Source organism: Cupriavidus sp. DB3, assembly GCF_020418465.1.
In the GTDB taxonomy this organism is placed as follows: domain Bacteria; phylum Pseudomonadota; class Gammaproteobacteria; order Burkholderiales; family Burkholderiaceae; genus Cupriavidus; species Cupriavidus cauae.
This window is the reverse complement of the sequence record NZ_JAIZPL010000005.1, coordinates 1-229,513: the sequence shown is the minus strand read 5'-3', so window position 1 is coordinate 229,513 and position 229,513 is coordinate 1. Positions and strand designations below refer to the sequence as shown.

Here is a 229,513-nt window from a genome sequence, read left to right as displayed (position 1 = left end):
CCGGACGATACATAGTTGGCCTTGTCCGGCCGCTGGCGCAGCAGCGCCGCCAGTTCCTGCGCCGTCTTCGCGGGCGAATCCGCCGGCACCGCCAGCACCACGTCGCCGCCATCGCCGACGATCGCCACCGGCATCAGGTCGCGCGACGCATCGTAGGGCGTGTCCGGCATCAGCGCCGGAATGGTGGTCAGCGGCCCGTCGACCGAGAACAGCACCGTATGGCCATCGGCCTTGCTGCGCACCACCGAGTTGACCCCGATGGTGCCGTTGGCGCCGCCGCGGTTCTCGGTGACGACGCTGTGGCCGAGCGTGGTCTTCAGTTTCTCGGCCAGCGTGCGCGCCAGCGCGTCGCTCGGTCCGCCGGGCGCGGCCGGCACCACCAGCGTGACGGTGCGCGTTGGAAACTCCTCGGCCAGCGCCGAGCCGCCGCAGGCCAGCATCATGGACAGGAGCGTGACGATGGCTTTCATGCTGGGCCTCCTTTGGCTCGGGCTGGCAAATCGCGGTCGCGGTCGTCGGTCACGGTCTTGGTGCCGCAGCCGGAGCCGGTACCGGTGCTGCTGGTGCCGGTGCTGGTGTCGGTGCCGGAGCCGGTGCCGGTGCTGCTGGTGCCGGTGCTGGTGTCGGTGTCGGTGTCGGTGTCGGTGTCGGTCCGAGCGGCAAGGCGGCGCAGTTGGCCCTTGGCGACCTTGTTGATGCCGACCAGCGGCAGGCTGGCCAGAAACCGGATCTCGCGCGGCACCTTGAAGCCGGCGAGCTGCGCGCGGCAGGCCGCGTCGATCTCGCGGGACAACGCTTCGGCGGCAGCGTTCGGATCGGCCGGCACCACGAAGGCCACCGCGACCTCGCCCATCGCGCCATCCGCGCGGCCCACGACCGAGACGTCGGCCACGCCCGGCACCGCGCGGACCACGCGTTCGAGTTCCGCCGCCGACACGCCTTCGCCGCCGCACTTGATCACATCGCGCGCCCGCTCCAGAAACTGGATCGAGCCGTCGGCGTGAACCTTCATGCGATCGCCGGTGCGGAACCAGCCGTCCGCGGTGAAGGCGGCGGCGTTGGCATCCTCGTCGTTGAAGTAGCCGGCAAACAATGTCCGCCCGCGCTCGCCGAGGATCTCGAGCTCGCCGACCTCGCCCGGCGCCAGCGACATGCTGTGGCTGTCTGCCATCCGGGCCGCATAGCCCGGTGCGACCAGGCCAATGGCGCCCGGGGCGACCGGCCGGTTCGCGCGTCCCAGGATGCCGGGCGCGACCAGTTCGGTCATGCCCCACCAGCCGAGGATCGGCACGCGGAAATGCCGCTCGTGGTCCGGCAGCCAGACCGAGTTGCACCACAGCCGGAAATGGTGGGCCGGCGGGACCGGCTGGCGGAACAGCGCCGCACTGGTGAACTGGACGTGCGGGGCAAAGGTGCAGCGCCGCGCCAGCGCCACCGGCCAGAAGCGGCTCGCCGAGAAGCGCGGCTGCAGCACGATGGCCGCGCCTGCCTGCAGGGCCGGCAGCACGCTCCAGGCCAGGCCCACGACGTGATAGAGCGGCAGCGGGATCAGGACGATATCGGAGGACAGCAGGCCGATGCCGGCGGCACACAATTGCGCCGCCCATAGCGCGTTCGCGCGCGACCAGACCACGGCCTTCGGGCGCGACGAGGTGCCGGAGGTGAACATCATGCTGCCGGGCGCAAGCGAGTCCAATCGCGCGTGTTCGATCGGGGCATCGTGCAACGACTCGAAGCCGATTGCATGGGCCGCATCGTCGGCATGGTCGGCATCGTCCGCATCGATGACGATCTGCCAGCGCAGGTGGTGAGCGCCGGAATGGAGGGAAGGAGGCGTACCGGGCAAGCCGCGCTGCGTCACGATGCCGACCGCGCCGGTGTGGTCGGCGAAGAAGGCCAGCTCGTCGCTTGCCGACTTGGGATTGAGCACCACGCACACCGCGCCCCGCCAGGCGCAGGCGAACCAGGTCAGCAGGAATTCGGGCCAGTTGTTGGCATGCAGCAGCACGCGATCGCCGGGCCGCACGCCGCGCCGGGCCAGTCCGCCGGCGACGCGGCGGACGTCATCGAGGAATGCGCCGCGCGTCCATTCGCGCGCGGGGCCTTCGAATGGCTCCCAGGCCAGCAGCAGCCGATCCGGTTGTTCGCGCGCCCGGGTCTCGAGCAGGTCGACGATATCGTTCATGGGCCTCCCGCCGCGTGCCGCTCGAACGGTGGAGCGCACGGGCAAGGCCCAGTGTAAGGAGCGCCACTCCCCATGTCGTATGCCGTTTTATCGCACCGGCTTAACACGGGGTTATGGGGCAGGTGTGGTCTTGCGCCCCTCGCTCGCGCGGTCCCGCGCCCCCGAGACGCGCGCCGCCACGCCGCCGAGAACGCGCAACCCCGAGACCCCGAGACCCGGAGACCCCGAGACCCCGAGACCCCGAGACCCCGAGACCCCGAGACCCCGAGACCCCGAGACCCCGAGACCCCGAGACCCCGAGACCCGAGACCCCGGGGCTTCGAGGCTTCGAGGCCCCACGGCCCCACGGCCCCCAAGCCCCACGGCCCTCAGTACAGCGTCTGGCGGATCCGCTGCGGCAGTTCGGCGTCGTACGCGCGGCCGTCGATCGCATCGCGGCTCAGTGTCGCCAGGATGGTGCCGGTGCTCGGCAGCGCGCTGCGCGGAATCTGCGCCTCCGGCGACCACAGGCGCGAACGCACCAGCGCGCGGGCGCACTGGAAGAACACCGAGCGGATCGCGATCAGCAGCACGGTGGAGGGCGCCTTGCCGTCGACCGTGCATTGGGCGATCAGCTCGGGATCGGTCGAAATCGTCGCCGTGCCCGCCACGCGCAGCGTCTCGTCGACGCCCGGCACGAGGAACAGCAGGCCGACACGCGGGTCGGCCAGGATGTTGCGCAGGCTGTCGATGCGGTTATTGCCGCGGCGGTCCGGCAGCAGCAGCGTGCGGTCGTCCAGCACCTTGACGAAGCCCGGCGCGTCGCCGCGCGGCGAGCATTCGGCCATGCCGTCGGCCACCGTCGACAGCAGGCAGAACGGCGAGGCCTCGACGAAGGCGCGGTAGTGCGGGTGCAGGTAATCGACTTCCTTGGCCAGCGAGGCCGGCGCGGGTTTGCCGTAGTGCGTTTCCAGGTCTGCCAGCGTGGTGATGGTGTGGTCGGTCATGGCGGATTGGCGGTCGGAGCGAGGTGGAAGAGCAGGGCGGAACGGGGTGGACCGTGCGCGTTGGGCGCAGTGCGGCGGAACGGGTGGATCGTGCGCGTTGGACGCCGTGCGCGGCAACGGAAAGTCTACAGCGTGACGGTGCCGCGGCCGATCTCGATCACGCGGCCGCCGACGCGGATTGCGCCCTCGCCATCGTCGGCATCGACCTCCAGCCGCAGCCGGCAGGGCCGCTCGACCAGGTCGCCCTGCGCGATCTCGTAGCGGGCCGGCAAGGCATGGCCGGTGGCCAGCAGCCAGCCGCCCAGGTTGGCGCAGGCCGAGCCGGTGCCCGGGTCCTCGGCCACGCCGCCGCCCTGTTTGGTGAAGAAGTAGCGCGCGACCACGCGCCCCGGCTGCTGCGGGTCGAAGGCGAACAGATAGGCGGTCTTGCGGCCGAGGCTGCTGGCTGGCCAGGCGTCCAGGCGGCTGCCGTCGGGCGCCGCGCGGCGCACGGCGTCCGGGCTGTTCAGCGGCACCAGCAGCTGGTCGGCGCCGGTATCGACCCAGATCGGCGAGCCGGCCAGATCATCGGCTCGCAGCCCGAGCAGCGCGGCCACTTCCGCATCCGGCAGTTGCGCCGGCGCGGTCCTTGGCTGGCCGCGATGCGGCGCCGTGAAGGTCCAGACATCGCCGTGCGCGCGCACCGGTACCAGGCCGGCCTTGAACTCCAGCGTCAGCGCATCGCCGGTGCCGCGCAGCGCCCGTACCGCATGCGCGGTGCCCAGCGTCGGATGGCCGGCGAAGCGCATCTCGTAGCCGGGCGTGAAAATCCGCACCATCGCGTCGGCCCGCTCCGAGGGCAGGATGAAGGTCGTCTCGGACAGATTGAACTGCAGCGCCAGCGCCTGCATGGTCGCGTCGTCCAGCCCGCGCCCGTCCTCGAACACGCACAGGGGATTGCCGCCGAAGGTCGATTCGGCAAAGACATTGAGCAGGCGGAAGGCGTAGCTGGACATGGCGGTGGCATCGGGTAGGGACAGGGTGCCAGTGTAGGACGATGGCGCGCCCGAGCCATATACAGTTCGCTAGCCCGGCATCAGGCCAGTTCCCATCCCCGCATCAGCCGCACAGACAGACGATCTGATTCAATTGCTCGCACGCCGCCGCGAAGGCATCCGGCGGTGCCTGCTTCCAGGGATGGGGCTTGGCGTGCCGGCCGCGCCAGTCGAAGGATTTTGGCTGATGCGCGAGGATGTAGGCCGACAGCTTGCCGACACCTTCGAGCTTGATGGCAAACGGGTTGGTCTCGTTGTAGGCGGCCGTCGTCATCGGCAAGCCGATGACCAGGCCGGTTTTTTCATTGAACGCTCGTGGCGACAAGACGAGCAACGGGTGTCGGTCTTTCATTTCCCGCCCGATCTGCGGGCTGCATTCGATCCACACAATATCGCGGCGATCGGGTACCCACGCGCTCTTCGGCATCGCTACATCGCCTCCGCACCGACCGGTGGCGCCACCATGACTTCTCCGCCGTGGACGGCCGGGTCAAACAAGGCCAGCTTCTCGTCAAGCGTCATGGCCCGCTTTCCCACAGGCTTGACGGTCACTCCCACCTCTTCCACCTGCACCTCGACCTCCTGTCCTTCTACAAAGCGCGCCGACCTCGCTACCGCGGAGGGGATCCTGACGGCAAGGCTATTTCCCCATTTCTGGATGGTCAGTCTGGCTGCTTTGGCCATTTGAGCCTCCTGTGGCGCAAGTATCGGGTCGTGGTGGGAATGTTTCAACATCGTTTATACATGGAGAGATTTGAATACACAAGGCATTGTCGGGAAGCAAAAAAAACGCCGGCATGGAGCCGGCGCAATGAGTGTCCAGGGGACAGCGAGAGCGGGGGACCGTCAGAAGCCCACCGCCTGCCCGTCCCGGCGGCTGTCGCTGGCGGCGACATAGCCGTGCTCGGGGTCTTCCGACAGGCGCCAGATGAACTGGCCCGAGCCGAAGTCCATGTACGGGTCGGCCACCGACTTGAGCTGGTGGCCGCGGTCCTTCAAGCCGGCGACGGTGGCGGCGTTCATGGTGGCCTCGACGTCCAGCGTGAAGTCGCGGTTGACCTTCCAGCGCGGCGCGCAGCAGGCCGCCTGCGGCTGCTGCTTGTAGTCGAGCATGCGCACCACCGTCTGCAGATGGCCCTGCGGCTGCATGTCGCCACCCATCACGCCGAAGCTCATCACCGGCTGGCCGTTGCGCGTCATGAAGGCCGGGATGATGGTGTGGAACGGGCGCTTGCCGCCGGCCACCACATTGGGCGACTTCGGATCCATCGAGAAGCCGACGCCGCGGTTCTGCAGGCTGATGCCGGTGCCGGGCACGACCACGCCGGAGCCGAAGCCCATGTAGTTCGACTGGATGAACGAGATCATCATGCCGTTCTCGTCGGCCGCGGTCAGGTAGATGGTGCCCCCGACCTTGGGCATGCCGAAGTCGAAATGCGTGGCGCGCTTCATGTCGATCAGCCTGGCGCGCGACTTCAGGTAGGCGTCGTCGAGCATCTGCTCCGGCGTGACTTCCATGCTGCGCGGGTCGGACACGTAGCGGTACAGGTCGGCGAACGCCAGTTTCATCGCCTCGATCTGCAGATGCTGCGAGTCGATCGAATCGACTGGCAGGTTGCCGACGTCGAAGTTGTCCAGGATGCCGAGCGCCATCAGCGCGGCGATGCCCTGGCCGTTGGGCGGAATCTCGTGGATCTCGTAGCCGCGATAGGACTTGCGGATCGGCTCGACCCAGTCCGGACGGTAGTCGCGCAGGTCGGCCAGCGTCATCGCGCCGCCGCACTCCTTGCTGAAGGCGGCGATGCGCTCGGCGATCCGGCCTTCGTAGTAGTCCCGGCCGCCGCTGGCGCCGATGCGGCGCAGCGTTTCGGCGGCGGCCTTCATCACGAACTTCTCGCCGGTATGCGGCGCGCGGCCGTTCGGCATGAAGGTGTCGGCGTAGCCCGGCTGGTCCTTCAGGTCCGGCACCGCGGCGGCCCACTTGTGCGCGACGATCGGCGGCACGGCATAGCCGCGCTCGGCGATCTCGATGGCCGGCTCCATCAGGTCGGCGAACGGCAGCTTGCCGAAGCGCTCGTGCAGCGCGGCCCAGCCGGCCACCACGCCCGGCACGGTGACGCTGTCCCAGCCGCGGATCGGCCGCTTGGCGATGCCATTGCCTTCCTCGCCGTACTTGTTGCGGAAGTACTCGGGATTCCATGCGGCCGGCGCCACCCCCGACGAGTTCAGGCCGTGCAGCTGCTTGCCGTCCCACAGGATCGCGAAGGCATCGCTGCCCAGGCCGCAGGAGACGGGCTCGACGATGGTGATCGCGGCGGCGGCGGCGATCGCCGCGTCGATCGCATTGCCGCCCTTGAGCAGCATGCGCAGGCCGGCCTGCGCGGCCAGCGGGTGCGAGGTCGATACCACGTTGCGCGCGAACAGCGGAATGCGCACGGAGGGGTAGGGATTGGTCCAGTCGAAGGTCTGCATGGCGTGTCTCTTGTCTCTTGGCGTTATTCGGTCTTGGCGTTATTCCGCGGTGATGTTGCGGTCCTTGATCAGTTTGCCCCAGCGGGCGCTTTCCTTGCTGACGACCGACGCGAACTGCGCGGGCGTGCCGCCGACCGGCTCGGCGCCGAGCTTGGCCAGCCGTTCCTTGACCTCCGGCGCCTGGATCGCCTTGTTGAACTCCGCGTTCAGGCGGGTAACGAGGTCGGCCGGCAGGTTCTTCGGGCCATAGATGCCGAACCAGGTTTCGCTGACGAAGCCGGGCAGGCCCGATTCGCCGACAGTCGGCACGTCGGGCACCAGCGACGAGCGCTTCGGGCTGGTCACCGCCAGCGCCTTGAGCTTGCCGTCGCGCACGTGCGGCAGGCCGGTGACGATGCTGTCGAACAGGATATGCACCTTGCCCGAGATCAGGTCGGCGATCGACAGCGCGGTGCCCTTGTACGGAATGTGCGTCAGCTGGACACCAGCCTGCGCGCTGAAGGCTTCGGCCATCAGGTGAACCACGGTGCCGTTGCCGCTGGACGCGTAGTTCAGTTCGCCGGGATGCGCCTTCGCATAGGCGATCAGTTCCTTGACGCTGTTCACCGGCAGATGGTTCGACACCACCAGCAGATTGGTGGCGCTGGCGACCTGGCCGATCGGCGTGAAATCGGTCTGCACGTTGTACGGCAGGCGCGGATGGATATGCGGTCCGATCGAATGCGTGCTGCTGGTGGCCATCAGCAGCGTGTAGCCGTCCGCCGGGGCCTTGGCGGCCATGTCGGAGCCGATCGCGCCGCCGGCGCCAGGCCGGTTGTCGACCACCACCTGCTGGCCGAGGTTGGCGCCGACCTTCTGCGCAATGGCGCGCGCCAGCAGGTCGGTCGCGCCGCTGGCGGGGAAGGGCACGATCAGGCGGATCGGCTTGGCGGGATAGCTCTCGGCCAGGGCGGGCGCGGCGGCAAAGGCCAGCGTCGCCGCCAGGCTGGTGCCCAGCAGGCGCAGCCAGGATGTCATCTTCAATCTCCGTGAACGTTGTCGGTTCGATGCCGGCGGGCCGGCCGATGGCGCATTATTCCGTGCAGCTTTACATAATGAAAGCTAATATTTCTTGCTTGCTTCTCAAGTTTTGCTTAAGGCGCGCTGCTTCAGGCCCGGTCTGCCGCCTCCGCGCTGACGGCTTCCCTCTTACTTTATGAGCACCATCCGGTTCCTTCGTACTTTCGTCGCCGTCGCCGAGCACGGCTCCTTCGCCGCCGCCGCCGGCCATGTGGCGCTGACCCAGGCGGCGGTCAGCCTGCAGATGCGCGCGCTGGAGGGCGAACTGCGGCGCGACCTGTTCGACCGGACCGGCCGCGTGGTGGTGCTCAACGCGGGCGGGCGGGAACTGCTGCCGCGCGCACGACAGCTGCTGGCACTGTACGACGAGATGCGCGCCGCGCCGGAGACGCCCGAGGCGATGGCCGGCGCGGTCGCCGTCGGCGCCGTGGTGTCGGTGATGGGCGGCCTGTCGCATGTGGTGGCCAGCATGAAGACCGAGCATCCGGCGCTGGACGTGCGGCTGGTCGGCGCCAAGTCGATCGAGCTGGCCACGCTGGTCGAGGCAGGCGAGCTCGATGCGGCGATCGTGGTGGAGGGGCCGGGCCGGCTGGCGGGGGCGCTGCGCTGGACGCCGCTGTATCGCGAGCCGCTGGTGGCGATCGCCGCCGCCGGCAGCGCCGCCACGGACGCGCGCCAGGCGCTGGCTGGCCAGGCCTTCCTGCGCTTCGACCGGACCCAGCTGACCGGCATGCTGGTCGAGCGGGCCCTGCGGCGCGCGCACCTGCGTGTCAATGAATTCCTCGAACTCAATTCGATCGAGGCGCTGGTCGAACTGGTGCGGCAGCAGGTCGGCGTGACGGTCGTGCCGCTGCTGCAGCGGGCGCGCTGGCGCGACGACGAGGCGCTGCGGGTGCTGCCACTGGAGGCGGGCGGCGAGCCGGTATGGCGCACCATCGGCATGCTGGAGCGGCGCGATCATTCGCGCCGGCACATCACCGAGGCGATCCGGGCCGCCTGCGCGGCGCTGTTCTGCGAGCCGCGCTAGGGGGCGTTCGACCCGACCCCCCCAAAAAAAAACGGGGTGCCGGCTGGCACCCCGTTTCACGTGTTGCGTGTTGCTTCTTACTCTTCCTGGAACGCTTCCTCGCGCTTGGCCTTGATCGACGGCAGGGCCACGATCAGCACCAGGATCGCGGCGGCGATCAGCAGGCTCAGCGACAGCGGACGGGTGAAGAATACCGTGAACTCGCCACGCGAGAGCAGCAGCGTGCGGCGGAAGTTCTCTTCCATCATCGGTCCGAGCACGAAGCCGAGCAGCAGCGGCGCCGGTTCGCACTTGAGCTTCAGGAACAGATAGCCCACCACGCCGAAGGCCGCGGTCTGGAACACGTCGAAGGTGGTGTTCTGGACCGAGTAGACGCCGATACAGCAGAACGTCAGGATGGCCGGGTACAGGAAGCGGTAGGGCACCTTCAGCAGCTTGACCCAGATGCCGATCAGCGGCAGGTTCAGGATGATCAGCATCAGGTTGCCGATCCACATCGAGGCGATCAGGCCCCAGAACAGCTGCGGGTTGCTGGTCATCACCTGCGGACCCGGCTGGATGTTGTGGATCGTCATCGCACCGACCATCAGCGCCATCACCGCGTTGGGCGGAATGCCCAGCGTCAGCAGCGGGATGAAGGAGGTCTGCGAAGCGGCGTTGTTGGCCGACTCGGGACCCGCCACGCCTTCGATCGCACCCTTGCCGAACTCGTGCGGATACTTCGACGACTTCTTCTCCAGCGTGTAGGCCGCGAACGAAGCCAGCGAGGCGCCGCCGCCCGGCAGGATGCCCAGCGCGGAACCGAGCACGGTGCCGCGCAGCACCGCCGGGATCATGCGCCTGAAGTCTTCCTTGGTCGGGAACAGGTTGGTGATGCTGTCGGTGAAGGTCTCGCGCTTTTCGCGTTGCTCCAGGTTCGCGATGATTTCCGCGAAGCCGAAGATACCCATCGCCACGGCCACGAAGTTCAGGCCGTCGGTCAGTTCCGGCACGTCGAACGAGAAGCGCGCCGCGCCCGAGTTCACGTCGGTACCGACCAGGCCCAGCAGCAGGCCCAGCACGATCATCGCGATCGCCTTGACCAGCGAGCCCGAGGCCAGCACCACCGCGCCGATCAGGCCCAGCACCATCAGCGAGAAGTACTCGGCGGGGCCGAACTTGAAGGCCAGTTCCGACAGCGGCGCGGCAAAGCCGGCCAGGATCAGCGTGGCCACGCAGCCGGCGAAGAACGAGCCCATGCCCGCGGTCGCCAGCGCCACCCCGGCGCGGCCACGCCGCGCCATCTGATAGCCATCGATGGTTGTCACCACCGAGGACGATTCGCCGGGCAGATTGACCAGGATCGCGGTGGTCGAGCCGCCGTACTGGGCGCCGTAGTAGATGCCCGCCAGCATGATCAGCGCGGCCACCGGCGGCAGCGTGTAGGTGATCGGCAGCAGCATCGCGATGGTCGCGAGCGGTCCCAGGCCGGGCAGCACGCCGATCAGCGTGCCGAGCAGGCAGCCGAGGAAGGCGTAGGCCAGGTTCTGGAAGGTCAGGGCGGTCGAGAAGCCGATGCCCAGGTTGGTTAGCAGTTCCATCTGGCGCTCCTTAGCCGGTAATGAAGGCCGGCCACACCGGCATCTGCAGATTGATGCCGTAGACGAAGGCGCCCATGCTGATCAGCACCAGCACGATGGTGTTCAGGATCGCGCCGCGCCAGGTGAACTCGTGGCTGGCCATCGAAGACACCAGCACCAGCACGATCACCGACAGGACCATGCCCAGCGGCTTGAGCAGCAGGCCGAACAGCACTACCGAACCGAGGATCCACAGCAACAGCTTGATATCCCAGCGGGCCAGTTCATCGCCCTCGCCCTTGCTGGACATCGATCCGATCAGCACCAGCACGCCCAGCAGGGCAAGCACGACGCCGAGCCAGAACGGGAAATACCCCGGACCCATCTTCGCGGCGGTTCCCATCGAATAGCCGCGAGCGACCCAGGAAAAGCCGAATCCGACCAGGATGAACATCAGGCCGGAGGCAAAGTCCTTTTGGCTACGTATGCGCAAAATGATTCTCCTCGATTTGACAAAACTGGCGCTTGCGGTGCTGTGAGCCGCGCGTCGATGCGCTGGTCTCATGGCGTCGCGACGGGCCGTTGCAGCGTTTGTGCGGTGCAACGAAACCACGCGCGGCACCCTCCCCGTCCGCAGGCAGGGGGAAGGTAAGGCGGCGACCTTTCAGCGACCTTTCAGATGTCTGCAAACTTGGTCAATGTGAGGGTATCTCCCTAGGTCCGCGCAGAGGCGGTCCCGCGCATCGCGCGGGACGGGGATGCGCCGGGCCAAGGGGGGCCGACATGGCCGTCGGCTATCATCGGCGGCGCGGCGGCCGTCATGCTGCGCTGTCACGCCTGTGCGCCTGTGCGCCTCTGCGCCCGCAGCGCCGCTGCACCAGTGCCCAGTGCGTCAGTGCGTCGTGCGTCAGTGCGTCAGTGCGCCAGTGCGCCAGTGCGCCAGTGCGTCGTGCGTCAGTGCGCCGGTGCGTCGCCGCGTGGTTGTCTCCGCCTCCTCCACCGTAATCGTTGCAAGGGCCAGTTTGGAAAGCATTGAACACGTGATCCTGATCGGCGCCGTGGTGATGTCCCTCGGCATCGTCGTCGGCGCCTTCTCTTCGCGCATCGGCGTGCCGTTTCTGCTGGTATTCCTGCTGGTCGGCATGCTGGCCGGTGTCGACGGCCCGGGCGGCATCCGCTTCTCCAATACCTGGCTCAGCTTTCTGGTCGGCAATCTGGCGCTGGCCGTGATCCTGCTCGACGGCGGGCTGCGCACGGAGTACGCGACCTTTCGGGTCGCGTTGCGGCCGTCGCTGGCGCTCGCCACGGTCGGCGTGTTGCTGACCACCGGGCTGGTCGGCCTGTTCGCGGCCTGGGTGCTCGAGATCGACTGGAAGCTCGGCCTGCTGCTGGGCGCCATCGTCGGCTCGACCGACGCGGCCGCGGTCTTCTCGCTGCTCAACAGCAGCGGGGTCCGGCTCAAGGAGCGGGTCGCCAGCGTGCTCGAGATCGAATCGGGCATCAACGATCCGATGGCGATCTTCCTGACGCTGACGCTGATCGAGTGGATCCATGCGCCGGAAGGGCTGAGCGGTGGCGCGCTGCTGTGGCGGCTGCTGGTGCAGTTCGGCGTCGGCGGCGCGATGGGGCTGGCGCTGGGCTATTGCCTGGCCAATGTGCTGGAGCGCATTCGGGTGGCCGAGGGCCTGCAGGCGATCCTGCTGTGTTCGGGCGGCGCCATGGTGTTTGCGATCGTGCAGACCGCAGGCGGCAGCGGATTTCTGGCCGTGTATCTGACCGGCATGCTGATCGGCAACCGCGACCGCGCCGTGAGCCCGGACGCGATGCGGGCGATGGATGGCATGGCGTGGCTGGCCCAGTCGGCGATGTTCCTGCTGCTGGGCCTGCTGGTGACGCCGCACCGGATCTGGGACGTGGCGGTGCCAGCGATGGCCGTGGCGCTGTTCCTGATGCTGGTGGCCCGCCCGCTCGCGGTCTGGATCTCGCTGCTGCCGTTCCGCTTCAACGCGCGCGAGAAGGGCTTCATTGCCTGGATGGGACTGCGCGGCGCGGTGCCGATCGTGCTGGCGCTGTTTCCGCTGCTGCAGGGCATGCCCGATGCCGGCCTGTTGTTCCGCATCGCCTTTGCCGTGGTGCTGGCCAGCCTGCTGCTGCAGGGAACCACGGTGCCGCTGGCCGCGCGGCTCGGCCGGGTGCTGCGGCCCGCGTATCCCGAGCCGCTGGCGCGCGAACGCCTGCACGGCACGCGCGCACCGGCGATGGACCTGATGCAGTTCGAGGTCGAGCCCGAGTCCGCGGTAACCGGCGTGCGCGCGGACCGCGTCGAATTGCCGCCGCGTTGTCGACTGATGACGGTGGCCCGCGGCGAGGCGCTGGTGCCGCTCGAGCAGGCCGTTCTGCAGGCCGGCGATACGGTCTCGGTGCTGGCGCCGGCGAGCAGCGTGCCGACGCTGGCCCGGCTGTTCCGCACGCCGGAGCGCGCACCGGCATGGCAGCAGGTGCCGCATGACTTCGTGCTGTCGGGCGACGCGCTGCTGCGCGATGTGGCCGGGTTGTATGGCACGCGGGATCTGACGCCGGGCGAGTATCCGTCGACGCTGGAGGCCGCGATGCTGAACGCCTTCGCCACGCCGCCGGTGGAGGGCGACACGGTGGAGATTGCGGGCCTGACCTTGACCGCGGTGCGCATGGAGGATGGCCGGATCGTGCAGGTGGGGTTGAGGTTGCCGCGGCAGGCCAGCGCAGTGCAATAGCCAGTGGGTCAGCGCAGGGCCCCTATGTTGACCAACTGCTGCACCGTCCAGCCGAGCACGGGGGGCAACTTGCCGCGATAGAGGTTGAGCACGATCTTGCTGACGGGGAGCTTGCTGCCTTGCAGTTGGAGCCTGGAGGGGTCCACCTTGCCGGCATCGCGGGCTTCGCGTGCCTCGCGATGCGGGGCCGGCGCCTCCATGCCGGCGATGCGTATCGCCGAGACCACCCATTGCAGCGAATGGGCGAGGGCATCGAGGGACCGGTGCACCGCCTGGATGTCCTCCCGGTATGGCGCGGCAACGGCGTCCGGCAGATCGCCGGTATCGACGAGCGGCTCGACATATTCGCGCCGTATCCTGTCAATCAGCGGTACAGCGCGCGCCGCCGCCTCGCGCAACGCCAGCGCTTTGCGGCGCGTGGCGTTGTTCGCCTCGATCTCGCCGTGGGGGTTCATCGCTGCCAGCCAGCGCGGCAACAGCGTGCCGGCGCGCTCGAGCACATCGCAGACCGTTTCCAGCATGCCGGCCCTGGACCTGCTGCCCTCGAGCGCGTCGCGCAGCGCCCGCTCGATATCCCGCTTGGCATCCACCATCTTCGCCACCGATCGCTGGCGCAGCTGCGCGATGTTGGCGTCCAGGCGGTTTTCCAGCGCATTGGCGGTTTCGCCGAATGTCCTCGAGGCATGCCGGTCGGCCTGGTCCCATTGCTGCAGGAAGCCGTGTTCGAGCGCCTCGGAAGGGGGCGCTACCTGGCTGTCCGCTTCGGGGTCGTCCATGCCGTGATCGGCCATCCGGGCGCGATACACGTCGCGCAGGCTGGACCATTCCTGCAGAGAGGCGTTCAGCCTGCGGGCTATCTCGACCGCGAGCCGCTCCTCTTGCTGTCCGGTGTCTTGCTGACGCCTGGCCTCCAGGCGCCGGTTGTGCGCGTTCATCAGCCGGCCGGTAACCTGGATGCTGGCCAGGTCGAGCAGCGTCGCGGCCACCGCACCGGCCGGCACGCTGGCGGTCCAGTCCGCCAGCGCGGGATACAGGCCGCGCAACTCCTCCAGCCTGGCTTCGGCCAGCAGGATTTCGCGGCGCACATGGTCCATCACCCTGTGCCGTTCGCGCAGGAACGGCTTGATCGCGGGAAAGATGGCCCCGATCACATCGGGCGGCCCGAGCTCGCCGCTGCGGATGCAGTCGCGCAGCGCATGCACGCCGGCCTGCCAGCGTGTCTCCAGGGGGATCGCTGGATGGCTGGCGCTCTGGCGCAGCGCGTGCATGTGGTCTTCCGCAAAGTCGTCCAGCAGGGCCGCGACGCTGTTGCAGATGTCCGCGATCGGCCAGCGCTGGTAGAAAAAGCGTGCGAACAGCTTGCGGGCGCCGGTCAGCATGGGCCGGTAGTCAAGCGGCACGGCATTGGTTTCGCCTGCATCGAGCGCGGCGGACAGCCATTGGAAGTCGCTGCTGTCGAGTTCGCCCCGTGTGGCCTCGTCAAAGGGGTGCCGATCGCTGGCGCGCACCAGCACGGCGATGGCTGCGGCACGATCATGGCCGTGGCCGAGGTCATGCAGATATTGCAGGTTGCGGGCCACGAGAAATTGCCGCAAATAGGCCGGCGCCGACAATTTCGCATCGACGATGCGCAACAGTCCCGACTCGTCCATGCGCTCGCCGCGCGCGGTGTGGCGATCGACTTCCTGGCGTACGGCCTGGCACAGGCCCTTGACGAGATCGGCCCGGATCAGGTCGCGCTGCTTCAGCACCGCGAGGTCGCCGTCCAGCTGCGCGCGCGCCTGGGCACGGCGCTGCATCAGCGCGCGCATGTGCGGCATGTCCTGGCTGAGCGGGTTCCATGCCAGCTCGCCATCGCAGCGGCGCAGCACGTCGTACAGCTCGCGCTCCTTCAGTTCGGCGAGCAGCCTGGTGCGCGCGGCCAGCAGCCCTGACAGCGTGTCGTCGCCAGCGTCGACGGTGTTGCACGCATCCGGCGCCGCGGTGCCGTGCCGGACTGCTTCCCCCTCGGCGTTGCCGACAGCGCTCGCCAGCCGCGACCGCTCCTGGGCGAGGCGGGCTTCGTTCTGCTTCAGGTCGCGCATCAGTTCCCCGTACCGCAGCTCGGCCAGCAGTCCCGCTACCGCGGCTTCCCGGTCGCAGGTCCTGCGTTCGCCGGAATTCATCGCCGCATGCTGGATCGGTCCGGAGCGCAGGCGGCGATCGTATTCGCGCAACCATCGGTCGCGGCCAGCGACGTTGTTCGGGCCCGCCAGTTCAGGGGCGCAGCTGGCCAGCGCGGACTTGAGCAAGGCCGGATCGCGGCGGCGCGCCCGCGCGGTTTGCGCCTGCAGCCCCAGCTTCAGCTGTTCGGCGACGTAGGCGCGCGTCGCCGGAAACGGACAAGGCGCACCGGCGCCGGCGGTCTCGCTCAACCCCAGGCTGATGCCATCGAGCATCGCGTACAGCGGTGTCGCCGACGACGAGGTGGCGGCCGGTGTCATCAGCTCGGCATAGAGCCGTTGATTGGCCCGGTCCACGGACACGGCGCGCCGAAACAGCACGAACACCTGCTGCAGCGCCGCGTGCGACAGATAGGTGCCGCGCTCGATCCGGTCGGCGATCGTCAGCCCGGGCACGCGGTCGCCAGGCAGTGCCAGGCTGGCGCGGCACAGGCGTTCGCGCACCGCGGCGCCGCCGCGCCGTTCGATGGCCGCGATCAGCGCGCGCCATGACGCCTGGTTGCGTGCCGCGTCGGCACTGGTCTTGCCGATACGGAACAGGCGGTGGAACCCGGCGCGCAGCGCCATCCCGAAGCTGCTGCCGAGCTCCAGCGTCCCATCGGCGCCGCACCGCACCTGATAGGTACAGTGCCAGGCGGCAGGCGGCAGCGGCATGTCGAAGTCGATGTGGCCGGCGTTCACGATGTCTCCCTGGTGGTTGTCTCGATGCAGGCGCGCGTCCGCGGTGGCGTGGCATCAAGGTATGGGAGAGACCGCGTCGCAGCTTGCGCAAACATTGTTAAATCGGTCCGCGCGGAAGCCCACCTGTCAAAAAAGGAAACGGCCCGCTGCCCATGACAGGCAGCGGGCCGCGATTGCGCCAGCCGGGTGAATCGACGCGGACGCGTCAGTCCAGGTCAGCCCACGTCAGTCCACCTTCGCGCCCGACGCCTTGACGATCTGCGCGTACTTCTTCAGCTCGCGCTGCACCAGCGCGCCGAACTGCTCGGGCGTGGTCGGCGCGGGCTGGGCGCCGATGCGGGCCATGCGCGCCTTCATCTCGTCGGTCTTCAGGATCGCGACGATCTCGCGATTGAGGCGGTCCACGATGTCGCGCGGCAAGTTGGCCGGCGCGAACACGCCGAACCAGGTCGAGATGTCGAAGCTCTCCAGGCCCAGGCCCTTGCCCGCTTCGGCGATGGTCGGCAGCTCCGGCACGGCGCTGGCGCGCGCCGGCGTGGTCACGGCGAAGGCCTTGAGCTTGCCCGCCTTGATATTGGCGCTGGCCGAGGCCAGGTTGTCGAAGATCAGGTCGGTCTGTCCCGACAGCACCGACAACTGGGCCGGCGCGGCGCCGTTGTAGGGGATATGGACCATGCTGACTTTGGCCAGGCTCTTGAACAGCTCGCCCGACAGATGGCCGGCGCTGCCGTTGCCGCCGGACGCGTAGTCGAGCTTGCCGGGGTTCTTGCGCGCATATTCGACCAGGTCGCGCACCGATTCGATATGCAGCTCGGCCGCCTTGCCCGGATGCATCACCAGCACGTTGGGCACGTCCGCGACCAGCGTGATCGGCGTGAAGTCCTTGATCGGGTCGTACGGCATCTTCGCGAACAGGGTCGGGTTGATCGCGTGCGTTGCCACCGCGCCCATCACGATGGTGTAGCCGTCGGCCGGTTGGCGCGCCACGTAGTCGGCGCCGAGGTTGCCGCCGGCGCCGGGCCGGTTCTCGATGACGACGGGCTGCCCGAGCGAGTCCTTGAGCTTGTCGCCGATCGCGCGCGCGACGGTGTCGAGCGGGCCGCCGGCCGGATAGGGCACGACGAAGCGGATCGGCTTGCTCGGCCAGGCGGCGGCAGGCGGTTGCGCGGCCGCCGGGGCGGCAAACAGGGCGGCGCCGACGGACGCCACAAGGGCGGCCGCGCTCAGCGCGTTGGCGGCGAAGGTCTTGAACATGGTAGCCAGTCAGCAGGTTGGGAATCGGTGGGCGCGGCGGGTCCGCCGGCGCCTCGTATGGTCTTGGTGGTGTTGATGGTCTTGGTGACCCTGGTTGTCTTCGTGGTCCCGTGCTCGGCAGGGCGAGCGCCGGAACTCAGCCGCGGATACCCAGCCCGCGCGCCATCATCACGGCGCACAGGGGCAGCAGGATCAGCAGATGCGCTTCGACCATGACCCAGCGGCGCGCCGCCTTCAGTTCGGCGTCGGACGGCACGAAGCCGGCCTGGCCGGCGGCCTGCGCGCGCCAGCGGCGGAAGCGGAAGGTCGGCGGCAGCGAGCACAGCGCGATCAGCACGAACACCGTCATCTTGGCGTGGAACCACGGGTTGGGCAGATAGAACTCGACGCCTTTGGCGCCATAGAACAGCCGCAGCAGGCCGGTGGCCAGCGCCGCCATCGCGGAGCCGAAGTACAGCAGATCGTAGATGCCGACCCGGCGCACCGCCGCCGGCGTGATGCCGGGCCGCAGCACCACGGCCTCGGCGACCAGGAAGGTGATCAGCGCGAAGATGGACAGGAAGTGGAGAAAAGCGAGCAAGGCATCGATCTGCATGGGTACTCCGGCTCGGTTCAGGGTGGGGAAGGGGTTGGGGAATCGGTGCGGGCGACGGCCGGCCCCTTGGCCGCCGCCTCGTCATTCATCGCAATACGTCGATCGACTTGTCGATCAACTTGTCGATCAACTCGCCGATCGATCCGTCGTTCTACTCGTCATTCCAAGCGTCATTCCAAGCGTCATTCCAGGCGGCATTCCAGGCGACATCGGCCCGTCACAGCACGCCCTTGGCCCGCAGCTCGGCGATGCGCTCCGGCGTATAGCCGAGCATCTCGCCCAGCACCGCATCGGTGTGCTCGCCCAGCAGCGGCGGGTGGCGGACCGCCTGCGGCGGCGTGGCGCTCATCTTGATCGGGCTGCCGACCAGCTTGACCTCGCCCGCGCTCGGGTGCGGCAGGTCCACGCGCAGGCCGCGCGCCTTGACTTGGGCGTCCTCGAACACATCGTCCAGCGTATTGATCGGGCCGCACGGCACGCCGGCCGCCTCCAGATCGGCGATCCACTGCGCGCGCGTGCGCGGCTTGACCATCTCGGCGAGGATCGGCACCAGCGTGTCGCGGTTGGCCACGCGCTGCGGATTGGTGGCGAAGCGCGGATCGGCCGACAGTTCGGGCCGGCCGCCGGCCTCGACGAACTTGCGGAACTGCCCGTCGTTGCCGACCGCGACGATGATCCAGCCGTCGGCCGCCTGGAAGGTCTGGTACGGCACGATGTTCGGGTGCGCGTTGCCCCAGCGCTTCGGCGCGACGCCGCTGGCCAGGTAATTGGTGTTCATGTTGGCCAGCATGGCGACCTGCACGTCGAGCAGCGCCATGTCGATGTACTGGCCCTCTCCGGTGCGGTCGCGGTGCGCCAGCGCGGCCAGCACCGCGATGGTCGCGTACTGGCCGGTCATCAGGTCGGAGATCGCCACGCCGGCCTTCTGGGGGCCGCCGCCGGGCAGGTCGTCGCGCTCGCCGGTCAGGCTCATGAAGCCGCCCATGCCTTGGATGATGAAGTCGTAGCCGGGGCGGGCGGCGTAGGGGCCGGTCTGGCCGAAGCCGGTGACCGAGCAGTAGATCAGGTCAGGCTTGACCGCCTTCAGCGATTCATAGTCGAGCCCGTACTTCTTCAGCTGGCCGACCTTGTAGTTCTCCAGCACCACGTCGCTCTGCGCGGCCAGTTCGCGGACCAGCTGCTGGCCCTCGGGCGTGCTGATGTCGCAGGTCACCGAGCGCTTGTTGCGGTTGGCGGCGAGGTAGTAGGCCGCCTCGGCGGTGTCGCGGCCGGACTCGTCCTGCAGCCACGGCGGGCCCCAGGTGCGGGTGTCGTCGCCGGCGCCTGGCCGTTCGATCTTGATCACGTCGGCGCCGAAGTCGGCAAGGTTCTGGGCGCACCAGGGCCCGGCGAGCACGCGGGTCAGGTCGAGAACGCGGAGGTGGCTTAAAGCTCCCATGGGAATATCAGGCGGTATCGGTGAGGCGGCTGGACGGCGAATCGGGCAGGGCGGCGACATTGGCCGGCGGAACGGTCCCGCCGGACGGGCCCGCGGAACCGGGCCGGCAGCACGGGCCCTTGAAGCGGGCCGGTGAAGCGAGCCGGCGAGACGGGTCCGGCAAAACCAGAGGTCACCGGCGCGCAGGCGGGCGGGCCGCCGCCGGCCCGGACAGCCAGCACTGTACCACCGGCGGGTCGCCGGAGGCACATCCAGGGACCGCGGCAGCGGTGTCGCTTGCATGCCGCGCAGGCCGCCGGGGCGCGGCCGCAACCGCCGGTCCAGCCTGCCGTTGCGGCCGCGTTCCCCGTATAATCAACGGTTTGCAAATCCAATCCGACTGCGCCCTGCGATGTCCATGCGGGGACGCCTTGCCCCCAAACATGAAAGTCTCCGACATCCGCAGCAAGTTCCTGCAGTTCTTCGAATCGAAGGGCCATACCGTGGTCCGCTCGTCGAGCCTCGTGCCGGCCAACGATCCGACGCTGTTGTTCACCAACTCCGGCATGGTGCAGTTCAAGGACGTCTTCCTCGGCACCGACAAGCGGCCCTACTCGCGCGCGACCTCGTCGCAGCGTTCGGTGCGCGCCGGCGGCAAGCACAACGACCTGGAAAACGTCGGCTATACCGCGCGCCACCATACCTTCTTCGAGATGCTGGGCAACTTCTCGTTCGGCGACTACTTCAAGCGCGAGGCGATCCAGTACGCATGGGAGCTGCTGACCAAGGTCTACAACCTGCCGGCCGAGAAGCTGTGGGTCACGGTCTATGCCGAGGACGACGAGGCCTATGACATCTGGGCCAGGGAAGTCGGCGTGCCGGTCGAGCGCATCGTGCGGATCGGCGACAACAAGGGCGCGCGCTATGCGTCCGACAACTTCTGGCAGATGGCCGACACCGGCCCCTGCGGCCCGTGCTCGGAAATCTTCTACGACCACGGTCCGGACGTGTGGGGCGGCCCGCCGGGATCGGCCGAAGAGGACGGCGACCGCTACATCGAGATCTGGAACCTGGTGTTCATGCAGTTCAACCGGGACGAGCAGGGCAACATGACGCCGCTGCCCAAGCCCTGCGTCGACACCGGCATGGGCCTGGAGCGCATCGCCGCGGTGCTGCAGCACGTGCACAGCAACTACGAGATCGACCTGTTCCAGGCACTGATCCGCGCCGCCGCGCGCGAGACCGGCACCGACGATCTGGCCAACAACTCGCTGAAGGTCATCGCCGACCATATCCGTGCCTGCTCCTTCCTGATCGTCGACGGCGTGATTCCGGGCAACGAGGGTCGCGGCTACGTGCTGCGCCGGATCGTGCGCCGGGCGATCCGCCACGGCTACAAGCTGGGTCGCAAGACGCCGTTCTTCCACAAGATGGTGGCCGACCTGGTCGCGCAGATGGGCGAGGCCTATCCGGAGCTGGCCGAGGCCGAGCCGCGCGTGGTCGAGGTGCTCAAGGCCGAGGAAGAGCGCTTCTTCGAAACCATCGAGAACGGCATGAGCATTCTCGATGCGGCGCTGGCCGACCTGAAGGCCAAGGGCGGCAACATGCTGGACGGCGAGCTCGCGTTCAAGCTGCACGACACCTACGGCTTCCCGCTGGACCTGACGCAGGACGTCTGCCGCGAGCAGCAGGTCTCGGTCGACGAGGCCGCCTTCGACGCCGCGATGACGCGCCAGCGCGAGCAGGCCCGCGCCGCCGGCAAGTTCAAGATGGCCGCCGGCCTCGAATACACCGGCGCCAAGACGACCTTCCACGGCTACGAGAAGCTGGTGCTCAACGATGCCAAGGTGGTCGCGCTGTATGTCGACGGCGCCTCGGTCGATGTCATGCAACCGGGCCAGACCGGCGTGGTGGTGCTCGACCACACGCCGTTCTACGCCGAGTCGGGTGGCCAGGCGGGCGACCAGGGCGAACTGAAGGCCGGCGCCGCGGTGTTCGCGGTGGCCGATACGACCAAGGTCCAGGCCGATGTGTTCGGCCATCAGGGCACGCTCGGCGGCGCCGCGCTGAAGGTCGGCGACACCGTGACGGCCGAGGTGGACGCCCTGCGCCGCGCGCGCACGATGCGCAACCACTCGGCCACCCACCTGATGCACAAGGCGCTGCGCGAAGTGCTGGGCAGCCACGTGCAGCAGAAGGGCTCGCTGGTCGACGCCGACAAGACCCGCTTCGACTTCTCGCACAACGCACCGCTGACCGCGGCGCAGATCCGCGAGGTCGAGGAGATCGTCAACGCGGAGATCCTGCGCAACGAGGCCACCGGCGCCGAGCTGATGCCGTTCGACGATGCCGTCAAGAGCGGCGCGATGGCGCTGTTCGGCGAGAAGTACGCCGACGAGGTGCGCGTGCTGTCGATCGGCAGCTCGAAGGAACTGTGCGGCGGCACCCACGTGGCCCGCACCGGCGATATCGGCCTGTTCAAGATCGTGGTCGAAGGCGGCGTCGCGGCCGGCATCCGCCGGGTCGAGGCGATCACCGGCGACAACGCGCTGCACTATCTGCAGTCGCTCGATTCGCGCCTGAACGAGGCCGCGGCCGCGCTGAAGGCGCAGCCGAGCGAGCTGGTGCCGCGCATCGGCCAGATGCAGGACCAGGTGCGCGCGCTGGAGAAGGAGCTGGAGCGCCTGAAGAGCAAGCTGGCCGCGTCGCAGGGCGACGAGCTGGCCAGCCAGGCGATCGAGATCAAGGGCCTGAAGGTGCTGGCCGCCCAGCTCGAAGGCGCCGACGTCAAGACGCTGCGCGAGACGATGGACAAGCTCAAGGACAAGCTCAAGAGCGCGGCGATCGTGCTCGGCGCGGTGCAGGACGGCAAGGTCAGCCTGATCGCCGGCGTCACCGCCGACGCGACCGGCAAGGTCAAGGCCGGCGAGCTGGTCAACTTCGTCGCCCAGCAGGTCGGCGGCAAGGGCGGCGGCCGTCCGGACATGGCCCAGGCCGGCGGCACCGAACCGGCGAAGCTGCCGGCGGCGCTGGCGGGCGTGGGCGAGTGGGTGGCGGCGAAGGTTTGAGGGTTCGCTTGCCGCGCCAGCACGCACACCGCGATGGCTGGCTCCCCTCTCCCACCTGAGGGAGAGGGGCTGGGGGAGAGGGTATAGGTATAGGGCGTCGGCAAGCGCTGACGGCGTTGGGCAGAACAGCTTGCCTTTCCCTCTCCCCCGATCCTGTCCCGCACACGGGAGAAGGGGAACACCTGGCTAGCCAGCCCCGCCACCTTCCGCCGTCTTTGCATACGGCGTCCTGTCGTTCAATTCATCCAGATACGCATCGATGCCCGCGCGCTCGCGTGCGAGAAAGCGTTCGACCGCATCGGCGAAGGCCGGGTGCGCGAGCCAGTGGGCCGAGCGCGTGGCGACCGGCAGGAAGCCGCGCGCCATCTTGTGTTCGCCCTGCGCGCCGCCCTCGAAGGTGCGGATCCCGTGTTCGATGCAGAAGGCCAGCGGCTGGTAGTACGCGGTCTCGAAATGCAGGCAGGGATGGTGTTCGAGCGCGCCCCAATAGCGGCCGTACAGCGTGCTGACCGCGGGATCGTCGTCATAGACGAGCAGCGAGGCGGCGATGTCGCGCCCGTCGCGCCGCGCGATCACCAGCAGCAGATGCTCGGGCATCGCCGCGCCGATGCGCTCGAAGAAATCCAGGTTCAGATACGGCGTCGATCGATGCTCGCGATAGGTCTGCCGATAGCAGCGATGGAACAGCCGCCAGTCGTCGGGGCCGATCTCCGTGCCGCGCAGATGGCGGAACGCGATGCCGGCCTCGGCGACGCGGCGCCGTTCGGCGCGGATGTTCTTGCGCTTCTTCTGCGACAGCGTGGCGAGAAACGCGTCGAAGTCCGGATAGCCGGGATTGGTCCAGTGGAACTGCACGCCGTGGCGCATCATCATGCCGGCTTGCTGCATCAGCGCGGCCTCGGCCCCGTCGGGGAACAGCACATGCAATGAGGACAGCTGGCTCTGCTCGGCCAGCGTCAGCGCGACCTGCAGCAACAGCTCGCGCGACACCGCGTTCTCGGCCAGCAGACGCGTGCCCTGCACCGGCGTGAAGGGAATCGCCGACAGCCACTTGGGGTAGTACTCCAGGCCGTTCTGCGCATAGGCATCGGCCCAGGCCCAGTCGAACACATACTCGCCGTACGAGTGCGCCTTGGCGTAGAGCGGCATCGCGGCGGCCAGGCGCTCGCCATGGGCGACGTCCCCGCCGTCCTTCCACAAGGTCAGATAGCGCGGGCTCCAGCCGGTGTCGTCGCTGGCGCTGCCGCTCGCATGCAGCGCATGCAGGAAGGCATGGCGCAGGAAAGGCGTGCGGCCGGGCTGCCGCGCCAGCAGGCCGTCCCATTCGGCCGGCGCGATGTCGGCCAGGTTCTCGACGATACGCGTGCGATAATTCTCGGGTCGCTCCGCCTGCATGGCGGCGCTGCCTGCGTGGGATGGCATGGACTTGCTTGCTTTCACGGTGTGCCTTGCCGAGGTCCGCGGGACCGGCGGCTGGAAAGTAGATGCGGGTGGATGCGGGGCGGATGCCGACGTCGCATTATCGCCCGTGGCCGCGAATTGCATCTGTCCGGCCTGTCCGGCCTGTCCGGCGCCATGCCGGCCCTGCGCACAACAAGGGTGTTCGAGATGAGCCGATTCTTCAATCTGTATTCCCATGGCTTCGTGCGCGTGGCGGTCGGCGTGCCGCGCTGCAAGGTCGCCGATCCCGACTTCAACGCACAGCAGACGATCGCGCTGGCCCGCGAGGCGGCCGACGCCGGGGCCGCGCTGGTGGCCTTCCCGGAGCTGGGTTTGTCGGCCTACAGTTGCGACGACCTGTTCCACCAGAAGACCCTGCTCGACGCCTGCGAGCGCGCCCTCGGCGAGATCGTCGAGGCCTCGCGCACGCTGCCGTGCGCGCTGGTGGTCGGCATGCCGCTGCGCGTCCAGCATCTGCTGTTCAACTGCGCGGTCGTGGTCGCCGGCGGCCAGCTGCGCGGCGTGGTGCCCAAGAGCTTTCTGCCGAACTACTGGGAGTTCTACGAGGCGCGCCAGTTCAGCGCGGCCGACTGCGCCACGGTCGAGCAGATCGACCTGCTCGGGCAGAGCGTGCCGTTCGGCGCCGGGCTGCTGTTCGAGATCGAGAACATCCCGCTGTTTCGTTTCCATGTCGAGATCTGCGAGGACGTCTGGGTACCGATCCCCCCGTCGTCGTTCGCCTCGCTGGCCGGCGCCACGGTGCTGGTCAATCTGTCGGCATCGAATATCGTGATCGGCAAGTCCGGCTACCGCCATCAGTTGGTGTCGCAGCAATCGGCCCGTTGCCTGGCGGCCTATCTGTACAGCTCGGCCGGCAAGGGCGAATCGACCACCGACCTGGCCTGGGACGGCCAGGCGCTGGTCTACGAGAACGGCGAACTGCTGGCCGAATCGGAGCGCTTCGCCGACGACTCGCACATGATCTTCGCCGACGTCGATCTGGAGCGGCTCTCGCGCGAGCGCATGCACATGACCACGTTCGGCGACTCGGTGCGCCGCCATGCCGGCGAGGTGGCGAAGTTCCGCACGGTCGGCTTCGTTCTCGGCGTCGACGAGGACCGCAATCTGCCGCTGCAACGCCGCGTCGAGCGCTTCCCCTATGTGCCGGCCGACCGCAGGCGGCGCGACGAACGCTGCAACGAGGTCTACCAGATCCAGGTGCAGGCGCTGGTGCAGCGGCTGTCGGCCACCGGCATCTCCAAGGTGGTGATCGGCGTGTCCGGCGGTCTCGATTCGACGCATGCGCTGCTGGTCTGCGCCAAGGCGATGGACCGGCTGGGCCTGCCGCGCGCCAATATCCTCGGCTTCACGATGCCTGGCTTTGCCACCAGCGACCGCACGCTGCAGCAGGCCAGGCGGCTGATGGAAGTGGTCGGCTGCACCGCGCGCGAGATCGACATCCGGCCGAGCTGCCTGGCGATGCTCAAGGACCTCGGCCACCCGTTCGCCGACGGCAAGCCGGTCTACGACGTGACCTTCGAGAACGTGCAGGCCGGCGAGCGCACCAACCACCTGTTCCGGCTGGCCAATCACCACAACGGCATCGTGATCGGCACCGGCGACCTCAGCGAGCTGGCGCTGGGCTGGTGCACCTATGGCGTCGGCGACCACATGTCGCATTACAACGTCAATGCCAGCGTGCCGAAGACGCTGATCTCGCATCTGGTGCGCTGGGTCGCCGAAACGGGCCAGATCGGTGCGGGCGGCACCGAGGTGCTGCTCGACGTGCTGGGCACCGATATCAGCCCCGAACTGGTGCCGGGCGATTCGAACGACAAGCCGGGCCAGAAGACCGAGAGCGTGATCGGGCCCTACGAGCTGCAGGATTTCAACCTGTACTACACGCTGCGCTTCGGCTTCACGCCGTCGAAGGTGGCCTACCTGGCGCTGCACGCCTGGGGCGACCGCGAGGCAGGGCAGTGGCCCGAGGAGGCCCATGTCGCGCGCAACCAGTACGAACTGGCCGACATCAAGCGCAACCTGCGCATCTTCCTGGATCGCTTCTTCCGCACCAGCCAGTTCAAGCGCTCGTGCGTTCCGAACGCGCCGAAGGTGGGCTCGGGCGGTTCGCTGTCGCCGCGCGGCGACTGGCGCGCGCCCAGCGACAGCGAGTCGACCGCGTGGCTGGCCGAACTGGACCGCATTCCGGACACCGCGCCTGCGCGCAACGGCGTCGGCAACAGCAGCAGCAACGGCAGCAACGGCAACCGCAACGGCAAGGCGGCCGCGAAGGCCGGCAATCGACACGACAAGGGGTGATCCCCAGCCCGCTTTGGCGCGCCATCGCGCCGCGCGGGCTAGAATCTTGCATCAATCAATCACGACAGAAAGGGGGCCGACATGAAGCAAATTACCGCCATCATCAAACCGTTCAAGCTGGACGAAGTGCGTGAGGCGCTGGCCGACGTGGGCGTGACCGGCCTGACGGTCACCGAAGTCAAGGGTTTCGGCCGGCAGAAGGGCCACACCGAGCTGTATCGCGGCGCCGAGTATGTGGTCGACTTCCTGCCGAAGATCAAGATCGAGGTGGTCGTGGCCGAGAGCCAGCTCGATACCGTGCTGGACGCGATCGTCAAGGCGGCCCACACCGGCAAGATCGGCGACGGCAAGATCTTCGTCACCGAGATCGAACGCGTGATCCGGATCCGGACCGGCGAGCAGGACGAAGCGGCGGTGTAAGGCGGGAAGACTCGCTGCCTCGATGGGCTTCTCCCTCTCCCGCTGGCGGGAGGCGCGGGAAGAGGGCCGGAAGAGAGACCCGGCAGAGGGGTCCGGAAGAGAGGTCCGGGACAGGGCAGCGAGGTCAGCGTTCGATCAGGCGCGCCAGTCGGCCATCACGCATACGGCTGGCGCAGCAGCACCATCAAGGCCCCCGAGCCGCCCTCGGCGCCACGCGCCTCCACGAAGGCCAGCACTTCCTCCTTCTGCACCAGCCAGCTGCGCACCTTTCCCTTGAGCACCGGTTGCTTGTCGGGCGAGCCGTTGCCCTTGCCGTGGATCACGCGCACGCAACGCACGCCGCGCCGCACGCACCGCCGCAGGAATTCGGCCAGCGCCTCGCGCGCCTCGTCGCGGCGCAGTCCGTGCAGATCGATCCGGTCCTGCGGCACCCATTCGCCGCGCCGCAGCTTGCGAATCACGTCGTTGCCGATGCCGGGACGGCGGAACGACAGCGTGTCGTCGGTCTCCAGCAGGTTTTCCACATCGAACTGATCCGACAGCGAGGCCGCCAGCACCGCCTGGTCGTCGAGCTGGCTTTGCACCGGTACCGGCTCGGGCCGCCTGGCCGGCGGCGTCACGCGGTTGCGATCGCGCAATGTCTGGACATTGCCGATGCTGTTGCGGAACACATTGGCTTCGGCGGCCGCCTGGCGCGCGGCTTCCTCGGCGGCGAGGCGCTCGGCCTCGCGGCGCTCGGCATCGGCCTTCATCTGGTCGCGCAGGCGTGCCAGATCGTCGAGGCCAAGGCGGGTACGGGCGGGAATGGGGGAAGAACCGGCAGGGCGGCCGGATTTGCTGGCACCGTGCTTCATGATGGCAAAAGCGGCACCGCCGCGGGGCGGCGGGCAGGACCGTGAAACCGGCAAGGTAACACGATCCGGCGCCGCCGGTGGCTCGCCTGGCGGCGAGCCGGAACGACCTTACTTCAGCGCTTCGACGTAGCGCTGCGCGTCGAGCGCGGCCATGCAGCCGGTGCCGGCGCTGGTGATGGCCTGGCGATAGACGTGGTCCTGCACGTCGCCGGCGGCGAACACGCCCGGGATGTTGGTGGCCGTGGCGTCGCCCGACAGGCCGCTCTTGGTCACGATATAGCCGTTGTTCATCTCGAGCTGGCCGACGAACAGGTCGGTGTTCGGCTTGTGGCCGATCGCGACGAACACGCCCGCGAGCTTGCGGTCCTCGGTGGCGCCGCTCTGCACATTGCGGATGCGCACGCCGGTCACGCCCGATTCGTCGCCCAGCACCTCGTCCAGCACGGTGTTCCACACGATCTCGACGCGGCCTTCCTTCTCGCGCGCCAGCAGGCGGTCGACCAGGATCGGCTCGGCGCGGAACTTGTCGCGGCGATGGATCACGGTGACCTTGCTGGCGATATGCGACAGGTACAGGGCCTCTTCGACCGCGGTATTGCCGCCGCCGATCACCGCCACTTCCTGGTTCTTGTAGAAGAAGCCGTCGCAGGTCGCGCAGGCCGACACGCCGCGGCCCATGAAATTCTCTTCGGACGGCAGGCCCAGATACTGCGCCGAGGCGCCGGTGGCGATGATCAGCGCGTCGCAGGTGTACTCGCCGGCGTCGCCGATCAGGCGGATCGGACGCTCGGTCAGCTTGGCCGTATGGATGTGGTCGAACACGATTTCCGTGTTGAAGCGCTCGGCATGCTCCAGAAAGCGCTGCATCAGCTCGGGGCCCTGCACGCCGTTCGGATCGGCGGGCCAGTTCTCCACGTCGGTGGTCGTCATCAGCTGGCCGCCCTGGGCCAGGCCGGTGATCAGCACCGGCTCCAGGTTGGCGCGCGCCGCGTAGACGGCGGCGGTGTAGCCGGCGGGACCGGAACCGAGAATCAGCACTTTCGCGTGTTTGGCCATGATGCGTTCCTGTGGCCGGCGTGCGCGGCGCGCCGGCATGGGTAATCGAAAACCCGCATTATAAGTGGACCGGCGTGGGCGCATTGTTGCAAATTCCAATGGCGGCGATAGCCTGCGGGGGAGGTAAAATGCCGCCACCGCAATTCCGTACGGCGCCGTGCCGCGCCGCGATCCGTACCCACGCATGGCCAGAACCACCACGACCACCCGCACCGATCCCTCCGTCCTGCCTTCCCGCATCGGCAAGCTGTTGGGAGAAGTGCGCTGGTTCCTGCTGCTGGCCGCGACGCTGGCCTTCCTGTGCATCCTGGCCAGCTACAGCAAGGCCGATCCGGGCTGGTCGCACGCCAATCAGGTGGCGCAGATCCATAACCTGGGCGGCCGCGTCGGCGCCTGGATGGCCGACGTGCTGTTCTTCATCTTCGGCTTCTCGGCCTACTGGCTCGGCGTGCTGCTGGTGCGCCGCTGCTGGCGCGGCTGGCGCGTGCTGACCGCCGAGTTCCCCGACCAGGTCGGCGAGGCACGCCAGGGCGTGGTGGTCAGCTGGATCGGCTTCGGCCTGACGCTGGCCGCCAGCATGGGTCTGGAGGCGGTGCGCATGTATCCGCTGCGCGAGGCCCTGCCCCGCGCCCCCGGCGGCGTGCTGGGCGATCTGCTGGGCGGCTGGCTGCAGACCGCGCTGGGCTTTACCGGCGCCACGCTGCTGTTGCTGTTGATGCTCGCGATCGGCCTGTCGCTGTTCTTCCATTTCTCGTGGCTGTCGGTGTGCGAGAAGGTCGGCGGCTTCGTCGAGACCGCCTTCCTCGGCTTCAAGGCGCGCCGCGAAAGCAAGCAGGACCGCATCATCGGCGAGGCCGCCAAGGTCGAGCGCACCGAGACCGTCGAGGTCCAGCGCGTGCGCATCGAGGAGGCGGCGCCGGTGCAGATCGTGCGCCCGCAGGCGGTGCCCAAGCACGAGCGCGTCGAGCGCGAGAAGCAGCAGCCGCTGTTCGCCGACCTGCAGGATGCCGACCTGCCGCCGCTGTCGCTGCTGGACCCGGTGCCGGTGTCGCAGGAGACCGTCAGCGCCGAGACGCTGGAATTCACCTCGCGCCTGATCGAGAAGAAGCTCAAGGACTTCGGCGTCGAGGTCAAGGTCGTGGCCGCCTATCCGGGCCCGGTGATCACCCGCTACGAGATCGAGCCGGCCACCGGCGTCAAGGGCAGCCAGATCGTCAACCTCGCCAAGGACCTGGCGCGCTCGCTGTCGCTGGTGTCGATCCGCGTGGTCGAGACCATCCCGGGCAAGAACTACATGGGCCTGGAACTGCCGAATCCGAAGCGCCAGGCGGTGCGCCTGGGCGAGATCCTGGGCTCGCAGGTCTACAACGAGAGCGCCTCGCAGCTGACGCTGGCGCTCGGCAAGGACATCGCCGGCAAGCCGGTGGTCGCCGACCTGGCCCGCATGCCGCACTGCCTGGTCGCCGGTACCACGGGCTCGGGCAAGTCGGTCGGCATCAACGCGATGATCTTGTCGCTGCTGTACAAGGCCAAGGCCGACAGCGTGCGGCTGATCCTGATCGACCCCAAGATGCTGGAAATGAGCATCTACGAGGGCATCCCCCATCTGCTGTGTCCGGTGGTCACCGACATGCGCCAGGCCGGCAATGCGCTGAACTGGGCGGTCGGCGAAATGGAGCGCCGCTACAAGCTGATGAGCAAGATGGGCGTGCGCAATCTGGCCGGCTACAACAAGAAGATCGACGAGGCCGCGGCGCGCGAGGAAAAGATCCCGAACCCGTTCAGCCTGACGCCGGATGCGCCGGAACCGCTGGACAAGCTGCCGATGATCGTGATCGTGATCGACGAGCTGGCCGACCTGATGATGGTGGTCGGCAAGAAGGTCGAGGAGCTGATCGCGCGGATCGCGCAGAAGGCGCGCGCGGCCGGCATCCATCTGGTGCTGGCGACGCAGCGTCCCTCGGTCGACGTGATCACCGGCCTGATCAAGGCCAACGTGCCGACCCGGATCTCGTTCCAGGTCAGCAGCAAGATCGACTCGCGCACGATCCTGGACCAGCAGGGCGCCGAGGCGCTGCTCGGCATGGGAGACATGCTGTACCTCGCGCCGGGCACCGGCCTGCCGGTGCGCGTGCACGGCGCCTTCGTCTCGGACGACGAGGTGCACCGGGTGGTCGACAAGCTGAAGGAAGCCGGCGAGCCGAACTATATCGAGGGCATTCTCGAGGGCGGCCTGGTCGACGGCGAGATTGGTGTCGACGGGCTGGGCGGCGGTGCCGGCATCGGCGGTGGCGGCGAGGCCGACCCGCTGTACGACCAGGCGGTCGAGGTCGTGCTGAAGAATCGCCGCGCGTCGATTTCGCTGGTGCAGCGCCATCTGCGCATCGGCTACAACCGGGCCGCGCGCCTGCTCGAGGACATGGAGAAGGCCGGCCTGGTGTCGGCGATGTCCGGCAACGGCAACCGCGACATCCTGGCACCCGGCGGCGCCGCCGCGCGCGAGGAGTAGCGCGCCGGCCGGCGGGTAATATGCCGTTACGCCTGTCACGCTTGCTGACGGCCGCGGACGGAATCCACCGCCGGTCCCTCGCTCTAACCGACACATCATGCGGACAGGCCACGGCGCACGCGACGCTTCCGCGCCCGTGAACCGTAGGTCGGAAGTCGCAAGTCGTCCCGCATCAACGCGAATCAAAGCGAATCGTCGCGATTCACCAACACAAGGATCGATTGCATGCCTAATCGCGTACTGGCGTCCGCCCTTGCCACCATCGGCACCGCCGCCACCCTGGCATGGGCCGCGCTGGCCCCGGCCACCGCGCAAGCCGCCGCCACCGATCAGTTGAAGACCTTCGTCACCACCGTCAAGAGCGCCCGCGGCGAATTCACGCAGCGCCAGGTCAAGGGCACCGGCGAGGCGATGCGCGTCACCGGCACCTCGAGCGGCACCTTCGTCTTCTCCCGCCCCGGCAAGTTCGCCTGGCGCTATACCAAGCCCTACGAGCAACTGCTGCAGGCCGACGGCCAGACGCTCTACATCTACGACAAGGACCTGAACCAGGTCACCGAGCGCAAGCTCGACGCCGCGCTGGGCTCGAGCCCGGCGGCGATCCTGTTCGGCAGCAACGACCTGGAGAAGAGCTTCGTCGTCAAGGACGGCCCCACCCGCGACGGCATCGAATGGCTGGAGCTGACGCCCAAGGCCAAGGACACGCAGTTCGAGCGGATCGGCATCGGCTTCAAGGCCGGCAATCTCGAAGCGATGGAATTGCGCGACGCCTTCGGCAACACCACGCTGCTGACCTTCTCGGCGATGCAGAAGAACCCGTCGCTGCCGGCCGACACCTTCCGCTTCAGCGTCCCCAAGGGCGCCGACGTGATCCGCCAATGAGGCCCGCCACCTTGCGTCGCGCGGCCCTGGTGCCGGCGCTGGTCGCGCTGCTGACGCTGGGCGCCTGCGCCGGCGGCAAGACCGCGGCCGCCAGCCGGCAGTTCGATATCGACGCCTTTCTGCGCGCCCCCGACACCACGCTGGCCGAGGTGCTGACCAACCCGGATTTCCTCGCCGCCACGGCCGCCTCCGCGCGCGACTGCGCGACCATGCTGCAGTCCGAGCGCAGCGGCGTGCTGGAGGAGTTGCCGGGCGCGGCGCGCGGCGACGCCTGGCTGCTGCGGCCGACCGGCCAGCCGGGCCGGGTCTGGCTGGTGACCCAGCGGCGCGGCGGGGAACGTGGCTGCCACGGTCCGCTGCCGGCCGATGCGGTCGGCGCGTTGGTATCTCGCGCCAGCGGCTGAGCCGTGACCATGCCGGGGCGGACCATTCCCGCCTGGTGATATTCCCGCCCGTGAACGCCCCTGTCGCGGCCGTTCCACGCGGGGAAACCGACATTGACGCCGAAAACGGGAATCATTATTGTTTGCGCTCGCCCGCCGGCATTCGGCCAGCGGCGCAACCGCAAAGCCCGGAGGAGTCCATGTACGTGTTTCGTCGTCTGCTGCCCGCGGCGGCAGCTCTCACCATGGCGGCCAGCGCCGCGTCGATTCCCCTGGCCGCGATGGCCCAGGGCTCCCAGGAAAAGGTGCTGAACCTCTATACGGCCCGGCACTACCAGACCGACGAGGCGCTGTACAGCAACTTCACCAAACAGACCGGCATCAAGATCAATCGCATCGAGGGGCAGGAAGACCCGCTGCTCGAGCGGATCAAGAGCGAGGGCGCCAACAGCCCCGCCGACGTCTTCATCACCGTCGATATCGGCCGCCTGTGGCGTGCCCAGCAGGCCGGCGTGTTCGCGCCGGTCAAGTCGAAGGTGCTCGAGTCGCGCATCCCCGCCAACTTCCGCGATCCCAACGGCGAATGGTTCGGCTTCTCGGCGCGCGCCCGCGTGATCGCCTACAACAAGGACACCGTCAAGCCGGGCGACATCAAGACCTACGAGGACCTGGCCGACCCGAAGTGGAAGGGCAAGCTGTGCACGCGCTCCAGCGGCCACGTCTACAACCTGTCGCTGATCTCCAGCCTGATCGCGCATGACGGCGAAGCGAAGACCGAGCGCTGGGCGCAGGGCGTGGTGGCCAATCTGGCGCGCACGCCCAAGGGCGGCGACACCGACCAGCTCAAGGCCGTGGCCGCCGGCGAATGCGATCTGGCGATCTCGAACACCTACTACATCGCGCGCCTGCTGAAGTCGACCAAGCCCGAGGACAAGGCGGTCGCGGACAAGCTCGGCGTGGTCTGGCCGAACCAGGACAGCCAGGGCGTGCACATGAACATCTCGGGCGGCGGCATGCTCAAGCACGCGCCGAACAAGGAGTCGGCGGTCAAGTTCCTGGAGTACCTGGCCAGCGACGAGGCTCAGGCCTACTTCGCCAACGGCAACAACGAATGGCCGGTGGTGCCGAGCGTCAAGGTCGCCAACCCGGCGCTGGAAGCACTGGGCAGCTTCAAGGCGGACCGCATCAACGTGGCCGAGCTCGGCAAGTATCAGCCGGTTGCGCAGAAGCTGGCGGACAAGGCCGGCTTCAAGTAAGCGCCGACGCAAGGGCGCGGCCGGTGCCGGTCCTCACGACGGATCGCCGCCGGCCGCGTCGTCGTTCGCGCCGCCGCCTTTAACGGAGCCGGCGGTGCTGGCGCTCTCCGCGAAGCCCGTCTTGCCGTCCGGCCCCTCGACGCGGCGGAACGTCAGCCGCGTGCTGCTCGACAGCGCCCGCCTGGCCATGCGGCGCTGCAGTTCCCGCCGCGCCAGGTTCATCTGGCCCACCGTGCCGCTGCCATACGGCTCCTGATTCAGCGCGGCGAACGTCGCCAGCGTGGCCCGCAACGCCGCCAGCGCGGCCTGCGCATCCTTCTTCAGCAAGGCATCGAGCGCCTGCCGGGCGCGCACCTGGGCCTGCAACAGCGCATCCCCGGGGTTCGACTTGGCACGCACCGCGTCCTGCGGCAATTGCACGGTGCCGGCCAACCGGCGCAGCCCTGCGCGCACCAGGCCGCCATCCATCGCTGCTTCCTGCATGACCCAGACCGCATCGTGGCGCAGCCACGGCTCGGCATCGGACAACCTGCGCAGCAGCGCCGACTGCAATCCCGGCACGTCGAAGCGGCCGGTGCGGCGGATCGCATTGATGGCGATGCGGCGCAGTTGCGGATGTTCATCGTCGAACAGTTCCTGCACCACGCGCTCGGCGATGCCTTCCTTGACCACCAGTTCGGCGAGCTCGGTGGCGAAGCCGATCTCCTGCACTGCGGTCAGCTTGTTCTGGCTGGCCAGGCGCGACATCTTGAAGACCAGCATCCGGTAACGAATTTGCATACGACTCCCGCCCTTCGTGTTCGAGGAAAGCGGGCCGCCTGCGCGGCCCAGCTTGGCATTCACGGGATATCGGCGGAAATGGCGGCGGTCTTTAATTCGGCATCGAGAGGAGGTCAGCCCACCTGCACCGATGCAGGTACGCTACCGACGGACTGCGCCCAACGGACTGCGCGCGGTTGCTCAGTCCTGCGCGCTGCGGCGGATCTGGCGCGACAGCACGATCACCGGGATCAGCCCGACCAGCACGATCACCAGCGAGGCCGTCGCGGCCTCGGCCAGCCGCTCGTCGGCGGCGAGGTTGTAGGCCTGCACGGCCAGCGTGTCGAAATTGAAGGGGCGCATCACGAACGTCGCCGGCAATTCCTTCATCACGTCGACGAAGACGATCAGCGCCGCCGTCAGCAGGCTGCCGCGCAGCATCGGCAGATGCACGCGGCGCAGCGTCGCGGCCGGCCCGTGGCCGAGGCTGCGGGCCGCGGTGTCCATGCTGGGCGTGATCTTGGCCAGCCCGGCATTGACGGTCTGCAGCGCGACGCCGAGAAAGCGCACCAGATAGGCGTAGACCAGCGCGGCGATGCCCCCGGTCAGCAGCAGTCCCGGCGACACGCCGGTCAACTGCTCGACCCAGCCGGCGATCGCATTGTCGAGCCGCGCCACCGGCACCAGCACGCCCACCGCGATCACCGAGCCCGGCAGCGCATAGCCCATGCCGCAGAGCCGCAGCAGTGCCCGCATCGGCCAGCCGCGGCCGAGCCGGCCGGCATAGCCGATCGCCAGCGCGATCAGCACCGCGGCCAGCGCGGTGACGCTGGCCAGCACGAAGCTGTTGCGCACCAGCCCGACAAAGCGCGGGCCGAACTGCGCGTCGCCGTCGGTGAACGCCATCTCGAACAGCATCAGCGCCGGCACCAGGAAGCCCAGCAGCACCGGCAGCGCGCACGCGCCGAGCGCGGCCACGCCGCGCCAGCGGGTCAGCCGATACGCCGGCAGGCGGCGCTGGCCGCCATGTACGCGGGCCCGCCCGCGCGAGATGCGCTCGGCCACCAGGATGGCGATCACGAAGGCCAGCATGCACGCCGACAGCTGCGCGGCGGCGCTCTTGTCGCCGAGCGAGAACCACGCGCGGTAGATCCCGGTCGAGAAGGTCGGAATCGCGAAATAGGCGACGGTGCCGAAGTCCGCCAGCGTCTCCATCAGCGCCAGCGCGGTGCCGGCCGCGATGCCCGGGCGCGCCAGCGGCAGCATCACGCGCAGCATGCTGCGCCAGGGCCCATGGCCGAGCAGGCGGGCCGCTTCCAGCGTATTCAGCGTCTGCTGCAGGAAGGCGGCGCGCGCGGTCAGGTAGACGTAGGGATAGAGCACCAGCGAGAACAGCACGATGGCGCCGCCCAGGGTCCGCACGTCCGGAAACCAGTAGTCGCGCGCGCCCCAGCCGGTCAGCGCGCGCAGCCAGGTCTGCACCGGCCCGGCGAACTGCAGCGCGTCGGTATAGGCGTAGGCGATCACGTAGGCCGGCATCGCCAGCGGCAGCACCAGCGCCCATTCCATCAGGCCGCGGCCGGGAAAGCGGTACGTGCAGACGAGCCACGCGGTCGGCACGCCCAGCAGCAGCACGCCGACGGTGACGCCGGCCAGCAGCCACAGCGTGTTGGCGATGTATTCGCCCAGCACCGTGTCGGCCAGGTGATGCCAGGTCTCGGTGCTGGGCATCAGCAGGCTGGCCGCCACCACGAGGATCGGCACCGCGATCAGCAGGGCCACCAGACCGGCCGCGAAGGACAGCGGATGGATCGCGCTCAGACGCCGTCCGCGCCGTGCCGCAACGGCATGGTCGCTATCGGGCAATCGGGCGGGATGGAGCAGGGACATGCGGGCGATCGGCTGGGGAGGGGTGCCGCAGGCGGCACGGCTGGGGCATTCTATCAACCGCCGGTCCGGCGTTGCTGATACTTATAATGATTCGCATGTCCGCCTTCGATCTCGATACCGACGCCGCCGCGGTCACGCCCGCAGCGACTCCCCCGGTCAGTCCAGCGTCCGCTACCTCGCCGGGGGCCGATGCCCCGCCTGCCGCGACCGCCACGCCTGCCGAGCCCGCCGCTGCCAGCCAGCCGGCCGATCTCGTACTGGAGGTCGAGCACATCCGCCACGGCTTCGACAGCCAGATCGTCATCGACGACCTGTCGTTCTCGCTGGCGCGCGGCAGCATCGGCTGCCTGCTCGGCCCCAGCGGCTGCGGCAAGACCACCGTGCTGCGTGCCATCGCCGGCTTCGAGCCGCTTCGTGCCGGACGGATCGTGCTGGACGGACTGCTGGTCTCGGCGCCGGGCGTGGCGGTGCCGCCCGAACGGCGGCGCGTCGGCATGGTGTTCCAGGACTACGCGCTGTTTCCGCATCTGAGCGTCGCCGACAACATCGCCTTTGGATTGCATCGGGAGAGCCGGCAGGCCAGGAAAGAGCGCGTCGCCGAAGTGCTGGAGCTGGTCGGCCTGGCCGGCGCCGGCGCGCGCTTTCCGCACGAGCTGTCCGGCGGCCAGCAGCAGCGCGTGGCGCTGGCCCGCGCGCTGGCACCGCGCCCGGAGCTGCTGCTGCTCGACGAGCCGTTCTCCAATCTGGACGTGGACCTGCGCGAGCGCCTGAGCCTGGAGGTGCGCGCGATCCTGAAGGCCCAGGGCGCGACGGCGATCCTGGTCACGCACGACCAGCTCGAAGCGTTCGCGATGGCCGACGAGATCGGCGTGATGCATGCCGGCGCGATCGAGCAGTGGGGCACGGCGCACCAGCTCTATCACAAGCCCGCCACGCGCTTCGTCGGCGATTTCATCGGGCAGGGCGTGCTGATGCCCGCCCGCGTGACCGCGCCGGGGCAGCTCGATTGCGAACTCGGGACCCTGCATAGCCGCGACGGCCTCGCCGTGGCGCCTGGCGTGGCCGAGGTCGATGTGCTGATCCGCCCCGACGACATCCTGCACGACGATGCCAGCGCGCTGCGCGCGCAGATCCTGCACAAGGCCTTCCGCGGCGCCGAGATCCTCTACACGCTGCGGCTGGCCAGCGGCGGCAGGGTGCTTTCGCTGGCGCCGTCGCACCACGACCACGGCGTCGGCGACTGGATCGGCATCCGGGTCGAGGTCGACGACGTGGTGGCATTTCCGCGCTAGCGGCGCCGGCCTCGGCGCTGCCGGGCGGCGTCGCGTACGGATGCACTACACTGGCGCTTTGGCTGGCCGCGCGGCCCGCACAGAGCCGTGCCCGGAGACGTGCCTGGTGACGTGCCTTGGTGACGAGCACCGACACCTGCACCGACACCTGCACCGACCTGCACGGACATCTGTACCGCAACCCGCGCGCCGCCCGCACTGAAACCCAAGCCCTGACCACCGTGCCGGACTCGCTGTTTTCCGAACCCTCCGACGCTTCCCGACAACCGCTGGCCGAACGGCTGCGCCCGCGCAATATCGACGAGGTCATTGGCCAGCAGCACCTGCTCGGCCCGGGCAAGCCGCTGCGCGTGGCGTTCGAATCGGGCGAGCCGCATTCGATGATCCTGTGGGGGCCGCCCGGGGTCGGCAAGACCACGCTGGCCCGCCTGATGGCCGATGCCTTCGACGCCGAGTTCATCGCGCTGTCGGCGGTGCTGTCGGGCGTCAAGGACATCCGCGAGGCGGTCGAGCGCGCCGAGCAATACCGCGCGCACGGGCGCCGCACGCTGGTGTTCGTCGACGAGGTCCACCGCTTCAACAAGAGCCAGCAGGATGCCTTCCTGCCGCATGTGGAAAGCGGGCTGTTCACCTTCATCGGCGCGACCACCGAGAACCCGTCGTTCGAGGTCAATGGCGCGTTGCTGTCGCGGGCCGCGGTCTATGTGCTCAAGAGCCTGGACGACGCGGAGCTGCGCCAGCTGGCACTGCGCGCCAGCGAGGCGCTGGGCGGCGTGGCCTGGGACGACGAGGCGCTGCAGCTGATCGTGTCGTCCGCCGACGGCGATGGCCGCAAGCTGCTGAACAATATCGAGATCGTCGCGCGGGCCGCGCGTACCGCCGGCGCGCAGACGATCGACAAGGCGCTGCTCGGCAGCGCGCTGTCGGAGAACCTGCGCCGCTTCGACAAGGGCGGCGATGCGTTCTACGACCAGATCAGCGCGCTGCACAAGTCGGTGCGCGGCTCCGATCCCGACGCGGCGCTGTACTGGTTCTGCCGCATGCTCGATGGCGGCGCCGATCCGCGCTACCTGGCCCGCCGCATCGTGCGGATGGCGTGGGAGGACATCGGCCTGGCCGATCCGCGCGCGGCACGCATGACGCTGGACGCGGCCGAGACCTACGAGCGCCTGGGCTCGCCCGAGGGTGAGCTGGCGCTGGCGCAGGCGCTGATCTATCTGGCGGTCGCGCCCAAGTCGAACGCCGGCTACAACGCCTACAACGCCGCGCGCGCCTTCGTCGCCAAGGACAAGTCGCGCGCGGTGCCGGTCCATCTGCGCAATGCGCCGACCAAGCTGATGAAGGAGCTGGGCTACGGGCATGCCTACCGCTACGCGCACGACGAGCCCGAGGCCTATGCCGCCGGCGAGCACTATTTCCCCGACGACCTGAAGGCGCAGGGCTGGTACCAGCCCACGCCGCGCGGCCTGGAGGGCAAGATCTCGGACAAGCTGCGCCATCTGCGCGAGCTCGACGACGCCTGGCACCGGCGCCAGAAGAGCCAGGCGGCGGGCAAGGGCGGCGGCAAGGCGGACGACGGCGACGGCTAGCGCGGTCATGGCCCGCGGGCCCCGGGCCCCGGGCCCCGGGCCGCAGGCCGGTACTGCGGCCGGCTCCTGTCGCGGTGCAGTAAAATGTGCGGTTCGGCGGCATGCCTGCCGCATCCCGATCGCTCCGATCGCTCCGACCGCACGCTTTTCCCGCAAACATGCTCGACATCCAGCTGCTCCGCAAAGACCTCGACGCCGTGGCGCAACGCCTCGCCACGCGCGGATTCCAACTCGACCTGGGCGCCTTCCAGGCGCTCGAAAGCGAGCGCAAGCAACTGCAGACCCGCACCGAGGAACTGCAGGCCCGCCGCAACACGCTGTCCAAGCAGATCGGCATGGCCAAGGGCAAGGGCGAGGACGCATCGGCGCTGATGGCCGAGGTCGGCGGTATCGGCGACACGCTGAAGGAATCGGCGGCGCGCCTGGACGACATCCAGGCCCAGCTGCAGCAGCTGATGCTGTCGCTGCCGAATCTGCCGCACGACAGCGTGCCGGTCGGCAAGGACGAAAACGACAACGTCGAAGTGCGCCGCGTCGGCACGCCGCGCAGCTTCGACTTCGCGGTGCGCGACCACGTCGACGTGGGCGAGCGGCTCGGCCTCGATTTCGAGAGCGCGGCCAAGATCACCGGCTCGCGCTTCGCGGTACTGCGCGGCGGCATCGCGCGCATGCATCGCGCGCTGGTCCAGCTGATGATCGACACCCATACGCTCGAGCACGGCTACACCGAGATGTACGTGCCGTATATCGTCAATGCGGCGTCGATGCGCGGCACCGGCCAGCTGCCCAAGTTCGAGGACGACCTGTTCAAGGTGCCGCGCCAGGTGGGCGGCGAGGGCGCGGACGGCGGCGAGCGGATCGAGAACTACTACCTGATTCCGACCGCCGAGGTGCCGCTGACCAATCTGATGCGCGACGCCATCGCGTCGGCCGACGAGCTGCCGCTGCGCTTCGTCGCCCATACGCCGTGCTTCCGCTCGGAGGCGGGCTCCTACGGTAAGGACACGCGCGGCATGATCCGCCAGCACCAGTTCGACAAGGTCGAGCTGGTCCATATCGTGCGCCCCGAGGAATCGTTCGACGCGCTGGAGCAACTGACCGGCCATGCCGAGGCGATCCTGAAGAAGCTGGACCTGCCGTTCCGCACCATCGTGCTGTGCACCGGCGACATGGGCTTCGGCAGCACCAAGACCTACGACCTGGAAGTGTGGATCCCCGCGCAGAACACCTATCGCGAGATCAGCTCCTGCTCGAACATGGGCGACTTCCAGGCGCGCCGCATGCAGGCACGCTACCGCGCCGGCCAGGGCAAGCCCGAGCTCGTGCACACGCTGAACGGCTCGGGCCTGGCCGTCGGCCGCACGCTGGTGGCAATTCTGGAGAACTACCAGAACGCGGACGGTTCGGTCACGGTGCCGACCGCGCTGCAGCCGTATCTGGGCGGCCTGACGCGGCTGGAACCGGAGGCCTGAAGCCGGCGAAGCCGCGAGCAGGAAGTCGTGCGCAAAAAGGCGCCGACCCTCTTGCAGTCTGTTTTTGACTTCTCTATAATCTCGGTTTCGCCGCAACGCGACCAGTTCAGGAGAGGTGGCAGAGTGGTCGAATGTACCTGACTCGAAATCAGGCGTACCGGCAACGGTACCGTGGGTTCGAATCCCACCCTCTCCGCCAGTAGTGCAAAACCCCCCGAAGGCCTGCCTTCGGGGGTTTTTGTTTTTGGGCGATGCGATTTGCTTTGCCCGAGCGCTCAGCCCGAGCCCACGCCGCCTGACGAGGCATCTCACTCGTCAGACGTCTCTCGATTCTCCGTTCGGATCCTCAAAGACGTCATCGAGGCACTGCGCGGCGCCGAGACGGTCGACCCATGCTTCCAGTTGCACCGGGCTGGCGACGGCGATTCGGGACGCAATATCCGGCGGGAGCGGCCCGAAGCGCTGGACCAGGACTTTCCGCAGCACGTGCGCTTCACCTTCCTGCTTGCCCTCCAGCTTGCCCTCCAGCTTGCCTTCGAGCACGCCGGCTTGCCGGTAGGTATGCAACGATAGCACCAGGCTCATATTGACCTCCATCAGGTTGACCAATTCGGGCAGCAACAAGACACCTTCGCTCCAGCGTGTCGTAGTCAAGGCTGTGCAGCCGGTCGACCGGAATGAATCCCGTAATCAGTTCGCGCACCAATTGAGGGGCGGAAAACAGCAGCTTGTAGCAAGAGTCGTAAGTCGGAACCATGATCGGCAATGCTGGGGTTGAGACCTGCGTAGCTTGCCGATCGCGCCACATCGAAGCTTCTGAAAAATGCACGCACTTTACGTTTCGGATGGAGGCGTGCCCACAATGAGAAAAGTCCGCATCGACAGTGCGCGCCGATGCGGACTTCTTTCAGCCAGGGACCGAGACGCTTATTGGAACGCCTTGTCGTTCGGGTTCGCGAACAGGTCCTTCATCTCGGCCGACAGCGGGTAGTTCATGTTGATGCCGCGCGGCGGGATCGGCGACTGGAACCACTTCTTGTACAGCTGCTCGGCCTTGCCCGACTTCATCAGGTCGGCGATCACGCCGTCGGCGAGCGCCTTGAACTGCGGGTCGTCCTTGCGCAGCATGCAGGCGTAGTTTTCCGTCTGCAGCGGCGTGCCGGCGACGGTCCATTCGCCCGGATTCTTGGCCTTGGTCAGTTCGCCGTACAGCAGCGGCTCGTCCATCACGAACGCGACCGCGCGGCCGGACTCGAGCATCAGGAAGGCCTGGCCGTGGTCCTTGGCGCCGGTCAGGTTCATGTTCATCGCCTTCTCGCCGTTCATCTTGACCAGCAGGCGTTCACCGGTGGTGCCGGCGGTGGTCACCACGTTGCGGCCCTTCAGGTCGTCGAAGTCCTTCACGCCGGCGTCCTTGCGCACCAGCATGCGGATGCCGTAGACGAACAGGCTGTTGGTGAAGCCCACCTGCTTCTGGCGCTCGAGGTTGTTGGTGGTCGAGCCGCATTCGAGATCGATGGTGCCGTTCTGCATCAGCGAGATGCGGTTCTGCGAGGTGATCGGGATCATCCGCACCTGCAGGTTCGGCATGTTCAGCTGCGTCTTCACCTTGTCGACGATCGCCATCATGATCTCGTGCGAATACCCCATGACCTCGCGGCCATTGGTATAGGAGAACGGGATGGACGACTCGCGATGGCCCAGGGTGATCACGCCGTTCTGCTTGATCTTGGCCAGTGTGTCGTTCTGCTGGGCATGGGCGGCGCCGATGGTGCCGAACGCACCGCAAGCGAGCGCGGCGGTCAGCAGCGCGGCCAGCGCGGGTCGCAGCGAACGGCGCGCCGGTCGTGGCGCGATGCGGGTGGCGGTAGGCAGTTTCATGGTCAGGCTCTCCTTGGTTGTGGAACGGCTCTTGTTGAAACGCGACATCGGTTGTGCTGCTAGCAAGGGCCGTGCAAGCGGCGGCTCCTCGTTCCGCTCTTCTGTTCGTACGCGCCGCAGCCGGGCGCTACGCCAGCGTTGCGCTGTAGTCCGCGGGATCGACCTTGGGCGGCCGCCCCGCCATCGTATCCGCCAGCAGGCCCGCGCTGCCCATCGCCAGCGTAAACCCCAATCCGCCGTGGCCGATATTGAGCCACAGGTTGCGCAGCCGCGACTGTCCGATCAGCGGCAGGCCGCTCGGCGTGGCAGGGCGCAGCCCGGCCCACGGCTGCAGGTCGGACAGGGACCGGTCGCCGGCGATGCCGCCGAACACCGAGCGGGTCTCGTCCAGCAGCGTCGCGGCGCGGCGTTCGTCGATCCGTGTATCGGGCCGCGTCAGGTCGGCCATGCCGGCCACGCGCAGCGTATTGCCGATGCGGGCATAGACGATCTTGCGCGCGAAGTCGGTGACGCTGATATGCGGCGCCTGCGCGCCGGTGCCGACGGGGACCGTGATGCTGTACCCCTTCAGCGGCCACAGCGGCGCGCGCAGTCCGAGCGGGCGCAGCAGCGTCGCGCTGCCGATGCCGCCGGCCAGCACCACCGCGTCGGCGGCCTCGAAGCCGCTGTCGGTATGCACGCCGCGGGCCGCGTCGTCCTGGCGTTCGATCGCGCGCACCGCGGTGCCGAATCGCAGCGACACATTGGGATGCTGGCGCAGCAGGTGGGCCAGCCCGACGCAGAAGCGGTGGCAGTCGGCCACCTCCTCGCTGGGCGTATGGATGGCGCCGGCGATCTGGTCGCGGATGCCGGCCAGCGCCGGCTCCAGCGCGACGCAGGCGTCGCGGTCCAGCGCATGCTGCTCGCTGCCGAGCCCGGCCTGGAAGTCCAGCAGCCGGCGCGCGGCATCGAAGCTGGCGGCGTCGCGATGGACGATCAGCTTGCCGCGCCGCGCAAAATCGAAGTCGATCTGGTGCTCGTCCAGCAAGGCCCGCATGCGGTCGCGCGAATGGAAGGCCAGCCGCAGCAGCTTGCGCGTGGTGGCGTCGCTGCGCGAGGCATTGCAGGCGCCGACGAAGGCGGCCAGCCAGCGCCATTGGGCCGGGTCCAGCCGCGGCCGCCACTGCAGCGGTGCGTCGCGTCGCAGCAGCCAGCCCGGCACCTTGGACAGCACGCCGGGACCGGCCAGCGGTGCGACATAGCTGTAGCTGAGCTGGCCGCCGTTGGCGAAGCTGGTCTCCAGCCCCGGGCCGTCGCGCCGCTCCAGCACCGTGACCTCATGGCCGTCGTTGGCCAGTTGCCAGGCGGTGGCCATGCCGACCACGCCGGCGCCGGTGATCACCACCTTCATTGCCGTATCCGTCCCTACCGGTTTGCGATCCCGCAAGGGTAGAGCAGGGCGGCCCGGCTGCCCAATGCGAAGACGTGCCAGAATATGTCTTTCGGCTATACCCTGCCCGGCCCCCCGGAATTCCCATGCGCCTGCGACAGATCGAGATCTTCCGCGCCGTGATGCTGACCGGCACCGTCAGCGAGGCGGCGCGGCTGCTGCATGTCTCGCAGCCGGTGGTCACGCGCGTGCTGCAGCATGCGGAGGCCTCGCTCGGCTTCCGCCTGTTCGACCGCGCCAAGGGCCGGCTGCGGCCGACGCCCGAGGCCACCGCGCTGTACGGCGATGTCGAGCGGCTATATGGCGAGATCGACCGCGTGCGGCGGGTCTCCGAGAGCCTGCGCCACAAGGGCGCCGGCCGGCTGCGCGTGGCGGCGACGCCCAGCCTGGCCGATCCGCTGCTGGTGCCGGCGCTGCAGCGCTTCTGCGCCCGTCATCCCGACACCCAGGTGCAGGTGCTGACCCACCATACCGACGAGATCGTGCAGGGCCTGCTGCGCAACCAGATCGATATCGGCTTCGCCTTCGCGCCGCCGCCGCACGAGGCGATCGCCGCGCAGACCGTCGCGGAAGGCCGCATGCTGCTGGCAGTGCCGCGCGGCCAGCCGCTGTCCGGGGCGACGCGGCGCACGCCGTTGCCGATGGCCAGGCTGATGGACCGCGCCTTCATCGGCTACGACGATCACAGCTCGCTTGGCCTGATGGTGCGCCAGCTGCTGGCGCGCAATGCGCTGGAGCCGCGCTCGACGCTGGAAGTCCAGACCTATTCGCTGGCGCGCAAGCTGGTCGAGAGCGGGCTGGGCGTGGCGCTGCTGGACCAGTACACCGCCCTCGGCAGCGATCCGCAGGCGGTCTCGCTGCACGAGATCCAGCCGGCGATGGCCTTCGAGATCCAGATGCTGCGCGCCAGCCATCGCGGCATTCCCAGCTTGGCCGAGCAGCTGCGCGAGCGTTTTGCCGAGGCCGCGCAGGAACTGGCGGGGCAACTGGACCGGCGCCTGTCCGCGCCGGCGGTCGCCTTCGAGCACGCTCTCAAATAGCCGCCGGATCGCGCACCGACATGGCCGCGCCGATGCTGCCGCTCAGCGCAGCGTCAGGCTGGCGTAGGCGCCTTCGACGAAGCGCACCCGCAGCCGCGGACCGTGCTTGCGCAGCGCGGCGTCGGCCCAACGCTGGACCCGCTCCATGTGGGCGATATGGCTTTGCTGGGTCTGCGCGGCGGCGGTGGTATTGAACCAGAACGTGAAGGGCCGCGATTCGGCCTCCGGCGCGCGTGCCCGCTGCTCGGCGGAGCCGACGCGCGCGGCCAGCAGGGCGTCGAGCACGGTCAGCTCCGGGTTGGTATGCGCGCCGTTGCTGCAGAACAGGTAATGGTCGGCCGACACCGTGCGGCAGAACGCCGGCGACATATTGTGCTCGGAGCCGTGATGCTGGACCTTCAGCACGTCGACGTGCAGCGCGCCATCGCGCAGCAGTTCGGCCTGCTTCAGCCCGGCCAGGATCATGTCGGGATGCGCGTCGCCGGTCAGCAGCACGCGACGGTCTTCCTCTTCGACCAGCAGGATCAGCGACGCGATATTCGGCGTGGTGACGCCCTGGTATGACGGCGTGCCCTCCCACTCGCGCAGGTCGAACGGATCGTCGGCCCGGCCGCCGGCCATCGCCAGCAAGCCGCTGGCGTAGCGGTCGCGGATGGCCTGGGCACGCAGCCGATTGGCGGGATCGCGCAGCCAGTGGTTCCAGCCTTCGCGCAGCCGCTTCAGTTCCGCGGCGGTGGGGCCGAGCACGCGGATGCGCAGCGAACCGAGCGACTGCGCGGCGGCATCCGGCCGCGCGATGATCAGCTTGCCGGCCGACGCCGACGCCGACGCCGACGCCGACGCCGACGCTGACGCCGACGCCGGCGTTACCACCTCGCCCAATGGCGGATTCAACGGAATATCGAGCAGATCCGCCTTGACCAGCCGGGAGACCCGCAGCGCCTGCGGCACCGAGTTGGCAATGCGGGCGTAGTCGCGCCCGAGCACCTCGAGCGGCTCGACGTGGCTGGCCCGCAACGCCCGCGCGCTGGCCGCGAGCAGCGAGTGGATCGCTCCCGCGTTGGCGCCGATCTGGTCGTGGAAGGCGTTGTGCCACAGCGCGCCGATGCGCGGCACGCGGCGCGACGCCGGCTTGGCCGGCGGATCGCCGCGCTCGGCGTGGTAGTCGTAGACCTTCCATTCGAGCGCGGCCTCGAGCATCGCGAGAATGCCGCCCAGGTGGTCGTCGTCGATATGGGAGACGTAGACCAGATCGAGCATGGCGTCGTCGCGCGCGAGCCGCTCCAGCGACGGCGCGACGAAATCGCGCATCGCCGCGCCGGTGCCGCCATCGCACAGCATCCGATGGCCCGACGCCGCCTCGATGAGCAGGCAGTCGCCCTGATAGGACTGGAACAGGCGGATCTTCATGCGCGCCTCCGCGCTGGTGGGTCACGCCGCTCGCGGCGCTCGTCGAAGGCGCGCGCCTCCTCGATCGCGGCGACCGGGTCGATCAGGCCGTAGCCCGCGTCGTTGCGCCAGGCGTAGTCGTGCGAGGGCAACGGCCGCGCGGTGCGCCGCAGAATCCCCTGGCACTGCGCCGCCGTCAGCGTCGGCTTGGCGGCCAGCATCAGCCCGATGACGCCGCACACATAGGGACTGGCCATGCTGGTGCCGGTCATCGCGACCCAGCCGCCGCCCTCGACGAAGCCGTTGGCGGCAACGATGCCGGTGCCCGGCGCGCAGACATCGGGCTTGTTGCGCCCGTCGCGCGTCGGCCCCTGGCTGCTGGAGATATGGACCCGTGCCTGCTCCGCGTCGGCGTTCGCCACGCCGATCACCCAATGCGCGCAGGCGAGCGAATTGATCGAATGCGAATCGACGTTGGTCGCCTCGGCGAAGAACGACGGAAAGCGGTAGGCCGCCAGCTCGCGCCGGCGCTGCAGCTCCATCGGATCGTCGCGTTCGATCCATGCGTGAAAGCTGCCGTCGCGGATCTCGTCGCCGTGCAGCCGCACCTTCCACACGCCGGCCGTGATCGGCGTATAGGCGCGCGCATCGAGGAAGGGCGACAGATAGACGCCGATGTAGTTGTCGCCGTTGGACGGATGGTAGAGCTCGTTGTAGACGGACAGCACGGTGCCATCGGGCAGCCTGCGATTCTCGATGTACTGCCGCGGCGCGACCTCGTACCACTCGGTGGAGCCCGGGGGCTGCACCGAGACCGTGAAGCGGTCCTGCGCGCCGTACCAGATCTCCAGCTCGTTCTCGGACAGGTCCGCGATGCCGTCGCCGACCACGATCCATTCGAGTTCGACCGTCAGGCCCTTGGCCGCGATCTTGCCGCTGGTATGGATGCGGCCCATGATCCAGCCGAAGCGGTCCTCGTCGGTGGGACGCTCCTGTCCCGCATTGCCGGCCGCGATCGAGATCGCGCGGCCCGGCGTGGCGAGGAACGCGTCGAGCCAGCGGCAGGTGCCATTGGCGCCGTCGTGCGAGCCGCCGTTGGTCCCCAGGCTGATATTGATCGACAGCGGCAGGCCCTCGCGCTCCGCAACGGCCAGCAGATATTCGACCGCATGGACGATGCGCGAGGCATCGCTGAAGGTCCAGCGCCGCGCGGCATAGTCGTCGCCGGGCGGCTCGACGCTGATCAGCACGCCGGCGATCAGCGCACCGGGACACAGGCCCTGGTTGCCCGCCGCGATGCTGGCCACATGGGTCGCATGCGAGCCGGGCTCCTGCTGCGACTGGCGCTCCAGCTCGGTGGCGGGCGGTCCGCCCTTGCGCGCCGCCTGCAGCGCCGCGTTCAGGCGCTCGCGCGTCAGCTCGGCGCCATAGCCGAAGGCCTGCGGCGGCGGGCGGAAATCGCCGCCCTGATCCCAGATAGACAGGAAGCGCGTATTGCCGTCGGCATCGAGAAAATCCGGATGCGAGAAATCGAAGCCGCCCACATCGATGATGCCGATCAGCACGCCGGCGCCGCTCTGCGCCTGGCCATCGACCGCGACGCGCCGCGGCGTCGGTGCGATCGCCGCCGCTGCGGCCGGGCCGCGATCAGGGCGCGGCAGCCGCAGCGACAGCGTTTCGCTGCGGTGCACGTAGCGCACGCCCTCGAGCGCGGCCAGACCGCGCAACGTGGAGATCGGCACGGTGGCCGCGATGAAATTGCGCCGATGCAGCAGCGGCGTGGCGGGCTGCTGCCCGGGCCGGCGACGATGGCCGGCCTCCGCCAGCATGCGGTCGATCGCGCGCAGCACGTGCTCGGTATCGTCGGGCGCGCCGGGCTCGCGCGGCTCGGTCTCGACGATCACGTTGATGAAGACGTCGTCGGCCACCGGCATGGCCTGCTGCTTGGGACGCGTCACGCGGCCGCGATGCACGGTCAGGCAACTGTAGTCGCTGAGGCCGGCGGCAAAGCGGTCGCGTTCCTGCTGCTCGATCGCCAGCCGTCGCTCGGCCGGTTCGGGCAGCGCGGACTTGCGGGTCACCACGCATTGCGAATATTGCGCGCGCAGCTGGTTGACCGGCTCGCTGCCGTTGCTGACCTGGCGCAGCTTGGGATGCAGATGCTGCAGGGGTGGGGTATCGTCGCGGGGCATCGGGGTTGTCTCCTCGTCGCGCTCGCTGCATAGCCTAACGGCTTCGTGCCGGCGCGGCCACTGCAAATTTTTCAAGCGTGAGTTCAGTGCGATCGCTGCCTGATTGCGGCGCGGGCGCGAGCGACCCGGCGGCGTGGGCGCGACCCGGCGGCGCGGGCGCGATCCGCACGGCGCGCGTTCTATCATGCGGATTGACGCGGTGTTGTGCCCGGCCCGGATGACACGGTCATTGCCGCGAGAATTACGAAAACACGGAACCTGCCCATGCCACCAATGGCGACGAAACGGATGACGAGATTGAGCACCAGATCGAGCACGAGATCGAGCACGAGCCAGAGGCCACGATGGACGAGCTGATCGCGGCCTGGCCTGCCTGGCTGCGCTTCGAGCAGCCCACGCCCGGCCTGCTGATCGGCGGCCTGCTGCTGTTCGTCGTGCTGGCCGTGCTGGGGCTCTGCCTGGTCCGCATCGCGCTGGTGCTGATCCATCCGGTGGTACGGCTGCTCGATTCGCTGCGGCACGTCGCGCGCGATGCGCTGCACGCGCGGGCTGGCGAGCGCTGGCCGCGGGTGCTGAAGCTGCTGGAGCGCCAGGTCGCCGAGATCCTGCTGGTCGTGCTCGCGGCCGCGGTGCTGCTTGGCAGCGGCGGCCTGCTGATCTGGCTTGCGGTGGCGGTGGCCGCGGAAACGCCGCTGGTGCGGGTCGACCAGGCGGTGTTCGCGTGGCTGCAGCAGGGGCGGCAGGACTGGCTCGATGTGGCAATGACCGCCATCACGGAATTCGGGGGCGCGCGCATCGCGGTGGCGATCGGCATCGCGGTGTTCGGCTGGCTGGCGTGGCGCCGCGCGTGGGCCGCCGCGATCTATTGGACGATCGCGTTGATCGGCGCGCGTGCCTGCGTGCTGGTGCTCAAGTACGGCCTGGCGCGCGGCCGCCCGGCCAGCATCTACGGCGGCGTCGAGTCGTTTTCATTTCCGAGCGGCCACGCGACCAGCAGCATGGTCACCTACGGCTTCCTGGCCTTCCTGCTCTGCGTGCGGCAGCCCTGGCGCGTGCGCATTCCGGTGCTGGCGGTGACGGCGACCGTGGTGGTCGCCATCGGCCTGTCGCGGCTCTATCTGGGCATGCATTGGCTGTCGGACGTGGTGGCCGGTTACGCGCTCGGCATGGCGTGGATCGTGATGCTGGCCACCGCCTATCTGACGCTGCATGTGCCGGCCAGGCTGTCGCCGGCGCCGCTGGCCGGCGTCGCCGCGGCGGCCGCGCTGGCAGCGGGCGCCTGGGTCGCGGTCTATCATCTGCCCCACAACGTGGAGCGCTATCGAGACGCCGCTAAGGCCGTGCCCGTTGTGCCGGCGCCGGGGCCGAGGCCGGAGATGGAGCGGAGTCCGGCGCGGCTGGATCGGCCGCCGGACCGGCCGGCGGCGCGACCGCCGGCGCCACGGGCTGCGGCGATGCCTGCGCCGGCTTAGGACCAGCGGCGCTGCTGGTGCTGGTGCCAGTACCAGTGCCAGTACCAGTGCCAGTGCCGGTGCCAGTGCCAGTGCCAGTGCCGGTGCCAGTGCCAGTGCCAGTGCCAGTGCCACCGCCGCGCCCCGCCGGCAGCCGCGACACCAGCAGCTGGTCGATCTTGTGGTGGTCGATGTCGAGCACCTCGAAGCGGTAGTCCGCGGTCTCGATGAACTCCGACTTCTTCGGGATGCGCTTCAGCGTGTAGATCACCAGTCCGGCCGCGGTGTCGACATAGTCCTCTGCCGGCAGCGTGTCGAGATCGAGCGCCTTCTTCAGGTCGACCAGCGGCGTCACGCCATCGACGAGCCACGAGTCCTCGTCGCGCCGCACGATCTGCTCGTCCTCCGACGAATAGAGGATGTCGCCCATCAGCGCGCCGACGATATCGTCGAGCGTGACGATGCCGACCACCAGCCCGTATTCGTTCATCACCACCGCGAAGCTCTGGTGCATCTCGCGAAAGCGCGTCATCGCCTCGGACAGCGTCAGCGTGTCGGGAATCACCAGCACGTTCTTGTCGTAGTGCCGCGCCAGGTTGGCGATCGCGGAATCCGCCTCGTCGGCCAGCATCGAGCGCAGGATGTCCTGCGATTCGACGAAGCCCTGCACGTCGTCCAGGTCGTGGTCGCAGACCGGATATTGCGCGTGCGGATACTTGACCAGCTTGCGCCGCAGGCTGTCGGGGCTTTCGTCCAGCGCGAGGTACACCACCTCGTCCCGCGGCGTCATGATCGCCGTCACGCTCTTGGAGTCGAGCTCGAACACGTTCTCGATCAGATGGATCTCGTGCTTGAGCAGCACGCCGGCCTCGGCGCCGGCATCGACCATCGCCGCGATGTCTTCGGACGTGATCTGCTCCACGGCCTTGGTCGGCAGGCCGAGCAGCTTCAGCGCGGCGTCGGCGGCGGCGTTGAACAGCCAGACCAGCGGCTTGAGCACCTTCAGCAGCCACAGCATCGGCCCGATCACCGCCAGCGCGCACGTTTCGGGGAAGCTCATCGCGATCCGCTTCGGAATCAGGTCGGCGAACTGGATGAACAGCAGCGTGACCAGCAGGAAGGAGCCGATATTGGCCATGCGCTGCGCGACCGTGTCGGTGAAATAGGGCGACAGCAGCGCGAAGGCGAAGTCCGACAGATGCTTCTCGCCCAGTACGCCGGCCAGGATGGCGACGGTATTGACGCCGATCTGCACGATGGTGAAGAAGTTGCCCGGCTCCTCCTTGAGCAGCATCACCTTGGTCGCGCGCCGGTCGCCACGCTCGGACAGCGTCTGCAGCTTGGTGCGGCGCGCGGCGGTCAGGGCGATCTCGGAGATCGAGAAGAAGGCGCTGATCAGGATCAGCAGCAGCAGGATCAGGACGAACATGGCGATGGCGGCGGGGGCCGGTGGCTTGAGGCCGGAGGGGCGCTTCGATGATGGTGCAGGCCGATGCGGGCTGTCAATGAGAACGGAACGCCGCCTGGATCGGTCGTTATATAGCCATAATAAATTGTTATTTTTGATTCGATAGCGGTTGACTTACTCTGTGCCGGTACGCATGGCGTGCCGAAGCGCTACCGAAACGCTGCCGAAGCGCCGCCAGGCGCATGCACTATCATGCCGTCCATCAACTTCGTTTGGAGAACTCGATGACCTGGTTTCCCGCTGGCTGGATTCGCCCCCTGATCGCGGCGCCGCTGCTCGCCATGGCGATGGCCGGCGCCCATGCCGCCGATCTGCTCGACAACGTCAAGCAGGCCGGCGTCCTGAAGATCGGCCTGGAGGGCACCTATCCGCCGTTCGGCTATCGCGGCGCCAACAACCAGCTCGAGGGCTTCGACGTCGACGTCGCGCGCGCGGTGGCCGGCAAGCTGGGCGTCAAGCCGGAGTTCGTCACCACCGAATGGAGCGGCATCATCGCCGGCCTGCAGGCGGGCAAGTTCGACGTGATCGTCAATCAGGTCAACGTGACGCCGCAGCGCAAGCAGGTGCTGGATTTCTCCAAGCCCTACGTCTACTCGGCCGCGCAGCTGATCCAGCGCAAGGACGACAAGCGCGAATTCAAGTCGCTGGAGGATCTGAAGGGCAAGCGGCTGGGCGTCAGCCTCGGCAGCAACTACAACGAGCTGGCCAAGTCGGTGGCGGGCATCGACGTCAAGACGTATCCCGGCGCGCCCGAATATCTGCGCGACCTGGCCGCGCAGCGTGTCGATGCCGCGCTGAACGACCGGCTGATGGTCAACTACCTGATCAAGACGTCGAATCTGCCGCTGCGCGCCGGCGCGGTGGTGCAGGGCGGCGATACCGAGGTCGCGATCCCGTACCGCAAGGACAACCCCAAGTTCGCGCAGGCCATCGACCGCGCGCTCGACGATCTGCGCAAGGACGGCACGCTGACCAGGCTGTCGGTCAAGTGGTTCGGCGCGGACGTGACCAAGCCGGCCAAGTAAGCCGACGGATCGCCAAATGGCAGACGGCAGTGCAATCGCACTGCCGTTTTGTTTTTTGGGGCACCACTTTATGATTCCGACTTTGCGCGCTCTCTTGCGCGGCCACTTGCGCCCCTGATCCCGCCTGCCATGCCATCCCTCCAACTGGTAATCGATTCGCTGCCCGTGCTGCTGCAAGGCATGGTGCTGACCATCAAGTTCGCGCTGTCGTCGATGGCCTTCGGGCTGGTGATCGGGCTGGTGGTCGCGCTGATGGGGATCGGCCACAACCGCGTGCTGCGGGCGATCGCGCGCGTCTATGTCAGCGTGATGCGTGGCACGCCGCTGCTGGTGCAGATCTTCGTGGTGTATTACGGCCTGCCGGGCATCGGCATCGCGCTCGAACCGACCCCGGCGGGGGTGCTGACGCTGAGCCTGAACGTCGGCGCCTATCTGTCCGAGAGCATGCGCGGCGCGATCCTGGGCATCTCGCGCGGGCAATGGCTGGCGGCCTATAGTCTCGGGCTGACGCCGGCGCAGACGCTGCGCTACGTGGTCGGTCCGCAGGCGCTGCGCATCGCGGTGCCGAGCCTGTCGAACAGCCTGATCAGCCTGATCAAGGACACCTCGCTGGTGTCGGTCATCACGGTCACCGAACTGCTGCGCACCACGCAGGAATTGATTGCCGCGACCTACCAGCCGCTGCCGCTCTACTTGGCCGCGGCGGCGATCTACTGGGTCTTGAGCACGCTGCTGTCGTTCGTGCAGCGGCTGCTGGAGCGCAGGTTGTCGTTGCCGGGGCGGCATTGAGGCGGGGTAGGGGAGACGGGGCGCAATTGCCCTCTCCCCAGCCCTCTCCCGCTCGGGGGAGAGCGCCAACCCCTCAAGCGGCTTCCGCGATCCGCTTCGCGATGTGGTCCAGCGCTTCCTCGACCTGATCGACCAGGATCAGGCACAGGTCGCCCGGCTGCAGGCGGCCCAGCGCGGTGTCGATGGCGAGGAATTCGCCGCGGATCTCTTCGACCGCGCTGGCGCGCGTGGCGCCTTCCAGCCCCTCGCGCAGCAGCGCCAGCACCTCGCCGTCGGCGCGTCCGCGCTGGCACTGGTCCTGGTACAGCACCACGTCGTCGAATACGCCGCCGAGGATCTGCGTCTGGCGGCGGATGTCCTCGTCGCGGCGGTCGCCGGCGCCGCTGATCACCACCATGCGGCGGCGCGCCGGCATCGTCTCGATCGCGTTGCACAGCGCCTGGATCGCGTCCGGGTTGTGGCCGTAGTCGGCGATCAGCGTGGCGCCGCGGTAGTCGAACAGATTGAAGCGGCCCGGCGCGCTGGCGGCGTCGCTGACGAAGGTCGCCAGGCCGCGGCGGATCACCGACCAGTCGATGCCCAGCGCCCACGCGGCCGCGGTCGCCGACATCGCGTTCTCGACCTGGAAGCCGATGCTGCCGCCGCGCGTCAGCGGGATGTCCTTCAGCGCGATGCGTACCTGCGTGTCGCCCTCGGCCGCGACCAGATCGCCGCCGTCGGTGAACACCACGCGCTTGCCCTGCGCGCGATGCGTGGCCAGCACCGGGTGCTCGGCATCGCGGGCGAAGAAGGTCACCGCGCCGGGGCAGGCGTCGGCCATGCGCGCGACCATCGGATCGGCGGCGTTGAGCACGGCCATGCCCTGCGGCGAGACGTTCTGCACGATCACGCTCTTGAGCACTGCCAGGTCTTCGACCGTGCTGATATAGGACAGCCCGAGGTGGTCGCCTTCGCCGACATTGGTCACCACCGCGACATCGCAGCGGTCGAACGCCAGCCCCTCGCGCAGCAGGCCGCCGCGCGCGGTCTCGAACACGGCCGCGTCGACGTCGGGGTGCATCAGCACGTTGCGCGCGCTGCGCGGGCCGCTGCAGTCGCCGGTGTCGATGCGCTGGCCGTTGATGTAGACGCCGTCGGTGCCGGTCATGCCCATGCGCAGGCCGCTGCCGGCCAGCAGATGGGTGATCAGCCGGACCGTGGTGGTCTTGCCGTTGGTGCCCGACACCGCGACCACCGGAATGCGGCCGTCGTCGCCGTCGGCGAACATCGTCGAGATGATCGCCTCGCCGACCGCGCGGCCCTTGCCGTAGGACGGCTGCAGATGCATGCGCAGGCCCGGCGCGGCATTGACCTCGACGATGCCGCCGGCCTGTTCCTCGAAGGGCTTGAGCACGGTCTCGCAGACCGCATCGACGCCGCAGATGTCGAGGCCGACCATCTGCGCCGCGGCCACCGCGCGCGCCGCCATCTCGGGATGCACGTCGTCGGTGACATCGGTGGCGGTGCCGCCGGTCGACAGGTTGGCGTTGTTGCGCAGGATCACGCGCGTGCCCTTGGGCGGCACCGATTCCGCGGTGAGGCCCTGCTTGGCGAGCGTGGCCAGCGCGATATCGTCGAAGCGGATCTTGGTCAGCGAGGTCGCGTGGCCCTCGCCGCGGCGCGGATCGCGATTGACCTCGTCGACCAGCTGGCGCACGGTATGCACGCCATCGCCGATGACCTGGGGCGGATCGCGCCGGGCCGCGGCGACCAGCTGATTGCCGACCACCAGCAGACGGAAATCGTGCCCCGGGATATAGCGTTCGACGATCACGTCGCTGCTGATCTCGGCCGCGACCTCATAGGCCGCCATCACTTCCTCGCGCGTGCGGATGCGCACGGCCACGCCCTTGCCCTGGTTGCCGTCGCGCGGCTTGACCACCACTGGCGCGTCGATCTCCTGCGCGACTTGCCAGGCTTCCTCGGCGCTGCACACCGAGCGGCCCTGCGGCACCGGCACGCCGGCCGCATGCAGCAGGCTCTTGGTCAGCTCCTTGTCCTGCGCGATCGATTCCGCGACCGCGCTGGTCATGTCGGTTTCCGCGGCCTGGATGCGCCGCTGGCGGCTCCCCCAGCCGAACTGCACCATGCTGCCCTGCGTGAGGCGGCGATAGGGGATGCCGCGCGCGATCGCGGCATGGACGATGGAGCCGGTGCTCGGTCCGAGGCGCACGTCCTCGTCGAGCTCGCGCAGGCGGGCCAGCGCGCCGTCCAGATCGAACGGCGTGTCGTCGCGCGCGGCGCGGCACAGCTGCTGGGCGAGATCGAGCGCGAGGCGTCCGACCTCTTCCTCGCTGTACTGCACCACCACCTGATAGGTGCCGGGCTCGACGGTGGGCGAGGTACGGCTGAAGGTCACCGGGCAACCGGCGGCGGCCTGCAGCCGCAGCGTCGCGCATTCGAGCGCATGGGCCAGCGAGGCATCGCCGTGCGCATCGTCGGGGCGCAGCGGGCCGATGTCGGGGAAGCGCGCGCGCAGGCGCTCCTCGAAACCCGGCAGGTCCTCGATCGTGCCGGCTTCGTCGGGGCACGCGACGATCGCTTCGATCGCGGTGTGGCGGCACCACAGGTTCGGACCGCGCAGCGCGCGGATGCGTGAGACTTCCATCAATCAGTTTCCTATCGGTCGGCCGCCGGCCGGGCGGGGCGCGACCCCGCGGCAGGCGACCGTTCTATCCTTCAGCGCTTCAGAGTGTCGGAGCCTCGGCGCCTTGCCTCTGACCATCGATGCCGGCCGGTCAACCGCGCCGGGCCGGCTGGCCCAGCCAATGGTGGACCTGGTCCAGCGTGGTGCCGATGTCGGCCTCGTCGGCCTGCAGCACCAGCAGATCGCCCGCCACCAGCTGCGACAGCGCGGCCTCGACGGCCTCGCGCCGGCTGCCCTGGTCGATGATCTTGTTGACGCGGCGGCCTTCGTACAGTCCCTTCTTCAGCAACGCGCGCGCCTCGCTGTCGGGCAGCTTGCGCGTGACGCTGCGGTCTTCGCACAGGAACACGCGATCGAAGGCGGCGCCGAGCGCCTTGCCCTGCTCGATCAAGTCGGCGTCGCGGCGGTCGACGCCGGCGCCGAACACGGCCAGCCGGCGTTCGGATGGGAAGCGGTCCAGCGCCTTGGCCAGTGCCTCGAGCGCCGGCGCGTTGTGCGCGTCGTCGACGATCACCGTGGCGCCGTTGCGCTCGAACAGCGTGAAGCGGCCCGGCACGTCGAGCTGGCCCACGTCGAAGGTCATCACGCCGGCGCGGATCAGCTCGTGCGAGATGCCCAGCGCCCACGCCGCGGCAACCGCCGCCAGCACGTTCTCGATCTGGAAGCCGACGCGGCCCGCATAGGTCAGCGGAATCGCCGCGACGTCGGCCAGCGGCAGCTCGCTGTTGCCGGTGGCCAGCACGATGCGGCCGTCGCGCACGTACACCGCGCGCTTGCCGGCGGCGCGGTGCTGGGCGATCGCGGGCAGCTCGGCGCTGGCGCCGAAGAAGATCACGTCGCCGTCGCACAGCTCGGCCATCTCGACCACCAGCGGATCGCGCGCGTTGAGCACCGCGGCGCCGTGCTTGAGCACGACGTCGACCTGCGTGCGCAACACGCTGTACATCTTCTCGGCGTCTTCGATGTAGTAGTGCCCGAGGTGGTCGGGGGTATCGATATTGGTGACCACGCCCACCAGGCAGCGATCGTAGGCCAGGCCCTCGGACAGCATCGTGCCGCTGTCGTTCTCGAACACGGCCGCCTCGACGGCGCGGTTCTTCAGCACGCGGGTGGCGGCCTCCCAGTTGGCGCGATCGCCGCCTTCGACCAGTCGTCGATCCAGATACAGGCCGTCGCTGCAGGCCAGGCCCGTATGGCGGCCGGACAGCTGCAGCAGGCGCGCGACCAGCTTGGCGACCACGGTCTTGCCGTTGGTGCCGGTGATGCCGACCACGGGAATGCGGCCGTCGTCGGCCGGGGCGTCGCCGTCGGCCGCGGGCGGGAACAGATGATCGACGATGGCGCGGCCCACAGGACGCGGCGTGCCGGCGGCGGGCTTCAGATGCATCAGCAGGCCGGGGCCGGCATTGACCTCGACGATCGCGCCGCCTTGTTCGGCGAGCGGGCGGGAGATGTCCTCGGCCACCAGGTCGATGCCGGCGATATCCAGGCCCACCACGCGCGCCGCCAGCGCGGCATGCGCGGCGACGCTCGGGTGGACGCGGTCGGTGACGTCGAACGCCACGTTGCCGTTGCGCTGGATCAGCACATGGCGGCCCTCGGGCGGCACCGACTCCGCGGTGAAGCCCTGGCGCTTCAGTTCGAGACGGGCGGCCGAATCGAGCCGCACGCGGTTCAGCGGATGATCCTCGGTGTTGCCCCGGCGCGGGTCGCAGTTGATCTGCAGTTCGATCAGCTCGTCGATGGTCGACTTGCCGTCGCCCACCACGCTCGCCGATTCGCCCATCGCCGCCGCCACCAGCCGGCCGCCGACCACCAGCAGGCGGTGTTCGTTGCCGGGGACGAAGCGCTCGACGATGACGCCGCTGCCTTCCTCGATGGCCACCGCATAGGCGGTCTGCACTTCCTCGCGGCTGATCAGGTTGGTGAACACGCCGCGGCCGTGGTTGCCGTCGTAGGGCTTGACCACCACCGGCACGCCGATCTCCTCGGCGGCCTCCCAGGCGTCGTCGGCGCTCTGCACCAGCCGGCCCTCGGGCACCGGCACGCCGCACGATTCCAGCAGCGACTTGGTCAGGTCCTTGTCGCGCGAAATGCTTTCGGCGATGGCGCTGGTGCGATCGGTCTCGGCGGTCCAGATGCGGCGCTGGCGTGCGCCATGGCCCAGCTGGACCAGATTGCTGTCGGACAGGCGCAGCGCGGGGATACGGCGGTCGTCGGCGGCGTAGACGATGCAGGCCGTGCTCGGGCCCAGCCAGTGGCGATCGATCAGGCTGCGCAGTTCGTCCACCGCCGCGTCGACGTCGAAGGCGCGGTCCTCGATCGCGGCCATCACCAGGTCGCGCGCGAGGAACAGCGCGGCGCGCGCCACGCGTTCGTCCCAGGCCGTCACGATGACCTTGTAGACGCCCACCAGCGGGGTCTCGCGCGCCTTGCCGAAGCCGCCGGGCATGCCGGCCAGGCTCAGCAGCTCCAGCGTCACGTGTTCCATGATGTGGGCGGGCCAGGTGCCTTCCTTCAGCCGCTGCAGGAAGCCGCCCCGTTCGCCGATGCTGCACCGGTGCTCGATCAGCGAAGGCAGCCAGGCCGAGAGGCGCTCGTAGAAACCAGGGATCTTGTTGGAGGGGTATTCCTCCAGTTCTCCGATATCGACCCACGCCTCCAGCACCGGCCCATATGTCCACATATTGGGGCCGCGCAGCGACATGACATCGAATATCTCAATGTCCTTTTTCTTCATTGAATTAGCTTGAGGCATGGGCGATGCGCCCGTGGGGCGGAAGTCTAACCTTTCAATAACGTTACAGCGTAGACCTGGTTGACTTCCCGACGAAAAAGCGTTTGTGCGCCGCGACAGACGCCGCCGCGAGGATGTGGCTTATGTATACTTGCGCCGCGCTTGCACCGCACTTGCGCCGAATTGTCTGCGACATATCGGCATTCCGGCAGCGCCCGCCATTTTTATTTGTATCAAGACATGTCGTTTCGACCGTCGGCCGACCGCTTGCGCCATGCTCGCGCAGCCCGACGAAACGACGCCCGCTGTGCCGACCATGACCCTTGCTGCCACCTCCGTATCATCGACCCCCACGCTGCCTGACCCCTGGCGCGTCTCGCTGGAGGCCGAACTCGCCTCCCGCCCAGGCATGCCCGCTGAAACGGTGCTGGCCTGGCTGGAGGTCGATCTCGACCGGCGGCTGCATTTTACAGAAGGCGTGGTGGTTGTCACCGATCGCCGCGTGCTGGCCAGGGACAACGCGCAGGACGCGGGGAACGGGCAGGGCGGCTGGCGGCAATGGCCCATCGGCGCCGAACTGACGCTGCACCATGGCGACCACGCCGGCGTCGGCACGCTGGAGCTGCAGGATCGCAGCGGCCGGCTGGCCGCCTGGCACTACACGCTGGGCAACAATCCGGCCGCGCTGCGCCTGCTCGACACGTTCAATGCCCAGCGCGATCGTCTGGCCGCCGGCGCGGCCGCGCGCGAGGCCATCGAGGTCGAGGGCGTCTGCCCGACCTGCCGCGCGCCGCTGCCGCCGGGCGAGGACGAATGCCCGCAATGCAGCCGCGAACTGGAGACGCCGCCGTCGACCTGGGCGCTGCTGCGGCTGTGGCGCTTCGCGCGACCCTACCGCATGCAGTTGTTCGCCGGCTTCGTGCTGACGCTGCTGTCGACCGGCGCCACGCTGGTGCCGCCGTACCTGACCATGCCGCTGATGGACAAGGTGCTGATCCCCTACCAGAACGGCGTGCCGATCGACTACGGCCTGGTGCGGCTCTATCTGGGCGGCCTGCTGGGCGCGGCGCTGATCGCCTGGAGCCTGGGCTGGGCGCGCACCTATCTGCTGGCGCGGGTGTCCGAGCGGATCGGCGCGGACCTGCGCACCACCACCTACGAACACCTGCTGAAGCTGTCGCTCGAGTATTTCGGCGGCAAGCGCACCGGCGACCTGATGGCGCGCATCGGCAACGAGAGCGACCGCATCTGCGTCTTCCTGTCGCTGCATCTGCTCGACTTCTTCACCGACGTGCTGATGATCGTGATGACGGCGGTCATCCTGATCTCGATCAACCCCTGGCTCGCGCTGGTCACGCTGGTGCCGCTGCCGTTCATCGCATGGATGATCCACCAGGTCCGCGACCGGCTGCGCCATGGCTTCGAGAAGATCGACCGCAACTGGTCCGAGATCACCAACGTGCTGGCCGACACCATCCCGGGCATCCGCGTGGTCAAGGCCTTCGCGCAGGAGCGCCGCGAGGTCGAGCGCTTCCGCGAGGCGAACCGGCACAACCTGGCGATCAACGACCGCGTCAATGCGGTGTGGTCGCTGTTTACGCCCACCGTGACGCTGCTGACCGAGGTGGGCCTGCTGGTGGTCTGGATCTTCGGCATCTGGCAGGTCTCGCGCGATGCCATCACGGTCGGCGTGCTGGTCGCCTTCCTGACCTATATCAGCCGCTTCTACACGCGGCTGGACTCGATGAGCCGGATCGTGTCGGTCACGCAGAAGGCCGCGGCCGGCGCCAAGCGGATCTTCGACATCCTCGACCACGTATCGAGCGTGCCCGAGCCGGTGCGGCCCACGCAGCTGCCGCAGGTCCGCGGCGCCATCGAGCTGCGCGATATCGGCTTCCGCTACGGCAGCCGCGCGGTGATCCGCGGGCTCGACCTGCAGATCCGTCCGGGCGAGATGATCGGCCTGGTCGGCCACAGCGGCTCGGGCAAGAGCACGCTGGTCAATCTGATCTGCCGCTTCTACGACGTGTCGGAGGGCGCGATCCGCGTCGACGGCGTCGATATCCGTTCGCTCGCGGTGGCCGACTATCGCCGCCATATCGGCCTGGTGCTGCAGGAGCCGTTCCTGTTCTTCGGCACCATCGCCGAGAACATCGCCTACGGGCGGCCCAATGCGACGCGCGCCGAGATCATCGCCGCCGCGCGCGCCGCCCATGCGCACGAGTTCATCCTGCGGCTGCCGCACGGCTACGACTCGCTGGTCGGCGAGCGCGGGCAGGCGCTGTCGGGCGGCGAGCGCCAGCGCATCTCGATCGCGCGCGCGCTGCTGATCGATCCGCGCATCCTGATCCTCGACGAAGCGACCTCGTCGGTCGATACGGCGACCGAGAAGGAAATCCAGAAGGCGCTGGACAACCTGGTGCAGGGCCGCACCACGATCGCCATCGCGCACCGCCTGTCGACGCTGCGCAAGGCCGACCGGCTGGTGGTGATGGACCGCGGCCGCATCGTCGAGGTCGGCCCGCACGACGAGCTGATGGCGCGCGAGGGCGCCTACTACAAGCTGTACCAGGCGCAGGCGCGCAACGTCGATACCGACCCGGACGATCCGGTCGAGGTCAATACCGTCGCGCCCCATGTCACGGCCGGCGCCGTCGTCGTGCAATAAGGAAGTCCGATCATGCAAGCAAGCGAATCGACGACTGCGGTCGCATTCCCGTTCGAACTGTCGCGCAATCCCTTCGGCCGTCTCGTGATGAGGACCGCGGACGGCGGCGTGCATGAAGGCGTGGTGGCCGTGCGCGCGTTCCCGATCACCGCGCCGGACGACGGCATCGCGCTGGTCAGCACCGATGGCCACGAACTGGCCTGGATCGAGCGGCTCGAAGACCTGCCGGCGCCCGCGCGTGCGATCGTCGAGGAGGAGCTGGCCGGACGCGAGTTCATGCCCGAGATCCGCCGCATCGTCAGCGTGTCGACCTTCGCCACGCCGAGCACTTGGCAGGTCGAGACCGATCGGGGCCCGACGCGGCTGGTGCTGCGCGGCGAGGAGGACATCCGCCGGCTGGCGGGCACCACGCTGCTGATCTCGGACAGCCACGGCATCCACTATCTGATCCGCAGCCTGGATTCGCTGGACAAGGCCAGCCGCAAGCTGCTGGACCGCTTCCTGTAGCGGCTGCGGATACGGCCGACGCGGGCTTGTTGCCGCGCGTCTCTTAGGCCGCACAAGCGAAATATCCAGATACAAAGCTGCGTTGCCGCCTCGCGCCCCCGGGTGTAACTTGCCATCGCTGTCCCAACCAACAAGGAGATCTCGATGAAGAGGAACCACATGTTGATGGGTTTGCTGGTGGCCGCGGGCGTGCTCGGTTCATCGGTTGGCCTGGCGCAGTCCAGCTCCGGTGGCGGCTCGGCCGGTGCCGGCGGATACGGCACAGGCGCGGCGGACCAACCCGGGTCCCAGCGGGGTGGCTCGCAGATGGGCGGGCCGCAGTCGGGCGGCTCGGAGACGGGCTCGCAGATGGGCGGTTCGCAACGGGGTAGCTCCCAGATGGGCGGTCCGTCGGGACCAGCCGCTCAACCCGGCGAGCGCGGCGGTCCGTCGGCGCGCGACGCGCGCGGCATGCCTCCCGGCATGGCGCCCGGCGGGCCGGGACCTTCGGCTTCGCCGTATGCCTATGCGCCGGGCCAATGGAAGAAGGGCGATCGCCTGCCGACCGCCTATCGCGACCGTCAGTACGTGATCGACGACTGGAAGTCGTTTCAGCTGGAGCGCCCACCGAAGGGGCACCAGTGGGTTGGCATCGGCAACGAGTTCCTGCTGGTCTCGACCCGCAACGGCACCATCGCCCGCGTCGTTACCGGACAATAGCGAACCGATAGCGAACCGATAGCGAACCGATAGCGAATCAATAGCGGCCAACAGGCGGGCGACACATCGGCCCGCCGCAACACGACCCGCGCAGCGTGAGGACGCCGGCGCGGGTTTTTGTTTGGCGCTTCCGCAAAGAAAAAAGGACGTCCGAAGACGTCCTTTTCTTTCGGCTCGGGGCCGAGCCCCGATCCGGCTTAACGCGAGAAGCGCGAACGGCCCTGGCCTTGGCCCTGACGCTGGCCGCCGTAGCCGCCGCCGTTCCCGCCATGGCGATTGCCGTAGCTGCTGCGGTTGCCATCGCCGAAGCTGCGGGCACCGTCGCGATTGCCGCCACGATTGCCGTCGCGATCGCCGAAGCTGCGCTCGGCCGGCTTGCGGTCGCCAAACGGACGGTCGCCATATTGACGGTCGCCGAAGCTGCGCTCGCCGAACGGGCGATTGCCGTTGCCAGCGGCGCCGGCAGTGTTGCCGCCGTAGCCACGCGATTCGCCGCCGCCGAAGCTGCGGGGCGCCTGCTCGCGGTCGCCGCGATAGCCGCCCCCGTTGCCGTAACCGCGCGACTCGCCGCCGCCGAACTTGCGCTCGCCGCCGCGATAGCCGCCGCCACCGTTACCCGGACGGGCACCGCCCGGCTTGCCGCCGAAGCCGGCGCGCGGCTTGGGCGTACGGCGCGGTTCCAGGCCCTCGATCACCGAAGCGGTGATGCGGTTGTTGGTGAAGCGCTCGATCCGCTTCCACTGGAAGGCATCGTTGTGGTTGACCAGGTTGATTGCCACGCCCGAGCGGCCCGCGCGGCCGGTACGGCCGATACGGTGCACATAGTCCTCGGCCTGCTTGGGCAGATCGAAGTTCACCACATGGGTGATGTCGGGCACGTCGATACCACGCGCGGCCACGTCGGTGGCCACCAGCACGCGCAGATTGCCGCGGCGCAGCGCCGTCAGCGTGCGATTGCGCGCGCCCTGGGTCATGTCGCCGTGCAGTGCGCCGGCGGCAAAGCCGGTGTCCGACAGGCGCTCGGCCAGCGAATCGGCGTCGCGCTTGGTGGCGGTGAACACGATCGCCTGCTTCAGCGACGCGTCGCGCAGCAGATGGTCGAGCAGACGCTCCTTGTGCGACATGTCGTCGGTGAAGTGCAGGCGCTGTTCGATGTTGCTCTGGTCGGCACGCGCCGCCGCGATCTCGATGCGCTGCGGGTCACGCAGCTGGCGCGCGGCCAGTTGCGCGATGCGGCCGTCGACCGTCGCCGAGAACATCAGCGTCTGGCGCGTGGCCGGCGTCGCCGCGACGATCGCGTCGATGTCGTCGGAGAAGCCCATGTCCAGCATGCGATCGGCCTCGTCGAACACCAGCATGTCGAGCTGCGACAGGTCGATGCGGCCGGCGTCGATGTGGTCGAGCAGACGGCCCGGCGTTGCCACCAGGATGTCCGGCATCTTAGACAGCATCGCCAGCTGCTTCGGATAGGGCATGCCGCCCAGGATGCTCGCGCAGATGATGCGGCGCAGATGGCGGCCGTACTTGGCGGCGGCTTCGGTGACCTGCAGCGCCAGTTCGCGAGTCGGCGTCAGCACCAGCAGCGACGGCTGGGCCGGGGCCGGGCGGGGACGCTTGCCCTTCATGCGCTTGATGGGCTCGTCGGCGCGCGGGCGGTTCGGTGCCGGACGCTCCGAAATGCGCTGGATCGCCGGCAGCATGAAGGCGGCGGTCTTGCCCGAACCGGTCTGGCTCGACACCAGCAGGTCGCGGCCGGCCAGGAAGGCCGGGATGGCCTGGGCCTGCACCGGGGTCGGCACGGTGTAGTTCAGTTCGGTCAGGGCGCGCAGGATCGCGGCATCGAGGCCGAGCGCGGCGAAACCGTCGGCCGCCGAGGCGGCGGCTTCGGGTGCGTCCTGCGGCTCGAGGATCGCTTGCAGGCGGTCCAGCGGGCTCGGCGCGGTCGTATTGGAAATATCGTTGGCGGAGGCAATAGGCTGCTCCGCACGGAATTCGTGCTGGGTCATGTCGTAAGGGTCTTGATGCATGGCACCCCTGCCATCGGCAAGAGGGTGGGCGCAGTGCAAAGTCTTAAAAAGGCTTCGGCGCCAATCGGAAGGCCGTGACGACAGACTCAGCTGGCAGTACGGCGGCAGGCAGGGGGCGACCGGTGCAAGACCGGAAGCCGGGTCCCTGGCAGGCAAACAGCGACGAGGCTGTTCAACAGGATCGGAGACGAGGCGGCGTCAAGTGAGATGGCGTTCTGGCAAGCGGCGGGTGTGGTCGAAGACTTGAAACAAACGACCGGAGAACCGAGCGACAGAGCTTGAGAGCGGAAGCGGCATCGCCTCTGGCCTTGGGGGCTGGTCGGCGGGTGCACGGCTCGCATTGCGAACTCACGGGGCGCATTCTAGCAGAAGTCGAAAAATATTGCTGCGCTGCGAAAATATTGTCTGCAAGCGCCTTCCGGCGGACATCGGCACGGACGCCGGCAGGTCGCGAGTCACCTCACGAGTCCACGTCTCTTGCATCCCCGAACCCCCGCCCTATACTCGCAGTGTCGACACCAAGTGCCGGCACGGATGCGGACAACCCTCCCACCCGATGGCCGTCTTCAGCGAGTGCCTCGCTGTTCGCCATCGGCATCTCCGCAATGCACGCCAGCGCCTTCTTTCTCCGACTGTCCGGGTGGTCCGGATGGGCGGCCGCGACATCGGCGGAACCATGAGGAAGAGGACCTGCACCGTGGCTTGTGGCGATGCCGCCAGCGTCGACCTAGACTGCCCGGCCCGTCCGCAGCCAGCCCGCCAGGACATTGGCGGGCTTTTCATTTCTGCGAGGGTCGGTTCGACGACGCGGCTCCGCCGCGCGACATCGCCCCCGCGACGCGGCTCCGCGCGTGAAATCGCACCTCCGACGCGGCTCCGGGCGCGAAATCGCACATTTCCGGGTGCCGGCGAGACGCCCCCCGCCAAGTGACTTTGCTATACTCCGCCCCTGCCTCGGCCAATGGCCGCGCGCGCGGTTGCACCGGTTCAGCGGTGGCCGCATCCCAGGGCGTCGCAGCGATGCCCGGCTATCCGCTCGCCGTAGTTCAATGGATAGAACGAGCGCCTCCTAAGCGCTAGATACAGGTTCGATTCCTGTCGGCGGGGCCACTCTCCCCATTCGATTTCGCATCAGCCGCGCTTCGCGATTTCCGCGCTTGGCGGTCCCCACGCGTTGCATCTCCGCGCTTGGCGGCCCCCCTACACGTCGCGTCTTCGCGCTTGGCGCTTCGCGCCTGCGCCCGCGACGCCAGAAGCCGGACGCCGCTCGTGCTCCGATGGCCGAGCGGCGGCGTCCGGCACGACTGGAATGGCCTGCGACGATCAGGCGCCGTCGAGGAAGAGACTGCGCTGGCCCAGGCGCGTGCCGAGCGCATCGGGCGGCAGGCTCATGCTGGCCGGATCGATGGCAGGGTCGGTGCTGCGCACCAGGTTGGGATCGGCGGGCGCCATGGCCGGCTGAGCAGCGGGGGCGGCAGCTTGCGCGTACGGGTCGCCGGCAACCGGTGCGGGGGCTTGAGCCGGCGACGTTGCCGCGGGCATCGCCTGCATCGGCTGAGCCGACGGCATCGCCTGCGCGGCGGGCGCGGACTGGATCGATTGGGTGGGTTGCGCGGATGGCGCGGATGGCGCGTATGGCGAGGATTGGGTGGACTGCATCGGCTGCATCGTCTGCGCGGCCGGCATCGGCTGAGTCGACTGCATCGGCTGGGACTGCTGCGCCAGCAGCGGGTACGACGCGATCATCGCGCCAGCCATCAACAGGGATTTCGCCAGATGTTGCTTCATTCGTGTACCTCCATAAAACGCCTACAGGCAAGGGAAGGGTCACTGTAGCGGCGAGGCGTCTGACATTCTGTTCGATTTTGCAACGGTGATTAACGAGCCTTGTCATCCGCGCCAATGCGGCTTACAACCACGCGCGCAACGGTGGCAACGGTGGCAACGGTGGCAACGGTGGCAACGGTGGCAACGGTGGCAACGGTGGCAACGGTGGCAACGGTAAAAAGGTCGCAATGGTGAGCGAGGTGCTTGCTTGCATGGCGGGGCAGCATGACCATGGAGGTTCGATGCGAAAGGGCCTGTAGAATCGGCGGCGCTCTTGCCGTAGCGCGGAAACAGGCCCTGGCGCCGTGGTGAAGTGCCCTCACGGAGTCGACAATATGGACGGACAACAACAAGCGATGTCCTGCATGCACGAGACCCGCACCGTCGATTCGCCAATGGCCGACCAATGAAATCCATCGCGCATCCGCCACGCGTCGTCGCGCTGGCCTTCCTGCTGGCGATCGCGGCCGGCACGCTGCTGCTGGTGCTGCCGATTTCCCAGGCGGACGGGCGGCCCGTGCCGTGGCTGACGGCCGTGTTCACCGCGGTCTCTGCCGTCTGTGTGACGGGCCTCGTGGTCGTCGACACCGGTACCTACTGGTCCGGCTTCGGCCAGGCCGTGATTCTGGTGCTGTTCCAGATCGGCGGCTTCGGCATGATGACTGCAGCCACCCTGCTGGGGCTGATGGTCAACCGCTCGCTGCGGCTGCGCACCAGGCTGATCACGCAGGTCGAGACGCGCTCGCTGGGCATGGGGGACGTGACCAGCGTGGCGCGGCTGGTGCTGGCGGTGACGCTGGCGTCCGAGGCCATCGTCGCGACGCTGCTGACGCTGCGGCTTCGCCATGCGCATGACCTGCCATGGGGCGATGCCGTGTGGAGCGGACTGTTCCATGCGGTGTCCGCCTTCAACAATGCCGGCATTTCGATCCATGCGGACAGCCTGACGCGCTATGCCGCCGATGCGCTGATCCTGATTCCGGTGATGCTGGCGACCGTGGTCGGCGGCATCGGTTTCCCGGTGCTGCACGATGTCCGGCGCAAGGCGCGCAGCCCGCATCATTGGTCCCTGCATACCAAGCTGACCCTTGCCGGCACGGCGGTACTGCTGGCGATGGGCTTCGTCGGGGTGCTGCTGTTCGAATGGACCAATCCGAATACGCTGGGCCCGATGTCCGCCGCCGACAAGCTGCTGTCCGCGGCCTTCGCCTCGGTCGCGGCACGGACAGCGGGCTTCAATACCCTGGACATCAGCCTGCTGACGCCCGAAACGTGGGCGCTGCACTACTTCCTGATGTTCGTCGGCGGCGGCAGCGCGAGCACCGCCGGCGGTGTCAAGGTGGGCACGATCGCCATCCTGGTCCTGCTGGTGATCGCAGAGATTCGCGGGCAAAGCGACTGCGAGGCATACGGCCGCAGACTCGGCGCCTCGGCCCAGCGCCAGGCCATCACGGTGCTGGTGCTCGGCAGCGCGCTGGTCACCCTCGGTACACTGGTGTTGCTGCGCACGACCGACGTGCCGACAGATCAGATCATCTTCGAGGTCATCGCCGCCTTCGGAACAACCGGCCTGTCCACGGGGATCACCGGCGATCTGCCGGTGCCGGCCCAACTGACGCTGATCCTGCTGATGTATGCCGGCCGGGTGGGCACCATCACGCTGGCGGCATCGCTGGTATTGGGCGAGCGCCGCATGCCGTTCCGCTATCCAGAGGAGCACCCAATTGTTGGCTAGATTGTTTACCGAGCAGTTCTCCTTCTCGAAGGGCGACAGCGTGGTCGTGATCGGCCTGGGCCGCTTCGGCAGCTCGGTCGCGCAGTCGCTGATGCGTCTGGGCCACGACGTGATGGGCCTCGACAAGGATGCGGAGCCCGTGCAGCTCTGGGGCAACTACCTGACGCATGCGGTGCAGGCCGATTCGACCAACGTCAACGTGATGCGCCAGCTCGGCGTGGCCGACTTCGCCCATGCCATCGTCGGCATCGGCTCGGACCTTGCGGCCAGCCTGATGACGATCATGGCGCTCACCGAACTGGACATCAAGGACATCTGGGTCAAGGCGATGTCGGCCGAGCACGGGCAGATCGCGCAGCGCATCGGCGCGCATCACGTCGTCTATCCGGAAGCCGATATGGGCGAGCGCGTCGCGCACTTGATCACCGGGCGCATGATGGATTTCATCGAGTTCGACGACGGCTTCGCCATCGCCAAGGTCCATGCGCCGGCGTCGACCCACAACCAGACGCTGGCGGAATCCGGCGTGCGCGAGAAGTCGGGCGTCACCGTGGTGGGCGTCAAGCGCGCCAACGAGGACTTCCAGCACGCCACGCCGGGCACGCGCGTGTTGCCCGGCGATCTGCTGATCGTGTCGGGCCCGACTCGGAAGATCCAGTCGTTCGCGGGCGACGTGACGAAGCGCTAGTTCGCGGCCCCAAGCACCGCCCGATTCAGCGCCTGGATCTGATCTTCGCAGGCTTCTGGATATTCCAGGCCCGCGCGCTCCGCCACTTCTCGTCCCAGGCGCCCGTACAGCCGGACCGTCGCTTCAAAGGCGCGTCGTGCGTCCGCGGCGTCGAAACGTCCGAATATCTGCTGCATGGCATGCCACGTATCGCGATGGGCCCACTGGTCCATGCGCAGGCCGTTGTGCCAGACATCGACCTGGCCCGGATGCAGCGCCTGCGCGTGCCATTGCGCCATGCGCAGCAGCAGCGTCTTCATCGTCCAGTCGCGCTGCTTGACCAGCCATGGTTCTCCACGCGCCAGATAGCGCGGGACATGAAATGCCTCGAACCAGAACTCTTCGACACTCGCCTGGAATTCCCGCTGTGAAGGCAGAGGTTCAACAGGGAAGCGGTATGGCGGAGGCGGCAGCGATGCGGCCACCCCCGCCTTGTCGAGGAGGACGTGATAGCCGCGCGCATAGAGGTCGTCCAGACCGTCTGGAGCGGTCATTCGACGCAGGCGTTCGATGCCGGCGACGGTGAAGTCGATCTTGACGCCGCCCTGGTATATCGCCAGCCGCGTCGGCCACGGTTGATCGCTGCCGGCTTCGAGACGCAACACCGTGATCAGCGGACCAATCCGGTGTAGCCAATCGTCGTCCTTGGCCAAGGTATCCGAGTCAGACGAAATGATCTCGATATCGAGGTCCGAATACTCGTCCGCGGAATCATCCTGGCGTGCCAGCGAACCGGTCTGGATCAACGCCAGCACCGCGTCCGTGGCACCTGCCCAAGCCAGGACCGATTGCAGATATTGGTCTCGTAATGTCATGCGGGGATCAGCATCCTCGCGGCAGCATTCGATGAGACTTGGCATAGGCGCGCAGCGCATCGTTGATACGGGTTTGCCAGCCTTCGCCGGTGGCCTTGAACGCCTGCAGAACGTCGGGGTCGAGCCGCAGTGTTTGACTGACCTTGCGTTCGGCAGCCGGCAGCGCAGGGCGTCCGCGCCGCTTGGTCAGTGACTCGGCCTTTTCTTCGCCAAGCACTTCGGCCAACACTTCACGAGCGGGCCGCATGCGTTTGATTCGCTCGGTAGGCAGTTCGACCGCATCTGGGTCGCCCGCGATGCCACGCGCGATCGCCGCGTCCTCGTCGGCGCTCGGCAGGGTCAGCTTAGATTTCCTGTTCATAGTCTCGCACCTCTCGGAAATTGGCCTTGCGTAGACTGATGGCCCGCAGCGTGTCGCCTCGTATGGTGAAGACCAGGCAGTGCAGGCGGGACCCGATGGGGCCGTAGGCGATGTAGCGCGTTTCGCCGCATTGCCTCCGGTCGTCTATTGCAATCAACGCCTTGTCGAAATCCATCAGCCCCGCGTTGGCCAACGATATGCCGTGCTGGCACACGTTCCTGCTGTCCTTCGCGCAGTCGAACTCGATTTCCATGGGTTATTGTAGTAGCAAAAAATACGTTGAACAAGATTTTTGCTACTACGCTAAATCGCCAAGGGATCGTGCGCTTGTGCTGAGTCGACGAAAGCTATCAAGAAGAGGGCGTGGTGGGATCGGATGCGCCGTTGTCTTACGCGTCCGGCCAGCCGTGACGTGCCACGATGGGCTTGACGTTCAACGGCCTTGCCGCGGCCGCAGCACCCACAGCGCCACGATCCCGCCCACCACGCCCCAGAACGCCGAGCCGATGCCAGCCAGCGTCATGCCCGACGCCGTGATCATGAACGTCAGCAGCGCGGCCTCGCGCTCGCCGGGGTTCTGCATCGCCGTGGTCAGGCCGCTGGCGATCGAGCCGAGCAGCGCGAACGCGGCGACGGCGATCACCAGCGCCTGCGGGAAGGCGGCGAACAGCGCCGCGATGCTGGCGGCCAGCGTGCCGGCGACCAGGTAGCCGATGCCGCAGACCACCGCCGCGGTGTAGCGCCGCGCAGGGTCCGGATGCGCCTCGCTGCCGGTGCAGATCGCCGCAGTGATCGCGGCGAGGTTGATGCCGTGGGAGCCGAACGGTGCCAGCACCGCGGAGGCCAGGCCCGTCACGGTGATCAGCGGCGACGCCTTGACGTGATAGCCGTCGGCTCGCAGCACGGCAAGGCCGGGAATGTTCTGCGATGCCAGCGCGACGATGAACAGCGGAATCGCGATGCTGACGAAGGCCTGCAGCGAAAACGCCGGGGTGGTCCACACCGGCGCAGCCACCGCGAAGTGGAACTGCTCGAAATGCAGTTGGCCCAGCACGCCGGCCAGCGCCACGCCGATCACCAGCACACCGGGCACCGCATAGCGGGGCCACCAGCGCTTGCCCAGCAGATAGGCCGCGAACATCGGCAACAGCAGCAGCGTCTGGTGCTGCGCCTGCACGAAGACGTCGATGCTGATGCGGAACAGGATGCCGGCGAGCAGCGCCGCCGCGATGCTGGCCGGCAGCGCGCGCATCAGCCGGTCGAACCAGCCGGTCAGGCCGGCGGCCGTCATCAGCAGCGCGGCCAGCAGGAAGGCGCCGATCGCCTCGGCGTACGGCACGCCCGGCAGGCTGGCGATCAGCAGCGCCGCGCCCGGCGTGGACCATGCGATCACGATCGGCACGCGCGTGAGCAGCGACAGCCCGATGGTGGTCACGCCCATGCCGATCGACAGCGCCCAGATCCACGAGGCAATTTGCGCGTCGCTCAGATGCGCGGCCTGTCCGGCCTGGATCATCAGCACCAGCGAGCTGGTGTAACCGGTCAGCATGGCGACCAGTCCGGCGACGAAAGCCGAAACGGAAAGATCGGTGAGTTTCAGCGTGGCGGAGGGCATGGCGATTCGGTTCGGTCGGTGCGGCCGGTCGCATATCGGGGTGGACAACCGGCGTCGCGGAGATCGGCAACCAGCGGCGTTGGTCACGGCAACCGGAATGCAAGGATGCGCTGGCGACCGGGCCTGCAGTGCGTTGAGGGCGACATCTTCGCACGAGCGCGGGGCATCGTCGACGCGGCGCTGCGGGCCGCCGTCGACGTGGGAAGGGGACCGCCGCCGGCCTACAGGCGTTTTCCCTTACGGATTTGTCCGACTGGAGCGAGCGCCGCCGTCCCGATACAGTGAGGCCGTGCCTTGGGAGCAGGGCACCGAGGAGAGACTCTTCAGCCCGCCTATGTCGCGGGCTGTTCTTTTTTATGGGCCGGCGATCGGCACCGGCGGAACGTCGGTAGCTTCCCGCCACACATAAACCCCACGCCGCCTTCACATTCGCCCGCGACACTGCGCTGCCTGTCACCGACGCAACAGGAGCCCGGCATGATGCCATCCCGTCCCGCAGTGTCCGTCCCGAATTCCGCTTCCGACCCCGCTGTTGGTTCCGACCCTGCTTCCGCTCGCGGCCCGGCTTCCGCCTCCGCTTCGGACTCCGCACGCACCGTCTTCCCGCTCGCATCGAGCATGACAGACTACGACGTGATCGTCGTCGGCGCCAGCTTTGCCGGCGCCGCCTGCGCGCTGGCGGCCGCGCGCGCCGGCCTGCGCGTGGCGGTGCTCGAGCGCAAGCGCGATCCGGGCGCGAAGCTCCATACCACCGGCATCGTCGTCAAGGAGGCGGCCGAGCGCACCTGGCTGGGCCGCGCGCCGGCGCACTGCTTCCGCCGCGTCGAGCAGGTCCGGCTCTATTCGCCGGCGCTGCGCAGCCTGCGGCTGGACGCGCCCGGCTACTACTTCCTGACCACCGATACCCCGGCACTGATGCGCTGGCTGGTCGACGAACTGGTGCGGCATGGCGTGACGGTGCACCTCGGCACGCCCTTCGTGCAGGCGATGCGCGACGGCGATCGCTGGCGCATTCCTGGCATCGGCCGCACCCGCTATCTGGTCGGCGCCGACGGCGCGAAGTCGCGCGTGGCGGCCTGGCTTGGCCTGCCGGGCCCGCGCGACTTCCTGTACGGCATCGAGTACGAATTCGACGGCCTGACCCTGCCCGAGCCGGGGGCCTTGCACTGCTTCGTCGGCAAGCGCTTTGCGCCCGGCTATCTCGGCTGGGCTGCGCAGACGCCCACCGGCGTGCAGATGGGCCTGGCGCTGCGGCGCCGTCGACGCGGTCCGCGTACGCCCGATATCGAAGGCTTTCTCGCCCGCGTGCGGCATCTGCTCGACGTGCCCGACGACGCGGTGCCGGCCTCGACGCGCGCCGGCCTGATTCCCTGCGGCGGACCGGTGCTGCCGCTGGGCCGCGACGGCGTGCTGCTGGCCGGCGATGCGGCCGGTGTGGTGTCGCCGGTCACCGCGGGTGGCATCCATTCGGCGTGGGAGCACGGCGAGACGATCGGCACGGCCATCGCCGCGCATCTGCGCGAGGGCGGGCCGGCGCCCGAGCGGTCCGTGCCGCGCGCAACCCCGCGCTTTCGCGCCAAGCGCGCGCTGCGCTGGCTGTTCGACCGCTGCCAGTCCGACCGCCTGTTCGAGTGGATGCTGTATTCCCGGCCGCTGCGCTGGGCCGCGCAGCGCCTCTACTTCCACCGCCGGCGCCAGCGGCAGGGCGCGGCCGCCCTCGGCGCGCTCGACTAGAATGACGGACCCGCTTTCCGTCCCCCATTCCGCCGCAGCCGCCTGCAAGCCCGCCATGCAAGCCAACGCCACGCCCGTTCCGTCGATTCTCGTGGTCGACGACGAGTCCGCCATTGCCGATACGATCCTCTATGCGTTGCGCACCGAGGGCATGCAGGTCGAGCATTGCGCCCTGGGCAGCGAGGCGATCGCCCGCCTGCGCGCGCAGCCGGTCGACCTGGTGATCCTTGACGTGGGCCTGCCGGACCTGAACGGCTTCGAGGTCTGCCGCACGTTGCGCACCTTTTCCGATGTGCCGGTGATTTTCCTGACCGCGCGCCACGGGGAGATCGATCGCGTGGTCGGGCTGGAGATCGGCGCGGACGACTATGTGGTCAAGCCGTTCTCGCCGCGCGAACTGGCGGCGCGCGTCCGCGTGATCCTGCGTCGCATGCGCGGACGGAGCGAGGGCGCGGCGCCAGTCCCCGCGCAGAAGGCCGCGCAGGACACCGCGCCGCCGTTCGTGCACGATCGCGACGGCGCCCGGCTGGCCTACCGCGGCCAGTGGCTCGACCTGACCCGCTACGAATACCGGCTGCTCGCGCTGCTGGCCGACCATCCGGGCCGCATCTACTCGCGCGCGCAGCTGATGGACCTGGTCTGGGACGATGCGCTCGACACCAGCGACCGCACCGTGGACACCCACATCAAGACGCTGCGCGCCAAGCTGCGCGCGGCCGGCGACGACGACCCGATCCGCACCCATCGCGGCATGGGTTATTCGCTGGCGATCTGAGCGGGACCGGCACGCGTGCGGATTGGCCTGCGCATCTTCCTGGGTTTCTTCCTGATCGTCGGACTGGCGGCCTGGCTGACGCTGCGCGTGTTCGTGCAGGAGGTCAAGCCGGGCGTGCGCCAGGCGATGGAGGACACGCTGATCGATACCGCGCACGCGCTTGCCGCGCTGGCGGTCGACGACATGCGCGAGGGCCGCATCGCCGACGGCGCGTTTGCGCGCCAGCTGACCGGCCTGCGCGACGCGCCGCTGGATGCCGAACTGTGGGGCCTGCGCAAGCGCGAAATCGGCTATCGCGTCTATGTCACCGACACCGACGGCATCGTGCGCTTCGATTCGGCCGGCACCGCGGTCGGCCAGGACTATTCGCGCTGGAACGACGTCTACCTGACGCTGCGCGGCAAGTACGGCGCGCGCAGCACGCGCAGCGATCCCGACGACGACGGCAGCACGGTGATGTACGTCGCGGCGCCGATCCGCGATGGCGAGCGCCTGCTGGGCGTGCTGACGGTGGCCAAGCCCAACGCGGTGATGGCGCCGGTCATCGCGCGCAGCCAGCACCGGATCCTGCTGCACGGGCTGCTGCTGATGGGCGTGGCGGCGGCGATCGGCCTGGCCTGCACGCTGTGGCTGGCGAACGGCCTGCGCCGGCTGCGGCGCTATGCGCGCGCGGTGGCGGCCGGCGAGCGCGCCGCGATGCCGCTGTCCGGGGCCGGCGAGCTGGCCGAGCTGGGCCGGGCGATGGAAACCATGCGGCTGCGGCTCGAGGACAAGCAGTACGTCGAGCACTACATCCACACGCTGACGCACGAAATGAAGAGCCCGCTGGCGGCGATCCGCGGCGCGGCGGAACTGCTGCGCGAGGACATGCCGGCTGCCGACCGTGCCCGCTTTGTCGGCAATATCGACAGCCAGGCGCGGCGCCTGGCCGAGATGGTCGCCAAGCTGCTGGCGCTGGCCGAGGTCGAGCAGCGCCAGCAGCTGGAGGCGCCGCGGCCGGTCGCGCTGGCGCCGCTGGTGGCGGAACTGGCGGCCGAGCTGGAGCCGCGCGCGCGGCAGCGCGGCGTCGTGCTGTCGCCGCATGTGGAGGCCGATGCCGGGTCCGCCGAAGTCCTCGGCGATCCGTTCCTGCTGCGGCAGGCGCTCGCCAATCTGGTCGAGAACGCGGTCGACTTCGCGCCGGCAGGCAGTACCGTCGCGCTGGGTTTGCGCCGCGAGCGCGGCGGCCACGGCGACCATGGCGGCCACGGCCAACACGGCGACGTGCTCGCCGTGACGGTCGCCGACAGCGGTCCCGGCATCCCGGACTACGCGCTGCCGCGGGTGTTCGAGCGCTTCTACTCGCTGCCGCGGCCCGGCGGCCGCGACAAGGGCACCGGGCTGGGCCTGTGCTTCGCCCGCGAGGTGGCGCTGCTCCACCGTGGCGAGCTGACGCTGGGCAACCGGCCGGAGGGCGGCGCCCAGGCCCGCTTGCGGCTGCCGGCGATGCCGCGCTAGCCGTCCGCGCTGGCCGTCCGCGTTGGACGTCCGCGTTGGACGTCCGCACTGGTCGTCCGTCGGCGAGGGACCGCGCCGTCGCGGCGCCATGCTCTACAATGCCGGCTCGCCGCCGATCCGGCCGTATGCGCGCCGTGCCACGCTGACGCCGCGTCTTCGTGCCCGCCTCGGCGCTCGCGACCCTTCATCCCGCGCCTCTTCCTTCGCTCTTCCTTCGCAGTCATGGCCCTGTTCTCCATTTCCGATGCCCAGCTTGCCTTTGGCCACGTGGCGCTGCTCGACCACGCCGACTTTTCGCTGGAGGCCGGCGAACGTGTCGGCCTGATCGGCCGCAACGGCTCGGGCAAGTCCTCGCTGCTGAAGATCGTGGCCGGCCTGGCCGCGCCCGACGACGGGCTGATCGCGCGCCAGCAGGGCATCACCACCGCCTATGTGCCGCAGGAACCGGAGTTCGCGGCGGACATCACGGTGTTCGATGCGGTCGCGCAGGGCATGGGCGCCGCGCACGATCTGCTGGTCGCCTACGAACATGCCGCCAACCGGCTGGCCGAACATCACGACGAGGCCACGCTGGCCGAACTGCATCGGCTGCAGTCGGAGCTCGACGCGGCCGATGCCTGGCAACTGCGCACGCGCGTCGAGACGACGCTCGCGCGTCTCGGGCTCGATCCGGTGGCGCGCGTCGACGCGCTGTCCGGCGGCACGCGCAAGCGCGTGGCGCTGGCGCAGGCGCTGGTGGCCGAGCCCGACATCCTGCTGCTCGATGAGCCGACCAACCACCTGGACGTTGAAGCGATCCGCTGGCTCGAGGATCTGCTTCTGGGCTTTCGCGGCAGCGTGCTGCTGATCACCCACGATCGTGCCTTCCTCGATCGCGTCGCCACGCGCATCGTCGAGCTCGATCGCGGCAAGCTGGTGTCCTTTCCTGGCAATTTCGCCGCCTACCAGACGCGCAAGGCCGAGATGCTGGCCGCCGAGCAGGTCGAGCAGGCCAAGTTCGACAAGCTGCTGGCGCAGGAAGAGGTCTGGATCCGCAAGGGCGTCGAGGCGCGCCGCACGCGCAGCGTTGCGCGCATCCAGCGGCTGGTGACGATGCGCGCGGAACGCGCTGCGCGGCGCGAGGTGCAGGGCAATGTGAAGCTCGAGGTCTCGCAGGCGGAGCGCTCGGGCAAGATCGTCGCCGAACTGATCGACGTGACCAAGTCCTTCGGCGACCGCACCGTGGTGCGCGACTTCACCGGCACCATCATGCGCGGCGACAAGGTCGGCCTGATCGGCCCCAACGGTGCGGGCAAGACCACGCTGCTGCGGCTGATCCTGGGCGAACTGGCGCCCGACGCCGGCGTGGTCAGGAACGGCAGCAACCTGCAGGTCGCCTACTTCGACCAGATGCGCACGCAGCTGGATCTGGAGACGTCGCTGGCCGACACCATCAGCCCCGGCAGCGACTGGGTCGAGGTCAACGGCCAGCGCAAGCACGTGATGAGCTATCTGGGCGATTTCCTGTTCGCGCCGGAGCGTGCTCGTTCGCCGGTCAAGTCGCTGTCCGGCGGCGAGCGCAACCGCCTGCTGCTGGCACGGCTGTTCGCGCGGCCGGCCAATGTGCTGGTGCTCGACGAGCCGACCAACGACCTCGATATCGAGACGCTTGAGCTGCTGGAGGAACTGCTGCAGGACTACGGCGGCACCGTGTTCCTGGTGTCGCACGACCGCGCCCTCCTCGACAACGTGGTGACGTCGACGATCGCCTGGGAGGGCGAGGGCCGCTGGCGCGAATATGTCGGCGGCTATTCGGACTGGGTCCGGCAGTCCGAGCGCAGCGCGGGCGCGCAGGCGCCTGCACCGACCCAAAAGGGCGCCGAACGCAAGGGCGCTGACACCGGCAAGGCCGCCGGCGGCGACGAAGCCGTCAAGACCGCGGGCCGCGACGCGCGCGGCGCCAATCGGACCGTCAAGCTGTCGTACAAGGAGCAGCGCGAACTGGACGCGCTGCCGGAGCGCATCGCCGCGCTGGAGGCCGAGCAGAAGACCATCGGCGGACAGCTCGAGGACGGCTCGCTGTACGCCAGCGATCCGCCGCGCGCCACGCAACTGGCGGCGCGCTTCGACGAGATCGAGATGGAGCTGCTGGAAGCGCTGGAACGCTGGGAAGTGCTGGAGGCGAAGAGCCGCGGAGAAGGCTAGGGCAGGACCCAAGGGAACGCCGTCTCCGCTGATCTCTCACGCTTGCGGAAGAGTGGCGAGACGGTAATCGGCGCCTCGATTGCCTACCCGCACCACGCCAGCACCATATTGGTCAGGTCGACCATGAACCCCGGCTGCAGATAGCCGACAAAGCCGAGCACCAGCGCCGCCGCCAGCGTGGCGGCGCCCATGATCCGCAGCGCGCGGGTCGTCATGATCAGGCGGCCGCCGCCCGCGGGCGCACCAGCGCCTGCTCGCGGATCGGCAGATTGACCAGGGCCGCCACCACGCCGAGCGCAATCGCGATGCCCCAGACGATGTCGTAGGCGCCGGTGCGGTCGTACAGATAGCCGCCCAGCCACGCCCCCAGGAAGCTGCCGATCTGGTGCGAGAAGAACACCACGCCCGACAGCATCGACAGATACTGCACGCCGAACACCTGCGCGATGATGCCGTTGGTCAGCGGCACGGTCGACAGCCACAGCGCGCCCATGATCGCGGCGAATACCCAGGTGCTGAACGCCGACAGCGGCAGCAGCAGATAGGCGGCGATCACGATCGAGCGGCTCAGATAAATGAACGACAGCAGATAGCGCTTGGGCATGCGCTGGCCCAGCGCGCCGGCGGTATAGGTGCCGAACACATTGAACAGGCCGATCAGTGCCAGCGCCACCGTGGCGACCTTGGGATCGGTGAAGCCGCGGTCCTTCAGGTACGGCGCCAGGTGCACGCCGATGAAGACCACCTGGAAGCCGCAGACGAAGTAGCCCAGCGTCAGCAGCTGGAAATTGCGGTTGCCGAACGCTTCCTTCACCGCCTGGCCGATGGTCTGCTGGAAGCCCGAGGTGCCGCCACCCTGCTGCGGTTCGCGCAGCGCGACGACCAGCGGCAGCATCATGCAGGCCATCACCGCCAGCACGAACAGCGCGTTCTGCCAGCCGATGGCCGAGATCAGACCCTGCTCGACGGGGATCATCAGGAACTGGCCGAACGAGCCGGCCGCGGCGGCGATGCCCATCGCCCAGACCCGCTTCTCGGGGCTGGCGACGCGACCGATCACGCCGTAGACCACGCTGTAGGTGGTGCCCGCCTGCGCGATGCCGATCATGATGCCGGCGCCCGAGGCGAAGGCCGTGCCGCTCGAGGCGAGCGCCATCACCACCAGCCCGGCGACATAGAGCGCCACGCCGACCAGCATCACCCTGACCGAGCCGAACTTGTCGGCCAGCGCGCCGGCGAAGGGCTGCGCCACGCCCCACATCAGGTTCTGCAGCGCCAGCGCGAAGGCGAAGGTTTCGCGGCTCCAGCCGTGCGCCTGCGTGATCGGCAGATTGAACAGGCCGAAGCCGTGGCGGATGCCCATCGACAGCGTGACGAGCAGGCCGCCGCAGATCAGCACGGTGGTCAGGGAGAGTTCTTTTCTTGGCATTGTCGGGCTCGGTTCGGAGGGTATTGCTGTTGTCGTTGTTGTGCTGGTTGTCTTGGTCGTCGCCGTCGACTTGCCCTGCCGGGCAATCGTGCTGGCGAGTGTACTCCGCATCGAAAACGCGCGTCGGCCGTCGCGAAATTCACCCGGCCGGCCAGGGTTTTATGCCGGCGGGGTGACGCGGCGGACGCGCGGGCGAGGGTCCGCCGCGGCCGCAAGCAGGCACGCCGGCCGCGCTGGAACGGGCAGGATTCCCCGCTTGATACGGGATTGGCGGCGCCGGCGTTCCATTACAATGCAGGCTGCCCGGCCTGGCCGGCCCTCCCGATGCGGATGTCCGACGGCCGCGATTCCCACTTTCGTAACGACTCCATGGCGAGCAAACCCAGTCAGTACAGCGAATCTTCCATCCGCGTCCTGAAAGGACTGGAGCCGGTCAAGCAACGACCCGGCATGTACACCCGCACCGATAACCCGCTGCACATCGTGCAGGAGGTCATCGACAACGCCTCCGACGAGGCGCTGGGCGGCTTCGGCAGCGAGATCGTCGTCACCCTGCATCGCGACGGCAGCGTCAGCGTCGAGGACGACGGCCGCGGCATTCCGGTCGGCATCCACCCCGAGGAAAAGGTGCCGGTCGTCGAGATCGTCTTCACGCGGCTGCACGCGGGCGGCAAGTTCGACAAGGGCAAGGGCGGCGCCTACGCGTTCTCGGGCGGCCTGCACGGCGTCGGCGTGTCGGTGACCAATGCGCTGTCGACGCGGCTGGACGTGTCGGTCTGGCGCGACGGCAATTTCTCCACGCTGACCTTCTCCGGCGGCGACGTGACCACGCCGCTGACCACGCGCAAGATCGAGCGCGGCGAGAAGAAGAACGGCACGCGCGTGCAGGTCTGGCCCGACGCCAAGTACTTCGACTCGGCGACGATTCCGCTGGCCGAGCTGCAGCGGCTGCTGCGCAGCAAGGCGGTGCTGCTGCCCGGGGTCAAGGTCACGCTGGTCATCGAGAAGAGCGGCGGCCAGGAGCCGACCGTGCAGACCTGGCAGTACGACCAGGGCCTGAAGGGCTATCTGATCGAGGCGCTGGCGCAAGGCAGCGGCGCCGAGCTGGTGATCCCGATGTTCGAGGGCGAGCATTTCGCCGATCCCGACGCCAATGCCGGCGAGGAAGGCTTCGCCGAGGGCGAGGGCGCCTCGTGGGTGGTGGCCTGGACCGAGGAAGGCGCGCCGGTGCGCGAATCCTATGTGAACCTGATTCCCACGCCGGCCGGCGGTACGCACGAGTCCGGCCTGCGCGAGGGCCTGTTCCAGGCCGTCAAGAGCTTTATCGAGATGCACGCGCTGCTGCCCAAGGGCGTCAAGCTGATGTCCGAGGACGTGTTCGCGCGCGCCTCGTTCGTGCTGTCGGCCAAGGTGCTGGACCCGCAGTTCCAGGGGCAGATCAAGGAACGGCTGAACAGCCGCGACGCGGTGCGGCTGGTCTCGACCTTCAGCCGCCCGGCGCTGGAGCTGTGGCTGAACCACCATGTCGACTACGGCAAGAAGCTGGCCGAGCTGGTGATTCGCCAGGCCCAGGCGCGTACGCGCGCCGCGCAGAAGGTCGAGAAGAAGAAGGGCTCCGGCGTGGCCGTGCTGCCCGGCAAGCTGACCGACTGCGAATCGACCGACGTGTCGCGCAACGAGCTGTTCCTGGTCGAGGGCGACTCCGCCGGCGGCTCGGCCAAGATGGGCCGCGACAAGGAATTCCAGGCGATCCTGCCGCTGCGCGGCAAGGTGCTGAACACCTGGGAGACCGAGCGCGACCGCCTGTTCGCCAACAACGAGGTGCACGACATCGCGGTGGCGATCGGCGTGGACCCGCACGGCCCCGACGACGAGCCCGACCTGTCGAACCTGCGCTACGGCAAGATCTGCATCCTGTCCGATGCCGACGTCGACGGCGCGCATATCCAGGTGCTGCTGCTGACGCTGTTCTTCCGCCATTTCCCCAAGCTGATCGAGCAGGGCAACGTCTATGTCGCGCGCCCGCCGCTGTATCGCGTCGACGCGCCGGCGCGCGGCAAGAAGCCCGCGCAGAAGCTGTACGCGCTCGACGACGGCGAGCTCGAGGCGATCCAGGACAAGCTGATCAAGGACGGCGTCAAGGAAGGCGCGTGGCAGATCTCGCGCTTCAAGGGCCTGGGCGAGATGAGCGCCGAGCAGCTGTGGGAGACCACGATGAACCCCGACACGCGCCGGCTGCTGCCGGTGGCGCTGGGCGAATACGACCTGCCGAAGACGGTCGGCGTGATGAACATGCTGATGGGCAAGGGCGAGGCCGCGCAGCGGCGCAACTGGCTCGAGGAACGCGGCAACGAAGTCGTGGCCGACATCTGACGGCCGCCGACGGCAGGTATTGAGCATCCATGGAACAACAAGACATTACGTTTCAACCCGACGAGCCGGCCGATTCGCTGACGCTCGCCCATTACGCCGAACGGGCCTATCTCGACTACGCGATCAGCGTGGTCAAGGGCCGCGCGCTGCCTGAAGTGGCCGACGGCCAGAAGCCGGTACAGCGCCGCATCCTGTTCGCGATGCACGAGATGGGGCTGCGCGCCGACGCCAAGCCGGTCAAGTCGGCGCGCGTAGTCGGCGACGTGCTCGGCAAATTCCACCCGCACGGCGACCAGTCGGCCTACGACGCGCTGGTGCGGCTGGCGCAGGACTTCTCTCTGCGCTATCCGCTGATCGACGGCCAGGGCAACTTCGGCTCGCGCGACGGCGACGGCGCGGCGGCGATGCGCTACACCGAGGCGCGGCTGACGCCGATCGCGCGGCTGCTGCTCGACGAGATCGACCAGGGCACCGTCGACTTCGCGCCGAACTACGACGGCTCGATGGAAGAGCCCAAGCTGCTGCCCGCGCGGCTGCCGTTCGTGCTGCTCAACGGCGCGTCCGGCATCGCGGTCGGCATGGCCACGGAAATCCCGCCGCACAACCTGCGCGAGGTCGCGGCGGCCACGGTGGCGATGATCCGCAATCCGAACATCACGCTGGCCGAGCTGCTGGCGCTGATGCCGGGCCCCGACTATCCCGGCGGCGGCCAGATCATCTCTTCGCCGGCCGATATCGCGCAGATCTACGAGAGCGGCCGCGGCAGCCTGAAGGTGCGCGCGCGCTGGATCATCGAGGACATGGCGCGCGGCCAGTGGCAGCTGGTGGTCAACGAGCTGCCGCCCGGCACCTCGGCGCAGAAGGTGCTCGAGGAAATCGAGGAGCTGACCAATCCGAAGGTGCGCGCCGGCAAGAAGTCGCTGACGCCGGAGCAGCTGCAGCTCAAGCAGACCATGCTGGGCGTGCTCGACGCGGTGCGCGACGAGTCCGGCAAGGATGCACCGGTGCGGCTGGTGTTCGAGCCCAAGAGCAAGAACATCGACCAGCAGGAATTCGCGCAGACGCTGCTCGCGCATACCAGCCTGGAGTCGGGCGCGCCGATCAACCTGGTGATGATCGGCACCGACGGGCGTCCGCGGCAGAAGGGCCTGATCGAGATCCTGCGCGAATGGATCGCCTTCCGCTTCGAGACGGTGACCCGCCGCAGCCGGCATCGGCTCGCCAAGGTCGAGGACCGCATCCATATCCTCGAAGGCCGGATGCTGGTGCTGCTCAATATCGACGAGGTGATCCGCATCATCCGCGAGGGCGACGAGCCCAAGCCGGCGCTGATGCAGGCGTTCGGCCTGTCCGAGCGCCAGGCCGAGGACATCCTCGAAATCCGGCTGCGCCAGTTGGCGCGGCTCGAATCGATCCGCATCGAGCAGGAGCTGAAGGACCTGCGCGAAGAGCAGGCCGACCTGGACGTGCTGCTGAAGTCCGAGACGATGATGCGCCGTCGCATCATCAAGGAGATCGAGGCCGACGCCAGGCAATACAGCCCGGCCGACAAGGACCCGCGCCGCACGCTGATCCAGGAGGAGCGCCGCGCCGCCGCCGAGGTGCGCGTGATCGACGAACCGGTCACCGTGGTGGTCTCGCAGAAGGGCTGGGTGCGCACGCGCCAGGGCCATGGCCACGATCCGCAGCAGTTCGCCTTCAAGGCGGGCGACGCGCTGTACGGCACCTTCGAATGCCGCACCATCGACGTGCTGCTGGCGTTCGGTACCAATGGCCGCGTCTACTCGGTGCCGGTCGCGGGCCTGCCCGGCGGCCGCGGCGACGGCGTGCCGCTGACCACGCTGGTCGAGCTGCAGGCGGGCACGCAGATCGCGCATACCTTCGCCGGCACGGCCGAGCAGCGCATGCTGATCGCCACGCGCGGCGGCAACGGCTTCCAGAGCAAGATCGGCGACATGATCAGCCGGCAGAAGGGCGGCAAGTCCTTCCTGACGCTCGACGATGGCGACGCGCCGCTGGCGCCCGCGCCGATCGGCGACGAGGCGACGCACGTGGCCTGCCTGTCCGGCAACGGCCGCCTGCTGCTGATCGCGCTCGACGAGATCAAGGTGCTGTCCGGCGGCGGACGCGGCGTGATCCTGATGGAGCTGGAGCCCAAGGAAACGCTGCAGCAGGTGGCGGCAGTTGGCGCGCCCGGACTGCTGGTGTCCGGGCAGGGTCGCGGCGGCAAGGCGTCGTCGCAGAAGCTGGCCGGCGCGAACCTGCTGCCGTACGTCGGCAAGCGCGCGCGCAAGGGCAAGGCGGTCGAGCTCAAGCTCAAGGAGATGTCGATCGAGCCGGTCAAGGCCGATTGATGGCCGCTTGACGGGCGGGTTGATGGCCGGTTAATCGCCGGTTGATGGCCGGTTGATTTGCCGGTGGTTGATTGACCGGCCGCCCGCCCGCTCGCCGCCAGCGTTGCAACGCGGGCGGCCGCTACGACCCAGCGGCGGCCCATGCCGCCGGCAGGCGCGACGCCGGCCCTGGCGTGCGCAGCGTGACATCGATGCCGGCGACCCGCGCCGCGCGCTGGAAGTCGGTCAGCGTTTCCTCGATATCGTGGTCGATGCGCTCGCAACGGGTCGCATCGATGATCAGTTTCCCGCCGGCTTCCACCTTCGCCAGATGGCGCCGCAGCTGCGCCTTGTGGAAGAACGACACGTCCTTGTGCAGGCGAAGCAGATAGCAGTCCTCGTAGCGCGTCAGCGAGATCGCGCTCCGCGCGTGATGGCGCAGCGTGAAGGCGATCCCCACCGCCATGCCGATGGCGATGCCGAACAGCAGGTCGGTGGCCAGGATGGCCGCGATCGTGACGACGAATGGCAGCGCCTGTGCCGGGCCCTTGCGCCAGGCCTCGACGAACAGCGCGGGCTTGGCCAGCTTGTAGCCCACGTGCAGCAGGATGGCCGACAGGGCCGCCAGCGGAATCCAGCGCAGCAGGTCGGACAGGAACAGCACGCTGGCCAGCAGCAGCACCCCATGCACGACCGCCGACACCTTGGTGCGGCCGCCCGCGCTGATATTGGCCGAGCTGCGCACGATCACCGCCGTCAGCGGCAACGCGCCGAGCAGGCCGGCGACCATATTGCCGACGCCCTGCGCGTACAGCTCCCGGTTGGGCGGCGCCACGCGGCGCATCGGGTCGAGCTTGTCGACGGCCTCCAGGCTCAACAGCGTCTCCAGGCTTGCGACGATCGCCAGCGTCAGCGCGACCACATACAGATCGGGATTGGCCAGCGCCGAGAAGTCGGGGCGCGCCAGTTCGGCCAGCAGAGACGCCGGACCATCGATGGCCGGCAGCTGCACCAGATGGTCGGGAGCCAGCGCGGCATCGGGGCTCGCATGCAGGGCGAAGCGCTGGTACAGCACACCCCACAGCACCGCCAGCAGCGGTGCCGGCAAAGCCCGCAGCGCGCGACGCTGCCGGATGAAATCGGTATCCCACAGCACCAGGATCGCCAGCGCCACTGCCGCCACCGTCAGGTTGCTGCCCGACACCATGCCGAGCGCCTGCTGAGCGGCCTCCGCCAGGCCCGCCTCGTCGACCAGCCGGCTGTCCAGCGGCGCCGACGAGGGCAGGCCGAGCGCGACCGGCAGTTGCTTGATGATCAGCAGCAGGCCGATCGCGGCCAGCATGCCCTTGATCACGGCCGACGGCACCAGTGCCGCGATATCGCCGGCGCGCAGCCACGCGAAGACGATCTGCAGCGCGCCGGCCAGCATCACCGCGACCAGGAAGGCGGAGAAGCCGCCGAGCGTCGAGATTGCGCCGACGACGATCACGACGAGGCCGGCCGCGGGGCCGCTGACGCTCAACTGCGAGCCGCTCAGCATGGCGACCACCACGCCCCCGATCACGCCGGCCAGCAGGCCGGACAACAACGGAGCGCCGGAGGCCAGCGCGATGCCCAGGCACAGCGGCAGGGCAACGAGAAACACCACCACGCCGGCGGGAATGTCGCGGCCGAGGTGGCGCAGATAGGCGTCGCGCATGGACGGGATGGAGACGGTCGGGGTAGGGGTAGGGGGCGCCGTGTTCATAGGGGTCGATGCGATGGAGGGTTGGACGAAAGGGTGGCTCATCGCCGCCGCGAACGCGGGGCCGAGCGGCTCGATGTCAGCCGCCGGGTCCGGCGTTCGCGACGACGACGGTGGGACGACGATGCCGCCGCGGCAACAGCGAGTTGCTGCAGCGTTTCGTAGACCCTGTGTGCTCTGTATTTGGGGGCGGCGTCAGCGCGCCAATGTGTCAGGCCGCCAGCGGTTCCGGCGACGCGTCGGCGTCGGTGCCATCGAGGCACAGCCGCTCTTCCAGCAGGCCCGTTTCCAGCGAGTAGATCCACGCATGCAGGCGCAGCGCGCGGCCGCTGTCCCACACCTTGCGCACCAGCGGCATCCCGGCCAGCTTGCGCACCTGCGCGATCGCATTGAGTTCGACCAGCCGCGCGGTGCGCGCGTCGTCGTTGTCGAGGCGATCGAGTTCGCCGCAATGCGCGCGATAGACCTGCCGGATCTTGTCCAGCCGCGCATCGACGTGGGGCAACTCCGGCACGCGCGCCAGCGACGCACGCACGCCGCCGCAGCCCTGATGCCCGCAGACGATGACGTTGCCCACGCGCAGGACCTCGAGCGCGTACTGCAGCACGCTCATCAGATTGGGGTCGTCCTCGCACACCAGGTTGGCGATGTTCCGGTGCACGAACAGATCCCCGGGCTCGGCATTGGTGATCAGCTCCGCGGGCACGCGGCTGTCCGAGCAGCCGATCCACAGCACGTCCGGCGCCTGGCGCACCGCCAGACGCTTGAAGCGGTCGGGATCGCGTGACAACACTTCGGTGGCCCAGGCGCGGTTCTCGAGCATCAGGCGTTTGGCGACTTCCATGGTGGCTCCCTACGGGCGGACGGTTGGCATGGTGACGGCCGCCGGGGACCTCGTGCACTGCGCCAGCGTGAACTGCGGGCGGGTCGATGTCGTAGTGCACTGCATCAGTGCACCACGGTCGCGGTGCCGTACGGCGGAACAACTCTTCGTCCAGCCGCGGCGAAAGTCAGTTCCGTGTTACATCGCACAAATTTGTGCAACGCAGAATTCGGCCGCATTGAAAGCGGGGAAGCGCCTTTGCCGGTCTTGTGGTCGCCCTCGCTAGCCCAGCACCAGCGTCAACGCCAGGCCCATCATCACCGCCGCGATGGCGCCGTCGAGGCAGCGCCATGCCATCGGCCGGCGGAACAGCGGCGCCAGCAGTCCGGCGCCGTAGGCCAGCGCGAGGAACCACGACAGGCTCGCCAGCGCCGCGCCGAGGCCGAAGATCCAGCGGCCGTCGCTGCCATGCTGGCTCGCCAGCGCGCCGAGCAGCACCACGGTATCGAGATAGACGTGCGGATTCAGGAAGGTGAAGGCAAGACAGGTGGCCAGCGCGGTCGCCAGCGGCAATGGGGCCGCGGCCTGCAGCTCGACCTTGCCGGCATCCAAGGCGCGGCGTGCCGCCATCAGGCCGTAGACCGCGAGGAAGGCCGCGCCGCCATAGCGCGTCAGCGTCAGCCAGCCGGGATGCGCGTGCAGCAGCGCGCCGAGGCCGGCGATGCCGACGCCGATCAGCAGCGCATCGGAGGTGGCGCACAGCAGGGCCACCGGCAGGCGATGCTGGCGCCGGATGCCGAGCCGCAGCACGAAGGCGTTCTGCGCGCCGATCGGGATGATCAGCGCCAGGCTGGAGAGGAAGCCGGCCATCAGGGGCATGTCGATCTTCATCGGGAGGGGACCGGGAAGTTGGAAGGCCCTCACCTTAGCTTTGCCGTGGTCAAAAGAAAAACTAAACTTCCTTGTCCTGGATTAGAAACACTAATGATGAAAATCGACAACGGCCAGCTGGCCGCCTTCGCCGCCGTGCTGCAGGAAGGGAGTTTCGAGGCCGCGGCCCGGCGCCTGCATGTCACGCCCTCGGCCATCAGCCAGCGCATGCGCCAGCTCGAGGAGCGGCTCGGCCAGGTGCTGCTGCAACGAGGCAGCCCCTGCCAGCCGACCGAGGCCGGCCGCACGCTGGCGCGCTACACCGAGCAACTGGCGCTGCTCGAAGCGGAGACGCTGGCCGAACTGGGCGACGCCGATGGCAATGGCTTGCGGGGCAGGGGCGGGATGCCGCTGCGCGTGCCGCTGGCCGTCAATGCCGATTCGCTCGACAGCTGGTTTCCCGCCAGCTTCGACGCCTTGCCGGCCGAGCCCGCGATGGTGTTCGATCTACGCGTCGAAGATCAGGACCATTCGGCAACGCTGCTGCGCGAGGGCGTGGTGATGGCGGCGGTCAGCGCCAGCGCCGAGCCGGTGCAGGGCTGCACGGTCGAACCGCTCGGCATCATGCGTTATCTCGCCGTGGCTTCGCCGCTGTTGATCGCGCAGGCATTTGCCAAGGGCGTCAACGCCGCCAGCCTGTCGCGCACGCCGATGCTCGCCTTCAATCGCAAGGATGCGCTGCAGGCGCGCTTCATCGCGCTGCTGATCGGGCCCGATGCCGAGCAGCCGATGCCGCCGATTCACTACGTGCCCTCGACCGCCGGCTTCGTCGCGTTTGCCCAGCGTGGGCTCGGCTGGGGCATGATGCCCGAGCCCTTCGTGCGCGAGCCGCTGGCGCACGGGACGCTCGCCGAATTTGCGCCGCGCCGGCATCTGGACGTGCCCTTGTACTGGCACCGATGGCGGCTGCGCTCGCCCGCGCTCGACGCCGTCACGCGCGCGGTGCGGCAGGCGGCGGCGTCGTCGTTGCGGCCGCTGGGAGCGCACCCGCCACGGGGGCCGTTGCGGGCGGGGAAGAAGCGCTGAACGATCCCGCTCGCGTTCGGTTCAGGAGTTGGGTCAGGCGATCGGCTTGACGACGATCGTGATCGAGCTGGCGTTCGGCGCAGGGTTTGGGTCTGGCGATCGGCTTGGCGGCGATCACGACCGAGCTTGGGTTCGGCTCAGGGGTCTGGGTCAGCCGATGGGATTGGCGACGATCGTCGAGGACGAGCGTACAAAGTTGCCGCCGCCGAGATGATGGATCGTGTGCAGGGCCTCGTTGCCCGCATCGAACTTCCAGCGGCCATTGGCGAACACGCGCGGATCCGCGGCCGCTGCCACGACCTCGCCGAAGCAGGTGTCGTAGGCATCCTCGGTATGCGCTTCGGGAATCAGCCGGCACTCCATCCACGCGCTGCAGCCCGCCTCGATCAGCGGCAGTCCGAGCTCCGGACCGGTGATGGCGGCGATGCCGAACTGCGCGAACTTGTCGCCGTCGCGGCCCGTGGCGCTGCCCACCGCGTAGGTCATATCGATCGCGGCCGCGCCGGGGATGCAGATGCCAAAGCTGCCGCTGGCCGCGACCAGCTCGCGCGTGAAGGTTCGCTTGTCGATCACGATCGCAATGCGCGGCGGTGTGAATTCGACCGGCATCGACCAGGCGGCGGCCATCACGTTGCGGCGGCTGCCGTCGCTGCTGGTGACCAGCACGGTCGGGCCATGGTTGATCAGGCGGCTGGCGTATTGGAGGGGGACGGGTTGGAAGGCGGTCATCGCGGTCATCGGTTTCGCTCTGCTTCGATGAAATGTGAAGAATGATTGCCGCGATAATTCCATCGCTCCGCCGATCGGGGTGGTTGGGGTCCGCAAAGCCGAAAAACAAAAACCCGCGAAGCTTGCGCTGTCGCGGGTTTCAGGACATCGATTTGCGGATGTCGTCGGACGGAATACTGGTGGAGCCGGCGGGAATCGAACCCGCGTCCGCAGATCCTCCCCAGAGAGTTCTACATACTTAGTTCTGTCATTTGATTTAACCGCCGCATCGCGGACGAACACGCTCTACGACGGCGAGTCACTTGGTTTTCGTCCCTGAGGTCGTGACACCCGCAGGGCTTATCTGACGTAAATGACCTCGCGTGGTCTTGCGACCCTAGCCCGTCAGCGAGCCAGTGCGAGGACGGCGGCCCTTAGGCTGCCAGTGCGTAACGTTCGTCGTTAGCAGTTATTGCGTTCCCATTGATTTACGAGGTGACGGGTCCTCGGTATGCCCTCTACTGCTTTGCAACCCACGTCGAAACCAGGTCGGCCCCAGTAAGGAAAACGGATTGTACCCGCTTTCGACGCCGGGCGTGCGCGTCGGTTCCCTAGGCGGCGGGAACGGCCGCGGTGAGCAGCGGAATCAACTCGCTGGGATGGCGCACCAGGTGATCGCCGCCCCAGCGCTCCGGTGGCTCGCCCTCGCCGCAGTAGCCATAGGCCGCCGTGATGGTGGCCATGCCGGCCGCCTTGCCGGCCTGGATGTCGCGCAGGTCGTCGCCGACATAGGCGCATCGGCTCGGATCGACGCCGCTGACCTGCGCGGCGTGCAGCAGCGGGGCGGGGTGGGGCTTCGGATAGGGCGTGGTGTCGCCGCTGACCACGGCGGCGGCGCGCGGCGCCAGGCCAATCGCATTGACCAGCGGGGTGGTGAAGCGGGCGATCTTGTTGGTCACGATGCCCCAGCGGATGCCGGCGGCTTCGAGTGCGGCCAGAACCTCTTCCATGCCGTCGAACAGCCGGGTCTGCACCGCGATATCGGCCTCGTAGTAGTTCAGGAAGGCATCGCGCAGTGCCGGGAAATCGGGGTCTTCGGGCGTCTTGCCGAAGGCGGCGCCGATCAGGCCGCGCGCCCCATGGGACGCGACCGGGCGCAGCAGCGCATAGTCCACCGGCGGGCGGCCATGCTCGACCACCAGCCGGTTGGCGGCGGCGGCCAGGTCGGGGGCGGTGTCGGCCAGCGTGCCGTCCAGGTCGAAGAAAACAGCGTCGAAGGTCGGCATGCTCAGGCGGTGCGGCGCAGGGCCATCAGGTAATTGACGTCGGTATCGCGGCTCAGCTCGTAAACCTGGGATAGCGGCCGGTAGACCATGCCGCGCAGCTCGATCAGGTCAAGGCCCGCCTGCCGGGCGAAGCGCGCAAGTTCGGCGGGTTTGATGAACTTGTCGTAGTCGTGCGTGCCGCGCGGCAGCATATTGAGCACGTATTCGGCGCCGAGCACGGCCAGCAGGTACGCCTTCAGGTTGCGGTTGATGGTCGAGAAGAACACGTGGCCGCCGGGGCGGACCAGCGTGGCGCAGGCGCGGACGATCGAGGCCGGGTCCGGCACGTGTTCGAGCATTTCCATGCAGGTGACCACGTCGAAGCTGGCCGGCATCCGCGCGGCGAGCGCTTCGGCCGCGATCTCCTCGTAGGTCACGGCCACGCCCGATTCCAGGCTGTGCAGGTCGGCGACCTTCAGCGCCTTGGTCGACAGGTCGATGCCACGCACGGTGGCGCCGGCGCGGGCCATGCTCTCGGACAGGATGCCCCCGCCGCAACCGATATCCACCACCTGCTTGCCGCGCAGGTCGGCGATGCTGTCGATCCAGCCCAGCCGCAGCGGGTTGATCTCGTGCAGCGGCTTGAATTCGCTGTTCGGATCCCACCAGCGGTGGGCCATTTCGCTGAACTTGTCGATCTCCTTCAGGTCGGCATTGCGCGCAATCTGGTGGGTTTCGACGGTGGGGTGAATCACGGGGGAAGTCGGCGTCATGAATCTGGCGCGCGCCTGGCGGCGCGGGACATTAGGAATTGGGGCAACTCTAACAAAATGCGTCCCCTGAGGCGAGCCGGGAGGAAATTGCTGACCCAGTGAACGAGTGAGGCGAGGCAGGGTGCCAAGCCAGGAGGGCAGGCAGGACGGCGGGACCGCAGGAACGGGACGGAGGCCGAACGAAAACGCAGGACGAAAAAAAGCCCAGCTTGCGCTGGGCTTTTTCGCCGTGGAGCGGGACCGATCAGCGAGCGCTGCGGGTACCGACCACTTCGACTTCCACGCGGCGGTTCGGCTGCTGGCAGGCGATCTGAGCGGTGCGGTTGCCCTTGCACGACTTCGGATCGACCTTCAGCTGGCGCTCGCCCTTGCCTTCGGTGTAGACGCGGTTGGCTTCCACGCCCTTGCTCACCAGATAGGCCTTGACGGCTTCGGCGCGGCGGATCGACAGGCGATCGTTGTAGCGATCGGTACCGAACGAGTCGGTGTGGCCGACGGCGATGATCACTTCCAGAGTGATGCCCGACAGCTTCGACACCAGGTCGTCCAGCTTGGCGCGGCCTTCCGGCTTCAGGACAGCCTTGTCGAAGTCGAACAGCGTGTCAGCGGCGAAGGTGACCTTCTCGCTCGAGACAACCGGGGGAGCGACCGGAGCCGGAGCCGGAGCCGGGGCAGCAGCCGGAGCCAGCGCGCCATCGCACTGAGCATTGGCCGTGGCCGGGGTCCAGGAGCTATCGCGCCAGCAGAGCTCGTTCGTGCCATTCTTCCACACGTACTCGCTCGTACCGTTACCCCAGTTGTCGTTGACGGCCTTCTTTTCGTAGGGGACCGACGCGGTCTGGGCTTGAGCGGATGCGGCCATTACTGCGGTAGCTGCAACGAGCGCGAGCTTGGCAAATTTTTTCATATTTCTCCTCTCAGGATGAGATCACCGCAGGGTTACTGCGAGCAAATGGACGAAAACAAGTCATACATTCTTCGGAGTATAACCTTCTCGCTCGAGGTGACGAATGCTCCACTTCGAACAATGTCTGGCTCTTCGCTGGGGAATTGTGCCACAAGGCTCGTTTCCTAAGAAGTAAATATATGCGATTCAATCCATGGCTTCGGGGCCTGTGGTGTTTGTGCAACATGGCCCTTGCGATGCCCGCAAACCCTTGTGCGGCTTGGGTTCCGAGGCATCGCTGCGGATCGGCGGGGACAGCGCGAAGGGTGGTTGGAGGGGCACGGGGAGGCGGTGCGGCGCATGTTAGAATGCCATGTTACCCGCCGCGCCGGCAGCACCGGATCATCCGGTGCCGCCCTCCGCTTGCGGGCGTTTCAACCGCATAAGCCACGCCGCAATGGATCAATTCGCCAAAGAAACCCTTCCGGTCTCCCTCGAAGAGGAAATGCGTCGCTCGTACCTGGATTACGCGATGAGCGTGATCGTCGGGCGCGCGCTTCCCGATGTACGGGACGGCCTGAAGCCCGTCCATCGGCGAGTGCTGTTTGCGATGCACGAGCTGAACAACGACTGGAACCGCCCCTATAAGAAGTCGGCGCGTATCGTCGGCGATGTGATTGGTAAATATCACCCGCACGGCGATACCGCGGTCTACGACACCATCGTCCGCATGGCGCAGGATTTTTCGCTGCGTTATATGCTGGTTGACGGCCAGGGCAATTTCGGTTCGGTCGACGGCGACAATGCCGCGGCCATGCGTTATACGGAAATCCGGTTGTCCAAGATAGCGCATGAAATGCTGCTGGACATCGACAAGGAAACCGTCGATTTCGTCCCGAACTACGACGGCTCCGAAAACGAGCCGCAAATCCTGCCGGCCCGTATCCCGAATCTGCTGATCAACGGTTCGTCGGGTATTGCGGTCGGCATGGCCACCAATATCCCGCCGCACAATCTGAACGAAGTGGTCGACGGCTGCCTGCACCTGCTGCGCAACCCGCAGGCGACGGTCGACGAGCTGATCGAACTGATTCCGGCGCCCGATTTCCCGACCGCGGGCATCATCTACGGCATCCAGGGCGTGCGCGAAGGCTACCGCACCGGCCGCGGCCGTGTGGTGATGCGAGCACGTACCCACTTCGAGGATATCGACCGCGGCCAGCGCCAGGCGATCATCATCGACGAGCTGCCCTACCAGGTGAACAAGCGCACGCTGCTGGAGCGCATCGCCGAGCTCGTCACCGAGAAGAAGATCGAGGGCATCTCCGATATCCGCGACGAATCGGACAAGTCCGGCATGCGCGTGGTGATCGAGCTCAAGCGCAACGAGGTGCCCGAGGTCGTTCTGAACAACCTATATAAGAACACCCAGCTGCAGGACACCTTCGGCATGAACATGGTGGCGCTGGTGGACGGCCAGCCGCGCCTGCTGAACCTGCGCCAGATGCTGGAGTGCTTCCTGTCGCACCGGCGCGAGGTGGTGACCCGCCGCACCGTGTTCGAACTGCGCAAGGCCCGCGAGCGCGGCCATGTGCTGGAGGGCCTGGCGGTGGCGCTGGCCAACATCGACGAGTTCATCGCGATCATCAAGGCCGCGCCGACCCCGCCGATCGCCAAGCAGGAACTGATGGCCAAATCCTGGGATTCGCAGCTGGTGCGCGAGATGCTGGCGCGCGCCGAGACCGACACCCCGGGCGGCCGCGCGGCCTACCGTCCGGACGGCCTGCCGCCGGTGTTCGGCATGCAGGACGACGGCCTGTACCGCCTGTCCGACTCCCAGGCCCAGGAAATCCTGCAGATGCGCCTGCAGCGCCTGACCGGCCTGGAGCAGGACAAGATCGTGCAGGAGTACCGCGACGTGATGGACGCCATCACCGACCTGCTCGACATCCTGGCCCGTCCGGAGCGCATTACCACCATCATCACCGACGAACTGACCGCGATCCGCGCCGAATTCGGCGACGACCGCCGTTCGCAGATCGAGCTGAACGCGACCGAGCTCGATACCGAGGACCTGATCACCCCGCAGGACATGGTGGTCACGCTGTCGCACAGCGGCTATATGAAGAGCCAGCCGATCTCGGAATACCGCGCGCAGAAGCGTGGCGGCCGGGGCAAGCAGGCGATGGCGACCAAGGACGACGACTGGATCGATACGCTGTTCGTCGCCAACACGCACGACTACATCCTGTGCTTCTCGAACCGCGGCCGGCTCTACTGGCTGAAGGTCTATGAGGTCCCGCAGGGCTCGCGCACCTCGCGCGGCCGGCCGATCGTCAACATGTTCCCGCTGCAGGAAGGCGAGAAGATCACGGTGATCCTGCCGGTGCGCCAGTTCGACGCCGAGCACTTCATCTTCATGGCGACCGCCCGCGGCACCGTCAAGAAGACCGCGCTGACCGAATTCTCGAATCCGCGCAAGGCCGGCATCATCGCGGTCGACCTCGACGAGGGCGACTACCTGATCGGCGCGGCGATCACCGACGGCCAGCACGACGTGATGTTGTTCTCGGACGCCGGCAAGGCGGTGCGCTTCGACGAGAACGACGTGCGTCCGATGGGCCGGCAGGCCCGCGGCGTGCGCGGCATGAACCTGGACGACGGTCAGACCGTGATCGCGATGCTGGTCGCGCCGGCCGAGAATGCCGAGGATGCCGGCTCGGTCGGCAGCGTGCTGACCGCGACGGAGAACGGCTACGGCAAGCGCACGCCGATCACGGAATACACTCGGCATGGCCGCGGCACCAAGGGCATGATCGCGATCCAGACCAGCGAGCGTAATGGCCGCGTGGTCGCCGCCGCGCTGGTCGCGCCGGAGCACGAGATCATGCTGATCACCACCGGCGGCGTGCTGATCCGCACCCGGGTGGCCGAAATCCGCGAGATGGGCCGCGCCACCCAGGGCGTCACGCTGATCAACGTCGACGAGGGCACCAAGCTCTCGGGCCTGCAGCGCATCGTCGAAAGCGATGCCGATAATGGCGACAACGGCGACGGCGGCGACAACGGCGAGATCGACGCGGAAGGCGAGGGCGCCGGTGCCGAAAACAATGCCGAAAACAATGCCGAAACCAATGCCGGCACCAACGGCGACGACAATGGTGCCGGCAACGGCGCCGATGATGTCGCAAATGGTGACAATGGCGCTCAATCGTAATCAGATGCAACAATGGCGCGGCCGCTGGAACTAGGCCAGTCGCTACCGGACTAAACCGGACGAATTCATCAGGGAGTCATAATGCTCAACACCACTCGACGTATTGCTGTGCTGGCTGCTTTTGTTCCGGCCTTGATGGTCGCGCAGCATGCGCGCGCGCAGGACGCGGACAAGACCGCGGCGATCAAGGAACTGCTGTCCGTGATGCAGGCCGACCAGGCCGTCAAGGGCCAGGCCGAGAACTGGCAGGCCGGCGCCAAGCAGGAAGCGCCGCTGGTGCTCGAACAGGTGCTGGTCGAGAACAAGACGCTGAGCGACGCGCAGAAGCAGGCCGCGGTCGAGAAGCTGAAGAAGAACGGCGCGGTGCAGCGCATGGTCGACGGCGCCGGCAAGCAGTTCGGCACCGACGCGTTCAAGAACGACGCGATCAAGGCGCACTATGACGCCTTCGGCAAGTACTACACCGCCCAGGAAATCCGCGACCTGACCACCTTCCTGAAGTCGCCGACCGGCCAGAAGTTCATGGCGAACCAGGGCAAGGCGACCCAGGAAATCTGGGGCTCGATGATGCAGAAGTACGGCCCGCAGGTCGGCAAGTCTATGCGCGACGCCGCCGAGAAGGAAGTCACCGCGGCATCGAAGTAAGCCGGGCGCCGGCGTCCGGTGCGCCATCTCGGCGACGCCGGGGCGCCAACGAAATGCGTCTTTAGGTAATAATGGCTGCTTGGGCTATCCCAAGCAGCCATTTTTCTTTCCGTTCATGAACGATCCCCAGAATCCCGCCCTTGCCGCCATGATGCAGCGCGCCATGGCCGAACGTGTCTACAACTTCTCCCCGGGCCCCGCGACGCTGCCGGCCGAGGTGCTCCAGCAGGCAGCCGAAGAAATGCTCTCCTGGCACGGCACCGGCATCTCGGTGATGGAGATGAGCCACCGCAGCAAGGAGTTCGAGGGGATCCACAACGAGGCGCTGGCCGATCTGCGCGAGCTGCTGCGCGTCCCCAAGGAATTCCGCATCCTGTTCCTGCAGGGCGGGGCCATCGGCGAGAACGCCATCGTCCCGCTGAACCTGATCGGACGCCTGAACCCCGAGCGGCCCAAGGCCGATTTCATCGTGACGGGCACCTGGTCGGTCAAGACCGAGCAGGAAACCCGCCGCTACGGCGCCAGCCATATCGCCGCCAGCAGCGTGGACCAGCGCTTCGCGCGCATCCCCGATCCGGCGAGCTGGCAGCTGTCCGACGATGCCGCCTACGTGCACCTGTGCACCAACGAGACCGTCGTCGGCGTCGAATTCCAGGAAGTGCCCGATATCGGCCAGAACCACGGCCGCGTGGTGGTCGCCGACGCGTCGAGCCATATCCTGTCGCGGCCGATCGACTGGTCGCGCGTGCAGGTGGTCTATGGCGGCGCGCAGAAGAATATCGGCCCCGCCGGCGTCACCATCGTGATCGTGCGCGAGGACCTGCTCGGCCACGCGCATCCGCTGTGCCCGTCGGCGTTCAACTGGCGCATCGTCAACGACAACAATTCGATGTACAACACGCCGCCGACCTACGCGATCTATATCGCCGGGCTGGTGTTCAAATGGCTGAAGCGGCAGGGCGGCGTGGACGGCATCGAGCAGCGCAATATCGCCAAGGCGCGCGCGCTCTACGACTTCCTCGACCAGAGCGCCTTCTATCGCAACGAGATCGATCCGAGCTGCCGTTCGCGCATGAATGTGCCGTTCTTCCTGGCCGACGAGTCCCGCAACGAGGCCTTCCTGGCCGGCGCGCGCGCCAACGGGCTGGTCCAGCTCAAGGGCCACAAGTCGGTGGGCGGCATGCGCGCCAGCCTGTATAACGCGATGCCGCTGGAGGGTGTCACCGCGCTGATCGACTATATGCGCGAGTTCGAGCGCAGCGCCGCCTGAGCGGCGGCCATTGCGCCATCGGCGGCGAGACGGTCCTGCGTGGGCGTGGCCTGCCGATCGATGGCGAATCGGGATTTCCATCATGACGAACCAAGATAAAAACGCTGCGGCCGCTGCCCAGGGCCAGCAGCCTGCCATGCCGACCGAGGAGCAGGAGCGCGCGCTGTCCGTGGAACTGGCGCCGCTGCGCGAGCAGATCGACGCCGTCGATCGCGAGCTGCTGGCGATGCTGAACCGCCGCGCGCAGCTGGCGCTGGACGTCGGCGAAGTGAAGAAGAAGTTCGGCGCGCCGGTGTTCCGGCCGGAGCGCGAGCTGCAGGTCATTCGCAAGGTCCAGGGCAACAACCCCGGGCCGCTGCGCGGCGACAGCGTCGCGGCGATCTGGCGCGAGGTGATGTCCGCCTGCCGCGGCCTGGAGAAGCCGCTGGAAGTCGCCTTCCTCGGCCCGGCCGGCACCTTCTCCGAGCAGGCGCTGTACGCCCACTTCGGCCACGAGGTCGCCGGCGTGCCGTGCCCGAGCATCGACGAGGTATTCCGGGCGGTCGAGGCCGGCACCGTCGAGTACGGCGTGGTGCCGGTCGAGAATTCGACCGAGGGCGCGGTGTCGCGCACGCTCGATCTGTTCCTGCAGACCTCGCTGAAGATCAGCGGCGAGATCGCGCTCAAGGTCCATCACAACCTGATGGCGTCGTCGCCCGACATGAAAGGCGTGACCGTGGTGCGCGCCCATCCGCAGGCGCTGGCGCAGTGCCAGCACTGGCTGACGGCCAACTATCCGCATCTGGAGCGGCAGGCGGTGTCGAGCAACGGCGAGGCGGCCCGCATGGCCAGCGAGGACCCGACGGTGGCGGCGATCGCAGCCGAGACCGCGGCCAATCGCTATCACCTGCACATCATCCGCTCGCATATCCAGGACGATCCGCACAATCGCACGCGCTTCGCGGTGATCGGCCGCTACGAGACCGAGCCGTCGGGCAGCGACCAGACCTCGCTGATCCTGTCGGTGCCGAACAAGGCCGGCGCGGTCTACCAGCTGCTGGCGCCGCTGGCCGACAACGGCGTGTCGATGTGCCGCTTCGAATCGCGGCCGGCGCGCAGCGGGGCCTGGGAGTACTACTTCTACGTCGATATCGAGGGCCACCAGCGCGATGCCGCGGTCGAGCGCGCGCTGCAGCAGCTGCGCGCCAACGCGGCGTACTTCAAGGTGCTGGGCTCGTATCCGTCCAGCAAGTAGCACGCACGCAGGCAGGCAGCGCACTGCGGACAGAACAACCCAAGGTGGAACACCGGGCCCGCGGCGGGCCGAGGCAAGGCAATCAGGAGTCGATATGGCAGAGCAGGGCAGGCAGTTCGGTCCGGAATATGTGCGGGCGATTTCCCCTTACGTCGCGGGCCGGCCGATCGCCGAGGTCGCGCGCGAATTCGGCCTCGACGAGGCAACCATCGTCAAGCTGGCCTCCAACGAGAACCCGCTCGGCATGCCGGAGTCGGCCAAGGCCGCGATGGCGGCCGCGGTGGCCGAGCTGGGCCGCTATCCCGATTCCAACGGCTTCGAGCTGAAGGCCGCGCTGTCGGCCCGCTACGACGTGCCGGCCGACTGGCTGACCCTGGGCAACGGCAGCAACGACATCCTCGAGCTGGCCGCGCATGCGCTGGTCAAGCCGGGCGAATCGATCGTCTACGCGCAGTACTCGTTCGCGGTCTACGCGCTGGCGACGCAGGAAATCGGCGCCCGTGCGATCGAGGTGCCGGCGCGCGACTATGGCCACGATCTCGGCGCGATGGCGGCGGCGATCGCGCCCGATACCCGCCTGGTCTTCATCGCCAACCCGAACAATCCGACCGGAACCTTCCTGCCGGCCCCGCAGATCGAAGCCTTCCTGGCGAAGGTGCCGGCCGACGTGGTGGTGGTGCTCGACGAGGCCTACAACGAGTACCTGGACCCCGAGGACCAGTACGAGTCGGTGCAGTGGGTGCGCAGGTATCCGAACCTGATGGTCTCGCGCACGTTCTCGAAGGCCTATGGCCTGGCCGGGCTGCGGGTCGGCTATGCGGTCGCGCAGCCTGCGCTGACCGATCTGCTGAACCGCATCCGCCAGCCGTTCAACGTCAACAGCCTGGCGCAGGCGGCCGCGGTGGCCGCGCTCGGCGACGAGGCCTTCCTGCGCAAGAGTGCGACGCTCAATCGCGAGGGCAAGGCGCAGCTGGTGGCGGCATTCGATCGGCTCGGCCTCGAATATGTGCCTTCGTACGGCAACTTCGTGCTGGTCCGTGTCGGCGACGACAATGAGGCGGGCGCGCGTGTCAATCTGGCGCTGCTCAAGCAGGGCGTGATCGTGCGGCCGGTCGGCAGCTATGGGCTGCCGCAGTGGTTGCGCGTGACGATCGGGCTGCCGCAGGAGAACGCGGCCTTTATCGCAGCGCTGGAACGCGCGCTGCAGTAGGGGCGCCGCGGTCCAACTCCCGACAGGGCGCCGCTGGCGCCCTGTCTGCCATATCGGCACCACCGGCGCCCGCCTGCGCGCAGCGACCGGCTACAATGCCGGTTTTCCTCCTTTCCGCCGCCGATCTCGGCGTACTGTCGTGAGTGCCCTGCATTTTTCCCGTGTCGTGATCGTCGGCGTCGGCCTGATCGGCGGTTCCCTGGCCCGAGCCCTGAAACGTGCCGGTGTCGTCGGCGAAGTGGTCGGCGTCGGCCGTTCTCCCGCCTCGCTGGAACGCGCGCTGGCGCTTGGCGTGATCGACCGCGCCGCCTCGCTCGAAGATGCCGCGCAGGGCGCCAGCATGATCGTGCTGTGCGCGCCGGTGGCGCAGACCTTCGCGCTGCTGCATGCGCTCGAGCCCCATCTGCAGCCCGGCACCATCGTCACCGACGCGGGCAGCACCAAGTCCGACGTGATCATGGCGGCCAAGACCGCGCTCGGCGACAAGGTCGCGCAGTTCGTGCCGGCCCATCCGATCGCGGGACGCGAGCTCAACGGCGTCGAGGCCGCCCTCGACGATCTCTACGACGGCAAGAAGGTCGTGCTGTGCCCGCTGCAGGAGAACAGCCGGGCCGATGTCGCGGCGGTGCGCGCGATGTGGGAGACCGCCGGCGGTGTCTGCGAGATCATGTCCGCCGTGCAGCACGACGCGGTGTTCGCGGCGGTCAGCCACCTGCCGCATCTGCTGTCCTATGCGCTGGTCGCGCAGGTCGCCAATGCCGAGGACGCGGCGCTCAAGCTTGCCTGTGCTGGCGGCGGCTTTCGCGACTTCACGCGGATCGCCGCGTCGTCGCCCGAGATGTGGCGCGACATCTGCCTGGCCAATCGCGAGGCGCTGCTGCGCGAACTCAATACCTATCAGTCGGTGCTGGCCCATCTGAAGGCGCAGATCGAGGCCGGCAATGGCGACGCGCTCGAACGCGTGTTCGCCCGCGCCAGCCAGGCCCGGCTGCAGTGGGGCGCCGAGCGCGCCGCCGCGGCGGACGTCGAGCCGTGATGTCGGCCGATCCTGCCGCCAACCCGCGCTGCCTTGTTGCCCTTCGTATGCCGTCCCGACCGTAGCCCGACCATGGAACATCTGACGCTTGGCCCCTTCACCCGTGCCGCCGGCACGGTTCGCCTTCCCGGCTCGAAGAGCATCTCCAACCGCGTGCTGCTGCTGGCCGCGCTCAGCGAGGGCGAGACCCGGGTGCGCGACCTGCTCGATTCCGACGACACGCGCGTGATGCTTGGCGCGTTGAAGACGCTGGGCGTGGCATGGCGCAAGGACGGCGACGATCATCTGGTCACCGGCGTCGGCGGCAAGTTTCCGGTCAAGGCGGCCGAGCTGTTCATGGGCAATGCCGGCACCGCGATCCGCCCGCTGACCGCGGCGCTGGCGCTGCAGGGCGGCGACTATCGGTTGTCGGGCGTGCCGCGCATGCACGAGCGGCCGATCGGCGATCTGGTCGACGGCCTGCGCCAGGTTGGCGCGCGCATCGACTACCTCGGCAACGAGGGCTATCCGCCGTTGCACCTGCAGCCGTCCCAGATCCGTATCGACGGGCCGATCCGCGTGCGCGGCGATGTGTCCAGCCAGTTCCTGACCGCGCTGCTGATGGCGTTGCCGCTGGCCGACGCGCCGGGCGGCCGCATCGAAATCGAGGTGGTGGGCGAGCTGATCTCGAAGCCCTATATCGAGATCACGCTGAATCTGCTGGCGCGCTTCGGCATCGAGGTCAAGCGCGACGGCTGGTCGCGCTTCGTGCTGCCGGCGCGGGCGCGTTACCGCTCCCCCGGTGAAATCTTCGTCGAGGGCGACGCGTCGTCGGCCTCGTACTTCCTGGCCGCCGGCGCCATCGGCGGCGGTCCGGTGCGGGTCGAAGGGGTGGGGCTGGCAAGCATCCAGGGCGACGTGCAGTTCGCCGATGCGCTGAACCGGATGGGCGCCAACGTGATGGCCGGCGCCAACTGGATCGAGGTGCGCGGCGTGGACCGCGACGACGGCCGGCTGACGGGCATCGCGCTGGACTGCAACCATATTCCCGATGCGGCGATGACGCTGGCGGTGGCGGCGCTGTTCGCCGACGGTCCCACCACGCTGACCAATATCGGCAGCTGGCGCGTCAAGGAGACCGATCGCATCGACGCGATGGCGGCCGAGCTGCGCAAGCTCGGCGCCGACATCGAGGCCGGCCAGGACTATCTGCGCATCGCGCCGCCGGCGCAGTGGCGCACGCCCGCCGACGGCATCGACACCTATGACGACCACCGGATGGCGATGTGCTTCTCGCTGGCGACCTTCGGGCCCTTGCCGATCCGCATCAACGATCCGCGCTGCGTGGCGAAGACGTTTCCCGATTATTTCGACGTGTTTGGCCAGGTGGTCCGCTGAATCCTGGTCAGGGCGGTCGGGTCGCCGGGCCGGCTGGCGCGGCCCAGGCGGGCCTATTGCGCCGGCGCCATCGCCATCCCGCTGTCACGCCCGGCATCGGCCGGCGCGTCCGCCTGTGCTGCCTTGCGCCGTTCGCGCTGCTCCCAGTAACGGTCGAAGAAGTAGTGGGCCACCGTGTTGACGGCCGGTTCGATGAAGGTGACGGCGCCGCTGATGGCAATGCTGCCCGTCAGCGCATAGGTCACGCTGAACGCGATGCCGAGGTGCATGATGCCGAACGACAGGGTTTTTGCCATGGTAGATTGCCTCGTTGGTTTGCGGGAGCCGCGGATCGACGCTCCCTACCGATGGAAGAATGATAATGGTTCTCAATTAGATCGAGAAATTGATCGTTGCTTTTGTCTTGATAAGAAATGACTATCGCTGAAGTCGTCACCATCGACGGGCCAACGGCCTCCGGCAAGGGAACCGTGGCGCACAAGGTCGCCGACGCGCTGGGCTTCCATCTGCTCGACAGCGGGGCGCTGTACCGTCTGGTGGCGCTGGCCAGCGAACGCGCCGGCATCGACGCGTCCGACGTGCCGGCCCTTGCAAACCTGGCGGGTCGCCTCGATGTCAAGTTCGGTCCGGATCGGGTCTGGCTGTCGGGCGAAGAGGTGAGCCTGGCCATCCGCGCCGAGGCGATCGGCAACCGGGCTTCGGCGCTGGCGGTCCATCAGCCGGTCCGCGATGCGTTGACGGCACTGCAGCGGGGCTTCCGCAAGCTGCCCGGCCTGGTGGCCGACGGGCGCGACATGGGCACCGTGATCTTCCCGGACGCGCGCCTGAAGGTGTTCCTGACCGCAAGCGTCGAGGCACGCGCCCGCAGGCGCTATAAACAATTGATTGATAAGGGAATTTCTGCTAGTATCGAAAACCTTTTGCGTGATTTGGAAGCACGCGACGCGCGGGACCGTTCCCGTGCCGCCGCACCGCTTCGTCCCGCGGAAGATGCGCGACTGCTCGATACCTCCGACATGACGGTGGATCAGGCGGTGGCGCAGGTGCTGGCGTGGCACGCCGAACTGGGTCCGCTGACCCAGGGGTGACCGCGCCGCGCCCTCGGGCGCCGGCAGCCGGCCGCAGCGAACGCGACAACGAACGCGTCCGCAGGCGGAACGGGCCGCCGGCATGGTTCAACCTGACCCCGCTGCCCTGGCAGACTGAGCGTGATCGTCGCGCCGGCCACGGTATTGCGGATTGCTAACTTACGTTTATGTCCGACCTGCAAAACAACGAATCCTTTGCCGCACTGTTCGAGGAATCCGTCGCCCGCTCCAATATGAAGGCTGGCGAGGTGATTTCGGCCGAAGTCGTGCGCATCGACCACAATTTCGTGGTCGTCAACGCCGGCCTGAAGTCTGAAGCCTTCGTCCCGGTGGAGGAGTTCCTGAACGACCAGGGCGAACTCGAAGTGCAGGCCGGCGACTACGTTTCCGTGGCCATCGACGCGCTCGAGAACGGCTATGGCGACACCATCCTGTCCCGCGACAAGGCCAAGCGCCTGGCATCGTGGCTGAACCTCGAGAAGGCGCTGGAAGACGGCGAAATCATCTCGGGTACCGTGACCGGCAAGGTCAAGGGCGGCCTGACCGTGATGGTCAACGGCATCCGCGCGTTCCTGCCGGGTTCGCTGGTCGATGTCCGTCCGATCAAGGACACCACTCCGTACGAAGGCAAGACCCTGGAATTCAAGGTCATCAAGCTGGATCGCAAGCGCAACAACGTGGTGCTGTCGCGCCGCGCCGTGGTGGAAGCGACCCTGGGCGAAGAGCGCCAGAAGCTGATGGAAACCCTGAAGGAAGGCGCCATCGTCAACGGCATCGTCAAGAACATCACCGACTACGGTGCGTTCGTCGACCTGGGCGGCATCGACGGTCTGCTGCACATCACCGACCTGGCATGGCGCCGCGTTCGCCATCCGAGCGAAGTGCTGTCGGTCGGCCAGGAAATCACCGCCAAGATCCTCAAGTTCGACCAGGAGAAGAACCGCGTCTCGCTGGGCGTCAAGCAGCTGGGCGAAGATCCGTGGGTCGGCATCTCGCGCCGCTACCCGCAAGGCACCCGCCTGTTCGGCAAGGTCACCAACCTGACCGACTACGGCGCGTTCGTCGAGATCGAAGCCGGCATCGAAGGCCTGGTGCACGTGTCGGAAATGGACTGGACCAACAAGAACGTGGCCCCGTCCAAGGTTGTCCAGCTGGGCGACGAAGTCGAAGTCATGGTGCTGGATATCGACGAAGACAAGCGTCGTATCAGCCTGGGCATGAAGCAGTGCAAGGCCAATCCGTGGGACGACTTCAGCCGCAACCACAAGAAGGGCGACAAGCTGACCGGCCAGATCAAGTCGATCACCGACTTCGGCGTGTTCATCGGTCTGCCGGGCGGCATCGACGGCCTGGTGCACCTGTCGGACCTGTCCTGGCAAGAGTCGGGCGAAGAGGCCGTGCGCAAGTACAAGAAGGGCGACGAAGTCGAGGCCGTGGTGCTGGGCATCGATGTCGACAAGGAACGCATCTCGCTGGGCATCAAGCAGCTGTCGGGCGATCCGTTCAACAACTTCATCTCGGCCAATGACAAGGGCTCGATCGTCACCGCGACGATCAAGACCGTCGACCCGAAGGGTGCCGTGGTCCAGCTGGCCGACGACGTCGAAGGCTATCTGCGCGCCTCGGAAATCTCGGCCGACCGTGTCGAGGATGCCCGCAACGTGCTGAAGGAAGGCGAGCAGGTGACGGCGGTGATCGTCAACATCGATCGCAAGTCGCGCAACATCAACGTGTCGATCAAGGCCAAGGACTCGGCGGAGCAGCAGGAAGCCCTGCAGAAGTTCCAGGCCGACACCGGCACGGCTGGCACGACCAACCTGGGCGCGCTGCTGAAGGCCAAGCTGGGCCAGGACAACCAGTAATCGCGTCCATCGCGACCGTCCAACTCACGCGCGGATGCCATGACCAAGTCCGAGCTCGTCGAAAAGCTGGCTGCCCGCTTTCCGCAGTTGCTGCTGCGGGACGCGGACATCTCGGTGAAAACGATCCTCGACGCGATGTCCGATGCGCTGGCCGATGGCCATCGCATCGAGATCCGCGGGTTCGGCAGCTTCGGCCTGAATCGCCGGCCGCCGCGCGTGGGGCGCAATCCCAAGTCCGGCGAGCGGGTGCTGGTGCCCGAGAAACGGGTACCGCACTTCAAGGCGGGCAAGGAGTTGCGCGAGCGGGTCGATCGCAATCCGGCGGCCGGCAACGGCAGCGGTAACGGCGATCACGGTGTCAACGGCAACGGCGGCAACGGTGCCAATGGCAACGGTGTCGACGGCACCGCGCTGGGGCTGAACGGCAATGGCGGCGGCGCCGCCAATGGGCATGCCCCGCTGGGCGGCGAACGCGGTTCGTTGTCCGGTTCGTTGACCGGTTCGTTGACGCAAGGCACCGCGATGACCGGCGTCCAGCAGGAAGGCTCCGGCCTGAATCTGGCGCAGTCCTGAATTCCAGCGGCTTCGGCAACGAAGCGGCGAGGAAATCGAAAAGCGCTCCGCAAGGAGCGCTTTTTTTATGCCCGTCGCATGGCGAGGCACGGAACCGCGGCACTGGCGGGCTGGTCTGAGTGACCTTTCCGTATCGCGACGAGACGCCGAAAATTGCCCCGCATCGCCAGGCCTGATCGCGCCGTGTGCGCCAATCGATTCCGCTACAATGCCGGGGAACCGCCGCCCGCGGCCGGCTGGCCATTCGGATATCGACAGCCGGCGCGCGCACGGACGCTTCTTCGCCTTCTTCGCCATTTCGCCGCCACGCCGCCGCAGACACCTCGTCAATCGCATGAAACTTGTCGCCTGGATTATCCGTATCGTCCTGTTCGCGCTGCTGTTCGTGCTCGCCCTGCGCAATACCGCCGATGTGTCGCTGCAGCTGTTCTTCGATGCGGTCTGGCGCGCGCCCCTGATTCTGATCCTGCTCGCCGCCTTCGTGCTCGGCGCGCTGGCCGCACTGATCTCGGTGGCGCCCAGCCTGATGCGCCAGCGGCTGGAGATCGCCCGGCTGCGCCGTGCGGTCGGCAATGCACGCACGCCGGTCGACGATGGCGCCGGCGCGTCGACTTCCAAGGCCGTGGCGCCTTACAACGTAATCGGCCCGAAAGTCTAAGCAATGAATTTTGAAACCTGGTGGCTGCTCGCCCTTCCGCTCGTATTCGGGCTCGGCTGGATGGCGGCCCGCCTCGACCTGCGGCAGGCGATCAGCGAGCAGGGCGCCTTGCCGCGCTCATATTTCAAGGGCCTGAACTTCCTGCTCAACGAGCAGCCGGACAAGGCCATCGATGCCTTCATCGAGGTCGCGCGGCTCGATCCCGAAACCACCGAACTGCATTTCGCGCTGGGCGCGCTGTTCCGCCGCCGCGGCGAGACCGAGCGCGCGATCCGCGTGCACCAGAACCTGGCCACGCGTCCCGATCTGCCCGACACCGAGCGCGAGCATGCGCTGTACGAACTGGGCCAGGACTATCTGCGCGCCGGCCTGCTGGACCGCGCCGAGGACGCGCTGCGCGCGCTGATGTCGGGTCCCTATGCCGCATCGGCCAAGCGCGTGCTGCTGGAGCTGTACGAGGTCGAGAAGGAATGGCGCAAGGCGATCGACGCCGCGCGCGAGCTGCAGAGTGCGACCCAGCAGGACTACAGCGTGCAGATCGCGCAGTTCTGCTGCGAGCTGGCGCAGGACGCGCTGCAGCGCAAGCAAGCCGACGAGGCGATCGGCTGGCTCGAGCAGGCGCTGCGCGAGAATCCGAAGAATGTGCGCGCACCGATCCTGCTGGGCGACGTCGCCATGGCGTCGGGCGATCTTGGCGCGGCGCTGGGCCACTGGCTCGGCATCGAGCGCCAGGACGCCAGCTACCTGCCGCTGGTGGCCGATCGCGTGGTCAAGGCGTATCGCGACCTGGGCGAACAGGGCAAGGCACTCGAATGGCTGCGCGGGCTGCTGAAGACGGGTCTTGCCCCCGAACTGCTCGATACCGCCTATCGCACCGAACTGGAACTGGCCGGCCCGGCGGCCGCCGCCGCGCTGATGCGCGAGCAGCTGCGCCGCCAGCCGTCGCTGCAGGCGCTGACCCGCTATTTCGACGCGCGCGCCGCGCTGGCCGCGCCGGCGCCCGCGACAGCGGACGTCGCCGAAGGCAATGGCGCGCCCGCCGCGGACGCGGCCAACGCCAACGCCGATGCGACCACCGCCGATGCCACCACGCAGGAAGACGCCGCGATCCGCGACCTGCTGCAGCTGCGCACCCGCAACCTGGCGCGCTACACCTGCCGCGAGTGCGGCTTCCGCGCCCGCCTGTTCTACTGGCAGTGCCCCGGCTGCAACCGCTGGGAATCCTACGCGCCGCGGCGCACCGAAGCGCTCGGCTGAGTCCGCGTCCAGCCTGATCCGCCCCGTCTCACGGAGTCGTCCTCATGAAAGTCACCATCATCGGCAGCGGTTATGTCGGCCTGGTCACCGGCGCCTGTCTCGCCGAGCTGGGTAACGATGTGTTCTGCCTCGACGTCGATGAAGAGAAGATCGCGCTGCTCAACGATGGCGGCGTGCCGATCTACGAGCCCGGCCTGAAGGACCTGATCCAGCGCAACCGCGAAGCCGGACGGCTGGTGTTCTCCACCGACGTCGCCGCCGCGGTCGACCATGCCGACGTGCAGTTCATCGCGGTCGGCACGCCGCCCGACGAGGACGGCTCGGCCGACCTGCAATACGTGCTGGCGGCCGCGCGCAATATCGGCCGGCACATGACGGGCTTCAAGATCGTGGTCGACAAGTCGACCGTGCCGGTCGGCACCGGCGACCGCGTGGCGGCGGCGATCCGCGAGGAACTGGCCAAGCGCGGGCTCGAGGACCTGCAGTTCTCGGTGGTCTCCAATCCCGAATTCCTGAAGGAGGGCGCCGCGGTCGAGGACTTCATGCGCCCCGATCGCATCGTGCTCGGCTGCAACAACGACGCCGCCGGCCGCCATGCCAAGGCGATTATGCGGGCGCTGTACGCGCCGTTCAACCGCAATCACGAGCGCACCTTCTACATGGACGTGCGCTCGGCCGAGTTCACCAAGTACGCGGCCAACTCGATGCTGGCGACGCGGATCTCGTTCATGAACGAGTTGGCCAACCTGGCCGACGAGGTCGGCGCCGATATCGAGCTGGTGCGCCTGGGAATCGGCTCCGATCCGCGGATCGGCTACAGTTTCCTCTATGCCGGTGCCGGCTACGGCGGTTCGTGCTTTCCGAAGGACGTGCAGGCGCTGATGCGCACGGCGGCAGCGAGCGGCAAGCCGATGCGCGTGCTGGAGGCGGTCGAGGCGGTCAACGACGCGCAGAAGCGCGTGCTCGGCGACAAGGTCGTGCGGCGCTTCGGCGAGGACCTGAGCGGGCGCACCTTCGCGATCTGGGGCCTGGCGTTCAAGCCGAATACCGACGACATGCGCGAGGCGCCGTCGCGGGTGCTGGCGCGCGATCTGGTCTCGCGCGGCGCGTCGCTGCGGGTGCACGATCCGGTCGCGATGCAGGAGGCGCGGCGCGCGCTGGCGCAGGACCTGGCCGGGATCGAGGGCGGCTTCGACCGCGTGACCTTCTGCGACGCGCAGATGGAGACGCTGGACGGCGCCGACGCGCTGGCGATCGTCACCGAATGGAAGGTGTTCCGCAGCCCGGACTTCGCGCAGATCCGGCGGCGGCTGAAGACGCCGGTCGTGTTCGACGGGCGCAATCTGTATGAACCGGCCGCGATGCAGGAGGCCGGTATCGAATATCACGCGATCGGCCGGCCCGCGGCGGCGGCCTGACGCAACATGCCGGTGCGGCCGCCGAGCGGCGCGCCGGCCAAAAGGAAGCTCATGAACAGGAACCCGATCTCTCGCGAACAGATCCAGCAATCGCGCATCCTGGTGGTGGGCGACATGATGCTGGACCGCTACTGGTTCGGCGATGTCGAACGGATTTCGCCCGAGGCCCCGGTCCCGGTGGTGCAGGTCAAGCGCAGCGAGGAACGCCTGGGCGGCGCCGCCAACGTGGCGCGCAACGCCGCCGCGCTGGGCGCGTCGGTCGGCATGCTCGGCGTGGTCGGCGACGACGAACCCGGCAGCATGCTGGAGAACCTGCTGACCGCGGAACACGTCCAGCCGTTTCTCTACCGCGACCGCAGCGTCAATACCACCATCAAGCTGCGCGTGGTCGCGCACCAGCAGCAGCTGCTGCGCGTGGACTTCGAGAATCCTCCGGCGCACGAGGTGCTGCTGTCGGTGCAGGACCGTTTCCAGGCACTGATCGGCGACTACCAGGTGCTGGTGCTGTCCGACTACGGCAAGGGCGGCCTGACCCATGTGTCGCGCATGGTCGAAGGCGGCCGCGCCGCCGGCAAGATGGTGCTGGTCGACCCCAAGGGCGACGACTACTCGCGCTATCGCGGCGCCACGCTGATCACGCCGAACCGCGCGGAGATGCGCCATGTGGTCGGCGCCTGGAAGACCGAGGCCGACCTGACCATCCGCGCGCAGAACCTGCGCCGCGCGCTGCAGCTGGAAGCGCTGCTGCTGACGCGTTCCGAGGAAGGCATGACGCTGTACACCGAGGCCGAAGTGCTGCACGTCTCCGCGCAGGCGCGCGAGGTCTACGACGTGTCGGGCGCCGGCGATACCGTGATCGCGACGCTGGCCACCATGCTGGGCGCCGGCATTCCGCTGAAGGAAGCGGTGCAGCATGCCAATCGCGCCGGCGGCATCGTGGTCGGCAAGCTGGGCACGGCCGTGGTCAGCTATCCCGAATTGTTCGGCGCGGCGCAAGGCTGACGCGCCTCCTATCACTGCTGGATTCACCATGACCATCATCGTCACCGGCGCCGCCGGTTTCGTCGGCAGCAACCTCGTCAAGGGGCTGAACGAGCGCGGCGAGAACAACGTCATCGCGGTCGACAACCTGACCCGCGCCGACAAGTTCCATAACCTGGTCGATTGCGAGATCGCCGACTACCTGGACAAGACCGACTTCCTGGACCGCTTCGCGCGCGGCGAATTCGGCAAGGTCCGCGCGATCTTCCATGAGGGCGCCTGTTCGGACACGATGGAGACCGACGGCCGCTACATGATGGAGAACAACTACCGCTACTCCAAGGCGCTGATGGAAGCGTGCCTGGAGCAGGGCGTGCAGTTTCTCTATGCCTCGTCGGCGGCCACCTACGGCGCCTCGCAAGCCTTCAAGGAAGACCGCGAATACGAGAAGCCGCTGAACGTCTACGGCTACTCGAAGTTCCTGTTCGACCAGCTGGTGCGGCGCACGCTGCCGAATGCGCACTCGCAGATCGTGGGCTTTCGCTACTTCAACGTCTACGGTCCGCGCGAGGGCCACAAGGGCCGCATGGCGTCGGTGGCCTTCCACAACTTCAACCAGTTCCGCGCGGACGGCACCGTCAAGCTGTTCGGCGAATACGGCGGCTATGGCCCCGGCGGGCACAGCCGCGACTTCGTCTCGGTCGAGGACGTGGTCAAGGTCAACCTGTTCTTCCTGGACCATCCCGAGAAGTCCGGCATCTTCAATCTCGGCACCGGGCGCGCGCAGCCGTTCAACGACATCGCGACCACCGTGGTCAACACGCTGCGCGGCGCCGAAGGCAAGCCGCCGCTGACGCTGGACGAGATGGAGCAGGAAGGGCTGATCGAATACATCAAGTTCCCCGACGCGCTGCGCGGCAAGTATCAGTGCTTCACGCAGTCGGATGTGTCGCGCCTGCGCGGCGCCGGCTATACCGCGCCGTTCTATACGGTCGAGGAAGGCGTGGCGCGTTATTGCCGCTGGCTGCTCGAGCGCGGCGGCTGAAGTTGGGCAAGTGAAGCCCGCACGCTGAAGCCCGCGCGGCCGCCGATCTCCCCGCGGCCGCTTCCTCCCTGTCGTATCGCCGCAAACCGGCGCCGCGCTTTCCGGCCAAATCGCGTCAACATTTGTTGCGCGGCGCGCCGACTGTTCCCCTCGCTCTTATTCTCGGCCTACCCCGTCGCGACGGCGGGGCGGCATGCCCGTCCGGGCATCGCCAACGAAGCCGAACTCCGGTCACCGGAGAAGGAGCCTGTTCATGATCAAGCAAACCTTGCTGGCGCTGGCGTGCTGTCTTGGCATGTCGATGGCGCTGGCCGGCAGCGCGCTGGCCGCTGTCGACGTCAACAGTGCCGACGAGGCGGCGCTGACCTCGGTCAAGGGAATCGGACCGGCGATGGCGCGCCGGATCGTCGAGGAGCGCGGCAAGCAGGGCGCATTCAAGGACGCCAACGATCTGGCCGAGCGGGTCAAGGGCCTGGGGCCGAAGTCGGTGGTGCGTCTGCAGAACGAGGGGCTGAACATCGGCCGGGGCGGGGCGCTGCCCGCGGCGAAGGGAGGCAAGCAGACCGCCGCCGCGCCGACGGCGGCGGCAGTCTCGCCCGCCGGCAAGGGTTCCGGCAAGACGAACAAGGCCGCGCACTGAGCGGCCTGGCGGCGCCCTCAGTCCATGCTGCCGGCCCGTGCTGGTATGGCTCGTGCTAGCGCATCAGCGGCGTGGCGATGTCGCGACGCGGCCGGTCAGCGCCACCGATCGGACGCCGTGGCGCTTCGCAGGCCCTGGGCCAGGGAGTATGATGCGGGCGCTGCGGCAGGGCGCCTCGTTCGTCTCTCCATGGGGAGGGAAGGGGCTGGCGGCGCGCGATGCGCGGTCCGGGAGCCACCGGGGGCGCACGCCGCGGCGTGCGGCAAGCCCTGCCGGCCACAACACATCACCAACACATCACCAAGAACGGCCGGGCGCGGCGCGCCAGCGGCCACCTCAGAACGGGAGCTGAACGATGGCGAATGGCGACGAGGCGGGATTCCTGCCGCGCTGGACACTGAAGACCGAGGGCGTGATTGCGCCGGATGAGCGGCTGCCCACCGGGCAGACCGTGCTGGCCGGCATCCAGCACGTGGTGGCGATGTTCGGCTCGACCGCGATCGCGCCGATCCTGATGGGCTTCAATCCCAACATCGCCATCCTGTTCTCGGGCATCGGCACGCTGATCTTCTTCCTGTGCGTGCGCGGCCGCGTGCCCAGCTATCTCGGTTCCAGCTTCGCCTTCATCGCCGTCGTGATCGCGGCCACCGGCTATGCCGGCAGCGGCCCGAATCCGAATATTCCGCTGGCGCTCGGCGGCATCATCGCCGCCGGCCTGCTCTACACCGTGATCGGCCTGGTGGTGCAGGCCGCCGGCTATGGCTGGGTCGAACGGCTGATGCCGCCGGTGGTGACCGGTGCCATCGTCGCCGCGATCGGGCTGAATCTCGCGCCGGTCGCGGTCAAGGCGGTCAGCGCCGCCGCGCTCGATACCTGGATCGGCCTGCTGACCGTGGTCGCCGTCGGGCTGGTGGCGGTGCGCGCGCCCGGCATGATCGGCCGGCTGCCGGTGCTGATCGGCGGGCTGATCGGCTATCTGGCCTACTGGGTGTGCGCAAACGCCTTCGGCCTGGGCAAGCCGATCGACTTCTCCGGCGTCGCCAGCGCCAGCTGGTTCGGCCTGCCTGCCTTTACCACGCCGGTGTTCGAACTGAACGCGATGCTGCTGATCGCGCCGGTGGCGATCGTGCTGGTGGCGGAGAACCTGGGCCATATCAAGGCGATCGGCGTGATGACCGGCCGCAATCTGGACCCGTATATCGGCCGCGCCTTTATCGGCGACGGCGTCGCGACGATGCTGTCGGCCGCCGGCGGCGGTACCGGTGTGACCACCTATGCCGAGAATATGGGCGTGATGGCGGTGACCCGGATCTACTCGACGCTGATCTTCGTGGTGGCCGCGCTGGTGGCGATCCTGCTCGGCTTCTCGCCCAAGTTCGGTGCGCTGATCCTGACCATTCCGGGCCCGGTGATCGGCGGCCTGACCATCGTGGTGTTCGGCCTGATCGCCGCTACCGCGGGCCGGATCTGGGTCGAGAACCGCGTCGACTTCTCCGATTCGCGCAACCTGATCACCGTCGGCGCCACGCTGACGGTCGCGGCCGGCGACCTGACGCTGCGCTTCGGCGGCATGACGCTGGGCGGCATCGGCACCGCCACCTTCGGCGCGATCCTGCTGTACCACCTGCTCGGCAAGGGCCGCACGCGCGTCTGAGGAACCTGGCAGCGGGGCGGGCGATCCTGCCTCGCTGCCTCCCAGCGCCGCAGCCCTTCGCCGTTCTGGCAGTGCTTGCACCGCCCGCCGCCCCGCCGGCGGCAGGGTCATGACGACTGCATTACAATGGGCGCCGACATTTGGACTCGCCCCATCATGGCCTACAAGACGATCGAAGACACCATCGGCAATACGCCGCTGGTGCAATTGCAGCGTATTCCCGGAGCCGCCAACGCCGAGCGTGGCAATGTGATTCTGGGCAAGCTCGAAGGCAACAATCCGGCTGGCTCCGTCAAGGACCGGCCCGCGCTGTCGATGATCGCGCGTGCCGAAGCGCGCGGCCGCATCAAGCCCGGCGACACGCTGATCGAAGCGACGTCCGGCAATACCGGCATCGCGCTGGCGATGGCAGCTGCGATCCGCGGCTACAAGATGGTGCTGATCATGCCGGAGGACCTGAGCGTGGAGCGCCGCCAGAGCATGGCGGCCTACGGCGCCGAGATCATCCTGACCCCGGTCAAGGGCGGCATGGAATACGCGCGCGACCTGGCCGATTCGATGGAGCGCGACGGCAAGGGCGTCATCCTCGACCAGTTCGCCAATCCCGATAATCCGCAGTCCCACTACGAGACCACCGGTCCCGAGATCTGGCGCGACACCGAAGGCCGCGTTACGCATTTCGTTTCGGCGATGGGCACCACCGGCACGATCACGGGCGTGTCGCGCTATCTGAAGGAACAGAATCCGGCGATCCAGATCATCGGCGCGCAACCGGCCGAAGGCTCGCGCATTCCGGGCATCCGCAAATGGCCGGAAGCCTATATGCCGAAGATCTACGATGCGCGCTACATCGACCGCACCGAGCCGGTCAGCCAGGCCGACGCCGAACACATGGCCCGCCGCATGGCGCGCGAGGAAGGCATCTTCTGCGGCATCTCGGCCGCCGGCGCGCTGTGCGTCGCGCTGCGGATCGCGGAAGAAGTCCGCGACGCGACCATCGTGTTCGTGGTCTGCGACCGCGGCGATCGCTATCTGTCGACCGGCGTCTTCCCCGCCTGAACCTGGGTCAATGAACCCGGGGCATGAATCCCGGGCAATCATCCGGGGCAATGAACGCGGGTCAACGAACCTGCGTCATGAACCCCAGCCGATGAACGCCGGCGCTGCCTGCTGAAACCACAGCAGCGCCGGCCGGACCGATCGGTCCTTACATCATCGCGGCCTTGACGGCCTCGCCCAGCTGATAGACCGCCAGCGCGTAGAAGAAGCTGCGGTTGTAGCGCGTCAGCACATAGAAATTGCGCAATCCGAGCATGTACTCGGTCGGCGCATCGGGCGTCGGCAGGTCCACCACCAGCACCCCGGTCTCGCCTTCGCGCGCCGCGTCGATCGGCTCGTCCAGCCGCAGCCCGGCGCGCGTCAGCTGATTGAGCGTGCGCGTCGGCCACGGTTCGCCGTCGGCCGCCGCCGCCGCGATGCCGCGGCTGCCTTCGTCCTGCGCCAGCCGCCACACCACCGGCCGGCCCGCCTCCCATCCGTGCAGCTGCAGAAAGCGGCCGACGCTGCCGATCGCGTCCACCGGGCTGTTGCGCAGGTCGATGTGGCCATCGCGATCGTAGTCGGTCGCGTATTCGCGCAGGCTGGTCGGCATGAACTGCGGAATGCCGATCGCGCCGGCGTACGAGCCCAGCACCGAGAACACATCGGTACGGGTCTCGCGGCACCACAGCAGGTAGTCCTGCAGCTGCGCGCGGAACAGTGCCGAGCGGCTGGCGCGGTTCGGCGTATCGGGATAATCGAAGGCCAGCGTCGACAGCGAGTCCAGCACGCGGAAGCTGCCCATGTCGCGTCCGTAGATCGTCTCGACGCCGATGATGCCGACGATCACCGAGGCCGGCACGCCGAACTCGGCCTCGGCGCGGCGCAGCGTGTCGCGGTGCTGCTCCCAGAAGCGGACGCCGGCGTTGATGCGGATCGGCTCGATGAAGCGCGAGCGGTAGGCGCGCCAGCTTTTGCGGCCCGGCGTGGCCGGCGGCATGATCAGGCGCGCCACCGTGGCCGAATAGACGGCCTGTCCAAACCAGTCGTTCAGGGTCGCGCGCGAGAAGCCGTGTTTCGCGACCATCTCGTCGATGAAGGCGGCCGCCTGCGGGTTGCTGCCGTTGCGATAGCGGCCGGGATCGATTTCTTCTTCCTGGAAGCTGACGCGGCGCTTGCCGGCCGCCAGCAGCGAAGGGGTGGCGCCGCACAGGCCAAGCGCCACGGAGCAGAGCGCGGCGCCCAGCAGAGGGCGGCGCAGGGTACGCGTGTGTTCGGTCATGGTGTCCTTTGCAAGTCGGACCGAGTATAGCGGACGCATCCGGCGCAAAACATCACGGAACGATACGACCGGCGCCGCGGGCGGCCGCCGCGTTGCGGGGCCATCCGCTGTGCTAACGTACGGGAATGGAGACAGCGGCGCACTCGACGAAGTGCCCGCCACGCGCCCAACAACGCCTCGATAAACGCGCCGAATTCCCATGCCGACCGGCTACTACACGCATCCCGAATTCCTGCTGCACGAGATGGGGCAGTTCCATCCCGAGTGCCCGGAACGCCTGACCGCCATCGAAGACCATCTGATCTCGCACGGCATCGACGGCCTGCTGGACCGCCGCGAGGCGCCCGCGGCCAGCCGCGAGCAGATCGAGCGCGTGCATCTGCCCGGCTATGTCGACGGGCTGCACGAAGCCAGTCCCGCCAGCGGCTACCATGCGATCGATCCCGATACCGCAATGAACGCGCATACGCTGGCGGCGGCCACGCATGCGGCGGGCGCCGCGGTGGCGGCCACCGACGCGGTGATCGCCGGCGAGCTGGAGAACGCCTTCTGCTGCGTGCGGCCGCCGGGCCACCACGCCGAGCCCGATCGCGCGATGGGCTTCTGCTTCTACAACAACGTCGCGATCGCCGCCCGCCATGCGCTCGACGCGCACGGGCTCGAACGCGTGGCGATCATTGACTTCGATGTCCATCACGGCAACGGCACCGAGGCCGCATTTCGCGGCGACGAGCGCGTGCTGATGTGCAGCTTCTTCCAGCATCCGTTCTACCCGTACAGCGGCACCGAGCACGTGGCCAACAACATGGCCAATATTCCGCTGCCGGCCTATACCAACGGCATGGCGGTGCGCGAGGTGGTCGAGACCATCTGGATGCCGCGGCTGCAGGCCTTCCGCCCGCAGATGCTGTTCATCTCGGCGGGCTTCGACGCGCATCGCGAGGACGACCTCGGCCAGATGGGGCTGGTCGAGCAGGACTATGCGTGGATCACGGCCGAGCTGATGACGCTGGCGCGGCTGCACGCGCAGGGACGCATCGTCAGCTGCCTCGAAGGCGGCTACAACCTCAGCGCGCTGGGGCGCAGCGTGCTGGCGCATCTGAAGGTGCTGCTGGAGCGCTAGGGCGAGCCGGCCCAGCGATGGGCGGGTTTTCAACGAGCCGGTTTGAACACGGCGGTTTCGACAAGCCGGTTTCGACAAGTCGGATTCCAGCAAGCGCCACCGCAGCAGGACAACAGCAGACCAGGAGACGATCATGGCCGAATCGGAACAAGCCCAAGCCGCCAGTGCGGTGCTGGCGCAAAGCGAAGATGCCCCGGGCGTGCTGCGCCTGACGCTGCAACGTCCCGACGCCTTCAACGCGTTGTCGGAGGCGCTGATCGACGCGGTGACCGAGGCGCTGACCCGCATCGCCGCCGATCCCGCCGTGCGGGTCGTGGTGCTGGCCGGCGCGGGGCGCGCCTTCTGCGCCGGGCACGATCTGCGCGAGATGCGCGCCCAGCCTTCGCACGATTACTACCGCCGCCTGTTCGACCGCTGCACCCGCATGATGCTGGCGATCCAGCGCATGCCGCAGCCGGTGATCGCGCGCGTGCACGGCATCGCCACCGCGGCCGGCTGCCAGCTGGTGGCGATGTGCGACCTGGCGGTAGCCGCCGACGACGCGCGCTTTGCAGTGTCGGGCGTCAACCTGGGCCTTTTCTGCTCGACGCCCGGCGTGGCGCTGTCGCGCAATCTGCATCGCAAGCACGCGATGGAGATGCTGCTGACCGGCGAGATGATCGATGCCCACGAGGCGCAGGCGCGCGGCCTGGTCAATCGCGTGGTGCCGGCCGCCGAGCTGGATGGGGAGGTGGCGAAGCTGGCCGCCAGCATCTGCGCCAAGCCGGCGGCAGCCATCGCGGCCGGCAAGGGGCTGTTCTACCGCCAGCTCGAAATGGGCGTCGAGGCCGCCTATCAGCTTGCCGGGCAGACCATGGCGTGCAACATGATGGACGAATCGGCGCTGGAGGGCGTGCAGGCATTCATCGACAAGCGGCCGCCGTCCTGGCGTTCGGGTTGATCCAGAGGATCCAGAGTTGACATCTCGGCACTCGGAAACGGGGCCTTATTCCCTTTTCGTCTAAAGACATCGGCAAAAAGTCGTTTCTGGTAAGAAGCGGATCGCTTAAAATAGCCCGTTACATCCAAAAACGATAAATGCGGCAGCAGCGCTGGAGACCCCGTCCCGGCTGTTGCCGTTTTCTTTTCGCTCTGTCTCATGATCGAACTGCAAGGTCTCTCGCAGCGATTCCCCGGTGCGACCGGGGATGTGCACGCTTTGCGGGATGTCAGCCTGTCCATCGCGGCCGGCGAAATCTTCGGCATCATCGGCCGCAGCGGCGCCGGCAAAAGTACGCTGGTGCGCGCCATCAACCTGCTGAACCGTCCGACCGCCGGCCGCGTGATCGTCGCCGGGCAGGATCTGACCGCGCTGGACTCGTCCGCGCTGCGGCTGGCGCGCCGCGACATCGGCATGATCTTCCAGCATTTCAACCTGCTGTCCTCGCGCACCGTCTATGACAACGTGGCGCTGCCGCTGGAGCTCGCCGGCAAGAGCCGCGACGAGATCGCCGCGACGGTGCTGCCGCTGCTGGACCTGGTGGGCCTGTCGGCGCTGAAGGACCGTTATCCGGCGCAGATCAGCGGCGGCCAGAAGCAGCGCGTCGGCATTGCTCGGGCCCTTGCCAGCAAGCCCAAGGTGCTGCTGTCGGACGAGGCCACCTCGGCGCTCGACCCGGAAACCACGCGGTCCATCCTCGACCTGCTCAAGCAGATCAATCGCGACCTGGGGCTGACCATCGTGATGATCACGCACCAGATGGAGGTCATCAAGCAGGTCTGCGATCGCGTCGCGGTGCTCGATGCCGGCTGCGTGGTCGAGCAGGGCCAGGTCATCGATGTCTTCCTGCGGCCGCAGCACGCGGTCACGCGCGCGATGATCGGCGACGTGATCGCGCAGGAGCTGCCGCCAAGCGTGCTCAAGCGCGTCGAGAGCCGGCTCGGCAACGGGCGCGACCATGTCTACCGTCTGGCGTTCACCGGCGAGGGCGTCGACCAGCCGGTGCTGGCGCAGGCGATCCGCCGCTACGGGCTGGATTTCAACATCCTGCACGGGCATATCGACGAGATCCAGGGACAGGCCTTCGGCTCGCTGGCCATCATGGCCACCGGCGAGACCGAGAACGTCCGGGCGGCAATGGCATTCCTGCAGGAGCAGGGCGTGGTGGTGGAGGAATACGAGCATGTGGTCTGAGCTGTTCGACCTGTTTGTGACCTCGCTGGGCGAGACCCTGGTGATGGTCGGCATCTCGGGCGTCATCGGCGCGCTGCTTGGCGTGCCGCTCGGCGTGGTGCTGCATCTGACCGACCGGGGCGGCCCGCTGGCGCACCCCTTGTTCAACCGGCTGATCGGCGTGGTCGTCAACGCGGTGCGCTCGATCCCGTTCATCATCCTGCTGGTGGTGGTGATTCCGTTCACCCGTTTCCTGGCGGGCTCGTCGATCGGCACCGCGGCGGCCGTGGTGCCGCTGACGATCGCGGCGATTCCGTTTATCGCGCGGCTGGTCGAGAGCGCGCTGCGCGAGGTCGACAAGGGCCTGGTGGAGGCGGCGCAATCGATGGGCGCGAGCACCGGCCAGATCGTCTGGAAGGTGCTGCTGCCCGAGGCCATGCCCGGCATCGTTGCCGGCCTGACCATCACCTTCGTCAGCCTGGTCGGCTATTCGGCGATGGCCGGCGCGATCGGCGGCGGCGGCCTGGGCGACCTCGGCATCCGCTATGGCTACCAGCGCTACATCACCGAGGTGATGGTGGCGGTGGTGCTGATCCTGATCGTGCTGGTGCAGGCGGTGCAGAGCTTCGGCGACTGGCTGGTCCGCCGGATCAGCCATCGCTGAGCGCCTCGTCGGCATCGGCATCGGCCGGTATCGTTTCGTTTCCCGTTTCGTTTTGCTTTATCCCAGACTCAACCCAGAACGCATCGCAAAGGAAGTCAGACATGCAACGTCGTAGCCTGCTGCAATGGATCATCGGCGCCGCGCTCGGTGCCAGCCTCGCCACCGCCGCGGTGGCGCAGGACAAGCCGATCAAGATCGGCGTGACCGGCGGTCCGCACGCCCAGATCATGGAACAGGTCAAGAAGGTCGCCGCCAAGGATGGCCTCAATATCCAGGTCGTCGAGTTCAGCGACTACATCCAGCCGAACGCCGCGCTGGCTGCCGGCGACCTCGACGCCAACAGCTATCAGCATCTGCCGTATCTCGAGGCGCAGATGAAGGACCGCGGCTACAAGTTCGCCAACGTCGGCTACACCGTCACGTTCCCGATGGGCGTCTACTCGAAGAAGATCAAGTCGCTGGACCAGCTCAAGCAGGGCGCCCGCGTCGGCGTGCCCAACGATCCGACCAACGGCGGCCGCGGCCTGCTGCTGCTGCAGAGCAAGGGCGTGATCAAGCTGCGTGCGGATGCCGGCCTGAAGGCCACGCCGCTGGACATCGTCGCGAATCCGAAGAAGATCCGCATCGTCGAACTGGACGCCGCGCAGCTGCCGCGCTCGCTGGACGACCTGGATGCCGCCGCGATCAACGGCAACTACGCAGAATCGGCCGGCCTGTCGCCGACCAAGGACGCGATCGCGATGGAAGGTCCGAAGGGTCCGTACGCCAACCTGATCGCCGTGCGCGAGGCCGACAGGAACAAGCCGTGGGTCGCCAAGCTGATCAAGGCCTACCACTCGCCGGAGATCAAGGACTACGTCACCAAGACGTTCAAGGAGTCGGTGATCACGGCCTGGTAAGCCGGCCCCGCACGTGCGGCCGGGTATCGAACAAAACCTCGAAACCGGCCGTCACGTCTGTGCCGTGAAGGGTTTTCTGCGGCACAATACCGGTCAACAAGCGGCTCAGTGATCGGCGAAGTCATCGACCGAAATCGCCTGCCGGGCTATGCCCGGCAATTCTTTGCCTATAAAATAGTACGGTCGTTCGAAAATTCCGGGCGCCGCCGACCCGGTGGTTATAATGGCGAGCGAACCAAATTTCTGACAATCAGTGGAGTGAGCGCATGAAAGTACTCGTCGCAGTCAAGCGCGTGGTTGACTACAACGTCAAGGTCCGTGTGAAGTCCGATGGCTCGGGCGTCGACCTGGCCAACGTGAAGATGAGCATGAACCCGTTCGACGAGATCGCCGTGGAAGAGGCGGTCCGCTTGAAGGAAGCCGGCGTGGCCACCGAGGTCGTGGCGGTCTCCTGCGGCGTGGCGCAATGCCAGGAAACGCTGCGCACCGCGATGGCGATCGGCGCCGACCGCGGCATCCTGGTCGAGAGCAGCGAAGACCTGCAGCCGCTGGCCGTGGCCAAGCTGCTGAAGGCGCTGATCGACAAGGAGCAGCCGCAGCTGGTGATCCTGGGCAAGCAGGCCATCGACGACGACTCCAACCAGACCGGCCAGATGGTGGCCGCGCTGGCCGGCCTGCCGCAGGCGACCTTCGCCTCGAAGGTCGTGATCGCCGACGGCAAGGCCTCGGTGACCCGCGAAGTCGACGGCGGCCTGGAAACGCTGTCGGTCAAGCTGCCGGCGGTGGTGACCACCGACCTGCGCCTGAACGAGCCGCGCTACGTCACGCTGCCGAACATCATGAAGGCCAAGAAGAAGCCGCTGGAAACCGTGAAGCCGGAAGACCTGGGCGTCGACGTGGCGCCGCGTCTGCAGACGCTGAAGGTCGTCGAGCCGCCCAAGCGCAGCGCGGGCGTGATGGTGCCGGACGTCGCGACGCTGGTGCAGAAGCTCAAGAACGAAGCCAAGGTCATCTAAGCGCGCCAGGAGATACGAACATGACTGCACTCGTCATTGCTGAACACGACAATCAATCGATCAAGGGCGCGACCCTGAACACCGTGACCGCCGCGGCCCAGTGCGGCGGCGACGTCCACGTGCTGGTTGCCGGCGCCAACGCCCAGGCCGCCGCCGAAGCCGCCGCGAAGATCGCCGGCGTCGCCAAGGTGCTGCTGGCCGATGCGCCGTACTTCGGCGAAGGCCTGGCCGAGAACGTCGCCGAGCAGGTGCTGGCGATCGCCAGCGACTACAGCCACATCTTGGCTCCGGCCACCGCCTACGGCAAGAACGTGCTGCCGCGCGTCGCCGCCAAGCTGGACGTGGCCCAGCTGTCGGACATCACCAAGGTCGACGGCCCGGACACCTTCGAGCGCCCGATCTATGCCGGCAACGCGATCGCCACGGTCAAGTCGTCGGACAAGATCAAGGTGATCACCGTGCGCGGCACCGCGTTCGATCCCGCCGCCGCGGAAGGCGGCTCGGCCTCGGTCGACACCGTGCCCGCCGTGGCCGATGCCGGCATCTCGCAATTCGTGTCGCGTGAAGTGACCAAGAGCGATCGTCCGGAACTGACCGCCGCCAAGATCATCGTGTCGGGCGGCCGGGGCGTCGGCTCGGGCGAGAACTACACCAAGGTGCTGACCCCGCTGGCCGACAAGCTGGGCGCCGCGCTGGGCGCCTCGCGTGCCGCGGTGGACGCCGGCTTCGTGCCGAACGACTACCAGGTCGGCCAGACCGGCAAGATCGTCGCGCCGCAGCTGTATATCGCCGTCGGTATCTCGGGCGCGATCCAGCATCTGGCCGGCATGAAGGACTCCAAGGTGATCGTCGCGATCAACAAGGACGCCGAGGCGCCGATCTTCTCGGTCGCCGACTACGGCCTGGTGGGCGACCTGAACACCGTGGTGCCGGAGCTGGTGGCGGCCCTGGGCTGATTGCCAGCCCTGCCGCGGCGCCGCCCGGTGCCGCGGCAGGATCGAGCCAGCCGACACAAGAAAAAGAAAAGCCAAGACAAGCCGTTCCGGGCCCGCCCGCGAGCGGCTTTTTTATACGCTGCATCGAACGGTCGCCCTCAGCCAACTGCCGCGACCCATTGCGATAACGGAGACTTCGATGACCTACCGCGCCCCGCTCAAGGACATGCTGTTCGCGATCAACGAACTGGCCGGGCTGGATGCCATCAGCCAATTGCCGGGCTTCGAGGAAGCGACGGCCGACACCGCGCAGGCGGTACTCGAGGAGGCGGCCAAGTTCACCGAGCAGGTGATCGCGCCACTGAACCGCACCGGCGATATCGAGCCGAGCAGCTGGAAGGACGGCGCGGTCACCACCACGCCCGGCTTCAAGGACGCGTTCCGCCAGTTCGGCGAGGGCGGCTGGCAGGGCGTGCTGCATCCGCAGGAATTCGGTGGCCAGGGTTTGCCCAAGCTGATCGCCACCGCCTGCAACGAGATGCTGAACTCGGCCAATCTGTCGTTCGCGCTGTGCCCGCTGTTGACCGACGGTGCCATCGAGGCGCTGCTGACCGCCGGCAGCGACGCGCAGCGGCAGGCCTACCTGCCCAGGCTGATCTCGGGCCAGTGGACCGGCACGATGAACCTGACCGAGCCGCAGGCCGGCTCCGACCTGGCCGCGGTGCGCACGCGCGCGGAGCCGCAGGGCGACGGCACCTACAAGCTGTTCGGCACCAAGATCTTCATCACCTACGGCGAGCACGACATGGCGGAGAACATCGTCCATCTCGTGCTGGCAAGGACGCCGAACGCGCCGGAAGGGGTCAAGGGCATCTCGCTGTTCATCGTGCCGAAGTTCCTGGTCAACGAGGACGGCTCGCTGGGCGCGCGCAACGACGTGCATTGCGTATCGATCGAGCACAAGCTCGGCATCAAGGCCAGCCCGACCGCGGTGCTGCAGTTCGGCGACCATGGCGGCGCCATCGGCACGCTGGTCGGCGAGGAGAACCGCGGCCTCGAGTACATGTTCATCATGATGAATGCGGCCCGCTTCTCGGTCGGCATGCAGGGCATCGCGGTGTCCGAGCGCGCCTATCAGCAGGCCGTGGCCTATGCGCGCGAGCGCGTGCAGAGCCGCCCCGTCGACGGCTCGGCGCGGCAGGCGGTCACCATCATTCATCATCCCGACGTCAAGCGCATGCTGATGACGATGCGCGCGCTGACCGAAGGCGCGCGCGCGCTGGCCTATGTCGGCGCGGCGGCCTGCGATATCGCGCACCAGCATCCCGACGAAGCGGTGCGCCGCGAGAACCAGGCGTTCTACGAATTCCTGGTGCCGGTGATCAAGGGCTGGAGCACCGAGCTGTCGATCGATGTGACCAGCCTGGGCGTGCAGGTCCACGGCGGCATGGGCTTCATCGAGGAGACCGGCGCCGCGCAGCACTATCGCGACGCGCGCATCCTGCCGATCTACGAGGGCACCACGGCGATCCAGGCCAACGACCTGGTCGGCCGCAAGACGGTGCGTGATGGCGGCGCCGTGGCGCGCGGCATCTGCGCGCGCATTGCCGAGACCGAGGCCGCGCTGGCCGCGCACGGCGGCGCGCCGTTCGCCGCGATGCAGGCGCAGCTGGCCAGGGGTCGCGCCGCGCTGGAGCAGGCGATCGACTTCATCGTCACCAACGGCAAGACCGATCCCAACGCCGCCTTTGCCGGCAGCGTGCCGTATCTGAAGCTGTGCGGCATCGTGTTCTCGGGCTGGCAGCTCGGACGCGCGATGCTGGCCGCCGATGCCCGCCGTGCCGAAGATCCGGCCTTCCACGAGGCCAAGATCGCGACCGCGCATTTCTTCGCCGAACACGTGCTGTCGCAGGCCGGCGGCATTCGCGATGCCATCGTGTCGGGTGCGCCGGCGGCGCTGGCGTTGAGCGAGGCGCAGTTCTGACGGCAGTGCAGGCGTAGGAAACAAAAAAGACGGCCGCCTGGCCGTCTTTTTTGTTGGGGCCTTTCGTCGGGCTTGCGCCCGGCGCGCCTCGCCCGTTACGCGTGGACGCTGACGCCCGGAGCCTTATGCCGTGGCGGGACGTGGCACCGGACGCCGATGGGGCTGCTGCAGATAGCGCGCCACCGACAGATCGTCGGCGCGGATCGCGGGCGAGGCGCCGGACACCAGATCGGCCAGCAGCTTGCCGGAGCCGCACGCCATGGTCCAGCCCAGCGTGCCGTGGCCGGTATTGAGCCACAGCCCCTTGACCGGGGTGGGGCCGACGATCGGCGTGCCGTCCGGCGTCATCGGACGCAGGCCGGTCCAGAACGAGGCACGGGCCACGTCGCCGGCACCGGGGAACAGGTCCGTCACCACATGTTCCAGCGTGCGCCGCTTGGCCGGATCGAGCGAACGGTCGTAACCGACGATCTGCGCCATGCCGCCGACGCGGATGCGGTCGTCGAAGCGCGTGATCGCCACCTTGTAGGTCTCGTCCAGCACCGTCGATACCGGGCTGCGCGCCGCGTCGGTCATCGGCACGGTGATCGAGAACCCCTTCAGCGGATAGACCGGAATCCGCACGAAGTCCTTGATGAACGGGGTCGACCAGCTGCCCAGCGCCACCACCACGGCGTCGGCGAAGATCGGCTCGCCGCCGACGATGGCACCGGTCACGGCGGTGCCCTGCGTCATCAGGCTGTCGATCGAACGGTTGTACAGGAACTGCACGCCCAGACCCTGGGCCATGGCCGCCAGCCGCTGGGTGAACAGCTGGCAGTCCCCGGTTTCGTCGTTGGGCAGGCGCAGGCCCCCGGTCAGCTTGTGGCTGACGGCGGCCAGCGCCGGTTCGCTCGCGGCGAGATCCTCGCGCGACAGCAATTGATAGGGCACGCCGGCTTCCTCGAGGACGGCGATGTCCTTGGCCGCGCCTTCGAGCTGCTCGTCGGTGCGGAAGACCTGCAGCGTGCCCTGCTGGCGGCCCTCGTAGGCGATGCCGGTTTCGGCGCGCAGCGCGCGGATGCAGTCGCGGCTGTATTCGGCCAGCCGCACCATGCGTTCCTTGTTGACGGCGTAGCGGTCGGCGCTGCAGTTCATCAGCATCTGCCACATCCACCGCAGCTGGAACAGCGTGCCATCGGGCCGGATCGACAGCGGCGCGTGCTGCTGGAACATCCATTTGATCGCCTTCAGCGGCACGCCGGGCGCCGCCCACGGCGAGGCATAGCCGGGCGAGATCTGCCCGGCATTGGCAAAGCTGGTGCCGAGCGCCGGCGCCGCTTCGCGGTCGATCACGGTGACCTCATGGCCGGCCCTGGCCAGATACCAGGCGCTGGTGACGCCGATCACGCCACTGCCAAGAACGAGAACACGCATTGCGATGGGACCCCAACCAAGATGTCGATTGTATGAAGGTATATCCGCTATGGTATTGGAATCAATCCAGTCATAATTACCGAAAATTTCCCGGAAAAAGGAAAAATTCATGAGAACGACCCGCCAACCGGTACGCGGCCTTGACCGCCTCGATCGCCGCATCCTGGCGCTGCTGCAGGCCGATGGCCGCATCTCGATGAAGGACCTCGCCGAGGCGGTCGGCCTGACCATCACGCCGTGCATCGAGCGGGTCAAGCGGATGGAGCGCGACGGTGTCATCATGGGCTACTACGCCCGCCTGAATCCGGCCCTGCTGGGCAGCGCGCTGCTGGTCTTCGTCGAGATCACGCTGAACAACAAGGCCGGCAACATGTTCGAGCAGTTCCGGCGCGAGGTGCTGCGCATTCCGGAGGTGATGGAATGCCATCTGGTGTCCGGAGACTTCGATTATCTGATCAAGGCGCGCATCCGCGAGATCGGCGAGTATCGCCGGCTGCTCGGCGACATCCTGCTGCAACTGCCGGGCGCCGCGCAGTCCAAGAGTTATGTCGTGATGGAAGAGATCAAGGAGACGCTGGCCATTCCCGTCGACGAGAAGAGCCAGCCTGCATGAGATGAGGGACATTGAGCGCAAGGGGCGCCACCTCGGCCCCCGCGAAGCGGAGTTGCCGGCGGATGACATCCACGGGGAGCCGGCGCCGCTGCGGCCGGCGCCACGGCCGCTGAAGGGCCGCGGCGCGGTCAGCAATCTGCAGGGGCGCTTCGAGCGCGATACCCGCGAGCCCTTCGACGACGGCTGGGGTCCGCCGGACACCGCGGGACAGGACGATGCGGCGCGCGCAGAGGACAGGGACACGCAGGCCAGGGACATGGAGCGCAGCGAAGGCGCCGCCTTGGAGTCCGCGCCGCCGAAGCTGATCACCCGCGTCACGCAGGAGCAGGCGCGCTCCATCCTCAGCCGCAATGCCTCGCCGGATATTCCGTTCGGCGTTTCGCTGAACCCCTACCGCGGTTGCGAGCACGGCTGCATCTATTGCTTCGCCCGGCCGACGCACGCCTATCTCGACCTGTCTCCGGGGCTGGATTTCGAGACGCAGCTGTTCGCCAAGGCCAATGCGGCCGAGCGGCTGCGGGAGGCGCTGTCGCGGCCGTCCTACCAATGCGAGCTGATCGCGCTTGGCGTCAACACCGACGCCTATCAGCCGATCGAACGGACCCAGCGCATCACGCGCGGCGTGCTGGAGGTGCTGCACGAATGCCACCATCCGGTGGCGCTGATCACCAAGTCGTCGCTGATCGAGCGCGACATCGATCTGCTGGCGCCGATGGCCGCCCGCCGCCTCGCAGTGGCCGCGATCACGATCACCACGCTCGATGCCGACATCGCGCGCACGCTGGAGCCGCGCGCCGCCACGCCGTCGCGGCGGCTGCGCACGATCCGTACGCTGTCGGAAGCGGGTATTCCCGTCGCGGTCAGCGTCGCGCCGGTGATTCCCTTCATCACCGAGCCGGACCTGGAGCGGGTGCTCGAGGCCGCGCGCGAGGCGGGGGCAGTCTATGCCAACTACATCGTGCTGCGGCTGCCGTGGGAGGTAGCGCCCCTGTTCCAGCAATGGCTGGAGGCGCATTTCCCCGACCGGGCCGAGCGCGTGATGAATCGCGTTCGCGAGATGCGCGGCGGCAAGGATTACGATTCCGATTTCTCCACGCGCATGCGCGGTACCGGCGTCTGGGCCGACCTGATGCGCCAGCGCTTCCACAAGGCGGCCGATCGCCTGGGCTTTCGCTACCACCGCTTCGATCTGGACACGTCGCAATTCGTCCCGCCCGCGCCGCCGGCCGGCGTGCGAAGCGGCGCGCGCGGTGCCCGCAAACCCGAGGACGACGCGCAAGGTTCGCTGTTCTGAACTTGCGGGTTTGTACAAGTCCGGCGCGCTGTCCATAATGGCGGTTCGATCCGCCGCGCACGCCGCCGCGGTTGGCGCACTCGCGCCCCCGACCGCCTCGGCGTCGCCATGGGGAAGCCATGATCCATCTGATGCAGCAGGGCGGCCGCGCAGCCTTCGATCCGGTCGTGATGTGGGGCGAACTGACCCAGCAGGCGCTCGCCGCCGGGCCATACCCGCTGGCCGCGGCGTCGCACCGCCGCCGCTTCGAGCACTACTACCGCTGGTTCCAGGCCTGGCTGGGGCCGTTCGGCACGGCGCGCTTCGAGTTCGATGACATCGAGGCCGATGGCGTGCGGATGCCGGTCAGCGAAAGCACCGTGTCGGTGACGCCGTTCTGCACGCTGCGGGCGTTCCAGAGTCCACCACGAACCCGTCGCAAGCCGCGCCCGCGCGTGCTGCTGTGCGCGCCGCTGGCCGGACATCGAGCGGTGCTGATGCGCGATACCGTGGCCGCGCTGCTGCCGCATGCGGACGTCTACGTCACCGACTGGGCCGATGCGCGCGACGTACCGCGCGACGCCGGCAGCTTCGGCCTCGACGATTACGTGCTGCTGGTGGAGCGTTTCATCCGGCTGCTCGATCCGGCCGGGCTGCATGTGCTGGCGGTCTGCCAGGCGACGGTGCCGGCGCTGGCCGCGGTCTCGCGCGTGGCGCAGGCCGATCGCGCCGAGCCGGCGACGCTGACGCTGATGGGCGGGCCGATCGATCCGCGGCTCGGTCCGACCACGCTCGATCGCGTCGCGGCCACGTTGTCGCTGCCGTGGCTCGAGGCGACCGCGATCGACGTGGTACCAAGCGGTTATGCCGGCGCGGGGCGGCGCATCTATCCGGGCTTCCTGCAATATCCGGCGCTGGTCGCGGCGCAGCCGGATCGCCACGCGACGCTGATGTTCGACTGGCTATGCCGGCGCCAGGCGGCCGATGCCGATACCGCGCGCGAGATCGAGCGCGCGGTCGCGCAATACGGTGCCGTGCTCGACATGACCGCGGAATTCTTCTTCGACACGTTGCGCGTGGTGTTCCAGCAGATGCTGCTGCCCAAGGGGATGTGGCGGGTCGGCGGCGAGATGGTGCGTCCCGACTGCCTGCGGCGCACCCGGCTGCTGACGGTCGAGGGCGATCGCGACGATATTTCGGGACCGGGACAGACGCATGCGGCGCAGGGGCTGTGCAGCGGCCTGCCGACGCGATGCCGCGAACGGCTGACGATCGAGCGCTGCGACCACTATGGTTTGTTCAGCGGCGCACGCTGGCGCGAGACGGTGCATCCCGCCGTGCGCCGCTGGCTGGAGGCGGCCTAGCCGGTTACCGGTTGGGCCGGACAGCGTTCGCCGTGGCAGGGGGCCGCACACCGCCCGGCCGCACGGGGCCTGTCGCCGGCGATCGCGGGGCCATCTCGTCGTCCATCATCCTGCAGGCCAGATCCAGCGCGGCGACGGCATCGTCGTGCGACAGGCCGGACGCGCGCATCAATCCGACGGTCAAGGCGGCCACCCGGCCCACTTCATAGCTGGGAACGTTCATGTCCACTCCTGGAATTCGACCGACCGGTCGCGCACTGCCGGCGAAGCGCCGCGGCGCGCGACGTTGGAAACAACCGGTTCAGTATGGTTGACGAACGCCGGAATGGGGTTGACGTGGATCAGGAAATCGAAGGGCGCACTCGGGGTGAACGTACCCGCAGCGTACCCCGCGGCGTGTCAGCGGCGGCCCGACGTATTTGTCGCCGCAGCTGACTTCGGCGCCTGAAGGCGGCGGGCTGATTGCGACAGCTGACTTCGGCGTCTGATTTCGGCAGCTGATTGCGACAGCGGATTCCGTCGGCTGCTTTCAGCCGCTTATTGCGACAACTCGCGTGCCGCTTCCACCTGCGACTCGAAGAAGGTCTGGAAGCTGATGGCCAGCCCCGCCATCAACAGGCCGGTGCCGATCAGCAGCGACAGGATCACCAGGATTACGACCGGCCAGCCGGAGCGGGTCGGTTCGCCATCCGGATTGAAGCGCGCGTCCCAGCGCTCGTCCGGCCGCAGCCCGTAGACGATCGCCGCCAGGAACGCACTGATCACCGAGGCGCCGCCCGCCACCGCGAAGGTCCAGTTCAGCGCGGGCGCGCCGACGTGCAGCACCATCGAGGCGATGCCCAGCGCGCCGGCCAGCGTGGCAAGCAGGTGCAGCCAGCCATAGCGGTCGCGCAGGCCGCCGAGATAGAAGCGGTGCGCGCCGAGGCTGCCGAGCAGAAAAGCCAGCGCCACGGTCAGCAGCTTCGACTTGCGCATCGGCGCGCGATCCGTGCCGGCGGCGGGGGAGGCTGACGAGACGGGCGAAGCAGAGGACGGAGCGGCGGACATGGGCGTGAACGTGGGAAGGGAAAACCTGCCGGAAGGCGACCGGGATCGGAACCAAACCCAGCACCGAGATCAGGATCGAAATCAGCACCGGAATCAGCACCGGAATCAGCACCGGAACGGCGGCCGAGACTGCGACCGGACCATACGATGGAAGCGGGCAGTGCAGCGCACATTGTACGCCGCACCGCCCGCTTCGATGACCCAGTTGAAGGCCGGCGGATCGTGGCTTTCGATCGCCGGCCGGGGGCGCTGGTGCAAAACCTGCGATGTCCTGTCTTGCAGCAGCGTCCGATTGCCGTCAGCGCGGCGCGTTCGACACGACGCCCAGCAGGACGCCGAGATTGGTTTCGCCGTACAGCACGGCGGCCAGAATTCCCATGAACAGCACGGTCAGAGTGAGCTGGCCCGCGTGTCGAGCCAGGTCGGTCAGCATGGATAGCATACGAACCTCGTCGGTTGGTTGGACGAAGGCCGCGCCCATCGCGACACGATCCGAAGGAAAGGGCATGTCAGTGTGCGTTTGCCGCCTGCGATCGACGGCACGCTGCTGAACACCGGTCAGCGCCGGGCGGCAGCCAGGTGGCGGCGCAGCTTCTGCCGCCACGAGCTATTTGACCTTGCAAAGGAGGGGAAAGTTCCGGCGCGGGCTTCTGACGCCATCGCGATCGGCGAAGGCGCTTGCCAGCCGCCGCAACGGGCGACGGCGAACGGCGGCGACGAACGGCAAAGCGCGAACGGCAAAGCGCGAACGGCAAAGCGCGAACGGCAAAGGGCGAACGGCAAAGGGCGAACGGCAGCAGCAAGCCTGCGACGGGCCGCGCGACAAAAACGCGCGACGGCAAGCGTCATCGCAGCGCCGTCGCCGTTTCAAACGATAAAGCGGGGAAGTATCCGGACTAGCGGGTGGTTTCCCGACCCGAACCTTGCCAGCCCGGTCCGACATTGGCGGGGCGGTTGTCGCCGGACACGCTGCTGCCGTTCTGCGCGCTGCGCTCGGAAGTCTGGGTACGTTCGGGCGCGCCGCGGTCGCTGGGCGGGTTGGGGCGCCCGTTCAGCCGGCTGTCGGCGCGTGCTCGGGCTTCCATCCGCTCGATCTGCGCACGCACATGGTCCGGGCTCTCGGCACGCATCACGGTGCGCTCCATGCCGGTCGGCAGCAGCCGCGCCCCGAAGCCGTCCCGCATGTCGGCGCCCTGCCGCGACCAGCCGCCCTGAGCATGGCTCAGGGCCGCAAGGCCGAGCACCGACGCCACCAGCACGGTGGCGGCCGCGGCGTCGCGCAGGAGAGAGCGGAAAAGCATGCGGAATCCCAGAGCCTTCGCTTGCTGTCGTTGTCGAGAAGATTGGGATCATGGTACGCAGCGCTGCCAGCAGGCGCCTATGCCAATCCCGTTACCGGTGTAACGGATTGTTTCGCTTGCGAATGCGGTCTGTTCTCATCTTCGGCGACGCCTGCGCGAGCGTTGCCCGAGGCGGTGCGCGGGCGGTCGCCGCGCGTCGCTAGGGCGCATAGCGGATGCGGTAGATCGCGCCGGCCATATCGTCGCTGACCAGCAACGAACCGTCGGGCGCGACCTCGACATCGGCGGGTCTGCCCCACGGTTGACCGTCCTGCAGCCAGCCCTGGGCGAACACCTCCTGCCTGACCGCCTTGCCGCTGTCGTCGAGCACCACGCGCGTGATGCGATAACCGATGCGCTCGCTGCGGTTCCAGCTGCCGTGCTCCGCAATGAAGATGTTGTTGCGATATTCGGCGGGAAACTGCGTGCCGGTGTAGAAGCGCATGCCCAGCGCCGCCACGTGCGGGCCGAGCCGGGCCACCGGTGGCTCGAACGACGAGCAGGGCCGCTGCTTGCCGAATTCGGGATCGCGCAGGTCGCCGGCGTGGCAATACGGAAAGCCGAAGTGCATGCCCGCGCGCGGGGCCCGGTTCAGTTCGTCGGGCGGCTGGTCGTCGCCGAGCCAGTCGCGGCCGTTGTCGGTGAACCACAGCTCGCCTGTGGTCGGATGCCAGTCGAAGCCGACCGTGTTGCGCACGCCTTTGGCCACGACCTGCAGGTCCGAGCCATCCGGCTTCATTTTCATCACGTTGGCGTAGCGGCCCTCGTCGCGCGCGCAGACATTGCACGGCGCGCCGATCGGCACGTACAGGTAGCCGTCGGGGCCGAAGGCGATGAAACGCCCGCCGTGGTGGGTCTCGCTGGGCAGCTGGTTGTTGATGACGACCGGCTTGGGCGGGTTGGACAGGCGCTGTTCGATGCCGTCCAGGCGCAGGATGCGCGAGACCGAGGAGGTATAGAGCGCGCCGTCGCGCCAGGCCACGCCGATCGGCAGCGTCAGGCCGCTGGCGACGGTGTGGACCACCGGCTTGCCGCTCAGCGGCGCCTGTACCGCGTAGACCTTGCCGGCGCCGCGGCTGCCGACGTACAGTGTGCCGCCCGGCGAAAAGGTCATGCCGCGCGCCTCCGGCACGGCGTCGGTCAGCCGCTCGATGCGAAAGCCCGGCGGCAGCTGGATCTGCTCGAGCGATTCGGCGTGCGCGGCTGGCGTGATCGCCTGGGACAGCAGGGCGGCAAGCCCGGCCAGGACGGTGGAAAAGTGACTAAGGTAGCGCACGACCCCTCCTGCGTTTGGTGTTTTTGCCACGATGCCGAGGCGTGACGCGGCCGTCAATTGGCCTGCCCCGCCGTCGGCCACCCTAAGTGTTTGTTTGGCCTCAGTATTTGGGCTATACTCTTGCGTTTCGTGTTCGCACACCCCGTTTTTCGAGGAATTCACCCATGGTCGTAATCCGTCTGGCCCGTGGCGGCAGCAAGAAGCGCCCGTTCTTCAATATCGTTGCAGCCGACTCGCGCAACCGCCGCGACGGCCGTTTCATCGAGCGTATCGGCTTCTACAACCCGCTGGCTTCGCAAGGCGAAGAAGGTCTGCGCCTGGCGCAAGACCGCCTGACCTACTGGCAAGGCGTTGGCGCCCAACTGTCGCCGACCGTTGCCCGTCTGGTCAAGCAGAACGCCGCCAAGGCCGCTGCCTGATTTACGCTGCCGCTACCGGTAGTCTGCCGTGACCACGTCCGCGCGCGGCGCGCAACGGCGGCCGTTGAACGTGCCGCCCGGCGCCACCGGGCCCGGAACAGGGACCGGCACGCCACGCGAGGCCCGCATCCCGGCCGCGCTGGTGTATGGGCAGGCCCTGCCCGACGACCTGATCGAGGTCGGCTATGTCGCCGCAGCCTATGGCGTGCGCGGCTGGATCAAGGTCCAGCCCCATGCGCAGGATGCCGGCGCCTTGCTGCATGCGCGGCGCTGGTGGCTGCTGCAGCCCGAGGCTCCGGCTTCGCGGCCGGTGGCCCAGTCGGCGGCCCGCGAAGCGGGGCCGCTGTGCCTGAAGATCGCGCAGTCGCGCGAGCATAGCGGCACGGTGGTGGCGCAGGCGTCCGGTGTGGCGGACCGCAATCTGGCCGAGGCGCTCAAGGGGCGTCGCGTCTGGATCCGGCGCGAGGATTTCCCCGCGCCCGAAGAGAACGAGTTTTACTGGGTCGATCTGATCGGCTGCACGGTGAGCAACGAGCAGGGCGAAGCCCTGGGCGAAGTCGCCGGGCTGATCGACAACGGCGCCCACCAGATCCTGCAGGTTGCCTACGCGCTGCCGGACGGCAAGCCCGGCGAGCGTCTGATTCCCTTCGTCGACGCCTATCTGCGGCACGTCGATATCGAGGCGCGGCGCATCGTGGTGGACTGGGGGCTGGACTACTAGCCGCCGCAGCAAAGGCAGCAACAGCAGCAAGGCAAGGGCAAGGCAACGGCAGGCAACGGAACAGGAGTGAGACCGATGCAGTTCGACGTGATCACGCTGTTCCCGGAGATGTTCCGCGCGCTGACCGACTGGGGCATCACCAGCCGGGCCGCCAAGCAGCAGCGCTATACGCTGCGCAGCTGGAATCCGCGGGACTTCACCACGGACAACTACCGCACCATCGACGACCGTCCCTATGGGGGCGGACCGGGCATGGTGATGCTGGCCAGGCCGCTGGAGGACGCGATCGACGCCGCCGTCGCGGCGCAGGCCGATGCCTTTGCCGGTGCCGGTGCCGATGCAGGTACCGGCGACGGTGTCAGCGCCTCTCACGTGGTGCTGATGTCGCCGCAGGGCGCGCCGCTGACGCACGCCAAGGTGGTCGAGCTGGCGCGGCGTCCCGGTCTGGTGCTGATCTGTGGCCGCTACGAGGCGATCGACCAGCGCCTGATCGACCGTCGCGTCGACGAGGAAATCAGCCTCGGCGATTTCGTGCTGTCGGGCGGCGAGCTGCCGGCGATGGCGCTGATCGACGCGGTGGTGCGTCTGCTGCCCGGCGTGCTGGGCGACGCGCAGTCGGCGGTGCAGGACAGCTTCGTCAACGGGCTGCTCGATTGTCCGCATTACACGCGGCCCGAGGAATACGAAGGCATGCGGGTCCCCGAGATACTGCTCGGCGGCCATCATGCCGAGATCGAAAAATGGCGGCGCCACCAGGCGCTGGCCAATACGGCGCGCAAGCGGCCCGACCTGATCGAGTCCGCGCGCCGCCAAGGTTTGCTGACCAAGGCCGACGAGAAATTCCTGTCGGAGTGGGCGGCGAAGGAAGGGCGGGGGCAAGCCTCCGCCAGTTGAAACCCCATCCTCTGTCGGGGCCGCGCCAGGAGGCGAGGCATGCAACGCCGTCACGATGGCACAGGAGAAGAAACGATGAACATCATCGAGCAGATCGAGAAGGAAGAGATCGCGCGTCTGACCGCGAACAAGACCATCCCCGCATTCGCGCCGGGCGACACCGTTGTCGTCAACGTGAACGTGGTCGAAGGCAACCGCAAGCGCGTGCAGGCCTACGAAGGCGTGGTGATCGCCAAGCGCAACCGTGGCCTGAATTCGTCCTTCATCGTGCGCAAGATCTCGTCGGGTGAGGGCGTGGAGCGTACGTTCCAGCTGTACTCGCCGCTGATCGCCGGCATCGAAGTCAAGCGCCGCGGCGATGTGCGCCGCGCCAAGCTGTACTATCTGCGCCAGCGTTCGGGCAAGTCCGCTCGCATCAAGGAAAAGCTCGTCACCAAGGCCTCCAAGGTCGCGGCTGCCGAGTAAGACGCAGCGCCTGGCCGGCACGCCGGCCGGAGCGATGGACGGGGTTCGCGCTCCGTCTTCAAGGGCACCTTCGGGTGCCCTTTTTGCATGGTGGCCGCAGGGTGACGGCATGGGGCATGCGTGCGGCCGGCATGCCGAGCCCGCTGCATACGCCAAGCACGCCGAGCACGCCGAGTACGCCGAGTACGCCGAACATGCCGAGCACGCCGAGCACGCCGAGCACGCCGAGCACGCCGAACATGCCCGGCATGCCGGACGCGCCTCGCATGCCGCCGGCCCCCGCCGATGCCCCGCGGCGAGGTCTGTCATACTTGTGCCGCTATGCGCCCCGCCTTCGATCCCGAATCGCTGCCGATCGTCTCGGTCGACAGCCAGCACCCACCGCTTTCCGAGCCGCGCCTGCGGCCCGACTTCATCCGCCATCGCTTCCTGACTCCGCCGGCCTGGCAGCCGGAGCTGACCGACGAGTCGCGCGCCTACGACCCCAAGCAGAGCCTGCGCGACGCCGCGGTGCTGGTGCCGCTGGTGCAGCGCGCCGACGGCCTGACCGTGCTGCTGACGCAGCGCAATGCGAACCTGAGCGCCCACGCGGGGCAGATCAGCTTTCCGGGCGGCCGCTGGGAGCCCGAGGACATCAATCGGGTCGCCACCGCGCTGCGGGAAACGGAGGAAGAGATCGGGCTGGACCGGGATTACGTCGAGGTGCTGGGCGCGCTGCCGGACTACATCACCGGCACGGGCTTCCATGTCAGTCCGGTGGTAGGCCTGGTGCGCGACGGCTTCGCGCTGCGCCCCGATGCGCGCGAGGTGGCCGATGTGTTCGAGGTGCCGCTGGCCTTCCTGATGGACCCGTCGCACCACCAGCGGCGGCTGTTCCGCTGGGTCGACGGCGAGCGGATGTTCTATGCGATGCCGTATCCGCGCGAAGGCGGGGGACATCGCTTCATCTGGGGTGCGACCGCGGGCATGCTGCGCAATCTGTACCACCTGCTGGCGGCCTAGCGCACAGCCGCATCCCTGACGACGGCGAGGCGCCGATCAGGCCTGCGCCGCTTTCCCTTCCTGCTTCGATTCGGACTCGCCCTGCGCCGCGCGCTGCGAATGGCAGTGCGGACAGCTGACGCCGACCACATAGTGCGGGCTCTGCTGCTCCTCCGGCGTGACCACCGCACGGCAGGCAAAGCACTGCTTGGGTCCGGCCGGTTGCAGCTCGGGATTGAGCGCGGTGCGGTAGTCGAAGACGAAGCAGTCGCCGCGATAGTGGCTGCCGCCGACCTCCTCGAAGTACTTCAGGATGCCGCCCTCGAGCTGATAGACGCGCTCGATGCCGGCCTGCTGCATGTGGATTGCGCCCTTCTCGCAGCGGATGCCGCCGGTGCAGAACGACACCACGGTCTTGCCGGCGAACTCGTCCTTGTGCTCCTCCACCACTGCCGGGAAGTCGCTGAACTTCTGCAGCCCGTAGTCGACCGCCTGCTCGAAGGTGCCGACCGCGACCTCGAAGGCGTTGCGCGTGTCGAGCATCACCACCGGCCGGCCTTCGTCGTCATGGCCCTGGTCGAGCCAGCGCTTGAGGTCGGCAGGGCGCACCGACGGCGCGCGGCCTTCCTCGGGCCGGATCAGCGGCATCTTCATCGTGATGATCTCGCGCTTGATCCGCACCAGCATCCGCTTGAACGGCTGGGTCTCCGACAGGCTCTCCTTCGGCTCCAGATCGGCGAAGCGCGGATCGGCGCGCAGCCAGCCCACCACATCGTCGATGCCTTCGCGGCTGCCCGCCAGGAACAGGTTGATCCCTTCCGGGGCGAGCAGCACGGTGCCCTTGAGCGCGGCCGCCTCGCAGCGCTCGCGCAAGGCGGCGCGCAGCGTCTCGATGTCGTTCAGCGTGACGAACTTGTAGGCGGAAATATTGACGATCTGCATGGACTGCGGAGCACGGCGTGGCGGGATGGGGCGCGTGCGGGGATCGGTCCGCGCGTCGCGCGGCGCCGTGGGCATCGCGTGCCGCCATGACTGCCTGATGGGAAACACGAAATTATAGCGGGTCGGCCCGGCGCGCGGGATCGCGCCCGACCACCGCCCCCAGCCACAGCACACAGCCCCCAGCCACAGCCCCCAGCCACAGCACTCAGCCACAGCAGCCACCCACCGCACCCAGCCACCGCACGCAGCCACCGCACGCAGCCACCGCGCCCAGCCACCGCACCCAGCCACCGCGCCCGACACCGCGCCCGACCTCCGCACCCTGCCACCGCACCCAGCCACCGCGCCCGATACCGCGCCCGACCACCGCACCCTGCCACCGCGCCGAACCGCCGCCCCCCTCGCACCGCCATCGCCTCGCTAACGCCTCGGCATCGCCAAGCGTGCCGCAGCGGATTTCGTCGCCCCCCGGCGGCCCGGCCGCGAGCTCGCACCGGTACAATGGCGCCCATGTCTTCGCCCCGCTTCGTACATCTCCGCCTCCATTCCGAATACTCGATCGTCGACGGCATCGTCCGCCTCGAGGATGCGGTCAAGGCCGCCGCCGCCGACGGCATGGGCGCGCTTGCGCTGACCGACCTCGCCAACGCCTTCGGCCTGATCCGCTTCTACAAGGAGGCGCGCGGCGGTGGCGTCAAGCCCATCGTCGGCGCCGACGTCTGGCTGACCAACGCCGACGATCGCGACAAGCCCGCGCGCATGCTGCTGCTGGTGCAGGACCGGCGCGGCTATCTGAACCTGTGCGTGCTGCTGTCGCGCGCCTGGCTGTCGAACCAGTACCGCGGCCGCGCCGAGCTCGAGCCGGCCTGGCTCGAGGAACCCGGCGAGGACGGCCTGCCGCTGTCGACGGGCCTGATCGCGCTGTCCGGCGCGATGGGCGGCGACGTCGGCCAGGCGCTGGCCAACGGCAACGACGCCGCCGCGCAGCGCGCCGCCCGGCACTGGGCCACGGTCTTCCCGCAGCGCTATTACATCGAGCTGCAGCGCGCCGGCCATCCGGGCACCGAGGCCTATGTGCAACGCGCGGTGCAGCTGGCCGCGGCGCTGCAGCTGCCGGTGGTCGCGACGCATCCGGTGCAGTTCATGACCCCCGACGACCATACCGCGCACGAGGCGCGCGTCTGTATCGCCGAGGGCGAGCTGCTGGCCAATCCGCGCCGCGTGCGCCGCTTCACCACCGACCAGTATTTCAAGACGCAGGACGAGATGTGCGCGCTGTTCGCCGACATCCCGTCCGCGCTCGAGAATGCGGTGCAGATCGCGCGCCGCTGCAACCTGACGCTCGAGCTCGGCAAGCCGCGCCTGCCGCTGTTCCCGACGCCGGACGGCATGTCGCTTGACGACTATCTCGTGCACATGTCGAAGGAGGGGCTGGAGCGCCGTCTGGAGGTGCTGTTCCCCGACGAGGCGACGCGCGAGGCCAGGCGCCCCGAGTACTACGCGCGGCTGGAGTTCGAGACCGGCATCATCATCAAGATGGGGTTCCCCGGCTACTTCCTGATCGTGGCGGACTTCATCAACTGGGCCAAGAACAACGGCGTGCCGGTCGGCCCCGGCCGCGGCTCGGGTGCCGGCTCGCTGGTCGCCTACGCGCTCGGCATCACCGACCTCGATCCGCTCAAGTACGCGCTGCTGTTCGAGCGTTTCCTGAATCCGGAGCGGGTGTCGATGCCCGACTTCGATATCGACTTCTGCCAGCACGGCCGCGATCGCGTGATCCAGTACGTCAAGGAGAAGTACGGCAAGGACGCGGTGTCGCAGATCGCCACCTTCGGCACCATGGCCGCCAAGGCCGCGGTGCGCGACGTCGGCCGGGTGCTCGACCTGGGCTACAACTTCGTCGATGGCGTGGCCAAGCTGATCCCGTTCAAGCCGGGCAAGCTGGTGACGATCGAGGAGGCCAAGAAGGAAGAGCCCCTGCTGACCGAGCGCGAGAACAACGAAGAGGAAGTGCGCCAGCTGCTCGAGCTGGCGCAGCGCGTCGAAGGCATGACGCGCAACGTCGGCATGCACGCCGGCGGCGTGCTGATCGCGCCGGGCAAGCTGACCGACTTCTGCCCGCTGTACACGCAGGGCGGCCAGAACGACGGCATGAGCGGGGTGGTCAGCCAGTACGACAAGGACGACGTCGAGGCGGCGGGCCTGGTCAAGTTCGACTTTCTGGGCCTGACCACGCTGACCATCCTCGACTGGGCCGAGCGCTACATCCGCCGGCTCGATCCGGGCAAGGCCGACTGGAACTGCAGCCAGATCCCGCTCGACGATCCAGCCGCCTTCGACATCCTCAAGTCAGCCAACACGGTGGCGGTGTTCCAGCTGGAAAGCCGCGGCATGCAGGGCATGCTCAAGGACGCCAAGCCCGACCGCTTCGAGGACATCATCGCGCTGGTGTCGCTGTACCGCCCCGGCCCGATGGACCTGATCCCCAGCTTCTGCGCGCGCAAGCACGGCCGCGAGAAGGTGGAATATCCGGACCCGCGCGTCGAACCCGTCCTGAAAGAGACCTACGGCATCATGGTCTATCAGGAGCAGGTGATGCAGATGGCGCAGATAATCGGCGGCTACTCGCTCGGCGGTGCCGACCTGCTGCGCCGCGCGATGGGCAAGAAGAAGCCCGAGGAGATGGCCAAGCATCGCGAGCTGTTCCGCGAGGGCGCGGCGAAGAACGGGCTGTCGGCCGACAAGGCCGACGAGATCTTCGACCTGATGGAGAAGTTCGCCGGCTACGGCTTCAACAAGTCGCACGCGGCCGCCTATGCCTTGCTGGCGTACTACACGGCCTGGCTGAAGGCGCACCATCCGGCCGAATTCATGGCGGCCAACATGTCGCTGGCGATGGACGACACCGACAAGGTCAAGATCCTCTACGAGGATTGCCGCGCCAACGGGCTGCGCGTGCTGCCGCCGGACGTCAACGCCAGCGAATACCGCTTCGCGCCGACCGATGCCAAGACGATCCGCTACGGCCTGGGCGGCATCAAGGGCTCCGGCCAGGGCGCGATCGAGGACATCCTGCGCGCGCGCGAGGAACGGCCGTTCACCGACCTGTTCGACTTCTGCGAGCGCGTCGACCGCCGCCAGGTCAACCGCCGCACGATCGAGGCGCTGATCCGCGCCGGCGCCTTCGACACGCTGCATCCGAACCGCGCCCAGCTGCTGGCCTCGGTGCCGCGCGCGATGGAGGCCGCGGAGCAGAAGGCCGAGTCGGCCAACCAGGTGTCGCTGTTCGACCTGATGGCCGACGACGGCGATGCGCACCGGCCGGAGCTGATCGACGAGCCGGCCTGGACGCCGAAGCGGATGCTGCAGGAGGAAAAGCAGGCGCTCGGCTACTACTTCTCCGGCCACCTGTTCGACGCCTATCGCGACGAGGTGCGGCGCTTCGTCAAGGGCACGCTGGCGTCGCTGGAAAAGGAAGTGCAGGGCAACGGCGGCGGCTACGGTCGCGACGTGCGCGGCAAGATGGTCGCCGGCGTGATCACCGGCATCCGCACGCAGATGACGCAGCGCGGCAAGATGCTGATCGTGCTGCTCGACGACGGCACTGGGCAGATCGAGATGACGGTGTTCAACGAGCTGTTCGACGCCAACCGGCACATGTTCCGCGAGGACGAGCTGCTGATCGCGCAGGGCAATGCCCGCCACGACACCTTCACCGGCGGGGTGCGCTTCACCGCGGAAACCGTGATGGACCTGACCACCGCGCGGATCCGCAACGCGCGCGCGCTGAAGCTGTCGCTGAACGGCAATTCGTCGACCGCGATGCTGCGCGAGCTGCTGACCCCGCATCTGGCCGCGTCGGCGGGCAGCCCCGGGCTGCCGGTCTGCATCCAGTACGCCAGCGCCTCGGCGGTCTGCGAGGCGGTGCTGGGCCAGGCGTGGCAGGTGGTGCCGTCGGACGACACGCTGGCGGCGTTGCGGGCGGCGCTGTCGCCGGAGTGTGTCAGTACGCTGTACGAGTGAGGCAGGGAGGCTTCAGTCGCCGAGCTGTCGCTGCCCCGGCTTTCGCGACAACGCCCGTTATCGGCCCCCTCTCCCGCTTGCGGGAGGGAGTAGGGGGAGAGGGCATAGGGCGGTGCGACCAGACCGCTGGTTTGGCAAGCGCCTGCTTGCCTCTCCCCCAGCCCCTCAGCCCTTCATTCCCTTCACCATATTCCCCAGCGCGAAAAACGGCGCATACACGCCCGGGCAGGCCGCATAGAGAAACATCCGCAGCCGGTGGCCCAGCCGCACGTCGCGCGCGCCGAGCAGCAGCCGCAGGCGCTCGCCGGTGCTGGTGGCGGCGAAGATGTCGCGCGTGAAGGTCTCGCGCGCCAGCTTGGCGGCCTTGTGGCGGCGCATCGCGTCGCCAGCGCCGGCCAGTTCGGCGTCCTGGATGAACTGCAGCGTTTCGGCCAGCGAGCTGCGGTTGGTCAGCTGGATGCGCTTGACGAAGTCCGCCGGCGTGCGCCATTTGCGCTTGCCCGAGACGCCGCCGCGGCGATAGCGCACCAGCGGCCGGCGCAGCGTGATGGCGCCGCCGCCGAGCACCGCGCGCAGCGTGGTGATCTGGTCTTCGGAAATCATGCCTGGCGCGATCGGGCCGAAGCGTTCGAATTGCCGCCGCGTCCAGGTATGCGAGGCGCCGATGACGACCGGCGGTTCGGCCATCCAGCGCGCCACGCCGTCATAGATGCCCAGCTCGCTGTGCGCGATGGTGCCGTGGTCGGCCCCTTCGTAGTCCATGTCGATCAGGTCGGTGGCGATCAGGTCCGGCTTGCGGCCGTGCGCCAGCCACGCCTGCGCGACCTCGCGGCAGCGCGTCGGCAGCGAGATATCGTCGCCGGCGGCGACGAAGATCAGCTCGCCGTGCGACAGCTCGACGAGCTGGCTCAGATGCCCGCTGATGCCGAGGTTGACCGGATTGCGCCGCAGCGTGACCCGGTGCGGGCCGGCATAGCCCTGCAGGGCGCGCTGCGCGGCGGCGAAGGTGTCGTCGGTCGAGGCATCGTCCGAGACGATGATCTCCAGGTCCGGGTAGTCCTGCGCGAGCGCGCCGGCGATCGCGTCGGCGATGAAGCGTTGCTGGTTGTAGGTGATCAGCAGCAGGGTCGCGGACGGCCACGCGCCGTCCCGCGCATTCGCCGTGTCTGCCGCCTCCCGCACATCGCCGCCATTCGCCGTACCGCTCATCCTCGCTTCCTCTCTTGTTGCCGAACCGTCGTTGCCGAACTGTCGTTGCCGCTCGTTGCCGGACACCCGTTTCCGAACACCTGTTGCCGAACACATGCCCCCCAGCGGGCACGGCCGAACGATACCATGCCGCCCTGGCACCCCCTCGCAGGGAGGGGGCCCCAGGGGGCAACGGTATAATGCGCCGCGTGGCGCGCCCCCGGCGCTGCCATGGTTGCCCCAGATGGCGGCCCCTGTTTCCGGCTCATGGCCAATGTGCCCGCCAACGCCGTTCCGGCGCCGATCCGTATTTCATCCATGAGCATCGATCGTCTGTCCATCGGTGTCGCGGCGACTGCCGCGGCACTGTCCCCTGTGCTGATGCTGACCCTGCAGGGCGGCACCGGCTACTGCTTCTTCGTCGTGCTGGCCTTCAGCCTGCTGTGGCTGAGCCAGGCCGAGAATCGCCGCCAGAGCCGCGAACTGCTGCTGCGCTACAAGTGGTACGTCGTCGCGATGACGGCCTATCCGCTGGCGATCGGCCTGCAGGCGCTGCTGACCGGAGAGGTGCCGTCACGCGCCTTCGATTCGCCGTCGCGGCTGCTGCTGTCCGTGCCGATCTTCCTGTTGCTGGCCGCGGTGCCGGCCGAGCGGCTGCGGCCGTTTCAATGGGGCTGCGTGATCGGCGCGCTGGGCGCGTGCTTCTGGTCCGTGCTGATCCTGTTCTCCCCCGCCGAGTGGGTGATGTCCGGCCGCGCCGGCAATCCGTTCACCAATCCGATTCCGTTCGGCGACACCGCGCTGGTGCTTGGCTTCATGGGCGCGATTCCGCTGGCCGAACGCGGCCGCCCGCGCTGGGAGCAGGTCTTCCGCCTGCTCGGCCTGGCCGCCGGCTGCTACGCCTCCTATGCGTCGGAGAGCCGCGGCGGCTGGATCGCCATTCCGGTGATGCTGTGGGTCCTGCTGTGCCGCTTCGACCTGGCGCGCATGCGCCCGCGCCGGCTGATGCTGGTGTTCGCCGCGTCGCTGACGCTGGGGGCGATGGCGGCCCTGAACACGCCGGTGGTGCAGAGCCGCATCGCCGCCGCGACGTCGGACTTCGAGCGGCTGGCGCACGGCGATGCCGATACCTCGATCGGCCTGCGGCTGCAGCTGTGGCAGGCGGCCTGGACGCTGTTCGAGCGCGAGCCGGCGCTGGGCGTCGGCAAGGGCACGCTGAAGGAGAGCCTGCAGGTGCTGGCCGAGCGCGGCGAGGCCTCGCCGGCGATCATCCATCCGCACGCGCACAACGAGCTGTTCTCGACGCTGGCGGAGATGGGGCTGCTGGGCCTGGCGGTGCTGCTGCTGCTGTACTACGGCTCGACGGTCTATTTCTGGCGCCATCGCCATTCGCCCGATCCCGACATCGCCACCGCGGCCGCGATGGGCCTGGTGCTGACGCTGGGCACGGTGGTGTTCGGGCTGACCATCGACGTCTTCACGCTGGTGATGAACACCGCCTTCTTCGGACTGACCTCGGCGACGCTGCTTGGCATCATCGCCAATCGCACGCGGCAGCTGGAACTCGCATCCGCGGCAGCAGCGCGGTCGCGCTGATCGGACGTAACGGGAAGGTCGGGTCCCGGCGATCCGCAGCAGCGCATCCAGATGCACGTCCGCGCTGAGCGGACGTAACGGAGAAGGTCAGGCCCCGGCGAGCCGCAGCAGCGCATCCAGATGCGCGGCCGGTTCGGGGTTGTAGCGCAGATGCCGGCGCGGCTCGGCGATCCGCGCGCCGCCATCCTTCGACCAGGCCACAGCTTCGCGCATCGCGGCGGCAATCGCCGCCACGTCGCTGCGCGGGAAGCGCCGCGCCACCGCATCGTCCATCACCTCGAGGCAGGCGATATTGTCCGCCAGCAGCACCGGCGTGCCGCACAGCACCGATTCGATGCCGACCAGCCCGAACGGCTCGTAGCTGGACGCCAGCACGGTGAAATCGGCGGCGGCATAGAGCTCGGCCATGTTGGCGCAATAGCCCAGTTCGCGCACGCCCGGCAGGGTCCTGCCGACCGGCCGGCCGGCGACGGCCAGCGTCGCGTCGAGGCCGCTGTCGGCCAGCGCGCGGGCCAGCACGTCGAGCCCCTTGCGGGAATGATCCGAGGACGGAAACAGGAAGACCGGCGTGTCGCCGAAACCGAAGCGCCGGCGCAATGCCGCGCGCGCGGCATCGTCGACCGGCTGGAAGCGCGCGGTATCGACCGGCGGATAGAGCAGGGCGAGCCGGTCGGCCGGCAGGCCATACAGCTCGGCCAGTTCGTCGGCCATCAACTGCGAATGCGCGACCACGTGGCGCGCGGCCGCGTAGTGGCGCGACTCCAGTTCGATCTGGCGCCGGTCCCAGAAGGTCGGCGCGCGTCCGGATGCGCGCAGGTAGCCGCGATGGGTGCCGCCGCAGATCGCCAGGTCGGCGCCGACCACGCGGTTGCAGCCGATCAGCAGATCGCAATGGCGGTGCGCGTCGCGCATGCCCCAGGAGAACGCGGTGTCGCGCATCTTGCCGGGCAGCCAGCGCACGCGCACCAGATGCCGGTCGACCTGGCCGTACTCGGGGATGTCGCCGTCGAAGCGGCGCGCGAACACCGCTGGACGCTCGCCGCGCGCGATCAGGCCGCGCGCCAGGTCCAGCGCATAGCGTTCGAAGCCGCCGCCCTTGCCGAAGCGGTTGCAGGAGATGCCGATCTTCATGGACACGGATATCGGGACGGGAGGAAAGCCACGGTCATGGGTCGCCGCCGGCCGCTCATTGGCCGCCGGCCTGCTGCCGGCCCAGGTACCACAGCTTCAGGTATTTGTAGTAGCTCGCCTGCGCGTTCATCAGCGCGACGCCGAAGCCTTCGGCGCCGTCGAGAATGCTGCGGCGGAGCAGCCAGGTCCGCAGGAAGGCCCACAGGCCGTGGCCCGCGGCGGCCAGCGGCGACGAGCGCTTGCCGCGGCTGAAGGCCTGGCGCGCGCCGGCCGACGAATAGCTGTCGATCTTGCGCAGCACGTCGGAGTAGTCGCGATAGCTGTAGTGCGTCAGCGGTTCGCGCAGCCGGCCGAGCCGGCCCTGCACGATCAGGCTCTCGTGCACCAGCGCATCGCTGAAGCGGCCTTGGCCGCGGCGCACCAGCCGCGTCACGTAATCGGGATACCAGCCGCCATGGCGGATGAAGCGGCCGCAGAACTGCGACAGCCGCGGCATCTCGTAGCCGTCGGCGCTGTCGCTGGCGATCGCGGCGAGGATCTCGTCGCGCAGCGCGGGGCTGACGCGCTCGTCCGCATCGATGCTGAGGATCCAGTCGCCGGTGGCGGCGTCCACCGCGCGGTTCTTCTGCGGACCGAAGCCGGGCCAGTCCTCGGTCTGGATCACGCGCGCGCCCATGTCCCGGGCAATTGCCGGGGTGGCGTCCGCGCTCATGCAATCCACTATAATCGCCTCGTCACACCACTTCACGCTCTCCAGACAGGCTTGGATATTGTGGGCTTCGTTGCGGGTGATGATGACGACGGAGAGTTTCATTGACGTGGTCGTATGGCCTGCTGTATTGACGCGACCGAGCCGCGATCCGACCGCAATCGGCACGGTATCGCCCCGGTCGAGCGCCGCGCCATTGTACCCCGGCCCCTGCCGGCCTCTGCGCCGGGCCGACCCCGCCGGCGCCCGCTTCCGGTCTCCGGCCCGGGCTCACCGGCGCCTCTGATTATTCCGAAGGAGTGTTCTTGTCCCGCCCATCGACGCCAGGTGTGCAAACCATGCCCGCCCGACTCTGGTCCTACCTGCGCCCGGAGTTGCGCATCTTCATCGCCGCCATCGTCGCGATGGCCGTCGTGGCCGCCAGCGAAGGGGTGATCCCCAAGGTCGTCAACGATCTGCTGGACAAGGGCTTCGGCGGCGACTACGCCGGCAAGCTGTGGCATGTGCCGGCGATCCTGACCGGCGTCGCGCTGATCCGCGGCCTGGCGCAGTTCGCCTCCGGCTACCTGCTGAGCCTGATCTCCAACCGCGTGCTGCTGAAGATGCGGCTGCAGATGTTCGAGCGCATGCTGCATGTGCCGGCGATGTTCTTCCATCGCAATACCGCGGCGTCGCTGATCAATGCGGTGATCTTCGAGGTCAACCAGGTGCTGCAGATCCTGACCAGCGTGTTCATCACGCTGGTGCGCGATTCGCTGACGGTGGTCGCGCTGTTGATCTACCTGTTCTACACGAACTGGCGGCTGACGCTGATCGTCGCGGTGATCCTGCCGGTGATCGGCTACCTGATGTCGAAGATCAACCGGCGCCTGCGCAAGCTCAACCGCGAGCACCAGACGCTGACCAACAGCGCCGCCTATGTCGTCGAGGAAGCGGCGGGCGGCTTCAAGGTGGTCAAGCTGCACGGCGGCGAGACCTACGAGCTGGCGCGCTTTCGCGCGATGGCCGAGCGGCTGAAGAACTATTCGATGCGGATGGCGGTCGCGGGCGGGCTGAACCAGCCGGTCACCGCGTTCCTGGCCGCGCTGGCGCTGTCGGTGATCATCACCATCGCGATGGTGCAGGCGCAGGGCAACCAGACCACCATCGGCGGCTTCACCGGCTTCGTGATGGCGATGCTGCTGCTGATCTCGCCGCTGAAGCACCTGACCGACATCAACCAGCCGCTGACGCGCGGCATGACCGCCGCCGAAATGATCTTCCGGCTGATCGACGAGCCGGTGGAGCCGCAGCAGGGCGGGCTGCCGCTGGACCGCGCGCGCGGCGAGCTGGTGTTCGAGCGCGTCGGCTTCCGCTATGGCGACGCCGGGCGCCCGGCGCTGCAGGACGTGTCGCTGCAGGTCAGCCCGGGCGAGGTGCTGGCGCTGGTCGGCCCGTCCGGCAGCGGCAAGACCACGCTGGTCAACCTGGTGCCGCGCTTCTTCGACCCGACCGAAGGGCGCATCCTGCTCGACGGCCAGCCGCTCGATGCGCTGGCGTTGAAGGACCTGCGCCGCCAGATCGCCTTCGTCAGCCAGGACGTGGTGCTGTTCAACGACACCGTCGCCGCCAACGTGGCCTACGGCGTGCACTCGGCCGACCAGATCGACATGGCGCGGGTCGAACGCGCGCTCGAGGCCGCCTACCTGACCGACGTGGTCAAGGGGCTGCCCGAGGGTTTGCAGACCAATATCGGCGACAACGGCATGAAGCTGTCGGGCGGACAGCGCCAGCGCCTGGCGATCGCGCGCGCGCTGTACAAGGACGCGCCGATCCTGATCCTGGACGAGGCCACCTCGGCGCTGGATTCGGAGTCCGAGCGCCAGGTCCAGGCCGCGCTGGAATCGCTGATGGTCGGCCGTACCACGCTGGTGATCGCGCACCGCCTGTCGACCATCGAGAACGCCGACCGCATCGCGGTGCTGGATCAGGGACGCATCGCCGAGCACGGCACCCACGCCGAGCTGCTGGCCGCGAACGGGCTGTACGCCGGGCTGCACCGGATCCAGTTCGCGACGCAGTAAGCCTGCCGCGGGGGCGCTGTGCCGCGGTGCGATTCGGTGCGGTGCGCCACCGGCCGGCCTCGCTTGGCGTGCCGCCGTGGCTGGCCGATACTGTGGCATGCCTCGCGCGCCGCGCGACGGCCATGCCGGCGGACGGATGGACCGGAATCAACCGAGGAGACCACGATGAGCGAATCGCAGCAAGGCCGTGCCGCGCAGGGCGCGGCAGCCGGCAAGTCCGGCGGCAGTGTCGACAGCAAGCCGATCAGCCGCTATCCGGTGCCGACGCTGGAGCAGGTTCCGGACGATATCCGCGAGCGCATCCTGGCGGTGCAGGAGAAGGCAGGCTTCGTTCCCAACGTCTTTCTCGCGCTGGCGCACCGGCCGGCCGAGTTCCGCGCCTTCTTCGCCTATCACGACGCGCTGATGGACAAGGAGGGCGGACTGAGCAAGGGCGAGCGCGAGATGATCGTGGTCGCCACCTCCGGCGTCAATCAGTGCCTGTATTGCGTGGTCGCGCACGGCGCGATCCTGCGCATCTACGAGAAGAAGCCGCTGCTGGCCGACCAGGTCGCGGTCAACTACCGCAAGGCCGACCTGCCGCCGCGCCAGCGCGCGATGCTCGATTTCGCGATGAAGGTCTGCCAGGCCTCGCACGAGATCGACGAATCCGATTTCGAGGCGCTGCGCCCGCACGGCTTCTCCGACGAGGACGCGTGGGACATCGCCGCCATCACGGCCTTCTTCGGCCTGTCCAACCGGATGGCCAACACCATCGGCATGCGTCCCAACGACGAGTTCTTCCTGATGGGACGTGTGCCGAAGGCCAAGCCGTAATCCGGTGCCGGGACCGGCCGTCTCGCCCGCGGACGGCGGATGCCGTCCGCTCCCGACCTGCAAGGAGATTGCATGCCAAGGATCGTCGACCGATCGCGTCTCACCTCGCTTCTTTCCGCGCTTCGTTACCCGCTGCTGCCTCGCCTGACCCGCACGGGCCGGCTGGCTGGCGCCGCTGCCGGCGCGGCCATGCTGACCGCCTGCGCCAGCGAACCGCCGCCCGGCCCGCCGCCGCCGCCGATGGGAGGCGCCGCCACGCCGCAGGGCTGCGCCGCCGACAAGCTGGCCGACGACGCGCTGGTCGGCAAGCCCGAGGCCGAGGCGATCGCGCTGCTGGATGGCTGCGCCTGGCGCATCGGCCAGCGCGACGCGCAGCAGTTCCCCGGCACCATGGACTATCGTCCGGACCGGCGCACGCTCGGCATCGCGGGCGGCCTGGTGGTCTGGGTCAAGCGCGGCTGAAATGCCGGGCGCGGGTGTGCCGGCGCGCCGGCCGGCGCCGCAGTCGTATGGCGCGTGGCGCGCCGCGCGCCGTCCGGTGTCGTCCGGTGTCATCCGGTGGGTGGCTTGTGACCGATGGCCTGGGACTTGCGGCGAGCAGCGTGTAGCGTGCGGCGCGTTGTGTGGCCGGCCTACTTGACCTGCGCGCACATGCCGCTGGCCGGGTCGAACATCACTGGCCACGCTTCCTCGTAGATTCCCGGCGTGCAGCGCTTCTGGCAATTTGCATGGGCCAGCGTGACGCGCCGCGGGTCCTGCCACACCATCAGCTTGCAGCCGCTGTCGTCGCGCGCCACCAGTTCGATATGCGGGGCCTTCTGGACCTGCCTGAATTCGCTCAGATCGAAGGCGCAGGAGCCGCGTCGCCGGGGCACCCACAGCTTCCAGTTCAACGCCTGCACCTCGTTCGCGGCGACGCGCACGCGCGCCTCTTCCCGAAAGCCATCGTCCTCGGTGCGGCTGCAATAGCCGGCGAGCTCGATCACGCGCGAGGGAATCGGTGGAGGAGGGGCGGGCGTGACCTGCCGTTCGGGCGCGGCCGGCGGCAACGAGGGCGCGCGTTTGGCCAGTTCCTGCACGGGCGTGCAGCCCGGCAAGGCCAGCAGTCCCGCGAGCAGTGCCGCCGGTAGTGCCAGCGGTAGCCTCGCTGCCGCTCGCGCCGGTAGTCCTGCCGCCAGTCCCGCCGCCAGTCCCGCCGCTAATCGCACCGGTATTCCTGCCCGTATTCCTGCCGGTAGTCCGGCAAGCAGCGGGCCTGCCCATGGCGCGATCCGCCGCGCCGACGGCCCTTGGGCCATTGCGTCATTCCAGCGTGTCATCGTCCGCTCCCGCCGCCGCGCCAGGCGCGCGCCATCCTCCTAATCGTTATAGAAGATTGGTGCGGGGATGGCATGCGGTCTGACCCTGAGGGCGCGTTCCGGGCGGAACGCGGGCGGGCCGCGCCGACATCGACGCCGACATCGGCGCCTGCATCGCGCCGACATCGAGGCCTACATCAGGATGATGTCGTACTGCTCCTGATGGAAGGTCGATTCGACCTGCAGCGAAATCGGCTTGCCGATGAAGTCGCCGAGCATTGCCATATGCTGGCTTTCCTCCTCGAGGAAGAGGTCGATCACTTCCTGCGAGGCCAGGATGCGGAACTCGCGCGGATTGAACTGGCGCGACTCGCGCATGATCTCGCGCAGGATTTCGTAGCACACCGTGCGCGGCGTCTTGACCTGGCCCTTGCCCTGGCAGACGGGGCACTGCTCGCACAGCACGTGCGCCAGCGATTCGCGCGTGCGCTTGCGCGTCATCTCGACCAGGCCCAGCTGCGAGAAGCCGTTGACGGTGATGCGGGTGCGGTCGCGCGACAGCGCGCGCTTCAGTTCCGACAGCACCGCGTCGCGGTGCTCGGCGTTCTCCATGTCGATGAAGTCGATGATGATGATGCCGCCGAGATTGCGCAGGCGCAGCTGGCGCGCGATCGTGTGCGCCGCCTCCAGGTTGGTCTTGAAGATCGTGTCGTCGAAATTGCGCGCGCCGACATAGCCGCCGGTGTTGACGTCGATCGTCGTCATCGCCTCGGTCTGGTCGATCATCAGATACCCGCCCGACTTCAGGTCGACGCGCCGCGACAGCGCACGCTCGATTTCCGCGTCGATATTGAACAGGTCGAAGATCGGCCGCTCGCCGGTGTAGTGCGACAGCCGCGGCAGTACCGCCGGCGTGTATTCCTGCGCGAACTCGACCAGCTTCTGGTAGTTCTCGCGCGAATCGACCTGGATCACGCCGGTGGCGTCATTGACGAAATCGCGCAGCACGCGCTGTGCCAGGCTCAGGTCCTGGTACAGCAGGCTCGGCGCCGGCAGCGTGGTCGCATTGAGCCGGATCGCGCCCCAGATCTTGCGCAGGTAGGCGATGTCGTTGCCCAGCTCCTCGTCGGTCGCCTCCTCGGCGATGGTCCGGACGATGAAGCCGCCGCGCTCCTCCTCCGGCACCAGCCCCTGCACGCGCGCGCGCAGCACCTCGCGATCGACTTCGCCCTCGATCCGCTGCGAGATGCCGATATGGGGGTCCTGCGGCAGATAGACCAGCGTGCGGCCGGCGATGCTGACCTGGGTCGACAGCCGCGCGCCCTTGGTGCCGATCGGGTCCTTGATCACCTGCACCATCAGCGCCTGGCCCTCGAACAGCGTCTTCTCGATCGCCAGCTGCGTGCTGCCGTTGCGGTCCGGCTCGCGCCGGTGCCAGATATCGGCGACGTGCAAGAAGGCGGCCCGCTCGAGCCCGATGTCGATGAAGGCCGATTGCATGCCGGGCAGCACGCGCACCACCTTGCCCAGATAGATATTGCCGACCAGTCCGCGCGTCAGCGTGCGCTCGACATGAAGCTCCTGCACCGCGGCCTGCTGCACGATGGCCACGCGTGTTTCCTGCGGGGTGATATTGACGAGGATGTCTTCGGTCATGTTTTGTGCGATCCGTCGCCGGCTGGCTGGCTCCGTCGACGGTTGTCCGTCGCGGCGGAGCAGGTTGGTCCCCTGGATGCCGGGCGGCGCGGTCGGCGGGGGACCGGCGCCATGTTCGGCTTGCCCGGCGTTGTGGCGTCGTGGCGTTCCGGCGCCGCGCCTCAGAAGCGCAGGCCGGCCTGTCGCAACAGCGCTGCCGTCTCGAACAGGGGCAGGCCCATGATACCCGAATAGCTCCCCGCGATCCGCTGCACGAACTCGGCGGCGCGGCCCTGGATGCCATATGCGCCGGCCTTGCCGAGCGGTTCGCCGCTGGCCACGTAGCGCGCGATCTCGTCCTCGCGCATCGCGCGGAAGCTGACCTCGGAGATCGACAGCGCATGGTGCGCGCCGAGCGTCGAGGCCACGGTCACCGCGGTCAGCACGCGGTGCGTGGTGCCGGACAGCGCAGCCAGCATCGCCGCGGCGTCGTCGGCATGCTCGGGCTTGCCGAGGATGCGGCCGTCCAGGCAGACCGTGGTGTCGGAGGTCAGGATCGGCGCATCGAGCAGCGCGCGGCGCTCGCGGCGGCGCAGCGCGGCCTCGGCCTTCAGCGCGCAGACGCGCTGCACGTAGTCGTCCGGCGTCTCGCCGGGCAGCACCGCTTCGAGCGCCTCGGCGTCTTCGTCGTCGTCGGGCAGCAGCAGCTGGTAGGACACGCCGAGCTGGGTCAGCAGTTCGCGGCGGCGGGGGCTTTGGGAGGCGAGGTAGAGGACGTCGTGGAGCACGGTGGCACGGGCGCGGCGGGCGCGCTCAGGGACAAGGGTGGGACGACGGTTCAGACCGGGCGAGCAGGGATCAGACCCGATGGTAAGGGTGGTTCTGCGTGACGGTCCAGGCGCGGTACAGCTGCTCGGCCAGCAGCACGCGCACCATGCCGTGCGGCAGCGTCAGGCTCGAGAGCCGCAGCAGCGTCTGCGCGCGCGCCTTCAGCGCGGGGTCGAGCCCGTCGGCGCCGCCGATCAGGAAGGCGACGTCGCCGCCCTCGCGCTGCCAGCCGGTCAGCTGCTCGGCCAGCTGCATCGTGGTCAGGTCGCGGCCGCGTTCGTCCAGCGCGACGATGCGGCACTGGCGCGGCAGCGCGGCCTCGATGCGCGCGGCCTCGCGCTGCATCACGGTCGCGGCGTTATTGCTGGCGGTGCGCGCCTCGGGCTTGATCTCGCGCAGCACGATGCGCAGCTCCGGCGGCATGCGCTTGGCATACTCGGCGAAGCCCGCCTCGATCCAGGCCGGCATCCTGTGTCCGACCGCGACGATCAGCAACTGCACGGCGACGCGCTGCTGCGGGATGGGGCCCGGCTCAGGCCGAGCGCGTGGCGCGCTTGCGCGGTGCCGCGGGCTTGGCGGCGGCGCTGCGCGTGGCGGTGCTCTTGGCTGCGGCACGGGTGCCGGTGCCGGTTCCCGTCCTGGCCGCCGTCTTGGCAGCGGTCTTCGTAGCAGTCTTGGTGGCGGTCTTGGCCGCGGCCTTGCGGGCGGCGCCGGTACCGCTGCCGGTACCCGTGCGCGCCGGGGCCTTGCGCGCCGGCGCGGCGCCGCTGCTGCTGGTGGTGCGGGGGCGGGCGACCGGCTTGCGCTGCGTGGCGATCGCGTCCGGATCGGTGTCCTCGTGGCCCATCGGCGGCGACGGCTCCTTCATGCCTTCGGGCAGGCGGGCCAGCGCCGGGCGTTCGCCGGCGGCGCGGCGCGTGGCGCGGGCGCGCAGCGCCTTCTGGCCTGCGTCCTCGTCGTCCTCGTCGTCCATCGGCTCGCTGGCCTTGATCAGCCCCTTGCCGGTGCTGCCGAGCTTGATCCGCACCGGCTTGTCGCCCCAGATCTCTTCCAGGTTGTAGTACTGGCGCAGCTGCGGCTGCAGGATATGCACCACCGCGTCGCCGCAGTCGACCAGCACCCATTCGCCGGTCTCCATGCCTTCCACCGCGACGATGTGGCCGCCGGCTTCCTTGACGGTGTCGCGTACCGAGGCGGCCAGCGCCTTGGTCTGCCGGTTCGAGGTGCCGCTGGCGATCACCACGCGGTCGAACAGTTCGGTCAGGTGCGTGGTGTCGAACACCTTGATGTCCTGTGCCTTGACGTCCTCGAGGCCATCGACGATGGCGCGTTGCAGTTTGCGAATATCCATGGTGCCTTGGTGGTGCCCTTGTATTTTGTCAGCGAGGGATCGGTGGCCGTGGCCGCGTCCCGGGCCATTGCCAACGGCCGGCCCGGTTCCACGGTCCTGCTCAGTCCTGGCGATAGAGTCCGTGGGTGGCGATGTAGTGTGCCACGCCCGGGGGGAGTTGGTCATCCGCGCGCTGGCCGGCGGCGAGGCGCTGGCGCAGGGCGGTGGAGGAGAGGTCGACGGCGAGCGTCTGGTCGATCCACATCCGGCCGGAGGGCGTGGATTGTATCAGGTGCGCGTCGGCGCGGCGTTGGGCCAGCGCGTCGCGCACCGGGCCGTCGAGCCGGTCCAGCGCGAAGCCGGGCCGGGTCGCGACGCACAGATGGACGTAGTCGAGCAGATCCTCCCAGCCATGCCAGGTGTGCAGGCGCAGCAACTGGTCGGCGCCCATCAGCCAGGCCAGCGAGGCTTCCGGGCCGTATTGCTCGCGCAGCTGGCGCACCGTGTCGATGGTGTAGCTCGGGCCGGCACGATCGACCTCCATGCGGCTGGCGTGGACCCGCGCCGGCGCGTCGGCCAGCGCCGCGGCGGCCAGCTCGGTCATCGCCAGCCGGTCGGCGGCCGGCGTCACGTCGTTGCCTTTCTGCCACGACTGGCCGGTAGGGATCCACAGCAGCTCGTCCAGCTGCAGATGGTCGATGCACAGCCGCGCCAGCGCGAGGTGGCCGACATGGGGCGGATCGAAGGTGCCGCCGAGGATGCCGAGGCGCCAGGGGCGGCCGTGCCGGGCGGGATCCGGATCGTCGGCCTGGGCAGGCCGGTTCGGCGCGCTGGCGGCGGGGGCAGTGATGTTCATCGGTGAGGTTCAGACCCAGTCGCGCGCCGGCAGGAAATCCGTGTACAGCGCCGCTTCGGCGCTGCCCGGCTCGGGCTGCCAGTCGTAGCGCCAGGCGGCCTGCGGCGGCATCGACATCAGGATCGATTCGGTGCGGCCGCCAGATTGCAGGCCGAACAGCGTGCCGCGGTCGAACACCAGGTTGAATTCGACATAGCGGCCGCGGCGATAGGCCTGGAAGTCGCGCTCGCGCGGGCCGTAAGGGGTGTCCTTGCGCGCCTGCAGGATCGGCAGGTAGGCGTCGAGGAAGCCGTCGCCGACCGCGCGCATCATCGCGAAGCTGTCGTCGAAGCCGAGCGCGGAGAAGTCGTCGAAGAACACGCCGCCGACGCCGCGCGCCTCGCCGCGATGCTTCAGGAAGAAATACTCGTCGCACCAGCGCTTGAAGCGCGGATACAGCTCGGCGCCGAACGGATCGAGCGCGCGCTTGCAGGTGGCGTGGAAATGCCGGCAGTCGTCGGCATTGCCGTAGTAGGGCGTCAGGTCCATGCCGCCGCCGAACCACCAGACGGGCTCGGCGCCTTCCTTGACCGCCAGGAAGCAGCGCACGTTCATATGGACCGTGGGCACGTAGGGATTGCGCGGATGGAACACCAGCGAGACCCCCATCGCCTCGAAGCCGCGTCCGGCCAGTTCGGGCCGGTTGGCGCTGGCCGAGGGCGGCAGCGCGTCGCCGCGCACGTGCGAGAAGCCGACGCCGGCCCGCTCCATCACCGCGCCGCCTTCGAGGATGCGGGTGCGGCCGCTGCCGCGCAGGCGCTCGGTGGGCGGCTTTTCCCAGGCATCGGTGGCGAACGGCTGTCCGTCGATGGCGGCGACGGCATCCGTGATGCGGTCTTGCAGATCCAGCAGATAGGCGCGGACTGCCTGGGAATCGATCATGAGCATGGTCAGGATTGTAGCCGCTGCCCCGTCATGGTGCGGCGGGGCCGGCACGCGGGGGAGCGTCAGGACAGCCTCAGGGCATTTCTCCCCTCTCCCGCCTGCGGGAGAGGGGCGGGGGAGGGGGCAAGGGCATCGCTATCGCCGACGTGGTTTGAGACCACCCCCTGTCCCCGGCCCTCCCCCCGTGAAGGGGGAGAGGGAGAACAAGGCGGAGCCGGCCCAAGGGACAGGGACCTCAGCGCTTGATCGCGCGATACCCGATATCCGAGCGGTACTGCATGCCGTCGAAGTGGATCTGCTGGGCCGCCGCATAGGCCGCGCGCTGCGCCGCCTTGACGGTATCGGCCAGGCCCACCACGCACAGCACGCGGCCGCCATTGGTCAGCAGCTTGCCGTCGGCCAGCGTGGTGCCCGCGTGGAAGGTCACGCTGTCGTCGGTCTCGGCCGGAATGCCGGTGATCAGGTCGCCCTTGCGCGGTGCGTCCGGATAGCCGTGCGCGGCCATCACCACGCCCAGCGCGGTGCGGCGGTCCCAGTCGAGCTCGACCGCGTCGAGCCGGCCGTTGACCGCGTGCTCCATCACGTCGAACAGGTCCGTCTTCAGACGCGCCATGATCGGCTGGGTCTCGGGATCGCCCATGCGGCAGTTGAATTCCAGCGTCTTCGGATTGCCGTCGCGGTCGATCATCAGGCCGGCGTACAGGAAGCCGGTGTACGGAATGCCGTCCTTCTCCATGCCGCGCACGGTCGGCATGATGATCTCGCGCAGCACGCGCGCATGCAGCGCGGGCGTGACCACCGGCGCCGGCGAATAGGCGCCCATGCCGCCGGTATTGGGGCCGGCGTCGCCGTCGAGCAGGCGCTTGTGGTCCTGGCTGGTGGCCAGCGCCAGCACGTTGGCGCCGTCGACCATCACGATGAAGCTGGCTTCCTCGCCCTCCAGGAATTCCTCGATGACGACGCGCGCGCCGGCATCGCCGAGCTTGTTGTCCGCCAGCATCATGTCGACCGCGGCGTGCGCCTCTTCCAGCGTGGTGGCGACCACCACGCCCTTGCCCGCGGCCAGGCCGTCGGCCTTGATCACGATCGGCGCGCCCTGCGCGTCAATATAGGCGTGCGCCTGGCCGGCGTCGGCGAAGGTCTGGTAGGCGGCGGTCGGGATCTGGTGCCGGTGCATGAAGGCCTTGGCGAAGTCCTTCGACGACTCCAGCTGCGCGGCCGCCTTGCTCGGGCCGAAGATGCGCAGGCCCTGCGCGCGGAACACGTCGACGATGCCGGCCGCCAGCGGCGCCTCGGGACCGACCACGGTGAAATGCACGTTCTCCTGGCGGGCGAAGTCCGCCAGCGCCACCGGGTCGGTCACCGGGATGTTCTGCAGCCGCTTGTCCAGCGCCGTGCCACCGTTGCCCGGCGCCACGTAGACGACCTGCACCTTGGGCGACTGGGCCAGTTTCCAGGCCAGCGCGTGTTCACGTCCGCCCGAGCCGACAACCAATACTTTCATGATCCACTGCCAGAAGATAAAGCTTTGGGGAGGGCGGCCGCTGCATCGATGTCGCGACGGCCGCCGGGGAGAGGGGAGGGGGCGGAAGCGCCGGCTCAGTCCTCGATCACTGCGTTGGTGAAGACTTCCTGCACGTCGTCGAGGTTTTCCAGCGCGTCGAGCAGCTTCTGCATCTTGACGGCGTCGTCGCCGGTGAAGCTGACCTCGTTCTGCGGCTTCATCACGACGTCGGCGACCTCGGCCTTGAAGCCGGCCGCTTCCAGCGCCGTCTTGACGGTGCCGAAATCGTTGGGCGGGCAGGTGACCTCGATCGAGCCGTCCTCGTGGGTGACGACGTCGTCGGCACCGGCCTCGAGCGCGGCCTCCATCAGCTTGTCCTCGGGCGTGCCCGGCGCGAACAGGAACTGGCCGCAGTGCGTGAACATGAAGGCCACCGATCCCTCGGTGCCCATGTTGCCGCCGTGCTTCGAGAAGGCGTGGCGCACTTCGGCGACGGTACGGGTGCGGTTGTCGGTCAGGCAATCGACGATGATCGCGGCGCCCGACAGGCCGTAGCCCTCGTAGCGGATTTCCTCGTAGCTGGCGCCTTCCAGACCGCCCACGCCGCGCTGGATCGCGCGCTGGATGTTGTCCTTGGGCATGTTGGCGTCCATGGCCTTGTCCACGGCCAGGCGCAGGCGCGGATTCGAATCGGCATCGGCGCCGCCGAGCTTGGCGGCGACGGTGATTTCCTTGATCAGGCGGGTCCAGATCTTGCCGCGCTTGGCGTCGGCTGCGGCTTTCTTATGCTTGATATTGGCCCATTTGGAATGACCGGCCATGTTTCTCTCCGAGGCGGAACAGGTACGCGAGGCGCGTGCAGCGCGGCAAGGGCAGCATGGCCGAAGGCTGGCGGCCGGACCGGTGGGCGCTTGAGCGCGCCCATGCGGCCTGTTGCGATGCACGCGCCGGTGATGGAATCATCAGCGGCAGGCCATGACTGCTGGCAATCACTGCTGGATATAATCAGCCCGGGATTTTATCACGCGGCCCTGCGCGCCAGACCGCCGGCCCGGCCCTTGCCGCGCCGGGCCGGGCGGGCTTCGTGGCACCGCACCATCGCCGCACTATCCCGGCACCATCGCTTCATCATCGCCTCGTCATCGCGTCCTTATTCACCGGAGCCCCAGCATGGCCGACCCCATCGTTATCGCCAAGAACGCCCAGCAAGAACTGGCCCTGCTGCCACAGATGGGCAATCGCCACGGGCTGATCACCGGCGCCACCGGCACCGGCAAGACCGTGACGCTGCAAACGCTGGCGCAGGGCTTCTCGCGGCTCGGCGTGCCGGTCTTCATGGCCGACGTCAAGGGCGACCTGACCGGCATCTCGCAGCCCGGCCAGCTGTCCGACAAGCTCGCCAGGCGGCTGGCCGACCTGGGCCTGCCCGAGCCGGTCTGGGGCGCGTGCCCGACCACGCTGTGGGACGTGTTCGGCGAGAAGGGCCATCCGGTGCGCGCCACCGTGTCCGACATGGGCCCGCTGCTGCTGTCGCGCATGCTCGAGCTCAACGACACCCAGCAGGGCGTGCTGAACCTGGTGTTCCGCATCGCCGATGCCAATGGCCTGCTGCTGCTCGACGCCAAGGACCTGCGCGCGATGCTGCAGTACGTCGGCGACAACGCCTCGCAGTTCACCACCGAGTACGGCAATATCTCGGCCGCGTCGATCGGCGCGATCCAGCGCGGCCTGGTCGCGCTCGAATCGCAGGGCGCCGACGTGTTCTTCGGCGAGCCGATGCTGAACCTGGACGACTTCATGCAGACCGACAAAGGTCTGGGCATGGTCAATATCCTGGCCGCCGACAAGCTGCTGCACGCGCCGCGGCTGTACGCGACCTTCCTGCTGTGGCTGCTGTCGGAGCTGTTCGAGAAGCTGCCCGAGGCCGGCGACCTCGACAAGCCCAAGCTGGTGTTCTTCTTCGACGAGGCCCACCTGCTGTTCAACGACGCACCCAAGGCCTTGCTCGAGAAGATCGAGCAGGTGGTGCGGCTGATCCGTTCCAAGGGCGTCGGCGTGTACTTCGTCACGCAGAATCCGATCGATATTCCGGACACCGTGCTGGGGCAGCTGGGCAACCGCGTCCAGCATGCGCTGCGCGCGTTCACGCCGCGCGACCAGAAGGCGGTCAAGGTGGCCGCCACCACGATGCGCGCCAATCCCGAGCTGGACGTCGAGAAGGCGATCGGCGAGCTGGCGGTGGGCGAGGCGCTGATCTCGCTGCTCGACGCCAAGGGCACGCCCGGCATCACGCAGCGCGCGTGGGTGCTGGCGCCGGGCAGCCGCATCGGCCCGATCGACGAGGCCGAGCGCAAGCAGCTGCTGGCCTCGTCGCTGGTGGCGGGCACCTACGAGAAGGCCGTCGATCGGGAATCGGCCTACGAGCGGCTCAAGGGCAGGGCCGCGCAGGAGGCGGATGCGCAGGCCGGGCAGGGCGCAGGCCAGCCCGCGCCGCAGCAGGCCGGCGAACGCGGCTGGCTCGACGAGGCCGGCGATCTGTTCGGCGGCCTGACGCGCGGCACCGGCAAGAGCGGCCGCGGCGATTCGATCCTCGAATCGATGGCCAAGTCGGCCGCCCGCACGGTCGGCTCGCAGGTCGGCCGCGAGCTGATCCGCGGTGTGCTGGGCAGCCTGCTGGGGTCGGGGCGCAAGCGCCGCTAAGGCGCGGCGGCCGGGGCGGGCCCCGGCATCGGCCCCCGCCCCTGCATCAGTTCTTGGTGCCGAACAGCCGGTCGCCCGCATCCCCCAGGCCCGGCACGATGTAGGCGTGCTCGTCCAGATGGCTGTCCAGCGAGGCCACGTAGAGCTTCACGTTCGGGTGGGCCTTCTGGAAGACCTCGACGCCCTCGGGCGCCGCCACCAGCGCGACGAAGGTGATCGCCTCGTCCTTGACGCCGCGGCGCTTGAGCACGTCGACCGCATGCGCCGCCGAATAGCCGGTGGCGACCATCGGATCGCACAGGATGAAGCTGCGGTCCTCCAGGTCGGGCAGCCGCACCAGGTATTCGACCGGACGATGATGCTCGTCGCGATAGACGCCGATATGGCCGATCCGCGCCGACGGGATCAGCTCGACCAGGCCGTCGCTCATGCCGACGCCGGCGCGCAGCACCGGCACGATGGTCAGCTTCTTGCCGGCGATCACCGGCGCGTCCATGCTGACCAGCGGCGTGTCGATATGGCGCGTGGTCAGCGGCAGGCTGCGCGTGATCTCGTAACCCATCAGCAGCGTGATTTCGCGCAGCAGCTCGCGAAAGGTCCGCGTCGACGTGTCGCGGTCGCGCATGTGCGAGAGCTTGTGCTGGATCAGCGGGTGGTCGAGGATGAACAGGTTGGGGAAACGCGGATCTTGCTTCATGGCGGGTAGCGGCTGGCGGTGAGGGCAGGGCGGAATCCGGGGGATCGCCCCGGTGGTGCCGGATTGTAATGGATGGACTCGGGGTCGTCCCCGCGGTCCGCGCGAAAGCGGGGGCACGGTGCCTGGCAACGCCACAAACGCTGCGGGTCGAACCGTCGGACGCCGGGGCCCGCCTGAGGGGCGGCGACGAAGCCCCGTCCGATGCCTTTGCGCCTTTTGACATACAATCCTCGCGTCTGTCCGGCGGCATTGTCGGGCGGCAATGCCAAACAAAATTTCCCGACGTCATGCCTTGCCGCGCGCGCCTGTCGGCGACCGCGCGCGGACAGGCCGTTTGCACCATACCCGTGCCCGCTTCCCAGAAATCCCTCGCCAGCCCCGCCGGGGCCTCCGCCGGCGCGCGGCAGCGCACCGGGCTTGCCGTCGCCGCCATCGGCGCGGTGCTGTTCTCCGGCAAGGCCATCGTCGCCAAGCTGATGTACCGCTACAACGTCGACGCGGTGATGGTGATCACGCTGCGCATGCTGTTCGCGGTGCCGCTGTTCATGGCGATCGGCTGGTGGCAGTCGATGCGGCTGCCGCCGCTGTCGTGGGCCGATCGCGGCCGCGTGCTGATGCTCGGCTTCATCGGCTACTACCTGTCGAGCTTTCTCGATTTCCTCGGCCTGCAGTACATCACCGCGGGGCTGGAGCGGCTGATCCTGTTCCTGACGCCGTCCTTCGTCGTGCTGGCCACCGCCTTCGGCTTCAAGCGTCATATCAGCCGCCAGCAATGGATCTCGCTGCTGCTGGCCTATGCCGGCATCGTGCTGGTGCTGGCCCACGATCTCGACGTCAGCGGCAGCCAGGTCTGGCTCGGCGCCGCGCTGGTGCTGGGCAGCGCGCTCAGCTACGCGGTCTATCTGATCGCCAGCGGCGAGCTGGTGGCGCGCATCGGCTCGCTGCGGCTGGTCGCCTATGCGATGTGCGTGTCCACCGCCTGCTGCGTGGTGCAATATCTGGTGCTGGGGCGCCCGTGGGGCGAGCTGCTGCAGCCGGCGCCGGTGATGTGGCTGTCGGTGATCAACGCGGTGTTCTGCACCGTGCTGCCGGTGTCGCTGACGATGATGGCGGTGGCGCGCATCGGCGCGCCGATGGCCTCGCAGGCCGGCATGATCGGCCCGGTGTCGACGCTGTTCCTCGGCTTCTGGCTGCTGGGCGAGCCGATCACCGTGGTGCAGCTGGCGGGCAGCGCGCTGGTGATGGGCGGCATCTATCTGCTGTCGCGCGGCAAGACCGCGCGCGGCTGAATCGACGTGACGGCGAGCGCGTGAGCCACGCAACGGCGCGCGCTCGAACAAGCTTGGACAATTGGCGAATCAAGGAGAAGGGAGCATGGATTTCGGACTGCGAGGCAAGCATGCGCTGGTGTGCGGCGCCAGCAAGGGACTGGGCTTTGCGTGCGCCGATGCGCTGGCCGCCGAGGGCGTCGACGTGGTGATCGTGGCGCGCGGCGCCGAGGCGCTGGACAAGGCCGCCGCCGACCTGCGCGCGCGCCATGGCCGCCGCGTGATCGCGGTGGCGACCGACATCACCACGCCAGAAGGCCGCCGGCAGGCGCTCGACGCCGCGGCCAAGCTCGGCGACCTCGACATCCTGGTCAACAACGCGGGCGGCCCGCCGCCGGGCAACTTCCGCGACTGGAATCGCGAGGACTGGATCGCCGCGCTGGACGCCAACATGCTGACGCCGATCGAACTGATCAAGGCCACCGTCGACGGCATGATCGCGCGCAAGTGGGGCCGCATCATCAATATCACCAGCGGCGCGGTCAAGGCGCCGATCGACGTGCTGGGCCTGTCCAACGGCGCGCGCTCGGGCCTGACCGGCTTCGTCGCCGGCGTGGCGCGCGAGGTCGCGCAGCATGGCGTGACCATCAACAACCTGCTGCCGGGGCCGTTCAATACCGACCGCCTGTACAAGACCATGGAAGGCGCGGCGAAGAAGGCCAACCTGACGGTCGACGAGGTCGCCCAGCGCCGCGCCGCGCAGAATCCGTCGCGCCGCTTCGGCGATCCGGCCGAGTTCGGCGCCACCTGCGCCTTCCTGTGCAGCAAGCAGGCCGCGTACATCACCGCGCAGAACATCCTGCTGGACGGCGGCGCCTACCCCGGCACCTTCTGAGCGCGCGCATGACGACCACCCCTGTCGCCGCGGTATCGCCGCGCATCGCGCTGATCGCGCACGACCGCAAGAAGGACGACATCGTCGCCTTCGCCCGCCGCCACCGCGACTTCCTCGTGCACTGCGAGCTGCTGGCCACCGGCACCACCGGCGGCCGGCTGATCGACGAGGTGGGACTGCAGGTCACGCGCATGCTGTCCGGCCCGTGGGGCGGCGACCTGCAGATCGGCGCGCAGCTGGCCGAGGGCCGGGTCGCCGCGGTGATCTTCCTGCGCGACCCGATGACGCCGCAGCCGCACGAACCCGATATCAACGCGCTGGTGCGTGCCTGCGACGTGCACGACGTGCCGTGCGCGACCAATGTGGCGACCGCCGACATGCTGATCGCCGAAATGCGGCGCCGCACCGAGGCGCCGGCCGGCTGAGCCGGGCGCGGCGTCGCCGGGACCCCGCGGCGCTTCCATCCGATCATCCCCAAGGAGAACCGAACCATGAGCAAAGCCATCCGCATCTTCGAGAACGGCGGTCCTGAAGTGATGCAGTGGGTCGACGTCGAGGTCGGCGAGCCCGGCCCGGGCGAGATCCGCATCCGGCAGGAGGCGGTCGGCCTGAACTACATCGACGTCTATTTCCGCACCGGGCTGTACAAGCAGCCGCTGCCCGGCGGGATCGGCATGGAAGGGGCCGGCGTGGTCGAGGCGGTCGGGCCGGGCGTGACGCACTTGAGCGTTGGCGATCGCGTCGCCTATGCCGGTCGTCCGACCGGCGCCTATGCGCAGGTGCGCGTGATGCCGGCCGACATCGTCGTCAGGCTGCCGGACGACATCTCGTTCGAGCAGGCCGCGGCGATGATGCTGCAGGGCATGACGGTGCAATACCTGGTGCGCGACACCTACCGCGTGCAGCCGGGCGATACCGTGCTGCTGCACGCGGCCGCCGGCGGCATCGGACTGATCGCCTCGCAATGGCTGAAGGCGCTGGGCGCCACCGTGATCGGCACGGTCGGCAACGACGACAAGGCCGCGCTGGCGCGCGCGCATGGCTGCGACCACACCATCGTCTACACGCACGAGTCCTTCCTTGACCGCGTCAAGGAGATCACCGGCGGCAAGGGCGTCGCGGTGGTCTACGACTCGATCGGCAAGGACACCTTCAACGATTCGCTGGACTGCCTGGCGCCGCGCGGCACCATGGTCAGCTTCGGCAATGCCTCGGGTCCGGTGCCGCCGGTCGATATCTCGGTGCTGGGGGCCAAGGGCTCGCTGAAGCTGACGCGGCCGACCATCATGACCTATGTCACGCAGCGCGACCTGCTCGAGCCGATGGCGGCCGAGCTGTTCGACATCGTGCGCAGCGGCAAGGTCAGGATCGAGGTGCGGCAGCGCTATCCGCTGTCCGAGGTCGCGCAGGCGCATCGCGAACTGGAGGCGCGCAAGACCACCGGGTCGACCGTGCTGATTCCGTAAGTACGGGGCGGGCGGCACCAGGTTGCAATCGGGCCGCAGTCGGCCTGCAATCGGGCCACCATGGGGCTGCCATGGGGCTGCCATGGGGCTGCCATGGGGCTGCAACCCCATCAAGCCGCAACGAGAAAGGGCGCCAGTGGCGCCCTTTTCGTTTGCTGTTTGGTTTGCCTTTACCGCGTGCTCAGCGCGGCCGCACCGTGGTCGCTGCCGACCGCATCTGCGCTTGCCGCAGGATGTGCGGCGGCAGGCGCTTGAGGATCAGGTGCACCGCCAGCGGGATCAGCACCAGGTCATCGACGATGCCCAGACCGGCGACCACGTCGGGGATCAGGTCGATCGGCGACAGCGCGTACAGCACCACGCCGATCACCGCCGGCTTGAGCCAGCCGGGCGCGTCCGGGTGCCGCAGCGCATGCCAGAGCAGGCGCCCATCGCGCCGCGCGAGCGTCCAAAGCGCCGAGAATCGTTTCCACATGAGAGGCCTCCTTCACACTGTGCACCCGCGGCTGGAAATGCGCGGCACGACGACAGGATAGCTTGGGCCGATCGGGCCGGGTTCAAGTTCCCGGGGGATATGTGGTGAAGGGTAGGGAGGGGTTTGCTGCCCTCTCCCGCGCGGCGGGAGAGGGGAGAACTACGAGGGGGAACTACGAGGGGAGCTACGAGAGAGAACTATGGCGGCGAGCGCTGCGGATCGCCATCAACCCGGAATCTGCCCCTCCACACCCTCGACATAGAACTTGATGCCGTGCAGGAACTTGTCGTCGGCGACCTGGCCTTCGGCGAGCTGCTGCTTGCCGGTGTTGTCCTTGATCGGACCCTTCCAGATCGGCGAGCTGCCCTCGATGATGCCGCGGCGGCGCTCGGCGACCAGCGCCTTGACGTCCTCGGGCACGTCGGCGTTGAAGCCGGTCAGGTCGATCATGTTTTCCTTCAGGCCCCACCAGGTGGTGCCATTGGTCCACTGGCCGCTGAGCACGTCGCCCACCACCTTGTTGTAGTAGACGCCCCACGAGATCACCGATGCCGCCAGGTGGGCCTTGGGACCGAACTTGCTCATGTCGCTGTCCCAGCCGAACGCGTGCACGCCCTTTTCCTGCGCGGTCTGCACCACGGCGGCCGAGTCGGTGTTCTGCATCAGCATGTCGACGCCCTGGCCGATCAGCGTGGTCGCGGCCTCGCGCTCCTTGCCCGGATCGAACCACTTGTTGACCCAGACCACCTTGACGGTGGCGTTCGGATTGACGCTGCGCGCGCCGAGCGCGAACGAGTCGATGTTGCGGATCACCTCGGGGATCGGCACCGAGGCGACCACGCCCATCTTGCCGGTCTTGCTCATCTTGCCCGCGACCACGCCGGCGAGGTACGCGCCCTCGTAGGTGCGCACGTCGTACTGGGCGAGATTCTCGGCGGTCTTGAAGCCGGTCGCGTGCTCGAAGCGGACGTCCGGGAATTCGCGGGCGACCTTCAGCATCGACTCCATGTAGCCGAAGGTCGTGCCGAAGATCAGCTTGTTGCCCTGGCTGGCCAGGTCGCGGAACACGCGCTCGGCGTCGGCGGCCGACTCGGGGACGTTCTCGACGTAGGTGGTCTTGACCTTGTCGCCGAACTTCTCCTCGACCGCCTTGCGGCCGCGGTCGTGCGCATAGGTCCAGCCGGCGTCGCCGACCGGTCCGATATAGACGAAGGCGACCTTCAGCGGCTCGCCCGCCTGGCCCGCGGCGGCCGGGGCCGAGGCGGCGCCCGGCGCGGGCTGCTCTGCCTCCTTCTTGCCGCAGCCGGCCAGCGTGGCGACCGCCAGCAGCGTGGTGGCGGCCAGCGCCGCGAGGGACTTCCTGCGCGTGACGTTCATCGATTTCTCCTTGTGTTGAATGTGCGAATGCATGCGGGACATATGCGGAAGCATGCGGGATGCCAGGCGGGTTGGCTCTGCTTGCAACGGCGGGCGCGGCCCCGCGGCGACCCCTGTTCGCCGCGCCGCCGATCGAAACGGTTCAGGCGTTGCCGGGGCGGAACGGCCGTCCCAACGACGCCGGCATGTTCAGGCGGATCCACGCCGGATTGCGCGAGATCAGCGCCAGCACGACGATGGTGGCCGCGTACGGCAGCATCGACAGGATCTGCGACGGCACCGAGACGCCGATGCCCTGCAGATAGAACTGCAGGATCGTCACGCCGCCGAACAGCCAGGCGCCGACCAGCACGCGGCCGGGCCGCCAGGTGGCGAAGGTGGTCAGCGCCAGCGCGATCCAGCCGCGTCCGGCGACCAGGTTCTCGACCCACATCGGCGTATAGACCAGCGACAGGTAGGCGCCCGCCAGCCCGCAGCAGCCGCCGCCGAACAGCAGCGCGGCGAAACGGATCCAGCGCACCGGATAGCCGAGCGCGTGCGCCGACTCGGGCGATTCGCCGATCGCGCGCAGCGTCAGCCCGGCGCGCGTGCGGAACAGGAACCACATGATCGCCAGGCACAGCAGCACGCTGACATAGACCATCCAGTGATGCTGGAAGAAGGCCGGGCCGACGAAGGGCAGGTCGGCCAGGCCCGGCACCTTGCTGCCCTGCGCGGGCATCGCATGGCCGACGAAGCGCTGGCCCATGAAGGCCGACAGGCCGGTGCCGAAGATCGACAGCGCCAGGCCCGTGGCGACCTGATTGGTGGCCAGCACCAGCGCCAGCCAGGCGAACAGCGTGGCCATCGCCATGCCGGCCAGCGCGCCGGCGACGAAGCCGAGCAGCGGCGATTGGGTCTGGTAGCCGACCATGAAGCCGAACACCGCGGCGACCAGCATCATGCCTTCGGCGCCCAGGTTCAGCACGCCGGCGCGTTCGTTGATCAAGAGGCCCAGCGCGGCCAGCAGCAGCGGGGTGCCGGCATTGATCGCGGTGGCGACAAGGGGAGCGAATTGTTCCATGGGGATATCGGTGGGGGGCCGGGGGACTATCGGACGGCCGCCGCGCGCCAGCGCAGGCGGTGGTCGATCAGGCTGTCGCAGGCGAGCAGGAAGAACAGCAGCATCCCCTGGAACACCCAGCCGATGGCCGACGGCAGGCCCAGGCGCGATTGCGCCATCTCGCCGCCGATATAGAACAGCGACATCACGATGCCGCCGAACACCGCGCCGACCGGATGCAGCCGGCCGACGAAGGCGACGATGATCGCGGTGAAGCCATAGCCCGGCGAGATCGAAGGCAGCAGCTGGCCGATCGGTCCCACCACCTCGAAGGCCCCGGCCAGCCCGGCAAAGCCGCCCGAGATCAGCAGCGCCATCCACAGCGAGGCGCGCGCCGAGAAGCCGGCGTAGCGCGCCGCGGACGGCGCGGTGCCGCCGACCTGCAGCCGGTAGCCGGCGAAGCTGCGGAACAGGAACACCGTCATCACCGCCACCAGCACCAGCATCACGACGAAGCCGGCATGCAGCCGCGAGCCCGACATCAGGTTGGGCAGCAGGAACTCGGACGAGAACACCTTGGACTGCGGGAAATTCATGCCCTGCGGATCCTTCAGCGGGCCGTTGACCACGTAGAGGATCAGCTGCTGCGCGATATAGGTCAGCATCAGCGAGACCAGGATCTCGTTGGCGTTGAAGCGGTCGCGCAGCAGCGCGGTGATGCCGGCCCACAGCATGCCGCCGGCGATGCCGGCGAGCGAGGCCAGCACCAGCACGGCCGTGCCGCTCGTGGCGCTCGCCTGGTGGCCCGGCACATCGAACCACAGCACCGTCGCCGCGGCGAAGATGCCCCCGAGGATCAGCTGTCCCTCGGCGCCGATGTTCCAGACGTTGGCCCGGTAGCAGACCGACAGCCCGAGCGCACACAGCACCAGCGGCACGGTTTTCAGCAGCACCTCGCCGAGCGCGCGCTTGTCCTTGACGGGATCGACGAGGAAGACCTTCAGCGCGGCCATCGGGTCCTTGCCGAGCAGCACGAACAGCAGCGCGCCGAAAGCGAGGGTCAGTGCCAGCGCGATCACCGGCGAGGCATAGGCCATCGGGCGCGAGGGCAGGCCGCGCGGGGCCAGCGACAGGGGAAAGACGAAGCCGAGCGATTTAGCCATGGACGCGTGCCTCCGCGACGTCATGCCGGCCTTCGTCGTGGCCGCCCGGTCCGCCTTGCCACAGCCCGCTCATCCACAGGCCGATCTGTTCGCGCGTGGCGTCTTCCACCGGAATCGACGGCGACAGCCGCCCCTTGGCGATCACGTGCAACCGGTCGCAGATCGCGAACAGCTCGTCGAGCTCCTCCGAGACGACCAGGATCGCGCAGCCGGTTGCCTTCAGCGCCAGCAGCTCGTTGTGGATCTGCGCGGCGGCGCCGACGTCGACGCCCCAGGTCGGCTGCGCGACGATCAGCACGCCTGGGCCGCTCTCGATCTCGCGGCCCACGATGAACTTCTGCAGGTTGCCGCCCGACAGGCTGCGCGCCAGCGCGTCCGGGCCGCCTGCCTTGACGCGAAAGCGCTGGATGATCGCGGCCGCGAGCCCGGCCGCCGCCTTCGGCGAGACCAGGCCGCGCCGCACATAGGGCGGGTCCTGGTGCGACAGCAGCGTATTGTCGGCCAGGCTCATGCCGGGCACCGCGCCGCGGCCCAGCCGCTCCTCGGGCACGAAGGCCAGGCCCGCGCGCCGCCGTGCGCGCGCGTCGAGCCGGCCAACCGGCTTGCCGTCGAGCGCGATCGCGTCGCGCGCGGCGCGCGTGTCCTCGCCGGACAGCGCCGCCAGCAGTTCCTGCTGGCCGTTGCCGGACACGCCGGCGATGCCGACGATCTCGCCGGCATGCAGGTCCAGCGCGATGCCGTCGAGCGCGGTGGCGAAGGCGTGCGCGCGCGGCAGCGACAGCTCGCGCACCGCCAGCCGCAGCGCGCCGCGCGGCGTGGCCACGCGCGCCTCGCGCGGCGGCTCGCCGCCGATCATCATGCGCGACAGCGAGGCCGCGCTTTCCTGGCGCGGATCGCAGACGCCGGTGACCCGGCCCATCCGCATCACGGTGGCGCGATGGCACAGCGCGCGGATCTCGTCGAGCTTGTGGCTGATGTAGAGGATGCTGGTGCCTTCGTCGGCGAGCTGGCGCAGCGTGACGAACAGCGTCTGCACCGCCTGCGGCGTCAGCACCGAGGTGGGTTCGTCGAGGATCAGCAATTGCGGCCGCGCCAGCAGCGCGCGCACGATCTCGACGCGCTGGCGCTCGCCCACCGACAGCGTATGCACATGGCGCTCGGGCTCGAGCGGCAGGCCGTAGCGCGCGGCCGTCTCGCGGATGCGCGCGGCCAGCGCCTTCATCGAGGTGCCGCCGCGCTGCGCGGCCGGCAGGCCGAGCGCGATGTTCTCGGTCACAGTCAGCGTGTCGAACAGCGAGAAATGCTGGAACACCATCGCAATGCCCAGATCGCGGGCGTCGTGCGGGCTGTCGATGACCACCGGCGCGCCGTTGAAGTGCATCTGGCCGGCGTCGGGCTTGACCGCGCCGAAGATGATCTTCATCAGGGTCGACTTGCCGGCGCCGTTCTCGCCGAGCACGGCATGGATTTCACCGGGGGCGACGGTCAGCGAGACGTCGTCGTTGGCGGTCACGCCGGGATAGCGCTTGACGATATGGGCAAGCGCCAGCCTGGGGGGGAAGTTGGATGTCACTGAGGCGGCTCTGGTTATGAGGCGGCTTCGTCCGTCGGCGCTGCGCGGCACCGGGGCAATCCGCAGGGAAGCGGCGTCACGGCGCGGCGGCAGCGATCAGCAGTGAACAGCGGCAAGGCGTGGGCCAGCATGGCCGGCGCGCCTTGCCGCGTCATCACGGAAGCGTAATGCCTGTTATCAGGTCGGGATTATATAAGTGCGCGGGTCCCGGAACGGCCGATCTGGCCGCCGATGCAGGCCCCGCAACGGATGGCGGACGGTTGCAAGTCGCATGCCGGGTGCGGGCGCAGGGAACGGGCCAGCGGCGGCGCGTGCTGCGCCGCGCGCGCGCAAGGCAGAGCCAGGCAAGGCCCGGCGAGCGCGGGCCGCGATGGCAGGCAGGCGCTCAGGCCGCCGAAGCCGGGGCGTTCGTGCCCTCGGCGGGCGTGGCGGCCGCCAGCGAGCCCTGCATCACCGCCTCGCGCTTCTCCAGCAGATGCTGGCGCAGGATCGCGGCGAGGCGCTTGCCGTCGCGCGCTTCCAGCGCCTGGATCATGGCCTCGTGGTCCTGCACCGCGCGGTCCCATTTCTGGGTCTGCTGGTTGGAGCGGAAGCGCAGCGCCTTGAGCCGGCGGTTGATCGACAGATAGGTCTGGCGCAGCACGCCATTGCGCGCGGCCGCGTTGATGCGGTCGTGGATCTCCTGGTTGCGGCTGTAGTAGCCGGAGAGATCGTTCTGCGCGCGGCAGGCCAGCATCGCGTAATGCAGCGCCTTGATCTGCGCCAGCTCGGCCGGCGTGATGCGCTCGCAGGCCAGTTCGCCGGCAAACGCTTCCAGTCCGGCCATCAGCTCGAAGGTCTCCCAGATCTCGGCCTCGGTCATGCGCGACACGCTGGCGCCGCGGTTCGGCGAGATCTCGATCAGGTTCTCGGCGGCCAGCACCTTGAACGCCTCGCGCAGCGGCGTGCGCGAAATCCCCAGCGTCTCGCACAGCTCGCGCTCGTTGAGCTTCATGCCGGGCTTGAGCACGCCCTCGGTGATGAACTTGCGCAGGTGCTCGACCACGGTGTCGTGCAGGCGCTGGCGCTCCAGCCGGGGCAGCAGCGGGGTGGCGCCGCTGTCGGGCAGCGGTTCCCCTTCGGCGGAATTTTGCATTCAAAGTCCTTATCCGTGATGTCCCGGCCATTCTAGCGCACAGTCGCGTGGAACTGTCCCGCAGCCCGCATGGCGCCGGCAATCCGGGTAAACGAGCGCGCTCGCGGGGCAATTTCCGCTTGGGATCGCCGGGGCCGGCTGCTAGAGTATTTTGAATTCAAAATTCAACAAGGAGGCACCCGCCCATGATCTCGCTCGATTTCCACCCCGCCGGCCGCCACTTCCTGCAGATCCCGGGACCGAGCCCGGTACCGGATCGCATCCTGCGTGCAATCAGCTATCCGACCATCGACCATCGCGGGCCGGAATTCGGGGCGCTCGGGCGCAAGGTGCTGGCCGACATCCGCAAGATCTTCAAGACCGAGCACCCGGTGATCATCTATCCCGCCTCGGGCACCGGGGCCTGGGAGGCCGCGCTGTCGAACACCACCAGCCCGGGCGACACCGTGCTGATGTACGAGACCGGGCATTTCGCCACGCTGTGGAAGTCGATGGCCGAGTCGCTGGGCCTGCAGCCGGAATTCCTCGGCCTGCCGGGCATCGAGGGATGGCGGCGGGGCGTGCAGCCCGACATGATCGAGGCGCGGCTGCGCGAGGACAGCGGCCATCGGATCCGCGCGGTCTGCGTGGTCCACAACGAGACCTCGACCGGCGTGACCTCCGACATCGCCGCGGTGCGCCGCGCGATCGATGCGGCCGGCCATCCGGCGTTGCTGATGGTCGATACGATCTCGGGCCTGGCCTCGGCCGACTATCGGCACGACGAGTGGGGCGTGGACGTGACGGTGTCGGGCTCGCAGAAGGGCCTGATGCTGCCGCCGGGCATCAGCTTCAACGCGCTGTCGCCAAAGGCCATCGCCGCCAGCAAGGCAGCGCGCATGCCGCGCAGCTTCTGGCGCTGGGACGAGATCATCGAGGCCAACAAGAACGGCTACTGGCCGTACACGCCGAACACCAACCTGCTGTACGGCCTGTCCGAGGCGCTCGACATGATCCTGGAGGAGGGGCTGGACAATGTGTTCGCGCGCCATCAGCGCCTGGGCGAGGCGACCCGCCGCGCGGTGCGCGCCTGGGGCCTGGAGATCCAGTGCGCCGATCCGGCGGTCTACAGCCCGGTGCTGACCGGCGTGATGATGCCCGAGGGCGTCGACGCCGACGCGGTGCGCAAGCGCATCTACGAACGCTTCAACATGTCGCTGGGCCAGGCGCTGGGCAAGATGCGCGGCAAGATGTTCCGTATCGGCCATCTTGGCGACTGCAACGACCTGACGCTGATGGCGACGCTGTCGGGCTGCGAGATGGGACTGAAGCTGTCGGGCGTGCCGCTGCAGGGCAGCGGCGTGGCCGCGGCGATGGAGTACCTGACGTCGCATGCCGATACGCCGGCGCTGAAGGCCGCCGCCTGAGCGGATGGAGCTGCGATGACGGATCTGTCCACGCGCCTGGCCTCCACGTCGGTCCCTTCGTTGGCGTCACCATTGCCCGCGGCGCCGCTCGTCAGGCCGCTGCACTTCGTCCGCTCCGAGGGCGGGCCCGGCTCGCCGCTGGCGGCGCGGCTCAAGCGCGAGCTGCGCGGCGACGTGCTGTTCGACCGCGCCAGCCGCGGCCGCTATGCCACCGACGCGTCGATCTACCAGATCATGCCGGTCGGCGTGGTGGTGCCGCGCGACCAGCGCGATCTGCTGCTGGCGCTGGAGATCGCACGCGACGCGCATGCGCCGGTGCTGGCGCGCGGCGCCGGCACCAGCCAGTGCGGCCAGACCGTCGGCGAGGCGCTGGTGATCGACAACAGCAAGTGGCTGAACCAGGTGATCGACTTCGATCCGGTCGCGGCCACGGTCACGGTCGAGCCCGGCATCGTGCTCGACCACCTGAACGCCTGGCTCAAGCCGCACGGGCTGTGGTTCCCGGTCGACGTCTCCACCGGCGCGCAATGCACGATCGGCGGCATGGCGGGCAACAACTCCTGCGGCTCGCGCTCGCTCGCCTACGGCAACATGGTGCACAACGTGCTGGCGATCGACGCGGTGCTGGCCGACGGCGCGCAATGCCATTTCGGCTCGCTGGCGCAGGCGCCCACCGATCCGCGCGTGCAGGCGATGCTGGCGCAGCTGCGCGCGATCGCCACGCGCGAGCGCGACGAGATCGCCGAGCGCATGCCCAAGGTGCTGCGCCGCGTCGCGGGCTACAACATCGACCTGTTCGACTGCCAGAATCCGCGCGCCTATACCGACGACGGACACGCCAACCTGTCGCACCTGCTGGTCGGCTCCGAAGGCACGCTGGCCTACAGCCGGCAAATCACGCTGAAGCTCGCGCCGCTGCCGACGCACAAGGTGCTGGGCGTGGTCAATTTCCCGACCTTCTACCAGGCAATGGAAATGACCCAGCATATCGTCGGGCTCTCGCCGGTCGCGGTCGAGCTGGTCGACCGCACGATGATCGACCTGTCGATGGCCAACCCGGCCTTCCGCCCGGTCATCGCGTCGGCGCTGCGGGGCGAGCCGCAGGCGATCCTGCTGGTCGAGTTCGCCGGCGAGGATGCCGCCGCGCTGCGGGCCGACCTCGATGCGCTGGGCGAGCTGATGGGCGATCTCGGCCTGCCCGGCTCGGTGGTCAAGATGCCGGACGCCGGCGCGCAGAAGGCGCTGTGGGAAGTGCGCAAGGCCGGCCTGAACATCATGATGAGCATGAAGGGCGACGGCAAGCCGGTCTCCTTCATCGAGGACTGCGCGGTGCCGCTGCCGCACCTGGCCGAGTACACGCGCCGGCTGACCGAGGTGTTCCATCGCCACGGCACCGAGGGCACCTGGTATGCGCACGCCAGCGTCGGCACGCTGCACGTGCGGCCGATCCTCGATATGCGCCGCGACGGCGCTGCGAAGATGCGTGCGATCGCCGAGGAGGCCGCCGCGCTGGTGCGCGAGTACAAGGGCGCCTATTCGGGCGAGCACGGCGACGGCCTGTGCCGCGGCGAGTGGGTGGCCTGGCAATACGGCCCGCGCATCCATGCCGCCTTCGGCGAGATCAAGGCGCTGTTCGATCCGGACAACCGCTTTAACCCCGACAAGATCGTGCGGCCGCCGAAGATGGACACGCGCGAGCTGTTCCGCTTTCCGCCGGGCTACCAGCGGCTGCCGCTGCAGCCGGCGCTCGACTGGTCCGCCTGGAACGTCAGGCGCGATCCGCTGAGCGGCGAGGAAACGCCGCCGGGCAGCGGCGACGATCGCACCGGCGGGCTCGCCGCCGCGGTCGAGATGTGCAACAACAACGGCCACTGCCGCAAGTTCGACGCCGGCACCATGTGCCCGAGCTACCGCGTCACGCGCGACGAGCAGCATGTCACGCGCGGCCGCGCCAACACGCTGCGGCTCGCGGTATCGGGCCAGCTCGGCGACGAAGGACTGGCGAGCGAGGACGTCAAGGCGGTGCTCGACCTGTGCGTGTCGTGCAAGGGCTGCAAGCGCGACTGCCCGACCGGCGTCGACATGGCGCGTCTCAAGATCGAGGCGCGACACGCGTGGGCGCAGCGCCACGGGCTGACGCTGCGCGATCGGCTGGTGGCCTTCATGCCGCGCTATGCGCCGCTGGCGAGCCGGATGCCCGCGCTGATGGCGCTGGCCGACCGGATTCCCCTGCTGTCGGCATGGGCCAGGCGCGCGCTCGGCTTCGCGCCGCAGCGCAGCCTGCCGCGCTGGCAGCGTTCGTTTCTGTCGACGATTGCGCGTGCCGGCCGCGGCGATGCCACCCCGGCCACTGCCGGCGCCGGCGCTGCGACGGACACCGCTTCCCTGGCCGCTTCGATGCACGATCCGTTGCACGGTCGGTTGCACGACCCGGCCGCCGGGGGAAACCGGGAGGTGGTGCTGTTCGTCGACACCTTTAACAACCACATGGAGCCCGAGAACGCGCGCGCCGCGCAGGCGGTGCTCGAAGCGGCCGGCTACACCGTGCATCCGCTGATGCGGCCGGGCGAGCGTCCGCTCTGCTGTGGCCGCACCTTCCTCGCCGCGGGACTGGTCGAGCAGGCCCGCCAGGAGGCGCGGCGCCTGCTCGACGCGGTGCAGCCGTTCATTGTGCGCGGAGTGCCCATCGTCGGGCTCGAGCCCTCGTGCCTGCTGTCGTTGCGCGACGAATTCCTCGGCTATGGCTATGGCGACGAGGCGGCGCGCCTGGCGGCGAGCGCCTTCCTGTTCGAGGAATTCCTGGTGCGCGAGCGCCAGGCGGGGCGCCTGAGCCTGAAGGAACTGGCACTGCAGCCGCTGCCGCAGCGCGAGGCGCTGGTGCACGGCCACTGCCACCAGAAGGCCTTCGACGCCTTCACGCCGGTGCAGACCGTGCTGGGCTGGATTCCCGAGCTGAAGGTGTCGCCGGTCAATTCGTCGTGCTGCGGCATGGCGGGCAGCTTCGGCTACGAGGCCGAGCACTACGAGGCCTCGATGGCGATGGCCGAGCTGTCGCTGCTGCCGGCGGTGCGGGCGCGCGCGGAGGACGCCATCGTGGTCGCCGACGGCACCAGTTGCCGGCATCAGATCGCCGATGGCGCCCACGCGCAGGCGTGGCACGTGGCGCGGGTGCTGGCGGCCGCGCTGGCGCAACGGACGGACGGTGCAGCGCCGGGCGCGGCGAAGGACAGATAGCGCAGACCGGTCGTGCAGACGGATGGCACAGCAAGGAGCGGGACAGCAGGGAGCGGGACAGCAGGGAGCGGGACAGCAGGGAGAGAGTAGCAGCACAGGGAGGACAGGCCGGCACCGTTGCCGTGCCGGGGCCAGACCCGTCCGCCGCACAGACCGCGACAAGGCCGCTCGACGGCCGGCACGCGGCGGACCGATGTGACATTCCAACGAGGAGACAGGCAATGCAAAGCAAGCACAGCAAGCAGGGCAAGCGTTCGATGCTGGCGTTCGGCGCCGTCGCGCTCGCGATCGGCGGCGCGCCGGCCGCGGCGTGGGCATGGGAGCCGACCAAGCCGGTCGAGATCGTCGTGCCGTTCAGCGCGGGCGGTGCGTCCGACCAGATGGCGCGCTCGATCCAGAGCATCATCGCCAAGCACAAGCTGATGAGCCAGCCGGTCATCGTGGTCAACAAGGCCGGCGCCAGCGGTGCCGAGGGCCTGATGGACACCAAGGCGTCGCAGGGCAATCCGCACAAGCTGCTGGTGACCTCGTCCGCGCTGTACACGGTGCCGATGGTCAGCCACCTGCCGTTCAGCTGGCGCGACCTGACGCCGATCGCGATGGTCGCGCAGGACGAGTTCGTGCTGTGGACCAATGCCGAAGCGCCGTACAAGACCGTCGCCGAATTCGTCGAGGGCGCCAAGGCCGGCGCGGGCAAGGTCAAGATGGGCGGGACCAGCTCCAAGCGCGAGGACCAGATCATCACCACGCTGATCCAGAAGAAGACCGGCGCCAAGTTCATCTACGTGCCGTACAAGGGCGGCGGCGAGGCGGCCACGCAGCTGTCGGGCAAGCACATCGACGCCAACGTCAACAACCCGTCCGAATCGATCGGCCAGTGGCGCGCCGGCGAGCACCGCGCGCTGTGCGTGTTCGCCCCGGAACGGATGGGCTACACCACCAAGGTCACCCAGTCGCAGAGCTGGCGCGACGTGCCGACCTGCAAGGAGCAGGGGCTCGACGTCCAGTACCAGATGCTGCGCGTGTTCATGATGCCCGGCGGCATCACGCCCGATCAGCAGAAGTACTACGTGGAGCTGATGCGCAAGATCGTCGCCACGCCGGAGTGGAAGGAGTATCTGGAGCGCAATGCGCTCAAGAGCGAATTTCTCGCCGGCAAGGCGCTCGAGGACTTCCTCGCCAGGGACGAGAACGCGCACCGCGACATCCTGAAGGAAGCGGGCTTCATGGCCGCGCGCTGAGCCGGCACCGCCAATGACGCGCGGACGGCTCGACGCGGGCCGCCGCGCGCACCGACTGGGAGAGTTTTCGATGGAAACACAGCAAGAGCATGCGGCCGCCGCCGGCGTCGACAAGGACGCGGACGCCGACGCACGCGGCGTGTCGCTGCGCGCGGTCGAGCTGGTGGTGGCCGCGCTGCTGCTGGCGGGCGCCGTGGTGGTGATCTGGAGCAACCACCGCATCGGCGCGGGCTGGGCGGCGGACGGCCCGGAGGCCGGCTACTTTCCGCTGCGCGTCGGCGCGATCGTGCTGGTGTGCAGCGTGGCCGTGGCATGGCAGGCCTGGCGCACGCCGGCCGACGCGATCTTCGCCAGCTGGCAGCAATTGCGGCAGGTCTGCGTGATCCTGCTGCCGCTGTCGGTCTATGTCGCGCTGATCGGCTGGCTCGGCATCTATGTCGCGTCGGCGATCTTCATCGCCGGCTTCATGATGGCGGTGGGCAAGGCCGAATGGTGGCGCGCGGTGCTGCTGGGCGCGGGGATCAATCTGGTGCTGTTCTGGATCTTCGAGATCCAGTTCCGGGTGCCGCTGCCGAAGGGCCCGCTGGAAGCGGCGCTCGGCTTCTAGGAGAGCACCATGGAGGAATTCAATGCGCTGATGCACGGCTTCTCGGTCGCGCTGTCGTGGCAGAACGTCGGCCTGATGTTCGTCGGCATCCTGCTCGGCATCGTGGTCGGCGTGCTGCCCGGGCTGGGCGGCCCCAACGGCGTCGCGATCCTGCTGCCGCTGACGTTCTCGATGGATCCGACCTCGGCCATCATCATGCTGTCCTGCATCTACTGGGGCGCGCTGTTCGGCGGCGCGATCACGTCGATCCTGTTCAATATCCCGGGCGAGGCCTGGTCGGTGGCGACGACGTTCGATGGCTACCCGCTGGCGCAGCGCGGCGAGGCGGGCCGGGCGCTGACCTCGGCCTTCACCGGCTCGTGCCTGGGCGCGATGGCCGGCGTGCTGTTGATCACCTGCCTGGCGCCGCTGGTGGCGAAGTTCGCGCTGCGCTTCGGGCCGCCCGAGTATTTCGCCGTCTATCTGCTGACGTTCTGCAGCTTCGTCGGCATGGGCAAGGAGTCCAAGCCCAAGATCCTGATCGCGATGTGCGTCGGCTTCCTGCTGGCGGCGGTCGGCATGGACACGGTCTCTGGCACGCTGCGCATGACCTTCGGCTCGACCGAGCTGCTGCGCGGCTTCGACTTCCTGGTGGCGGTGATCGGGCTGTTCGGCATCAGCGAGATCCTGATGACGATGGAGGAGGGCGTGGCGTTCCGCGGCAAGCAGGCGCGCATCGACCTGAAGGTGGTGCTGCGCACCTGGGCCGAGCTGCCGCGCTACTGGATGACGGTGCTGCGCTCGTCGGCGATCGGCTGCTGGCTCGGCATCACGCCGGGCGGGGCCACCGCGGCGTCGTTCATGGGCTATGGCGTGGCCAAGCGGATGGCGCGCGATCCGGACTCGTTCGGCAAGGGCAATATCGAGGGCGTGGTCGCGCCCGAGACCGCCGCGCACGCGGCCGGCACCAGCGCGCTGCTGCCGATGCTGGCGCTGGGCATTCCCGGCTCGGCGACCGCCGCGGTGCTGCTGGGCGGGCTGATGATCTGGGGCCTGCAGCCCGGGCCGCTGCTGTTCCAGGAGCAGGGACCGTTCGTCTGGGGGCTGATCGCCAGCATGTACCTGGGCAATATCGTGGGGCTGCTGGTGGTGCTGTCGACGGTGCCGCTGTTCGCCGCGATCCTGCGCATCCCGTTCTCGATCATCGCGCCGCTGATCCTGGTGGTCTGCGCGATCGGCGCCTATACGGTCAACAACGCGCTGTTCGATGTCTGGCTGATGCTGGGCTTCGGCGTGATCGGCTATGTGCTCAAGAAGCTCGACTATCCGCTGGCGCCGCTGGTGCTCGCGCTGGTGCTCGGCGACCGCGCCGAGGACGCGTTCCGGCAGACCATGCTGGTCTCGTCCGGCTCGCTCGATATCTTCTGGTCCAACGGGCTGGTGGGCACCATCATGACGCTGGCCATCCTGGTGCTGATCTGGCCGATGATCGGCGACCTGCGCGCGCGGCTGCGCAAGGGCAAGGGCGTGGCGGCGGTGGAGGGGAACGGGTAAGAGCCGGTGTAAGTCTGCCCTCTCCCCCGGCCCCTCTCCCGCAAGCGGGAGAGGGGAGCAAAAAACCGCGGCATGTCAGGGGTCGGCGGGTGTTCTCCCTCTCCCGCAAGCAGGAAAGGGGAGCAAACCCCGGCATGTCACGGGTCGGTGGGTGTTCTCCCTCTCCCGCTTGCGGGAGAGGGTCGGGGAGAGGGCCGGCCTTACCCCGCGCTCTGCACCTTCCCCTCGAACCGCCCGTCGCGGAAGTCGCTCAGCGCCTGGTGGATCTGCGCCTCGCTGTTCATCACGAACGGCCCGTACTGCACGATGGGCTCGCCCAGCGGCTTGCCGGCGATCAGCAGGAAGCGCGCATCCTGCGTGGCCTTGACGATCACGCCGTCGGCATCGGCCTCGTTGGCCAGCACGCCCATCCGCTGCGCGTCGAGCGCGGCGAGCGCGTCGCCCTCGCCGATGCTGACCTCGCCCCGATAGACGTAGACGAAGGCGTTATGCCCGGCCGGCAGGGCCTGCGCGAACGATTGCCCGGCCGGCAGCGCGACGTCCAGGTACAGCGGATCGGTGACGGGCCGGGTCATCGCGCCCTGCACGCCGTGCGAGGCGCCGGCCAGCACGCGCACCACCGCGCCGCCCGGCAGCGCGACGGTCGGGATCGCCGCGGCCGGCAGGTCGCGGTACCACGGTGCCGTCATCTTGTCACTGGCCGGCAGGTTCAGCCACAGCTGGAAGCCCTCCATGCGGCCGTCCTGCTGCTCCGGCATCTCCGAATGCACGACGCCGGCGCCGGCCACCATCCATTGCGCGCCGCCGTTCTCCAGCAGGCCCTCGTTGCCGGCGCTGTCGCGATGGCGCATGCGGCCGGCCAGCATGTAGGTGATGGTTTCGAAGCCGCGATGCGGGTGGGCCGGAAAGCCGCCGATGTAGTCGTCGGCCCGGTCGGTGCCGAAGGCGTCGAGCATCAGGAACGGGTCCAGCCGGCGCTGCAGGTTCTGCGTCAGCACGCGGGTCAGCTTGACGCCGGCGCCGTCGGAGGTGGCGATGCCGCGCACCACGCGGTCGATGGTGCGGGTGCGCTGCACCGATTCCCCGGCGGTGGCCGGGATGGTGGTGGCGTCGTTCGGGTTGCGGATGTCGTCCATGTCGGATCTCCTGTGTCTTGGCGAGCGGCGCCTCGCGCCGCGTTACCCAGTCAATGTAAGGGTTTGGCGGAAAAGCGGTAGCCGGGCGAAGGACAAAAGAGCGTTCCGTAGGTGGGACGATCGCAGCTCGTTTGTGAGCTCGGATGGAACGCGGACGGGACGCCAGGAGTTCGGGAAAAGGCCGTGGCGAGGCCCGTTTTTGACTGGCCGGGAAGGCGCAACATGACGGCAGAAAGCCGCCCGATACCGACCGGGGTGACAAGATCGCTGAAGTTGGTTAGAATAGCGACCTCTTTGCCATCCGTTGTTGCAAATTAGCCGCTTGAGCTTCGCGCTCGGCGCGGCCGATTCGTGACCACGGCCGATTGATCCGGCGGCGCGTCGGAACCTTCAATTTTGCGCTGCCACTGGCCTGCGAGGTCTGACCGACCGTCCGCGACCGTCCATGCGTAGCCCGGCTCACCGCTGGCCGCCGCGTCCACCGTCGCCCGACCGTCGCACCGACCCGCAGCGCCGCGCCAGGGCCGCTGGCGCCCGCCCGTTCCGGGCGGCCCCGCGGTCCGTCACCGGGCTCCCATCGCCTCGCCCCCCTTTTGCGGCAATGGGCGCCCCCCGTCCGTCCGCCGGCATCCCGCCGGTCATGGCGGACAGCACCAATCTAGCCTGGACCCGGCCGGGTCCGCCGCCATGGCGCATGTCCCCATCGGGTCCCGCCATTGCGCTGGTCCGTTGCCGTCGTCCCTTCATGGACCGCCGTCGCGGCCGTCGCGCCTTGCCGCGCCGCGCTTTTGTCGCCGTCCGTCGTCGATCCGCCGATCGCGACGCCGGCCGGCTTACGGGAGGAAAGATGTCTCTGCGAATCTGGCGTGGACTCGGCTGGGCCGGTTTCATCGTGTTGGCACTGGCGGGCCTGCTGGCCTGGGTCGGCGTCGACACGATCGCCGAGCACCGCGAACGCCTGCTTTACGACGTGGCCGATCACCTGCGCCTGGTGGCGTGGTCGATGGCCCTGGCGCTCGCCACCGGCGTGCCCGCCGGCATCCTGCTGTCGCGGCCGGCGCTGCGGCGCTGGGCCGACCGGCTGATGCAGGTTTTCAATATCGGCAATACCGTGCCGTCGCTGGCGGTGCTGGCGCTGTCGCTGGCCGTGCTCGGCATCGGCGAGCGGCCGGCGGTGCTGGCGCTGTGGCTGGCCTCGCTGCTGCCGATCGTGCGCAATACCTGCGAGGGGCTGCGCGGCCTGCCGCCCGCGCTGCTGGAAGCGGCCAAGGGCATCGGCATGACGCCGCGCCAGCGCCTGCTGCGGGTCGAGCTGCCCAACGCGATGCCGGTGATCCTGGCCGGCGTGCGTACCAGCCTGGTCATCAACGTCGGCACCGTGCCGCTGTCGTTCCTGATCGGCGCCAACAGCCTCGGCGAACTGATCTTCCCCGGCATCTACCTGAACAAGCCGTCGCTGCTGCTGCTGGGCGCCGCGGCCACCGCGCTGCTGGCGCTGGCGCTCGACGCGCTGTTCGCCGCGGGCGGACGCTTCTACCTGCGCCGGCGAGGGCTGGCGGCATGAAGCGGAACCTCAAGGAGAACACCATGACGCTGATTCGATCGCTTCGTCCGCGCACGTGGATGGCCGCGCTGCTGAGCATCGCCGCGCTGCTGGCGAACGCCCCCGCGGTGGCCGCCGATCCGGTGCGCGTGGGCGGCAAGAATTTCACCGAGCAGCTGATCCTGTCGTCGATGACCTCGCAGTACCTGCGCGCCAAGGGCCTGACCACCGAGCTGACCGCCGGACTGGGCAGCACGCTGATGCGCCAGGCGATGGAGAGCGGCCAGCTCGACGTGGTGTGGGACTACACCGGTACCGCGCTGATCGTGTTCAACCGCGTCGAGGAAAAACTCGATGCCGAGCAGAGCTACGCCCGCGTCAAGGCACTGGATGCGGCCAAGGGCCTGGTGTGGCTGCAGCCCTCGACGATCAACAACACCTATGCGCTGGCGATGCCGCGCCACCGCGCCGAAGCCGCCGGCGTGAGCTCGCTGTCGGAGCTCGCGGACAAGATCCGCGCCGACGGCGAGGACAAGCGCCACGCCTTCGCGGTCGACATGGAGTTCGCCGCGCGCCCCGACGGCCTGGAGCCGCTGAAGGCCGCCTACGGGCTGCCATGGACGCGGCGCGACGTGATCCAGCTCGATCCGGGCCTGGTCTACACCGCGCTGCGCAACGACCAGGTCCAGACCGGCCTGGTGTACGCCACCGACGGCCGCGTCAAGGGCTTCGACCTGGTGCTGCTGCGCGACGACAAGGGCTTCTTCCCGGCCTACCAGGCGGTGCCGGTGGTGCGCAAGGCGGTGCTCGACGCGCATCCGCAGCTGGCCGAGCTGCTGAACGCGCTGGCCGCGGCGCTCGACAACGCGTCGATGACGGAGATGAACTACCGCGTCGACATCGAACAGAAACCGGTCGATGCCGTCGCGGCCGACTTCCTGCGCCAGCACGGGCTGATCTGACGCCTGCGCCGGGACGCCCACGGACAACCACGGACAACCACGGACACTCCATGGACCTGATTTCCTATCTGCAACACAGCTGGCCGACGCTGCTGAAGATGACCGGCGAGCATCTCGCGCTGGTCGGCGCGGCGGTCGGGCTGGCGATCCTGATCGGGGTGCCGCTCGGCATCCTGGCCACGCGCTGGCGCTGGCTGGCCACGCCGATGATGACGCTGGCCACGGTGGTGCTGACGATCCCGTCGATCGCGCTGTTCGGCCTGATGATCCCGGTGTTCGCGCGTTTCGGCCACGCGCTCGGCTATCTGCCGGCCGTTACCGCGGTGTTCCTGTATTCGCTGCTGCCGATCCTGCGCAACACCTATGTGGCGCTGGCCGGCATCGACAGCGGCATCCAGGAGGCCGGGCGCGGCATCGGCATGACCACCTGGCAGCGCATGCGGCTGGTCGACCTGCCGCTGGCGGTGCCGGTGATCCTCGGCGGTGTGCGCACCGCGGTGGTGATGAACATCGGCGTGGCCACCATCGCCGCGCTGATCGGCGCCGGCGGCCTCGGCGTGCTGGTCCTGCAAGCGATCAGCCAGAGCAATATGAGCAAACTCGCGGTGGGCGCCGTCCTGGTCAGCCTGCTCGCCATCGTGGCGGACGTGTGCCTGCAATGGTTGCAGCGCGTGCTGACGCCCAAAGGAATCCGCACATGATCGAACTGGACCAACTGAGCAAATCGTTCACGCAGAAGGATGGCGCGCTGGTGCGCGCCGTCGACTCGGTGTCGCTGACGGTGCCGCGCGGCGAGATCTGCGTATTCCTCGGCCCGTCGGGCTGCGGCAAGACCACCACGCTGAAGATGATCAACCGGCTGATCCCGCCGACCTCGGGCCGCGTGCTGATCGAGGGCGAGGACACCGCCGGCATCGACGAGGTCGCGCTGCGCCGCAAGATCGGCTACGTGATCCAGCAGATCGGCCTGTTCCCCAACATGACGATCGAGCAGAACATCACCGTGGTGCCGCGCCTGCTGGGCTGGGACAAGCAGCGCTGCCGCGAACGCGCGCGCGAGCTGATGGCGATGGTGCAGCTCGATCCGAACCGGATGCTGTCGCGCTATCCGCGCGAACTGTCGGGCGGCCAGCAGCAGCGCATCGGCGTGATCCGCGCGCTCGCCGCCGACGCGCCGGTGCTGCTGATGGACGAGCCGTTCGGCGCAGTCGATCCGATCAACCGCGAAAGCATCCAGAACGAATTCCTGCAGATGCAGCGGCAGCTCGGCAAGACCGTGATCATGGTCTCGCACGACATCGACGAGGCGATCAAGCTGGCCGACAAGGTCGCGGTGTTCCGCGCCGGCAAGCTGGTCCAGTTCGATCATCCGGACGCGCTGCTGGCGCATCCGGCCGATGAGTTCGTGCAGGCCTTCGTCGGCCACGACAACACGCTCAAGCGCCTGCTGCTGGTGCGGGCCGGGGACGCCGCCACCATGGGCGCGACCGCGACGCCCGACATGCCGCTGGCGCAGGCGCTGGGGCTGATGGACGACGCCGACGTGCGCTACCTGCCGGTGCTCGATGCGGGCCAGCGCGCGCTGGGCTATGTGGCGCGCCGCGATGCGCGCAATCCGGCCGCGGGCAAGCAGGCCTGCGGCGACGTGCTGCGTCCGTTCGCCGCGACCGCGGCCTTCGACGAACATTTGCGCATCGTGCTGTCGCGCATGTACCAGCACAACACCAGCTGGCTGCCGGTGGTCGACGCCGAGGGCGTCTATCTGGGCGAGGTCACGCAGGAATCGATCGCGGGCTATCTGAGCTCGGGGCGCTCGCGCAGCAGCGGCATTGCCGCGCCCGGCACGTCCATCGCCCCGGCCGCTCAGGCTCCGGCTTCCGCTTCCACGGCCAGTGCCGCCGCGCCGCTGCGCGCGGCGGCCTGAAGGGCACGGATGACGGGCAGGGTGAAGGGCTGGGTGAAGGGGAGGGGTCTGAGCGCCCGCGGCACGGCCCCGTACGTCAGCGCAGCTTGCCGGGGCGCTCCATCGACCCGGCCAGCCTCTTCTTGATCGCGTCGATGGCCGCTTCGAGCTGTTCGCGGCAATGCAGCGAATCGGCGGCCTCGCGCACCCGCCACATCAGTTCCTTGCGCAGATGCCCCAGGCGGGTCTTGTAGTAGGTGTGCTCGGTGAAATCGGCATTGATCATCGCCGGGTTGATATAGATGCGATGGCCCCGCGCGCGCAGATCGGCGTGGAAACTGATGTGCTCGTTGACTTCCCCGCCGTTTGCATCGAGGCCCACATAGCGCCCTGTCACAAAGGCGTCCCTGCGGTAGACCGCGAAGCCGCCGAACGCCGACTCGACCTCGATCGGCGCGGCGTCAGACGGCACGCGGACCTGCTTGGAGGCGACGCACATTTCGACCGCCTGGCGATGGCCGACCACCGCGGCCATCTCGCGATAGGCCGCCCAGCAGTCGAGCGGCGCCCAGGCCGGATGCCGCAGGGCCCAGATATCGTAGTAGCCCAGCCGCTGGTTGGCCGTCATCACGCTCCAGTCGACGTCGCTGCGCCAGCAGCTGAGCACCGCCTCGGCGCTCAGCTGATGATTGATGTTGTCCAGGTCGGCGGCCATCACGTAGTCGACATGGCGATAGCGCGGGTCGTTGGCCACGCGCTCGACATAGACATTGCGGCAGACCGCGATGCGGTCGCATCGGATCGGATGGCGATCGCGCAGCGTGCCCATCGACTCGAAGACAAAGCCCGGCACCTGCGCGGCGAGCTGCCGCAGCCGCGGCACCGAATCGTCCACCGAGTCGCTTTCGATCAACAGGAAGCCGACCGAGGCGAAGCCGGACAGGATGCTGCGAAAGCGGGCCACTTCCTCCGCGATGGTCGCGCCGCAGTTCCGCACCGGTCCGACCACCACCACATGGGCGGCGGCGGGAGGGATGCGTTCGGCGCGCGGCGGAGCATTCATGGTGGCGATCCTTGGTCGTGGCGGGAGACGCGTGACGGTGATGACGTCACTGTACTTGCGCTTCTCCCCGGCGACTGTGGGATGGCTCGCATAGCGGGCCGCGCCGGGCCTGGGAATGGCCGCATTCAGCCGTGGCGTGGCAGAGGGCGCCGGGCGGCGCCCCCTTGCGGCAGGATCGTGTCAGGCGCGCGTCAGCTCGCCGTCGCGCAGCCGCCAGAGCCCCAGCGGATTGTCGTCGCGCAGCGCCGGCGGCAGCAGTTCGCCGGGCACGTTCTGATAGCAGACCGGACGCAGGAAGCGCGCGATCGCCGCGGCGCCGACCGAGGTCGTGCGCGCGTCGGAGGTGGCCGGGAACGGGCCGCCATGCACCATCGCGTAGGAAACTTCCACGCCGGTCGGATAGCCGTTGAACAGCACCCGTCCGGCCTTGCGCTCGAGCACCGGCAGCAGTTGCCGCGCCGCCGCGTGGTCGCCGGCATCGGCGTGCACGGTCGCGGTCAGCTGGCCCTCCAGGCTGCGCGTCAGCGCGGTCATCTCGTCGATGTCCCGGCAGGTCACCAGTACCGAAGACGGACCGAACACCTCGGCCTGCATCCGATGGTCGGCGATGAACTGCGCGGCGCTGGTCTCGAACATCGCGGCGCAGGCCTGGTTGGGGCCAGTGCCGGCCAGGCCCGTGCCGATGCGCTGCAGGCCGTTGATCTCGCCAAGCCTGGCCACGCCCTGCTGATAGGCCTGATGGATGCCCGGCGTCAGCATCGTGCCGGCCGGCTTGCCGCCCAGCGCCTGCACCGCGGCCGCGCGGAAGGCGGCCAGCGCCGGGCTGTCGATGGCGATCACGAGGCCCGGGTTGGTGCAGAACTGGCCGACCCCCATCACCAGCGAGTCGATCAGCTCGGCGGCGATGGGTTCGCCGCGGGCGGCCAGCGCCGCCGGCATCAGGAACACCGGATTGATGCTGCTCATCTCGGCATAGACCGGGATCGGCTGCGGCCGCTGCTGTGCCACGCGCGTCAGCGCCAGGCCGCCGCCGCGCGAGCCGGTGAAGCCCACCGCCTGGATCGCCGGATGCGCGACCAGCGCGGTGCCGATCTCGTTGCCGGCGCCCAGCACCAGCGAGAACACGCCTTCCGGCAGCCCGGCGTCGGCCACCGCCTGCTGAATCACGCGGCCGACCAGCTCGGAGGTACCCAGATGGGCGGGGTGCGACTTGGCGACGACCGGGCAGCCCGCCGCCAGCGCCGACGCGGTATCGCCGCCGGCCACCGAGAACGCGAGCGGGAAGTTGCTGGCGCCGAATACCGCCACCGGGCCCAGCGCGATGTTCTGCATGCGCAGGTCGGGACGCGGCGGCGTGCGCTCGGGCAGCGCGCTGTCCCAGGTGGCCTGCTGCCAGCGGCCGTCGCGCAGTACGCGGGCGAACAGACGCAGCTGATTGGCGGTGCGGCCGCGTTCGCCCTGCAGACGCGCCAGCGGCAGGCCGCTCTCGCGATGGGCGCGTTCGATGAGCGTGTCGCCGAGCGCCTCGATGCCGTCGGCGATGCGCTCCAGAAAGGCGGCGCGCTGTTCCGGCAGCGTGTTGCGGAAGGGATCGAAGGCCTGTTCGGCCAGCACGCAGGCACGGTCGACCTCGGCCGCGCCGCCGCCGTGGAAGTCGGGGCCCAGCGTCGCGCCGGTGGCGGGATCGATCGCCTGCAGCACGGCGTCCTGGCCGCGCACGGCGCTGGCGCCGATCAGCATCTCTCCGGTGATCTTCATTGGCTTCTCCTGAAAACGTCGATGGCGCAGCGGCCGCCGCGGTTCCAGACCGGGGGCGGCCGATGCGCCGGGGGCATCATGGCGCGCGCCGCGCCGGCATGACCGGCCGCGGCGCGCGCACGAACGAACAGCGTTACTGGCCGCCGACCTTGTCGATCAGCCGTTGCAGCATCGCGCATTCCTCTTCGCTCAGATCGGTCAGCGGCGCGCGCACCGGGCCGGCGTCATGGCCGACCAGGCGGGCGCCCGCCTTGATGATGCTGACCGCGTAGCCCTGCTTGCGGTTGCGGATGTCGAGGTAGGGCAGGAAGAAGGTATCGATCAGGCGGCCGACGGTCTCGTGATCCTCGGCGGCGATGGCGCGATAGAAGTCCATCGCGGTCTTCGGGATGAAGTTGAACACCGCCGACGAGTAGACCGGCACGCCCAGCGCGCGATAGGCGGCGGCGTAGACCTCGGCCGTCGGCAGCCCGCCCAGGTAGGCGAAGCGCTCGCCCAGCCGGCGGCGGATCGACACCATCAGTTCGATGTCGCCCAGGCCGTCCTTGTAGCCGATCAGGTTCGGGCAGCGCTCGGCCAGCCGTTCCAGCTGCACCGCGTTCAGGCGGCACACCGCGCGGTTGTAGACGATCACGCCGCAGGACACCGAGCGGCAGACCGCCTCGACGTGGTTGGCGATGCCTTCCGGGCTTGCCTCGGTCAGGTAGTGGGGCAGCAGCAGCACGCCGTGGGCGCCCAGGCGCTCGGCCTCCTGCGCATAGGCGATCGCCACGCGGGTCGGGCCGCCGGCGCCGGCGATGATCGGCACCTTGCCGCGGCAGGTATCGACCGCGGTGCGGATGATGTCGCTGTACTCATTGGGAGCCAGCGAGAAGAACTCGCCGGTGCCGCCCGCGGCGAACAGCGCGCTGGCGCCGTACGGGGCCAGCCATTCGAGGCGCTTGGCGTAGGAGGCCGCGGCGAAGTCGCCGTTGGCGTCGAAATCGGTCACCGGGAACGACAGCAGGCCGGCGCTGATGATCTGTTTGAGGTCTTGGGGGTTCAGGGACATGGTGGTTTCCGATGAAAAGGCCGGGCGGCGTGCCCGAATGCGCATCGTGGGTCGGTGACGGCGCCGCGGTAGGGAAGCGCCATTCGATGGTCGCCATCATAAGACATCGTACAACTATGGTGCAAGGGGCTGGCGCCGGGGGTTAACCCTCGGCGCCGCGTATCGGGATCAGGCTGGGGTGTTGGCGGCCGCGGCCGAGGCCTTGCGCAGGCGTTCGCGGCTGTTGGTCAGATGCATGCGCATCGCCGCCTTGGCGCCATCGGGGTCGCGGCGCTCGATCGCGTCGTAGATGCTGTCGTGCTCGAAGTTGACCCGTTCCAGATATTGCTCGCGGTCGCCGGGCGTGACGTGCAGCCGGCCGCGCGGGATCACCGAGGCGCCGAGATGGCCCAGCATCTCGCTGAAGTAGCGGTTGCCGGTGGCGCGCGCGACGGCCAGGTGGAAGGCGAAGTCGGAGGCGACCGAATCGCCCCCGGAAGCGGCGGTGCGCTTCAGCTCGTCCAGCGCGCGCCGCATCTCGGCCAGATCGGCGTCACTGCGCCGCACGGCCGCCAGCCCGGCGGCTTCGGCTTCGATGCTGACGCGGAATTCCAGCATCGCCAGCACGTCCATCGCCGTGACCATGGCCGACGGATCGATGCGGAAGGGAGAGCCCGATTCGGCCGGGGGCGGGGTCAGCACGAAGGTACCGATGCCGTGGCGGGTCTCGACCAGGCCGCTCGCCTGCAGGCGGGACAGCGCCTCGCGCACCACGGTGCGGCTGACGCCGAGCGTGGCCATGATTTCCGATTCGGTGGGCAGCTTGTCGCCGGGGCGCAGCGTGCCCTGGCGAATGCTGTCGGTCAGGCTGGCGACCGCTTCTTCGGCCAGCGTGCGGCCGCGGCGGCGAAGCGGCGTGGGGGCCAAGGTCGAGGCTTTCATAGGGTAAGTACGGTGCTTGACCGGTTCTGGAACGGCTCATTATACTGCGTCGTAAGTTATACGACGACTGATAACCGACTTTACCTCGTCCCGCTCCGTGCCACCATCGGGTGTGCCCCGGAGCCGGGCGACAAAAAGCCATCCGAGACAGCATTCCGAGACGCTTCATGACAGACCAACCGATCTCCGCGCCGGGCGCCACGCCCGTCGTCACCGAACTGACCGTGATCCCGGTCGCCGGCCACGACAGCATGCTGATGAACCTGTCGGGCGCCCACGGTCCCTTCTTCACGCGCAACGTGGTGCTGCTCAAGGACAGCGCCGGCCGTACGGGCGTCGGCGAGGTGCCGGGCGGCGAGGGTATCCGGCAGACGCTGGAGGACGCCCGCCCGCTGGTCGTCGGCCAGCCGATCGGCGCCTACCAGGCGGTGCTCAATCGCGTGCGGCAGGCCTTCGCCAGCCGCGATGCGGGCGGGCGCGGCCTGCAGACCTTCGATCTGCGCATCACGATCCATGCGGTCACCGCGCTGGAAGCGGCGCTGCTCGACCTGCTGGGCAAGCACCTGGACGTGCCGGTCGCCGCGCTGCTCGGCGAAGGGCAGCAGCGCGATGCCGTCGAGATGCTGGGCTATCTGTTCTATATCGGCGACCGCAAGCGCACCACGCTGCCGTATCGCCAGGAAGCCGATGCCGACGATGCCTGGTTCCGGCTGCGCAACGAGGAGGCGATGACGCCCGAGGCGGTGGTGCGCCTGGCCGAGGCCGCCTACCAGCGCTACGGTTTCAACGACTTCAAGCTCAAGGGCGGCGTGCTGCGCGGCGACGAGGAAATGGAAGCGATCGTCGCGCTGGCCGAGCGCTTTCCCAAGGCCCGCATCACGCTCGATCCGAACGGCGCCTGGTCGCTGGCCGAGGCGGTCCGGCTGTGCCGCGACAAGCATGGCGTGCTCGCCTACGCCGAGGACCCGTGCGGCGCCGAGGACGGCTATTCGGGCCGCGAGATCATGGCCGAATTCCGCACCGCCACCGGGCTGCCGACCGCGACCAACATGATCGCCACCGACTGGCGGCAGATGGGCCATGCCGTGCGGCTGCAGTCGGTCGACATTCCGCTGGCCGATCCGCACTTCTGGACCATGCAGGGCTCGGTGCGCGTCGCGCAGATGTGCGCGGAGTGGGGGCTCACATGGGGCTCGCATTCGAACAACCACTTCGATATCTCGCTGGCGATGTTCACCCATGTGGCCGCGGCCGCGCCGGGGCGTGTCACCGCGATCGACACGCACTGGATCTGGCAGGACGGCCAGCGCCTGACCAAGGAGCCGCTGAAGATCGAAGGCGGCATGGTGCAGGTGCCCAAGCGCCCCGGCCTCGGCGTCGAGATCGACATGGCCGAGCTGGAGAAGGCCCATCAGACCTATCGCAACATGGGACTGGGGGCGCGAGACGACGCGGTGGCGATGCAGTTCCTGATCCCGGGCTGGAAATTCGACAACAAGGCGCCGTGCATGGTGCGGTAGCGGGATTCGGCGGCATCGCCGCCGGTATCCGAAACACCGTCGTCGAAGCGACGACATCGAAACGACATCATCTAACGACCGCAGCTCGACCACGAGCAGAGATTCAGGAGACAACATGAGCAAGACCCACTTCCTGCGCGGCGCCGCCGCGACCGCGCAAACCTGTGTGCGCCGCCTGCCGCGGCTGATGCTGACGGCGGGCGTGCTGGCCGGCGCGTTCGCCGCCGGCCTGCTGGCCACCGGCACCGCCGCCGCGCAGGACTGGCCGCAGAAACCGGTGACCGTGGTGGTGCCGTTCCCGCCGGGCGGTTCGACCGACACCATCGCGCGCATGCTGGCGCAGCCGCTGAACGAAAAGCTGGGCCAGCCCTTCGTGGTCGAGAACCGTCCGGGCGCGACCGGCGCGATCGGCGCGGCGATGGTCAAGCGCGCGCCGCCCGACGGCTACACGATCATGATCGCGTCGATCGGCGTCTACGCGGTCAACCCCTTCCTGCAGAAGAACCTGCCGTACGATCCGGCCAAGGACTTCGACCTGCTGACGGTCGCGGTGCGCGCCCCCAACGTGCTGGTCGCCAATCCGTCGGTCGCGGCGCGCAGCGTGCAGGACCTGGTGGCCCATATGAAGAAGAACCCGGGCAAGGTCAGCTTCGCCTCGTCGGGCGCCGGTTCGTCCGACCACCTGACCGCGGCGCTGTTCTGGCAGAAGACCGGCACCACCGGCCTGCACGTGCCGTACAAGGGCGGCGGCCCGGCGATCCAGGATCTGCTGGCCGGCCAGGTCGAGGTCTCGTTCCAGAACATCAACGCGGTGATCCAGCACATCAAGGCCGGCAAGCTGAAGGCGCTGGCGATTACCTCGGAGAAGCGCTCGCCGCTGCTGCCGGACGTGCCGACGCTGGCCGAAGCGGGCGTCAAGGATGTTGAGGTCTACTCGTGGCAGGCGGTTGCCGCCCCGCGCGGACTGCCGGCCAACGTCAAGTCGCGCCTGCACGGTGCGCTGGTCAGCTCGCTGACCGATCCGAAGATGCGCGCCAAGCTGGCCGAGACGGGCTTCGAGGTCGTCGCCAATACGCCGGAGCAGTTCGCGCAGTTCGAGAACCAGGAACTGCAGCGCTGGAAGAACGTGATCGAGACCGGCAAGATCACCATCGATTGAGATTGACGATCGGCGATCGGCGATTCTCTCCACGACATGTCGTTGCCCCGCCCTGTGCGGGGCTTTTTTATGGTCGCGCGGATATGGCCGTAGTCACGTGGCCTTGGGATGTGTGGGTGGGGGATGAAGGGGCGGGACAAGGGCCCGGATACGTGCCCGGGAACAAGGGCCGGCAATAAGGTCGGGCAATAAGGGCGGAGAAGGCGGTGAGGGCGGTGAGGGCGGAGAGAAGGCCGCGATGGGGCCGGGACCTTGTGCCTCGGATGGCGGAGACGGTGAGATTCGAACTCACGGATGGGTCACCCCATCGGCAGTTTTCAAGACTGCTGCCTTAAACCACTCGGCCACGTCTCCAGTCCCCTTGATGGCCGGCCTTGCGACCGGCCGCGCATTATAGCAAGGCGGGTTGGGCCCGGGAAACGGGGCGGCAAACGGGCCGCGGAAAGGCCGCGGAAAGGCCGCGGAAACGGGCAGGGAAACGCCTCGTTACACATCTTGCACCGCGGGAAGACAAGAAACGCGGGCTGTCGGCGTCCGTCCGACATCGCGGAACCTTGTCTGGATGTATATCTCCTAGGGCAGGAGGGAGCGGCGCCGCGCCGCATCCCGTCTCTTCTCGTCCCAGTCAGGAGAACATTAAATGAATGGCAAGACTTTGTTGGGCACCGCTGCGCTGGCCGCGGCAATCGGCACCGCCGGCTGCGCGGCGCCCGGTGGCGGTTATGGCTACGGTGCCCCCAATGCCGGCTACCAGACCGGCCAGGGGGCCTACCAGGCGCCCGCGGGCTCGGTGTTCTACGGCCGCGTCGAAGCGATCGAGCCGATCCAGCAACCGCGCGGTGCCAGCTCGGGTCTGCTCGGCACGGTGATCGGCGGCCTCGCCGGCGGCCTGCTCGGCCACCAGATCGGTGGCGGCCGCGGCCAGACCATCGCGACCATCGGCGGTGCGGTGGCGGGCGGCGTGGCCGGCAACCAGATCGAACAGCGCGCCACCGGCGGCATGGAAACCGTCTATCGCGTGCACGTGCGCCTGGACGATGGCCGCATGGCCACCGTGACGCAGCGTCAGGCCAACAATCTGCAGGTCGGCCAGCGCGTGCAGGTCGCCAACGACATGGCGTCGCCGATCTGACGCTGACGCGATGTCCGCCGCTGCGATGGCAGCGTGAGATGGAAAAAGGCCGCAAGTCTGAATTGCGGCCTTTTTCTTTGGTGCGGCGGGTTCGGCCGCTGCGCCTCACGACTTCAGGAAGATTTCCTGCAGGTCGTTCAGGAAGCGCCGGCCCAGCTCGGTCGGGCGGATCACGGTCGGGTCCGGGTCCAGCAGGCCCTTGTCGGTCGCCAGCGCCAGCTCGCGCCGGATCGCATGCAGCGGCAGGCCGGTGTGGTCGTGGAACAGGCTCGCCGGCACGCCGTCGGTCAGCCGCAGCGCGTTCAGCATGAACTCGAACGGCAGCTCGGTCGCATCGACGTCGCGCGCCTCCTGTACCGCGTTGCCGGCCATCGCCTGCGCCATATAGGTGGCCGGATGCTTGTAGCGCATCTGGCGCAGCACGCGATGCGGGAACGACAGCTTGCCGTGCGCGCCCGCGCCGATGCCGAGGTAGTCGCCGAAGCGCCAGTAGTTCAGGTTGTGGCGCGCCTCGCGATGCGGCTGCGCATAGGCCGAGGTCTCGTAATGGCGATACCCGGCCTCGGCGGTGCGCGCCTCGATCCAGTCCTGCATCTCGTAGGCGGTGTCGTCGTCGGGCAGCGCCGGCGGAAAGCGCGCGAACAGCGTGTTCGGCTCCAGCGTCAGGTGGTACAGCGACAGGTGCGAGGTGCGGTACGACAGCGCCGTCTCGACATCCTGCCGGCACTGCGCCAGCGTCTGTTGGGGCAGTGCATACATCAGGTCCAGATTGACGTTGTCGAAGTGGCGCAGCGCGATGTCGATCGCGGCGCGGGCCTCGGCGCCGCCGTGGATGCGGCCCAGCGCCTGCAGGTGTTCGTCGTCGAAGCTCTGGATCCCGATCGACAGCCGGTTGATGCCGCTGGCGCGATAGCTGGCGAAGCGTTCGGCTTCGAAGGTGCCGGGGTTGGCCTCCATCGTGATCTCGGCATCGGCGTCGAGCGGCAGCAGCGCGCGGATGTCGGACAGCAGACGGTCCATGCCGGCGGCCGACAGCAGGCTCGGCGTGCCGCCGCCGATGAAGACCGTATGCACGGGGCGTCCCCAAACCAGCGGCAGCGACTGCTCGAGGTCCGCGCGCAGCGCGTCCAGGTACGCGGCCTCGGGAATCTCGCTGCCGTCGGGCGCCGCGTGCGAATTGAAGTCGCAGTACGGGCATTTGCGCACGCACCAGGGCACATGCACATACAGCGACAGCGGCGGCGAGGCCGGCAGCGAGATCTGCCCCGGCTTGAGCCACAGGCCGACGCTGTCGCCGCCCGATGCAGCAGGGGCGGGCGCGGCGGCGCCGGAAGCCGGGACGGGAACGATCGGAATCATGGCTGGCCGTGGGCGGCGGTGGGGGCGGTGGGGGCGGCCGCATCCCGGCGCAGCCGCTCGCACAGCGCCTGCAATGCCAGCGCACGATGGCTGACGCGGTTCTTCTCTTCGGCCGACAGCTCGGCGGCGGTCTTGCCCAGCGCCGGCAGCAGGAAGTACGGGTCGTAGCCGAAGCCGCCGTCGCCGCGCGGGGTGTCGACGACCTCGCCGTCCCAGCGGCCCTCCGCGATGATCGGGCACGGATCGTCGGCGTGGCGCACCAGCACCAGCACGCAGTAGTAGTGGGCGCGGCGGTTGGTCTGGCCCGCCAGTTCGGCGATCAGATGCGCGTTGTTGGCGGCGTCGCTCTTCTCCTTGCCGGCCAGCTGCGCGTAGCGCGCCGAATAGACGCCGGGCGCGCCGCCCAGCGCATCGACGCTGATGCCGGAGTCGTCGGCCAGCGCCGGCAGGCCCGACAGGCGGCTGGCATGGCGCGCCTTGGCCAGCGCGTTCTCGACGAAGGTCACGTGCGGTTCCTCGGCCTCGGGGATGCCCAGCTCTCGCTGCGGCACCACGTCGAAGCCCAGCGGTGCCAGCAGCGCGCCGAACTCGCGCAGCTTGCCCGCGTTGTTCGAGGCCAGCACCAGGCGTTGCGGCGCGCGCATCGCGATGCCCGTCGTCATGCCCGCGTTCATGCCCGCGTTCATGTCCGCCGTCATGCCAGATCCAGCGCCTGGCGCTGCATCGTGACCAGCTGGGCGATGCCGCGCTCGGCCAGCTGCGTCATCGCGTCGAGCTGCGCGCGCGAGAACGGTACGCCCTCGGCGGTGCCCTGGACCTCGACGAAGCCGCCGCTGCCCGTCATCACCACGTTCATGTCGGTGTCGCAGGCGCTGTCCTCGGCGTAGTCGAGGTCGAGCACCGGCACGCCGTCGACCATGCCGACCGATACCGCGGCGACGAAGTCGCGGATCGGGCTTGCGGTAATCAGGCCGTCGCGCAGCATCACCGAGACGGCGTCGTGCGCGGCGACGAAGGCGCCGGTGATCGCGGCGGTGCGGGTGCCGCCATCGGCCTGCAGCACGTCGCAGTCGAGCTGCAGCGTGTATTCGCCGAGATTGGACAGATCGAACACGGAGCGCAGCGCGCGGCCGATCAGACGCTGGATCTCCTGCGTGCGCCCCGACTGCTTGCCGCGCGCGGCCTCGCGGTCCGAGCGGGTATGGGTGGCGCGCGGCAGCATGCCGTATTCGGCCGTCACCCAGCCTTCGCCGCTGCCCTTCTTGTGGGGCGGCACCTTGGCCAGCACGCTGGCGGTGCACAGCACCTTGGTGTCGCCGAAGGCGGTCAGCACCGCACCTTCGGCGTGCCGGGTGTAATGGCGGGTCAGGGTGATCGGGCGCAGCGCATCGGCCGCGCGTCCACTGGGTCGCATGGAGGCTCTCTTGGAAGGGAAATCGGGGAACAGGCGCGATTTTAACGCCGGGCGGCGCGGGACGCTGGCGGGGAGGGCGGCGCGCGGGCGGTCGGACGCCAGGATGGGGTCCGGCGATGGAGTCGGCCACGGAGCCCGCGATGGGCGGGTATGGGCCTGGCATGGGCCTGGCATGGATCCGCGTGGCTGCGCCATGGGTCCGCATGGGCCGGACCGCGCCCCCGCGGGGCCCGCGGGGCAAAGTTCTTTACAATACAGTGTTCATTACAGTGTTGGTCAGCCCACCTGCCGGGCCGGCCGCGATCGCCGCGCCGTGCGGTCCTCGCCGCCAGCCCCTTCAAGAGACGAATCCATGATCCATAGCATGACCGGATATGGCCTGGCGACGCGCCAGGCACCGCTGACCGACGCGCATGGCGCGCCCAGCGGCAGGACCGCCGCCGTGTCGGTCGAATTCCGCACCGTCAATTCGCGCTTCCTCGATCTGCTGTTCCGCGCGCCGGAAGAATGCCGCGCCTTCGAGCCGGCCCTGCGCGAGATGCTGATGGCCAAGCTGTCGCGCGGCAAGCTCGAGTGCCGCATCAACCTGCAGCGCACCGACGCGGGCGGCGCGGCGCTGGCGCTCAATACCGGCCTGCTGGCGCAGCTGCGCGAGCTCGAGGCCACCGTCGCGCAGACCTTCGACCAGGCCGGCACGCTGCGCATGGGCGAGATCCTGCGCTGGCCCGGCGTGCTGATCGAGCCCGAGCTGTCGCAGGACGCGCTGCGCGAAGCGGTGCTCGGCGCCGCCAAGGACGCGCTGGCGCAGCTGCTCGAAGCGCGCCGCCGCGAGGGCGATGCGCTCAAGGCCACGCTGGTGGACCGCATCGACGCGATGCTGGCGATCGTGCAGCGCCTGGCGCCCGCGGTGCCGGACCTGATCGCGCAGCATCAGGAAAAACTGACCGAGCGCCTGCAGGAGGCCTTCAACCTGGTCGCGCCGAACGGCATGCCGTCGATGTCGCGCGACGAGATCGGCGAGCGCATCCGCCAGGAGGCGACCGTCTACGGCATCCGCATCGATATCGCCGAGGAGCTGTCCCGGCTCGAGGCGCATCTGAACGAGACCCGGCATATCCTCGACAAGGGCGGCCAGGTCGGCAAGCGGCTCGACTTCATGATGCAGGAGCTGAACCGCGAGGCCAACACGCTGGGCTCGAAGGCCGCGGCCAAGGAGCTCGCCGATGCCTCGATGGAGCTCAAGCTGCTGATCGAGCAGATGCGCGAACAGATTCAAAATCTCGAATGACCAACATGAGCGACCCGACTCAGTCCCATCCTTCGTCCCAGTCTTCGCCCAACGCGCAGTCCAGCGCGCCGGCGCAATCGTCCGCGCAGGCGTCCGCGCAACCGGTGGCGCAAGCGCATACCGCGATCGACACCGTCTACCCCGGCAACCTCTTCATGGTGGTGGCCCCGTCGGGGGCGGGCAAGTCCACGCTGGTCAACGCGCTGCTGGCGCAGGACCCGTCGATCCGCCTGTCGATCTCGCACACCACGCGGCCGCCGCGTCCGGGCGAGCAGGATGGACGCGAGTACCACTTCACCACGATCGAGGCCTTCCGCGAGGCGCGCGATCGCGGCGAGTTCCTTGAATGGGCCGAGGTCCACGGCAACTACTACGCGACCTCGCGCGTCTGGATCGAGCAGCAGATGGCGCACGGCCACGACGTGCTGCTGGAGATCGACTGGCAGGGCGCGCAGCAGGTGCACAAGCGCTTCTCCAACGCGGTCGAGGTCTTCATCCTGCCGCCGTCGCTGACCGCGCTCGAGGAGCGCCTGCGCAAGCGCGGGCAGGACGAGCCCAACGTGATCGTGCGGCGCCTGCTGGCGGCCGGCAGCGAGATGGCGCATGCCTCCGAAGCCGACTACGTGATCATCAACGACGTGTTCGAGGAAGCGCTGGAAAAGCTGCGCTGCGTGGTGCGTGCCACGCGCCTGCGTTTCTCGTCGCAGAAGGCCCGGCACGCCGATCTGTTCATCGAACTCGGCATCCACTGAAACGCGAGGCCGCGGGGCCGCGGGCCACCTGCGGTAAAATGGCGGCCATCGCATAGGTTCTGTCTCAAGGTAGATTTGATATGGCGCGTATTACCGTCGAAGATTGTCTGAAACACATCCCGAACCGCTTCGAGCTCGCGCTCGCGGCGACCTACCGCGCGCGCCAGCTGGTGCAGGGGCACACGCCGAAGGTCGAGGCCAAGGACAAGCCGACCGTGGTGGCACTGCGCGAGATCGCGTCGGGCCAGGTCGGCATCGAAATGCTGAAGAAGGTGCCGACCTGATTTTCGGCTGGCGGCCCGGTCTTTCAACGGCATTGCGAACTCCTCTGGAATCCCGCCCGATCGTCGCTCTGGTCGACCGGATTGCCCTGATCGCACTCGTTGCCCACGTCTGAACCACAGGCCGCCATCATGCCCTCGTCGCCGCGCTCTTCCTCGCGATCGTCGCCCAAACCGGGCAGCACGGGGGAGACGCGCGCCGCGGCGCGCACCGGCGCGCCCAACATGCCCGATCCCCTGGGCGACGACGTGGTGGGCGAGCGTGCCGTAGCGCCGGCGATGGCACCCGCCAAGAGCCGGGGCGCCAGCGTCCCCGCCACACAGCCGCGCGAGGCCGACAGCGGCGTCGCGGTGGCCGCGGCGGCCGCACCGGCTGCCGACAGCCTCTTCATCGACGCGGTCCTCGCGCAGACGTACCGGCATTTCTTCGGGCCGACCTCGCAGCCCGCGGTGCCGCCGCGGCAGCAGGTGATCTCCATCGCCGCCCTGATGGAGAAGCTCAATTACCTCAAGCCGGCCGACCAGGCCCTCGTCCGGGAGGCCTTCCAGTTTTCCGACGAAGCCCACCTCGGGCAGTACCGGCAGAGCGGCGAGCCGTACATCACGCATCCGGTGGCGGTCGCCGAGCTGTGCGCCGAGTGGAAGCTCGATGCGCAATCGATCATGGCGGCGCTGCTGCACGACGTGATCGAGGACCAGGGCATCACCAAGAGCGAGCTGGCCGAGAAGTTCGGTCCCAAGGTCGCCGAACTGGTCGACGGCCTGACCAAGCTGGACAAGCTCGAATTCCAGAGCCGCGAGCAGGCGCAGGCGGAGAGCTTCCGCAAGATGCTGCTGGCGATGGCGCGCGACGTGCGCGTGATCCTTGTCAAGCTGGCGGACCGCACGCACAACATGCGGACGCTGGACTTCGTGCCGCCGGAGAAGCGCCGGCGCATCGCGCTGGAAACGATGGAGATCTACGCGCCGATCGCGCATCGGCTCGGTCTGAACAGCACCTATCGCGAGCTGCAGGAACTGTCGTTCAAGGTCGGCTCGCCGTTCCGCTACGCCACGCTGGAGAAGGCCGTCAGGGCCGCGCGCGGCAATCGCCGCGAGGTGGTCTCGCGCATCCTCGAGGCCGCGCAGAGCGCGCTGGCCAACGCGGGCATCGTCGCCGAGCTGTCCGGCCGCGAGAAGACGCTGTACAGCATCTACCGCAAGATGCACGACAAGCAGCTGTCGTTCTCGCAGGTGCTCGACGTGTACGGCTTTCGCGTCGTGGTCGAGACGCAGATGCACTGCTACATGGCGCTCGGCGCGCTGCATGGGCTGTACAAGCCGATGCCGGGCAAGTTCAAGGACTACATCGCGATCCCGAAGATCAACGGCTACCAGTCGCTGCATACGACGCTGGTGGGTCCCTTCGGCACGCCGGTCGAATTCCAGATCCGCACGCGCGAGATGCACCAGATCGCCGAGGCCGGCGTCGCGGCGCACTGGATGTACAAGCACCACGCCGACCAGATCAACGACATCCAGCAGCAGGCGCACCAGTGGCTGCAGTCGCTGCTCGATATCCAGAGCCAGACCGGCGATTCGCAGGAATTCCTCGAGCACGTCAAGATCGACCTGTTCCCGGACGCGGTCTATGTGTTCACGCCGAAGGGCCATATCCGCGCGCTGCCGCGCGGCGCCACGGCGCTCGACTTCGCCTATGCGGTGCACAGCGACCTGGGCAACCAGTGCGTCGCGGTCAAGATCAACAACGAGCTGCTGCCGCTGCGCACGGAGCTCAAGAGCGGCGATATCGTCGAGGTCATCACCGCCCCGTATTCGAAGCCCAATCCTGCCTGGCTGTCGTTCGTGCGTACCGGCAAGGCGCGTGCGGCGATCCGCCACTATCTGAAGACCACCAAGCTCGACGAGGCGATCCAGCTCGGCGAGCGCCTGCTGGAGCAGGCCGCGCGCCAGCTCGGCATCGACCTGAAGGCGGTGCCGCAGCCGGTGTGGGAGCGGATGATCCAGTGGACCGGCAACAAGCAGCGCGACGACATCTTCGCCGACCTGGCGCTGGGACGGCGCGTGCCGGCGGTGGTCGCCAAGCGCATGGAGATCCTGCTGCAGGAGCTGTCGGGCGACTTCGATACCGCGCTGATGGCGGCGGTGCAGACCTTCGCCAGCGAGGACGCGCCCGCGGTGCCGATCACCGGCGACGAGGGCATGTCGATGATCTTCTCGGCGTGCTGCCGGCCGATTCCCGGCGATTCGATCGTCGGCTATCTCGGCAAGGGCGAAGGGCTGCAGATCCATGTGCAGGACTGCAAGGTCGCCAAGCGGCTGCACAGCAAGGATCCGGAGCACTGGATCGAGGTCATGTGGGCGAACAAGACCACGCGCGCCTTCGATGTCTCGATCAAGGTGCTGGTGCGCAACGTCAAGGGCATCGTCGCGCGGGTGGCCGCGGACCTGACCGCCGCCGACGCCAACGTCGCGCACGTCGCGATGGAGCACCAGGACAACGGGCGGCAGGAAGCGACCTACATGCAGTTCGTGATCCAGGTCCACGACCGCCTGCACCTGGCCAACGTGATGCGGGCCCTGCGCCGCAACACCGACGTCATCCGCATCTTCCGCGACCGCAACGACGGCTGACGCGCCGCCGGCAGCGGCGAGGCGCCAGGCGGCAGGCCTCAGGCCTCAGGCCTCAGGCCTCGCCGCGCTTCGGATAGCGGACTTCCAGAATATCGATCTGTTCGATGCCGTTGGGCGTGCGCAGCGGCACGGTATCGCCTTCGCGGGCCTTGATCAGCGCCTTGGCGATCGGCGAGATCCAGCTGACCCGGTGCGCGTCCAGATCGACCTCGTCCATGCCGACGATGGTGATGGTGTTTTCCTCGCCGGACTGGTTGGCGTAGGTCACCGTCGCGCCGAAGAAGATCTGGTCGTTGTCGCCCTGCAGCGAGGGGTCGACCACCTCGGCCTTGTCGAGCCGGCGGGTCAGGAAGCGGATGCGGCGATCGATCTCGCGCAGGCGCTTCTTGCCATAGAGATAGTCGCCGTTCTCGGAACGATCGCCGTTCGACGCGGCCCACGAGACGATCTGCACGATCTCCGGGCGCTCGACATCGATCAGGTGCATCAGCTCGTCGCGCAGCCGCTGGTAGCCCTGCGCCGTGATGTAGTTCTTGGTGCCGGCCGGCAGCGGCGTCGCGCCTTCCGGGAGGTCGTCGTCTTCGTCGTCCGACGGTTCTTTGACAAAAGCCTTGCTCATGGTACGGATCACTTCTTGATGGGCAGACATTATAGGAACAGCGGCCGGCGAGGGTGACGCGGAAAAAGATGGTGCAGGGGGCTTCCCAAAAACAAAAAACGCGATATAATCTCTTTCTCGCGTGCGGCTGTAGCTCAGTTGGATAGAGTACTTGGCTACGAACCAAGGGGTCGTGGGTTCGAATCCTGCCAGCCGCGCCACCTACATGCAGTTCGAACGGCTTGGAGAGTTCTCTCTCTCCAAGCCGTTTTTGTTTTGGGGCGTCGATGTCGATGTCGATGTCGATGTCGATGTCGATGTCGATGTCGATGTCGATGTCGATGTCGATGTTGGATTCAGCGTAGATGCTTCGGTTCGGCATTGGCCCTTCATTTGGGCGTTGGCCCTTCGGCCGGGCGTCTCGGCACCTTGGCGCTCTGGCTTCTTGTCCCGGCGCTTCGGCTCCGCCATTCTCCGACAGCCACGTCAGTCTCCCTCGCATTGCGCGCACCGGATGGCCGGCCTAGCCTGAACCTGTGTACCCGAGCAATGCAGGAGGCGCGATGCATGACGACGACTGGCGTGTCGAGGACTATCGCGGCATGGACGTCTATGTGCTGGTGTCCGAGCGACCGGGCGGAGGGTCGCCGGGCTGGGCCTACGAGGTCCGCATCGGCCAGGAAGGAGGCGACCCCAGCGATGCCGGCGATGTCGAGATGATCTCCAGCGGCGACCAGGTCTTTGCGACCCGCCATGCCGCAGAGGTCGCGGCGTTCAGCGCGGGCTATGCGCGCGTGGATCGTATTCTTGGGCCGGAGTCCTGAAGCTGGCGGTCGCGGTCACGGTCACGGTCGCAGTATGATCGTGCTCGTGGTAGTCGCGGCGCGGGCGATGCCGCCGATCATGTCACGTTGTGATGGATTGGCGCCTGGCGCCCGAGATTGACGCCGACAATAATGCTTGCAATGGCGGCGCGATTGCTGCATAATGTTGTTCTTCCAGACGCGGGGTGGAGCAGTCTGGCAGCTCGTCGGGCTCATAACCCGAAGGTCGCAGGTTCAAATCCTGCCCCCGCAACCAAATTCCCGAGATGTCGCCGTGATTCACGGCAAAACGCACGATCCCCGGTCCTTGAACCAGGTACCGTGCGGACATCTCAGCGGCACGCAGTATCTCTCACGCAGTACCCCCAGTACTCCCGCAATCATCCCCTCTCCGCAGTACCGCCTTCCGCGCAGTACCGTCTTCCGCGCCCGTCTTCCGATATCCCGGCAAACTCGGATATCACCGTTTCCGATCCGCTGGCGCCTTGCCGTGCCCGTGTTCCGCGCCTACCCCGCGGAACCGCCCGCCAGCGCCAGCGCCTGCTCGAAGGTCTCGCGTATCGCCGGCTGATCTTCGCGCTCAGCGGCTTCGGCGCGCTCGCGCAGCCGAGCGACCAGCACCTGCAGGTTGTTGCCGACCGGCGCGGTCTTGCTGGCGTCGCATTCGCTGACCGCCTCGGTCATCAACTGCTGCAGTTCCTCACCGACATCGGCGCCGTCGAACGCGCTGACCGACAGCGCCGAGATGCGCTCGAGGTAAAGGTTGACCAGCGCTTCGTCGTGTACCGGTTCGGGCATGTCCATCTCGGCCTCCGTGCTGTGGGTTGGCGGTGTGATGTCCATTCTAGTGGCGCCCGCCGGCAGGCTGCTGTCGGGACGTCGCCTACAGCGCGCCTGTCCGAGGGACGGTCCGGAGGTCATTGCGCGTCGTCAACCCTCGGGGCGGTCGCGCGCCGGAAAACCCGGCAGTGCGATGCGCGGGCGCGCGGCCTTCAGCGCGCGGGTGGGCCACAGCACGTAATTGGTATGCGGGTCGAGCGGCTTGCCGAAGTACGACACCCACACCTGCACGCCGTGCTCGGTCTCGGCGATGATCGCGGCCACCGCGCGCGCGGCCACCGACGGCGACTTCAGCAGTTCGGCCAGCGCCTCGACGCCCTGGACGACGTGGTGCTTGACTCCCTGGAACCATGCGTACTGCCGCATGGCGGACAACAAACGCTTTGTCATTGTCTGTGCGTCTCCGTTGGAAATGAGAATGAGAACCACGTGTCTGACTGTGGCGCTCGCGCTTCGTTCAGCCCGAATGTCGGGCGCTTTTCTATCGCCGGGCAGGATCGATTCGTCGCCCCAGGCGATGCCCGATGCGAACGGCGCCGTCCTCCCTGCGGCCCGCCGCGGAATTGACAGCCCGGCGCCGTTTGCCGTAGCTTCGGTCGCATGGGCGGCGCGCCCACGGCCGTCGCCGCCGGGTCCCCGAAGGGGCGACTCTCATCATCCCGCAAGGAGCTGCCGATGACCGAGGACATGCTGATGCAACTGATGGTGGAGGTCGAGAAGGAAGATCCGATCGACTATGCCAATCTGCCGTTCGACGACGGCGCGCTGCGCTCCCTGGTCTGCCGCCTGGTGGCCGAGCGCTCGCAGGCGATGGAAGCGGCGGGCATGCCGGTCGACGCGGTGCTGGCCACGATGTGGGCGTCGACCGCCAAGCTGGTCCTCGAGAACATGGTGCTGAACGCGCGCCTGCTGACCCTGCAGGGCGCGCCCGACGATGCCCGCGCGCTGATCGAGCGCATCGCCCGGCAGTCCCGCGGCAACCGCTGATTTCGCCTCTCCTGCGCCGGGCCTGCCGTTTAGGTAAACTACGGTCCTTCATACCTCATCGTGTGCCTTCGCCCGCACGGCGGCAGGCTCGCACGAGGCAGTTCAGGGAGAGTTCGAGGTGGTCAAGTGGATCATTGTCGCGGCCTATCTCGGCGCGATTCTGTATGTGCATTTCCGCGGCAAGGTGCGCCTGCGTATCTGGCGGCAGCTGCTGGATCATTCGGCGCTGGTGGCGCCGGTCAATTGCTTCATGTACGCCTTCTCGGGCGTCCCACGCACGCCGTACATCCCGGTGGAGCGCTTCCCGGAGCTGGAGAAGCTGCGCGCCGCCTGGCCCGAGATCCGCGACGAGGGGCTGGCGCTGGCCGCGATGCGCAAGATCAAGGCCGCCGAGAAGAACGACGACGCCGGCTTCAATTCCTTCTTCAAATACGGCTGGAAGCGCTTCTACCTGAAGTGGTACGAGGCGCATCACCCGTCGGCCGAGCAACTGTGCCCGCGCACGGTCGCGCTGCTGCGTGAGTTGCCGTTCGTCAAGGCCGCGATGTTCGCCGAGCTGCCGCCGGGCGGCAAGCTCAATCCCCACCGCGATCCCTTTGCCGGTTCGCTGCGCTACCACCTCGGGCTGGCGACGCCGAACGACGATCGCTGCTTCATCGAGGTCGACGGCGAGCGGCACAGCTGGCGCGATGGGCAGGGCGTGGTGTTCGACGAGACCTATCTGCACTGGGCCGAGAACCGCAGCGACCAGAACCGGCTGATCCTGTTCTGCGACATCGAGCGGCCGATGCGCTATGGCTGGGCCGGCAAGGTCAACCGCTGGCTGGGCCGCAAGGTCATGAGCGCGGCCAGTTCGCCCAACGACGAGAACGACCAGACCGGCATGATCAACAAGCTGTTCCGCATCGTCTGGCTGGGCGGGCAGTATCGCCGTCGCCTGAAGGCGTGGAACCGCCAGGTCTATTACGTGGTCAAGTTCGGCCTGATCGCCGCCGGTGTTGCGCTGATCGTGTTCCTGTAAGTCGGCAGGCTTGCAGGCCTTAAAGCCTGGAACAGCCCTGCAACAGGTCTGCATGCCATCGCTGCACGGACTGCACGGACGCGGTGCCCCCGGCACCGCGTTCCACCCCTCCCGCTAGCGCGGCTCCGGTCGCGCCACCCCCTGCGCCACCACCCGGGCCACCACGCCGGCCAGCTTCCGATACGCCTGTTCCAGTGCGGTGGAGCGGGGCGCGCCGATATTGATCCGCAGGCAATGGTCGAAGCGGCTCGAGTTGGAAAATACCACGCCGGGCATCACCCGCACGCCGGCCTCGAGCGCCTGCTCGAACACCGCCTCCGACGACAGCCGGTCCGGCAATTCCACCCATAGATGCATGCCGCCCTGCGGCGCCGACAGCCGCGTGCCGGCCGGAAACAGCGCCGCGATCGTCTCGGCGGCCCAATGCCGCTGATGGCGCAGCCGCGCGCGCAGGCGTCGCAGGTGCCGGTCGACATCGCCCGATGCCATCAGTTCGGCCACGGCGATCTGCGACAGCAGCTCATTTGGCCGCGACTGGCTGAACTTCAGCATCTCGACCCGAGCCTGCCATTTGCCGGCGGCAATCCAGCCCAGCCGCATGCCGGGCGCCAGATTCTTGTGCAGCGACGCGCAGTAGATCACGTTGCCGCTGCGGTCCCACGCCTTGGCGGCGGCCAGCGGCGCATCGTCGTCGGCCAGCGTGGAGAAGCAGTCATCCTCGATCAGCGCGATGCCGCGCGCCTCGCACCATTGCACCAGCCGGGCCTTGTTCGCGTCCGGCATGATGCTGCCCTGCGGATTCTGCAGGTTCGGCACCACCACCACCGCCCGAATGTTGTCGTAGGTCTGCGCCGCCAGCTCCAGCGCTTCCAGCGACAGGCCGGTCTGCGGACTGCACGGGACTTCGAGCGCGCGCATGCCCAGACTTTCGAGGATCTGCAGCAGCCCGTAATAGGTCGGCGATTCGACCGCAATGACATCGCCCGGGCCGGCGACCGCGCGCAAGGCCAGGTTCAGCGCTTCGGTGCAGCCGTGCGTGATGGCGATCTGCTCGGGGGCCAGCGTCATGCGGGCCTGAAGTGCCTGGCGCGCCAGCGCGGCGCGCAGTGCCGGATGCCCGTCGGGCTCGACCGCGCTGCCCAGCAGATTGGGATGGCGGCGCAGCGCACGGCCGGCTGCCTGGCGCAACGCTTCGACCGGATAGAGCTCGGGCGGCGCGCAGGCGCCGGCCAGATTGACCGCGTCGGGATACCGACGGCCGCGCGCGATGATGGCCGAGATACGGGCGTGGATGCCGACGTACTGCGCGGGATCGGGCAGCGAGGCCGAGGGTTCGGCGATCGGCGTGCCCTGCGGCGCCGGCGGCCGCACGAAGTAGCCGGAGCGCGGACGCGCTTCGAGCAGCCCTTGCGCCTCCATCTCCCGGCACGCCTGCAGCGCGGTCGACAGGCTGACGCCGTGGCGCTCCATCAGGGCCCGTATCGAGGGCATCCGCTCGCCCGGCAGCAGCGTGCCCGCGGCGATGGCTTGCCGATAGTGGCCGGCGAGTTGGCGGTACAGCGGGGCGGAGTCCATGCGGCATGGTGGCGCATCCGGCCGATGCGCAACAGATACAGAAAAGTTTCGGCCGTATCGTAACAGAGCGAAGGATGGGGCTCTGTTCTGCTGTCCGTTCCGGTGCGGTGTGCCTGCCGCGCCGCGACGGCGGCCGGTACTCTGCGTTCATTCGATTGCTGCGCTGACTTGCGGCACTGACCGCGCCACTGATCGCGCCACTGATCGCGGTACTGATCGCGGTACTGATCGCGGTACTGATCGCGGTACTGATCGCGGCACTCCCGATACCGGCCGGTCTTTACCGCTGTGTCGGTGACACGCAGACGCAGCCGAACCTGCCGAGGCCATCATGTCCATCCTCTCCCTGCTGCCCCATCCCATCTACCTGCACCGCGCGCTGACGCTGCGCGCCGGGCAATCGTTCGCCTTCCATGCCAAAGCCGGCACCGAGCTGCATGTCGCCGATGGCGACGTGGAACTGATCGAGCCGCCGCTGCTGCTGGCCGAGACGCTGCACTGGCCGCGGCGGCCGCTGCCGCCGGGCAGCGTGGTCGCGCTGTCCCGCTCCGGGTGGTTCACCCTGCGAGCGCGGCGCGATACCGCGGTGCGGCTGCGCCAGCGTGCCCGGGTATTCTCGCGGACCCGTATCGCGCGCATACTTTCCGGCTGGCGCCGCCGGCGCCTCGCGCATTGAAGCCGAGCCGACACCTTTCCCTTCGAAGTTCGTACGTCTTTCCCTGCAAGGAGTGCTGTCCCATGACGCAATTGGCCATCTCGTTCACCGATGTCGTGGAGGCGCATCGCCGCATCAGTGGCGTCGCGCACCATACGCCGGTGCTGACTTCGGCCACCGCCGACGCGCAGACCGGCGCGCGGCTGTTCTTCAAGTGCGAGAACCTGCAGCGCATGGGCGCCTTCAAGTTTCGCGGCGGCTACAACGCGATCGCGCAGCTGTCGCCCGAGCAGCGCGCCGCCGGTGTCGCGGCGTTTTCTTCGGGCAACCACGCGCAGGCGATCGCGCTGTCGGCGCGGCTGTTCGGCACCCGCGCGGTGATCGTGATGCCCAAGGACGCGCCCGCGGCCAAGATCGCCGCGACGCGCGGCTATGGCGGCGAAGTCGTGCTGTACGACCGCTATACCGAGGACCGCCAGGAAATCAGCCAACGGCTGGCCCGCGAGCAGGGGCTGACGCTGATCCCGCCGTTCGACCATCCGCACGTGATGGCCGGGCAGGGCACCGCCGCCAAGGAATTGTTCGAGCAGGCCGGCCCGCTCGACGTGCTGCTGGTGCCGCTGGGCGGCGGCGGGCTGCTGTCGGGCAGCGCAGTGGCCGCGCGGGCCATGCATCCCGGCTGCAAGATCATCGGCGTCGAGCCGGAAGCGGGCAACGACGGCCAGCAGAGCCTGCGCGCCGGACGCATCGTCGAGATCCGCACGCCGGACACCATCGCGGACGGCGCGCAGACCCAGCATCTGGGCCACTACACCTTCCCGGTGCTGCAGCAGCTGGTCGACGACATCGTCACGGTCAGCGATGCCCAGCTGGTGGAGGCGATGCGCTTCTTTGCCGGCCGCATGAAGCTGGTGGTCGAGCCCACCGGCTGCCTCGGCGCCGCCGCGGCCTTCGCGGGCAAGGCGCCGATCGCCGGCAAGCGGGTCGGCATCATCCTGTCCGGCGGCAATGTCGACATGGCGCGCTACGCCGCGCTGCTGGGGCAGGTGCCGGCGCAGGACTGACGATCTTCCGGGGCGGGGCGCGGCGGCCGCCGCAAGGGGCCGCCGCGGCCGAAAGGCTTTAGAATTGCGGTCCGGCCATCGGACCCGCCGTTCGGCCGCCGAATACATTGCCCCCCATGCTACGCCTCAGTGAACTCAAGCTCCCCCTCGACCATTCAGAAAGTGACCTGGAGGCCGCCGTCCGTGCGCGGCTGATCGAGATCGGGGTCAAGGGCGACGGCATGGTGTCCTTCACCGTGTTCCGCCGCGCGCACGACGCGCGCAAGCGTTCCGATATCAAGCTGACCTACATCGTCGATATCGAGGTAAGGGACGAGGAGGCGGCGCGCAAGCGCATGGCCGGCAAGCCGAACTGGAGCGTGACGCCGGACATGACGTACCGCTTCGTCGCGCAGGCGCCGCAGCATGCGACGACGCCGCGTCCGGTGGTGATCGGCATGGGCCCGTGCGGTCTGCTGGCCGGGCTGATCCTCGCGCAGATGGGCTTCCGCCCGATCATCCTGGAGCGCGGCAAGGAAGTGCGCGAGCGCACCCGCGACACCTTCGGGCTGTGGCGCAAGAGCGTGCTCAATCCCGAGTCCAACGTGCAGTTCGGCGAGGGCGGCGCCGGCACCTTCTCGGACGGCAAGCTCTACAGCCAGATCAAGGACCCGAAGCACTACGGCCGCAAGGTGCTGCACGAGTTCGTCAAGGCCGGCGCGCCGGAGGACATCCTGTTCAAGGCGCGGCCGCACATCGGCACGTTCCGGCTGGTCAAGATGGTGGAGAACATCCGCGCCGAGATCTTCGCGCTCGGCGGCGAGATCCGCTTCGGCACGCGCGTCGACGACATCGACATCGATGGCGGCCGCGTGCGCGGACTGCAGCTGTCCAATGGCGACTATCTGCCGTGCGAGCAGGTCGTGCTGGCCGTGGGCCACAGCGCGCGCGACACCTTCGAGATGCTGTACCGCCGCGGCGTGTTCATGGAGGCCAAGCCGTTCTCGCTGGGTTTCCGCATCGAACATCCGCAGGGCATGATCAACCGCAGCCGCTTCGGCAAGTTCGCCGGCAACAAGCTGCTGGGCGCGGCCGACTACAAGATCGTCCACCACTGCAGCAACGGCCGTTCGGTGTACAGCTTCTGCATGTGCCCGGGCGGCACCGTGGTGGCGGCCGCTTCCGAGCCGGGGCGTGTGGTGACCAACGGCATGAGCCAGTACAAGCGCGCCGAGCGCAATGCCAATGCCGGCATCGTCGTCGGCATCACGCCCGACGACTATCCGGGCGGACCGCTGGCCGGGATCGACTTCCAGCGCCATTGGGAGGAACGCGCCTTCGAACTGGGCGGGCGCAACTACTGCGCGCCGGGCCAGCTGGTGGGTGACTTCCTGGCGCGGCGGCCGTCGACCGCGCTGGGCACCGTCGAGCCGTCGTACAAGCCGGGCGTGACGCCGACCGATCTGAGCACCGCGCTGCCCGACTACGTGATCGAGGCGATTCGCGAGGCGCTGCCGGCGTTCGAGCGCCAGGTGCCGGGCTTCGCGATGGACGACGCCGTGCTGACCGGCGTCGAGACGCGGACCTCGTCGCCGCTGCGCATCCGCCGCAAGGACGACTACCAGAGCATCAATGTCGCGGGCCTCTACCCCGCGGGCGAAGGCGCCGGCTACGCGGGCGGCATCTATTCCGCGGCGATCGACGGTATCGAGGTCGCCGAGGCGGTCGCCCTCGATATCGTCAGCCGGGTCGGCAAGGCGGCCTGAGCGATGGCGCCGTCGCAGCAGCAGGCGATCCTCGACGCCACGCGCCACTGGCTGACGCGGGCCGTGATCGGGCTCAATCTGTGCCCGTTCGCCAAGAGCGTCCACGTCAAGGAGCAGATCCGCTACGTGGTCTGCGAGGCGACCGATGCCGAGGCGCTGCTCGACACGCTGGAGGCCGAGCTGAAGGGGTTGGCGCAGGCCGATCCCGCGCGCGTCGACACCACGCTGCTGATCGTCCCCGACATGCTGGCGGACTTCGCCGACTACAACGATTTCCTCTATCTGGCCGAACGCCTGCTTGACAGCCTCGGACTGGCCGGCGTGCTGCAGATCGCCAGCTTCCACCCGCAATACCAGTTCGCCGGCACCGACGCCGACGATATCGAGAACTACACCAACCGCGCGCCGTATCCGATCCTGCATCTGCTGCGCGAAGACAGCATCGCGCGCGCGGTCGAGGCCTTTCCCGACGCGGCGGACATCTACGAGCGCAACGAGGAAACCATGCGCCGGCTCGGCCACGAAGGCTGGCGGCGCTGGATGGCGGGCGACGAGCCGCAGTAGGTGCGACGCGGCAGGTGCGACGCGGCAGGTGCGGCGCGGCAGGTGCGGCGCAATGTGTGACGCAACAACTGCGACACAGTAGGCGCGATGCCCAGATCCCAGATGCGAGTGAGCGCGCCCCGGTGAATCTCAGGCGGGCGTGAAGAACCGCTCGCGCATTTCCTCCAGCCCCAGCGTTTCGAGGACGTGGGCCAGCCGCTCGGCCGGCCTCCGGCGCGGCAGGTCCTTGTACTGGGCGACGATCAGCTCGTTCTTCATCGAGTGTTCCCACCCGACCAGCTCGGTCACCGTGACCTGATAGCCGTGCGCTTCCAGCTGCAGGCAGCGCAGCACGTTGGTGACCTGGCTGCCGAATTCGCGCGTATGCAGCGGATGGCGCCAGATCTCGGTCAGCGGATTGCCCAGCGTCTTTGACTTGTTCCTGCGCAGCACGGCGGCGACCTCGGCCTGGCAGCAGGGCACCACCACGATGTATTTGGCGCGCTTGGTCAGCGCGAAGCGGATCGCGTCGTCGGTCGCGGTATTGCAGGCATGCAGCGCCGTGACCATGTCGACCGTGGCGGGTAGCCGCTCCGAGGTGATCGACTCCGCCACCGACAGGTTCAGGAACGACATGCCCGGAAAACCGAGCCGCTCGGCGAGCGCGGTGGACGAGCGCACCAGCTCCTCGCGCGTTTCGATGCCGTAGATATGCGAGCGGTCCTGCTGCGTCTTGAAAAACAGATCGTAGAGGATGAAGCCGAGATACGACTTGCCGGCGCCATGGTCGACCAGCGTCAGGTCGGCATGGTCGCGCTTGAGGTCCTGCAGCAGCGGCTCGATGAACTGATAGAGGTGGTAGACCTGCTTCAGCTTGCGGCGGCTGTCCTGGTTCATCTTGCCGTCGCGCGTCAGGATATGGAGTTCCTTGAGCAGCTCGATCGACTGGCCGGGACGGATTTCGTGGGTGTTCGACATGGGATACGGCGGGGTTGGCCCGGGTCCCGAAGCGCCGCGTCTGGGGAGCGGCGAGGGCCCGGGCGGGCAGGGCGACAGTTTACCGGAAGGCGTCCCGAAAAAATTTTCCTAAAGTTTTGCCGAAATCCGCCGTAGGTGACGGACAGGCGGCATGCCGACTCGGGTGCCGCCCCGACAACAACGATAAATCAAAGGCAGACGGCTGGAGGACGCGATGGGCGACGTAGCAGCTTCGGTTGTACGGGTGTGGGTGGAGAACACGGACAAGTCCGTGCGGGCGCGGTACGAGCCGCCGGCGGAGGCCGATAGGGCCGGTAGGGCCGATGGGGCCGATGGGGCCGATGGGGCCGATGGGGCCGATGGGGCCGGGGGGCCGCCCGATCGCGCTGCCTTGATGGCGGCCCTCGAGGCCCAGGGCTGGGCGCAAGCGAAGCTCGATGAGCAGGCTATCGCGGCCTTCCTGCTGACCTGCCATCGCGATGGCGCGCCGGCCGAGGCGGTGATCGGCGAGCTGGTCGACGGCTATTTCGAGATCGACATCGATGCCGATTCGCTGACGGTGCGGCTGACGCTATGGCCGCCGGAGGGCGGCCGCGCGGTGCAGCCCAACGACGTCCGTATCGTGCTGGCGGGGCGCGGCATCAAGCTGCCCGTCGACGAGCCGGCGCTGGCCGAGGCCTTCGCCGCGGGGCGTTGCGATGATCTGCCGATCGTGCACGGCACGGCGCCGACGCGCGGCACGCCGGCGCGCTTCATCAACCTGCTCGAGCCGCGCCGCGGCGGCGCCGAGGACGACCGCGCCCGCATCGATCTGCGCGACCTCGGCAACCTGTTGCTGGTGCAGCCCGGCACGCATCTGATGCGGCGTATCCCGGCGGTGCCGGGCACCGCGGGGCAAGACGTGTTCGGCCGCGTGTTGCCGGCTCCCGAGGTCGCCGACACGCCGTTCGCCGAACGCCTGAACGGCGTGGCCCAGGACGCAAACGACCCCAATCTGCTGGTGGCGACGGTGGCGGGCTTGCCGTCGGTGCGCGCGCGCGGCGTCAGCGTCAACCCGGTCGTCGCCGTGGACGCGGTCGACATGCACTCCGGCAACATTGCGTTCGAAGGCACGCTGCGCGTCAGCGGCGATATCAAGACCGGCATGTCGGTCCGCGTGGCCGGCGACGTGATCGTCGGCGGCACCATCGAGGCCGCCCATGTCGAGGCAGGCGGCAATGTGGTCGTCAGCGGCGGCATCATCGGCAAGTCCGAGGGACCCCACGATCCGGCCAGCGCCGTCGCGCGGATCCAGTGCAAGGGATCGGTGCATGCCCGCTTCATCGAAAACGCCGTGGTCGAAGCCGGCACCACGGTCACCGTCGACAGCGGCATTCGCCAGAGCGATGTCGCCGCGGGCGAGACCATCACTGCGGGCGATCCAGCCGTCGGCAGCGGCAATATCACCGGCGGCCGCTGCCGCGCCTGGCATGCGGTGCGCACCGGCACGCTTGGCGCGCCGGCCGGCACCGCCACCGCCATCCACGTCGGCCTGAACCCCTATGCCGACGCCGAAAAGGCCGCGCTCGAGGCGGACAAGCGCCGGCAGGAACAGGAGCAGGCCAAGATCCAGCAACTGATGGCCTTCTTCGCCAAGAACCCCGAGCGCGCCACGCCGGAACTGCGCGAGAAGGCGCGGGCCACCCTGTTCAAGTACACGCGCGACATGCTCGACACCGACGCCCATCTGGCCAGGCTGACCGAGCAGCTGCACCCGCGCCCGGACGCCGCCGTGGTGGTCGGCAAGAAGGTGCACGGCGGGGTCAGCGTCACCATCGGCCAGAAGGCCATGCGCGTGATGGAGGACATGCCGAAGGTGGAACTTCGGCTGGTCGGCGAGGGGATCGGGGTGGTGCGGGAATAAAAAAACGGCGCCGCGGCGCCGTTTTTCATCGAGTGGATGGCTTTCCGCGCTTGCCTTATTGCAGCGACGTTGCCGTCTGCACGTAGTGTCGGATATGGCCGGCCGGCTCGATGCCGGCATAGCTGTAGTTGAACTCGCACTTGACCGCGCGGCCAAGTTCGGTAGCCCACCAGCAGCGGTAGTTCATCCGATAGGCAGCATTGCCGGTGATGCCGTTGGACAGGGTGCCGTCGTTCGAATTGGTGAAGGCCACGTCATACTTGATGCGCAGCGTATCGAACGTGTCGCTGCCGACGGCGACTTGCTCGAAGGCTTCCACATTGGCTTGCAAGGCGGCGGTTTCGTGATACGCGCCACACTGATACTGCCAGCCCGAGGTCCAGGTCTTGCCGACGAACATCGGGTATTGGAAATGTTCGCGCTTCGGCGTGAACGTGCAGGTCTGGGTTGGATTGCTTGCCCGAATGCGGGCCGTACGGTTGCGGTCGGCGTCGTTGAGGAAGGTGTCGGTCAGCGTGCCGTCGATGCGATAGCGGTTCATCGTGAATCCACCCTGTGCATCGACCGCTTCCGTCGTATCCCGATAGGTGACGTCGATCTGGGATCCGTCGACAGTCGTTCCCTGCTCGCGCCAGAAGGTGGTTTCACCGACCTTGGCCGCCACCCGCGCATAGCGGTGCGGCGGCACCTCGATACGGATCGTCGCAAGCCTGGTCGCATCTGCAGCGGACTTGGCCACCAGCGTCACCGTGCCGCCTTCCGGGCTGATCAGCACGGCATCCCACACGGCGCTGTTCTGGCTCTTGGGCTGGATCGTGGTCTTTTCCATGCTGGCCGTCCACGTCACGCCGTTGCTGGCGCTCAGACGCACTTCCTGGCCCGACTCGATATTGAGCGTCGTGGTGCCACCATCCTTCAGCGCAAAACCACTGACCGGCGTGCCGTCCAGGCTGGCCGACAGCTGGAAGCCCGTGTCGTTGCCGCCATCATCCCCACCGCCGCCGCCGCATCCGCTCAGCACCATTGCCGCGAATACCGCTGCGGTAAATCCCGTCCAATTTCTCATCTCTTTTCCTTGTTATTCACCGTTGTTTTTATCGGCCGAAGCCGCGCGGGATATTAACAAGGCGTTTCCCAAAAGTGGGGGCCGCAAAGTGGGGTTGACCGGCGAAAGGTAGATGGGATAGGGGCGCCGCGCTTCCAACGAAACAGGTGCCCGGGGCACGGCTCCTAGGCCATCGGCCGCCAACGCCGATTCCGATTGATGGACGCGCAATGACCATCATTCAACGCCGCAAGAGCGCGCCGCAACCATCGCGCTTCGTCCAGCGTTACCGGATAGCGCTGTTCCACGTCGTCGATCGAGCCGAGGTCGAAATAACTTCGCAGCGTTTCGCCGTGAATCGTGACGCCCCAGCTGTCCATTTGCCGCAGGTCGGCGACGCGGAGCGTGACGAAGGCATCGGGATCGTTCGAGCCGGCGCTGCCAATCGCCTGGTCCAATCGCATCGCCATCGCGCGCACTGCGGTGCAATCCGGCGGGCCGTTGTCGTCCGCGCCGTGTTTGGGCATTGCCGCGACGTTCTGCGAGGGCGGGGCTTCGGGCATGGATGCAAAGGCAAATACCTGTGGCCGACGGTGAGGGGTGATCGGATTCATGACGAGCTCGAGCGGATGGAGGAGGTTCGAGCTTATCCGGCGCCAGCGCGGTTGGCGTTGAGCGGATTCCGAAAGGCGGGGCAATCAGGAGGGCCCTTTGAATCGGCGTCCCGTCAGCGACCGCACAACTTCCTGCAGATGCGGGTCAACTCGTCCAACTCGCGGGGCGAAAGGCTCGACATTTCCGCTGGAGGACGGTGGTAGGCCGCCATCAGCACGGTCTTGGTCTCGAGGCCCTTCTTCGTCGCGCGGACGAGTTTTACGCGACGGTCGTCAGGCGAAGGAATGCGCTCGGCCAGTTCCGCACGCTCCAACCGGTCGACCAGCCAGGTGGCGGTCGATGGATCGCATCCCCATTCGCGGGCAAGCACGCCGATGGGTCTTCCGTCTTCATCCAGTGAAAACAACGCGCGGGAATCGTTCGGCGTGAGCCCGTGCTCCTGCTGAGTCCGCAAGCGCTGCGGCGCGGAGCGCATCAGGAACTCAAACATCGAGCGCCACGCCTCGGCTGCGCGTTCGCCGCTGCTGTCGGGGGATTTCGTCATGCTGCCCTGTCGTTTGGCGGAGGTTGACATATTTTGATTGGTCAAATATTTTTGTCAATGAAAGTTTTGCGCGGAGGCCTTCGCGCGCGTCAACCAGGAGAGGTTCCATGGGCACGCAAACTTCGGTTCTTGTCGTCGGCGGCGGGCTCTCCGGCCTGACGGCCGCCGCGCTTCTTGCCCGTCAGGGCGTGCGCTGCATGGTCATTGAGCGTCATCCGGATACGTCGATTCAATACAAGTTTGCCGGGATATCGCCGCGCAGCATGGAGATTTTTCGGGGCCTTGGCCTGGAGACGGAAATACGCGCCAGCCGCACCGGCGACCAGCAGGGCGGCGGCATTGCGCGAGCCAGGAACCTCGCGGATCCCGATGTCCATTGGAGCGGCCCGGCCTGGCCTGACGCCAGTCCATACAGCCCCACGCAGCCCGCGACTTGTGACCAGCATGTCCTCGAACCGATTCTGCGGCATTGCGCCGAGCAGTTTGGTGCCGACATACGGTTCAACACCGAGTTCGTCTCGTTTGAGCAGGACGAGCGTCGGGTTCACGCCCGCATTCGTCATCGGGCAAGCGGAGCGGAAGAGACCGTGGGCGCCGACTACCTGATCGGTGCGGACGGCGCAAACGGAACGCTGCGGGACCAGCTCGGTATCGGCCGCACTGGTCCCGGTGTGCTGCAGCATTGGATGAACGTCATCTTCGATACCGACCTGCCGCCGGTACTCAATGGGAAGCGCTTCACCTCCTGCTTCGTCAGCGATCTCAACGGCACCATGACGCCTCGCGAAGGCGGACGTTGGCTGCTGGCACTGCAATATTTTCCGGAAGAGGGCCAACGGCCGGAATCGTTCGATGCGCATTGCTGCCGCCAACTGGTCGAGCGTGCCGCCGGGCGATCCGGCGTCAAGGCGGATCTCGTCGACGCGCGGTCATGGGAAGTGGCCGCTTGCATTGCCGACCGCTTTCGTGAAGGCCGCGGCTTCCTGATAGGCGATGCCGCGCACCTTATGCCGTCGACTGGTGCTTTCGGTGGCAACTCGGGCATCCACGACGCCCATAACCTTGCATGGAAGCTCGCCATGGTCGTCCGTGGCGAGGCGGACGAGAGGCTGCTCGGTACCTATGATCAGGAGCGTCGTCCGGTAATCGCCGCCACGTTGGCGCAGGCGCTCTCCCGTCTGCAGAAATGGTTCCAGGATCCTGCGGGCCGCCTGCCCGCTCCGGTTCCCCTGGTCGACGACTACGATGTTGTGTTCGGCCAGCGCTACGATGCCGGGGCCGTGTCGCTCGAGGGCCCGCCGCCCGATCGGCCGTTCGAGCCCGTGGCGGGACTGTCGGGCCAACCCGGCACGCGCGCGCCCCATCTCGTGATCGAATGCGATGGGAACCGGATTTCGACGCACGACCTGTTTGGCCGGAATCTTGTCCTGTTATGCAGTCGACCAGCGTGGCGAGCGGTTACGGAGGCGGTCACGGAGGAATTTGGCATTCCGATCGATCTGCATCTGCTTTCCTCATCCGGCGGCGGGCTCATTCCCGAGGACCGATGGCCGGCGGCCTACGGCCTCGACAGCAGCGGTGCTGTGCTCGTTCGTCCCGATGGCTTTGTGCTGTGGCGATCCCCGTGCGGCGAAGCCAATGACAGGGGCGTGCTGAACGACGCTCTCGCCCGAATGGGGCTTCACCGCGCAGACCGTCGAGGCGGCGGCCGCCGATGAACCGCCGCACGACAATGCTTCTTTTCCTTGCCGGCGAGTGCGTGCTCTTCGCGCTGGCTTCTGTGGTCCATGCCGGTGTGCTGTTCGCCGGTTATGCGCATTCGCGTGCCGCGACCGCGGAAGGCGTGATTGGAGCTGTGCTGGTTCTGGGCCTCGCGGCTTGCTTGATCCTCCCTTCGCGGGCACGTTGGATTGCATTCGGTGCGCAAGGCTTCGCGTTGCTGGGCACACTCGTTGGCGCCTTTGCGATTGCACTCGGTTTCGGCCCGCAAACGTGGGAGGACAAGGCGTTCCATGCGGCGCTGGTCATCACGCTCTTGGTGGGCATCATCGTTATCCGGACAGCCACGACGAGCGCTCGCGAACCATGACAGGTTTCGTCAACAGACCCGCGATCGCCGGATCGGGTTGAGCATGGTGGCCGCAGGGCCCCCAGAAACGACAAAGCCCAACCGCGCGGGTTGGGCTTTGTGCTTGGATCCATTGGTGCCGAAGAGAGGAATCGAACCCCCGACCTTCTCATTACGAATGAGCTGCTCTACCGACTGAGCTACTTCGGCAACACTACCGGTTTGGAACCGGATAGAGCCCGCAATAATAGCAGCGGATCAGGCGGCTGTGAAGCCCCTCGGCGCACTTTTTTCACCACCCGTGTCGGCGCCGGTCAGCCGAAGGTGCGGTCGGCGGGAGAGGCCGTATTGGCGGGATCGGCGCGATTGGCGGGATTGGCGGCATCGGCGCGATTGGCGGGATTGGCGGGATTGGCGGCATCGGCGCGATGGGCGGGCATGGGCTCGTCGGGCCGTGTCAGGGTGGCGAGCATGGCGTCGATCGCGGCGACGAATTCGCGCAGGCGGACCAGCGTGACCGGAAAGACGGGGTCCGACGCGTCGATGGTCCACGGATAGAAGTACAACTCGCGCTCCTGGGCGCTGATCGGCACGCCCCAGTTGGCCAGCTGGCGCAGGTCGCAGACATGCAGGTCGATGCCGTCGCTCAGACCGTAATGCAGCGCGACGTCCAGCGTCTCGTGCAGCCGGATGGCGAGGGCCTGCACGGCTGCGCGTTCGAACGGGGCCTCGCCGCAGGGCGGGTTTGCCGGCGTGATGGCGGTGGCCGGCGGGTTGATCGGTGGGGTGATGGCGTAGCGGGCGCCGGCATCCGAGAGGGGGACCATCGCGGTTTCCTTGCTGCTTGTTGGGGGAGGAGTGTGGTGCAGAAAACAGCAGGGTAGGGACGCGGCGAGGCGGGGGAAATGAGCGGATTCTGATTTGCGCTGCCCAAAGAAAAAGGAGCCACCGCACTGCGGTTGGCTCCCATTCAGCGAGGCAAGGCGAGGACGGGCACGTCGAAGCCGGTCCGGATCAGACCGGCCTCTCCCGGAGGCCGGTCACCGTGCGGGCACAAAGGCCGGTCCGCAGGCAGGCGCAACGGCCGGCCGCGGTGCAGCCAGGCGTATCAGCCGCCTGCCTGCGCTTCCCGGTGATAGCCGGTCACGCGCTCGACCTCGTTCTTCGAGCCGAGGATCACCGACACGCGCTGGTGCAGTTTTTCCGGCTGGACCTCGAGGATCCGCTGATGGCCGTTGGTGGCCGCGCCGCCGGCCTGTTCGACCAGCATCGCCATCGGGTTGGCCTCGTACATCAGGCGCAGCTTGCCCGGCTTCTCCGGCTCGCGCTTGTCCCACGGATACATGAAGATGCCGCCGCGCGTCAGGATGCGGTGCACGTCGGCGACCATCGAGGCGATCCAGCGCATGTTGAAGTTCTTGCCGCGCGGGCCTTCCTCGCCGGCCAGGCATTCGTCGATGTAGCGGCGCACGGGCGGGGCCCAATGCCGCATGTTGGACATGTTGATCGCGAATTCCTTGGTGTCCTCGGGGATCTTCACGTCCGACTGCGTCAGCACGAAGCTGCCCGCCTCGCGGTCCAGCGTGAACATATGGACGCCGTTGCCGACGGTCAGCACCAGCGTGGTCTGCGGGCCGTACACCGCGTAGCCGGCCGCGACCTGATGCGTGCCCGGCTGCAGGAAGTCGCTCTCGGTGACGGTCTGGCCCGGCTTGGGCATATGCAGCACCGAGAAGATGGTGCCGATCGACACGTTGACGTCGATGTTCGACGAGCCGTCGAGCGGATCGAACAGCAGCAGGTATTCGCCCTTCGGATAGCGGTTCGGGATCTCGTAGAACGAGTCCATTTCCTCCGACGCCATCGCGGCCAGGTGGCCGCCCCATTCGTTGGCGTCGAGCAGCACTTCGTTGGCGATCACGTCCAGCTTCTGCTGGGTTTCGCCTTGCACGTTGCCGGTGCCGGCCGAGCCGAGCACGCCGGCGAGCGCGCCCTTGCTGACCGCGTTGGAGATGGCCTTGCACGCGCGTGCGACCACCTCGATCAGCAGCCGCAATTCGGGCTGGATGGTGTTGTGCTTGCGTTGTTCCTCGACCAGATAGCGGGTCAGGCTGATGCGAGTCATGGGTTTCCTCCTTGAATGGCCGCCATTCTACAGGCCGGGGCGGGCGGCCCACCGATGCCGGTGGGCCGGGACCGCGATGGCCGGTTCGCTATCGCACCCAACTGGCACCCGCCCGAGACCTCCGGCGGGCACCCTGGCAGGCCGCCAACCACGCCCCCAACGGGGAGCCTAACCGCGCCCCCAAACCGGGCACCCGGCTGCGCCCCCAAACCGCACCGTCATCGGCCACGGCGGACCGCATCAAGCCGACAGCGCCTTGCCGACAATCTCGCGCACGTCGCGCGACAGCTTGTCGGCCGCGGCGACCCGCTCCAGCGCGGCGCGCATCCTGTCGCGCAGCGGCAGCGTGTACTTCTGCCAGCGGTCGAGCGCGCGCGCCAGGCGCGCCGCCACCTGCGGGTTGATGGCGTCCAGCGCCAGCACCTGTTCGGCCCAGAACTCGTAGCCGGAACCGTCCTCGGCATGGAACTGCGCCGGGTTGCCCGAGCAGAAGCTGAAGATCAGCGCCCGCGCCCGGTTGGGGTTGCGCAGCGTGAAGGCGGGATGCTGCATCAGCGCCCGCACCGTGTCGATGGTGCGCTTGCCCGCATGCGGGCCGACTTCGCCGCGTTGCATGCCCTGCAGCGAGAACCATTTGTCGACCACCAGCGGATCGTGCTCGAAGCGCTGGTAGAAGTCGGCCAGCGCGGCCTCGCGGCCCGGCGCGAAGCTGTTGACCAGCGCGGTCAGCGCGGCGAAGCGGTCGGTCATGTTGTCGGCCTGCTGATACTGCTCGCCGGCCAGCGCATACATCGCGTCGTCGCCGACCTCGACCAGATAGCCGAGCGCGAGATTGCGCAGCGCGCGCTTGCCAGCCGACTCCGCGTCGGGACGATACGGACCGGTGGTCGCGCTGGTCTCGTAGGCCCCGAGCCAGTCGCTCTGCAGCGTGCGGGCGAGGCCGGCGCGCATGAACTGCCGCGCGCGATGGATCGCCGCCGGGTCGGCCACGCCCATGCGCTCGGCCAGATAGGCCTCGGCCGGCAGCATCAGCGCCTGCTCGCGGAACGCGGGGCTCAGCGAGGTGTCGGTCAGCACCGAGCGGAACGCGCCGATCAGCGCGTGGTCCAGCTCGAGCTCACGCCCGGCCTGCACGTCGGCGACCAGCTTCAGCAGCGCGCGCGTGGCCAGCCGCTGGCCGGCTTCCCAACGGTTGAACGGATCGCTGTCGTGCGCGAGCAGGAAGGTCAGCTCGTCATCGCTGTAGTCGACATCGACGATCACCGGCGCCGAGAAGTTGCGCAGCAGCGAGGGCAGCGGCGCGCGCGGGCCCTTGGGCAGGTTGACGAAGCGGAAGGTCTGCCGCGCCTCGGTGAAGTTCAGCACGCGCGTGGTGTCGCCCGCGGCGGCCTCGCCGTCGAGCTGCAGCGGCAGGTCCTTGCCGTCCTCGCCGATCAGCCCGAGGGCGAAGGGGATATGGAAAGGCTGCTTTTCCGGCGTGCCGGGCTGGGTCTCGATGCCGACCTTCGGGCATTGCTGCGTCAGCGTCAGCGTGAGCCGCCCGTGGTCGGCGTCCCAGTCGGTGTGCACGCCGACCACGGGCGTGCCCGCCTGGCTGTACCAGCGGCCGAACTGGGTCAGGTCGCGGCCGTTGGCGTCCGCCATCGCCGCGAGGAAGTCGTCGCAGGTCACCGCCTGGCCGTCGTGCCGCTGGAAATACAGGTCCATGCCCTTGCGGAAGCCGTCGCGGCCCAGCAGGGTCTGGTACATGCGCACGACCTCGGCGCCTTTCTCGTACACCGTCACGGTGTAGAAGTTGTTGATCTCCTCGTAGCTGTCGGGCCGCACCGGATGCGCCATCGGGCCGGCGTCTTCGGGGAACTGCACCTGCCGCAGCACGCGCACGTCCTCGATGCGCTTGACCGCGCGGGCCGAGCCGTCGTCCGCGCCCTGCTGCGCCATCATGTCGGCGGAGAATTCCTGGTCGCGGAACACCGTCAGCCCTTCCTTCAGCGACAGCTGGAACCAGTCGCGGCAGGTCACGCGGTTGCCGGTCCAGTTGTGGAAGTACTCGTGGCCGACCACCGATTCGATATTGAAGAAGTCGGTGTCGGTCGCGGTCGCCGCATTGGCCAGCACGTACTTGGTGTTGAAGATGTTCAGGCCCTTGTTCTCCATCGCGCCCATGTTGAAGTCGCCGACGGCGACGATCATGAAGCGGTCCAGATCGAGCTCCAGCCCGAAGCGCTGCTCGTCCCAGCGGATCGCATGGATCAGCGAATCCATCGCGTGCTGCGTCTTGTCGAGGTCCTGCGGTTCGACCCAGACCTGCAGCAGCTTCTCCTTGCCCGAGCCGGTGGTGATGCGCTGCTCGATGCATTGCAGCTTGCCGGCGACGATCGCGAACAGATAGGAGGGCTTGGGGAAGGGGTCTTCCCACACGGCCTCGTGGCGGCCGCCGTCCAGCTCTTGTTCGCCGATCAGATTGCCGTTGGACAGCAGCACTGGATAGGCGGCCTTGTCCGCGCGCAGCGTGACGCGATAGGTCGCCATCACGTCGGGACGATCGAGGAAATAGGTGATGCGGCGAAAGCCCTCGGCCTCGCACTGCGTGAAGAAGTTGCCATTGGAGACGTACAGGCCCGACAGCGTGGTGTTGGCCTCCGGCTGGCAGGCGCTGACGATCTGCAGCGTGCCTTGCTCGGGCAGCCCGTTCAGCGTCAGGCCGCCGTCGTCCTGGCGATAGTCGGCGAGCGGCTGGCCGTCGACGCTGACGCCGAGCAGTTCGAGCGCCTCGCCCGCCAGCACCAGTGGCGCGCCGGCCTGGCGGCGGGCAAAGCGCAGCGTGCTGGTCACCACGGTGCGCTGCGGATCCAGTTCGAACACCAGGTCGACGTGTTCGATCGCGAAGGCGGGCGGGGTATAGTCCTTGCGGTGGACGGTGACGGGGGTATCGGTGCGGAGCATGGATGGTCCTGTCCTGGAAGGCGGTGAGTCGGGCGAGCCGGGCGCCGGGTAATCCATTGTAGCCAAGCACGGCATGGCCGCATGGCGCCAAGGGAATTCCGGCGCACGCGGCCGGTCTGATGCAACGAGAGGGCGGCCCGCCGACCGCCCCCGCGCAATCCGTCGAGGTGCGCTCGGGCGGCGCCCTGGCGGCAGGGCCACCCTGTCGGCAGCACCACCCTGTCGGCAGCACCACCCTGTCGGCAGCACCACCCTGTCGGCAGCACCACCCTATCGGCGGGACCATGAACAGAAGGAAGAACATCATGTGGCAATGGCGAAAGGCCTGTGCACGGGCGGGCCAATGGCTGGGCACCGTGGGCGGCCGCGGTGAGGGAGCTGCGCGGGCCGGCAACGCCGGCTCGCCGGCAGGCTGGTCCGGACGATCTTGGGCGCGATGGTGGACCCGATGGACCGGTGCCGCGATGCTCGGCGCCTTGCTGCTGTCGGGCTGCGCCAGCACCGTGACCACCGACGTGACGGCGTTCCGCCAGCCCGGCTGGCAGAACGATCCGCCGCGAACCTACGCCTTCGAGGCCGAGAAGGGCCAGGGCCAGCAGGAGCAGCAGGCGCAGCTGGACCGCGCCACCTATCAGAACTGGATCGCCGACGCGCTGGCCGGCCACGGCTTCACGCAGGTGGCCCGCTCGCAGGCGCGCTATCTGGTCAGCTTCGATTTCGATGCCGATCCGCGCCTGGTGCGCGTGCACGAGACCTACTATCCCGATCCCTGGTACCCGTGGGGCCCTTACTGGGGTCCGTACGGCTACTACCGCCCGTGGGGGCCGTGGGGCTGGGGCCCGGGCTACTGGCCGCCGCAGACGGTGATCCGCGACGTGCCCGCCACGCTGGCCAGCCTGCGCGTCTTCATCCGCGAAGCCGCGGGCAACAAGCGGGTCTACCAGGTCACCGCGCAGAACTTGAGCGAAGGCAGCACGATGCCGGGGCTGATGCCGTATCTGGTGCGCAGCGCCTTCGCGGAATTTCCGATGGAAAGCGGCCGGCCGCGGCGCGTGACGCTGGAGGTCGACAAGAACGCGAGATAGCGCGAAACGGCGCGGTTCCGGTGCGCCGGCATGGACGCCGGCATGCCTTCGCCAAGGGAGGCATGCCGGCGTCTTGTTTTACTGGTGGATCGCGCAGGGCGCATTCGCCTCCGGTTCGCACCGATCCGCCTCTTCCGCTCCATTCGCCATTGACGCTATTCCGGTAAAAGCTCTTTAACCGCAAATTCCCCGCATTTGCGGCCCTGCAGGGCGCCATCGGCGCGACTCGCGCACTGCGGCTGGGCTAGAATAGCTGCTCGATTTTTTCGGCCCTGGCTGTTCGATCGGCATCTGCCGGCATCGCACGGCGCCATGTTGGGCCTCTTTCCGGACGAGCGACATGAGCAGCAAGACCAGCGGTGACGCACCGCAACACGCCCCCAACAGTCCTGAAGCGCAACTGCGCCTCGCCGCGCTGGAATATCACCGCAGCCCGACCAAGGGCAAGATCCAGGTGACCGCGACCAAGGCGCTGTCGAACCAGCGCGATCTGTCGCTGGCCTATTCGCCGGGCGTGGCCTATGCCTGCGAGGAAATCGCCAGGGACCCCGCCACCGCGGCGGAGTACACCTCGCGCGGCAACCTGGTGGCGGTGGTCACCAACGGCACCGCGGTGCTGGGCCTGGGCGACATCGGCCCGCTGGCCGGCAAGCCGGTGATGGAAGGCAAGGGCTGCCTGTTCAAGAAGTTCGCCGGCATCGACGTGTTCGACATCGAACTCGATGCGCGCGACCCGGACCAGATCGTCGAGATCGTCGCCGCGCTCGAGCCCACGCTCGGCGGCGTCAACCTCGAGGACATCAAGGCGCCCGAGTGCTTCTACATCGAGAAGAAGCTGCGCGAGCGGATGAACATCCCCGTCTTCCACGACGACCAGCACGGCACCGCGATCATCTCGGCGGCGGCGCTGCTCAATGGCCTGAAGGTGGTCGGCAAGGACATCGGCAGCGTCAAGATGGCGGTGTCGGGCGCGGGCGCCGCGGCGATCGCGTGCCTGGACACGATGGTGAGCCTGGGCGTCAAGCGCGAGAACATCTACGTGGTCGATTCGAAGGGCGTGATCTTCGTCGGCCGCGACGCCAACATGGAGGCCAACAAGGCCCGCTACGCGCAGGACACCTCGGCCCGCACGCTGGCCGACATCGTCGAAGGCGCCGACGTGTTCCTCGGCTGCTCGACCGCCGGCGTGCTGACCGCCGAGATGGTCAAGACGATGGCCGACAAGCCGATCATCCTGGCGCTGGCCAATCCCGAGCCCGAGATTCGTCCGGAAGTGGCCAAGGCCGCGCGCCCCGACTGCATCATCGCCACCGGCCGTTCGGACTATCCCAACCAGGTCAATAACGTCCTCTGCTTCCCGTACATCTTCCGCGGCGCGCTCGATTGCGGCGCGACCAAGATCACCGAGGAAATGAAGCTGGCCTGCGTCAAGGCGATCGCCGAGCTGGCCGAGGCCGAGACCAACGACGCGGTGGCCGCCGCCTACGCCGGCAAGGAACTGAAGTTCGGCCCCGACTACATCATCCCGACGCCGTTCGACCAGCGCCTGATCGAGAAGATCGCGCCGGCGGTCGCGCGCGCCGCGCAGGAGTCGGGCGTGGCCACGCGTCCGATCCAGGACCTCGAGGCCTATCGCCAGCAGCTGACGCAATACGTCTACCACACCGGCCTGATCATGAAGCCGGTGTTCTCCGCCGCCAAGGCCGCGCCCAAGCGCGTCGCCTATGCCGAGGGCGAGGAAGAGCGCGTGCTGCGCGCGGTGCAGACCGTGGTCGACGAAGGCCTGGCGCGTCCGATCCTGATCGGCCGTCCGCACGTGATCCAGATGCGCATCGACAAGGCCGGCCTGCGCCTGAAGCCGGGCGTCGATTTCGAACTGGTCAATCCCGAGGACGATCCGCGCTATCGCGCCTATCACGAGGCCTACCACGCGCTGCGCGGACGCGATGGCGTGACGCCGGACATGGCCAAGGTCGCGCTGCGCCGCTCGAACACGCTGATCGGCACGATGCTGATGCACATGGGCGATGCCGATGCGCTGCTGTGCGGCACCGTGGGCCGCTTCGAGGCGCATCTGGAGCATGTGCGCGACGTGATCGGCCTGAAGCCCGGCGCCAAGGTGCTGGCGGCGATGAACGCGCTGATGCTGGAGAAGTACACGCTGTTCATCACCGACACGTTCGTCAACGAGGACCCGACCGCCGACGAACTGGCCGCGATCACGCAGCTGGCCGCCGAGGAAATCCGCCGCTTCGGCCTGACGCCGAAGGTCGCGCTGCTGTCGCACTCGATGTTCGGCTCGTCGAACCGCGCCTCGGCGCGCAAGATGCGCGCGGCGCAGGAGATCCTGAGCCAGATCGCGCCCGAGCTGGAAGTCGAGGGCGAGATGCAGGGCGATGCGGCGCTGGTCGAGGACGTGCGCCGTCATTTCCTGCCCGGCACCAAGCTGGCCGGCTCCGCCAATCTGCTGGTGATGCCGACGCTGGACGCGGCCAATATCGCGTTCAATCTGCTGAAGATCACCGGCGGCCAGGGCGTGACGGTGGGCCCGATCCTGCTGGGCGCGGCCAAGCCGGTGCACATCCTGAATCCGCAGGCAACCACTCGCCGCATCGTCAATATGACGGCGGTGGCGGTGGCGGAGTCAGGCGCGCTGCGCTGATCCGACGCACGGTCGGCCGGTGGCCGATCCAAACAAAAAGCCGGGCTGCGTGCCCGGCTTTTTTCATTGCGACATTCGGTCGCGTGTTGCAATCGTCGTTCTGGTGCCGTATTGGTGCCTGTCGTATTGGTGATCGCCGACTTGGTGCTCGATATTCCGGTGCTTGATATTTCGGTGCCGCGGTGCTCTGTTGCGGAGCAGCGTAATCGCTGAAGTCGCGCCGAAGGCAGCGCTATTGCAAGACGTTGTACTGCTGGCGCATGTCGACGATGATCGACTTCGCCGCGCGCAATTGCATCGACACGCTGTCTTCGGCCGCACGGGGAAAGTCCACCTCGGCGCTCCAATTGCATCCCGTATGGTCGGGCTGGTGCACGCGTACCGCATGCAATTCGCACTCGCCGCATTCCGGATTGTTATCGAGGCACTGGTTGAGGATCGCCATCAACTCCGACCGGGTCTTTGCGTATCGCCGCATGAGTCACCTCTCTCGTTTGGCTAATCGTGGTCTGGACGTTCAATGTAGGCACTCGTCCGGGGCCGTGCCAATTGAATGAGCCTATGAGGTGAAGTCGGTCATTCCCGCCGCGGCAGCAGGGAAAAGGTGTTGCGATGCAGCGGGGAAGAAAGGGAAGGGTGCGGGGAAGGAGGGCGGTGCTGCGGCATTGCGCCGCAGCGAAGGGGCTGCCCTCTCCGCCGGAGAGGGCAGGCGAGAGGGCAAACGCGGGCCGTTCAGGCCCGCCCCTCATCAGAACTTGTGGCGAATGCCGACACCGAACGAATCGCCGTGCTCGGCGCCGGTGATCTTGTCGTAGAAGTAGGCGGCATACACGTCGGTGCGCTTCGACAGGTTGTAGTCGTAGGCGATCGCGAACGTGTTGCGCTTGAAGTCGTCGACATTGTTCTCGGCCTTCGCATAGCCATACGAAGCGAGCAGGCTGCCGGCGCCGATGGGCACCGAGGCGCCGATCTGGCCGCTGGTGTGCTTGATGTCGCCGCTGGCATTGGTCACGTCGCTCTTGATGTACTGACCCTGGGCGAACAGCTTGACCACCTTGAAGTCGTACGACAGGCCGGCCAGCACCGCGTTCTGCTTGTCGAAGCCCGCCAGCGTCGCGGGCGAGGTGACATCGCCCGGCACGTTGTTGAACTTGACCTGCTGGAAGGCCACCGTCGCGGCCAGCGGGCCGTTGAAATACATCAGGTTGCCGCCCCACTTGTTGCGGCCGGTGGCACCCGCCTGTTCGCCGAACGAATAGATCAGGTTCGCGGTCAGGCCGCCGAAGGTCGGCGTCGAATAGACCAGCGAATTGCTCCAGCCCGAATCGCCGATGATGCCCGGATCGAACACGGTGCCATTGGTGGCCGTGAAATAGGTGTGGAAGATCGCCGGCGAGAACACGTACGAATCGACCAGCGGGTTGAACAGGATGGTCGAGATGAAATACGGCGTGGTGTTGCGGCCGAGCTTGAGCGTACCGACGCGGTCGCTCTGCAGCCCGACATAGGCATTGCGGCTGAACATCGCATCGCCGTCGAAGCGGCCGGTGCGGCCGTTATCGGTGCGATAGAAACCGTTCAGGTCGAAGATCGCCTTGAGCCCGCCACCCAGATCCTCGGCACCCTTGATACCCCAGTACGACGTTTGCATGCCACCCGAATTGGCGACCCAGGCGCGCTCGCCGGTGCCCGGGTTCTTGACCGCGCCGACGAACATGTCGACCTGGCCGTAGAGCGTGACGCTCGATTGCGCCATGGCCGCGCCGCTGAAAAGGGCCGCGGCCAGTGCCGCCAACTTGAACTGCTTCTGCATGAAAGACCTCCGTGGTTTGATCCTGTTGGAACGTTGTGTACTGGGTCCCTGACGGGTTCTCTTTTTGGTATGACCGCCGGCATCGGTGGCGGGGGTGCAGGCGGCGGACGGCGCTGGCTTCGGGCGCCGTTCATCGTGTCATCGGGCAGGGCGCCGGCGATCCCTTGCCGGGGCCTTGCCCGATGCGCGGTCTTGCTCCATGCGCATGTTCCATGCGAGCGGAATTTCGACTCAGCCGGATACTAAGTCGTCGAGGCGGAACTGGGCAATCCGATGGATCTGGTTGATGCATGTTTGCAACTCATCGGCCGGCGAATTCTCGATGCGTCTTGCGAACTCGTCGATGATGCCGGCGCGATCGTAGCCGCGTACCGCCAGAATGAACGGGAAGCCGAATTTCTCGTTGTAGCGGGCATTCAATGCCTGCAGCCGTTCGAACTCCTGCGGCGTGCATTGATTCAGCCCGGCGCCGCTCTGTTCGCGCGTCGATTCCTCGGTCAGCTCGCCGCGCACCGCGGCCTTGCCGGCCAGTTCCGGGTGGGCGCGCACCAGCTTGAGCTGGGCCGCTTCGCCGGCCTGGTCGACGGCGGCGCGCATCGCCGCGGCCAGCGCCTGGCGATCCGCGAAGGGACGCTGCTCGGCGGCGCTGGCCGCGACCCAGGGCGAGTGTTCATAGATGCCGCCCAGCGCCTGCACGAATTCGGCGGACGGCATCGCGTTCAGTTGGGAGAGGGTGTAGGTCACGTCGGGACTCGGTTATCAGGTTCGGGTTCGCAGGAGAGGGGCATGGCGGTGGGGCATTGCCGTGTCGCACCGCCGTGGCGTATCACCGCGGCGTATCACCGCGGCGTATCACCGCGGCGCACTGGCCGTGTACGGATGCGTCTCGATCCAGTGCCGCGCGATATCGATGCGGCGCGCGATCCAGACCTTGTCGTGCGACTGCACGTAGTCCAGGAAACGCTGCAGCGCGCGAAAGCGCCCAGGGCGGCCGAGCAGCCGGCAATGCATGCCGATCGACAGCATCTTCGGCTGGTTCAGCCCCTGCGGATCGCCCTCGGCGTACAGCACGTCGAAGGCGTCCTTCAGGTACTGGAAGAACTGCTCGCCGGTGTTGAAGCCCTGCGGCGTGGCAAAGCGCATGTCGTTCGAGTCCAGCGTGTAGGGCACCACCAGATGCGGCTTCGTCTCGCCGTTGCTCGTCCGCACCTCGGTCCAGAACGGCAGGTCGTCGCCGTAGTAGTCCGAGTCGTAGACGAAGCCGCCGTGCTCGACCACCAGGCGCCGCGTATTGGGGC

The 229,513-nt window shown here is 68.2% G+C and carries 196 protein-coding genes, 6 tRNA genes, 1 other RNA gene and 2 pseudogenes (1 of these 205 cut by a window edge); 105 read left to right on the top strand and 100 right to left on the bottom strand.

The annotated features are described in order from the left end of the window. The 8 genes from K7G19_RS17410 to K7G19_RS17375 all read right to left on the bottom strand — a co-directional run. A protein-coding gene (locus K7G19_RS17410; RefSeq protein ID WP_226108317.1) for a tripartite tricarboxylate transporter substrate binding protein crosses the window boundary here: on the bottom strand, positions 1-470 show its beginning. The gene continues 499 nt to the left of window position 1, outside the view; only the first 470 of its 969 coding nucleotides appear in the window; the start codon lies at positions 468-470; its stop codon lies off the left edge, out of view. Continuing rightward, positions 467-2,185 carry an AMP-binding protein gene (locus K7G19_RS17405; RefSeq protein WP_226108316.1) on the bottom strand — a complete coding sequence of 573 codons (1,719 nt, stop codon included), beginning with the start codon at positions 2,183-2,185 and terminating at the stop codon, positions 467-469. The genes K7G19_RS17410 and K7G19_RS17405 overlap by 4 nt, the downstream gene beginning before the upstream one ends. Before the next feature lie 368 nt (positions 2,186-2,553). After that, positions 2,554-3,171: a pyridoxamine 5'-phosphate oxidase family protein gene (locus K7G19_RS17400; RefSeq protein ID WP_149317827.1), complete on the bottom strand. Its 618-nt coding sequence runs from the start codon at positions 3,169-3,171 to the stop codon at positions 2,554-2,556. Between the two features lie 125 nt (positions 3,172-3,296). Continuing rightward, positions 3,297-4,166, bottom strand: coding sequence for a PhzF family phenazine biosynthesis protein (locus K7G19_RS17395; protein ID WP_150084213.1), 870 nt, complete (start codon positions 4,164-4,166; stop codon positions 3,297-3,299). A 103-nt stretch (positions 4,167-4,269) separates the two neighbouring features. After that, complete coding sequence (locus tag K7G19_RS17390; RefSeq protein ID WP_226108314.1) at positions 4,270-4,632, bottom strand: type II toxin-antitoxin system PemK/MazF family toxin; 363 nt, start codon at positions 4,630-4,632, stop codon at positions 4,270-4,272. Positions 4,633-4,634: 2 nt separating this feature from the next. Continuing rightward, on the bottom strand, positions 4,635-4,889 hold the full coding sequence (locus K7G19_RS17385; protein WP_150084211.1) for an AbrB/MazE/SpoVT family DNA-binding domain-containing protein: 255 nt from the start codon (positions 4,887-4,889) through the stop codon (positions 4,635-4,637). Between the two features lie 162 nt (positions 4,890-5,051). Continuing rightward, on the bottom strand, positions 5,052-6,677 hold the full coding sequence (gene ggt, locus K7G19_RS17380) for a gamma-glutamyltransferase (RefSeq protein WP_226108313.1): 1,626 nt from the start codon (positions 6,675-6,677) through the stop codon (positions 5,052-5,054). A gap of 39 nt (positions 6,678-6,716) precedes the next feature. Further along, on the bottom strand, positions 6,717-7,694 hold the full coding sequence (locus tag K7G19_RS17375; protein WP_149317832.1) for a tripartite tricarboxylate transporter substrate binding protein: 978 nt from the start codon (positions 7,692-7,694) through the stop codon (positions 6,717-6,719). Between the two features lie 178 nt (positions 7,695-7,872). Between K7G19_RS17375 and K7G19_RS17370 the strand changes: the two genes are divergently transcribed. Then, on the top strand, positions 7,873-8,763 hold the full coding sequence (locus K7G19_RS17370) for a LysR substrate-binding domain-containing protein (RefSeq protein ID WP_149317833.1): 891 nt from the start codon (positions 7,873-7,875) through the stop codon (positions 8,761-8,763). Positions 8,764-8,840: 77 nt separating this feature from the next. Here the strand turns inward: K7G19_RS17370 and K7G19_RS17365 are convergent, their stop codons facing one another. Next, entirely contained in the window at positions 8,841-10,343 is a 1,503-nt protein-coding gene (locus tag K7G19_RS17365) for a tripartite tricarboxylate transporter permease (protein WP_149317834.1), read from the bottom strand. Between the two features lie 10 nt (positions 10,344-10,353). Then, entirely contained in the window at positions 10,354-10,815 is a 462-nt protein-coding gene (locus K7G19_RS17360) for a tripartite tricarboxylate transporter TctB family protein (RefSeq protein ID WP_006578403.1), read from the bottom strand. A 529-nt stretch (positions 10,816-11,344) separates the two neighbouring features. Between K7G19_RS17360 and K7G19_RS17355 the strand changes: the two genes are divergently transcribed. After that, positions 11,345-13,075 carry a potassium/proton antiporter gene (locus K7G19_RS17355; RefSeq protein WP_226108312.1) on the top strand — a complete coding sequence of 577 codons (1,731 nt, stop codon included), beginning with the start codon at positions 11,345-11,347 and terminating at the stop codon, positions 13,073-13,075. 8 nt (positions 13,076-13,083) lie between these two features. Here K7G19_RS17355 and K7G19_RS17350 read toward each other — a convergent pair whose 3' ends face one another. The 4 genes from K7G19_RS17350 to K7G19_RS17335 form a co-directional block, all read right to left on the bottom strand. Further along, positions 13,084-15,978 (bottom strand): hypothetical protein, encoded by a 2,895-nt coding sequence (locus K7G19_RS17350; RefSeq protein WP_226108311.1) that lies wholly within the window; start codon positions 15,976-15,978, stop codon positions 13,084-13,086. A 225-nt stretch (positions 15,979-16,203) separates the two neighbouring features. Further along, entirely contained in the window at positions 16,204-17,232 is a 1,029-nt protein-coding gene (locus tag K7G19_RS17345) for a tripartite tricarboxylate transporter substrate binding protein (protein WP_226108310.1), read from the bottom strand. 136 nt (positions 17,233-17,368) lie between these two features. After that, positions 17,369-17,827 carry a DUF2214 family protein gene (locus K7G19_RS17340; protein ID WP_149317838.1) on the bottom strand — a complete coding sequence of 153 codons (459 nt, stop codon included), beginning with the start codon at positions 17,825-17,827 and terminating at the stop codon, positions 17,369-17,371. Between the two features lie 217 nt (positions 17,828-18,044). Then, the gene (locus tag K7G19_RS17335) at positions 18,045-19,265 is read right to left on the bottom strand and encodes a CaiB/BaiF CoA-transferase family protein (protein WP_149317839.1); all 1,221 of its coding nucleotides are present in this window, start codon (positions 19,263-19,265) and stop codon (positions 18,045-18,047) included. A 422-nt stretch (positions 19,266-19,687) separates the two neighbouring features. Between K7G19_RS17335 and alaS the strand changes: the two genes are divergently transcribed. Then, the gene (gene alaS, locus K7G19_RS17330; RefSeq protein ID WP_226108309.1) at positions 19,688-22,312 is read left to right on the top strand and encodes an alanine--tRNA ligase; all 2,625 of its coding nucleotides are present in this window, start codon (positions 19,688-19,690) and stop codon (positions 22,310-22,312) included. A gap of 186 nt (positions 22,313-22,498) precedes the next feature. Here alaS and K7G19_RS17325 read toward each other — a convergent pair whose 3' ends face one another. Then, a complete protein-coding gene (locus K7G19_RS17325; RefSeq protein WP_226108308.1) occupies positions 22,499-23,734 on the bottom strand; it encodes a GNAT family N-acetyltransferase in 1,236 nt (411 codons plus the stop codon). Positions 23,735-23,920: 186 nt separating this feature from the next. Here K7G19_RS17325 and K7G19_RS17320 point away from each other — a divergent pair, with 186 nt between their 5' ends. Next, positions 23,921-26,071 carry an NAD(+) synthase gene (locus tag K7G19_RS17320; RefSeq protein WP_226108307.1) on the top strand — a complete coding sequence of 717 codons (2,151 nt, stop codon included), beginning with the start codon at positions 23,921-23,923 and terminating at the stop codon, positions 26,069-26,071. A gap of 81 nt (positions 26,072-26,152) precedes the next feature. Continuing rightward, positions 26,153-26,491, top strand: coding sequence for a P-II family nitrogen regulator (gene glnK / locus K7G19_RS17315; RefSeq protein WP_006578394.1), 339 nt, complete (start codon positions 26,153-26,155; stop codon positions 26,489-26,491). Positions 26,492-26,646: 155 nt separating this feature from the next. Here the strand turns inward: glnK and K7G19_RS17310 are convergent, their stop codons facing one another. After that, on the bottom strand, positions 26,647-27,345 hold the full coding sequence (locus K7G19_RS17310; protein WP_226108306.1) for a Smr/MutS family protein: 699 nt from the start codon (positions 27,343-27,345) through the stop codon (positions 26,647-26,649). A 108-nt stretch (positions 27,346-27,453) separates the two neighbouring features. After that, positions 27,454-28,401, bottom strand: coding sequence for a thioredoxin-disulfide reductase (gene trxB / locus K7G19_RS17305; RefSeq protein WP_149317842.1), 948 nt, complete (start codon positions 28,399-28,401; stop codon positions 27,454-27,456). A 184-nt stretch (positions 28,402-28,585) separates the two neighbouring features. On the opposite strand from trxB, the gene K7G19_RS17300 reads away from it, so the two are divergent. The 4 genes from K7G19_RS17300 to K7G19_RS17285 all read left to right on the top strand — a co-directional run bounded on the left by K7G19_RS17300 (position 28,586) and on the right by K7G19_RS17285 (position 33,431). Beyond that, the gene (locus tag K7G19_RS17300; protein WP_226108304.1) at positions 28,586-30,910 is read left to right on the top strand and encodes a DNA translocase FtsK; all 2,325 of its coding nucleotides are present in this window, start codon (positions 28,586-28,588) and stop codon (positions 30,908-30,910) included. Between the two features lie 225 nt (positions 30,911-31,135). Beyond that, positions 31,136-31,792, top strand: a complete 657-nt coding sequence (gene lolA, locus K7G19_RS17295; protein WP_149317844.1) for an outer membrane lipoprotein chaperone LolA — start codon at positions 31,136-31,138, stop codon at positions 31,790-31,792. Further along, positions 31,789-32,196 (top strand): hypothetical protein, encoded by a 408-nt coding sequence (locus tag K7G19_RS17290; protein ID WP_226108301.1) that lies wholly within the window; start codon positions 31,789-31,791, stop codon positions 32,194-32,196. The genes lolA and K7G19_RS17290 overlap by 4 nt, the downstream gene beginning before the upstream one ends. 179 nt (positions 32,197-32,375) lie before the next feature. Next, a complete protein-coding gene (locus K7G19_RS17285) occupies positions 32,376-33,431 on the top strand; it encodes a Fe(3+) ABC transporter substrate-binding protein (protein WP_149317846.1) in 1,056 nt (351 codons plus the stop codon). Between the two features lie 33 nt (positions 33,432-33,464). On the opposite strand, the gene K7G19_RS17280 is transcribed toward K7G19_RS17285, so the two are convergent. After that, positions 33,465-34,211, bottom strand: a complete 747-nt coding sequence (locus K7G19_RS17280) for a hypothetical protein (protein ID WP_226108299.1) — start codon at positions 34,209-34,211, stop codon at positions 33,465-33,467. Between the two features lie 180 nt (positions 34,212-34,391). Further along, on the bottom strand, positions 34,392-36,080 hold the full coding sequence (locus tag K7G19_RS17275) for an iron ABC transporter permease (protein ID WP_226108297.1): 1,689 nt from the start codon (positions 36,078-36,080) through the stop codon (positions 34,392-34,394). Between the two features lie 95 nt (positions 36,081-36,175). Here K7G19_RS17275 and K7G19_RS17270 point away from each other — a divergent pair, with 95 nt between their 5' ends. The 4 genes from K7G19_RS17270 (at position 36,176) to K7G19_RS17255 (ending at position 40,632) form a co-directional block, all read left to right on the top strand. Then, positions 36,176-37,372: an ABC transporter ATP-binding protein gene (locus tag K7G19_RS17270; RefSeq protein WP_226108295.1), complete on the top strand. Its 1,197-nt coding sequence runs from the start codon at positions 36,176-36,178 to the stop codon at positions 37,370-37,372. A 221-nt stretch (positions 37,373-37,593) separates the two neighbouring features. Then, positions 37,594-38,961 (top strand): replication-associated recombination protein A, encoded by a 1,368-nt coding sequence (locus tag K7G19_RS17265; RefSeq protein WP_226108615.1) that lies wholly within the window; start codon positions 37,594-37,596, stop codon positions 38,959-38,961. Between the two features lie 158 nt (positions 38,962-39,119). Further along, positions 39,120-40,433: a serine--tRNA ligase gene (serS, locus tag K7G19_RS17260; RefSeq protein WP_226108293.1), complete on the top strand. Its 1,314-nt coding sequence runs from the start codon at positions 39,120-39,122 to the stop codon at positions 40,431-40,433. 109 nt (positions 40,434-40,542) lie between these two features. Next, positions 40,543-40,632: transfer RNA gene (locus K7G19_RS17255), tRNA-Ser, on the top strand. 116 nt (positions 40,633-40,748) lie between these two features. On the opposite strand, the gene K7G19_RS17250 is transcribed toward K7G19_RS17255, so the two are convergent. From K7G19_RS17250 to K7G19_RS17240, 3 genes are all read right to left on the bottom strand, one after another. Continuing rightward, positions 40,749-41,057, bottom strand: a complete 309-nt coding sequence (locus tag K7G19_RS17250) for a DUF4351 domain-containing protein (RefSeq protein WP_226108291.1) — start codon at positions 41,055-41,057, stop codon at positions 40,749-40,751. A 303-nt stretch (positions 41,058-41,360) separates the two neighbouring features. Continuing rightward, positions 41,361-42,314: a glutamate/aspartate ABC transporter substrate-binding protein gene (locus K7G19_RS17245; RefSeq protein WP_150084201.1), complete on the bottom strand. Its 954-nt coding sequence runs from the start codon at positions 42,312-42,314 to the stop codon at positions 41,361-41,363. A gap of 127 nt (positions 42,315-42,441) precedes the next feature. Beyond that, on the bottom strand, positions 42,442-43,704 hold the full coding sequence (locus K7G19_RS17240) for a D-amino acid dehydrogenase (RefSeq protein WP_226108290.1): 1,263 nt from the start codon (positions 43,702-43,704) through the stop codon (positions 42,442-42,444). 125 nt (positions 43,705-43,829) lie between these two features. Between K7G19_RS17240 and K7G19_RS17235 the strand changes: the two genes are divergently transcribed. Next, on the top strand, positions 43,830-44,783 hold the full coding sequence (locus K7G19_RS17235; protein WP_150084199.1) for a LysR family transcriptional regulator: 954 nt from the start codon (positions 43,830-43,832) through the stop codon (positions 44,781-44,783). A 42-nt stretch (positions 44,784-44,825) separates the two neighbouring features. Here the strand turns inward: K7G19_RS17235 and K7G19_RS17230 are convergent, their stop codons facing one another. From K7G19_RS17230 to K7G19_RS17220, 3 genes are all read right to left on the bottom strand, one after another. After that, positions 44,826-46,193 carry an MBL fold metallo-hydrolase gene (locus tag K7G19_RS17230; RefSeq protein WP_226108289.1) on the bottom strand — a complete coding sequence of 456 codons (1,368 nt, stop codon included), beginning with the start codon at positions 46,191-46,193 and terminating at the stop codon, positions 44,826-44,828. Continuing rightward, positions 46,190-48,364: a S8 family peptidase gene (locus tag K7G19_RS17225; RefSeq protein WP_190286414.1), complete on the bottom strand. Its 2,175-nt coding sequence runs from the start codon at positions 48,362-48,364 to the stop codon at positions 46,190-46,192. The genes K7G19_RS17230 and K7G19_RS17225 overlap by 4 nt, the downstream gene beginning before the upstream one ends. Positions 48,365-48,546: 182 nt before the next feature. Next, positions 48,547-48,693 (bottom strand): hypothetical protein, encoded by a 147-nt coding sequence (locus K7G19_RS17220; protein WP_190286413.1) that lies wholly within the window; start codon positions 48,691-48,693, stop codon positions 48,547-48,549. A gap of 15 nt (positions 48,694-48,708) precedes the next feature. Between K7G19_RS17220 and K7G19_RS17215 the strand changes: the two genes are divergently transcribed. Beyond that, positions 48,709-49,836 carry a phosphatase PAP2 family protein gene (locus K7G19_RS17215; protein ID WP_226108288.1) on the top strand — a complete coding sequence of 376 codons (1,128 nt, stop codon included), beginning with the start codon at positions 48,709-48,711 and terminating at the stop codon, positions 49,834-49,836. 127 nt (positions 49,837-49,963) lie between these two features. Here K7G19_RS17215 and K7G19_RS17210 read toward each other — a convergent pair. After that, positions 49,964-51,244, bottom strand: a pseudogene (locus K7G19_RS17210) (hemolysin family protein); the annotation flags it as partial. 320 nt (positions 51,245-51,564) lie between these two features. Between K7G19_RS17210 and K7G19_RS17205 the strand changes: the two are divergent. Together K7G19_RS17205 and K7G19_RS17200 are read left to right on the top strand one after the other, a co-directional pair. Further along, positions 51,565-52,308: a transporter substrate-binding domain-containing protein gene (locus K7G19_RS17205; protein WP_226108614.1), complete on the top strand. Its 744-nt coding sequence runs from the start codon at positions 51,565-51,567 to the stop codon at positions 52,306-52,308. Positions 52,309-52,437: 129 nt separating this feature from the next. Then, entirely contained in the window at positions 52,438-53,097 is a 660-nt protein-coding gene (locus K7G19_RS17200; protein WP_149317858.1) for an amino acid ABC transporter permease, read from the top strand. 73 nt (positions 53,098-53,170) lie between these two features. On the opposite strand, the gene cphA (K7G19_RS17195) is transcribed toward K7G19_RS17200, so the two are convergent. Further along, positions 53,171-55,744 (bottom strand): cyanophycin synthetase, encoded by a 2,574-nt coding sequence (gene cphA, locus K7G19_RS17195; protein WP_149317859.1) that lies wholly within the window; start codon positions 55,742-55,744, stop codon positions 53,171-53,173. Between the two features lie 130 nt (positions 55,745-55,874). Next, entirely contained in the window at positions 55,875-58,523 is a 2,649-nt protein-coding gene (cphA, locus tag K7G19_RS17190) for a cyanophycin synthetase (protein ID WP_149317860.1), read from the bottom strand. Between the two features lie 313 nt (positions 58,524-58,836). Between cphA (K7G19_RS17190) and K7G19_RS17185 the strand changes: the two genes are divergently transcribed. The 3 genes from K7G19_RS17185 to K7G19_RS17175 all read left to right on the top strand — a co-directional run bounded on the left by K7G19_RS17185 (position 58,837) and on the right by K7G19_RS17175 (position 62,394). Continuing rightward, positions 58,837-61,188: an ABC transporter ATP-binding protein gene (locus K7G19_RS17185; RefSeq protein WP_149317861.1), complete on the top strand. Its 2,352-nt coding sequence runs from the start codon at positions 58,837-58,839 to the stop codon at positions 61,186-61,188. Positions 61,189-61,200: 12 nt separating this feature from the next. Further along, positions 61,201-61,695: a DUF1854 domain-containing protein gene (locus K7G19_RS17180; protein ID WP_149317862.1), complete on the top strand. Its 495-nt coding sequence runs from the start codon at positions 61,201-61,203 to the stop codon at positions 61,693-61,695. A gap of 144 nt (positions 61,696-61,839) precedes the next feature. Further along, complete coding sequence (locus K7G19_RS17175) at positions 61,840-62,394, top strand: RcnB family protein (protein ID WP_226108287.1); 555 nt, start codon at positions 61,840-61,842, stop codon at positions 62,392-62,394. A gap of 197 nt (positions 62,395-62,591) precedes the next feature. Here the strand turns inward: K7G19_RS17175 and K7G19_RS17170 are convergent, their stop codons facing one another. Continuing rightward, positions 62,592-64,400 carry a DEAD/DEAH box helicase gene (locus K7G19_RS17170; RefSeq protein WP_226108613.1) on the bottom strand — a complete coding sequence of 603 codons (1,809 nt, stop codon included), beginning with the start codon at positions 64,398-64,400 and terminating at the stop codon, positions 62,592-62,594. 1,056 nt (positions 64,401-65,456) lie between these two features. On the opposite strand from K7G19_RS17170, the gene K7G19_RS17165 reads away from it, so the two are divergent. Further along, positions 65,457-65,531, top strand: a tRNA-Arg gene (locus K7G19_RS17165). A gap of 213 nt (positions 65,532-65,744) precedes the next feature. Here K7G19_RS17165 and K7G19_RS17160 read toward each other — a convergent pair. Next, a complete protein-coding gene (locus tag K7G19_RS17160; protein ID WP_226108286.1) occupies positions 65,745-66,209 on the bottom strand; it encodes a hypothetical protein in 465 nt (154 codons plus the stop codon). A gap of 89 nt (positions 66,210-66,298) precedes the next feature. Continuing rightward, positions 66,299-66,481 (bottom strand): hypothetical protein, encoded by a 183-nt coding sequence (locus K7G19_RS17155; RefSeq protein ID WP_226108285.1) that lies wholly within the window; start codon positions 66,479-66,481, stop codon positions 66,299-66,301. A 173-nt stretch (positions 66,482-66,654) separates the two neighbouring features. Between K7G19_RS17155 and K7G19_RS17150 the strand changes: the two genes are divergently transcribed. Further along, entirely contained in the window at positions 66,655-67,983 is a 1,329-nt protein-coding gene (locus K7G19_RS17150) for a TrkH family potassium uptake protein (RefSeq protein ID WP_149317864.1), read from the top strand. Next, on the top strand, positions 67,976-68,671 hold the full coding sequence (locus K7G19_RS17145) for a TrkA family potassium uptake protein (protein WP_226108284.1): 696 nt from the start codon (positions 67,976-67,978) through the stop codon (positions 68,669-68,671). Before K7G19_RS17150 ends, K7G19_RS17145 begins: the two co-directional genes overlap by 8 nt. Here the strand turns inward: K7G19_RS17145 and K7G19_RS17140 are convergent. The 4 genes from K7G19_RS17140 to K7G19_RS17125 form a co-directional block, all read right to left on the bottom strand. Beyond that, on the bottom strand, positions 68,668-69,525 hold the full coding sequence (locus K7G19_RS17140) for an aminoglycoside 6-adenylyltransferase (protein ID WP_226108282.1): 858 nt from the start codon (positions 69,523-69,525) through the stop codon (positions 68,668-68,670). The genes K7G19_RS17145 and K7G19_RS17140 overlap by 4 nt on opposite strands. 7 nt (positions 69,526-69,532) lie before the next feature. Further along, positions 69,533-69,886, bottom strand: a complete 354-nt coding sequence (locus K7G19_RS17135; protein ID WP_187829159.1) for a BrnA antitoxin family protein — start codon at positions 69,884-69,886, stop codon at positions 69,533-69,535. Further along, positions 69,870-70,139: a BrnT family toxin gene (locus K7G19_RS17130; RefSeq protein ID WP_226108280.1), complete on the bottom strand. Its 270-nt coding sequence runs from the start codon at positions 70,137-70,139 to the stop codon at positions 69,870-69,872. Before K7G19_RS17130 ends, K7G19_RS17135 begins: the two co-directional genes overlap by 17 nt. A 180-nt stretch (positions 70,140-70,319) precedes the next feature. Continuing rightward, a complete protein-coding gene (locus K7G19_RS17125) occupies positions 70,320-71,501 on the bottom strand; it encodes a benzoate/H(+) symporter BenE family transporter (protein ID WP_150084189.1) in 1,182 nt (393 codons plus the stop codon). Between the two features lie 618 nt (positions 71,502-72,119). Here K7G19_RS17125 and K7G19_RS17120 point away from each other — a divergent pair. From K7G19_RS17120 to K7G19_RS17105, 4 genes are all read left to right on the top strand, one after another. Then, a complete protein-coding gene (locus tag K7G19_RS17120; protein ID WP_226108278.1) occupies positions 72,120-73,235 on the top strand; it encodes an NAD(P)/FAD-dependent oxidoreductase in 1,116 nt (371 codons plus the stop codon). Between the two features lie 55 nt (positions 73,236-73,290). Further along, positions 73,291-74,010, top strand: a complete 720-nt coding sequence (creB, locus tag K7G19_RS17115; protein ID WP_226108277.1) for a two-component system response regulator CreB — start codon at positions 73,291-73,293, stop codon at positions 74,008-74,010. Positions 74,011-74,025: 15 nt separating this feature from the next. Next, positions 74,026-75,507: a two-component system sensor histidine kinase CreC gene (gene creC, locus K7G19_RS17110; protein ID WP_226108276.1), complete on the top strand. Its 1,482-nt coding sequence runs from the start codon at positions 74,026-74,028 to the stop codon at positions 75,505-75,507. A gap of 222 nt (positions 75,508-75,729) precedes the next feature. Beyond that, positions 75,730-77,691: an ATP-binding cassette domain-containing protein gene (locus tag K7G19_RS17105; RefSeq protein WP_226108275.1), complete on the top strand. Its 1,962-nt coding sequence runs from the start codon at positions 75,730-75,732 to the stop codon at positions 77,689-77,691. Between the two features lie 83 nt (positions 77,692-77,774). Here the strand turns inward: K7G19_RS17105 and K7G19_RS24975 are convergent, their stop codons facing one another. Together K7G19_RS24975 and K7G19_RS17100 are read right to left on the bottom strand one after the other, a co-directional pair. Continuing rightward, the gene (locus tag K7G19_RS24975) at positions 77,775-77,906 is read right to left on the bottom strand and encodes a hypothetical protein (RefSeq protein WP_255650847.1); all 132 of its coding nucleotides are present in this window, start codon (positions 77,904-77,906) and stop codon (positions 77,775-77,777) included. A gap of 2 nt (positions 77,907-77,908) precedes the next feature. Then, on the bottom strand, positions 77,909-79,120 hold the full coding sequence (locus K7G19_RS17100) for an MFS transporter (RefSeq protein ID WP_149317871.1): 1,212 nt from the start codon (positions 79,118-79,120) through the stop codon (positions 77,909-77,911). 369 nt (positions 79,121-79,489) lie between these two features. Between K7G19_RS17100 and K7G19_RS17095 the strand changes: the two genes are divergently transcribed. Both K7G19_RS17095 and parC read left to right on the top strand, forming a co-directional pair. Then, positions 79,490-81,493: a DNA topoisomerase IV subunit B gene (locus K7G19_RS17095; protein ID WP_149317872.1), complete on the top strand. Its 2,004-nt coding sequence runs from the start codon at positions 79,490-79,492 to the stop codon at positions 81,491-81,493. A gap of 29 nt (positions 81,494-81,522) precedes the next feature. Next, positions 81,523-83,847, top strand: coding sequence for a DNA topoisomerase IV subunit A (parC, locus tag K7G19_RS17090; protein WP_226108274.1), 2,325 nt, complete (start codon positions 81,523-81,525; stop codon positions 83,845-83,847). Positions 83,848-83,968: 121 nt separating this feature from the next. On the opposite strand, the gene K7G19_RS17085 is transcribed toward parC, so the two are convergent. The 3 genes from K7G19_RS17085 to K7G19_RS17075 all read right to left on the bottom strand — a co-directional run bounded on the left by K7G19_RS17085 (position 83,969) and on the right by K7G19_RS17075 (position 87,272). Next, positions 83,969-85,525 (bottom strand): SulP family inorganic anion transporter, encoded by a 1,557-nt coding sequence (locus K7G19_RS17085; RefSeq protein ID WP_226108273.1) that lies wholly within the window; start codon positions 85,523-85,525, stop codon positions 83,969-83,971. A gap of 256 nt (positions 85,526-85,781) precedes the next feature. Continuing rightward, the gene (locus K7G19_RS17080) at positions 85,782-86,414 is read right to left on the bottom strand and encodes a carbonic anhydrase (RefSeq protein WP_149317874.1); all 633 of its coding nucleotides are present in this window, start codon (positions 86,412-86,414) and stop codon (positions 85,782-85,784) included. Positions 86,415-86,675: 261 nt separating this feature from the next. Continuing rightward, the gene (locus K7G19_RS17075; protein WP_187829160.1) at positions 86,676-87,272 is read right to left on the bottom strand and encodes a LysE/ArgO family amino acid transporter; all 597 of its coding nucleotides are present in this window, start codon (positions 87,270-87,272) and stop codon (positions 86,676-86,678) included. 105 nt (positions 87,273-87,377) lie between these two features. Here K7G19_RS17075 and K7G19_RS17070 point away from each other — a divergent pair, with 105 nt between their 5' ends. Next, positions 87,378-88,349 carry a LysR family transcriptional regulator ArgP gene (locus tag K7G19_RS17070; protein ID WP_370639568.1) on the top strand — a complete coding sequence of 324 codons (972 nt, stop codon included), beginning with the start codon at positions 87,378-87,380 and terminating at the stop codon, positions 88,347-88,349. 150 nt (positions 88,350-88,499) lie between these two features. On the opposite strand, the gene K7G19_RS17065 is transcribed toward K7G19_RS17070, so the two are convergent. The 5 genes from K7G19_RS17065 to ompA all read right to left on the bottom strand — a co-directional run bounded on the left by K7G19_RS17065 (position 88,500) and on the right by ompA (position 92,002). Then, on the bottom strand, positions 88,500-89,078 hold the full coding sequence (locus K7G19_RS17065) for a flavin reductase family protein (RefSeq protein ID WP_226108611.1): 579 nt from the start codon (positions 89,076-89,078) through the stop codon (positions 88,500-88,502). Between the two features lie 177 nt (positions 89,079-89,255). Then, positions 89,256-89,614: a transfer-messenger RNA gene (gene ssrA / locus K7G19_RS17060) on the bottom strand. Positions 89,615-89,668: 54 nt separating this feature from the next. Then, a complete protein-coding gene (gene gph, locus K7G19_RS17055; RefSeq protein WP_150084155.1) occupies positions 89,669-90,343 on the bottom strand; it encodes a phosphoglycolate phosphatase in 675 nt (224 codons plus the stop codon). Positions 90,344-90,345: 2 nt separating this feature from the next. After that, complete coding sequence (gene ubiG / locus K7G19_RS17050; protein WP_226108272.1) at positions 90,346-91,095, bottom strand: bifunctional 2-polyprenyl-6-hydroxyphenol methylase/3-demethylubiquinol 3-O-methyltransferase UbiG; 750 nt, start codon at positions 91,093-91,095, stop codon at positions 90,346-90,348. A 244-nt stretch (positions 91,096-91,339) separates the two neighbouring features. After that, positions 91,340-92,002, bottom strand: a complete 663-nt coding sequence (ompA, locus tag K7G19_RS17045; protein ID WP_023265125.1) for an outer membrane protein OmpA — start codon at positions 92,000-92,002, stop codon at positions 91,340-91,342. 436 nt (positions 92,003-92,438) lie between these two features. Between ompA and gyrA the strand changes: the two genes are divergently transcribed. The 7 genes from gyrA to aroA all read left to right on the top strand — a co-directional run bounded on the left by gyrA (position 92,439) and on the right by aroA (position 101,970). Next, complete coding sequence (gene gyrA / locus K7G19_RS17040) at positions 92,439-95,198, top strand: DNA gyrase subunit A (protein WP_226108271.1); 2,760 nt, start codon at positions 92,439-92,441, stop codon at positions 95,196-95,198. Positions 95,199-95,279: 81 nt separating this feature from the next. Beyond that, the gene (locus K7G19_RS17035; protein ID WP_053821306.1) at positions 95,280-95,843 is read left to right on the top strand and encodes a DUF2059 domain-containing protein; all 564 of its coding nucleotides are present in this window, start codon (positions 95,280-95,282) and stop codon (positions 95,841-95,843) included. Positions 95,844-95,958: 115 nt separating this feature from the next. Then, on the top strand, positions 95,959-97,113 hold the full coding sequence (gene serC / locus K7G19_RS17030; RefSeq protein ID WP_226108269.1) for a 3-phosphoserine/phosphohydroxythreonine transaminase: 1,155 nt from the start codon (positions 95,959-95,961) through the stop codon (positions 97,111-97,113). A gap of 82 nt (positions 97,114-97,195) precedes the next feature. Continuing rightward, positions 97,196-98,347: a prephenate dehydratase gene (gene pheA / locus K7G19_RS17025; protein ID WP_149317881.1), complete on the top strand. Its 1,152-nt coding sequence runs from the start codon at positions 97,196-97,198 to the stop codon at positions 98,345-98,347. A 94-nt stretch (positions 98,348-98,441) separates the two neighbouring features. Then, positions 98,442-99,557, top strand: a complete 1,116-nt coding sequence (hisC, locus tag K7G19_RS17020; protein WP_150084152.1) for a histidinol-phosphate transaminase — start codon at positions 98,442-98,444, stop codon at positions 99,555-99,557. A 139-nt stretch (positions 99,558-99,696) separates the two neighbouring features. Beyond that, positions 99,697-100,593: a prephenate dehydrogenase/arogenate dehydrogenase family protein gene (locus K7G19_RS17015; protein ID WP_226108268.1), complete on the top strand. Its 897-nt coding sequence runs from the start codon at positions 99,697-99,699 to the stop codon at positions 100,591-100,593. Between the two features lie 72 nt (positions 100,594-100,665). Next, complete coding sequence (gene aroA / locus K7G19_RS17010; protein WP_149317884.1) at positions 100,666-101,970, top strand: 3-phosphoshikimate 1-carboxyvinyltransferase; 1,305 nt, start codon at positions 100,666-100,668, stop codon at positions 101,968-101,970. A gap of 53 nt (positions 101,971-102,023) precedes the next feature. Here aroA and K7G19_RS17005 read toward each other — a convergent pair whose 3' ends face one another. Beyond that, positions 102,024-102,266, bottom strand: coding sequence for a DUF2061 domain-containing protein (locus tag K7G19_RS17005; RefSeq protein WP_149317885.1), 243 nt, complete (start codon positions 102,264-102,266; stop codon positions 102,024-102,026). Between the two features lie 117 nt (positions 102,267-102,383). Between K7G19_RS17005 and cmk the strand changes: the two genes are divergently transcribed. The 11 genes from cmk (at position 102,384) to cysM (ending at position 114,205) form a co-directional block, all read left to right on the top strand. Then, the gene (cmk, locus tag K7G19_RS17000; protein WP_149317886.1) at positions 102,384-103,058 is read left to right on the top strand and encodes a (d)CMP kinase; all 675 of its coding nucleotides are present in this window, start codon (positions 102,384-102,386) and stop codon (positions 103,056-103,058) included. 167 nt (positions 103,059-103,225) lie between these two features. Next, complete coding sequence (gene rpsA, locus K7G19_RS16995; RefSeq protein ID WP_149317887.1) at positions 103,226-104,920, top strand: 30S ribosomal protein S1; 1,695 nt, start codon at positions 103,226-103,228, stop codon at positions 104,918-104,920. Between the two features lie 39 nt (positions 104,921-104,959). Beyond that, positions 104,960-105,493 carry an integration host factor subunit beta gene (locus K7G19_RS25115; protein WP_149317888.1) on the top strand — a complete coding sequence of 178 codons (534 nt, stop codon included), beginning with the start codon at positions 104,960-104,962 and terminating at the stop codon, positions 105,491-105,493. A gap of 334 nt (positions 105,494-105,827) precedes the next feature. Further along, positions 105,828-106,151 (top strand): lipopolysaccharide assembly LapA domain-containing protein, encoded by a 324-nt coding sequence (locus tag K7G19_RS16985; RefSeq protein ID WP_149317889.1) that lies wholly within the window; start codon positions 105,828-105,830, stop codon positions 106,149-106,151. Positions 106,152-106,154: 3 nt separating this feature from the next. Next, positions 106,155-107,408 (top strand): lipopolysaccharide assembly protein LapB, encoded by a 1,254-nt coding sequence (gene lapB / locus K7G19_RS16980; RefSeq protein ID WP_149317890.1) that lies wholly within the window; start codon positions 106,155-106,157, stop codon positions 107,406-107,408. 44 nt (positions 107,409-107,452) lie between these two features. Continuing rightward, positions 107,453-108,826: a UDP-glucose/GDP-mannose dehydrogenase family protein gene (locus tag K7G19_RS16975; RefSeq protein ID WP_226108267.1), complete on the top strand. Its 1,374-nt coding sequence runs from the start codon at positions 107,453-107,455 to the stop codon at positions 108,824-108,826. Between the two features lie 51 nt (positions 108,827-108,877). Beyond that, entirely contained in the window at positions 108,878-109,828 is a 951-nt protein-coding gene (gene rfaE1, locus K7G19_RS16970) for a D-glycero-beta-D-manno-heptose-7-phosphate kinase (RefSeq protein ID WP_149317892.1), read from the top strand. A gap of 28 nt (positions 109,829-109,856) precedes the next feature. Continuing rightward, on the top strand, positions 109,857-110,852 hold the full coding sequence (gene rfaD, locus K7G19_RS16965; protein ID WP_226108266.1) for an ADP-glyceromanno-heptose 6-epimerase: 996 nt from the start codon (positions 109,857-109,859) through the stop codon (positions 110,850-110,852). A gap of 253 nt (positions 110,853-111,105) precedes the next feature. Next, on the top strand, positions 111,106-111,492 hold the full coding sequence (locus tag K7G19_RS16960) for a helix-hairpin-helix domain-containing protein (RefSeq protein WP_149317894.1): 387 nt from the start codon (positions 111,106-111,108) through the stop codon (positions 111,490-111,492). A gap of 355 nt (positions 111,493-111,847) precedes the next feature. Then, the gene (locus K7G19_RS16955; protein WP_149317895.1) at positions 111,848-113,146 is read left to right on the top strand and encodes a solute carrier family 23 protein; all 1,299 of its coding nucleotides are present in this window, start codon (positions 111,848-111,850) and stop codon (positions 113,144-113,146) included. Positions 113,147-113,302: 156 nt separating this feature from the next. Continuing rightward, positions 113,303-114,205: a cysteine synthase CysM gene (cysM, locus tag K7G19_RS16950; protein WP_149317896.1), complete on the top strand. Its 903-nt coding sequence runs from the start codon at positions 113,303-113,305 to the stop codon at positions 114,203-114,205. Positions 114,206-114,353: 148 nt separating this feature from the next. Here cysM and mltB read toward each other — a convergent pair whose 3' ends face one another. Beyond that, positions 114,354-115,466, bottom strand: coding sequence for a lytic murein transglycosylase B (gene mltB / locus K7G19_RS16945; RefSeq protein ID WP_149317897.1), 1,113 nt, complete (start codon positions 115,464-115,466; stop codon positions 114,354-114,356). A gap of 199 nt (positions 115,467-115,665) precedes the next feature. Between mltB and K7G19_RS16940 the strand changes: the two genes are divergently transcribed. From K7G19_RS16940 to K7G19_RS16905, 8 genes are all read left to right on the top strand, one after another. Beyond that, positions 115,666-116,589 (top strand): histone deacetylase family protein, encoded by a 924-nt coding sequence (locus K7G19_RS16940; RefSeq protein WP_149317898.1) that lies wholly within the window; start codon positions 115,666-115,668, stop codon positions 116,587-116,589. Positions 116,590-116,722: 133 nt separating this feature from the next. Continuing rightward, positions 116,723-117,529 (top strand): enoyl-CoA hydratase, encoded by an 807-nt coding sequence (locus K7G19_RS16935; protein ID WP_226108265.1) that lies wholly within the window; start codon positions 116,723-116,725, stop codon positions 117,527-117,529. 198 nt (positions 117,530-117,727) lie between these two features. Beyond that, positions 117,728-118,762: a methionine ABC transporter ATP-binding protein gene (locus K7G19_RS16930; protein WP_149317900.1), complete on the top strand. Its 1,035-nt coding sequence runs from the start codon at positions 117,728-117,730 to the stop codon at positions 118,760-118,762. Beyond that, on the top strand, positions 118,752-119,405 hold the full coding sequence (locus K7G19_RS16925; protein WP_053821324.1) for a methionine ABC transporter permease: 654 nt from the start codon (positions 118,752-118,754) through the stop codon (positions 119,403-119,405). Before K7G19_RS16930 ends, K7G19_RS16925 begins: the two co-directional genes overlap by 11 nt. Before the next feature lie 101 nt (positions 119,406-119,506). Then, positions 119,507-120,304 (top strand): MetQ/NlpA family ABC transporter substrate-binding protein, encoded by a 798-nt coding sequence (locus K7G19_RS16920; RefSeq protein ID WP_226108264.1) that lies wholly within the window; start codon positions 119,507-119,509, stop codon positions 120,302-120,304. Positions 120,305-120,570: 266 nt separating this feature from the next. Then, positions 120,571-121,320, top strand: a complete 750-nt coding sequence (locus K7G19_RS16915) for an electron transfer flavoprotein subunit beta/FixA family protein (RefSeq protein WP_053821326.1) — start codon at positions 120,571-120,573, stop codon at positions 121,318-121,320. Positions 121,321-121,340: 20 nt separating this feature from the next. Further along, entirely contained in the window at positions 121,341-122,276 is a 936-nt protein-coding gene (locus K7G19_RS16910; RefSeq protein WP_006577021.1) for an electron transfer flavoprotein subunit alpha/FixB family protein, read from the top strand. A gap of 178 nt (positions 122,277-122,454) precedes the next feature. Then, the gene (locus K7G19_RS16905) at positions 122,455-124,239 is read left to right on the top strand and encodes an acyl-CoA dehydrogenase (RefSeq protein ID WP_226108263.1); all 1,785 of its coding nucleotides are present in this window, start codon (positions 122,455-122,457) and stop codon (positions 124,237-124,239) included. A gap of 123 nt (positions 124,240-124,362) precedes the next feature. Here K7G19_RS16905 and K7G19_RS16900 read toward each other — a convergent pair whose 3' ends face one another. Further along, positions 124,363-125,655, bottom strand: coding sequence for a D-amino acid dehydrogenase (locus K7G19_RS16900; protein ID WP_226108262.1), 1,293 nt, complete (start codon positions 125,653-125,655; stop codon positions 124,363-124,365). 109 nt (positions 125,656-125,764) lie between these two features. Between K7G19_RS16900 and K7G19_RS16895 the strand changes: the two genes are divergently transcribed. From K7G19_RS16895 to phaZ, 3 genes are all read left to right on the top strand, one after another. Then, complete coding sequence (locus tag K7G19_RS16895; protein WP_149317904.1) at positions 125,765-126,268, top strand: Lrp/AsnC ligand binding domain-containing protein; 504 nt, start codon at positions 125,765-125,767, stop codon at positions 126,266-126,268. 1 nt (position 126,269) lies between these two features. Beyond that, the gene (locus tag K7G19_RS16890; protein WP_226108260.1) at positions 126,270-127,562 is read left to right on the top strand and encodes a PA0069 family radical SAM protein; all 1,293 of its coding nucleotides are present in this window, start codon (positions 126,270-126,272) and stop codon (positions 127,560-127,562) included. Between the two features lie 119 nt (positions 127,563-127,681). Beyond that, positions 127,682-128,905: a polyhydroxyalkanoate depolymerase gene (gene phaZ, locus K7G19_RS16885; protein ID WP_149317906.1), complete on the top strand. Its 1,224-nt coding sequence runs from the start codon at positions 127,682-127,684 to the stop codon at positions 128,903-128,905. Between the two features lie 4 nt (positions 128,906-128,909). Here phaZ and K7G19_RS16880 read toward each other — a convergent pair whose 3' ends face one another. From K7G19_RS16880 to K7G19_RS16860, 5 genes are all read right to left on the bottom strand, one after another. After that, entirely contained in the window at positions 128,910-129,128 is a 219-nt protein-coding gene (locus K7G19_RS16880) for a hypothetical protein (protein WP_226108258.1), read from the bottom strand. Positions 129,129-129,442: 314 nt separating this feature from the next. Then, positions 129,443-129,952 carry a TM2 domain-containing protein gene (locus tag K7G19_RS16875; RefSeq protein WP_370639567.1) on the bottom strand — a complete coding sequence of 170 codons (510 nt, stop codon included), beginning with the start codon at positions 129,950-129,952 and terminating at the stop codon, positions 129,443-129,445. Positions 129,953-130,250: 298 nt separating this feature from the next. Then, entirely contained in the window at positions 130,251-130,460 is a 210-nt protein-coding gene (locus tag K7G19_RS16870; protein WP_149317909.1) for a hypothetical protein, read from the bottom strand. A 388-nt stretch (positions 130,461-130,848) separates the two neighbouring features. Next, complete coding sequence (locus K7G19_RS16865) at positions 130,849-131,253, bottom strand: hypothetical protein (RefSeq protein WP_150084140.1); 405 nt, start codon at positions 131,251-131,253, stop codon at positions 130,849-130,851. A gap of 199 nt (positions 131,254-131,452) precedes the next feature. Next, entirely contained in the window at positions 131,453-132,568 is a 1,116-nt protein-coding gene (locus K7G19_RS16860) for a sorbosone dehydrogenase family protein (protein WP_370639566.1), read from the bottom strand. A gap of 164 nt (positions 132,569-132,732) precedes the next feature. Between K7G19_RS16860 and rpsP the strand changes: the two genes are divergently transcribed. From rpsP to rplS, 4 genes are all read left to right on the top strand, one after another. Continuing rightward, on the top strand, positions 132,733-132,987 hold the full coding sequence (rpsP, locus tag K7G19_RS16855) for a 30S ribosomal protein S16 (protein ID WP_149317913.1): 255 nt from the start codon (positions 132,733-132,735) through the stop codon (positions 132,985-132,987). A gap of 28 nt (positions 132,988-133,015) precedes the next feature. Then, complete coding sequence (rimM, locus tag K7G19_RS16850; protein ID WP_149317914.1) at positions 133,016-133,708, top strand: ribosome maturation factor RimM; 693 nt, start codon at positions 133,016-133,018, stop codon at positions 133,706-133,708. Between the two features lie 75 nt (positions 133,709-133,783). Further along, positions 133,784-134,602: a tRNA (guanosine(37)-N1)-methyltransferase TrmD gene (gene trmD, locus K7G19_RS16845; RefSeq protein WP_226108256.1), complete on the top strand. Its 819-nt coding sequence runs from the start codon at positions 133,784-133,786 to the stop codon at positions 134,600-134,602. Positions 134,603-134,677: 75 nt separating this feature from the next. After that, positions 134,678-135,067 (top strand): 50S ribosomal protein L19, encoded by a 390-nt coding sequence (rplS, locus tag K7G19_RS16840; protein WP_053821338.1) that lies wholly within the window; start codon positions 134,678-134,680, stop codon positions 135,065-135,067. 58 nt (positions 135,068-135,125) lie between these two features. On the opposite strand, the gene K7G19_RS16835 is transcribed toward rplS, so the two are convergent. Beyond that, on the bottom strand, positions 135,126-135,317 hold the full coding sequence (locus K7G19_RS16835) for a hypothetical protein (RefSeq protein ID WP_226108255.1): 192 nt from the start codon (positions 135,315-135,317) through the stop codon (positions 135,126-135,128). 71 nt (positions 135,318-135,388) lie between these two features. On the opposite strand from K7G19_RS16835, the gene K7G19_RS16830 reads away from it, so the two are divergent. Further along, positions 135,389-136,069 carry a CoA pyrophosphatase gene (locus K7G19_RS16830; protein WP_149317917.1) on the top strand — a complete coding sequence of 227 codons (681 nt, stop codon included), beginning with the start codon at positions 135,389-135,391 and terminating at the stop codon, positions 136,067-136,069. 36 nt (positions 136,070-136,105) lie between these two features. Here K7G19_RS16830 and K7G19_RS16825 read toward each other — a convergent pair whose 3' ends face one another. Beyond that, positions 136,106-136,990 carry a sulfurtransferase gene (locus K7G19_RS16825; protein WP_226108254.1) on the bottom strand — a complete coding sequence of 295 codons (885 nt, stop codon included), beginning with the start codon at positions 136,988-136,990 and terminating at the stop codon, positions 136,106-136,108. Positions 136,991-137,500: 510 nt separating this feature from the next. Between K7G19_RS16825 and dnaE the strand changes: the two genes are divergently transcribed. Continuing rightward, positions 137,501-141,013, top strand: a complete 3,513-nt coding sequence (gene dnaE, locus K7G19_RS16820; protein WP_149317919.1) for a DNA polymerase III subunit alpha — start codon at positions 137,501-137,503, stop codon at positions 141,011-141,013. Positions 141,014-141,178: 165 nt separating this feature from the next. Here the strand turns inward: dnaE and K7G19_RS16815 are convergent, their stop codons facing one another. Then, positions 141,179-142,222, bottom strand: a complete 1,044-nt coding sequence (locus K7G19_RS16815; protein ID WP_226108253.1) for a glycosyltransferase — start codon at positions 142,220-142,222, stop codon at positions 141,179-141,181. A 297-nt stretch (positions 142,223-142,519) separates the two neighbouring features. Here K7G19_RS16815 and K7G19_RS16810 point away from each other — a divergent pair, with 297 nt between their 5' ends. After that, positions 142,520-143,797, top strand: a complete 1,278-nt coding sequence (locus tag K7G19_RS16810; protein WP_226108252.1) for an O-antigen ligase — start codon at positions 142,520-142,522, stop codon at positions 143,795-143,797. An 87-nt stretch (positions 143,798-143,884) separates the two neighbouring features. Here the strand turns inward: K7G19_RS16810 and K7G19_RS16805 are convergent, their stop codons facing one another. Together K7G19_RS16805 and K7G19_RS16800 are read right to left on the bottom strand one after the other, a co-directional pair. Next, a complete protein-coding gene (locus tag K7G19_RS16805) occupies positions 143,885-144,928 on the bottom strand; it encodes a glycosyltransferase family 4 protein (RefSeq protein ID WP_226108251.1) in 1,044 nt (347 codons plus the stop codon). A gap of 55 nt (positions 144,929-144,983) precedes the next feature. Further along, positions 144,984-145,742 (bottom strand): glycosyltransferase family 2 protein, encoded by a 759-nt coding sequence (locus K7G19_RS16800; RefSeq protein WP_226108250.1) that lies wholly within the window; start codon positions 145,740-145,742, stop codon positions 144,984-144,986. A gap of 233 nt (positions 145,743-145,975) precedes the next feature. Here K7G19_RS16800 and msbA point away from each other — a divergent pair, with 233 nt between their 5' ends. From msbA to K7G19_RS16785, 3 genes are all read left to right on the top strand, one after another. After that, positions 145,976-147,700: a lipid A export permease/ATP-binding protein MsbA gene (gene msbA, locus K7G19_RS16795; RefSeq protein WP_226108249.1), complete on the top strand. Its 1,725-nt coding sequence runs from the start codon at positions 145,976-145,978 to the stop codon at positions 147,698-147,700. Between the two features lie 165 nt (positions 147,701-147,865). Then, entirely contained in the window at positions 147,866-148,516 is a 651-nt protein-coding gene (locus K7G19_RS16790; protein WP_223819763.1) for a peroxidase-related enzyme, read from the top strand. A 189-nt stretch (positions 148,517-148,705) separates the two neighbouring features. Further along, positions 148,706-148,978, top strand: coding sequence for a hypothetical protein (locus K7G19_RS16785; RefSeq protein ID WP_223819805.1), 273 nt, complete (start codon positions 148,706-148,708; stop codon positions 148,976-148,978). 170 nt (positions 148,979-149,148) lie between these two features. Here the strand turns inward: K7G19_RS16785 and K7G19_RS16780 are convergent, their stop codons facing one another. The 9 genes from K7G19_RS16780 to K7G19_RS16740 all read right to left on the bottom strand — a co-directional run bounded on the left by K7G19_RS16780 (position 149,149) and on the right by K7G19_RS16740 (position 157,712). Next, positions 149,149-149,724, bottom strand: coding sequence for a hypothetical protein (locus tag K7G19_RS16780; protein ID WP_370639565.1), 576 nt, complete (start codon positions 149,722-149,724; stop codon positions 149,149-149,151). Between the two features lie 282 nt (positions 149,725-150,006). Further along, positions 150,007-151,470, bottom strand: coding sequence for a ribonuclease G (gene rng, locus K7G19_RS16775; protein WP_226108247.1), 1,464 nt, complete (start codon positions 151,468-151,470; stop codon positions 150,007-150,009). Positions 151,471-151,631: 161 nt separating this feature from the next. Beyond that, entirely contained in the window at positions 151,632-152,237 is a 606-nt protein-coding gene (locus K7G19_RS16770; RefSeq protein WP_226108245.1) for a nucleoside triphosphate pyrophosphatase, read from the bottom strand. Positions 152,238-152,307: 70 nt separating this feature from the next. Further along, positions 152,308-152,778 (bottom strand): 23S rRNA (pseudouridine(1915)-N(3))-methyltransferase RlmH, encoded by a 471-nt coding sequence (gene rlmH / locus K7G19_RS16765; protein WP_149317924.1) that lies wholly within the window; start codon positions 152,776-152,778, stop codon positions 152,308-152,310. Positions 152,779-152,809: 31 nt separating this feature from the next. Beyond that, positions 152,810-153,628, bottom strand: coding sequence for a ribosome silencing factor (gene rsfS, locus K7G19_RS16760; RefSeq protein WP_226108243.1), 819 nt, complete (start codon positions 153,626-153,628; stop codon positions 152,810-152,812). Positions 153,629-153,728: 100 nt separating this feature from the next. Further along, on the bottom strand, positions 153,729-154,463 hold the full coding sequence (locus tag K7G19_RS16755; RefSeq protein ID WP_150084134.1) for a nicotinate-nucleotide adenylyltransferase: 735 nt from the start codon (positions 154,461-154,463) through the stop codon (positions 153,729-153,731). 9 nt (positions 154,464-154,472) lie between these two features. Then, positions 154,473-155,384, bottom strand: a complete 912-nt coding sequence (hemF, locus tag K7G19_RS16750) for an oxygen-dependent coproporphyrinogen oxidase (protein WP_149317926.1) — start codon at positions 155,382-155,384, stop codon at positions 154,473-154,475. A gap of 238 nt (positions 155,385-155,622) precedes the next feature. Next, a complete protein-coding gene (gene purD / locus K7G19_RS16745; protein ID WP_226108241.1) occupies positions 155,623-156,891 on the bottom strand; it encodes a phosphoribosylamine--glycine ligase in 1,269 nt (422 codons plus the stop codon). Between the two features lie 95 nt (positions 156,892-156,986). Next, a complete protein-coding gene (locus tag K7G19_RS16740; RefSeq protein WP_149317928.1) occupies positions 156,987-157,712 on the bottom strand; it encodes a YebC/PmpR family DNA-binding transcriptional regulator in 726 nt (241 codons plus the stop codon). Between the two features lie 349 nt (positions 157,713-158,061). Here K7G19_RS16740 and K7G19_RS16735 point away from each other — a divergent pair, with 349 nt between their 5' ends. Then, positions 158,062-159,591 carry a helicase HerA-like C-terminal domain-containing protein gene (locus tag K7G19_RS16735; protein ID WP_226108239.1) on the top strand — a complete coding sequence of 510 codons (1,530 nt, stop codon included), beginning with the start codon at positions 158,062-158,064 and terminating at the stop codon, positions 159,589-159,591. 46 nt (positions 159,592-159,637) lie between these two features. Here the strand turns inward: K7G19_RS16735 and upp are convergent, their stop codons facing one another. Then, positions 159,638-160,288 carry a uracil phosphoribosyltransferase gene (gene upp / locus K7G19_RS16730; protein ID WP_006577223.1) on the bottom strand — a complete coding sequence of 217 codons (651 nt, stop codon included), beginning with the start codon at positions 160,286-160,288 and terminating at the stop codon, positions 159,638-159,640. 347 nt (positions 160,289-160,635) lie between these two features. Between upp and K7G19_RS16725 the strand changes: the two genes are divergently transcribed. From K7G19_RS16725 to K7G19_RS16710, 4 genes are all read left to right on the top strand, one after another. Further along, a complete protein-coding gene (locus K7G19_RS16725) occupies positions 160,636-161,577 on the top strand; it encodes a DMT family transporter (RefSeq protein WP_149317931.1) in 942 nt (313 codons plus the stop codon). Between the two features lie 85 nt (positions 161,578-161,662). Continuing rightward, entirely contained in the window at positions 161,663-162,451 is a 789-nt protein-coding gene (locus K7G19_RS16720; RefSeq protein WP_149317932.1) for an SDR family oxidoreductase, read from the top strand. Positions 162,452-162,459: 8 nt separating this feature from the next. Continuing rightward, on the top strand, positions 162,460-162,876 hold the full coding sequence (locus K7G19_RS16715) for a methylglyoxal synthase (RefSeq protein WP_226108236.1): 417 nt from the start codon (positions 162,460-162,462) through the stop codon (positions 162,874-162,876). Positions 162,877-162,942: 66 nt separating this feature from the next. After that, complete coding sequence (locus tag K7G19_RS16710) at positions 162,943-163,917, top strand: quinone oxidoreductase (protein ID WP_226108234.1); 975 nt, start codon at positions 162,943-162,945, stop codon at positions 163,915-163,917. A gap of 181 nt (positions 163,918-164,098) precedes the next feature. Here the strand turns inward: K7G19_RS16710 and K7G19_RS16705 are convergent, their stop codons facing one another. From K7G19_RS16705 to K7G19_RS16680, 6 genes are all read right to left on the bottom strand, one after another. Next, the gene (locus K7G19_RS16705; RefSeq protein ID WP_149317935.1) at positions 164,099-164,392 is read right to left on the bottom strand and encodes a YkvA family protein; all 294 of its coding nucleotides are present in this window, start codon (positions 164,390-164,392) and stop codon (positions 164,099-164,101) included. 225 nt (positions 164,393-164,617) lie between these two features. Further along, positions 164,618-165,769: a BMP family ABC transporter substrate-binding protein gene (locus K7G19_RS16700; RefSeq protein WP_226108232.1), complete on the bottom strand. Its 1,152-nt coding sequence runs from the start codon at positions 165,767-165,769 to the stop codon at positions 164,618-164,620. Between the two features lie 142 nt (positions 165,770-165,911). After that, positions 165,912-166,832: an ABC transporter permease gene (locus tag K7G19_RS16695; RefSeq protein WP_150084128.1), complete on the bottom strand. Its 921-nt coding sequence runs from the start codon at positions 166,830-166,832 to the stop codon at positions 165,912-165,914. A 26-nt stretch (positions 166,833-166,858) separates the two neighbouring features. Further along, on the bottom strand, positions 166,859-167,974 hold the full coding sequence (locus K7G19_RS16690) for an ABC transporter permease (protein WP_149317938.1): 1,116 nt from the start codon (positions 167,972-167,974) through the stop codon (positions 166,859-166,861). Further along, positions 167,967-169,547, bottom strand: coding sequence for an ABC transporter ATP-binding protein (locus K7G19_RS16685; RefSeq protein WP_226108230.1), 1,581 nt, complete (start codon positions 169,545-169,547; stop codon positions 167,967-167,969). Before K7G19_RS16685 ends, K7G19_RS16690 begins: the two co-directional genes overlap by 8 nt. Positions 169,548-169,932: 385 nt before the next feature. After that, a complete protein-coding gene (locus K7G19_RS16680; protein WP_149317940.1) occupies positions 169,933-170,682 on the bottom strand; it encodes a GntR family transcriptional regulator in 750 nt (249 codons plus the stop codon). A 185-nt stretch (positions 170,683-170,867) separates the two neighbouring features. Between K7G19_RS16680 and K7G19_RS16675 the strand changes: the two genes are divergently transcribed. The 5 genes from K7G19_RS16675 (at position 170,868) to K7G19_RS16655 (ending at position 178,703) form a co-directional block, all read left to right on the top strand. Continuing rightward, positions 170,868-172,088 (top strand): alanine--glyoxylate aminotransferase family protein, encoded by a 1,221-nt coding sequence (locus K7G19_RS16675; protein WP_150084553.1) that lies wholly within the window; start codon positions 170,868-170,870, stop codon positions 172,086-172,088. A 15-nt stretch (positions 172,089-172,103) separates the two neighbouring features. Then, positions 172,104-175,322 carry an FAD-binding and (Fe-S)-binding domain-containing protein gene (locus K7G19_RS16670; protein ID WP_370639564.1) on the top strand — a complete coding sequence of 1,073 codons (3,219 nt, stop codon included), beginning with the start codon at positions 172,104-172,106 and terminating at the stop codon, positions 175,320-175,322. Between the two features lie 257 nt (positions 175,323-175,579). Beyond that, complete coding sequence (locus tag K7G19_RS16665; protein ID WP_149318033.1) at positions 175,580-176,563, top strand: tripartite tricarboxylate transporter substrate binding protein; 984 nt, start codon at positions 175,580-175,582, stop codon at positions 176,561-176,563. A 70-nt stretch (positions 176,564-176,633) separates the two neighbouring features. Continuing rightward, a complete protein-coding gene (locus K7G19_RS16660) occupies positions 176,634-177,170 on the top strand; it encodes a tripartite tricarboxylate transporter TctB family protein (protein WP_226108228.1) in 537 nt (178 codons plus the stop codon). 9 nt (positions 177,171-177,179) lie between these two features. Beyond that, entirely contained in the window at positions 177,180-178,703 is a 1,524-nt protein-coding gene (locus K7G19_RS16655; protein WP_226108226.1) for a tripartite tricarboxylate transporter permease, read from the top strand. Between the two features lie 200 nt (positions 178,704-178,903). Here K7G19_RS16655 and K7G19_RS16650 read toward each other — a convergent pair whose 3' ends face one another. After that, positions 178,904-179,839 (bottom strand): pirin family protein, encoded by a 936-nt coding sequence (locus K7G19_RS16650; protein ID WP_226108224.1) that lies wholly within the window; start codon positions 179,837-179,839, stop codon positions 178,904-178,906. Positions 179,840-180,686: 847 nt separating this feature from the next. Here K7G19_RS16650 and K7G19_RS16645 point away from each other — a divergent pair. The 4 genes from K7G19_RS16645 to K7G19_RS16630 are packed head-to-tail and all read left to right on the top strand — an operon-like array spanning position 180,687 to position 184,268. Continuing rightward, positions 180,687-181,403: an ABC transporter permease gene (locus tag K7G19_RS16645; protein WP_149317946.1), complete on the top strand. Its 717-nt coding sequence runs from the start codon at positions 180,687-180,689 to the stop codon at positions 181,401-181,403. A 23-nt stretch (positions 181,404-181,426) separates the two neighbouring features. After that, positions 181,427-182,344, top strand: a complete 918-nt coding sequence (locus K7G19_RS16640) for a glycine betaine ABC transporter substrate-binding protein (RefSeq protein ID WP_370639563.1) — start codon at positions 181,427-181,429, stop codon at positions 182,342-182,344. 50 nt (positions 182,345-182,394) lie between these two features. Continuing rightward, entirely contained in the window at positions 182,395-183,045 is a 651-nt protein-coding gene (locus tag K7G19_RS16635; RefSeq protein ID WP_226108222.1) for an ABC transporter permease, read from the top strand. Further along, the gene (locus K7G19_RS16630; protein ID WP_150084559.1) at positions 183,042-184,268 is read left to right on the top strand and encodes a betaine/proline/choline family ABC transporter ATP-binding protein; all 1,227 of its coding nucleotides are present in this window, start codon (positions 183,042-183,044) and stop codon (positions 184,266-184,268) included. Before K7G19_RS16635 ends, K7G19_RS16630 begins: the two co-directional genes overlap by 4 nt. Before the next feature lie 76 nt (positions 184,269-184,344). Here K7G19_RS16630 and K7G19_RS16625 read toward each other — a convergent pair whose 3' ends face one another. From K7G19_RS16625 to K7G19_RS16610, 4 genes are all read right to left on the bottom strand, one after another. After that, positions 184,345-185,310 carry a hypothetical protein gene (locus K7G19_RS16625; protein WP_226108220.1) on the bottom strand — a complete coding sequence of 322 codons (966 nt, stop codon included), beginning with the start codon at positions 185,308-185,310 and terminating at the stop codon, positions 184,345-184,347. Between the two features lie 180 nt (positions 185,311-185,490). Further along, positions 185,491-187,068, bottom strand: a complete 1,578-nt coding sequence (locus K7G19_RS16620; protein ID WP_226108218.1) for an aldehyde dehydrogenase (NADP(+)) — start codon at positions 187,066-187,068, stop codon at positions 185,491-185,493. Positions 187,069-187,201: 133 nt separating this feature from the next. Beyond that, positions 187,202-188,119 (bottom strand): 5-dehydro-4-deoxyglucarate dehydratase, encoded by a 918-nt coding sequence (gene kdgD / locus K7G19_RS16615; RefSeq protein WP_223129683.1) that lies wholly within the window; start codon positions 188,117-188,119, stop codon positions 187,202-187,204. A 168-nt stretch (positions 188,120-188,287) separates the two neighbouring features. Beyond that, complete coding sequence (locus K7G19_RS16610; protein WP_226108216.1) at positions 188,288-189,040, bottom strand: FadR/GntR family transcriptional regulator; 753 nt, start codon at positions 189,038-189,040, stop codon at positions 188,288-188,290. 167 nt (positions 189,041-189,207) lie between these two features. Between K7G19_RS16610 and gudD the strand changes: the two genes are divergently transcribed. Together gudD and K7G19_RS16600 are read left to right on the top strand one after the other, a co-directional pair. Further along, a complete protein-coding gene (gene gudD / locus K7G19_RS16605) occupies positions 189,208-190,560 on the top strand; it encodes a glucarate dehydratase (protein WP_226108214.1) in 1,353 nt (450 codons plus the stop codon). 187 nt (positions 190,561-190,747) lie between these two features. Next, complete coding sequence (locus tag K7G19_RS16600; RefSeq protein WP_223819814.1) at positions 190,748-191,719, top strand: tripartite tricarboxylate transporter substrate binding protein; 972 nt, start codon at positions 190,748-190,750, stop codon at positions 191,717-191,719. Between the two features lie 264 nt (positions 191,720-191,983). Here the strand turns inward: K7G19_RS16600 and K7G19_RS16595 are convergent. After that, positions 191,984-192,073, bottom strand: a tRNA-Ser gene (locus tag K7G19_RS16595). Positions 192,074-192,359: 286 nt separating this feature from the next. Between K7G19_RS16595 and K7G19_RS16590 the strand changes: the two genes are divergently transcribed. After that, positions 192,360-192,851, top strand: a complete 492-nt coding sequence (locus K7G19_RS16590; protein WP_149317954.1) for a glycine zipper 2TM domain-containing protein — start codon at positions 192,360-192,362, stop codon at positions 192,849-192,851. A 105-nt stretch (positions 192,852-192,956) separates the two neighbouring features. On the opposite strand, the gene hemW is transcribed toward K7G19_RS16590, so the two are convergent. From hemW to rph, 3 genes are read right to left on the bottom strand one after another with little or no spacing between them, the layout of a single operon-like run. Continuing rightward, on the bottom strand, positions 192,957-194,210 hold the full coding sequence (gene hemW / locus K7G19_RS16585) for a radical SAM family heme chaperone HemW (protein WP_150084566.1): 1,254 nt from the start codon (positions 194,208-194,210) through the stop codon (positions 192,957-192,959). Then, positions 194,207-194,896, bottom strand: coding sequence for an RdgB/HAM1 family non-canonical purine NTP pyrophosphatase (gene rdgB, locus K7G19_RS16580; RefSeq protein ID WP_226108606.1), 690 nt, complete (start codon positions 194,894-194,896; stop codon positions 194,207-194,209). The genes hemW and rdgB overlap by 4 nt, the downstream gene beginning before the upstream one ends. Positions 194,897-194,904: 8 nt before the next feature. Continuing rightward, the gene (rph, locus tag K7G19_RS16575; RefSeq protein WP_226108212.1) at positions 194,905-195,624 is read right to left on the bottom strand and encodes a ribonuclease PH; all 720 of its coding nucleotides are present in this window, start codon (positions 195,622-195,624) and stop codon (positions 194,905-194,907) included. Positions 195,625-195,976: 352 nt separating this feature from the next. Between rph and K7G19_RS16570 the strand changes: the two genes are divergently transcribed. From K7G19_RS16570 to rpoZ, 3 genes are all read left to right on the top strand, one after another. Further along, the gene (locus tag K7G19_RS16570; RefSeq protein ID WP_149317957.1) at positions 195,977-196,912 is read left to right on the top strand and encodes a YicC/YloC family endoribonuclease; all 936 of its coding nucleotides are present in this window, start codon (positions 195,977-195,979) and stop codon (positions 196,910-196,912) included. 155 nt (positions 196,913-197,067) lie between these two features. Then, on the top strand, positions 197,068-197,664 hold the full coding sequence (gene gmk / locus K7G19_RS16565) for a guanylate kinase (RefSeq protein ID WP_187829170.1): 597 nt from the start codon (positions 197,068-197,070) through the stop codon (positions 197,662-197,664). A gap of 80 nt (positions 197,665-197,744) precedes the next feature. After that, a complete protein-coding gene (gene rpoZ, locus K7G19_RS16560) occupies positions 197,745-197,948 on the top strand; it encodes a DNA-directed RNA polymerase subunit omega (RefSeq protein ID WP_006578656.1) in 204 nt (67 codons plus the stop codon). 23 nt (positions 197,949-197,971) lie between these two features. Here the strand turns inward: rpoZ and K7G19_RS16555 are convergent, their stop codons facing one another. After that, on the bottom strand, positions 197,972-198,172 hold the full coding sequence (locus tag K7G19_RS16555; protein ID WP_149317958.1) for a hypothetical protein: 201 nt from the start codon (positions 198,170-198,172) through the stop codon (positions 197,972-197,974). Between K7G19_RS16555 and K7G19_RS16550 the strand changes: the two genes are divergently transcribed. Next, entirely contained in the window at positions 198,171-200,579 is a 2,409-nt protein-coding gene (locus K7G19_RS16550; RefSeq protein ID WP_149317959.1) for a bifunctional (p)ppGpp synthetase/guanosine-3',5'-bis(diphosphate) 3'-pyrophosphohydrolase, read from the top strand. The two genes, K7G19_RS16555 and K7G19_RS16550, sit on opposite strands and share 2 nt — an antisense overlap. A 52-nt stretch (positions 200,580-200,631) precedes the next feature. Here K7G19_RS16550 and greB read toward each other — a convergent pair whose 3' ends face one another. Then, positions 200,632-201,198: a transcription elongation factor GreB gene (gene greB, locus K7G19_RS16545; RefSeq protein ID WP_187829164.1), complete on the bottom strand. Its 567-nt coding sequence runs from the start codon at positions 201,196-201,198 to the stop codon at positions 200,632-200,634. A gap of 123 nt (positions 201,199-201,321) precedes the next feature. Between greB and K7G19_RS16540 the strand changes: the two genes are divergently transcribed. The 4 genes from K7G19_RS16540 to K7G19_RS16525 all read left to right on the top strand — a co-directional run bounded on the left by K7G19_RS16540 (position 201,322) and on the right by K7G19_RS16525 (position 202,257). After that, positions 201,322-201,398, top strand: a tRNA-Arg gene (locus K7G19_RS16540). Continuing rightward, on the top strand, positions 201,371-201,709 hold the full coding sequence (locus tag K7G19_RS16535) for a hypothetical protein (RefSeq protein WP_226108210.1): 339 nt from the start codon (positions 201,371-201,373) through the stop codon (positions 201,707-201,709). The genes K7G19_RS16540 and K7G19_RS16535 overlap by 28 nt, the downstream gene beginning before the upstream one ends. Positions 201,710-201,740: 31 nt before the next feature. After that, on the top strand, positions 201,741-202,001 hold the full coding sequence (locus K7G19_RS16530; RefSeq protein ID WP_150084568.1) for a hypothetical protein: 261 nt from the start codon (positions 201,741-201,743) through the stop codon (positions 201,999-202,001). Positions 202,002-202,180: 179 nt separating this feature from the next. Beyond that, positions 202,181-202,257, top strand: a tRNA-Met gene (locus tag K7G19_RS16525). A gap of 251 nt (positions 202,258-202,508) precedes the next feature. Here K7G19_RS16525 and K7G19_RS16520 read toward each other — a convergent pair. Both K7G19_RS16520 and K7G19_RS16515 read right to left on the bottom strand, forming a co-directional pair. After that, positions 202,509-202,799, bottom strand: coding sequence for a hypothetical protein (locus K7G19_RS16520; protein WP_149317962.1), 291 nt, complete (start codon positions 202,797-202,799; stop codon positions 202,509-202,511). Between the two features lie 132 nt (positions 202,800-202,931). After that, a complete protein-coding gene (locus K7G19_RS16515) occupies positions 202,932-203,231 on the bottom strand; it encodes a hypothetical protein (protein WP_149317963.1) in 300 nt (99 codons plus the stop codon). A gap of 285 nt (positions 203,232-203,516) precedes the next feature. On the opposite strand from K7G19_RS16515, the gene K7G19_RS16510 reads away from it, so the two are divergent. Both K7G19_RS16510 and lpxO read left to right on the top strand, forming a co-directional pair. Further along, positions 203,517-203,828, top strand: a complete 312-nt coding sequence (locus K7G19_RS16510; RefSeq protein WP_149317964.1) for a hypothetical protein — start codon at positions 203,517-203,519, stop codon at positions 203,826-203,828. A 118-nt stretch (positions 203,829-203,946) separates the two neighbouring features. After that, complete coding sequence (gene lpxO / locus K7G19_RS16505) at positions 203,947-204,849, top strand: lipid A hydroxylase LpxO (protein WP_149317965.1); 903 nt, start codon at positions 203,947-203,949, stop codon at positions 204,847-204,849. A 114-nt stretch (positions 204,850-204,963) separates the two neighbouring features. Here the strand turns inward: lpxO and K7G19_RS16500 are convergent, their stop codons facing one another. Further along, positions 204,964-206,424 carry a PLP-dependent aminotransferase family protein gene (locus tag K7G19_RS16500; RefSeq protein WP_226108209.1) on the bottom strand — a complete coding sequence of 487 codons (1,461 nt, stop codon included), beginning with the start codon at positions 206,422-206,424 and terminating at the stop codon, positions 204,964-204,966. 331 nt (positions 206,425-206,755) lie between these two features. On the opposite strand from K7G19_RS16500, the gene K7G19_RS16495 reads away from it, so the two are divergent. From K7G19_RS16495 to K7G19_RS16480, 4 genes are all read left to right on the top strand, one after another. Further along, positions 206,756-207,100 (top strand): hypothetical protein, encoded by a 345-nt coding sequence (locus K7G19_RS16495; protein WP_226108208.1) that lies wholly within the window; start codon positions 206,756-206,758, stop codon positions 207,098-207,100. A 62-nt stretch (positions 207,101-207,162) separates the two neighbouring features. Continuing rightward, on the top strand, positions 207,163-208,143 hold the full coding sequence (locus K7G19_RS16490; RefSeq protein ID WP_149317968.1) for a threo-3-hydroxy-L-aspartate ammonia-lyase: 981 nt from the start codon (positions 207,163-207,165) through the stop codon (positions 208,141-208,143). A gap of 116 nt (positions 208,144-208,259) precedes the next feature. Further along, entirely contained in the window at positions 208,260-209,888 is a 1,629-nt protein-coding gene (locus tag K7G19_RS16485) for an NAD(P)/FAD-dependent oxidoreductase (RefSeq protein WP_226108207.1), read from the top strand. 3 nt (positions 209,889-209,891) lie between these two features. After that, complete coding sequence (locus tag K7G19_RS16480; protein ID WP_226108206.1) at positions 209,892-210,452, top strand: DUF1415 domain-containing protein; 561 nt, start codon at positions 209,892-209,894, stop codon at positions 210,450-210,452. 129 nt (positions 210,453-210,581) lie between these two features. On the opposite strand, the gene K7G19_RS16475 is transcribed toward K7G19_RS16480, so the two are convergent. Next, complete coding sequence (locus K7G19_RS16475) at positions 210,582-211,409, bottom strand: SAM-dependent methyltransferase (protein ID WP_149317971.1); 828 nt, start codon at positions 211,407-211,409, stop codon at positions 210,582-210,584. 394 nt (positions 211,410-211,803) lie between these two features. Between K7G19_RS16475 and K7G19_RS16470 the strand changes: the two genes are divergently transcribed. Then, a complete protein-coding gene (locus tag K7G19_RS16470; protein ID WP_226108205.1) occupies positions 211,804-213,312 on the top strand; it encodes a DUF342 domain-containing protein in 1,509 nt (502 codons plus the stop codon). A 55-nt stretch (positions 213,313-213,367) separates the two neighbouring features. Here K7G19_RS16470 and K7G19_RS16465 read toward each other — a convergent pair whose 3' ends face one another. The 3 genes from K7G19_RS16465 to K7G19_RS16455 form a co-directional block, all read right to left on the bottom strand. Then, positions 213,368-214,336 (bottom strand): hypothetical protein, encoded by a 969-nt coding sequence (locus tag K7G19_RS16465; protein WP_226108204.1) that lies wholly within the window; start codon positions 214,334-214,336, stop codon positions 213,368-213,370. A 206-nt stretch (positions 214,337-214,542) separates the two neighbouring features. Further along, positions 214,543-214,971, bottom strand: a complete 429-nt coding sequence (locus K7G19_RS16460; RefSeq protein ID WP_150084580.1) for a hypothetical protein — start codon at positions 214,969-214,971, stop codon at positions 214,543-214,545. A gap of 113 nt (positions 214,972-215,084) precedes the next feature. Beyond that, on the bottom strand, positions 215,085-215,516 hold the full coding sequence (locus tag K7G19_RS16455; protein ID WP_149317974.1) for a MarR family winged helix-turn-helix transcriptional regulator: 432 nt from the start codon (positions 215,514-215,516) through the stop codon (positions 215,085-215,087). A 107-nt stretch (positions 215,517-215,623) separates the two neighbouring features. Here K7G19_RS16455 and K7G19_RS16450 point away from each other — a divergent pair, with 107 nt between their 5' ends. Both K7G19_RS16450 and K7G19_RS16445 read left to right on the top strand, forming a co-directional pair. Then, a complete protein-coding gene (locus tag K7G19_RS16450) occupies positions 215,624-217,234 on the top strand; it encodes an FAD-dependent monooxygenase (RefSeq protein WP_226108203.1) in 1,611 nt (536 codons plus the stop codon). After that, a complete protein-coding gene (locus K7G19_RS16445) occupies positions 217,231-217,605 on the top strand; it encodes a hypothetical protein (protein ID WP_226108201.1) in 375 nt (124 codons plus the stop codon). Before K7G19_RS16450 ends, K7G19_RS16445 begins: the two co-directional genes overlap by 4 nt. A gap of 113 nt (positions 217,606-217,718) precedes the next feature. On the opposite strand, the gene K7G19_RS16440 is transcribed toward K7G19_RS16445, so the two are convergent. From K7G19_RS16440 to pepN, 4 genes are all read right to left on the bottom strand, one after another. After that, positions 217,719-217,794: transfer RNA gene (locus K7G19_RS16440), tRNA-Thr, on the bottom strand. Positions 217,795-217,898: 104 nt separating this feature from the next. After that, a complete protein-coding gene (locus tag K7G19_RS16435) occupies positions 217,899-218,411 on the bottom strand; it encodes a hypothetical protein (RefSeq protein WP_226108199.1) in 513 nt (170 codons plus the stop codon). Positions 218,412-218,692: 281 nt separating this feature from the next. After that, the gene (locus K7G19_RS16430; protein WP_149317977.1) at positions 218,693-219,709 is read right to left on the bottom strand and encodes a class 1 fructose-bisphosphatase; all 1,017 of its coding nucleotides are present in this window, start codon (positions 219,707-219,709) and stop codon (positions 218,693-218,695) included. A 240-nt stretch (positions 219,710-219,949) separates the two neighbouring features. Then, positions 219,950-222,655, bottom strand: a complete 2,706-nt coding sequence (pepN, locus tag K7G19_RS16425) for an aminopeptidase N (RefSeq protein WP_226108197.1) — start codon at positions 222,653-222,655, stop codon at positions 219,950-219,952. Between the two features lie 464 nt (positions 222,656-223,119). Here pepN and K7G19_RS16420 point away from each other — a divergent pair, with 464 nt between their 5' ends. Together K7G19_RS16420 and K7G19_RS16415 are read left to right on the top strand one after the other, a co-directional pair. Next, positions 223,120-223,740, top strand: a complete 621-nt coding sequence (locus K7G19_RS16420) for a DUF4136 domain-containing protein (RefSeq protein ID WP_150084589.1) — start codon at positions 223,120-223,122, stop codon at positions 223,738-223,740. 340 nt (positions 223,741-224,080) lie between these two features. Next, entirely contained in the window at positions 224,081-226,402 is a 2,322-nt protein-coding gene (locus K7G19_RS16415; protein WP_150084585.1) for an NADP-dependent malic enzyme, read from the top strand. Positions 226,403-226,634: 232 nt separating this feature from the next. On the opposite strand, the gene K7G19_RS16410 is transcribed toward K7G19_RS16415, so the two are convergent. The 4 genes and pseudogenes from K7G19_RS16410 to K7G19_RS16395 form a co-directional block, all read right to left on the bottom strand. Next, positions 226,635-226,880 carry a hypothetical protein gene (locus K7G19_RS16410; protein WP_006576013.1) on the bottom strand — a complete coding sequence of 82 codons (246 nt, stop codon included), beginning with the start codon at positions 226,878-226,880 and terminating at the stop codon, positions 226,635-226,637. Positions 226,881-227,150: 270 nt separating this feature from the next. Continuing rightward, positions 227,151-228,215, bottom strand: a complete 1,065-nt coding sequence (locus K7G19_RS16405) for a porin (protein WP_226108196.1) — start codon at positions 228,213-228,215, stop codon at positions 227,151-227,153. A 231-nt stretch (positions 228,216-228,446) separates the two neighbouring features. Beyond that, a complete protein-coding gene (gene uraD / locus K7G19_RS16400; protein WP_149318040.1) occupies positions 228,447-228,929 on the bottom strand; it encodes a 2-oxo-4-hydroxy-4-carboxy-5-ureidoimidazoline decarboxylase in 483 nt (160 codons plus the stop codon). Between the two features lie 138 nt (positions 228,930-229,067). Further along, a pseudogene (locus K7G19_RS16395) lies at positions 229,068-229,513 on the bottom strand (allantoinase); the annotation flags it as partial.

Coding starts and splice junctions, on each gene's coding strand:
- K7G19_RS16700 (WP_226108232.1), bottom strand. CDS start 165,769: ATGAACGTCACGCGCAGGAAGTCCCTCGCGGCGCTGGCCGCCACCACG.
- K7G19_RS17275 (WP_226108297.1), bottom strand. CDS start 36,080: ATGTCCCTGCTCCATCCCGCCCGATTGCCCGATAGCGACCATGCCGTT.
- K7G19_RS16830 (WP_149317917.1), top strand. CDS start 135,389: ATGCGCCCCGCCTTCGATCCCGAATCGCTGCCGATCGTCTCGGTCGAC.
- K7G19_RS24975 (WP_255650847.1), bottom strand. CDS start 77,906: ATGACGACCCGCGCGCTGCGGATCATGGGCGCCGCCACGCTGGCGGCG.
- rpoZ (WP_006578656.1), top strand. CDS start 197,745: ATGGCGCGTATTACCGTCGAAGATTGTCTGAAACACATCCCGAACCGC.
- K7G19_RS17035 (WP_053821306.1), top strand. CDS start 95,280: ATGCTCAACACCACTCGACGTATTGCTGTGCTGGCTGCTTTTGTTCCG.
- K7G19_RS25115 (WP_149317888.1), top strand. CDS start 104,960: ATGACCAAGTCCGAGCTCGTCGAAAAGCTGGCTGCCCGCTTTCCGCAG.
- K7G19_RS17270 (WP_226108295.1), top strand. CDS start 36,176: ATGTCCGCCTTCGATCTCGATACCGACGCCGCCGCGGTCACGCCCGCA.
- K7G19_RS16470 (WP_226108205.1), top strand. CDS start 211,804: ATGGCGGCCCTCGAGGCCCAGGGCTGGGCGCAAGCGAAGCTCGATGAG.
- K7G19_RS16900 (WP_226108262.1), bottom strand. CDS start 125,655: ATGCGTGTTCTCGTTCTTGGCAGTGGCGTGATCGGCGTCACCAGCGCC.
- K7G19_RS16735 (WP_226108239.1), top strand. CDS start 158,062: ATGGCCGACCCCATCGTTATCGCCAAGAACGCCCAGCAAGAACTGGCC.
- K7G19_RS17400 (WP_149317827.1), bottom strand. CDS start 3,171: ATGACCGACCACACCATCACCACGCTGGCAGACCTGGAAACGCACTAC.
- K7G19_RS17405 (WP_226108316.1), bottom strand. CDS start 2,185: ATGAACGATATCGTCGACCTGCTCGAGACCCGGGCGCGCGAACAACCG.
- K7G19_RS17120 (WP_226108278.1), top strand. CDS start 72,120: ATGACAGACTACGACGTGATCGTCGTCGGCGCCAGCTTTGCCGGCGCC.
- K7G19_RS16640 (WP_370639563.1), top strand. CDS start 181,427: ATGACGCTGATTCGATCGCTTCGTCCGCGCACGTGGATGGCCGCGCTG.
- K7G19_RS17395 (WP_150084213.1), bottom strand. CDS start 4,166: ATGTCCAGCTACGCCTTCCGCCTGCTCAATGTCTTTGCCGAATCGACC.
- K7G19_RS16935 (WP_226108265.1), top strand. CDS start 116,723: ATGGCCGAATCGGAACAAGCCCAAGCCGCCAGTGCGGTGCTGGCGCAA.
- hisC (WP_150084152.1), top strand. CDS start 98,442: ATGGCAGAGCAGGGCAGGCAGTTCGGTCCGGAATATGTGCGGGCGATT.
- K7G19_RS17105 (WP_226108275.1), top strand. CDS start 75,730: ATGGCCCTGTTCTCCATTTCCGATGCCCAGCTTGCCTTTGGCCACGTG.
- K7G19_RS16630 (WP_150084559.1), top strand. CDS start 183,042: ATGATCGAACTGGACCAACTGAGCAAATCGTTCACGCAGAAGGATGGC.
- K7G19_RS17240 (WP_226108290.1), bottom strand. CDS start 43,704: ATGAAGGTGGTGATCACCGGCGCCGGCGTGGTCGGCATGGCCACCGCC.
- K7G19_RS17200 (WP_149317858.1), top strand. CDS start 52,438: ATGCCATCCCTCCAACTGGTAATCGATTCGCTGCCCGTGCTGCTGCAA.
- K7G19_RS16590 (WP_149317954.1), top strand. CDS start 192,360: ATGAATGGCAAGACTTTGTTGGGCACCGCTGCGCTGGCCGCGGCAATC.
- ggt (WP_226108313.1), bottom strand. CDS start 6,677: ATGCAGACCTTCGACTGGACCAATCCCTACCCCTCCGTGCGCATTCCG.
- K7G19_RS16695 (WP_150084128.1), bottom strand. CDS start 166,832: ATGGAACAATTCGCTCCCCTTGTCGCCACCGCGATCAATGCCGGCACC.
- K7G19_RS16485 (WP_226108207.1), top strand. CDS start 208,260: ATGCTACGCCTCAGTGAACTCAAGCTCCCCCTCGACCATTCAGAAAGT.
- K7G19_RS16455 (WP_149317974.1), bottom strand. CDS start 215,516: ATGACGAAATCCCCCGACAGCAGCGGCGAACGCGCAGCCGAGGCGTGG.
- K7G19_RS17160 (WP_226108286.1), bottom strand. CDS start 66,209: ATGAAGCAACATCTGGCGAAATCCCTGTTGATGGCTGGCGCGATGATC.
- K7G19_RS16660 (WP_226108228.1), top strand. CDS start 176,634: ATGGAAACACAGCAAGAGCATGCGGCCGCCGCCGGCGTCGACAAGGAC.
- alaS (WP_226108309.1), top strand. CDS start 19,688: ATGAAAGTCTCCGACATCCGCAGCAAGTTCCTGCAGTTCTTCGAATCG.
- K7G19_RS16705 (WP_149317935.1), bottom strand. CDS start 164,392: ATGTGGAAACGATTCTCGGCGCTTTGGACGCTCGCGCGGCGCGATGGG.
- K7G19_RS17325 (WP_226108308.1), bottom strand. CDS start 23,734: ATGCCATCCCACGCAGGCAGCGCCGCCATGCAGGCGGAGCGACCCGAG.
- K7G19_RS17180 (WP_149317862.1), top strand. CDS start 61,201: ATGCAAGCAAGCGAATCGACGACTGCGGTCGCATTCCCGTTCGAACTG.
- K7G19_RS16975 (WP_226108267.1), top strand. CDS start 107,453: ATGAAAGTCACCATCATCGGCAGCGGTTATGTCGGCCTGGTCACCGGC.
- K7G19_RS16495 (WP_226108208.1), top strand. CDS start 206,756: ATGTCCATCCTCTCCCTGCTGCCCCATCCCATCTACCTGCACCGCGCG.
- K7G19_RS17130 (WP_226108280.1), bottom strand. CDS start 70,139: ATGGAAATCGAGTTCGACTGCGCGAAGGACAGCAGGAACGTGTGCCAG.
- K7G19_RS17320 (WP_226108307.1), top strand. CDS start 23,921: ATGAGCCGATTCTTCAATCTGTATTCCCATGGCTTCGTGCGCGTGGCG.
- hemW (WP_150084566.1), bottom strand. CDS start 194,210: ATGATTCCGATCGTTCCCGTCCCGGCTTCCGGCGCCGCCGCGCCCGCC.
- K7G19_RS17230 (WP_226108289.1), bottom strand. CDS start 46,193: ATGAAGATCCGCCTGTTCCAGTCCTATCAGGGCGACTGCCTGCTCATC.
- K7G19_RS17085 (WP_226108273.1), bottom strand. CDS start 85,525: ATGCGCGACGCCTATCTGCGCCACCTCGGCCGCGACATTCCCGCCGGC.
- K7G19_RS16555 (WP_149317958.1), bottom strand. CDS start 198,172: ATGTTGGGCGCGCCGGTGCGCGCCGCGGCGCGCGTCTCCCCCGTGCTG.
- K7G19_RS17310 (WP_226108306.1), bottom strand. CDS start 27,345: ATGAAGCACGGTGCCAGCAAATCCGGCCGCCCTGCCGGTTCTTCCCCC.
- K7G19_RS17185 (WP_149317861.1), top strand. CDS start 58,837: ATGACCCTTGCTGCCACCTCCGTATCATCGACCCCCACGCTGCCTGAC.
- K7G19_RS17300 (WP_226108304.1), top strand. CDS start 28,586: ATGGCCAGAACCACCACGACCACCCGCACCGATCCCTCCGTCCTGCCT.
- lolA (WP_149317844.1), top strand. CDS start 31,136: ATGCCTAATCGCGTACTGGCGTCCGCCCTTGCCACCATCGGCACCGCC.
- aroA (WP_149317884.1), top strand. CDS start 100,666: ATGGAACATCTGACGCTTGGCCCCTTCACCCGTGCCGCCGGCACGGTT.
- rph (WP_226108212.1), bottom strand. CDS start 195,624: ATGCGACCCAGTGGACGCGCGGCCGATGCGCTGCGCCCGATCACCCTG.
- K7G19_RS16490 (WP_149317968.1), top strand. CDS start 207,163: ATGACGCAATTGGCCATCTCGTTCACCGATGTCGTGGAGGCGCATCGC.
- K7G19_RS16890 (WP_226108260.1), top strand. CDS start 126,270: ATGAGGGACATTGAGCGCAAGGGGCGCCACCTCGGCCCCCGCGAAGCG.
- K7G19_RS17170 (WP_226108613.1), bottom strand. CDS start 64,400: ATGACCCAGCACGAATTCCGTGCGGAGCAGCCTATTGCCTCCGCCAAC.
- K7G19_RS17075 (WP_187829160.1), bottom strand. CDS start 87,272: ATGCCCCTGATGGCCGGCTTCCTCTCCAGCCTGGCGCTGATCATCCCG.
- K7G19_RS17345 (WP_226108310.1), bottom strand. CDS start 17,232: ATGTTCAAGACCTTCGCCGCCAACGCGCTGAGCGCGGCCGCCCTTGTG.
- K7G19_RS16625 (WP_226108220.1), bottom strand. CDS start 185,310: ATGAATGCTCCGCCGCGCGCCGAACGCATCCCTCCCGCCGCCGCCCAT.
- K7G19_RS16550 (WP_149317959.1), top strand. CDS start 198,171: ATGCCCGATCCCCTGGGCGACGACGTGGTGGGCGAGCGTGCCGTAGCG.
- K7G19_RS16825 (WP_226108254.1), bottom strand. CDS start 136,990: ATGCAGATCGTCAATATTTCCGCCTACAAGTTCGTCACGCTGAACGAC.
- K7G19_RS17285 (WP_149317846.1), top strand. CDS start 32,376: ATGTACGTGTTTCGTCGTCTGCTGCCCGCGGCGGCAGCTCTCACCATG.
- lapB (WP_149317890.1), top strand. CDS start 106,155: ATGAATTTTGAAACCTGGTGGCTGCTCGCCCTTCCGCTCGTATTCGGG.
- K7G19_RS16520 (WP_149317962.1), bottom strand. CDS start 202,799: ATGCCCGAACCGGTACACGACGAAGCGCTGGTCAACCTTTACCTCGAG.
- serC (WP_226108269.1), top strand. CDS start 95,959: ATGAACGATCCCCAGAATCCCGCCCTTGCCGCCATGATGCAGCGCGCC.
- K7G19_RS16430 (WP_149317977.1), bottom strand. CDS start 219,709: ATGACTCGCATCAGCCTGACCCGCTATCTGGTCGAGGAACAACGCAAG.
- K7G19_RS16985 (WP_149317889.1), top strand. CDS start 105,828: ATGAAACTTGTCGCCTGGATTATCCGTATCGTCCTGTTCGCGCTGCTG.
- cphA (WP_149317859.1), bottom strand. CDS start 55,744: ATGGAAGTCTCACGCATCCGCGCGCTGCGCGGTCCGAACCTGTGGTGC.
- gyrA (WP_226108271.1), top strand. CDS start 92,439: ATGGATCAATTCGCCAAAGAAACCCTTCCGGTCTCCCTCGAAGAGGAA.
- ubiG (WP_226108272.1), bottom strand. CDS start 91,095: ATGACGCCGACTTCCCCCGTGATTCACCCCACCGTCGAAACCCACCAG.
- rpsP (WP_149317913.1), top strand. CDS start 132,733: ATGGTCGTAATCCGTCTGGCCCGTGGCGGCAGCAAGAAGCGCCCGTTC.
- K7G19_RS16680 (WP_149317940.1), bottom strand. CDS start 170,682: ATGCAAAATTCCGCCGAAGGGGAACCGCTGCCCGACAGCGGCGCCACC.
- K7G19_RS16810 (WP_226108252.1), top strand. CDS start 142,520: ATGAGCATCGATCGTCTGTCCATCGGTGTCGCGGCGACTGCCGCGGCA.
- K7G19_RS16815 (WP_226108253.1), bottom strand. CDS start 142,222: ATGAGCGGTACGGCGAATGGCGGCGATGTGCGGGAGGCGGCAGACACG.
- K7G19_RS16895 (WP_149317904.1), top strand. CDS start 125,765: ATGAGAACGACCCGCCAACCGGTACGCGGCCTTGACCGCCTCGATCGC.
- greB (WP_187829164.1), bottom strand. CDS start 201,198: ATGAGCAAGGCTTTTGTCAAAGAACCGTCGGACGACGAAGACGACGAC.
- K7G19_RS16910 (WP_006577021.1), top strand. CDS start 121,341: ATGACTGCACTCGTCATTGCTGAACACGACAATCAATCGATCAAGGGC.
- K7G19_RS17280 (WP_226108299.1), bottom strand. CDS start 34,211: ATGCAAATTCGTTACCGGATGCTGGTCTTCAAGATGTCGCGCCTGGCC.
- K7G19_RS16940 (WP_149317898.1), top strand. CDS start 115,666: ATGCCGACCGGCTACTACACGCATCCCGAATTCCTGCTGCACGAGATG.
- K7G19_RS16875 (WP_370639567.1), bottom strand. CDS start 129,952: ATGTCCGCCGCTCCGTCCTCTGCTTCGCCCGTCTCGTCAGCCTCCCCC.
- K7G19_RS16635 (WP_226108222.1), top strand. CDS start 182,395: ATGGACCTGATTTCCTATCTGCAACACAGCTGGCCGACGCTGCTGAAG.
- K7G19_RS16835 (WP_226108255.1), bottom strand. CDS start 135,317: ATGCCGGGCATGTTCGGCGTGCTCGGCGTGCTCGGCGTGCTCGGCGTG.
- K7G19_RS16510 (WP_149317964.1), top strand. CDS start 203,517: ATGACCGAGGACATGCTGATGCAACTGATGGTGGAGGTCGAGAAGGAA.
- K7G19_RS17070 (WP_370639568.1), top strand. CDS start 87,378: ATGATGAAAATCGACAACGGCCAGCTGGCCGCCTTCGCCGCCGTGCTG.
- K7G19_RS16655 (WP_226108226.1), top strand. CDS start 177,180: ATGGAGGAATTCAATGCGCTGATGCACGGCTTCTCGGTCGCGCTGTCG.
- K7G19_RS17155 (WP_226108285.1), bottom strand. CDS start 66,481: ATGGTCATGCTGCCCCGCCATGCAAGCAAGCACCTCGCTCACCATTGC.
- gph (WP_150084155.1), bottom strand. CDS start 90,343: ATGCCGACCTTCGACGCTGTTTTCTTCGACCTGGACGGCACGCTGGCC.
- serS (WP_226108293.1), top strand. CDS start 39,120: ATGCTCGACATCCAGCTGCTCCGCAAAGACCTCGACGCCGTGGCGCAA.
- uraD (WP_149318040.1), bottom strand. CDS start 228,929: ATGCCGTCCGCCGAATTCGTGCAGGCGCTGGGCGGCATCTATGAACAC.
- K7G19_RS17080 (WP_149317874.1), bottom strand. CDS start 86,414: ATGGAAGTCGCCAAACGCCTGATGCTCGAGAACCGCGCCTGGGCCACC.
- upp (WP_006577223.1), bottom strand. CDS start 160,288: ATGAAGCAAGATCCGCGTTTCCCCAACCTGTTCATCCTCGACCACCCG.
- K7G19_RS16790 (WP_223819763.1), top strand. CDS start 147,866: ATGAGCGAATCGCAGCAAGGCCGTGCCGCGCAGGGCGCGGCAGCCGGC.
- K7G19_RS16475 (WP_149317971.1), bottom strand. CDS start 211,409: ATGTCGAACACCCACGAAATCCGTCCCGGCCAGTCGATCGAGCTGCTC.
- K7G19_RS16530 (WP_150084568.1), top strand. CDS start 201,741: ATGCATGACGACGACTGGCGTGTCGAGGACTATCGCGGCATGGACGTC.
- K7G19_RS17150 (WP_149317864.1), top strand. CDS start 66,655: ATGAAATCCATCGCGCATCCGCCACGCGTCGTCGCGCTGGCCTTCCTG.
- K7G19_RS16925 (WP_053821324.1), top strand. CDS start 118,752: ATGTGGTCTGAGCTGTTCGACCTGTTTGTGACCTCGCTGGGCGAGACC.
- K7G19_RS17370 (WP_149317833.1), top strand. CDS start 7,873: ATGAGCACCATCCGGTTCCTTCGTACTTTCGTCGCCGTCGCCGAGCAC.
- K7G19_RS16515 (WP_149317963.1), bottom strand. CDS start 203,231: ATGACAAAGCGTTTGTTGTCCGCCATGCGGCAGTACGCATGGTTCCAG.
- K7G19_RS16465 (WP_226108204.1), bottom strand. CDS start 214,336: ATGGTGCTGAGCGGATGCGGCGGCGGCGGTGGGGATGATGGCGGCAAC.
- K7G19_RS17365 (WP_149317834.1), bottom strand. CDS start 10,343: ATGGAACTGCTAACCAACCTGGGCATCGGCTTCTCGACCGCCCTGACC.
- K7G19_RS16435 (WP_226108199.1), bottom strand. CDS start 218,411: ATGGTCCCCCTCTCGGATGCCGGCGCCCGCTACGCCATCACCCCACCG.
- rdgB (WP_226108606.1), bottom strand. CDS start 194,896: ATGAACGCGGGCATGAACGCGGGCATGACGACGGGCATCGCGATGCGC.
- K7G19_RS17340 (WP_149317838.1), bottom strand. CDS start 17,827: ATGCAGATCGATGCCTTGCTCGCTTTTCTCCACTTCCTGTCCATCTTC.
- cysM (WP_149317896.1), top strand. CDS start 113,303: ATGGCCTACAAGACGATCGAAGACACCATCGGCAATACGCCGCTGGTG.
- rfaD (WP_226108266.1), top strand. CDS start 109,857: ATGACCATCATCGTCACCGGCGCCGCCGGTTTCGTCGGCAGCAACCTC.
- K7G19_RS16420 (WP_150084589.1), top strand. CDS start 223,120: ATGCTCGGCGCCTTGCTGCTGTCGGGCTGCGCCAGCACCGTGACCACC.
- purD (WP_226108241.1), bottom strand. CDS start 156,891: ATGAAAGTATTGGTTGTCGGCTCGGGCGGACGTGAACACGCGCTGGCC.
- cphA (WP_149317860.1), bottom strand. CDS start 58,523: ATGAAGAAAAAGGACATTGAGATATTCGATGTCATGTCGCTGCGCGGC.
- K7G19_RS17245 (WP_150084201.1), bottom strand. CDS start 42,314: ATGAAACTGCCTACCGCCACCCGCATCGCGCCACGACCGGCGCGCCGT.
- creB (WP_226108277.1), top strand. CDS start 73,291: ATGCAAGCCAACGCCACGCCCGTTCCGTCGATTCTCGTGGTCGACGAC.
- K7G19_RS17125 (WP_150084189.1), bottom strand. CDS start 71,501: ATGCCCTCCGCCACGCTGAAACTCACCGATCTTTCCGTTTCGGCTTTC.
- K7G19_RS16600 (WP_223819814.1), top strand. CDS start 190,748: ATGCTGACGGCGGGCGTGCTGGCCGGCGCGTTCGCCGCCGGCCTGCTG.
- K7G19_RS16905 (WP_226108263.1), top strand. CDS start 122,455: ATGACCTACCGCGCCCCGCTCAAGGACATGCTGTTCGCGATCAACGAA.
- K7G19_RS16445 (WP_226108201.1), top strand. CDS start 217,231: ATGAACCGCCGCACGACAATGCTTCTTTTCCTTGCCGGCGAGTGCGTG.
- mltB (WP_149317897.1), bottom strand. CDS start 115,466: ATGACCGAACACACGCGTACCCTGCGCCGCCCTCTGCTGGGCGCCGCG.
- K7G19_RS17135 (WP_187829159.1), bottom strand. CDS start 69,886: ATGAACAGGAAATCTAAGCTGACCCTGCCGAGCGCCGACGAGGACGCG.
- K7G19_RS16915 (WP_053821326.1), top strand. CDS start 120,571: ATGAAAGTACTCGTCGCAGTCAAGCGCGTGGTTGACTACAACGTCAAG.
- K7G19_RS16800 (WP_226108250.1), bottom strand. CDS start 145,742: ATGAAACTCTCCGTCGTCATCATCACCCGCAACGAAGCCCACAATATC.
- cmk (WP_149317886.1), top strand. CDS start 102,384: ATGACTATCGCTGAAGTCGTCACCATCGACGGGCCAACGGCCTCCGGC.
- K7G19_RS16740 (WP_149317928.1), bottom strand. CDS start 157,712: ATGGCCGGTCATTCCAAATGGGCCAATATCAAGCATAAGAAAGCCGCA.
- K7G19_RS16720 (WP_149317932.1), top strand. CDS start 161,663: ATGGATTTCGGACTGCGAGGCAAGCATGCGCTGGTGTGCGGCGCCAGC.
- K7G19_RS16645 (WP_149317946.1), top strand. CDS start 180,687: ATGTCTCTGCGAATCTGGCGTGGACTCGGCTGGGCCGGTTTCATCGTG.
- kdgD (WP_223129683.1), bottom strand. CDS start 188,119: ATGTCCCTGAACCCCCAAGACCTCAAACAGATCATCAGCGCCGGCCTG.
- K7G19_RS16450 (WP_226108203.1), top strand. CDS start 215,624: ATGGGCACGCAAACTTCGGTTCTTGTCGTCGGCGGCGGGCTCTCCGGC.
- K7G19_RS16675 (WP_150084553.1), top strand. CDS start 170,868: ATGATCTCGCTCGATTTCCACCCCGCCGGCCGCCACTTCCTGCAGATC.
- K7G19_RS16650 (WP_226108224.1), bottom strand. CDS start 179,839: ATGGACGACATCCGCAACCCGAACGACGCCACCACCATCCCGGCCACC.
- dnaE (WP_149317919.1), top strand. CDS start 137,501: ATGTCTTCGCCCCGCTTCGTACATCTCCGCCTCCATTCCGAATACTCG.
- glnK (WP_006578394.1), top strand. CDS start 26,153: ATGAAGCAAATTACCGCCATCATCAAACCGTTCAAGCTGGACGAAGTG.
- K7G19_RS17335 (WP_149317839.1), bottom strand. CDS start 19,265: ATGGGAGCTTTAAGCCACCTCCGCGTTCTCGACCTGACCCGCGTGCTC.
- K7G19_RS17215 (WP_226108288.1), top strand. CDS start 48,709: ATGGACGAGCTGATCGCGGCCTGGCCTGCCTGGCTGCGCTTCGAGCAG.
- K7G19_RS17235 (WP_150084199.1), top strand. CDS start 43,830: ATGCGCCTGCGACAGATCGAGATCTTCCGCGCCGTGATGCTGACCGGC.
- K7G19_RS16690 (WP_149317938.1), bottom strand. CDS start 167,974: ATGGCTAAATCGCTCGGCTTCGTCTTTCCCCTGTCGCTGGCCCCGCGC.
- K7G19_RS16785 (WP_223819805.1), top strand. CDS start 148,706: ATGCTGACCGCCTGCGCCAGCGAACCGCCGCCCGGCCCGCCGCCGCCG.
- K7G19_RS16870 (WP_149317909.1), bottom strand. CDS start 130,460: ATGCCCTTTCCTTCGGATCGTGTCGCGATGGGCGCGGCCTTCGTCCAA.
- K7G19_RS16405 (WP_226108196.1), bottom strand. CDS start 228,215: ATGCAGAAGCAGTTCAAGTTGGCGGCACTGGCCGCGGCCCTTTTCAGC.
- K7G19_RS16570 (WP_149317957.1), top strand. CDS start 195,977: ATGATCCATAGCATGACCGGATATGGCCTGGCGACGCGCCAGGCACCG.
- K7G19_RS16930 (WP_149317900.1), top strand. CDS start 117,728: ATGATCGAACTGCAAGGTCTCTCGCAGCGATTCCCCGGTGCGACCGGG.
- K7G19_RS16955 (WP_149317895.1), top strand. CDS start 111,848: ATGGCGAATGGCGACGAGGCGGGATTCCTGCCGCGCTGGACACTGAAG.
- rplS (WP_053821338.1), top strand. CDS start 134,678: ATGAACATCATCGAGCAGATCGAGAAGGAAGAGATCGCGCGTCTGACC.
- K7G19_RS17140 (WP_226108282.1), bottom strand. CDS start 69,525: ATGACATTACGAGACCAATATCTGCAATCGGTCCTGGCTTGGGCAGGT.
- K7G19_RS16620 (WP_226108218.1), bottom strand. CDS start 187,068: ATGAAGATCACCGGAGAGATGCTGATCGGCGCCAGCGCCGTGCGCGGC.
- K7G19_RS17385 (WP_150084211.1), bottom strand. CDS start 4,889: ATGGCCAAAGCAGCCAGACTGACCATCCAGAAATGGGGAAATAGCCTT.
- trxB (WP_149317842.1), bottom strand. CDS start 28,401: ATGGCCAAACACGCGAAAGTGCTGATTCTCGGTTCCGGTCCCGCCGGC.
- trmD (WP_226108256.1), top strand. CDS start 133,784: ATGCAGTTCGACGTGATCACGCTGTTCCCGGAGATGTTCCGCGCGCTG.
- K7G19_RS16665 (WP_149318033.1), top strand. CDS start 175,580: ATGCTGGCGTTCGGCGCCGTCGCGCTCGCGATCGGCGGCGCGCCGGCC.
- K7G19_RS16500 (WP_226108209.1), bottom strand. CDS start 206,424: ATGGACTCCGCCCCGCTGTACCGCCAACTCGCCGGCCACTATCGGCAA.
- K7G19_RS16480 (WP_226108206.1), top strand. CDS start 209,892: ATGGCGCCGTCGCAGCAGCAGGCGATCCTCGACGCCACGCGCCACTGG.
- K7G19_RS16610 (WP_226108216.1), bottom strand. CDS start 189,040: ATGAAAGCCTCGACCTTGGCCCCCACGCCGCTTCGCCGCCGCGGCCGC.
- K7G19_RS16960 (WP_149317894.1), top strand. CDS start 111,106: ATGATCAAGCAAACCTTGCTGGCGCTGGCGTGCTGTCTTGGCATGTCG.
- phaZ (WP_149317906.1), top strand. CDS start 127,682: ATGATCCATCTGATGCAGCAGGGCGGCCGCGCAGCCTTCGATCCGGTC.
- K7G19_RS17390 (WP_226108314.1), bottom strand. CDS start 4,632: ATGCCGAAGAGCGCGTGGGTACCCGATCGCCGCGATATTGTGTGGATC.
- K7G19_RS17175 (WP_226108287.1), top strand. CDS start 61,840: ATGAAGAGGAACCACATGTTGATGGGTTTGCTGGTGGCCGCGGGCGTG.
- K7G19_RS16710 (WP_226108234.1), top strand. CDS start 162,943: ATGAGCAAAGCCATCCGCATCTTCGAGAACGGCGGTCCTGAAGTGATG.
- K7G19_RS16805 (WP_226108251.1), bottom strand. CDS start 144,928: ATGAAGATCGGCATCTCCTGCAACCGCTTCGGCAAGGGCGGCGGCTTC.
- K7G19_RS17205 (WP_226108614.1), top strand. CDS start 51,565: ATGGCGATGGCCGGCGCCCATGCCGCCGATCTGCTCGACAACGTCAAG.
- pepN (WP_226108197.1), bottom strand. CDS start 222,655: ATGCTCCGCACCGATACCCCCGTCACCGTCCACCGCAAGGACTATACC.
- K7G19_RS17290 (WP_226108301.1), top strand. CDS start 31,789: ATGAGGCCCGCCACCTTGCGTCGCGCGGCCCTGGTGCCGGCGCTGGTC.
- hemF (WP_149317926.1), bottom strand. CDS start 155,384: ATGATCGATTCCCAGGCAGTCCGCGCCTATCTGCTGGATCTGCAAGAC.
- K7G19_RS16880 (WP_226108258.1), bottom strand. CDS start 129,128: ATGAACGTTCCCAGCTATGAAGTGGGCCGGGTGGCCGCCTTGACCGTC.
- K7G19_RS17225 (WP_190286414.1), bottom strand. CDS start 48,364: ATGCCCCGCGACGATACCCCACCCCTGCAGCATCTGCATCCCAAGCTG.
- rng (WP_226108247.1), bottom strand. CDS start 151,470: ATGACCGAAGACATCCTCGTCAATATCACCCCGCAGGAAACACGCGTG.
- K7G19_RS16755 (WP_150084134.1), bottom strand. CDS start 154,463: ATGAACATCACTGCCCCCGCCGCCAGCGCGCCGAACCGGCCTGCCCAG.
- K7G19_RS16460 (WP_150084580.1), bottom strand. CDS start 214,971: ATGAATCCGATCACCCCTCACCGTCGGCCACAGGTATTTGCCTTTGCA.
- K7G19_RS17095 (WP_149317872.1), top strand. CDS start 79,490: ATGGCGAGCAAACCCAGTCAGTACAGCGAATCTTCCATCCGCGTCCTG.
- gudD (WP_226108214.1), top strand. CDS start 189,208: ATGACAGACCAACCGATCTCCGCGCCGGGCGCCACGCCCGTCGTCACC.
- K7G19_RS17375 (WP_149317832.1), bottom strand. CDS start 7,694: ATGACATCCTGGCTGCGCCTGCTGGGCACCAGCCTGGCGGCGACGCTG.
- K7G19_RS17065 (WP_226108611.1), bottom strand. CDS start 89,078: ATGACCGCCTTCCAACCCGTCCCCCTCCAATACGCCAGCCGCCTGATC.
- K7G19_RS17005 (WP_149317885.1), bottom strand. CDS start 102,266: ATGGCAAAAACCCTGTCGTTCGGCATCATGCACCTCGGCATCGCGTTC.
- rfaE1 (WP_149317892.1), top strand. CDS start 108,878: ATGAACAGGAACCCGATCTCTCGCGAACAGATCCAGCAATCGCGCATC.
- ompA (WP_023265125.1), bottom strand. CDS start 92,002: ATGAAAAAATTTGCCAAGCTCGCGCTCGTTGCAGCTACCGCAGTAATG.
- K7G19_RS16670 (WP_370639564.1), top strand. CDS start 172,104: ATGACGGATCTGTCCACGCGCCTGGCCTCCACGTCGGTCCCTTCGTTG.
- rpsA (WP_149317887.1), top strand. CDS start 103,226: ATGTCCGACCTGCAAAACAACGAATCCTTTGCCGCACTGTTCGAGGAA.
- K7G19_RS16865 (WP_150084140.1), bottom strand. CDS start 131,253: ATGCTTTTCCGCTCTCTCCTGCGCGACGCCGCGGCCGCCACCGTGCTG.
- rsfS (WP_226108243.1), bottom strand. CDS start 153,628: ATGGATATTCGCAAACTGCAACGCGCCATCGTCGATGGCCTCGAGGAC.
- parC (WP_226108274.1), top strand. CDS start 81,523: ATGGAACAACAAGACATTACGTTTCAACCCGACGAGCCGGCCGATTCG.
- msbA (WP_226108249.1), top strand. CDS start 145,976: ATGCCCGCCCGACTCTGGTCCTACCTGCGCCCGGAGTTGCGCATCTTC.
- K7G19_RS16415 (WP_150084585.1), top strand. CDS start 224,081: ATGAGCAGCAAGACCAGCGGTGACGCACCGCAACACGCCCCCAACAGT.
- K7G19_RS17100 (WP_149317871.1), bottom strand. CDS start 79,120: ATGCCAAGAAAAGAACTCTCCCTGACCACCGTGCTGATCTGCGGCGGC.
- K7G19_RS16715 (WP_226108236.1), top strand. CDS start 162,460: ATGACGACCACCCCTGTCGCCGCGGTATCGCCGCGCATCGCGCTGATC.
- K7G19_RS16920 (WP_226108264.1), top strand. CDS start 119,507: ATGCAACGTCGTAGCCTGCTGCAATGGATCATCGGCGCCGCGCTCGGT.
- gmk (WP_187829170.1), top strand. CDS start 197,068: ATGGTGGTGGCCCCGTCGGGGGCGGGCAAGTCCACGCTGGTCAACGCG.
- pheA (WP_149317881.1), top strand. CDS start 97,196: ATGACGAACCAAGATAAAAACGCTGCGGCCGCTGCCCAGGGCCAGCAG.
- K7G19_RS16410 (WP_006576013.1), bottom strand. CDS start 226,880: ATGCGGCGATACGCAAAGACCCGGTCGGAGTTGATGGCGATCCTCAAC.